226 protein-coding genes, 1 tRNA gene and 2 pseudogenes (1 of these 229 cut by a window edge) are annotated in these 224,993 nt (G+C 63.1%); 107 read left to right on the forward strand and 122 right to left on the reverse strand.

Annotation, left to right across the window (positions count from 1 at the left end; genetic code table 11):
- The 10 genes from ACWGTI_RS03790 to ACWGTI_RS03835 all read right to left on the reverse strand — a co-directional run.
- On the reverse strand, positions 1-997 hold the 5' portion of the coding sequence (locus ACWGTI_RS03790; protein ID WP_454585860.1) for an ABC transporter ATP-binding protein. It extends 68 nt beyond the left edge of the window; the window shows 997 of its 1,065 coding nt (coding positions 1-997); the start codon lies at positions 995-997; its stop codon lies beyond the left edge, outside the window.
- A gap of 16 nt (positions 998-1,013) precedes the next feature.
- Positions 1,014-1,805, reverse strand: coding sequence for an ABC transporter permease (locus tag ACWGTI_RS03795; protein ID WP_454585861.1), 792 nt, complete (start codon positions 1,803-1,805; stop codon positions 1,014-1,016).
- Positions 1,802-2,716, reverse strand: coding sequence for an ABC transporter permease (locus ACWGTI_RS03800; protein ID WP_454585862.1), 915 nt, complete (start codon positions 2,714-2,716; stop codon positions 1,802-1,804). Before ACWGTI_RS03800 ends, ACWGTI_RS03795 begins: the two co-directional genes overlap by 4 nt.
- A 64-nt stretch (positions 2,717-2,780) precedes the next feature.
- A complete protein-coding gene (locus tag ACWGTI_RS03805; RefSeq protein WP_454585863.1) occupies positions 2,781-3,887 on the reverse strand; it encodes an ABC transporter substrate-binding protein in 1,107 nt (368 codons plus the stop codon).
- Positions 3,888-4,126: 239 nt separating this feature from the next.
- Positions 4,127-5,299 (reverse strand): iron-containing alcohol dehydrogenase, encoded by a 1,173-nt coding sequence (locus ACWGTI_RS03810; protein WP_454585864.1) that lies wholly within the window; start codon positions 5,297-5,299, stop codon positions 4,127-4,129.
- Between the two features lie 15 nt (positions 5,300-5,314).
- Entirely contained in the window at positions 5,315-6,703 is a 1,389-nt protein-coding gene (locus tag ACWGTI_RS03815) for an aldehyde dehydrogenase family protein (protein WP_454585865.1), read from the reverse strand.
- 136 nt (positions 6,704-6,839) lie between these two features.
- A complete protein-coding gene (locus ACWGTI_RS03820) occupies positions 6,840-8,210 on the reverse strand; it encodes a glutamine synthetase family protein (protein ID WP_454585866.1) in 1,371 nt (456 codons plus the stop codon).
- Between the two features lie 82 nt (positions 8,211-8,292).
- A complete protein-coding gene (locus ACWGTI_RS03825; RefSeq protein WP_454585867.1) occupies positions 8,293-9,849 on the reverse strand; it encodes an amino acid permease in 1,557 nt (518 codons plus the stop codon).
- An 80-nt stretch (positions 9,850-9,929) separates the two neighbouring features.
- Complete coding sequence (locus ACWGTI_RS03830; protein WP_454585868.1) at positions 9,930-11,474, reverse strand: amino acid permease; 1,545 nt, start codon at positions 11,472-11,474, stop codon at positions 9,930-9,932.
- 19 nt (positions 11,475-11,493) lie between these two features.
- Positions 11,494-12,312: an N-formylglutamate amidohydrolase gene (locus tag ACWGTI_RS03835; RefSeq protein ID WP_454585869.1), complete on the reverse strand. Its 819-nt coding sequence runs from the start codon at positions 12,310-12,312 to the stop codon at positions 11,494-11,496.
- 145 nt (positions 12,313-12,457) lie between these two features.
- Between ACWGTI_RS03835 and ACWGTI_RS03840 the strand changes: the two genes are divergently transcribed.
- From ACWGTI_RS03840 to ACWGTI_RS03850, 3 genes are all read left to right on the forward strand, one after another.
- Positions 12,458-13,282 carry a MurR/RpiR family transcriptional regulator gene (locus tag ACWGTI_RS03840; protein ID WP_454574458.1) on the forward strand — a complete coding sequence of 275 codons (825 nt, stop codon included), beginning with the start codon at positions 12,458-12,460 and terminating at the stop codon, positions 13,280-13,282.
- A gap of 170 nt (positions 13,283-13,452) precedes the next feature.
- Positions 13,453-14,616, forward strand: a complete 1,164-nt coding sequence (locus ACWGTI_RS03845) for an efflux RND transporter periplasmic adaptor subunit (RefSeq protein WP_454585870.1) — start codon at positions 13,453-13,455, stop codon at positions 14,614-14,616.
- Positions 14,613-17,744, forward strand: a complete 3,132-nt coding sequence (locus ACWGTI_RS03850) for an efflux RND transporter permease subunit (RefSeq protein WP_454585871.1) — start codon at positions 14,613-14,615, stop codon at positions 17,742-17,744. The genes ACWGTI_RS03845 and ACWGTI_RS03850 overlap by 4 nt, the downstream gene beginning before the upstream one ends.
- 179 nt (positions 17,745-17,923) lie before the next feature.
- Here the strand turns inward: ACWGTI_RS03850 and ACWGTI_RS03855 are convergent, their stop codons facing one another.
- Genes ACWGTI_RS03855 through ACWGTI_RS03865 form a run of 3 tightly spaced genes read right to left on the reverse strand, consistent with a single transcriptional unit; the run spans position 17,924 to position 21,187 of the window.
- Positions 17,924-18,961, reverse strand: coding sequence for a zinc-binding dehydrogenase (locus ACWGTI_RS03855; protein ID WP_454585872.1), 1,038 nt, complete (start codon positions 18,959-18,961; stop codon positions 17,924-17,926).
- A gap of 11 nt (positions 18,962-18,972) precedes the next feature.
- Positions 18,973-19,941, reverse strand: a complete 969-nt coding sequence (locus ACWGTI_RS03860; protein WP_454585873.1) for an NADPH:quinone oxidoreductase family protein — start codon at positions 19,939-19,941, stop codon at positions 18,973-18,975.
- Positions 19,942-19,945: 4 nt separating this feature from the next.
- Positions 19,946-21,187: an acyl-CoA dehydrogenase family protein gene (locus ACWGTI_RS03865; protein WP_454585874.1), complete on the reverse strand. Its 1,242-nt coding sequence runs from the start codon at positions 21,185-21,187 to the stop codon at positions 19,946-19,948.
- A 121-nt stretch (positions 21,188-21,308) separates the two neighbouring features.
- Between ACWGTI_RS03865 and ACWGTI_RS03870 the strand changes: the two genes are divergently transcribed.
- The 6 genes from ACWGTI_RS03870 to ACWGTI_RS03895 all read left to right on the forward strand — a co-directional run bounded on the left by ACWGTI_RS03870 (position 21,309) and on the right by ACWGTI_RS03895 (position 25,710).
- Positions 21,309-22,124, forward strand: a complete 816-nt coding sequence (locus tag ACWGTI_RS03870; RefSeq protein ID WP_454585875.1) for an SDR family oxidoreductase — start codon at positions 21,309-21,311, stop codon at positions 22,122-22,124.
- Positions 22,125-22,135: 11 nt separating this feature from the next.
- Positions 22,136-22,651 (forward strand): MaoC family dehydratase, encoded by a 516-nt coding sequence (locus ACWGTI_RS03875; protein WP_454585876.1) that lies wholly within the window; start codon positions 22,136-22,138, stop codon positions 22,649-22,651.
- On the forward strand, positions 22,648-23,682 hold the full coding sequence (locus ACWGTI_RS03880) for a phosphotransferase family protein (protein ID WP_454585877.1): 1,035 nt from the start codon (positions 22,648-22,650) through the stop codon (positions 23,680-23,682). Before ACWGTI_RS03875 ends, ACWGTI_RS03880 begins: the two co-directional genes overlap by 4 nt.
- Positions 23,683-23,712: 30 nt before the next feature.
- Positions 23,713-24,489: an SDR family NAD(P)-dependent oxidoreductase gene (locus ACWGTI_RS03885; RefSeq protein WP_454585878.1), complete on the forward strand. Its 777-nt coding sequence runs from the start codon at positions 23,713-23,715 to the stop codon at positions 24,487-24,489.
- A 140-nt stretch (positions 24,490-24,629) separates the two neighbouring features.
- Positions 24,630-25,274 carry a TetR/AcrR family transcriptional regulator gene (locus ACWGTI_RS03890; RefSeq protein ID WP_454585879.1) on the forward strand — a complete coding sequence of 215 codons (645 nt, stop codon included), beginning with the start codon at positions 24,630-24,632 and terminating at the stop codon, positions 25,272-25,274.
- Positions 25,275-25,476: 202 nt separating this feature from the next.
- Positions 25,477-25,710: a DUF680 domain-containing protein gene (locus ACWGTI_RS03895; protein ID WP_454585880.1), complete on the forward strand. Its 234-nt coding sequence runs from the start codon at positions 25,477-25,479 to the stop codon at positions 25,708-25,710.
- 103 nt (positions 25,711-25,813) lie between these two features.
- On the opposite strand, the gene ACWGTI_RS03900 is transcribed toward ACWGTI_RS03895, so the two are convergent.
- Genes ACWGTI_RS03900 through ACWGTI_RS03920 form a run of 5 tightly spaced genes read right to left on the reverse strand, consistent with a single transcriptional unit; the run spans position 25,814 to position 31,266 of the window.
- Positions 25,814-26,041 carry a hypothetical protein gene (locus tag ACWGTI_RS03900; RefSeq protein WP_454585881.1) on the reverse strand — a complete coding sequence of 76 codons (228 nt, stop codon included), beginning with the start codon at positions 26,039-26,041 and terminating at the stop codon, positions 25,814-25,816.
- 52 nt (positions 26,042-26,093) lie between these two features.
- Complete coding sequence (locus ACWGTI_RS03905; RefSeq protein WP_454585882.1) at positions 26,094-26,672, reverse strand: sarcosine oxidase subunit gamma; 579 nt, start codon at positions 26,670-26,672, stop codon at positions 26,094-26,096.
- A complete protein-coding gene (locus tag ACWGTI_RS03910; protein ID WP_454585883.1) occupies positions 26,665-29,670 on the reverse strand; it encodes a sarcosine oxidase subunit alpha in 3,006 nt (1,001 codons plus the stop codon). Before ACWGTI_RS03910 ends, ACWGTI_RS03905 begins: the two co-directional genes overlap by 8 nt.
- Positions 29,667-29,963 carry a sarcosine oxidase subunit delta gene (locus ACWGTI_RS03915; RefSeq protein ID WP_454574443.1) on the reverse strand — a complete coding sequence of 99 codons (297 nt, stop codon included), beginning with the start codon at positions 29,961-29,963 and terminating at the stop codon, positions 29,667-29,669. Before ACWGTI_RS03915 ends, ACWGTI_RS03910 begins: the two co-directional genes overlap by 4 nt.
- A 49-nt stretch (positions 29,964-30,012) precedes the next feature.
- Entirely contained in the window at positions 30,013-31,266 is a 1,254-nt protein-coding gene (locus tag ACWGTI_RS03920; RefSeq protein WP_454585884.1) for a sarcosine oxidase subunit beta, read from the reverse strand.
- A 201-nt stretch (positions 31,267-31,467) separates the two neighbouring features.
- Here ACWGTI_RS03920 and ACWGTI_RS03925 point away from each other — a divergent pair, with 201 nt between their 5' ends.
- The 9 genes from ACWGTI_RS03925 to ACWGTI_RS03965 all read left to right on the forward strand — a co-directional run bounded on the left by ACWGTI_RS03925 (position 31,468) and on the right by ACWGTI_RS03965 (position 38,109).
- Positions 31,468-31,836 carry a YrdB family protein gene (locus tag ACWGTI_RS03925; RefSeq protein ID WP_454585885.1) on the forward strand — a complete coding sequence of 123 codons (369 nt, stop codon included), beginning with the start codon at positions 31,468-31,470 and terminating at the stop codon, positions 31,834-31,836.
- Positions 31,837-31,940: 104 nt separating this feature from the next.
- A complete protein-coding gene (locus tag ACWGTI_RS03930) occupies positions 31,941-32,699 on the forward strand; it encodes an SDR family oxidoreductase (RefSeq protein ID WP_454585886.1) in 759 nt (252 codons plus the stop codon).
- A 110-nt stretch (positions 32,700-32,809) separates the two neighbouring features.
- Positions 32,810-33,196 carry an SET domain-containing protein gene (locus ACWGTI_RS03935; RefSeq protein WP_454585887.1) on the forward strand — a complete coding sequence of 129 codons (387 nt, stop codon included), beginning with the start codon at positions 32,810-32,812 and terminating at the stop codon, positions 33,194-33,196.
- Between the two features lie 177 nt (positions 33,197-33,373).
- Entirely contained in the window at positions 33,374-33,652 is a 279-nt protein-coding gene (gene rpsU, locus ACWGTI_RS03940) for a 30S ribosomal protein S21 (RefSeq protein ID WP_023671138.1), read from the forward strand.
- 205 nt (positions 33,653-33,857) lie between these two features.
- Positions 33,858-34,712, forward strand: coding sequence for a tetratricopeptide repeat protein (locus ACWGTI_RS03945; RefSeq protein WP_454585888.1), 855 nt, complete (start codon positions 33,858-33,860; stop codon positions 34,710-34,712).
- A 298-nt stretch (positions 34,713-35,010) separates the two neighbouring features.
- Positions 35,011-35,484, forward strand: a complete 474-nt coding sequence (locus ACWGTI_RS03950) for a DUF992 domain-containing protein (protein WP_454585889.1) — start codon at positions 35,011-35,013, stop codon at positions 35,482-35,484.
- An 88-nt stretch (positions 35,485-35,572) separates the two neighbouring features.
- Positions 35,573-36,055, forward strand: coding sequence for a DUF992 domain-containing protein (locus ACWGTI_RS03955; RefSeq protein ID WP_454585890.1), 483 nt, complete (start codon positions 35,573-35,575; stop codon positions 36,053-36,055).
- Between the two features lie 183 nt (positions 36,056-36,238).
- A complete protein-coding gene (locus ACWGTI_RS03960) occupies positions 36,239-37,675 on the forward strand; it encodes an MFS transporter (protein WP_454585891.1) in 1,437 nt (478 codons plus the stop codon).
- A 68-nt stretch (positions 37,676-37,743) separates the two neighbouring features.
- Entirely contained in the window at positions 37,744-38,109 is a 366-nt protein-coding gene (locus ACWGTI_RS03965; RefSeq protein ID WP_454585892.1) for a VOC family protein, read from the forward strand.
- A 10-nt stretch (positions 38,110-38,119) separates the two neighbouring features.
- On the opposite strand, the gene coaBC is transcribed toward ACWGTI_RS03965, so the two are convergent.
- The 3 genes from coaBC to ubiE form a co-directional block, all read right to left on the reverse strand.
- Positions 38,120-39,592: a bifunctional phosphopantothenoylcysteine decarboxylase/phosphopantothenate--cysteine ligase CoaBC gene (gene coaBC / locus ACWGTI_RS03970; protein WP_454585893.1), complete on the reverse strand. Its 1,473-nt coding sequence runs from the start codon at positions 39,590-39,592 to the stop codon at positions 38,120-38,122.
- Between the two features lie 79 nt (positions 39,593-39,671).
- On the reverse strand, positions 39,672-41,246 hold the full coding sequence (ubiB, locus tag ACWGTI_RS03975; RefSeq protein ID WP_454585894.1) for a 2-polyprenylphenol 6-hydroxylase: 1,575 nt from the start codon (positions 41,244-41,246) through the stop codon (positions 39,672-39,674).
- 43 nt (positions 41,247-41,289) lie between these two features.
- Positions 41,290-42,066: a bifunctional demethylmenaquinone methyltransferase/2-methoxy-6-polyprenyl-1,4-benzoquinol methylase UbiE gene (ubiE, locus tag ACWGTI_RS03980; RefSeq protein WP_454585895.1), complete on the reverse strand. Its 777-nt coding sequence runs from the start codon at positions 42,064-42,066 to the stop codon at positions 41,290-41,292.
- Positions 42,067-42,200: 134 nt separating this feature from the next.
- Between ubiE and ACWGTI_RS03985 the strand changes: the two genes are divergently transcribed.
- From ACWGTI_RS03985 to ACWGTI_RS03995, 3 genes are all read left to right on the forward strand, one after another.
- Positions 42,201-43,172, forward strand: coding sequence for an adenosine deaminase (locus ACWGTI_RS03985; RefSeq protein WP_454585896.1), 972 nt, complete (start codon positions 42,201-42,203; stop codon positions 43,170-43,172).
- Between the two features lie 127 nt (positions 43,173-43,299).
- Positions 43,300-43,929, forward strand: a complete 630-nt coding sequence (upp, locus tag ACWGTI_RS03990) for a uracil phosphoribosyltransferase (RefSeq protein ID WP_095084682.1) — start codon at positions 43,300-43,302, stop codon at positions 43,927-43,929.
- A gap of 129 nt (positions 43,930-44,058) precedes the next feature.
- Positions 44,059-44,622 carry a TIGR02281 family clan AA aspartic protease gene (locus tag ACWGTI_RS03995; RefSeq protein WP_454585897.1) on the forward strand — a complete coding sequence of 188 codons (564 nt, stop codon included), beginning with the start codon at positions 44,059-44,061 and terminating at the stop codon, positions 44,620-44,622.
- Positions 44,623-44,631: 9 nt separating this feature from the next.
- Here ACWGTI_RS03995 and deoA read toward each other — a convergent pair whose 3' ends face one another.
- The 6 genes from deoA to ACWGTI_RS04025 all read right to left on the reverse strand — a co-directional run bounded on the left by deoA (position 44,632) and on the right by ACWGTI_RS04025 (position 50,933).
- On the reverse strand, positions 44,632-45,951 hold the full coding sequence (gene deoA, locus ACWGTI_RS04000; protein WP_454585898.1) for a thymidine phosphorylase: 1,320 nt from the start codon (positions 45,949-45,951) through the stop codon (positions 44,632-44,634).
- Positions 45,951-46,772 (reverse strand): purine-nucleoside phosphorylase, encoded by an 822-nt coding sequence (locus ACWGTI_RS04005; RefSeq protein WP_454585899.1) that lies wholly within the window; start codon positions 46,770-46,772, stop codon positions 45,951-45,953. Before ACWGTI_RS04005 ends, deoA begins: the two co-directional genes overlap by 1 nt.
- Positions 46,773-46,784: 12 nt before the next feature.
- A complete protein-coding gene (gene cdd, locus ACWGTI_RS04010; protein ID WP_454585900.1) occupies positions 46,785-47,177 on the reverse strand; it encodes a cytidine deaminase in 393 nt (130 codons plus the stop codon).
- Positions 47,178-47,291: 114 nt separating this feature from the next.
- Positions 47,292-48,263 (reverse strand): ABC transporter permease, encoded by a 972-nt coding sequence (locus ACWGTI_RS04015; protein ID WP_454585901.1) that lies wholly within the window; start codon positions 48,261-48,263, stop codon positions 47,292-47,294.
- A 1-nt stretch (position 48,264) separates the two neighbouring features.
- Complete coding sequence (locus ACWGTI_RS04020; RefSeq protein ID WP_454574425.1) at positions 48,265-49,404, reverse strand: ABC transporter permease; 1,140 nt, start codon at positions 49,402-49,404, stop codon at positions 48,265-48,267.
- Positions 49,401-50,933 carry an ABC transporter ATP-binding protein gene (locus ACWGTI_RS04025; RefSeq protein ID WP_454585902.1) on the reverse strand — a complete coding sequence of 511 codons (1,533 nt, stop codon included), beginning with the start codon at positions 50,931-50,933 and terminating at the stop codon, positions 49,401-49,403. The genes ACWGTI_RS04020 and ACWGTI_RS04025 overlap by 4 nt, the downstream gene beginning before the upstream one ends.
- 216 nt (positions 50,934-51,149) lie before the next feature.
- On the opposite strand from ACWGTI_RS04025, the gene ACWGTI_RS04030 reads away from it, so the two are divergent.
- Positions 51,150-51,359, forward strand: coding sequence for a SlyX family protein (locus ACWGTI_RS04030; RefSeq protein ID WP_454585903.1), 210 nt, complete (start codon positions 51,150-51,152; stop codon positions 51,357-51,359).
- A 13-nt stretch (positions 51,360-51,372) separates the two neighbouring features.
- Complete coding sequence (locus tag ACWGTI_RS04035; RefSeq protein ID WP_454585904.1) at positions 51,373-51,792, forward strand: hypothetical protein; 420 nt, start codon at positions 51,373-51,375, stop codon at positions 51,790-51,792.
- A 273-nt stretch (positions 51,793-52,065) separates the two neighbouring features.
- On the opposite strand, the gene ACWGTI_RS04040 is transcribed toward ACWGTI_RS04035, so the two are convergent.
- The 3 genes from ACWGTI_RS04040 to ACWGTI_RS04050 form a co-directional block, all read right to left on the reverse strand.
- Positions 52,066-53,055 (reverse strand): BMP family lipoprotein, encoded by a 990-nt coding sequence (locus ACWGTI_RS04040; RefSeq protein WP_454585905.1) that lies wholly within the window; start codon positions 53,053-53,055, stop codon positions 52,066-52,068.
- A 233-nt stretch (positions 53,056-53,288) separates the two neighbouring features.
- Positions 53,289-53,612: a hypothetical protein gene (locus ACWGTI_RS04045; RefSeq protein WP_454585906.1), complete on the reverse strand. Its 324-nt coding sequence runs from the start codon at positions 53,610-53,612 to the stop codon at positions 53,289-53,291.
- A 115-nt stretch (positions 53,613-53,727) separates the two neighbouring features.
- Positions 53,728-54,483 (reverse strand): hypothetical protein, encoded by a 756-nt coding sequence (locus ACWGTI_RS04050; RefSeq protein WP_454585907.1) that lies wholly within the window; start codon positions 54,481-54,483, stop codon positions 53,728-53,730.
- 360 nt (positions 54,484-54,843) lie between these two features.
- Between ACWGTI_RS04050 and ACWGTI_RS04055 the strand changes: the two genes are divergently transcribed.
- A tRNA-Ser gene (locus ACWGTI_RS04055) sits at positions 54,844-54,933 on the forward strand.
- A 239-nt stretch (positions 54,934-55,172) separates the two neighbouring features.
- Here the strand turns inward: ACWGTI_RS04055 and greA are convergent.
- On the reverse strand, positions 55,173-55,655 hold the full coding sequence (greA, locus tag ACWGTI_RS04060; RefSeq protein WP_454585908.1) for a transcription elongation factor GreA: 483 nt from the start codon (positions 55,653-55,655) through the stop codon (positions 55,173-55,175).
- A gap of 235 nt (positions 55,656-55,890) precedes the next feature.
- The gene (locus ACWGTI_RS04065) at positions 55,891-57,291 is read right to left on the reverse strand and encodes a phospholipase D family protein (RefSeq protein WP_454585909.1); all 1,401 of its coding nucleotides are present in this window, start codon (positions 57,289-57,291) and stop codon (positions 55,891-55,893) included.
- 269 nt (positions 57,292-57,560) lie between these two features.
- Here ACWGTI_RS04065 and ACWGTI_RS04070 point away from each other — a divergent pair, with 269 nt between their 5' ends.
- The 5 genes from ACWGTI_RS04070 (at position 57,561) to ACWGTI_RS04090 (ending at position 60,518) form a co-directional block, all read left to right on the forward strand.
- A complete protein-coding gene (locus ACWGTI_RS04070) occupies positions 57,561-57,782 on the forward strand; it encodes a hypothetical protein (RefSeq protein ID WP_454585910.1) in 222 nt (73 codons plus the stop codon).
- On the forward strand, positions 57,772-57,954 hold the full coding sequence (locus ACWGTI_RS04075) for a hypothetical protein (protein ID WP_454585911.1): 183 nt from the start codon (positions 57,772-57,774) through the stop codon (positions 57,952-57,954). Before ACWGTI_RS04070 ends, ACWGTI_RS04075 begins: the two co-directional genes overlap by 11 nt.
- Before the next feature lie 347 nt (positions 57,955-58,301).
- The gene (locus tag ACWGTI_RS04080; RefSeq protein ID WP_454585912.1) at positions 58,302-58,721 is read left to right on the forward strand and encodes a VOC family protein; all 420 of its coding nucleotides are present in this window, start codon (positions 58,302-58,304) and stop codon (positions 58,719-58,721) included.
- A gap of 267 nt (positions 58,722-58,988) precedes the next feature.
- A complete protein-coding gene (locus ACWGTI_RS04085) occupies positions 58,989-59,933 on the forward strand; it encodes a DMT family transporter (protein ID WP_454585913.1) in 945 nt (314 codons plus the stop codon).
- Positions 59,934-60,326: 393 nt separating this feature from the next.
- On the forward strand, positions 60,327-60,518 hold the full coding sequence (locus ACWGTI_RS04090; RefSeq protein ID WP_454574414.1) for a hypothetical protein: 192 nt from the start codon (positions 60,327-60,329) through the stop codon (positions 60,516-60,518).
- A 633-nt stretch (positions 60,519-61,151) separates the two neighbouring features.
- Here ACWGTI_RS04090 and ACWGTI_RS04095 read toward each other — a convergent pair.
- The 6 genes from ACWGTI_RS04095 to ACWGTI_RS04120 all read right to left on the reverse strand — a co-directional run bounded on the left by ACWGTI_RS04095 (position 61,152) and on the right by ACWGTI_RS04120 (position 64,996).
- Positions 61,152-62,174 carry a L,D-transpeptidase family protein gene (locus ACWGTI_RS04095; protein WP_454585914.1) on the reverse strand — a complete coding sequence of 341 codons (1,023 nt, stop codon included), beginning with the start codon at positions 62,172-62,174 and terminating at the stop codon, positions 61,152-61,154.
- 357 nt (positions 62,175-62,531) lie between these two features.
- Positions 62,532-62,840 (reverse strand): PilZ domain-containing protein, encoded by a 309-nt coding sequence (locus ACWGTI_RS04100; RefSeq protein ID WP_454585915.1) that lies wholly within the window; start codon positions 62,838-62,840, stop codon positions 62,532-62,534.
- 23 nt (positions 62,841-62,863) lie between these two features.
- Positions 62,864-63,073 carry a hypothetical protein gene (locus tag ACWGTI_RS04105; protein WP_454585916.1) on the reverse strand — a complete coding sequence of 70 codons (210 nt, stop codon included), beginning with the start codon at positions 63,071-63,073 and terminating at the stop codon, positions 62,864-62,866.
- 118 nt (positions 63,074-63,191) lie between these two features.
- Positions 63,192-63,767: a DUF308 domain-containing protein gene (locus ACWGTI_RS04110; RefSeq protein WP_454585917.1), complete on the reverse strand. Its 576-nt coding sequence runs from the start codon at positions 63,765-63,767 to the stop codon at positions 63,192-63,194.
- 110 nt (positions 63,768-63,877) lie between these two features.
- The gene (locus ACWGTI_RS04115; RefSeq protein ID WP_454585918.1) at positions 63,878-64,465 is read right to left on the reverse strand and encodes a TetR/AcrR family transcriptional regulator; all 588 of its coding nucleotides are present in this window, start codon (positions 64,463-64,465) and stop codon (positions 63,878-63,880) included.
- Between the two features lie 192 nt (positions 64,466-64,657).
- The gene (locus tag ACWGTI_RS04120; RefSeq protein WP_454585919.1) at positions 64,658-64,996 is read right to left on the reverse strand and encodes a hypothetical protein; all 339 of its coding nucleotides are present in this window, start codon (positions 64,994-64,996) and stop codon (positions 64,658-64,660) included.
- Between the two features lie 167 nt (positions 64,997-65,163).
- Here ACWGTI_RS04120 and ACWGTI_RS04125 point away from each other — a divergent pair, with 167 nt between their 5' ends.
- Both ACWGTI_RS04125 and ACWGTI_RS04130 read left to right on the forward strand, forming a co-directional pair.
- On the forward strand, positions 65,164-65,355 hold the full coding sequence (locus tag ACWGTI_RS04125; RefSeq protein WP_454585920.1) for a hypothetical protein: 192 nt from the start codon (positions 65,164-65,166) through the stop codon (positions 65,353-65,355).
- A 47-nt stretch (positions 65,356-65,402) separates the two neighbouring features.
- Entirely contained in the window at positions 65,403-65,666 is a 264-nt protein-coding gene (locus ACWGTI_RS04130; RefSeq protein ID WP_454585921.1) for a hypothetical protein, read from the forward strand.
- A 26-nt stretch (positions 65,667-65,692) separates the two neighbouring features.
- Here ACWGTI_RS04130 and ACWGTI_RS04135 read toward each other — a convergent pair whose 3' ends face one another.
- On the reverse strand, positions 65,693-66,226 hold the full coding sequence (locus ACWGTI_RS04135; RefSeq protein ID WP_454585922.1) for an inorganic diphosphatase: 534 nt from the start codon (positions 66,224-66,226) through the stop codon (positions 65,693-65,695).
- Positions 66,227-66,337: 111 nt separating this feature from the next.
- Between ACWGTI_RS04135 and ACWGTI_RS04140 the strand changes: the two genes are divergently transcribed.
- A complete protein-coding gene (locus ACWGTI_RS04140; RefSeq protein ID WP_454585923.1) occupies positions 66,338-66,547 on the forward strand; it encodes a hypothetical protein in 210 nt (69 codons plus the stop codon).
- 68 nt (positions 66,548-66,615) lie between these two features.
- Here the strand turns inward: ACWGTI_RS04140 and ACWGTI_RS04145 are convergent, their stop codons facing one another.
- From ACWGTI_RS04145 to ACWGTI_RS04155, 3 genes are all read right to left on the reverse strand, one after another.
- The gene (locus ACWGTI_RS04145) at positions 66,616-66,810 is read right to left on the reverse strand and encodes a hypothetical protein (RefSeq protein WP_454585924.1); all 195 of its coding nucleotides are present in this window, start codon (positions 66,808-66,810) and stop codon (positions 66,616-66,618) included.
- 189 nt (positions 66,811-66,999) lie between these two features.
- Positions 67,000-67,254: a DUF6894 family protein gene (locus ACWGTI_RS04150; RefSeq protein WP_454585925.1), complete on the reverse strand. Its 255-nt coding sequence runs from the start codon at positions 67,252-67,254 to the stop codon at positions 67,000-67,002.
- Between the two features lie 128 nt (positions 67,255-67,382).
- A complete protein-coding gene (locus tag ACWGTI_RS04155; RefSeq protein WP_454585926.1) occupies positions 67,383-68,105 on the reverse strand; it encodes a Crp/Fnr family transcriptional regulator in 723 nt (240 codons plus the stop codon).
- Between the two features lie 296 nt (positions 68,106-68,401).
- Between ACWGTI_RS04155 and ACWGTI_RS04160 the strand changes: the two genes are divergently transcribed.
- From ACWGTI_RS04160 to ACWGTI_RS04180, 5 genes are all read left to right on the forward strand, one after another.
- Entirely contained in the window at positions 68,402-68,665 is a 264-nt protein-coding gene (locus tag ACWGTI_RS04160) for a hypothetical protein (protein WP_454585927.1), read from the forward strand.
- A gap of 24 nt (positions 68,666-68,689) precedes the next feature.
- Complete coding sequence (locus ACWGTI_RS04165) at positions 68,690-68,884, forward strand: hypothetical protein (RefSeq protein WP_454585928.1); 195 nt, start codon at positions 68,690-68,692, stop codon at positions 68,882-68,884.
- Positions 68,885-69,003: 119 nt separating this feature from the next.
- Complete coding sequence (locus ACWGTI_RS04170; protein WP_454585929.1) at positions 69,004-69,210, forward strand: hypothetical protein; 207 nt, start codon at positions 69,004-69,006, stop codon at positions 69,208-69,210.
- Between the two features lie 152 nt (positions 69,211-69,362).
- A complete protein-coding gene (locus ACWGTI_RS04175) occupies positions 69,363-69,869 on the forward strand; it encodes a YciE/YciF ferroxidase family protein (protein ID WP_454585930.1) in 507 nt (168 codons plus the stop codon).
- A gap of 205 nt (positions 69,870-70,074) precedes the next feature.
- Positions 70,075-70,683, forward strand: coding sequence for a cysteine hydrolase family protein (locus ACWGTI_RS04180; protein WP_454585931.1), 609 nt, complete (start codon positions 70,075-70,077; stop codon positions 70,681-70,683).
- Positions 70,684-70,739: 56 nt separating this feature from the next.
- On the opposite strand, the gene ACWGTI_RS04185 is transcribed toward ACWGTI_RS04180, so the two are convergent.
- Positions 70,740-71,069, reverse strand: coding sequence for a low affinity iron permease family protein (locus ACWGTI_RS04185; protein WP_454585932.1), 330 nt, complete (start codon positions 71,067-71,069; stop codon positions 70,740-70,742).
- A 407-nt stretch (positions 71,070-71,476) separates the two neighbouring features.
- Here ACWGTI_RS04185 and ACWGTI_RS04190 point away from each other — a divergent pair, with 407 nt between their 5' ends.
- The 3 genes from ACWGTI_RS04190 (at position 71,477) to katE (ending at position 75,058) form a co-directional block, all read left to right on the forward strand.
- A complete protein-coding gene (locus ACWGTI_RS04190; protein ID WP_454585933.1) occupies positions 71,477-72,226 on the forward strand; it encodes a DUF4142 domain-containing protein in 750 nt (249 codons plus the stop codon).
- 28 nt (positions 72,227-72,254) lie between these two features.
- The gene (locus ACWGTI_RS04195) at positions 72,255-72,860 is read left to right on the forward strand and encodes a general stress protein (RefSeq protein WP_454585934.1); all 606 of its coding nucleotides are present in this window, start codon (positions 72,255-72,257) and stop codon (positions 72,858-72,860) included.
- Positions 72,861-72,946: 86 nt separating this feature from the next.
- Positions 72,947-75,058 (forward strand): catalase, encoded by a 2,112-nt coding sequence (gene katE, locus ACWGTI_RS04200; protein ID WP_454585935.1) that lies wholly within the window; start codon positions 72,947-72,949, stop codon positions 75,056-75,058.
- A gap of 271 nt (positions 75,059-75,329) precedes the next feature.
- Here the strand turns inward: katE and ACWGTI_RS04205 are convergent, their stop codons facing one another.
- Together ACWGTI_RS04205 and ACWGTI_RS04210 are read right to left on the reverse strand one after the other, a co-directional pair.
- Positions 75,330-75,467, reverse strand: coding sequence for a hypothetical protein (locus tag ACWGTI_RS04205; RefSeq protein WP_454585936.1), 138 nt, complete (start codon positions 75,465-75,467; stop codon positions 75,330-75,332).
- Positions 75,468-75,633: 166 nt separating this feature from the next.
- Positions 75,634-75,816, reverse strand: a complete 183-nt coding sequence (locus ACWGTI_RS04210) for a hypothetical protein (protein ID WP_454585937.1) — start codon at positions 75,814-75,816, stop codon at positions 75,634-75,636.
- 96 nt (positions 75,817-75,912) lie between these two features.
- Between ACWGTI_RS04210 and rsgA the strand changes: the two genes are divergently transcribed.
- Positions 75,913-76,944: a ribosome small subunit-dependent GTPase A gene (gene rsgA / locus ACWGTI_RS04215; RefSeq protein WP_454585938.1), complete on the forward strand. Its 1,032-nt coding sequence runs from the start codon at positions 75,913-75,915 to the stop codon at positions 76,942-76,944.
- A 103-nt stretch (positions 76,945-77,047) separates the two neighbouring features.
- Here rsgA and ACWGTI_RS04220 read toward each other — a convergent pair whose 3' ends face one another.
- Complete coding sequence (locus tag ACWGTI_RS04220; protein WP_454585939.1) at positions 77,048-78,232, reverse strand: Gfo/Idh/MocA family protein; 1,185 nt, start codon at positions 78,230-78,232, stop codon at positions 77,048-77,050.
- Positions 78,233-78,317: 85 nt separating this feature from the next.
- On the opposite strand from ACWGTI_RS04220, the gene ACWGTI_RS04225 reads away from it, so the two are divergent.
- From ACWGTI_RS04225 to ACWGTI_RS04255, 7 genes are all read left to right on the forward strand, one after another.
- Positions 78,318-79,205 (forward strand): MurR/RpiR family transcriptional regulator, encoded by an 888-nt coding sequence (locus ACWGTI_RS04225; RefSeq protein ID WP_454585940.1) that lies wholly within the window; start codon positions 78,318-78,320, stop codon positions 79,203-79,205.
- 78 nt (positions 79,206-79,283) lie between these two features.
- Positions 79,284-80,066, forward strand: coding sequence for an SDR family oxidoreductase (locus tag ACWGTI_RS04230; protein ID WP_454585941.1), 783 nt, complete (start codon positions 79,284-79,286; stop codon positions 80,064-80,066).
- Complete coding sequence (locus ACWGTI_RS04235; protein ID WP_454585942.1) at positions 80,063-81,595, forward strand: mannitol dehydrogenase family protein; 1,533 nt, start codon at positions 80,063-80,065, stop codon at positions 81,593-81,595. Before ACWGTI_RS04230 ends, ACWGTI_RS04235 begins: the two co-directional genes overlap by 4 nt.
- A 35-nt stretch (positions 81,596-81,630) precedes the next feature.
- Entirely contained in the window at positions 81,631-82,545 is a 915-nt protein-coding gene (locus ACWGTI_RS04240) for a sugar phosphate isomerase/epimerase family protein (RefSeq protein WP_454585943.1), read from the forward strand.
- 74 nt (positions 82,546-82,619) lie between these two features.
- Positions 82,620-83,654, forward strand: coding sequence for an ABC transporter substrate-binding protein (locus ACWGTI_RS04245; RefSeq protein ID WP_454585944.1), 1,035 nt, complete (start codon positions 82,620-82,622; stop codon positions 83,652-83,654).
- Between the two features lie 149 nt (positions 83,655-83,803).
- Entirely contained in the window at positions 83,804-84,109 is a 306-nt protein-coding gene (locus ACWGTI_RS04250; RefSeq protein ID WP_454585945.1) for a hypothetical protein, read from the forward strand.
- 65 nt (positions 84,110-84,174) lie between these two features.
- Complete coding sequence (locus ACWGTI_RS04255) at positions 84,175-85,932, forward strand: DNA methyltransferase (protein WP_454585946.1); 1,758 nt, start codon at positions 84,175-84,177, stop codon at positions 85,930-85,932.
- On the opposite strand, the gene ACWGTI_RS04260 is transcribed toward ACWGTI_RS04255, so the two are convergent.
- The gene (locus ACWGTI_RS04260) at positions 85,929-86,894 is read right to left on the reverse strand and encodes an IS1595 family transposase (protein WP_454585947.1); all 966 of its coding nucleotides are present in this window, start codon (positions 86,892-86,894) and stop codon (positions 85,929-85,931) included. The genes ACWGTI_RS04255 and ACWGTI_RS04260 overlap by 4 nt on opposite strands.
- 109 nt (positions 86,895-87,003) lie before the next feature.
- Between ACWGTI_RS04260 and ACWGTI_RS04265 the strand changes: the two genes are divergently transcribed.
- A complete protein-coding gene (locus ACWGTI_RS04265) occupies positions 87,004-87,213 on the forward strand; it encodes a helix-turn-helix domain-containing protein (protein WP_454586477.1) in 210 nt (69 codons plus the stop codon).
- A gap of 162 nt (positions 87,214-87,375) precedes the next feature.
- On the opposite strand, the gene ACWGTI_RS04270 is transcribed toward ACWGTI_RS04265, so the two are convergent.
- The gene (locus ACWGTI_RS04270; protein ID WP_454585948.1) at positions 87,376-87,945 is read right to left on the reverse strand and encodes a hypothetical protein; all 570 of its coding nucleotides are present in this window, start codon (positions 87,943-87,945) and stop codon (positions 87,376-87,378) included.
- 362 nt (positions 87,946-88,307) lie between these two features.
- Here ACWGTI_RS04270 and ACWGTI_RS04275 point away from each other — a divergent pair, with 362 nt between their 5' ends.
- From ACWGTI_RS04275 to ACWGTI_RS04285, 3 genes are all read left to right on the forward strand, one after another.
- A complete protein-coding gene (locus ACWGTI_RS04275) occupies positions 88,308-89,852 on the forward strand; it encodes a sugar ABC transporter ATP-binding protein (protein ID WP_454585949.1) in 1,545 nt (514 codons plus the stop codon).
- Positions 89,849-90,820: an ABC transporter permease gene (locus ACWGTI_RS04280; RefSeq protein ID WP_454585950.1), complete on the forward strand. Its 972-nt coding sequence runs from the start codon at positions 89,849-89,851 to the stop codon at positions 90,818-90,820. The genes ACWGTI_RS04275 and ACWGTI_RS04280 overlap by 4 nt, the downstream gene beginning before the upstream one ends.
- A gap of 214 nt (positions 90,821-91,034) precedes the next feature.
- Positions 91,035-92,021 (forward strand): ABC transporter permease, encoded by a 987-nt coding sequence (locus ACWGTI_RS04285; RefSeq protein WP_454585951.1) that lies wholly within the window; start codon positions 91,035-91,037, stop codon positions 92,019-92,021.
- A gap of 280 nt (positions 92,022-92,301) precedes the next feature.
- Here the strand turns inward: ACWGTI_RS04285 and ACWGTI_RS04290 are convergent, their stop codons facing one another.
- The 5 genes from ACWGTI_RS04290 to ACWGTI_RS04310 all read right to left on the reverse strand — a co-directional run bounded on the left by ACWGTI_RS04290 (position 92,302) and on the right by ACWGTI_RS04310 (position 98,308).
- Positions 92,302-92,742, reverse strand: a complete 441-nt coding sequence (locus ACWGTI_RS04290; protein WP_454585952.1) for a hypothetical protein — start codon at positions 92,740-92,742, stop codon at positions 92,302-92,304.
- Positions 92,743-92,977: 235 nt separating this feature from the next.
- Entirely contained in the window at positions 92,978-93,715 is a 738-nt protein-coding gene (locus ACWGTI_RS04295; RefSeq protein ID WP_454585953.1) for a DCL family protein, read from the reverse strand.
- The gene (locus ACWGTI_RS04300) at positions 93,715-96,321 is read right to left on the reverse strand and encodes a DEAD/DEAH box helicase (RefSeq protein ID WP_454585954.1); all 2,607 of its coding nucleotides are present in this window, start codon (positions 96,319-96,321) and stop codon (positions 93,715-93,717) included. Before ACWGTI_RS04300 ends, ACWGTI_RS04295 begins: the two co-directional genes overlap by 1 nt.
- Complete coding sequence (locus ACWGTI_RS04305) at positions 96,318-97,262, reverse strand: HamA C-terminal domain-containing protein (RefSeq protein WP_454585955.1); 945 nt, start codon at positions 97,260-97,262, stop codon at positions 96,318-96,320. Before ACWGTI_RS04305 ends, ACWGTI_RS04300 begins: the two co-directional genes overlap by 4 nt.
- A gap of 164 nt (positions 97,263-97,426) precedes the next feature.
- A complete protein-coding gene (locus ACWGTI_RS04310) occupies positions 97,427-98,308 on the reverse strand; it encodes a transcriptional regulator GcvA (RefSeq protein ID WP_454585956.1) in 882 nt (293 codons plus the stop codon).
- Positions 98,309-98,432: 124 nt separating this feature from the next.
- Between ACWGTI_RS04310 and ACWGTI_RS04315 the strand changes: the two genes are divergently transcribed.
- On the forward strand, positions 98,433-98,912 hold the full coding sequence (locus ACWGTI_RS04315) for a VOC family protein (RefSeq protein ID WP_454585957.1): 480 nt from the start codon (positions 98,433-98,435) through the stop codon (positions 98,910-98,912).
- 34 nt (positions 98,913-98,946) lie between these two features.
- Positions 98,947-99,678, forward strand: coding sequence for an SDR family oxidoreductase (locus ACWGTI_RS04320; RefSeq protein ID WP_454585958.1), 732 nt, complete (start codon positions 98,947-98,949; stop codon positions 99,676-99,678).
- An 87-nt stretch (positions 99,679-99,765) separates the two neighbouring features.
- Here the strand turns inward: ACWGTI_RS04320 and ACWGTI_RS04325 are convergent, their stop codons facing one another.
- Entirely contained in the window at positions 99,766-100,125 is a 360-nt protein-coding gene (locus ACWGTI_RS04325) for a hypothetical protein (RefSeq protein ID WP_454585959.1), read from the reverse strand.
- An 89-nt stretch (positions 100,126-100,214) separates the two neighbouring features.
- Positions 100,215-101,363 (reverse strand): amidohydrolase, encoded by a 1,149-nt coding sequence (locus ACWGTI_RS04330; protein WP_454585960.1) that lies wholly within the window; start codon positions 101,361-101,363, stop codon positions 100,215-100,217.
- Between the two features lie 234 nt (positions 101,364-101,597).
- Here ACWGTI_RS04330 and ACWGTI_RS04335 point away from each other — a divergent pair, with 234 nt between their 5' ends.
- Positions 101,598-102,587, forward strand: a complete 990-nt coding sequence (locus ACWGTI_RS04335; protein ID WP_454585961.1) for a GlxA family transcriptional regulator — start codon at positions 101,598-101,600, stop codon at positions 102,585-102,587.
- On the opposite strand, the gene ACWGTI_RS04340 is transcribed toward ACWGTI_RS04335, so the two are convergent.
- Genes ACWGTI_RS04340 through eglC form a run of 3 tightly spaced genes read right to left on the reverse strand, consistent with a single transcriptional unit; the run spans position 102,574 to position 107,094 of the window.
- Entirely contained in the window at positions 102,574-103,893 is a 1,320-nt protein-coding gene (locus ACWGTI_RS04340) for an HlyD family type I secretion periplasmic adaptor subunit (RefSeq protein ID WP_454585962.1), read from the reverse strand. The two genes, ACWGTI_RS04335 and ACWGTI_RS04340, sit on opposite strands and share 14 nt — an antisense overlap.
- 3 nt (positions 103,894-103,896) lie before the next feature.
- Positions 103,897-105,669 carry a type I secretion system permease/ATPase gene (locus ACWGTI_RS04345; RefSeq protein ID WP_454585963.1) on the reverse strand — a complete coding sequence of 591 codons (1,773 nt, stop codon included), beginning with the start codon at positions 105,667-105,669 and terminating at the stop codon, positions 103,897-103,899.
- Entirely contained in the window at positions 105,670-107,094 is a 1,425-nt protein-coding gene (gene eglC / locus ACWGTI_RS04350) for an endo-1,3-1,4-beta-glycanase EglC (RefSeq protein ID WP_454585964.1), read from the reverse strand. It lies immediately after the preceding gene.
- A 406-nt stretch (positions 107,095-107,500) separates the two neighbouring features.
- Between eglC and ACWGTI_RS04355 the strand changes: the two genes are divergently transcribed.
- Positions 107,501-107,944: an SRPBCC family protein gene (locus ACWGTI_RS04355; protein WP_454585965.1), complete on the forward strand. Its 444-nt coding sequence runs from the start codon at positions 107,501-107,503 to the stop codon at positions 107,942-107,944.
- Positions 107,945-108,018: 74 nt separating this feature from the next.
- Here the strand turns inward: ACWGTI_RS04355 and ACWGTI_RS04360 are convergent, their stop codons facing one another.
- The 3 genes from ACWGTI_RS04360 to ACWGTI_RS04370 all read right to left on the reverse strand — a co-directional run bounded on the left by ACWGTI_RS04360 (position 108,019) and on the right by ACWGTI_RS04370 (position 111,394).
- Positions 108,019-108,984 (reverse strand): hypothetical protein, encoded by a 966-nt coding sequence (locus tag ACWGTI_RS04360; RefSeq protein WP_454585966.1) that lies wholly within the window; start codon positions 108,982-108,984, stop codon positions 108,019-108,021.
- Positions 108,985-109,111: 127 nt separating this feature from the next.
- On the reverse strand, positions 109,112-110,614 hold the full coding sequence (locus ACWGTI_RS04365) for a helicase HerA domain-containing protein (RefSeq protein ID WP_454585967.1): 1,503 nt from the start codon (positions 110,612-110,614) through the stop codon (positions 109,112-109,114).
- A 138-nt stretch (positions 110,615-110,752) separates the two neighbouring features.
- Complete coding sequence (locus ACWGTI_RS04370) at positions 110,753-111,394, reverse strand: glutathione S-transferase family protein (protein ID WP_454585968.1); 642 nt, start codon at positions 111,392-111,394, stop codon at positions 110,753-110,755.
- A 151-nt stretch (positions 111,395-111,545) separates the two neighbouring features.
- On the opposite strand from ACWGTI_RS04370, the gene ACWGTI_RS04375 reads away from it, so the two are divergent.
- Together ACWGTI_RS04375 and ACWGTI_RS04380 are read left to right on the forward strand one after the other, a co-directional pair.
- A complete protein-coding gene (locus ACWGTI_RS04375; protein ID WP_454585969.1) occupies positions 111,546-111,776 on the forward strand; it encodes a hypothetical protein in 231 nt (76 codons plus the stop codon).
- Positions 111,777-111,905: 129 nt separating this feature from the next.
- A complete protein-coding gene (locus ACWGTI_RS04380) occupies positions 111,906-112,160 on the forward strand; it encodes a DUF982 domain-containing protein (RefSeq protein WP_454585970.1) in 255 nt (84 codons plus the stop codon).
- Positions 112,161-112,186: 26 nt separating this feature from the next.
- Here the strand turns inward: ACWGTI_RS04380 and ACWGTI_RS04385 are convergent, their stop codons facing one another.
- Positions 112,187-112,672, reverse strand: coding sequence for a hypothetical protein (locus tag ACWGTI_RS04385; protein WP_454585971.1), 486 nt, complete (start codon positions 112,670-112,672; stop codon positions 112,187-112,189).
- Between the two features lie 178 nt (positions 112,673-112,850).
- Here ACWGTI_RS04385 and ACWGTI_RS04390 point away from each other — a divergent pair, with 178 nt between their 5' ends.
- Together ACWGTI_RS04390 and ACWGTI_RS04395 are read left to right on the forward strand one after the other, a co-directional pair.
- Positions 112,851-113,216 (forward strand): RidA family protein, encoded by a 366-nt coding sequence (locus tag ACWGTI_RS04390; protein ID WP_454585972.1) that lies wholly within the window; start codon positions 112,851-112,853, stop codon positions 113,214-113,216.
- Between the two features lie 40 nt (positions 113,217-113,256).
- Positions 113,257-114,483: an amidohydrolase/deacetylase family metallohydrolase gene (locus tag ACWGTI_RS04395; RefSeq protein WP_454585973.1), complete on the forward strand. Its 1,227-nt coding sequence runs from the start codon at positions 113,257-113,259 to the stop codon at positions 114,481-114,483.
- Between the two features lie 156 nt (positions 114,484-114,639).
- Here ACWGTI_RS04395 and ACWGTI_RS04400 read toward each other — a convergent pair whose 3' ends face one another.
- Entirely contained in the window at positions 114,640-116,430 is a 1,791-nt protein-coding gene (locus ACWGTI_RS04400) for a flavin-containing monooxygenase (protein ID WP_454585974.1), read from the reverse strand.
- Between the two features lie 367 nt (positions 116,431-116,797).
- Here ACWGTI_RS04400 and ACWGTI_RS04405 point away from each other — a divergent pair, with 367 nt between their 5' ends.
- From ACWGTI_RS04405 to ACWGTI_RS04445, 9 genes are all read left to right on the forward strand, one after another.
- Complete coding sequence (locus tag ACWGTI_RS04405) at positions 116,798-116,887, forward strand: K(+)-transporting ATPase subunit F (RefSeq protein WP_454585975.1); 90 nt, start codon at positions 116,798-116,800, stop codon at positions 116,885-116,887.
- 35 nt (positions 116,888-116,922) lie between these two features.
- Positions 116,923-118,626, forward strand: coding sequence for a potassium-transporting ATPase subunit KdpA (gene kdpA / locus ACWGTI_RS04410; protein WP_454585976.1), 1,704 nt, complete (start codon positions 116,923-116,925; stop codon positions 118,624-118,626).
- A 1-nt stretch (position 118,627) separates the two neighbouring features.
- A complete protein-coding gene (locus ACWGTI_RS04415; protein ID WP_454585977.1) occupies positions 118,628-118,861 on the forward strand; it encodes a hypothetical protein in 234 nt (77 codons plus the stop codon).
- Positions 118,858-120,951 (forward strand): potassium-transporting ATPase subunit KdpB, encoded by a 2,094-nt coding sequence (kdpB, locus tag ACWGTI_RS04420; protein ID WP_454585978.1) that lies wholly within the window; start codon positions 118,858-118,860, stop codon positions 120,949-120,951. The genes ACWGTI_RS04415 and kdpB overlap by 4 nt, the downstream gene beginning before the upstream one ends.
- Positions 120,952-120,963: 12 nt before the next feature.
- Positions 120,964-121,527 carry a potassium-transporting ATPase subunit KdpC gene (kdpC, locus tag ACWGTI_RS04425; protein ID WP_454585979.1) on the forward strand — a complete coding sequence of 188 codons (564 nt, stop codon included), beginning with the start codon at positions 120,964-120,966 and terminating at the stop codon, positions 121,525-121,527.
- Between the two features lie 67 nt (positions 121,528-121,594).
- The gene (locus ACWGTI_RS04430; RefSeq protein WP_454585980.1) at positions 121,595-124,330 is read left to right on the forward strand and encodes a DUF4118 domain-containing protein; all 2,736 of its coding nucleotides are present in this window, start codon (positions 121,595-121,597) and stop codon (positions 124,328-124,330) included.
- A complete protein-coding gene (locus tag ACWGTI_RS04435) occupies positions 124,327-125,019 on the forward strand; it encodes a response regulator transcription factor (RefSeq protein ID WP_454585981.1) in 693 nt (230 codons plus the stop codon). Before ACWGTI_RS04430 ends, ACWGTI_RS04435 begins: the two co-directional genes overlap by 4 nt.
- Before the next feature lie 175 nt (positions 125,020-125,194).
- On the forward strand, positions 125,195-125,494 hold the full coding sequence (locus ACWGTI_RS04440) for a hypothetical protein (RefSeq protein ID WP_454585982.1): 300 nt from the start codon (positions 125,195-125,197) through the stop codon (positions 125,492-125,494).
- 113 nt (positions 125,495-125,607) lie between these two features.
- A complete protein-coding gene (locus ACWGTI_RS04445; RefSeq protein ID WP_454585983.1) occupies positions 125,608-126,084 on the forward strand; it encodes an NUDIX hydrolase in 477 nt (158 codons plus the stop codon).
- A gap of 3 nt (positions 126,085-126,087) precedes the next feature.
- On the opposite strand, the gene ACWGTI_RS04450 is transcribed toward ACWGTI_RS04445, so the two are convergent.
- The 5 genes from ACWGTI_RS04450 to ACWGTI_RS04470 all read right to left on the reverse strand — a co-directional run bounded on the left by ACWGTI_RS04450 (position 126,088) and on the right by ACWGTI_RS04470 (position 131,287).
- Positions 126,088-126,939, reverse strand: a complete 852-nt coding sequence (locus ACWGTI_RS04450) for a citryl-CoA lyase (protein ID WP_454585984.1) — start codon at positions 126,937-126,939, stop codon at positions 126,088-126,090.
- On the reverse strand, positions 126,936-128,114 hold the full coding sequence (locus tag ACWGTI_RS04455; RefSeq protein ID WP_454585985.1) for a CaiB/BaiF CoA transferase family protein: 1,179 nt from the start codon (positions 128,112-128,114) through the stop codon (positions 126,936-126,938). The genes ACWGTI_RS04450 and ACWGTI_RS04455 overlap by 4 nt, the downstream gene beginning before the upstream one ends.
- Positions 128,115-128,117: 3 nt before the next feature.
- Entirely contained in the window at positions 128,118-129,641 is a 1,524-nt protein-coding gene (locus ACWGTI_RS04460; RefSeq protein WP_454585986.1) for a tripartite tricarboxylate transporter permease, read from the reverse strand.
- 4 nt (positions 129,642-129,645) lie between these two features.
- Entirely contained in the window at positions 129,646-130,182 is a 537-nt protein-coding gene (locus ACWGTI_RS04465) for a tripartite tricarboxylate transporter TctB family protein (RefSeq protein ID WP_454585987.1), read from the reverse strand.
- A 127-nt stretch (positions 130,183-130,309) separates the two neighbouring features.
- Positions 130,310-131,287: a Bug family tripartite tricarboxylate transporter substrate binding protein gene (locus tag ACWGTI_RS04470; RefSeq protein ID WP_454585988.1), complete on the reverse strand. Its 978-nt coding sequence runs from the start codon at positions 131,285-131,287 to the stop codon at positions 130,310-130,312.
- 205 nt (positions 131,288-131,492) lie between these two features.
- Between ACWGTI_RS04470 and ACWGTI_RS04475 the strand changes: the two genes are divergently transcribed.
- The gene (locus ACWGTI_RS04475; RefSeq protein WP_454585989.1) at positions 131,493-132,245 is read left to right on the forward strand and encodes an IclR family transcriptional regulator; all 753 of its coding nucleotides are present in this window, start codon (positions 131,493-131,495) and stop codon (positions 132,243-132,245) included.
- Between the two features lie 335 nt (positions 132,246-132,580).
- Complete coding sequence (locus ACWGTI_RS04480) at positions 132,581-135,067, forward strand: EAL domain-containing protein (protein WP_454585990.1); 2,487 nt, start codon at positions 132,581-132,583, stop codon at positions 135,065-135,067.
- 25 nt (positions 135,068-135,092) lie between these two features.
- Here ACWGTI_RS04480 and ACWGTI_RS04485 read toward each other — a convergent pair whose 3' ends face one another.
- Together ACWGTI_RS04485 and ACWGTI_RS04490 are read right to left on the reverse strand one after the other, a co-directional pair.
- Complete coding sequence (locus ACWGTI_RS04485) at positions 135,093-136,193, reverse strand: OmpA family protein (RefSeq protein ID WP_454585991.1); 1,101 nt, start codon at positions 136,191-136,193, stop codon at positions 135,093-135,095.
- Between the two features lie 117 nt (positions 136,194-136,310).
- Positions 136,311-136,850: a GNAT family N-acetyltransferase gene (locus ACWGTI_RS04490; protein ID WP_454585992.1), complete on the reverse strand. Its 540-nt coding sequence runs from the start codon at positions 136,848-136,850 to the stop codon at positions 136,311-136,313.
- A 247-nt stretch (positions 136,851-137,097) separates the two neighbouring features.
- On the opposite strand from ACWGTI_RS04490, the gene ACWGTI_RS04495 reads away from it, so the two are divergent.
- The 4 genes from ACWGTI_RS04495 (at position 137,098) to ACWGTI_RS04510 (ending at position 140,783) form a co-directional block, all read left to right on the forward strand.
- On the forward strand, positions 137,098-137,553 hold the full coding sequence (locus ACWGTI_RS04495; protein ID WP_454585993.1) for a DUF2214 family protein: 456 nt from the start codon (positions 137,098-137,100) through the stop codon (positions 137,551-137,553).
- Positions 137,554-137,729: 176 nt separating this feature from the next.
- Complete coding sequence (locus ACWGTI_RS04500; RefSeq protein ID WP_454585994.1) at positions 137,730-138,707, forward strand: tripartite tricarboxylate transporter substrate-binding protein; 978 nt, start codon at positions 137,730-137,732, stop codon at positions 138,705-138,707.
- Positions 138,708-138,791: 84 nt separating this feature from the next.
- Positions 138,792-139,265, forward strand: coding sequence for a tripartite tricarboxylate transporter TctB family protein (locus ACWGTI_RS04505; protein WP_454585995.1), 474 nt, complete (start codon positions 138,792-138,794; stop codon positions 139,263-139,265).
- Between the two features lie 9 nt (positions 139,266-139,274).
- A complete protein-coding gene (locus tag ACWGTI_RS04510) occupies positions 139,275-140,783 on the forward strand; it encodes a tripartite tricarboxylate transporter permease (protein WP_454585996.1) in 1,509 nt (502 codons plus the stop codon).
- Here ACWGTI_RS04510 and nth read toward each other — a convergent pair.
- The gene (gene nth / locus ACWGTI_RS04515; protein WP_454585997.1) at positions 140,780-141,580 is read right to left on the reverse strand and encodes an endonuclease III; all 801 of its coding nucleotides are present in this window, start codon (positions 141,578-141,580) and stop codon (positions 140,780-140,782) included. The two genes, ACWGTI_RS04510 and nth, sit on opposite strands and share 4 nt — an antisense overlap.
- Before the next feature lie 22 nt (positions 141,581-141,602).
- Here nth and ACWGTI_RS04520 point away from each other — a divergent pair, with 22 nt between their 5' ends.
- Positions 141,603-142,097: a DUF2244 domain-containing protein gene (locus ACWGTI_RS04520; protein ID WP_454585998.1), complete on the forward strand. Its 495-nt coding sequence runs from the start codon at positions 141,603-141,605 to the stop codon at positions 142,095-142,097.
- Positions 142,098-142,107: 10 nt separating this feature from the next.
- Here the strand turns inward: ACWGTI_RS04520 and ACWGTI_RS04525 are convergent, their stop codons facing one another.
- Positions 142,108-142,923, reverse strand: coding sequence for a class I SAM-dependent methyltransferase (locus ACWGTI_RS04525; RefSeq protein WP_454585999.1), 816 nt, complete (start codon positions 142,921-142,923; stop codon positions 142,108-142,110).
- A 181-nt stretch (positions 142,924-143,104) separates the two neighbouring features.
- On the opposite strand from ACWGTI_RS04525, the gene ACWGTI_RS04530 reads away from it, so the two are divergent.
- The 3 genes from ACWGTI_RS04530 to ACWGTI_RS04540 all read left to right on the forward strand — a co-directional run bounded on the left by ACWGTI_RS04530 (position 143,105) and on the right by ACWGTI_RS04540 (position 146,512).
- Entirely contained in the window at positions 143,105-143,992 is an 888-nt protein-coding gene (locus ACWGTI_RS04530) for a methylated-DNA--[protein]-cysteine S-methyltransferase (protein ID WP_454586478.1), read from the forward strand.
- 151 nt (positions 143,993-144,143) lie between these two features.
- A complete protein-coding gene (locus tag ACWGTI_RS04535) occupies positions 144,144-145,055 on the forward strand; it encodes a ribokinase (protein WP_454586000.1) in 912 nt (303 codons plus the stop codon).
- Positions 145,052-146,512, forward strand: coding sequence for an amidase (locus ACWGTI_RS04540; protein WP_454586001.1), 1,461 nt, complete (start codon positions 145,052-145,054; stop codon positions 146,510-146,512). The genes ACWGTI_RS04535 and ACWGTI_RS04540 overlap by 4 nt, the downstream gene beginning before the upstream one ends.
- Before the next feature lie 4 nt (positions 146,513-146,516).
- On the opposite strand, the gene ACWGTI_RS04545 is transcribed toward ACWGTI_RS04540, so the two are convergent.
- The 3 genes from ACWGTI_RS04545 to ACWGTI_RS04555 are packed head-to-tail and all read right to left on the reverse strand — an operon-like array spanning position 146,517 to position 149,304.
- Complete coding sequence (locus ACWGTI_RS04545; protein WP_454586002.1) at positions 146,517-146,987, reverse strand: aminoacyl-tRNA deacylase; 471 nt, start codon at positions 146,985-146,987, stop codon at positions 146,517-146,519.
- Positions 146,984-148,417 carry a tryptophanase gene (locus tag ACWGTI_RS04550; protein WP_454586003.1) on the reverse strand — a complete coding sequence of 478 codons (1,434 nt, stop codon included), beginning with the start codon at positions 148,415-148,417 and terminating at the stop codon, positions 146,984-146,986. Before ACWGTI_RS04550 ends, ACWGTI_RS04545 begins: the two co-directional genes overlap by 4 nt.
- 59 nt (positions 148,418-148,476) lie before the next feature.
- Positions 148,477-149,304: an AraC family ligand binding domain-containing protein gene (locus tag ACWGTI_RS04555; protein WP_454586004.1), complete on the reverse strand. Its 828-nt coding sequence runs from the start codon at positions 149,302-149,304 to the stop codon at positions 148,477-148,479.
- A gap of 189 nt (positions 149,305-149,493) precedes the next feature.
- Here ACWGTI_RS04555 and ACWGTI_RS04560 point away from each other — a divergent pair, with 189 nt between their 5' ends.
- Entirely contained in the window at positions 149,494-150,108 is a 615-nt protein-coding gene (locus ACWGTI_RS04560) for a LysE family translocator (protein WP_454586005.1), read from the forward strand.
- Between the two features lie 154 nt (positions 150,109-150,262).
- Here the strand turns inward: ACWGTI_RS04560 and ACWGTI_RS04565 are convergent, their stop codons facing one another.
- Positions 150,263-151,204, reverse strand: a complete 942-nt coding sequence (locus ACWGTI_RS04565; RefSeq protein WP_454586006.1) for a nucleoside hydrolase — start codon at positions 151,202-151,204, stop codon at positions 150,263-150,265.
- A gap of 144 nt (positions 151,205-151,348) precedes the next feature.
- Here ACWGTI_RS04565 and ACWGTI_RS04570 point away from each other — a divergent pair, with 144 nt between their 5' ends.
- Together ACWGTI_RS04570 and ACWGTI_RS04575 are read left to right on the forward strand one after the other, a co-directional pair.
- Positions 151,349-151,774, forward strand: a complete 426-nt coding sequence (locus tag ACWGTI_RS04570; protein WP_023669741.1) for an Hsp20 family protein — start codon at positions 151,349-151,351, stop codon at positions 151,772-151,774.
- Positions 151,775-151,839: 65 nt separating this feature from the next.
- Positions 151,840-152,097, forward strand: a complete 258-nt coding sequence (locus ACWGTI_RS04575; protein ID WP_023683072.1) for a BQ00720 family protein — start codon at positions 151,840-151,842, stop codon at positions 152,095-152,097.
- Between the two features lie 132 nt (positions 152,098-152,229).
- Here ACWGTI_RS04575 and ptsN read toward each other — a convergent pair whose 3' ends face one another.
- The 6 genes from ptsN to lptC all read right to left on the reverse strand — a co-directional run bounded on the left by ptsN (position 152,230) and on the right by lptC (position 157,513).
- Positions 152,230-152,694, reverse strand: a complete 465-nt coding sequence (gene ptsN, locus ACWGTI_RS04580) for a PTS IIA-like nitrogen regulatory protein PtsN (protein WP_454573438.1) — start codon at positions 152,692-152,694, stop codon at positions 152,230-152,232.
- 106 nt (positions 152,695-152,800) lie between these two features.
- Entirely contained in the window at positions 152,801-153,385 is a 585-nt protein-coding gene (gene hpf, locus ACWGTI_RS04585) for a ribosome hibernation-promoting factor, HPF/YfiA family (RefSeq protein WP_454573437.1), read from the reverse strand.
- A 293-nt stretch (positions 153,386-153,678) separates the two neighbouring features.
- The gene (rpoN, locus tag ACWGTI_RS04590) at positions 153,679-155,205 is read right to left on the reverse strand and encodes an RNA polymerase factor sigma-54 (RefSeq protein WP_454586007.1); all 1,527 of its coding nucleotides are present in this window, start codon (positions 155,203-155,205) and stop codon (positions 153,679-153,681) included.
- 214 nt (positions 155,206-155,419) lie between these two features.
- Entirely contained in the window at positions 155,420-156,238 is an 819-nt protein-coding gene (gene lptB, locus ACWGTI_RS04595) for an LPS export ABC transporter ATP-binding protein (protein WP_454573435.1), read from the reverse strand.
- Positions 156,238-156,813 (reverse strand): LptA/OstA family protein, encoded by a 576-nt coding sequence (locus tag ACWGTI_RS04600; protein WP_454586008.1) that lies wholly within the window; start codon positions 156,811-156,813, stop codon positions 156,238-156,240. The genes lptB and ACWGTI_RS04600 overlap by 1 nt, the downstream gene beginning before the upstream one ends.
- Positions 156,800-157,513 (reverse strand): LPS export ABC transporter periplasmic protein LptC, encoded by a 714-nt coding sequence (lptC, locus tag ACWGTI_RS04605; protein WP_454586009.1) that lies wholly within the window; start codon positions 157,511-157,513, stop codon positions 156,800-156,802. Before lptC ends, ACWGTI_RS04600 begins: the two co-directional genes overlap by 14 nt.
- Before the next feature lie 297 nt (positions 157,514-157,810).
- Between lptC and sppA the strand changes: the two genes are divergently transcribed.
- The 4 genes from sppA to ACWGTI_RS04625 all read left to right on the forward strand — a co-directional run bounded on the left by sppA (position 157,811) and on the right by ACWGTI_RS04625 (position 160,526).
- A complete protein-coding gene (gene sppA / locus ACWGTI_RS04610) occupies positions 157,811-158,767 on the forward strand; it encodes a signal peptide peptidase SppA (protein ID WP_454586010.1) in 957 nt (318 codons plus the stop codon).
- 80 nt (positions 158,768-158,847) lie between these two features.
- Positions 158,848-159,132 (forward strand): integration host factor subunit beta, encoded by a 285-nt coding sequence (locus tag ACWGTI_RS04615; protein ID WP_006200394.1) that lies wholly within the window; start codon positions 158,848-158,850, stop codon positions 159,130-159,132.
- Positions 159,133-159,185: 53 nt separating this feature from the next.
- On the forward strand, positions 159,186-159,530 hold the full coding sequence (locus tag ACWGTI_RS04620; protein ID WP_454586011.1) for a LapA family protein: 345 nt from the start codon (positions 159,186-159,188) through the stop codon (positions 159,528-159,530).
- 30 nt (positions 159,531-159,560) lie between these two features.
- Positions 159,561-160,526: an ornithine cyclodeaminase family protein gene (locus ACWGTI_RS04625; RefSeq protein WP_454586012.1), complete on the forward strand. Its 966-nt coding sequence runs from the start codon at positions 159,561-159,563 to the stop codon at positions 160,524-160,526.
- On the opposite strand, the gene ACWGTI_RS04630 is transcribed toward ACWGTI_RS04625, so the two are convergent.
- From ACWGTI_RS04630 to ACWGTI_RS04645, 4 genes are all read right to left on the reverse strand, one after another.
- A complete protein-coding gene (locus ACWGTI_RS04630; RefSeq protein ID WP_454586013.1) occupies positions 160,516-160,950 on the reverse strand; it encodes a VOC family protein in 435 nt (144 codons plus the stop codon). The two genes, ACWGTI_RS04625 and ACWGTI_RS04630, sit on opposite strands and share 11 nt — an antisense overlap.
- A gap of 80 nt (positions 160,951-161,030) precedes the next feature.
- A complete protein-coding gene (locus ACWGTI_RS04635; protein ID WP_454586014.1) occupies positions 161,031-161,465 on the reverse strand; it encodes an EVE domain-containing protein in 435 nt (144 codons plus the stop codon).
- Positions 161,462-161,842: a VOC family protein gene (locus tag ACWGTI_RS04640; protein WP_454586015.1), complete on the reverse strand. Its 381-nt coding sequence runs from the start codon at positions 161,840-161,842 to the stop codon at positions 161,462-161,464. The genes ACWGTI_RS04635 and ACWGTI_RS04640 overlap by 4 nt, the downstream gene beginning before the upstream one ends.
- Before the next feature lie 86 nt (positions 161,843-161,928).
- Positions 161,929-162,627 carry a helix-turn-helix transcriptional regulator gene (locus ACWGTI_RS04645; protein ID WP_454586016.1) on the reverse strand — a complete coding sequence of 233 codons (699 nt, stop codon included), beginning with the start codon at positions 162,625-162,627 and terminating at the stop codon, positions 161,929-161,931.
- Between the two features lie 129 nt (positions 162,628-162,756).
- On the opposite strand from ACWGTI_RS04645, the gene ACWGTI_RS04650 reads away from it, so the two are divergent.
- The 6 genes from ACWGTI_RS04650 to ACWGTI_RS04675 all read left to right on the forward strand — a co-directional run bounded on the left by ACWGTI_RS04650 (position 162,757) and on the right by ACWGTI_RS04675 (position 169,724).
- Positions 162,757-163,833 (forward strand): RsmD family RNA methyltransferase, encoded by a 1,077-nt coding sequence (locus tag ACWGTI_RS04650; protein ID WP_454586017.1) that lies wholly within the window; start codon positions 162,757-162,759, stop codon positions 163,831-163,833.
- 17 nt (positions 163,834-163,850) lie between these two features.
- Positions 163,851-164,708, forward strand: a complete 858-nt coding sequence (locus ACWGTI_RS04655) for a TrmH family RNA methyltransferase (RefSeq protein ID WP_454586018.1) — start codon at positions 163,851-163,853, stop codon at positions 164,706-164,708.
- Complete coding sequence (gene lspA / locus ACWGTI_RS04660; protein WP_454573423.1) at positions 164,705-165,193, forward strand: signal peptidase II; 489 nt, start codon at positions 164,705-164,707, stop codon at positions 165,191-165,193. Before ACWGTI_RS04655 ends, lspA begins: the two co-directional genes overlap by 4 nt.
- Positions 165,194-165,291: 98 nt before the next feature.
- On the forward strand, positions 165,292-166,281 hold the full coding sequence (gene acuI, locus ACWGTI_RS04665) for an acrylyl-CoA reductase (NADPH) (RefSeq protein ID WP_454586019.1): 990 nt from the start codon (positions 165,292-165,294) through the stop codon (positions 166,279-166,281).
- A 99-nt stretch (positions 166,282-166,380) separates the two neighbouring features.
- Positions 166,381-168,672 (forward strand): response regulator, encoded by a 2,292-nt coding sequence (locus tag ACWGTI_RS04670; RefSeq protein WP_454586020.1) that lies wholly within the window; start codon positions 166,381-166,383, stop codon positions 168,670-168,672.
- Between the two features lie 176 nt (positions 168,673-168,848).
- Positions 168,849-169,724 (forward strand): GNAT family N-acetyltransferase, encoded by an 876-nt coding sequence (locus ACWGTI_RS04675; protein ID WP_210285015.1) that lies wholly within the window; start codon positions 168,849-168,851, stop codon positions 169,722-169,724.
- 72 nt (positions 169,725-169,796) lie between these two features.
- On the opposite strand, the gene ACWGTI_RS04680 is transcribed toward ACWGTI_RS04675, so the two are convergent.
- Together ACWGTI_RS04680 and grpE are read right to left on the reverse strand one after the other, a co-directional pair.
- Positions 169,797-170,429, reverse strand: a complete 633-nt coding sequence (locus tag ACWGTI_RS04680; protein WP_454586021.1) for a trimeric intracellular cation channel family protein — start codon at positions 170,427-170,429, stop codon at positions 169,797-169,799.
- A gap of 121 nt (positions 170,430-170,550) precedes the next feature.
- A complete protein-coding gene (gene grpE, locus ACWGTI_RS04685) occupies positions 170,551-171,180 on the reverse strand; it encodes a nucleotide exchange factor GrpE (RefSeq protein WP_454586022.1) in 630 nt (209 codons plus the stop codon).
- Between the two features lie 240 nt (positions 171,181-171,420).
- Here grpE and ACWGTI_RS04690 point away from each other — a divergent pair, with 240 nt between their 5' ends.
- Positions 171,421-171,621: a hypothetical protein gene (locus ACWGTI_RS04690; protein WP_454586023.1), complete on the forward strand. Its 201-nt coding sequence runs from the start codon at positions 171,421-171,423 to the stop codon at positions 171,619-171,621.
- Between the two features lie 84 nt (positions 171,622-171,705).
- Positions 171,706-172,728: a fatty acid desaturase gene (locus ACWGTI_RS04695; protein WP_454586024.1), complete on the forward strand. Its 1,023-nt coding sequence runs from the start codon at positions 171,706-171,708 to the stop codon at positions 172,726-172,728.
- A 48-nt stretch (positions 172,729-172,776) separates the two neighbouring features.
- Here ACWGTI_RS04695 and ACWGTI_RS04700 read toward each other — a convergent pair whose 3' ends face one another.
- The 7 genes from ACWGTI_RS04700 to cysG form a co-directional block, all read right to left on the reverse strand.
- Entirely contained in the window at positions 172,777-173,397 is a 621-nt protein-coding gene (locus ACWGTI_RS04700; RefSeq protein ID WP_142868981.1) for a DJ-1/PfpI family protein, read from the reverse strand.
- 193 nt (positions 173,398-173,590) lie between these two features.
- Positions 173,591-175,195 carry a GMC family oxidoreductase gene (locus ACWGTI_RS04705; protein ID WP_454586025.1) on the reverse strand — a complete coding sequence of 535 codons (1,605 nt, stop codon included), beginning with the start codon at positions 175,193-175,195 and terminating at the stop codon, positions 173,591-173,593.
- 93 nt (positions 175,196-175,288) lie between these two features.
- Complete coding sequence (locus ACWGTI_RS04710) at positions 175,289-175,822, reverse strand: DUF934 domain-containing protein (protein WP_454586026.1); 534 nt, start codon at positions 175,820-175,822, stop codon at positions 175,289-175,291.
- 171 nt (positions 175,823-175,993) lie between these two features.
- Positions 175,994-176,758: a phosphoadenylyl-sulfate reductase gene (locus ACWGTI_RS04715; RefSeq protein WP_454573413.1), complete on the reverse strand. Its 765-nt coding sequence runs from the start codon at positions 176,756-176,758 to the stop codon at positions 175,994-175,996.
- Positions 176,733-178,403 (reverse strand): nitrite/sulfite reductase, encoded by a 1,671-nt coding sequence (locus ACWGTI_RS04720; RefSeq protein WP_454586027.1) that lies wholly within the window; start codon positions 178,401-178,403, stop codon positions 176,733-176,735. The genes ACWGTI_RS04715 and ACWGTI_RS04720 overlap by 26 nt, the downstream gene beginning before the upstream one ends.
- A 46-nt stretch (positions 178,404-178,449) precedes the next feature.
- Positions 178,450-178,743 (reverse strand): DUF2849 domain-containing protein, encoded by a 294-nt coding sequence (locus ACWGTI_RS04725; protein ID WP_454586028.1) that lies wholly within the window; start codon positions 178,741-178,743, stop codon positions 178,450-178,452.
- On the reverse strand, positions 178,740-180,191 hold the full coding sequence (cysG, locus tag ACWGTI_RS04730) for a siroheme synthase CysG (RefSeq protein WP_454586029.1): 1,452 nt from the start codon (positions 180,189-180,191) through the stop codon (positions 178,740-178,742). The genes ACWGTI_RS04725 and cysG overlap by 4 nt, the downstream gene beginning before the upstream one ends.
- A 419-nt stretch (positions 180,192-180,610) precedes the next feature.
- Here cysG and ACWGTI_RS04735 point away from each other — a divergent pair, with 419 nt between their 5' ends.
- Positions 180,611-181,060 carry a baeRF12 domain-containing protein gene (locus ACWGTI_RS04735; protein ID WP_454586030.1) on the forward strand — a complete coding sequence of 150 codons (450 nt, stop codon included), beginning with the start codon at positions 180,611-180,613 and terminating at the stop codon, positions 181,058-181,060.
- A gap of 77 nt (positions 181,061-181,137) precedes the next feature.
- Positions 181,138-181,365, forward strand: a pseudogene (locus ACWGTI_RS04740) (NAD-binding protein); the annotation flags it as partial.
- A gap of 56 nt (positions 181,366-181,421) precedes the next feature.
- Here ACWGTI_RS04740 and ACWGTI_RS04745 read toward each other — a convergent pair.
- Complete coding sequence (locus ACWGTI_RS04745; protein ID WP_454586031.1) at positions 181,422-182,228, reverse strand: AraC family transcriptional regulator; 807 nt, start codon at positions 182,226-182,228, stop codon at positions 181,422-181,424.
- A gap of 110 nt (positions 182,229-182,338) precedes the next feature.
- Between ACWGTI_RS04745 and ACWGTI_RS04750 the strand changes: the two genes are divergently transcribed.
- A complete protein-coding gene (locus ACWGTI_RS04750; RefSeq protein WP_454586032.1) occupies positions 182,339-183,259 on the forward strand; it encodes a zinc-binding dehydrogenase in 921 nt (306 codons plus the stop codon).
- Between the two features lie 20 nt (positions 183,260-183,279).
- Here ACWGTI_RS04750 and ACWGTI_RS04755 read toward each other — a convergent pair whose 3' ends face one another.
- The 7 genes from ACWGTI_RS04755 to ACWGTI_RS04785 form a co-directional block, all read right to left on the reverse strand.
- A complete protein-coding gene (locus ACWGTI_RS04755; protein WP_454586033.1) occupies positions 183,280-184,032 on the reverse strand; it encodes an SDR family NAD(P)-dependent oxidoreductase in 753 nt (250 codons plus the stop codon).
- Between the two features lie 63 nt (positions 184,033-184,095).
- The gene (locus tag ACWGTI_RS04760; protein WP_454586034.1) at positions 184,096-186,387 is read right to left on the reverse strand and encodes a transglycosylase domain-containing protein; all 2,292 of its coding nucleotides are present in this window, start codon (positions 186,385-186,387) and stop codon (positions 184,096-184,098) included.
- Between the two features lie 205 nt (positions 186,388-186,592).
- Positions 186,593-186,739, reverse strand: coding sequence for a hypothetical protein (locus tag ACWGTI_RS04765; protein ID WP_454573403.1), 147 nt, complete (start codon positions 186,737-186,739; stop codon positions 186,593-186,595).
- 83 nt (positions 186,740-186,822) lie between these two features.
- Positions 186,823-187,077 carry a GlsB/YeaQ/YmgE family stress response membrane protein gene (locus tag ACWGTI_RS04770; protein ID WP_112397442.1) on the reverse strand — a complete coding sequence of 85 codons (255 nt, stop codon included), beginning with the start codon at positions 187,075-187,077 and terminating at the stop codon, positions 186,823-186,825.
- 107 nt (positions 187,078-187,184) lie between these two features.
- Positions 187,185-187,391, reverse strand: coding sequence for a hypothetical protein (locus ACWGTI_RS04775; protein ID WP_454586035.1), 207 nt, complete (start codon positions 187,389-187,391; stop codon positions 187,185-187,187).
- Between the two features lie 128 nt (positions 187,392-187,519).
- Positions 187,520-188,140: a ribonuclease D gene (locus ACWGTI_RS04780; protein WP_454586036.1), complete on the reverse strand. Its 621-nt coding sequence runs from the start codon at positions 188,138-188,140 to the stop codon at positions 187,520-187,522.
- Positions 188,141-188,219: 79 nt separating this feature from the next.
- Complete coding sequence (locus tag ACWGTI_RS04785) at positions 188,220-189,605, reverse strand: M20/M25/M40 family metallo-hydrolase (protein ID WP_454586037.1); 1,386 nt, start codon at positions 189,603-189,605, stop codon at positions 188,220-188,222.
- Between the two features lie 537 nt (positions 189,606-190,142).
- Here ACWGTI_RS04785 and polA point away from each other — a divergent pair.
- A complete protein-coding gene (gene polA, locus ACWGTI_RS04790; protein ID WP_454586479.1) occupies positions 190,143-193,091 on the forward strand; it encodes a DNA polymerase I in 2,949 nt (982 codons plus the stop codon).
- A 167-nt stretch (positions 193,092-193,258) separates the two neighbouring features.
- On the opposite strand, the gene ACWGTI_RS04795 is transcribed toward polA, so the two are convergent.
- Positions 193,259-193,663 carry a Fur family transcriptional regulator gene (locus tag ACWGTI_RS04795; RefSeq protein ID WP_454586038.1) on the reverse strand — a complete coding sequence of 135 codons (405 nt, stop codon included), beginning with the start codon at positions 193,661-193,663 and terminating at the stop codon, positions 193,259-193,261.
- Positions 193,664-193,954: 291 nt separating this feature from the next.
- Between ACWGTI_RS04795 and ACWGTI_RS04800 the strand changes: the two genes are divergently transcribed.
- From ACWGTI_RS04800 to amrB, 5 genes are all read left to right on the forward strand, one after another.
- Complete coding sequence (locus ACWGTI_RS04800; protein WP_454586039.1) at positions 193,955-196,174, forward strand: caspase family protein; 2,220 nt, start codon at positions 193,955-193,957, stop codon at positions 196,172-196,174.
- 101 nt (positions 196,175-196,275) lie between these two features.
- Entirely contained in the window at positions 196,276-196,656 is a 381-nt protein-coding gene (locus ACWGTI_RS04805) for a hypothetical protein (RefSeq protein WP_454586040.1), read from the forward strand.
- Positions 196,653-197,378, forward strand: coding sequence for a DUF4760 domain-containing protein (locus ACWGTI_RS04810; protein WP_454586041.1), 726 nt, complete (start codon positions 196,653-196,655; stop codon positions 197,376-197,378). Before ACWGTI_RS04805 ends, ACWGTI_RS04810 begins: the two co-directional genes overlap by 4 nt.
- A gap of 11 nt (positions 197,379-197,389) precedes the next feature.
- Complete coding sequence (locus tag ACWGTI_RS04815; protein ID WP_454586042.1) at positions 197,390-200,413, forward strand: caspase family protein; 3,024 nt, start codon at positions 197,390-197,392, stop codon at positions 200,411-200,413.
- Positions 200,414-200,478: 65 nt separating this feature from the next.
- A complete protein-coding gene (amrB, locus tag ACWGTI_RS04820) occupies positions 200,479-202,137 on the forward strand; it encodes an AmmeMemoRadiSam system protein B (RefSeq protein WP_454586043.1) in 1,659 nt (552 codons plus the stop codon).
- A 22-nt stretch (positions 202,138-202,159) separates the two neighbouring features.
- Here amrB and ACWGTI_RS04825 read toward each other — a convergent pair whose 3' ends face one another.
- Entirely contained in the window at positions 202,160-203,995 is a 1,836-nt protein-coding gene (locus tag ACWGTI_RS04825) for an MORN repeat-containing protein (protein ID WP_454586044.1), read from the reverse strand.
- A 155-nt stretch (positions 203,996-204,150) separates the two neighbouring features.
- Positions 204,151-205,230, reverse strand: a complete 1,080-nt coding sequence (locus ACWGTI_RS04830) for a trypsin-like serine peptidase (protein WP_454586045.1) — start codon at positions 205,228-205,230, stop codon at positions 204,151-204,153.
- A 402-nt stretch (positions 205,231-205,632) separates the two neighbouring features.
- Here ACWGTI_RS04830 and ACWGTI_RS04835 point away from each other — a divergent pair, with 402 nt between their 5' ends.
- Positions 205,633-206,724, forward strand: a complete 1,092-nt coding sequence (locus ACWGTI_RS04835; RefSeq protein ID WP_454586046.1) for a S1 family serine peptidase — start codon at positions 205,633-205,635, stop codon at positions 206,722-206,724.
- 83 nt (positions 206,725-206,807) lie between these two features.
- Here the strand turns inward: ACWGTI_RS04835 and mgrA are convergent, their stop codons facing one another.
- The 7 genes from mgrA to ACWGTI_RS04870 all read right to left on the reverse strand — a co-directional run bounded on the left by mgrA (position 206,808) and on the right by ACWGTI_RS04870 (position 214,148).
- On the reverse strand, positions 206,808-207,854 hold the full coding sequence (mgrA, locus tag ACWGTI_RS04840; protein WP_454586047.1) for an L-glyceraldehyde 3-phosphate reductase: 1,047 nt from the start codon (positions 207,852-207,854) through the stop codon (positions 206,808-206,810).
- Between the two features lie 57 nt (positions 207,855-207,911).
- Positions 207,912-209,054, reverse strand: coding sequence for a Gfo/Idh/MocA family protein (locus ACWGTI_RS04845; RefSeq protein ID WP_454586048.1), 1,143 nt, complete (start codon positions 209,052-209,054; stop codon positions 207,912-207,914).
- 11 nt (positions 209,055-209,065) lie between these two features.
- Positions 209,066-209,812, reverse strand: a complete 747-nt coding sequence (locus ACWGTI_RS04850) for a sugar phosphate isomerase/epimerase family protein (protein ID WP_454586049.1) — start codon at positions 209,810-209,812, stop codon at positions 209,066-209,068.
- A gap of 90 nt (positions 209,813-209,902) precedes the next feature.
- Positions 209,903-210,997, reverse strand: a complete 1,095-nt coding sequence (locus ACWGTI_RS04855) for an ABC transporter ATP-binding protein (RefSeq protein ID WP_454586050.1) — start codon at positions 210,995-210,997, stop codon at positions 209,903-209,905.
- Positions 210,998-211,002: 5 nt separating this feature from the next.
- On the reverse strand, positions 211,003-211,938 hold the full coding sequence (locus tag ACWGTI_RS04860; protein WP_454586051.1) for a carbohydrate ABC transporter permease: 936 nt from the start codon (positions 211,936-211,938) through the stop codon (positions 211,003-211,005).
- The gene (locus ACWGTI_RS04865) at positions 211,931-212,824 is read right to left on the reverse strand and encodes a carbohydrate ABC transporter permease (protein WP_454586052.1); all 894 of its coding nucleotides are present in this window, start codon (positions 212,822-212,824) and stop codon (positions 211,931-211,933) included. Before ACWGTI_RS04865 ends, ACWGTI_RS04860 begins: the two co-directional genes overlap by 8 nt.
- A gap of 82 nt (positions 212,825-212,906) precedes the next feature.
- Positions 212,907-214,148: an ABC transporter substrate-binding protein gene (locus tag ACWGTI_RS04870; RefSeq protein WP_454586053.1), complete on the reverse strand. Its 1,242-nt coding sequence runs from the start codon at positions 214,146-214,148 to the stop codon at positions 212,907-212,909.
- A gap of 393 nt (positions 214,149-214,541) precedes the next feature.
- Between ACWGTI_RS04870 and ACWGTI_RS04875 the strand changes: the two genes are divergently transcribed.
- The gene (locus tag ACWGTI_RS04875) at positions 214,542-215,585 is read left to right on the forward strand and encodes a LacI family transcriptional regulator (RefSeq protein ID WP_454586054.1); all 1,044 of its coding nucleotides are present in this window, start codon (positions 214,542-214,544) and stop codon (positions 215,583-215,585) included.
- 6 nt (positions 215,586-215,591) lie between these two features.
- On the opposite strand, the pseudogene ACWGTI_RS04880 reads toward ACWGTI_RS04875, so the two are convergent.
- Positions 215,592-215,690 (reverse strand): annotated as a pseudogene (locus ACWGTI_RS04880) (hypothetical protein); the annotation flags it as partial.
- A gap of 54 nt (positions 215,691-215,744) precedes the next feature.
- Entirely contained in the window at positions 215,745-216,542 is a 798-nt protein-coding gene (locus ACWGTI_RS04885; protein ID WP_454586055.1) for an NAD(P)H-dependent oxidoreductase, read from the reverse strand.
- Positions 216,543-216,638: 96 nt separating this feature from the next.
- Between ACWGTI_RS04885 and ACWGTI_RS04890 the strand changes: the two genes are divergently transcribed.
- Positions 216,639-217,571 (forward strand): LysR substrate-binding domain-containing protein, encoded by a 933-nt coding sequence (locus ACWGTI_RS04890; protein WP_454586056.1) that lies wholly within the window; start codon positions 216,639-216,641, stop codon positions 217,569-217,571.
- A 50-nt stretch (positions 217,572-217,621) separates the two neighbouring features.
- Here the strand turns inward: ACWGTI_RS04890 and gndA are convergent, their stop codons facing one another.
- Positions 217,622-219,049 (reverse strand): NADP-dependent phosphogluconate dehydrogenase, encoded by a 1,428-nt coding sequence (gene gndA / locus ACWGTI_RS04895; protein ID WP_454586057.1) that lies wholly within the window; start codon positions 219,047-219,049, stop codon positions 217,622-217,624.
- 218 nt (positions 219,050-219,267) lie between these two features.
- On the opposite strand from gndA, the gene ACWGTI_RS04900 reads away from it, so the two are divergent.
- On the forward strand, positions 219,268-219,705 hold the full coding sequence (locus tag ACWGTI_RS04900; protein WP_454586058.1) for a VOC family protein: 438 nt from the start codon (positions 219,268-219,270) through the stop codon (positions 219,703-219,705).
- 65 nt (positions 219,706-219,770) lie between these two features.
- Here the strand turns inward: ACWGTI_RS04900 and ACWGTI_RS04905 are convergent, their stop codons facing one another.
- The 6 genes from ACWGTI_RS04905 to ACWGTI_RS04930 form a co-directional block, all read right to left on the reverse strand.
- Complete coding sequence (locus ACWGTI_RS04905) at positions 219,771-220,322, reverse strand: hypothetical protein (protein ID WP_454586059.1); 552 nt, start codon at positions 220,320-220,322, stop codon at positions 219,771-219,773.
- A gap of 193 nt (positions 220,323-220,515) precedes the next feature.
- Positions 220,516-222,141, reverse strand: coding sequence for a copper resistance CopC/CopD family protein (locus tag ACWGTI_RS04910; RefSeq protein WP_454586060.1), 1,626 nt, complete (start codon positions 222,139-222,141; stop codon positions 220,516-220,518).
- A 52-nt stretch (positions 222,142-222,193) separates the two neighbouring features.
- Positions 222,194-222,712, reverse strand: coding sequence for a YcnI family copper-binding membrane protein (locus ACWGTI_RS04915; RefSeq protein ID WP_454586061.1), 519 nt, complete (start codon positions 222,710-222,712; stop codon positions 222,194-222,196).
- Between the two features lie 37 nt (positions 222,713-222,749).
- Complete coding sequence (locus ACWGTI_RS04920) at positions 222,750-223,286, reverse strand: copper chaperone PCu(A)C (protein WP_454586062.1); 537 nt, start codon at positions 223,284-223,286, stop codon at positions 222,750-222,752.
- A 97-nt stretch (positions 223,287-223,383) separates the two neighbouring features.
- Positions 223,384-223,740: a DUF2946 family protein gene (locus ACWGTI_RS04925; RefSeq protein ID WP_454586063.1), complete on the reverse strand. Its 357-nt coding sequence runs from the start codon at positions 223,738-223,740 to the stop codon at positions 223,384-223,386.
- Positions 223,741-223,964: 224 nt separating this feature from the next.
- The gene (locus ACWGTI_RS04930; RefSeq protein ID WP_454586064.1) at positions 223,965-224,867 is read right to left on the reverse strand and encodes a GntR family transcriptional regulator; all 903 of its coding nucleotides are present in this window, start codon (positions 224,865-224,867) and stop codon (positions 223,965-223,967) included.
- Positions 224,868-224,993: the final 126 nt, after the last annotated feature.

Genomic DNA, 224,993 nt, shown 5'->3' on the forward strand with positions numbered 1-224,993 from the left:
GTGTCGCCGGGCTGTTGAAGGTGTCGAGCGACACTGTGTTGCCGCCGATGCCGACGCGAACGCGGATCACCGAGCCGAGGAAGTGCACTTCGGAGATTTCACCCGAAAGGCTGGAGTCGCGGCCGGGCTGGCGTCCCAGCGAAATCGCCTCGGGCCGCAGTGCCAGCGACAGCATATCGCCGGACTTCGAACCGTTGAGCTTGCCCTTGAGCGAGACTTCCTGGGTGTTGACCTGCACCGTACCGGATGCGGGATCGGTGACCCTGCCCTCGAGCACGTTCAGCGTGCCGACGAAATTGGCGACAAACTTCGTTGCCGGCCGGTTGTAGATCTCGAACGGCGTGCCGACCTGCTCGGCCTTGCCGCCATACATGACCGCGATGCGGTCGGAGATCGACAGCGCCTCTTCCTGGTCATGGGTGACGAAGATGGTGGTGATGTCGAGCTTCTTCTGGATCGAGCGGATTTCCTCGCGCAGCGACACGCGAACCTTGGCATCGAGTGCCGACAGCGGTTCGTCGAGCAGCAACAGTTTCGGCTTCGGGGCGATGGCGCGGGCAAGCGCAATGCGCTGCTGCTGGCCGCCCGAGAGCTGGTACGGGTAGCGGTCGGCCATCTGCGGTAGCTTGATCATGTCGAGCATCTCGGCCACGCGGGCATCGATGTCCGCCTTGGCCATGCCGGCGACCTTCAGCCCGAAGCCGATGTTCTGGGCTACGGTGAGGTTGGGAAACAGCGCATAAGCCTGGAACACCATGCCGACGTTGCGCTGGTTTGGCTTCAACCTGGTAATGTCCTTTCCTGCGACGACGATCTTGCCGGCCGAGGGTTCCTCGAAGCCGGCGACCATGCGCAGCACCGTCGTCTTGCCGCAACCGGATGGGCCGAGGAACGATACGAACTCGCCGCTTTGAACGTCGAGATTGAAATCCTCGACCACTGTAGTGGCGCCGAAGGATTTTCGCACGTGCTGGATAGAGAGGAACGGCTCGGCCATGGCTTTTTCTTTCGGATCAGTTCGGACGGTTAGCCGATTTCGGCGCAAAGCGGGACAGGATCTGGATCAGCGACATGCAGCCCCAGGTGATGGCGAAGGCGATGATGGCAAGGGCTGCCGGCTCATAAGCGCGGTTGGCGCCGATATTCTGCAGATAGGGGCCGAAAGCGGGCCGGTTGAGCAGGCTGGCCATGGTGAACTCGCCGATGACGATGGCGAAGGTCAGGAAGGCGCCCGACAGCACCGCGATCAGCACATTTGGGAGGATGACGCGGGTGATGATCGTCCCCCAGCCGGCGCCGAGGATCTGTGCCGCTTCCGTCAGTGTGCGCACGTCGATGGTACGAAGTCCGGTGTCCACCGCACGGTACATATAAGGCAGCGCCAGCGTTGCATAGCCGATAACCAGCAAGGCATTGGTACCGGTGTCGCTCGCCAGGAACGGCAGCGGCGAATTCGAACCGTACATTCTGATGTAGCCGAAGACGATGACGATGGCCGGAATGACCAGCGGCAGCAGCGTGATGAACTCGACGATCGGGCGAAGCTGCGGCAGGCGCAGTCGAATCCAGTAAGCCGCGGGCACCACGATCAGCACGCCAAGAATGATGGTGAAGATGGCGGCAAGCACCGAATAGCCGAACGTCGCCTGGAAGCGGGCGTCACCAAGCACGACCTGATAGGCGTCGAAGGAATAGGCGCCGCGCCGCATGCGCATGGAGAATTCCACCGTCGCGATCAGCGGAATGAAGAAATAGGCCGCGCCGAGCGCGAAGACGACCCAGGCCCAGAACTTTCCAGACTTCATTTGAGCCACCTTTCCGAGCGCGTCCGGAACCAGATGTAGAAGACATTGGCAAGGCCGGTGATGACGATCATGCCGAACGCTATCGCATAGCCGAGATGGGCGTTGTGCAGCACATCGCCACGGATCTGCGCATAGAGCACGATCGGAATGATGTTCAGCGACGAGCCGGTCAGCGCATAGGCGGTGGCGATGGCTCCAAAAGCGTTGGCGAAGAGCAGGATGACTGTGCCGAGGAAACTCGGCCAGATCACCGGGATCACCACCATGCGCCAGTATTGCGACTGGGTGGCGCCAAGCGTCGCGGCCGCCTCGCCCCATTCCTTCTTCAGCCCGTCGATCGCCGGCGTGATGATCACCACCATCAACGGAATCTGGAAGTAAACATAGGTGAGCGTCAGGCCCCAGAAGGATAGGATGTTGAAGCCATGCGCATAGATGTTGATGCCGAACAGCGTGTTGAGCAGGACAGTGGCAAGGCCAAGCCGGCCGAGAGTGGACAGAAAGGCGAAGGCCAGCGGCACGCCGGCGAAATTGGAAGCCACGCCGGAGAAGGTCAGCGTCGCCGAGCGGATCCATTCCGGCAGGCCGCCGCGCACGATGGCGATCGCGATCGCCAGCCCGGCAAAAGCACCGATCAGCGACGAGGCCAGGCTGACCTTGATCGAAATCCAGTAGGCGGCAACGATCGACGGCTGCGAAAGCGCAAAAATGTTCTCGAGCGTGAACTCGCCGGCATCGTTCTGAAAGGCGCCTAGCATCAGGTAGAGCGTGGGCAGGATCAGGAACATGATGGCGAAGACAAAGAAGGGCGTCACGCCGAGCCATTGCGTCGGCAGCCTGAATCCGCTCGCCTCGGCGGGCGGGGCGGTCTTGCCGATAACTGTCTTGTTGGAAAGCGAGAGATCGGTCATGCGTCGGCTGCCGTCTTCGAGGAATTGCCGGGCGACCGCGAGGCCGCCCGGCTGATTTCAAGTCTTACTTGACGTTGGCGCCGACCACGGCGTCCCAGTTCTTCGTGATGGCTTCCTTGGCCTTGCCCTGCTCGTCGAGTGTCGGGAACACTGCCGAGGCATAGGCCTCGGCCGGCGGCAGCTTGGCCATCACGTCCGCCGGGAGCTTGCCGTTCTTGGCAAGATCGTTGAAGCGGATCGGGTGGCAATAGCCCTTCAGCCAGCCGATCTGGCCTTCGTCGGAATAGAGATATTCCAGCCAGAGTTTCGCGGCATTCGGATGCGGCGCGAAGGCGCTGATCGCCTGCACATAGACGCCGGCGACGACACCGGTCTTCGGCACGACGACGTCGACGGGCGGATTACCCTTCAGCGTGTCGCGGCCGGCAAGTGCATTGTAATCCCAGGTCACCAGGATCGGCGTCTGGCCTTGTGCCAAGGTCGCCGGCTTGCCGATGACCGGCACGAAATTGCCGGCGGCATTGAGCTTCTTGAAGAAGTCGAGGCCAGCGGTACCGGCAGCTTCGCCGGCAGCCGCGCCGCCAGAAAGGCCAGCGGCGTAGACGGCCTGGATGGCCTGGTTCGAGGCGCGCGGGTCGCCGGCAAGCGCCACGGTGTTGGCGAATTCCGGCTTCAGCAGGTCAGCCCAGTCAGCCGGCGCTTCCTTGACGAGGTCCTTGTTCACCAGGAAGGACAGCACGCCGTAGTAGTCGCCGGTCCAGAAACCATCGGCATCTTTGGCGCTTTCGGGGATCGAGTCCCAGGTCGACACTTTGTAAGGCTGGATCAGGCCGTCGGCCTTGGCGGTCGGGCCGAAGGACAGGCCGACGTCGATAACGTCGGGAGCCTGCGGGCCTTTGTTGTCCTTGTTGGCCTTGATCGCCTCGACCTCGTCGCCGGAACCGGCATCGGGGTTGAGTTCGTTGATGGTGATTTCCGGATACTTGGCTTTGAAACCATCGATGACGGCGCCATAGCCGCACCAGTCATGCGGTAGCGCGATGGTGGTGAGCTGACCTTCGGTCTTCGCGGCCTTGACGAGATCGTCCATCGAATCCGCGGACGAAATCACCGTCGACGCGAAAAGCGCTGCGGCCGAAAGGGAAAGCACTTTCCCCGTGAACTTGAACATGTGTTCTCTCCGTTGAACTGGCGTCCCTGGACGCCTGCGATGCGGTATCTTTTTCATGTGACAGCCAGATGAAAGCTTTTTGAAACTGGCCCCCGGCGGCACGAAAAGTTAACTCTTTTTAACGGGCTGTAGCAATTAGCCTCTACTTAATTTCCCGGCTAATGGTTTATGCCTTGTCTTTTGCCCCTTCCCCTTCCTTTCCCCTCGTTTTTAGATCACCTACGGCGCGGCCATCCGCCTCAGACAGTGCCGGCAATGGCGTTTTCGAGCAGCGTCAGCGCCGCTTTCTTGGTCAGCTTGACGGGGTTGCCGCCGGCGGTCGGATCGACCACCGCCATGTCGGCGATCAGCCCCTTGCGCTTCTTGTCCATGTCGAGCCCCTTGATCAGGCCCGGCAGCGCATGCGGCACCTTGAGCTCCTTGCGCAGCTTGATGACCGCCTTGGCGAAACCGTCGAAGCCACCCTTGATGCCGCAATAGGCGGCGAGCCGGCCGATACGCTCCTCGATCGAGTCCCGGTTGAAGGCCAGCACATAGGGCATGAACACCGCATTGGTCATGCCGTGATGGGTGTCGTAAAGCGCCCCGATCGGGTGCGAAAGCGAATGGATGGCCCCCAGCCCCTTCTGGAAGGCCGCCGCGCCCATGGCGGCCGCGCTCATCATATGGGCGCGGGCGACGAGATCCTTGCCGTTGGCATAGGCCTTGGGCAGGTTCTCGAACACCAGCCTAATGCCTTCGACGGCAATGCCGTCGGCCATCGGATGATAGCCCGGCGCGCAATAGGCTTCCAGGCAGTGGGCGAGCGCATCCATGCCGGTGCCGGCGGTAATGAAGCCCGGCATGCCGACCGACAGTTCCGGATCGGCGATGACGATTGCCGGCAAAAGTTTCGGATGGAAGATCACCTTCTTGGTGTGCGTCGCCTCGTTGGTGATGACGCCGGCGCGGCCGACTTCCGAACCTGTGCCGGCGGTGGTCGGCACTGCGATGATCGGCGCGATGGCGTCGGAATCGGCGCGCGTCCACCAGTCGCCGACATCCTCGAAGTCCCAGACGGGCCGCGTCTGCCCGGCCTGGAAGGCGATCAGCTTGCCGAGATCGAGCGCCGAGCCGCCGCCGAAGGCGATGACGCCGTCATGCTTGCCCTTCTTGAATACGGCGATGCCGGCGGTCAGGTTGGAATCGACCGGGTTCGGCTTCACCTCGGAAAACACGCCATAGGGCACCTTGGCGTCGTCGAGGATTTTCAGCGTCGAAGCGACGACCGGCAGCTTGGCGAGACCAGGATCGGTGACGAACAGCGGCCGCCTGATGCCAGTCGCTTCCAGCACGTCGGGCAATTCCTTGATGCGCCCGGCGCCGAAGCGGACGGTGGTGGGGTAGTTCCATTTGGAGATCAGCTTGGACATGTCTTGTCTTTCAAATCAGATGGCTTCGCGCAGGTGGAAGGATTTCGGCCGGGTCAGATTGTCATAGCCGAGCGCCGACAGGGCAACACCTTTGCCGGTGTCCTTGACGCCGGTCCAGACCAGCGCCGGATCAAGATAGTCGCAGCGGTTCATGAACACCGTGCCGGTCTCGACACGGTCGCCTATCGCCACCGCATGCTCGATGTCGCCGGTCCAGATCGAGGCGGTCAGCCCGTACGGGCTGTCATTCATCAGCGCGATCGCCTCCTCGTCATTGCGCACCTTCATGATGCCGACGATCGGGCCAAAGCTCTCCTCGCGCATGACGCTCATCTGGTGGTCGACGCTGGTCAGCACTTCCGGCGCCAGATAGGGCGAGCCGGCCTTGTCGTTAGCCACCTTCATATTGATATGCGCCACCGCGCCCTTGCGCAGCGCCTCGGCCTTCTGCTCGCGGATCAAATCGGCGAAGCGCGCCTGCGCCATCGGCCCCATTGTCGTCGCCTGTTCCAGCGGATTGCCGACGACATAGTTCTTGGTCTCGGCGATGAAGCCTTCAACGAACTGGTCGTAGACCTTCTCATGCACATAGACCCGCTCGATGCCGCAACAGCACTGGCCGGAATTGTAGAAGGCGCCGTCGACCAGATTGGCCACCGCATGGTCGAGCTTTGCGTCCGGCAGCACATAGGCGGGATCCTTGCCGCCGAGTTCGAGACCGAGTGTCATGAAAGTGCCGGCCGCTGCCTTCTCGATGGCACGGCCGCCGCCGACCGAGCCGGTGAAGTTGACATGATCGATCTTGCCGGAGCCGAGCAGCTTTTCGGTCTGGGCGTGATTGAGCACGACATTCTGGAACACGCCCTTGGGCAGGCCCACCTTGTCGAACGCCTGCTGAAAACGTTCGCCGACGAGCAGCGTCTGCGCCGCATGTTTGAGGATGACGGTGTTGCCTGCCATCAGCGCCGGCACGATGGTGTTGACCGCGGTCAGATACGGATAGTTCCACGGCGCGATCACCATGACCACGCCGAGCGGATCCTTCTTCACATAGCGGCGGAAGCCGTCCTTCGGGTTGGACGCCGGCACGGATTTCAGCGCAGCTTCAGCGATCTCGACCATGTAGTTGGTGCGTTCCTTGACGCCGCCGAACTCGCCGCCATAGCGCACCGGGCGCCCCATCTGCCAGGCGATCTCCGGCACGATCTCGTCGGTCATGGCGATCAGCGCCTCGAGCATCGCCAGCATATACTTGCCGCGCTCGACGATCGGCGTCTGCGCCCACTTCTCCTGCGCCGCCTTGGCGCGCTCGACCGCGGCATTGATCGCCTGGTCGGTGGCGATGGGACGCTCGGCATAGATCGAACCATCGATGGGGGATTTGAGTTTGACCGTTTCGGTCATTTTGTAAGTCCTCGCACTTTTACAACAATTGAAAATCGCATGAGTAGGCACCGCCCCTCATCCGCCTGCCGGCACCTTCTCCCCGTATAGGGACGGGGGGAAGGAATGCGCACCAGCGCCGACGCTCGCGGGCTATTTAATACCGCTCGAACCCGCGGTGCAGTTCCCAATCCGTAATCCGGCGATCGTATTCGAACTGCTCCCACTTGGCTGTGTGAACGTAGTGTTCGAGCACGTCGTCGCCGAGCGCCTGCTTCAGCATTTTCGACTTGGCCAGCGTCTCGGTGGCGTCGCGCAGCGTCTTGGGGATCTCCGGCAGCCGCGAAGCCTGGTAGGCGTCGCCGACGAACGGCTTCTGCAGTTCCAGCTTCTCATCGATGCCAGCAAGGCCGGCCGCGATCAGCGCGGCAAAGGCGAGATAGGGGTTGAGATCGGCGCCGCCGATGCGGCATTCCATGCGGATGCCCTTGGTGCCCTCGCCGCACAGGCGGAAGCCCGCGGTGCGGTTGTCCTCGCTCCACATGATCTTGGTCGGCGCGAAGGTGCCGGCCTGGAAACGCTTGTAGGAGTTGATGTAGGGTGCCAGGAACCAGGTGAATTCCTTGGCGTATTTCAGCTGTCCCGCCGCCCATTGCTGGCCGAGGCTCGACAGCGTCCAATCAGCCTTCTTGTCGAAGAACAGCGGCGTCTTGCCGTCGGCGCTCCACAACGAATTATGGATGTGGCTGGAATTGCCGGCGAGCCCGTAATTGTACTTGGACATGAAGGAGATCGACTTGCCCTCGGACTCGGCAATCTCCTTGGCGCCGTTCTTCAGGATGACGTGGCGGTCGGCCATGTCGAGTGCTTCGGCATAGCGCACATTGATCTCTTCCTGGCCCGGACCCCATTCACCCTTCGAGTTTTCGATCGGGATGCCGGCAGCTTCCATCTCATTGCGAAGCCGGCGCATGACGCCTTCTTCCTTGGTGGTGATGCCGATCTGGTAGTCGCCGATATAGGGCGACGCGGTATCGAGACCTTGCCAGTGCTTCTTGCGGGCGGAGTCGTAGGTCTCGTTGAACAGGTAGAATTCGAGCTCGGAAGCGAAGTAGCCGATATAGCCACGCTCGGTGAGCCGCTTGACCTGCTTCTTCAGGATGGCGCGCGGCGAATGCGGCAGGTCGTCATGAGTGTGGTGGTCAAGCACGTCGCAGATCACCAGCGCCGTCTTCTCCAGCCAGGGAATGCGCCGTAGCGTCGAAAGGTCCGGCTTCATGACGAAGTCGCCATAGCCCTTTGACCAGCTTGCCGCCTTGTAGCCGGGCACCGGCTCCATATCGATGTCGGCGGCAAGCAGATAGTTGCAGCCATGCGTCTCGTCATGGGCGGAGTCGACGAAGTACTGCGCCAGGAAGCGTTTTCCGGCGAGCCGCCCCTGCATGTCGACGATGCAGGCCAGCACCGTGTCGATCTCGCCATTGGAGACCGCTTTCTTCAACTGATCGAACGAGAAATTTCCGGCCATTCCTTTGGCACTCCAGCGCTGGTCGATTGAGAGGGGTAAACCATGGCCGGCAGAACGCCGGCCATGGTCATGAGTGTGGACGTCAGTGGCCGGTTTCGCCGACCGCCTGTTCGGCTGCCTTGATGGCTGCCTGGCGCGCGGCGATGATGTCGCCCAGCGGCGGGCCCTGGAAGCGATTGCGCTCGAAAGCGAACCACACGATCGCCGTCAGGATGAAGAAGCCGACGGTGATGTACAGCGCCCAGTCGTTCGGTGGTTGGATGCCGATGACGAAGATCAGGATCATCGAGATGATCGAGAGAACGCCGAACAGCATGAAGATGCCGCGGCCCATATTCCACGGCCCCATCTTGTCCCATTTCGGCGTGCCCCAGGCCAGCATGCCGAGCACGATCGGCACGATGAAGGACAGGAACAGGAAGATGACGGTGCACGACACCACGATGGTATAAGCCGAGGTGCCGGCAACCGAGACCAGCGTCGAGCCCCAGACGAACAGCACCGACAGGATCGACGCCGTCCAGATCGCCGCCACCGGGGTGCGGTAGGTCGGGCTGACCTTGGCGAGTGCCGACGAACCGGGCAGGCCGCCGTCACGCGAGAAGGCGAAGATCATGCGCGAGGCCGAGGTGACGGTCGCCAGACCGCACAGCAGCTGCGCGACGAACACCACGAGGTACACGAACTCCTTGAGGCCGGGGCTGACGCGCTGGTCGAAAGCCCAGAAGAACACGTTCCAGCCCTGCTTGGCGGCATCGTCCATGTTCGGGATCATCAGCACGAAAGCGGCCAGGAATAGATAACCGAATAGCGCCGACCAGATGACCGACATGACCATGGCGCGCGGCACCGAGGACGCCGCCTTAATGGTTTCCTCCGACGTGTGCGCCGAAGCATCGTAGCCGGTGATGGTGTAGATCGGCAGCAGCAGGCCGAGCGCGAACACCCAGGCATTCGATACTGACGGCCAGACGCTGGCGCCGGCCTCACCCGAGTAGTTGTGGAAGGTGAAGAGCCGGCTGAAATCCCAGGTCTCGGCGGAGAACAGGCAGACGACCGCGATCAGGATCGAGCCGAAGAAGATCAGATAGCCCGAAAAGTCGGTCAGTTTCGCCGTCAGCTTGATGCCGAGATGGTTGATCAGCGCCTGGGCGCCGGTGATGACAATCAGGAAGATCATCTGGTTGGTGAGCGTGCCCTCGATGCCGAGCGTTGGTCCGAAGGCGCCGATGAAGAACGTCCAGGTGCCGACATTGATGGCGCCGAGCACGGTGATCAGGCCCAAAAGGTTGAGCCAGGCCGTCACCCAGCCCGTGCCGCGATTGCCGAGGATCGAACCCCAGTGATAGAGGCCGCCGGCCGTCGGATAGGCCGAGCTGATCTGCGACATGGCGACCGCGAAGGTCAGCGAGACGAAGCAGCCCACCAGCCAGCCGATGCCGATGCCGATGCCGCCGGCGCCCGACGTTGCCTGCGCCAGCGAGTTGATGCCGCCCGACAGGATGCAGATGATGGAGAAGGAAACCGCGAAGTTCGAAAAGCGGCTGAGACGCCGCTCCAGTTCCTGGGCGTAGCCCATGCTGTGGAGGTGCTTTACGTCCTCCGCCTTATCAACTTCGGTATAACCTGGTGCTGCCATTTGAAGTCCCCTTTTTGCGTTCTTAGCTGGCCGGCCCTGTTCCGGCCGGCATGCGCCGGCCGGAGGATGTAGTCTTGCTGTTAACCGGCCGCCTGGCCAACGGCTTTTTCCGCAGCCGCGATCTCTGCAGCGCGGCGAGCGATATCGGCGCCGATCGGTGGGCCTTTAAAGCGGCGCGACTCGATGCCGAACCACAGAACCACCAGCAGAATGATCAGGCCGATGGCATAGTTGATCAGGATGTCGAAGGGCGGCTGGATGCCGGCATACATCAACACCACAACACCAAGCACCGTAATAGTGGCGAACGGCTTGGACCAGATGCCGAGGCGGAATGGACCGAATTCGGTCCAGCTCTTCCCCTCGGCAAGCAGGCCGGCGGCCACCGGCATGGCGTAGGACACATAGAGGAACAATGCACAGCCGGCGGCCAGTGCGGCGAAAGCCGGCGAGTACAATGTCGCTGCGACCGCGAGCACCGCCCCGAGCCAGATCGCCGCCACCGGCGTACGCCATGTCGGGCTGACGGTCTTCCACACCGACGAACCGGGCAGGCCGCCGTCACGCGCAAAGGCAAAGATCATGCGCGAGGTCGACGTCAGTCCGGCGAGCGCGCAGATGAAGTTTGCCAGCACGATCGCGATGGCAATGATGCTCTTCAGTAGGAATGGCGCCGGCAGGTTGTTGAAAAGATTGAACCAGGCATTGGCGCCATCCTTGGCCGTTGCTGCCAGATCGGGGCTGGCCAGCACGAACGACACGGCCATGACGAAGCCGAAGACGAGCGACCATAGAACCGAATGGATCATGCCGCGCGGCACCGCCACCCGGGCATTGTGGGTCTCTTCGGACGTATGGGCCGAAGCATCGAAGCCGGTGATCGTGTAGAGCGGGTAGAGCAGGCCGATCAAGAAAGCGACCAGTGCCGTCCGTGCGGTCGGAACATAGCCGGCGCCGGCATCACCGGTGTTGTTGACGAAGGTGGTTAGGCGCGAGAAATCCCAGCTTGCGCCCCAGATCAGGAACATCGCGGTCAACACGACGGCGACGACCAGAATGAGGTAGCCCGAGAAATCCGTCAGTATGGTGGTGAGCTTGATGCCGAAATGGTTGATCAGCGCCTGCGCGACGGTGATGATCACAACGCCGATCACCTGCTCCTGATAGCCCCAGGCGGAGACGTCGTGACCGAACACGCCAGACCAGACAAGGTCCTTGAACAGAGCATAGACACCGACATTGACCGAGGCGACGACGAAGATCAGGCCGAGCAGGTTGATCCAGGCCGTGGCCCAGCCCCAGCCGCGCCCGCCAAGAATTGACGACCAGTGATAGAGACCGCCGGCCGTTGGGTAGGCCGAGCCGATCTGGCCAAGGGACGCGGCCACGATAAGCGCAAAGACGCCGCCGATGATCCAGCCGATAGTCGCCTCGAAGCCGCTGCCGGTTGCCATGGCCAGCGGGAAGGACGTGATGCCGCCCGCCAGAATGCAAATGATCGAAAAGGAAATTGCGAAGTTCGAGAAGCCGCTCATGCGGCGAGCCAGCTCCTGGGCATAGCCCATGCTATGGAGAGTTCTTACGTCCTCCGACCTCTCATGGTCTGATGTATCCGGTCCTGCCATTTTCGTCCCCTCTTGTCTCTTAGCTGGCCGATTGAACTGACTTTCCTATTGCGTGTCGTCGGGAACCCTTGGCCTCTTCGGGTTCCAGATTCAAAAAGATGCCGGTGAGCAGATCCGCCCATTTCCGCTGCCCGGTCTCGCCGGTTATTTCGTCATTGCGGATTTCGATCATTGCGCAGGCAAGGTCGCGAGAGCGCGCATGGCGCTCGAGAGTGAAATAGACGCGGTCGGCCGGCGAATAGGGCTCATTGATGCCGACGGTGACGCCGGACAGACGCTGCAGCGCCGCTATCAGCGGCGACGCCAGCCGGCGGTCGTCATCATGGATGATGCCGATATGCCAGGGCCGGTTCTTGCCCTTGTAGACCGGGGTGAAAGAATGGACCGACACCAGCCGCGTCTCCTGCCCGCGCGCCAGCCGGTCTTCGATAATGTTAGCGATCGTGTCATGGAACGGTCGCCACGACAGGGCGATGCGCTCGGCGCGCTCACTGTCCGACAGGCCGGCATTGCCGGGAATGATAGTCGTCTCGCTGACTGGCGGCACCAGGTCGGGCGCATCGAGCGGACGGTTGCAGTCGACGATGAGGCGCGAGATGCGTGTTTCGATGAGCGTCGCATCAAGCGCGGCAGCCATTCGGCGGGCCACCGGCAGCGCGCCGGGATCCCAGGCGATGTGGCGGGAAAGATCTTCGGCGGGCAGGCCCAGCGTGCCGAATTCAGCCGGCAGAAAATTGGAAGCATGGTCGCAGGTCAGCACGAAGGGGCTGGAGCCGCCGGGATTCGTCACCCCTACGGTACCAGACGATGCAAGGCTGGCGGGCCGTGCTCTCTCCATACTGCCGTCCCCTGGGAGCGCTGTATCTTATGTTACGTATTTTGCCTCATTGCGTCCCTGTGGATGATTTCATACAGTTTATCCGGCTTTGTCAAACGCGATTTCGGGGAAGCGGTGTAGACAGGGCAAAGGGTGGGGGAAAACCATGATTTCCAGCATTGCCGAACTGATTTCGGACCGCATCGGCACGATGCCGGCCGGCGAGCGCCGCGCCGCGCAGACGCTGATTGCCAACTATCCGCTGATCGGGCTGAAGACGGTCGCCGAGTTCTCGGCCGCCGCCGGCGTGTCGTCGCCGACCATCCTGCGCTTTGTTTCCAGGCTGGGGTTTCAGAACTATCCCGAATTCCAGTCGGCGCTGCAGGACGAACTGGCGGCGCAATTGCAGTCGCCGGCCTCACGCACGCTCAACCCGGCGTCCCCAAGCGGTGCGGTATCGCCGATGCTGGAAGCGACGCTGGAAAACATGCGCGAGACCTTCAGGCATCTCTCCGACAGACAGCTTGCCGACATCGCCGCCAGACTGGCCGAGCGGCGCGGCAAGACCTTCCTGATCGGCGGCCGTTTCACCGATCCGCTGGCGCGCTACATGGCCGCCCACCTCGCCATCATCCAGCCCGATGTCTACCACCTTGCCGGCCAGGAGAGCATCTGGCGCGACCGGCTGATCGACATGGGCAAGCGCGACGTGCTGGTGATCTTCGACATCCGGCGCTACCAGGACAGTCTGGTGCGCTTTGCCGAGACGGCGCATCAGCGCGGCGTGCAGATCGTTCTGTTCACCGACCAGTGGCTGTCGCCGATCGCCCGCTTCGCCCGCCATGTCATCGCCGGACGCACCGCGGTGCCTTCGGCGTGGGATTCCTCGGCGGCATTGTTCGTCGTCGCCGAGACGCTGATCGGCGCTGTCACCCGCCAACTCGAGGCTGATAGCGCCAAGCGCATCCGCGACCTGGAAGGACTACGCTGACAGCCTCAACGCCGGCCTCGGGCACGCTACGTTACGCAGATTTAATGTGCACGGCCGCGGCAGAATTGCCATAAAGCCATGATATTGCCGTGGCTTCGCACGTACCGGGTGCGTCGCTGCGTGTTTTTTGCTTGGGGAAACCGGAAGACGTTTTGCCAACCGGAGTGCCGATGGCCGCCTGGAAACAGATCGTTTTTGCGCTTGTGATCCTGATCGCGGCTGTCCTCGCCTGGGCGCGCTTCTTTCCGGGCGCGCCGGAGGTGCTGGCACGCTGGGGCATCGACTGGACCTATGCGTCGGCGCCCGCCACCACCGGCGCGGTCGACACGACGAAACAGGCAGGCGGCCGCAACGCCGCCGGCCGCCCGGCAAACGTCGTCGCTTTGCCGGCGACCACCGCAACCATCAATGATCGCCTGCAGGCGATCGGCACCGGCCGCGCCTACGCCTCGGTGACGGTCAACCCATACAGCTCCGGCCGGCTCGTTGAATTCCTGGTCCAATCCGGCACCCGGGTCGACAAGGGGCAAATCATCGCCGTCCTCGATTCCGAGACCGAGGTGATCTCGCAGGATCGCGCCAAGCTCGCTCTGCAGGACGCCCAGGACAAGCTCGAGCGGGTGAAGTCATTGAGGGCCTCCAACGCCGCGACCCCGGTCGCCGTCGCCGATGCCCAGGTGGTGCTGGCCGGCGCGAAACTGGCGCTGCAGGATGCCGAACTGGCCTTGCAGCGCCGGTCGATCGTGGCGCCGATAGCGGGCACCGTCGGCATCCTGCCGATCTCGGCCGGCAATTACGTGACCAGCCAGTCGGCGATCGCCACGCTCGACGACCGCTCCTCCATCCTGGTCGAGTTTCTGGTGCCCGAGCGCTTTGCCGCCGCCGTCAAGGTCGGCGCGCAGCTGTCGGCGACGCCGATCGCCAATCCGAGCAAAGCATATACCGGCACGGTGTCGGCCATCGATAACCACATCGACGAAAAGAGCCGCACCCTTCTGGTCAAGGCAGCGATCGCCAATCCGGCGGATTCGCTGCGCGCCGGCATGTCGTTCGGCATCACCATGCGCTTCCCCGGCGACACCTATCCGGCCGTCAGCCCGCTGGCCATCCTGTGGGGTTCGGACGGCGCCTATGTGTGGCAGGTGGAGGACGGCAAGGCCAGGCGTGTTCCCGTGCGCATCATCCAGCGCAACACCGAGACGGTGCTGATCGACGCTGAGATCGAGGACGGCGACATGGTGGTGACCGAGGGCACGCAAAGCGTCAGCGAAGGCGGCGAGCTCCGCATCGCCGGTCAGAACAAGCGCGCCGCGAACGCCGCCGAAGGCTCATGACCGCAAACGCCAACACCGCCAGCGAAACCGGCTTCACCGCGCTTTTCATCCGCAGGCCGGTCATGGCCTTCGTGCTGAACACGCTGATTGCGGTCGCCGGCCTTGCCGCCTTCTACGGCGTCGAGATCCGCGAACTGCCCGATGTCGACCGCGCCGTCGTCACGGTGTCGACGGCGTTCGAGGGCGCTGCCGCGGAAACCGTCGACCGCGAACTGACCGACACGATCGAGGGTGCAGTCGCCCGCGTCTCCGGCGTCAAGTCGATCTCGTCCACCTCCTCCTTCGGCTCGAGCCGCGTCACCATCGAGTTCAACGACGGCGTCGACCTCAACGTCGCCGCCTCCGACGTACGCGACGCCGTCGGCCGCGTCGCCAACCAGATGCCGGACACCGCCGATCCGCCGCGCATCGTCAAGGCCGACGCCAATTCCGATCCGGTGATGCGGCTGGCCGTCACCTCCGATAGCATGTCGGTGCAGGACATGACGGTGATCGTCCAGGACCAAATCGAGGATGAACTGGCCGCCGTGCCCGGCGTCGCCGACGTCCAGGTCTATGGCGACCGCGACAAGATCTTCCGCATCGATGTCGACCAGAACAAGCTCGCCAGCCTTGGCTTCACCGTTGCCGATCTTCGTGCAGCGCTCGCCTCCGTTGCTTTCGATTCGCCGGCCGGCTCGATCACCACCACCAACCAGGATCTCATCGTTCGCACCACAGCCGATGTGACGACGCCGGAGGAATTCGAAAACATCATTATCGGCGGCACGACGCGCATCCGCGACGTCGCCACCGTCACGCTCGGCCCCGATATCGGCCAGACCACTTTGCGCTCCGACGGCAAGACCGGCATTGGCCTCGGCATCATCCGCCAGGCGGAATCGAACACGCTGGATATTTCCACCGGCGTAAAGGCGGCCGTCGCCAAGCTGCAGGAGAACCTGCCCAAGGGCATGTCGATCAAGATCACCAGCGACGACGCTGTCTTCGTCAACGGCGCCGTGCATGAGGTCGAGATCGCGCTGGGCCTGTCGATTTCGATGGTGCTGATCGTCATCTACATCTTCCTGCTCGACTGGCGCGCGACGCTGATCCCCGGCCTGTCGATGCCGGTCGCCATGATCGGCACCATCGCCGCCATCTATCTCGCCGGCTTCTCGATCAACATCCTGACCTTGCTGGCCCTGGTGCTGGCGACCGGCCTGGTCGTCGACGACGCCATCGTCGTGCTCGAAAACATCGTGCGACGGCGCAATGAAGGCATGGGGCCTCGCGCCGCCGCCGTGCTCGGCGCGCAGGAAGTGTTCTTCGCCGTCATCGCCACGACGCTGACCCTGGTCGCCGTCTTCGTGCCGATCTCGTTTTTGCCCGGACAGACCGGCGGCCTGTTCCGCGAATTCGGCTTCGTGCTCGCCATGTCGGTGCTGCTCTCCTGCGTGGTCGCGCTGACCCTGTGTCCGATGCTGGCCTCGCGCATGCTGACCGGCGCATCGCTCCACCATGAAGGTGGCCATGGCATTGGCGCGCGCATCGGCGGCGCGCTGAATTCAGCCTACAAACGTGGCCTGCATGCCTGCCTCGGCGCGCCGTGGATCGTGCTTCTGGTCGCGCTGCTGTTTGCCGCCACCGCCTTCGCTCTGTTTGGCACCATCCGCCAGGAATTGACGCCGAGCGAGGACCGCGCCGTCGTGCTTTTGCGCATCAACGCGCCGCAAGGTGTCAGCCTCGACTACACCACGCAGCAGATGCAGAAGATCGAACGGCTGATCCAGCCGCTGCGCGATTCCGGCGAGATCGTCTCGACCTTCGAAAATGCCGGCCAGAACGGTGCCTATAACTCAGGCTTCATGGTGATGACGCTGGCGCCGTGGGACAAACGCGCGCGCAGCCAGCAGGAGATCATGGCCGAGATCACCCAGCTGACCCGGCAGGTGCCATCCGTGCGCATCTTCCCGGTGCAGGCCAACAGCCTCGGCATCCGTGGCGCCGGCAACGGCCTGCAATTCGCGCTGGTCGGCAACGACCGCAAGGCGCTGGGCGACGCCGCAACGAAGATCATCGCCGAGATGCAGAAAGATGAGCGCTTCCAGAACCCGCGCCTATCCATCGATCCGACGCAGCCACAGCTCGCCGTCGCCATCGACCGGGAGCGCGCCTCCGATCTCGGCATCGACATTACGGGCTTGGCCAACACCTTGCAGGCGATGCTCGACGGCAACGACGTCGTCGACGTCTACATCGCCGACCGCAGCTACGGCGTGAAGCTGGTCTCGACCACCAACCCGATCAACGATCCGACCGATCTCGAAAACATCTTCCTGAAGACGGCCGATGGTCGTTTCGTGCCGATGTCGACCATCGCCACGCTGACCGAGCGTGCCGTGCCGCCGTCGCTGACGCGCGAACAGCAGCAGCCCTCGGTCGCCATCACCTCAAACCTGAACGGCAATTTCGCGCTTGGCGATGCGCTCGGTGTCGCCGAGCAGATCGCCACGCCACTGCTGCCGCCGGGCAGCCGCATCCTGCCGCTGGCCGAAGCCGCCACGCTCGGTGAAACCAACAGCGCCATGGTCATCATCTTCGGCTTCGCGCTGGTGATCATCCTTCTGGTGCTTGCCGCCCAGTTCGAAAGCTTCGTCAGCGCCGTCATCATCATGGCGACGGTGCCGCTCGGCCTCGCCTGCGCGATCTTTGCGCTGCTGCTGTCCGGCACCAGCCTCAACGCCTACAGCCAGATCGGCCTGGTGCTTTTGGTCGGCGTCATGGCCAAGAACGGCATCCTCATCGTCGAATTCGCCAACCAGCTGCGGGACCGTGGGCTGGGCGTGCGCGAAGCGATCGAGCAGGCCTCGATCATCCGCCTGCGGCCGGTGATGATGACGATGATCTGCACCATTCTCGGCGGCGTGCCGCTGGTGCTGGCCGCCGGCGCCGGTGCCGAGGCGCGCATCGCACTCGGCTGGGTCATTGTCGGCGGGCTGGGCCTCGCCACCGTCTCTACGCTGTTCCTGACCCCGGTCGCCTACCTCCTGCTCGGCCGCTTTGTCACGCCGAAGACGCATGAGGAAGCACGGCTGAAGCGCGAACTGGAAGAGGCCGCGTATACCAATGTGGAGCCGGCGGAGTGAGATTAGCCCTCTCGCCCCGTTTACGGGGAGAGGATGCCGGCAGGCAGGTGAGGGGCAGCGCGGAGTTTCGAGGTTATCGCCTTGGACAGACAGCAGTAGCAAAGCCAATCACCGACATCAGCGCCGCCCCTCATCCGCCCTTCGGGCACCTTCTCCCCGTGAACGGGGAGAAGGCAAAGTCACGGCCTGATAAACACTTTCCCGTTCGGCTTTGCAAGTTCCGCCGGAACCTTCGCCATCGCCTCATCCAGCGGCAGCACCGCCGTCACATCGGTCGACCAGCGGCCGTCGGAGAAGCGCTTCTGCGCTTCCATGATCGCCGGGCCGCGCTTGTCGCGGAACTGGCGCATCCATTCGACCAGCCAGAACCCCTCGATGTGCTTGTGCTGGAAGATCATCTGGCCTGGCTCGCGGATGACAGTCGTCTCTGGATCGAGCCGACCATAGATAATCCAGCGCGCGCGCTTCGGCATGGCCTCGAAAATGGTTGACGCCAGCGGTCCGGTCACCGCGTCGAGGAAAATGCGCGGCTGCTCGGCCTTGATGACTTCGCGCAGTGCCGACTTGAAATCCGGCGCCTTCTCGTTGAGCACATGGACAGCGCCGATCTCTTTCAAGAGCGGGATCTGTTCGTCACGGCGCACGGTGACGATCGGTCGGTAGCCCTCTTCCTTGGCAAGGCCCGCGATCAGCTTGCAGAGCTGGCTGGCGCCGGCGGTCATGATGAAGGCCTTTTCGCCCGTCTCCCTGACGATATCGAACATGGCGAGTGCCGTCAGCGGATTGACGATCATCGCCGCGCCATCCTCGTCGCGGACGGTGTCGAGCAGCGGAATGCAGCCCGCTGCCTCCGCCACCGCATAATCCGCCCAGGCGCCCCAATTGGTGACGCCGGTTGCAAAGGCAATGCGCTTGCCGGTCAGGCTTTTGGCATAGGGCTCGTCGCCCGTGGCAACCACTGTGCCGACGCCCTCAAAGCCGGCCGGCTGGCCCTTGGCCCGTGGTTGGCCATACTGGCCTTTGATGAAGGCGACATCGGACGGGTTGATCGAGGCGAGGCTGACCTTGATCAGCACCTGGCCCGGTGCAGGTGTCGGCACGCCGATGCGGCCCGGCGTGAGATAGGGCTCCATCGCTTCCAGTACGCTGCCGCTGGGTGTCCTGGTGTAGCCGTCGCCGGTCAGCAGCAGCGCTTTCATGTCTGAGGGGATGGCCATGGCGGGGCTCCTTACGGTTGGAGGATGAGCTTGCCGGAAGCACCGCGGCCGAGCACGCGCTTCAGCACGGCGGCTGCATCTGCCAGCGGGTAAGTGCCTTCGATGACCGGCCGGACCTTGCCGGCCAGGTACCAGCCGACAAGCTCCTTCATGTTGTCGGCGTAGACCCGCGGTTCCTTGGCGGTGAACGCGCCCCAGAACACGCCGACGACCGAAAAGCCCTTGACCAGCGCCAGATTGACGGGGAATTGCGGGATGGTGCCGGAGGCAAATCCGATGACCAGCAGCCGGCCGTTCCACGCCATCGAGCGGGCGAGCACCTCGAAGGTTTCGCCGCCGACCGGATCGAAGCCGACATCGACGCCCTTGCCGCCGGTGACCTCTTTCAGCGCCTCCTTCAGATTGTCGTAGCCGAGCGCGATATCGGCGCCGGCTTCGGCGGCAATGCGGCGCTTTTCCTCCGACGAGGCGACGCCGATGACGCGCGCGCCAAGCGCCTTGCCGATCTGGATGGCGGCGATGCCGGTGGCGCCGGCGGCGCCCAGCACGCAGAGCGTCTCGCCGTCCCCAAGCGCCCCACGCTGCTTCAGCGCATAATGCGACGTGCCGTAGCCGGCCAGCAAGGCGCAGGCATCAGTGGCAGGCATATCAGGCGGCAGCGGCATGACGAGGGATTCGGCGACGCCGACCCGCTCGGCGTAGCTGCCATGGGTCGAGAGCGCGGCGACGCGGTCGCCGATCTTGACCGACTTCACGTCAGGCCCGACCGCGACCACCCGTCCCGCGACCTCCATGCCGGGCACGAAAGGCAGCGGCGGCTTCATCTGGTAGAGGCCCTGGACGAGCAGGCCGTCGGGATAGTTGACGCCGATCGCCTCGGCCTCGATGACGACCGTATTGCCCTTGGCCTCTGGCTCCGGCCAGTCGCCATAGACGAGCTGGTCGAGCGGCGCGAAGTCGCGGGCGATGATTGCTTTCATGCGCTCAGACCTTTTCCTGCGTGTATTTTCGGAGTTCGGTGCGCGCCACTTGCCGGCGGTGCACGGCGTCCGGCCCGTCGGCAAGGCGCAGGGTTCTGAGATGCGTCCACGAGCGGGCCAGCGGCGTATCCTGGCTGATGCCTTGGGCGCCGAACATCTGCACGGCTTCATCGGTGACCTTGAGCGCGACACGCGGCGCGACGACCTTGATCTGGCTGATCCAGGGGGCCGCGGCGCGGGCATCGCCCTGGTCGATCATCCATGCCGCCTTGAGGCATAACAGCCTTGCCATCTCGATCTCCATGCGGCATTCGGCGATGATGTCGAAATTGGCGCCGAGTTTCGCCAAGGGCTGGCCGAACGCCTCGCGACGGACGGATCGCTGGCACAGCATCTCCAGCGCCATTTCGGCCTGGCCGATGGCGCGCATGCAGTGGTGGATGCGGCCGGGGCCGAGCCTGCCTTGCGCGATCTCGAACCCCCTTCCCTCGCCGAGGATCAGGTTCGAAGCCGGCACCCTGACATTGTCGAAGCGAAGATGCATGTGGCCATGCGGCGCGTCGTCATCGCCATAGACCTGCATCGGCCGAAGCTTGGACACCCCCTTGGTGTCGGACGGCACCAGGATCATCGAATGCCGCCGATGCTGCGGCTCGCCTTCGCCGCCGGTCCGGGCCATGACGATATAGATGGCGCAGCGCGGATCGCCGGCGCCTGACGCCCACCATTTCTCGCCGTTCAGCACATAGTCGCCGCCTTGGCGCTCGCAGCGCATGGCGATGTTGGTGGCATCGGAGGAGGCGACATCCGGCTCGGTCATCAGATAGGCCGAGCGGATCTTGCCCTCGAGCAGCGGTTCCAGCCACGCCTTCTTGTGGTCCTCCGAGCCATAGCGCTCCAGCACCTCCATATTGCCGGTATCGGGCGCCGAGCAGTTGAAGGTCTCGGCGCCGAGATGCGCCTTGCCCATCTCCTCGGCCAGATAGGCATATTCGACGGTCGACAGCCCATAGCCGCGCTCGGAGCCGGTCAGCCAGAAATTCCACAGGCCGCGCTCCTTGGCCTTATTCTTCAACCCTTCGAGGATCCCGGTCTGCCGCGCGGTGTAGATCCAGCGGTCCCCGCTTTTACCGACCTCGCTCAGAAATTCATGATCGAGCGGCATGATCTCGTCGCGCACCATCGCGGCGACGCCGGCGTGGATCGGCTTCAGCCGCTCGGTCATGCCAAGATTCATATCGCTCATCGGTCGCTAACCCTTCATCCAGGCCGGGCATTTTGTCAGTGGCAAGGATCACCGTACTTCGGATAGCCTTGTCAACGCGAACTGTTTTGCCCGCACGCCAGGCAAAGCGTGGAGGATTGCGATGAGCTATCTCGACGAGCTGTTCTCAGTCACCGGGAAGACCGCGCTGGTGACCGGAGCCGCAACCGGCATCGGCCGCATGGTTGCAACCGCCCTGGTTCAGGCCGGCGCCACCGTGATGATCGCGTCGCGCAAGGGCGAGGATTGCATCAAGGTCGCGGCCGAGTTGAACGGGCTCGGCGCCTCCGGCCGCGCCGAAGGTTTTGCCGGCGATGTCTCGACCGAGGCCGGCATTGCAGCACTTGTCGCCGAGGTCAGGACGCGCACCGAACGGCTGCACATCCTCGTCAACAATGCCGGTATATCCTGGGGCGCCACGCTCGAGGATTTTCCCTACCACGGCTGGGCCAAGGTGCTGGCCGTCAACGTCACCGCCGTTTTCCACCTGACGCGCGAATTGCTGCCGCAGCTGGAAGCCGCGGCCAGCGATACCGACCCGGCCCGCGTGATCAATCTGGGCTCGGTGATGGGTACCCAGCCGCTGGCCGACGATGCCTATTCCTACACCGCGTCCAAGGGCGCCGTTCACCATCTGACACGTACGCTGGCGATCGAGCTTGCGGCGCGGCGCATCACCGTCAACGCCTTCGCCCCCGGTCCCTTCCAAAGCCGCATGACCGCCTTTGCCACCGGCACCGAGGAAAAGGCCAAACATGTCGGCAGCCATGTCCCCATCGGCCGTATCGGCGTGGCGGATGACATTGGCGGCGCAACACTCTATTTGTGCAGCCGTGCCGGTTCCTATGTCACCGGCGCCATCCTGCCGATCGACGGCGGGCAGTCGGTGCAGCATGGGCTGACACTGTTCAAGGAATGAGCCGCGGCCAAATGAGCCGCGGCCAGCGGCAAGTGGAGGACACCGCAGTGGAACCGATCAGTCTCGATGTGCTTTTGGCCAGCGTCGGCAAGGAAGTCGGCGTCTCCCCTTGGCGCGTGGTCACCCAGACCATGATCGACCAGTTCGCCGACGCCACTGACGACCACCAGTTCATCCATTGCGATCCCGAGCGCGCCGCGCGCGAGACGCCGTTCGGTGGCACCATCGCGCATGGTTTCCTGTCTTTGTCGCTTCTCTCGGCGATGACCTTCGAGACCATGCCGCCGCTGGAGAAGGGCAAGATGGGCGTCAATCACGGTTTCGATTCGCTGCGTTTCCTGGCGCCGGTGAAGACCGGCTCGCGCATTCGCACCCATTTCGTGCTGGCCGACGTCAAGGTCCGGCCGTCCGGTTGGGTGCAGACGGCGCATGACGTGACCATCGAGATCGAAGGCTCGAAGAAGCCGGCGCTGACCGCGCGCTGGCTGACACTGACACTGATCGAGCGTGAGCCGGAGACCGCATGAGCGGTGACGCCAACGCGATCGATCAGGCAGCGCTAGCGCCCTATCTCGAGGCGCACATTCCGGGTTTTGCCGGACTTTCCGCAATTGAAAAATTCAAATCCGGCCAGTCGAACCCGACCTATCTGCTGACCGCGGCCAGTGGCCGCTATGTCCTGCGCGCGAAGCCGCCGGGCCAGTTGCTGAAATCGGCGCACCAGGTCGACCGCGAATTCACGGTGATGAAGGCGCTCGCCGGTACCGACGTACCGGTGCCCAGGATGCTGCATCTGTGGGGGGAGGACTCGCCGATCGGCCGCATGTTCTACGTCATGGAGTTCCTCGATGGCCGCATCTTCTGGGATCCGGCGGTGCCGGAATCCAGGGGCAACGACGAGCGCGCCGCCCTCTACGATGCCATGAACGCCACGCTGGCGGCGCTGCACGATGTCGATGTCGAGGCGGTCGGACTCGGCGATTTCGGCAGACCCGGCAATTACTTCCAACGCCAGCTGGGCCGCTGGACCAGCCAGTACCGCGCCTCGGAGACCGGCACGGTCGCCGACATGGACCGGCTGATTGCCTGGTTGGAGGCGCATATGCCCGCCGATGACGGTCGGATATCCCTCGTGCATGGCGACTACCGGCTGGACAACATGATCTTTGTGGCCGGCGAACCGAAAGTGCTGGCAGTGCTCGACTGGGAACTGTCGACTCTCGGCCACCCCTTCGCCGACATCGCCTATCAATGCATGCAATGGCGCCTGCCGCACGCCTCGGGCTTTCGCGGCCTTGGCGGCGTCGACCGCGCCGCCCTTGGCCTGCCTTCCGAGGAAGCGTACGTTGCCGCCTATTGCCGGCGACGCGGTCTCGCCGGCATCGACAATTGGGGCTTCTTCCTCGCCTTCTCCTTCTTCCGTTTGGCGGCCATCTGCCAGGGTGTCTACAAACGGGCGCTCGACGGCAACGCCTCCAATCCCGAAAAGGCAACGACTTATGGCGAGGCAGTGAAGCTGCTGTCGCATCTTGCCGGAAAACTGATCGACCGAACCTGAACCGACAGTGAGATATAATGGGGAGGCATAATGGGCCGTTTTGACGGAGCGACCGTGCTGATCACCGGTGCCGCCGGCGGCCTCGGGCGCGGTGCTGCCAAAGGCTTTGCCGCTGAAGGCGCCCGCCTGGTGCTTTCCGACATCGACGACAAGGCGCTGGCCGATCTTGCCGGCTCGCTGCAGGCCGAGACGGCCATCCTCGCCGGCAATATAGCGGACGAAAAACTGTCCGAGGATCTGGTGAAACTGGCGGCGGACAAATTCGGCCGCCTGGATGTCGCCATCAACAATGCCGGCATTGTCCAGAGTTTCGTGCGCCTGCCGCAAGTGGCCTCCGACGAGGCGCGCCGCGTGCTGGAGATCGACCTGCTCGGCGTCTTCTACGCCATGAAGCACCAGATCCCGCAGATGGAGCGGCAGTTCAAGGCTACGGCCAAGGGCGGCGTCATCGTCAACATCGCCTCGGTTGCCGGGCTGGCCGGCGCGCCGAAACTGTCGGTCTATGCCGCCGCCAAGCATGGCGTCGTCGGGCTGACCAAGTCGGCGGCCGCCGAATATGCCACCAAGGCCATACGCATTAACGCCGTCTGCCCGGCGCATACGCGCACGGCCATGGTCGACAGCTTCGTGCGCATCTCCGGCGCGCCGGAAGCCGAGGCGCTCGCCGAACTGACGCGCGGCGTGCCGATGAAGCGGGTGGCCGAAGTCGACGAGGTCGTGACCGCCATCCTGTTTGCCGCTGACCCCTCGAACTCCTTCATGACCGGCCATACGCTGGCCGTGGATGGCGGCGTCGGCGCGATTTGATAGGCCCGATTTGGCAACCCCAGATTTTTGGTAACCCCAGATTTGGTAACCATTGCCGGTGGGGAACCTGCGGCGCCCTTGTTCGTTTCCGTACAGCGTATATAATTTAGCCAACACCCACCACATGAAAGCCGACTCACGTGCCGCTGAGCGTCCAGAAACGCCGCGAAAAACAAAAGGCCGAACTGCGTTCCGAGTTGCTCGACGCAGCCCACAAGCTCGTCAAGGAAGAGGGCTACGAAGGCCTGACCATCCGCAAGCTGGCCAACCGGGTCGGCTATGCCCCGATGTCGGTTTATTCCTACTTCGCCGACAAGCAGGACATCCTGTTTGCGCTGGCCGAGGATGCGTTCGAAACGCTTGCCCGCAACATCGAGGCGCATCCCTCCGACGACCCGATCGAGGCGCTGAAGGCAGTGATGACCGAATATGCCGCTTTCGGGCTCGGCAACCCCAACGAATACCGCACCGTCTTCATGACTGAAAAGACCAAGCTGCCGGAGGGCAGAAGCTATGAGGACATGGAAGACGGCAACCCGGCGATGAAAGCGCTGATCTCGAGGGTCGAGGCCTGTGTCGCCGCCGGCAAATTGCACGGCGATGCGCGTGCCATCGCCACCATGCTGTGGGCGGTTGGCCACGGCACCATCTCGTTGCTGATCACCTTTCCATTCTACCCCTTTGGCGATCCGCAGGCTTTCGTGGGGCGGATGTGCGATTCCACCCTCGCCTCGCTCACCACGCAGGACGTGCCGCCGCTGACCGAGACCCCGGTCAACTGCTGATTCCCAAGGCTTTTCAATAGTCTGATGCCGTGATTGCCGGCCCGGCGAAGCGGCTTCACCTGTGTCAGTACGCCGCAATTTTCGGGGTTCAAAAAAATTTATCGTACGCGTACGTTTTTCTGACTTGAAAACCCGGCTCCTCGGACGTATCTGTACATTACATCGTACATGTACGAAAATAAATTGACCGATGGAGACTGACATGAACAAGACCCTTCTCGCCCTCGCCACCGTGCTGGCGCTCTCCGGCTCGGCCTTCGCCGCCAACGGCAACCATACGGTCAAGCAGGCCCCCGCTGCCACCTGCGTCGACACCAAGACCAATGCCAAGCTCGATTGCGGCGTGACCGGCTCGGTCGAAAAGTCGGACGTCAAAGCCAAGGGCCCGCGCCTCGGCATCGAGATCAACCCGTGGATCGTGCCGAGCACGTTCTAAGTTGATGGCGCGCTCGACCACCGAACAGCACAACGTCTAAGGGCGGCAGGATAATCCCGGCCGCCCATTTTTCCCTCGGTTCGAACCAGGGGTAATTGAACAATTAATTCTTGCGCGTCTTTCGTCCCGGCACGATCTTGGCCTTGCCTGGCCTCGCCGGCGCACCGGGGATGGCGGTCGCGGTGATCGACACCGGATCGCTGGCCGGGAACGTGTCCTCGAGGCCCTCCTCGAGTTCCTCTTCGGCACTCACCTCGTGATGCTGCTCACGTTCGAGCGAGCGCACGGCGGACGTCTTGCCAGCTGACTTCGGCAGCGCTTTCGGCGGCATCGTATGTTCTCCCTGATGAGGGAAGCAGAACGGCTTGACGCGGCAAACGTTCCTACGCCGCCGCGTCGCCGGCTGCCTCCGACAGGAAAGTAAAGACATAGTCGGAGAAGGAACGCCAGCACTCGACCCGGAAGGCGTCGGCAGCCGTGCGCAACAGCAGGATTTCGCATTTGCCGAGAATGGTGCGCGATGCCGCACCCACAGGAAAAGCTTCCAGCGACAGGTCCTGCGGACAGCCGGCATTGATCGCCGCAGCTGCCGCCGCGCCGGTGACGGCGAAGGCGACGTTGCGGTGCGAAATGCCGACCGCCGAATGCAGCGCGGATACCTTGGCGCAGTCGACGAGTGGGTCTTTCCCAGCCTCGTCGATAAGAAGCCATTCGTCCGGCCCGAGCCACAGTGCCGTACGACCGGCCTTGGTCGCCGAGGTCTTCGGGCTCTTCGGCAAGGTCAGTCCGAGCGCCTTCGACAGTGCGGCGACCGAAGCCTCCGGTGCGCGCAGCGACATACGCTCCGCCGGCGGCAGCACCTCGACCTTGACGTTCTTCGCCGACACGTTGCGCCCCGCCTGCGCCGGACGGCGCTCGGCCGAAGGTGCGGGTGCGTTGGTCTTCGCAGCAGCCTTAGCCATTGAGGCGCCCTCCCGTCTCGTCGAAGAACACCATGCCGGTAACCTCCACTTCGATCACCCCATCCGGCATCGGCACATAGAGCGTCTCGCCCATCCGGTCGCGCCCGCCGGCGACCAGTGCCAGCGCAATCGAGCGGCCGCAATTTTCCGACCAGTAGCTCGACGTGACATGGCCGATCATCTTCATCGGGATCGCCTGCTTGGGGTCCGCGACGATCTGCGCGCCTTCCTCAAGCACCACTTTGGGGTGCTTGGTCTTCAGGCCGACCAGCTGCTTGCGGCCCTTGGCGACAAGGTCGGGCCGTGTCAAGCCGCGGATGCCGACGAAGTCGGTCTTCTTCTTGCCGACCGCCCAGTCGAGCCCGGCATCGTTGGGCGTCACTGTGCCGTCCGTGTCCTGGCCGACGATGATGTAGCCCTTTTCGGCGCGCAGCACGTGCATCGCCTCCGTGCCATAGGCGCAGGCTCGGTGCTTTTGGCCCTCGGCCCACAGCGCTTCCCAGACGGCCTGGCCGTAATCGGTCGGCACGTTGACTTCGAAGCCGCGCTCCCCGGTGAACGACATGCGAAACAGCCTTGTCGGCACGCCGCAGATCTTGCCTTCGCGCACCGACATATGCGGCAGCGCCTCATCCGACATGTCGATGCCTTCAACCAGCGGCGCGATGATGTCGCGCGACTTGGGGCCCTGCACCGCAATCACCGCCCACTGCTCGGTGATCGAGGTCAGCCAGACATTGAGATGCGGGAACTCGGTCTGGAGGTAATCCTCCATGTGGTTCATCACGCGCGGCGCCCCGCCCGTCGTCGTCGTCACATGGAAACGGTCCGGCGCCAATCGGCCGACGACGCCGTCATCGTAGATAAAACCGTCCTCGCGCAGCATGATGCCATAGCGGCAACGGCCGGGCTCCAGCTTCTCCCACGGATTGGTGTACAGCAGCTCCATGAACCTGGCCGCATCCGGCCCGACCACTTCGATCTTGCCCAGCGTCGAGGCATCGAACAGGCCGGCATTGGTGCGCACCGCGACGCATTCGCGGTCGACCGCGGCATGCATGTCCTCGCCGCCCTTGGGGAAATACCAGGCGCGCTTCCACTGCCCGACGTCCTCGAACACCGCACCTTGCGCCTCGGCCCAGGGATGGATCGCGGTTTTGCGCGTCGGGTCGAACAGCGGCCCGCGCGCATGGCTGACGATCGCGCCGAAAGTCACCGGCGTATAGGGCGCGCGGAAGGTGGTCAGGCCGACTTCGGGGATCGGCTTGCCCAGCGTCTCGGCGGCAATTGCCAGGCCGTGCATGTTGGAGGTCTTGCCCTGGTCGGTCGCCATGCCGTTGGTGGTGAAGCGCTTGACGTGCTCGATCGAGCGCATGCCTTCATGCACCGCCTGGCGGATGTCCTTGGCGGTGACGTCGTTCTGGAAATCGACGAACGCCTTGACTGTCTTGTCCGGTCCGGCGCCTGGTGCCGCACCCAGCATACCGCGCGACCAGCTTTCAGAGGCGTCGACCTTCGGCTTGTCGCCCTTGGTCTTGGCGCCCGTGTCCTTGACGCCGGCATCTTTCGCTGCCTTGGCGCCGGCTGCATAGGCTTCGTCGATCGTCGCCGACAGGCCGTCGGTGCCGTTGCAGGCGCCGACCGAGACGCAGTCCTGCGCATATGTGCCCGGCACGAAGCGCTTGGTCTCGTCGTTGAAGGCGACCTTGCCGCGCGACTGTGAGAACAGATGCACCGAAGGCGTCCAGCCGGCCGACATCAGGATTGCATCGACCGGAATGGTGCGTTCGCCGCCGCCATTCTTTGGCTGCACGGTCATCGAGGTGACGCGTAATTTGCCGCCGGCGCGGATCACCGCGCGGCCGAAATTGATTTCGATGCCGAGCGCCCGCGCCTCGTCGATCACCGGTCCGGTCGGGTGGTCGCGCAGATCGACGATCGCCGCGATGTTGACACCAGCCTTCTTCAGGTCGATCGCCGCCGCGTAGGCCGAGTCATTGGCGGTGTAGACGCCGACATTCTTGCCGACGGCGACACCGTAGTGGTTGAGATAGATCCGTGCCGCCGAGGCAAGCATGATGCCGGGCCGGTCATTGTCGGCAAACACCATGTGGCGTTCGATCGACCCTGTCGCCAACACCACGCGCTTGGCGCGGACCTGCCACAGCCGCTCGCGCGGCAAATCGTGGCCCGGGTTCTGCACATGGTCGCTGACGCGCTCGACCAGGGCAACGAAATTCTGCGCGTAGTAGCCGAACGCCGTGGTGCGCGAGAGCACGCGGACATTGTCCATGCCCTTGAGTTTGGCGATCGCCGCTTGCGCCCAGGCATAGCCGTCCTGGCCGTCGATCTTCGCACCGCTTTCGAACCGCAAACTGCCGCCGAAATCCGCCTGCTCGTCGGCGAGGATGACGCGCGCTCCTGTTTCGGCAGCGGCAAGCGCTGCCGAAATGCCGGCGGCACCGCCGCCCAGCACCAGCACGTCGCAATGCGCATAGCGCGACGAATAATGGTCGGGATCCGGCTTGTCTGGGGAAACGCCGAGGCCGGCCGCGGCGCGGATCTTCGGCTCATACAGGCTCTTCCAGGCTGCCTTCGGCCACATGAAGGTCTTGTAGTAGAAGCCCGCCGAAAACAGCGGCGAAGCCAGATCGTTGACCGCGCCGACGTCGAAGGCAAGCGAGGGCCAGCGGTTCTGCGATTGGGCATCGAGCCCGTCATAGAGCTCCTGCACCGTGGCGCGGATGTTCGGTGCCTTGCGCGCCGCGTCGCGCCTGACCTCGACCAGCGCATTGGGCTCTTCTGCGCCTGCCGACAGGAAGCCGCGCGGCCGGTGATATTTGAACGAACGGCCGACCAGATGCACGCCATTGGCAAGCAGCGCCGAGGCCAACGTGTCGCCCTCGATGCCGGTGTAGGACTGGCCATCGAACGAGAACCGCGCGGACTTGGCCTGGCTGAGCCGGCCCGCGCTCGGAATACGGAACGCGCCGCTCATTTGGATGCTCCCGGCAGCTTCGCAGGTTTCGGCTCACCGGCCTTGTAGGTCATGACGAACTTGTCGGTGACGGTGTCGCGCACCGCGTTGAAGAAGCGCGCGCAGCCGTGGATATGGCGCCAGCGCTCATAGATCACGCCCTTGGGGTTCGAGCGGATGAAGAAGAACTTTTCGAAGTCGTCATCGCTCTCGCCCGCCATATTGGCCGAGCGCGCAATATGCGCCTCGCCGGCGTTGCGGAACTCGAGCTCCGGGCGCTCTTCCTCGCAATAAGGGCAGCGGATGAGAAGCATTTTCTTGTTCCCTAAAATTCGCTGTGGCCAAGTGGCGTTAAGGCCATCATCAGTGCGCCACCGCCGCCGCCGCTGCCTCATCGATGAGGCGGCCGGTGCGGAAGCGCTCGATGGTGAAGGGCGCGTTGATCGGATGCGGATCGTCCCTGGCGATCGTGTGCGCAAAGACATGGCCCGATCCGGGCGTTGCCTTGAAGCCGCCCGTGCCCCAGCCGCAATTGACATAGAGGCCGGGCACCGGCGTCTTGGCCAGGATTGGCGAGCGGTCGGGCGTGACGTCGACAATGCCGCCCCAAGAACGCAGCATCTTCATGCGGGTGAAAATCGGGAACATCTCGCAGATGGCGTCGAGCGTATGCTGCAAGATGTGCAGGCCGCCGGTCTGCGAATAGGAGACATACTGGTCGGTGCCGGCGCCGATCACCAGCTCGCCCTTGTCGGACTGCGAGATATAGGCGTGCACGGTGTTCGACATCACCACGCATGGCACAACCGGCTTGACCGGCTCCGACACCAGCGCCTGCAGCGGATAGCTTTCCAGCGGCATGCGCACGCCGGCCATGTTCATGATCACTGAGGAATGGCCGGCGGCAACGACACCAACCTTCTTGGCGCCGATGAAGCCGCGCGTCGTGTCGACGCCCATGACAGCGCCATTGGCGGCGCGCTTGACCCCGGTGACCTCGCAATTCTGGATTATGTGGACGCCGCGCGCCGAAGCGCCGCGCGCATAGCCCCAGGCCACCGCGTCGTGGCGCGCCGTGCCACCGCGCCGCTGCAACGCGGCACCAACGACCGGATAGCGCGCCTCCCTGGAAATGTTGAGCGGCGGACAGAATTCCTGCGCCTGCTCCGGCGTCAGCCACTCATTGTCGATGCCGTTCAACCGGTTGGCGTGGACATGGCGCTTCAGCACCTGGATGTCGTGCACATTATGCGCCAGCATCATGACGCCGCGCGCCGAATACATGACATTGTAGTTGAGCTCCTGGGAGAGCCCGTCCCACAGCTTCAGCGCATGGTCATAGATGCCGGCGCTCTCGTCATAGAGATAGTTGGAGCGGATGATGGTGGTGTTGCGCCCCGTATTGCCGCCGCCGAGCCAGCCCTTTTCCAGCACCGCGACATTGGTGATGCCGTGCACGGTGGCGAGATAGTAGGCGGTGGCCAGGCCATGGCCACCGGCGCCGACGATGATGACGTCATATTCCTTCTTCGGCTCTGGCGAGGACCATTGTTCCTCCCAGCCCTTGTGGCCGCGCATGGCCTCGCGGGCGATGGCGAATACCGAATATTTTTTCAACGTTCCAGCCTCGCAAATGGCGGCAGGGTGTTCACTCAGCCCCGGCGCGCGAGGTGTATCACTAGCGAAACAGCGCTTCCACCCTTGCGCTGTTTGCGACGGCGCTTGCCGTTTTGCGCCGTGGCGAAAAAGACCTGTCCCGGCTGGCAGCCATGGCTGCGTTCGGCCACACTGGCGATCGCGAGATTCTGGAGGACGGATATGGGCAAAGCCTGGTGGAATCTGACGTTGCGCTTCCTGCTGGAACTTGCGGCTTTGCTTGGCCTCGGCATGGGGGGCTGGAGCCTCTCCGGTGGATGGTTGCGCTGGACCTTCGCCGTCGGGCTCCCGCTCATTGCGGCCGCGCTGTGGGGGACCTTCGCGGTACCTAACGACCCGAGCCGGTCGGGCCGCGCGCCGGTGCCTGTGCCGGGCGCTCTCAGGTTGGCGCTGGAACTGGTCATCCTGTTCGGCGGCGGAGCCGGGTTCCATCTGGCCGGCTACACCACCATAAGCATCGTCGTCGTTGCGCTCATCGTCATCAGCTACGCCTTTTCGCTCGACCGTCTGGGATGGCTGCTGAAGCAGTAATCCCGGTCGAGCCTTCGCATGTATCGGGTGGCTCGCCCCTGTCTCGATTTGCGACCAAGCATCCGATCGCTGGCAAAGCCGGCGCGAAGCAAAGGATGTAGAAAATGTTCGCACTCGCCAACAAGGTCGCCATCGTCACCGGCGCCAGTTCCGGCATCGGCCGCGCCACGGCAAAGCTTTTTGCCGAGGAAGGCGCCAAGGTCGTTGTCGCGGCTCGCCGCCAGGCCGAGCTTGACGCGCTGGTCGCTGAAATCGAGGAGGCCGACGGCAGCGCAGTCGCGCTGGCCGGCGACGTCACCGACGAGGCCTATGCAAAAGCCCTTGTCGAGCTGGCCGTCGAGAAATTCGGCGGGCTCGATATCGCCTTCAACAATGTCGGCGCCGTCGGCACGATGGGTCCGATTTCGGAATTGTCGCTCGAGGGTTGGCGCGAGACGCTCGACGCCAATCTGACCAGCGCCTTTCTCGGCGCGAAGTACCAGGTGCCGGCTATGGTCGAGCACGGTGGCGGATCGGTGATATTCACCTCTACCTTCGTCGGCAACACCGTCGGAATGCCGGGCATGACCAGCTATGCCGCGAGCAAGACCGGGCTGATCGGCCTGACGCAGGTACTGGCCGCTGAATATGGGCCCAAAGGCGTGCGGGTCAACGCGCTGATGCCAGGCGGCACCGACACGCCGTCGGCAACATTCAAGACGCCGGAATCGCGTAGTTTCGTCGAAAACCTGCATGCCTTGAAGCGCGTCGCAGAGCCTGAAGAGATCGCGCGCGCGGCGCTCTTCCTGGCGTCGGACGCGTCGAGCTTCACCACCGGATCGGCGCTGTTTGCCGATGGCGGCATCTCGATCACCCGGACGTGAAGCATTTCGCGGACATTGCCCGCATCGATCAGCCATAGAGCGCGAAACCGGACTTGCTTTTTCCAAGCGATTTGGCGATTCGGTTTGGAGAGAGGACTTCGAGGACGGACATGCTGCTGATCAGGACCTATGTCGCCCAGAGCGCAATCGAAGGCGTCGGCGTGTTCGCTGCCGAGCCGATCAGGAAGGGCGCCTCGATCTGGCGGCTCGATCCGGATTTTGACCGGCTGATCCCGATGGACAAATACGAGGCGGCACCGCCGCATCTCAGGGAATTGCTCGACCGCTACGCCTATCCGAGCCCGGACCGCCCCGGGTTCATGGTCTATGAGGTCGACAATGGCCGCTTCATGAATCACGCCGAACGGCCGAACACGGATTTTTCGCAATATGGCGGCGCCACCGCCACCCGCGATATATCAGCCGGCGAGGAAATCACCTGCGACTACGGCGAATTCTTCGAGGATTTCGCCCGGCTTCATCTGGCCAGCGCCTAGTTGGCGTCCTATCTCGGAGGCGACCGTGGCAAATTGGCGGTTGTCCTTCATTTCGAGTGTGGACAGCGCGGCCTGATTCTGCTATCAGCCGCCACAATTCGTGGTGTAAATCGCCGCGGAGGCATGTGGCTATGGCCGCTTGCCTGTTGATATCAAACCCGAAAGACAGGATTGCCCGTGCAGGTACTCGTCCGCGACAACAACGTTGATCAGGCGCTTCGCGCTCTCAAGAAGAAGATGCAGCGCGAAGGCATTTTCCGCGAAATGAAGATGCGCGGCCACTACGAGAAGCCTTCCGAGAAGCGCGCCCGTGAAAAGGCCGAAGCCGTTCGCCGCGCCCGCAAGCTGGCCCGCAAGCGCGCCCAGCGCGAAGGCCTGCTGCCGATGACGCCGCGCCCGGTCGCTGCCGGCGCCGCCGGTGGTCCCGGTGGTGCTCCGCGCCCGCCGCGGTTCTGACGCCAATTTTTCGTCCTTTTCGAAGGATACCTTGAGGTGGCGCGATGCGGAATCGCCGCCACCTTTTTGTTTAGAGCGCCGCCTTTGTTGGAGGGCGTTCCCTTGAACGCGCAAACGACGCTCTAGATTTTGTTACGACAATTTGTGACCCGGCCCGGAGGGGGACTGGACTGAGCGACGCGGCTGAAGTGAGGACAGGGCAGACATGAACGCAATCAGCGTAGAGCGCAGAACCACAATGCGCGGTTTCGCCCTGACGGCGGCCCTGCTTTCCGGCCTGGTGCTTGCCGGTTGCCAGAGCGTGCCGACCGGCGAGTTCAACAACATCGACAAGGCGCAAGGCTCGACCGAGAACATCTCCTCGCTGTCGGCGGTGATCCAGCGCAATCCGCAGGATCCGGAAGGCTACAATGTGCGCGGCTCGGCCTATGGCCGCGGCGGCCAGTACCAGGCGGCGCTGAAGGACTTCGACACCGCCATCCAGCTCAACCCGAATTTCTACCAGGCCTATTCGAACCGGGCGCTGATCCAGCGCTTCCTCGGCAACCAGGCGGCCGCCCTTGCCGACTACAACCGCTCGATCCAGATCAATGGCAATTATGACGCCGCCTATATCGGCCGCGGCAATCTCTATCGCAAGGCCGGCCAGACCCAGCAGGCCTTCAACGATTTCCAGAAGGCGATCCAGCTCGACACGACGGATGCCCGCGCCTACCACAATCGCGGCCTGATCTATCAGAGCCAGGGCCAGCACAAGTTTGCCATCGAGGACTTCTCGACCGCCATCTCACTGGCGCCGGATGCCGCCGAACCCTATAACGGCCGCGGCCTGTCCTATCTCGCCATGAACGACGAGGACAACGCTTTCTCCGACTTCAACATGGCCATCAAGCTCGACGGCAAAAACGCCGAGGCCTGGTCCAATCAGGCGCTGATCTACGAGCGCCGCGGCGACAAGGTCAAGGCGTCGAAAGCCTATCGCGAAGCCGTCCATCTCGACCCGAGCTACCAGCCGGCCAAGGATGGCCTGTCGCGCACGTCAGGCGCCACCGCCGGCTGATAACCCAGCCGGTTCGCCGCGCGCCGGCAACGTTTTATCCGACAGTGTTCCTTCCCCGTGAAGGTCGCCGCAAGGCGGGCTGCGCAGCAGCAAAGGCCCACTGGATGAGGCCCACTGGACAAGGCCTGGTCGGCGCCTGGGCGCCTGTGGCGCCACTGAGCTCTGGCCGACACGCCATCACCCAATCTTAACCACCGAGCGCTAAGCGTTAACCCTTGCCTTGATCGCGCCAAGTTTTCAGCGGAACGCTCCGGGCCATTCAACCGTTGTTGAAGGCAATTTCTGAAAGGACTGACCCATGATCAAGAAAATCATCTGTGCTGCGGCACTCGCCGCCACCGCCCTTGCCACGCCCGTCAACGCCGGCACGCTTCGGCTGGGCACGCTCGATTGCACCATAGATGGCGGCGTCGGCTACGTTGTCACTTCGAACAAGGGCGTCGCCTGCACATTCCGCCCCTATCATCATGGGCCGGCCGAGCAGTACACGGGGATGATCTCCAAGCTGGGCGTGGATGTCGGCCAGACCCATCAGGGCCAGCTGGTGTGGGCGGTTCTGGCCGCCACCCGCGGCCATGACGAGGGCGATCTTGCCGGCCATTATTACGGCGTCAATGCCGAGGCCAGCGTCGTGACCGGCGGCGGCGCCAACCTGCTGGTCGGCGGGCTGGACGGCGCCTTTGTGCTCGAGCCGCTCAGCGTGCAGGCACAGACCGGCGTCAACGTGGCGGTCGCCGTGACCTCGCTGGAGCTGATCCACTCGTTCAAGTAAACATCGGCAAATAAGCATCGACTGATCCCTCTACGTGCGGCGCGGAACAGGATACTGTTTCGCGCCGCATGCTTTTGGGGGAACCGCCGTGCTCAAGACGATCATTGCCGCCGCCATCGTCGCCATTGCCTGCACGGGGCAGGCCCGGGCGCAGGATCAGGGCATCGAACTCGGCGTGCTCGAATGCGCCATCGGCGGCGGCACCGGCTTCATCTTCGGCTCCAGCAAGGATCTGAGCTGCACCTTCACGCCGGCCGACAAAAGCTTTTCGCCGGAAGCCTATTTCGGCGCCGTCAACAAATACGGGCTCGATATCGGCACCACCAAGCAGACGGTCATGCAGTGGCTGGTGCTGACGCCGCTAAAGAACATCTATGCGCCGGGTGCACTCGCCGGCGACTATGTCGGCGCCAGCGCCGAAGTGACGGCGGCGGTCGGCGCCGGCGCCAATCTCCTGGTCGGCGGCTCCTCGCAGGCCTTCACCCTGCAGCCGCTCAGCCTGCAGACGCAGACCGGCGTCAACATCGCCATCGGCGTCAGCCAGTTCCAGCTGCGCAGCACCGAGAATTGAGCAGCAGATGGAGCCACCCGCCGCTTCGTGGCATCTCGACAAAAAACCCGCTTGAACTCAACTGCACTTGAGGTTTTAGAAGCCTGCCCTGACTGAGACAACGCGCATGGCCCCGCCGGAAATCCCCCCTGGCTTCTGGTGCCATGCGCCGGCATCGCGATATGCAAAGGCAGGGTAAAAAGAATGACTGAAATCACCGGCAACAAAGTCGACTGGCAGGCATTGTGGGCAAGCGGCGACCTCGCGCGCTTCTGCTTCATAAGCCTCGGCATCCTGCTGCACGCCACCAACGAAACGATGGTGGCGACGGTGATGCCGGCCATGGTCGGCGATATCGCCGGCGTGCAGTTCGTCGGATGGTCGCTGGCGGTCTATGAGCTCGGCGCCATCGTCGCCGGCGCTGCCGCAGGCCGCCTGGTCAGCTATGTCGCACTGCGCTCCAACGTCACGGTCGCCGCTCTGCTCTATGCCGCCGGCGCGCTGGTCTGCGCCACCGCGCCATCCATGCCGGTGTTTCTTGCCGGCCGGCTGGTCGAGGGACTGGGCGGCGGCGCGCTGGTGTCGCTGGCCTTCGTATCGGTGGAACGGCTGTTTGACCGCAACATCTGGCCGCAGCTGTTCGGCATCATGTCGGCGATCTGGGGCGTTGCCGCCTTCAGCGGCCCAATGCTCGGCGCGATCATGGTCGACCTATTGTCCTGGCGCTGGGCCTTCGGGGTCTTCGTGTTGGGCGGCACCGCCATGGCGCTGGCGAGCTTTATCTTCCTGAACACACCCGAAGCGACCAGGCCGCAAGCCGCTGCCGGCACCTCGCCGCCATTCCCCTATGCCGCGCTTGGCTGTCTCGCCATCGCCGTCATTTTGATCGCCACCGCCGGCGTCGATGTCGCCTTGCTGCGCTCGTCGCTGCTGCTCGTGCTCGGCCTCGCCGGCCTGGCGCTGTTCGTCTTCGTCGACGCCATGAAGCCGCACTCGCGGCTGTTTCCCTCGCAGCTGTTTTCGTGGCGCTCGCCGGTCGGCAGCGGCATGACCGTGGTCGCCGCCTTTTCGGTGGCGACGGTCTCCTTCTCGATCTACGGGCCGCTGCTTCTCACCACGCTGCACGGAATCCCGATCCTGACCACCGGCTACATCATCGCCGCCGAATCGATCGCCTGGTCGATCCTGTCGATTGCCGTCGCCAACGCGCCGCTGGAGCGTGAGCGGCAGATCATCGTCATCGGCGCACTGATGATTGCATCCGGCCTCGCCGGTTTCGCCTGGTCGATCCCGTCGGGGTCGATCCCCCTGATCCTGGTCTGCGCCCTGCTGCAGGGCGGCGGCTTCGGCGTCACCTGGCCGTTCCTGACGCGGATCATCGTCGCCTCGGCCCGCGATGGCGAGCAGACGATTGCCTCGGCCGCCGTACCGACCATGCAGCGCATCGGCTATGCCGTCGGCGCAGCGGTCGCCGGCATCATCGCCAATGCCAGCGGCTTCTCCGCAGGCCTGAATCGCGACGCGGCGGCCAGCGTTGCCGGCTGGCTGTTCCTTGCCTTCGTGCCGCTCGGCATTGTCGGCTGCCTCGCAGCGCTGAGGATCTGGGGCGCGACGGATCGGCTGCGGGAAGCGACCAGCTAGATGTTGGCACTCGACTGCGGATTGGCTAGTTTGAGGGGACATTCCGTAACGACGCCAAGGATGGGCCGATGTCCGCCGTACGGTACTTTGTTCGTGATGTTCAGGAAGCAATCGATTTTTATAAAGATATCCTGGAGTTCGAACTGATAGCGCAATATGGGCCGGCAATGGCCATCGTCAGGCATGGTCCGTTGACGCTCTGGCTTGCCGGTCCCCGTTCGTCGGCCGCGCAGCCCACCGCCGAGGGCGAGACACCTTCGGCCGGGGGCTGGAACAGAATAGTCCTGGTCACCGAGGATTTGAAATCCCGCCTGCCCGGCATCGAAGCTGCCGGTTGCAAGATCAGAGTCCCGCTGAGGACCGGCCCTGGCGGTTCGCAACTCGTTATTCTGGATCCCTCCGGAAACTGCATCGAACTCTTCGAGGAAGGCTGAGCCGCGACGATCAGACCACGATCGTCTTCAACCTTTCCGCAATCAGCGCGGCGAGCCGCGCCGCGACCTCGTCTTTGGTCATTTCAGGCCATTTCTCGACACCTGACTTCGAAACGATCCGCACCTTGTTGCGGTCGCCACCCATCACGCCCGAAGGGCCGACGCCGCTTTCATGTGAGACGTCGTTGGCGACGATGAGATCGGCGCCCTTCTTCTTCAGCTTGGCCTCGGCATTGGCAATCAAATCCTGCGTCTCGGCGGCGAAGCCGATGACCAGCCCCGGCCGTTGCTTGTGATGGCCGACGCCGGCGAGAATATCGGGGTTTTCGACCATCTGCAGCGCCGGCGGCCCCTCGCCCGCCACCTTCTTGATCTTCTCGCCAGCGGCGCCGGCGGTACGCCAGTCCGCGACCGCCGCGACGAAGACCGCGGCGTCCGCCGGCAAAAGCTGTTCGACCGCGTCTTTCATCTCAGCCGCCGTTTCGACACGCACCGTGGCGACGCCGGCCGGATCGGCAATGCTGACCGGGCCCGAGACCAGGCGCACATCCGCGCCAAGCCTCGCCAGTGCAGCCGCAATCGCATGGCCCTGCTTCCCCGACGAGCGGTTGGCGATATAGCGGACTGGATCGATCGGCTCATGCGTCGGCCCGGAGGTGACGATGATCCTGCGGCCGGCCAGTGGCTTCGGCTTGCTGTCGAGCAGCGCCTCGATCGCCGCGACAATCTCCAGCGGTTCGGCCATGCGGCCCTCGCCGGCCTCGTTGCTTTCCGCCATCTCGCCCTTGGCCGGGCCGACAAAGGCGATACCGTCCTTGCTCAGCGTCGCACGGTTGCGGCGCGTCGCGGCATGCGACCACATTTTCGGGTTCATCGCCGGCGCCATCAGCACCTTCTTGTCGGTGGCCAAAAGCACGGTCGAGGCGAGGTCGTTGGCATGGCCGTTGGCGAGCTTGGCCATCAGGTCGGCCGTAGCGGGCGCCACCACCAGAAGGTCGGCCTCTCGCGACAACCTGATATGGCCGACATCATGCTCGTCATTGCGCTCGAACAGTTCGGTAAAGACATGGTCGGCCGACAGCGCCCCGATCGATAGCGTGGTGACGAATTCCTGCGCCGCTGACGTCATTACCACGCGCACAGCGGCACCCCGCTCGCGCAGGCGGCGGATCAGGTCGAGCGCCTTGTAGGCGGCAATGCCACCGCCGATGATCAGCAGGATGCGCTTGCCGGAGAGGCTGCCCCGCCCCGCGACCTTGCTGGCCGCAGCGGCAGTCGGCGCTATCGGGCTGCGTGCGCTTGCTAGTTCGCGCAGCGTCTGTTCGATCTGGTCGATGCGGCCGGAAGGGCCAAGCTGGCCCTCGACCGCTTCACGGATCATCACCCGCGCCTGCTCTTCCATCGAGCGGTCATTCTCCGCCGCAAGCCGGCGCAGCCGGTCCTTGACCTCATCATCAAGGTTGCGAATGGTGATGCTGGCCATATGATTGCACTCCGAGCGACCGATGCGCTTGCAACGATAGCAATGCAATCATTCCAGGGCAAGCTGTTCCGCCTAGGCGTTAGAAAATCCGCCAAGCGATATACACCAGTGTCAGCGCGATCACCCACAACGCCAGCCTTCCGGAGCGTGTGTAACGCGCTTCGGCCTTGCCGATGGCGCGCGATGTCGCCTCGTCGAAGCGCAGGCCGTGTTCGGCCATCAGGTCGATCTCGCGCGACAGCCTGTCGGTGCGCGCGGCGAGGTCCGGCGCCTGGCGGGCGAGCGCCAGCAGGGCCTTGGCGCCGTCGCGCGCATCCATGAGCAGGCCGCTTGGGCCGAGATTGCCGGCGATCCAGCCGCCGACCACCGGCTCGGCCGTTTTCCACATGTTGAAGGCCGGGTCGAGCGTGCGCGCCACGCCCTCGACCACCACCATGGTCTTCTGCAGCAGGATCAGTTCCGGCCGCGTCGCCATGTCGAAAAGTTCGGTGACCTCGAAAAGCAGCGTCAACAGCTTGGCCATCGAGATCGTCTCGGCCGGCTGACCATGGATCGGCTCGCCAATGGCGCGGATCGCCTGCGCGAAGGCCGCGACATTGTGCTGGCGCGGCACATAGCCGGCCTCGAAATGCACTTCGGCGACGCGCAGATAGTCGCGGGTGATGAAGCCGTAGAGGATTTCGGCGAGGAACCGGCGCTCCTTCTTGCCGAGCCGCCCGGCAATGCCGAGATCGACGGCGACGATATCGCCATTGGCCTCGACGAACAGATTGCCCGGATGCATGTCGGCATGGAAGAAGCCGTCGCGCAGCGTGTGGCGCAGAAACGACTGGATCAGATTGGTGGCGATCGCCTTGAGATCGTGGCCCGCCGCCGCGAGGCCGGCCAGGTCGTTCATCTTGACGCCATCGACCCACTCCATGGTCAGCACGTCGCGGCCGGTGCGCTCCCAGTCGACCGACGGCACGCGAAAACCCGGATCGTCCTTGGTGTTCTCGCCAAGCTCCGAAAGCGCTGCCGCCTCTAGTCTGAGATCCATCTCGACCTTGGTGGTCTGCGCCAGCGTCTCCGTCACCTCGACCGGCCGCAGCCGGCGCGATGACGGGATGTATTTCTCCTGCAGCCGGGCGGCCAGGAAATAGCTTTCGAGGTCCTGGAAGAAGCGGCGGCGCACGCCCGGCCGGATCACCTTCACCGCCACCTTGGTGGCCGTGCCATCGTGGATGGCTGCTGCGGGGTGAACCTGGGCGATGGAGGCCGCCGCGGCCGGATCGCCGAACTCGGTGTAGAGCTCGCCGATCTTGCGCCCGAGCGAGCCCTCGATCGCCGCCACGGCCTCAGCCTGCGAGAAGGTGTGCATCTTGTCCTGCAGCATGGCAAGGTCGAGCGCCATGTCGTTGCCGACGACGTCGGGCCGCGTCGCCAGGAACTGGCCGAGCTTGACATAGGAGGGCCCGAGCCGGACCACCGCCTTGGCCAGCCGGTCGCTGCGTTGATAGGCGAGCGCGCGGCGGCGGGTGAACAGCCTGGCCATGCGCCAGCCGAATTTCGGCAGGCCGGCGAGTTCGTCGCCCGGAAGTGCGGCGATCACGCCTTCACGGACCAGCACCCAGCCGGCCCGTACGAGCCGAAAGGCGGCGCCGACACTGCTCATGACCCGACCCGCTGCAAAGCGTCTTGCTTCAAGCTTGCCTGCCTCAAAGCTTCCAGCCCGAATGCAGGGCGGCGATGCCGCCGGAATAGTTGCGGAAGGAGACGCGATCGAAGCCCGCACGCGAAATCATGGCGGCAAAATTCTGCTGGTTGGGAAATTTGCGGATCGATTCGACCAGATAGGAATAGGGCTCGCCGTCGCCGGTCACCATCTTGCCGATCTGCGGAATGGCGTTGAACGACCAGGCTTCGTAGACCTTGTCGAGCAGCGGCATCTCGACCTCGGAAAATTCCAGGCACAAAAAGCGCCCGCCCGGCTTTAGTACGCGGAAAGCCTCGGTCAGCGCGACATCGATGCGCGGCACGTTGCGGATGCCGAAAGCGATGGTGTAGGCGTCGAAGGTGCCGTCGGCGAAAGGCAATTCTTCCGCGTTGGCCTCGACGAAATCGGTGTTGCCGGACTGGCGCTTTTTCTCGGCCCGTTCGCGGCCGACGCTCAGCATCGAGCCGTTGATGTCGAGCACCGTGGCATGCGCATTGCCATGGCTGGCGTCGACGATGCGGAAGGCGATGTCGCCGGTGCCGCCGGCCACGTCGAGCACTTTCCAGCCCGGACGTTTCGGCGGGTTGAGCCATGTCACCATGGCATCCTTCCACAGCCGGTGCAGCCCGGCCGACATCAGGTCGTTCATCAGGTCGTAGCGGTTCGCCACCTTGTGGAAAACGTCGTTGACCAAGGGCTGCTTGTCGCCTGGCCCTACGCTCTTGAAACCATAGGAGGTTTCCATGCCGCCTGCGGCCGTGGTTCTCTCAACTGACATTATTTTCATCCGTCATAAAACCGGCGGGACCATAGCCGATCGATGGTGCGGGCGCTATTGTTTAAGGCGCGGTGTTCAGCCGCGCTTCCAGGTGGCGGGTTTTCAAGACCTGGACTGACCGACGGGATGTTTGAATGCCTTTGAAAGCAGAACTGCACTGCCACATTGAAGGGGCAGCGGCGCCAGAGCTCGTCATCCGCCAGGCGCAGAAATACGGCAAGGACACTTCGCCTTATATCCAGAACGGTTCCTTCGTCTGGCACGATTTTACCTCTTTCCTCGCGGCTTACGATTTTTCCGCCGACCTGTTCCGCACCGAGGAGGATTATGCCCGCCTCGCCGACCATTATCTGACCAGCCTTGCCCGTGACGGCGCCATCTATTCCGAAGTCTTCACCTCGCCCGACCATGCCGTCAGGGCCGGGCTGTCGCCCAAGACCTATACCGACGCGCTCGGCGAAGGCATGCTGCGCGCCAAGGCCAAGACCGGCATAGAGGGCCGCATGATCGTCACCGGCGTGCGTCATGTCGGCGTCGAATCGATCGAGCGGGCGGCCCGCTTTGCGGCGCGCTGCGGCAATCCTCTGGTCACCGGCTTCGGCGTCGCCGGCGACGAGCGCATGGGCGAGATGGAGGATTATGTCAGGGCCTTCGAGATCGCCCGCGAAGCCGGCCTCGGCATCACCATCCATGCCGGCGAACTGACCGGGTGGGAGACGGTGCAGGCCGCGCTCGACCACATCCGCCCTTCGCGCATCGGCCACGGCGTGCGCGCCATCGAAAACCCCGACCTTGTCAGGCGCATCGCCGACGAAGGCGTGGTGCTGGAATGCTGTCCCGGCTCCAACATCGCGCTCAAAGTCTACGACAGTTATGCCGACCACCCATTCCCGGCGCTGCAGGCAGCCGGCTGCAAGGTGACGCTCAACTCCGACGATCCGCCCTATTTCTGGACCTCGCTGAAGCGCGAATACGACATTGCCGCCGAACATTTCGCCATGAATGAAAAGGCACTGACCGCCGTCACGCGAACGGCGATCGAGGCGGCTTTCGTCGACAGGAAGACGAAGAGCGCATTGCTGGCACGGCTCGATGTGAAGAAGTGAATGGTGAATGGTCGGGGCTGGACCTGCCCGTCAAGCATCGCCGTTGGACAACTCGCAAAAGACTCGCAAACCGGCTTACCATTCACTATTCACTATTCACCATTCACCACCCAGCTCGGAGCAACCCATGCAGGGCGTCACCGTCGTCGACCACCCGCTTGTCCAGCACAAGCTGACCATCATGCGCAAGAAGGAGACGTCGACTGCCGGCTTCCGGCGGCTGCTGCGCGAGATCTCGCTGCTGCTCGGCTACGAGGTCACCCGCAACCTCGAACTGACGACGACCACCATCGAGACGCCGATCGAGACCATGGAGGCACCGACGCTGGAGGGCAAGAAGCTGGTCTTCGCCTCGGTGCTGCGCGCCGGCAACGGCCTGCTCGAAGGACTGCTCGACCTGGTGCCGGCGGCGCGCGTCGCCCATATCGGCCTCTACCGCGACCACGAAACGCTGGAGGCGGTGGAATATTTCTTCAAGGCCCCGAGCGATCTCGCCGACCGGCTGGTGATCGTCGTCGACCCGATGCTGGCCACCGCCAATTCGGCAATCGCGGCCATCGACAAGCTGAAAGGGCGCGGCGCCACCAACATCCGCTTCCTGTGCCTGCTGGCGGCGCCCGAAGGCATCGAGCGCTTCACCAAGGCGCATCCGGATGTCCCGGTCTTCACCGCCTCCATCGACCGCCAGCTCAACGAGAAGGGCTACATCATGCCCGGCCTCGGGGACGCCGGCGACCGCATGTACGGGACCAAATGACGACGGCTGCCAAAGCCAGCTGACATTCCGTCGTTTACCAACCGTTTACGCAAAGCCGCGGTTTCGGGCCGGCGTTAAAGCGGCAAACACCATGGACGCGCGAGAATGGGCCTTCACGAAGGTCCATCCATGCTGCGCAAGCTTCTCATTCTGGGCGTTTTCGCCGGAACATCGGCGTCAATCCCGATCGTCTACCAGCAGAACCCGCAGATCCTCGACGGCCTGCTGAAGTCGACCGTCGCCAGCAAGCCGGCCGCCGAACCGCAGCCCGAGCTGAACATCGCCTCGGTTCCCGAAAAACCGGCCCCACCCCTGCCCACCGGCCGCAAGGTCACGGTGGCGGCTGACGAGCGCGGCCATTTCACCTCGGCCTTCAAGCTCAACGGCCGCCAGGTCGACGGCATGATCGACACCGGCGCCACTTTGGTCGCCATCAATACCTCGACGGCACGGCGCATCGGCATCTCGCTCAGCCCGTCGGATTTCAGCCATCAGGTCAACACCGCCAACGGCGCGATCAGGGCAGCCGTGGTCAACATCGATCGCCTGCAGATCGGCAAGATCAGCGCCGACAACATCCAGGCCGTCGTCCTCGACGACAGGGCGCTTCGCACCAACCTGATCGGCATGAGCTTTTTGCAGCGGCTGGCAAAATACCAGGTCGAAAACGGCACCTTGCTGCTCGTGCAGTAGCGCCTTCCACTAGCCGCGCGCCAGCACCCGCCGGATCACGGTCTTGTCGGCGGCCGGCTTTGAACCCCCAACTGTATAGGCCGAGAGTATGGCAGCCGCGGCCGCTTCGGCCGCCGCTTCCGTCCGGGCATGGACCAGCGCCAGCGGCTCGCCCGCCCGCACCTCGGCGCCGAGCGGCAGCAGCCTGGTGATGCCGACCGCATGATCGATCCTGTCGTCCGGCTGCGTCCGCCCGCCACCGAGCCCGACCACGGCAAGGCCGATATCGCGTGTGGCAATGCCGGTCACAAAACCATTGCCGGTCGCCTTGACCGCAAACTCCACTGCCGCCTTGGGCAGGTATTTCTCTGGCTTCTCGACAAAATCGGCGGGACCGCCAAGCGCGGTGACCATGCGCGCGAAGGCAGCCGCCGCGCGGCCACCGGCCAGCGTCTCGGTCGCACGCCTGAGACCGTCCTGCTGCGACGATACCAACCCTGCCGATTGCAGCATCTCGGCGGCCAGCGCCAGCGTCACGTCCTCCAGCCGCTTGTCGCGGAAACGTCCGGTGAGGAAGTCGACGGCGTTGCGCACCTCGACCGCGTTGCCGGCTGCCGACGCCAACGGCTCGTTCATGCCGGTGACCAGCGCCGAGGCCTTCAGGCCGGCGCCATTGGCGACCTCGACCAGGCTGTTGGCCAGTGCAGTCGCGTCGCGCGACTTCTCCATGAAGGCGCCGTTGCCGACCTTGACGTCGAGCACCAGCGACTGCAGCCCGGCGGCCAGCTTCTTCGACAGGATCGAGGCGGTGATCAGCGGCACCGATTCCACCGTCCCGGTGACGTCGCGGATCGCGTAGAGGCGGCCGTCGGCGGGCGCGAGATCGGCGGTCTGGCCGATGATGGCGCAGCCGGTCTCGAGCACCGTCTTGCGAAAGCGCGCGATGTCCGGCTGGCTGATATAGCCCGGGATGGCGTCCATCTTGTCCAGCGTGCCGCCGGTATGGCCGAGGCCCCGACCTGAGATCATCGGCACATAGGCGCCGCAGGCGGCGACGATCGGCGCCAGCATCAGCGAGACATTGTCGCCGACACCGCCGGTCGAATGCTTGTCGGTGACCGGACCCGGCAGGTCCGACCAGTCGAGCACGTCGCCGGAATCGCGCATCGCCACCGTCAGCGCCACCGCCTCGTCGCGGCTCATGCCGTTGAAGAACACCGCCATGGCGAAAGCGCCGACCTGGCCGTCCGTGACGCTCCCCGAGGTCACGCCGGCAACGAAGGCCGCAATCTCCTCACCCGACAGTTTCTGGCCGTCGCGCTTGCGGCGGATGATTTCCTGCGGAAGCATCAGGCGCCGTCGCCCTTCGGCTCCGGCAACCCGTCCTGGAACACATGCGCAAGGATCGTCGCCAGCCGCGCGCCGCCGATCGGCGCCATGTCCTTGGTCTCCTGGTGCGACAGCTCCGCCCCGGTCATCCCGGCGGCAAGGTTGGTGATCACCGAGCAGGCGGCAACGCGCAGGCCGAGGAAGCGAGCGAGGATGACCTCCGGCACGGTCGACATGCCCACCGCATTGGCGCCCATGATGCGCGCCATGCGTATCTCGGCCGGCGTCTCGAAGCACGGGCCGGAAAACCACATGTAGACGCCCTGGTGCAGCGCGGTCCCGGTCGCCTTTGCGGCGCGTTCGATGGCCGCGCGCAGGCCGGCATCATAGGCTTCGGTCAGGCCGACGAAGCGGCGATCGCTCGGCTCGCCGATCAGCGGGTTGGAGCCAGAGAAATTGATGTGGTCGGTGAGCAGCATCACCGATCCCGGCGGCATGTCGGGATCGACGGAGCCGGCGGCATTGGTGAGGATCAGCTCGGTGATGCCGATGCCGGCCAGCACTTCCAGCGCCGGCCGCATCGCCGCGGCAACGCCGTGCTCGTAATAGTGGGCGCGGCCCGACAGCATCAGCACCGGCGTGCCGGCAAACAACCCCGCCACCACCTCGCCGGCATGGCCGGTAACCCCGCTTCTAGGGAAACCCGGCAAGTCCGCATAGGAAACACGCACGGCATTTTGGACCTGGTCGACAAGCGCGCCAAGGCCCGACCCAAGCACCACGGCGGTGGTGGGCGCCAACCCGTCCAACCGTTCAACGAGATGGTCCAGAGCTTCTTTCATGTCAGCCAATCTTCATTTCAAAATGTCGCCACGGAATCCGTAGGGCAGCATGTCGCCCATGGTCACGGTCTCGACCACGCCGCCATTGTCGCAGAGGTAGAGTTTCGTGTCCGGCCGGCAGAACTCCGCCAGCCTTTGCCGGCAGCCGCCGCAGGGCGAGCACTTGGCCATGCGCGAGGCAATGACGGCGATTTCCACGATCTTGCCGCCGCCGCCCATGATGTAATGGCCGAGCGCTGTGGTCTCGGCGCACCAGCCTTCCGGATAGGACGCGACCTCGATGTTGGCGCCGGTAAAGACACGGCCGTCCTCGGTGCGCAACGCCGCCCCCACCGGGAACTTCGAGTAGGGCGCGTAGGCCTTGGCCATGGCCTCATGCGCGGCTTCGAACAGATCATGCGACATTCAGGTGTTCTCTCCGACGATCATGGTCAAAACCCGGCGCTTTCCTTTTTCCTGGCGCCTTTCAAGCGCCGAGCCGCAGGTTCGGCTCAGCGGTCTTGGACTAGCGTGCGTGGATCACCGTTCCTTGACATAGGGAACGCCGCCGGCGCGTGGCGGGATTGCCTTGCCGATGAAGCCGGCCAGCAGGATCACGGTCAGCACATAGGGCAGCGCCTGCATGAATTGCACCGGCACCTTGCCGATGAGCGGCAGCGGCGAACCCTGCAGGCGGATCGCCGCCGCGTCGAGGAAGCCGAACAGAAGGCAGGCGAACATGGCATTGACCGGCCGCCATTTGGCGAAGATCAGCGCCGCCAGCGCGATGTAGCCCTTGCCGGCGGTCATATCCTTCACGAAGCCGCCATTCTGCACCATCGACAGATAGGCGCCGGCGATGCCGGTGAGAATACCGGTGCAGATCAGCGCCCGGTAGCGCAGCCACGCGACCGAGATGCCGGCGGTGTCGACGGCGGCCGGGTTCTCGCCGACAGCGCGCAGCCTGAGCCCAAAGCGGGTCCGAAACAGCACCCACCAGGTGAACGGCACCATGGCGAAAGCGAGATAGACCAGGATCGAGTGCCCGGACAGAAGCTCGGAATAGATCGGTCCGATGATCGGCACGTCGTGGATGGCGGCAGCACCTGGCAGAGTGATTGCCTCGAAGCGCTCGCCCGGCTGTAGCGCAGGCGTTCGCCCGCCTTGCTGGAACCAGGCCTGGCCCAGAATGATGGTCGAGCCGGCGGCGACGAAGTTGATCGCCACGCCGGAGACGATCTGGTTGCCACGGTGGGTGATCGAGGCGAAGCCGTGCACCAGGGCAAAGGCGACCGACATCACGATCGCCGTGCCGAGACCGAGGAAGGCCGAATGGAACACCGAAGCTGCGGCCGCACCGGCGAACGCGCCGACCAGCATCTTGCCTTCCAGCCCGATGTCGAAGACGCCAGCGCGTTCGGAATAGAGGCCGGCGAGGCAGGCGAGCAGCAGCGGCACCGACAGACGTATGGTCGAGTCCAGGATCTGCACGATGGCGATGAACACATCCATCTCAGGCGCCCTTCCCTTTGACGGCTTCAATGCCGACCGACCTTGGACTGAACGAGGCGAACAGCGCCTGGACGTAGGGCCGGAACATGTGCTCCAGCGCACCGGCAAACAGGATGACCAGGCCCTGGATGATGACGATCATGTCGCGGGAAATCGCCGGCATCTCGAAGGCAAGTTCGGCGCCACCCTGGTAGAGCATGCCGAACAGGATCGCCGCCAGCACGATGCCGACCGGATGCAGGCGGCCCATCAGCGCCACGGCGATGCCGACGAAGCCGGCGCCGGAGACGAAGTCGATCGCCACATTGTGCTGGTCGCCCATCACCGGGTTCAGTGTCATCATACCGGCCAGCGCGCCCGAGATCATCATCGCGATGATGATGATGCGCGTCTCCGAAATGCCGGCATAGCGCGCCGCTTTCGGGCTGTGGCCGTAGGTGCGCATCTCGTAGCCGAGCTTGGTGCGCCAGATCAGCAGCCAGACCAGGAAGGCCATCACCAGCGCCAGCAGGAAGCAGATGTTGAACGGCGCCGACCGTATCTTGGCGCCGAACAGTTCGATGATCCAGTTGAGCTTGGGCAACTCGGCCCCGGCAAGGAAGTTGCGCGTCTGCGGCGCCTGCGAGGCAGTCGGCTTCAATGGTCCGACCAGGAGGTAGACCATGATCGAGGCGGCGATGAAGTTGAACATGATGGTGGTGATGACGATGTGCGAGCCGCGCTTGGCCTGCAGATAGGCCGGGATCAGCGCCCACAACGCGCCGACCGCGGCCCCGGCGGCGATCGCCAGCGGGAAGGTCAGCCACCATGGCAACACACTGTCGAAGGCGAGGCAGACCACGCCAACGCCAAGGCCGGCAATGTAGGCCTGGCCCTCGGTGCCGATGTTGAACAGGCCGCAATGCGCAGCCACCGCCACCGACAGGCCGGTGAAGATGAAGGTAGTGGCATAAAACAGCGTGAAGGCAATGCCGGTTCCCTTGCCGAAGGCGCCTTCGACCAGGATGACAGCGGCGCGGAACGGGTTTTCGCCGACCAGCATGACGACGAAGCCGGCAACGATGAAGGCCACCGACAGGTTGATCAGCGGGATCAGCCCATAATCGGCCCAGGCGGGCAATTTGGCGTAAGGCGTGCTCATTCTGCCGCCTCCTGGCGCTCGACGCCCGCCATCAGCAGGCCAAGTTCGCCTTCAGTGGCCTCCGGGCCGCGCTCGCCGACGATGCGGCCGGCAAACATCACCAGGATGCGGTCGGACAGCGAGCGGATCTCGTCGAGTTCGACCGAAACCACCAGCACCGCCTTGCCCTGATCGCGCATGGCGATCAGCCGCTTGTGGATGAATTCGATGGCGCCGACATCGACGCCGCGCGTCGGCTGGCCGACGATCAGCACGCCGGGATCCTGCTCCATCTCGCGCGCCAGCACGATCTTCTGCTGGTTGCCGCCGGAGAAATTCGCCGTCTTCAGGCGCGGGTTGCCGGGCCTTATGTCGTATTTCTCGATCTTGTCCTTGGCGTCGGCCATGATGGCATCGATGTTGAGGAACGGCCCTTTGAGATAGCGCTCGTCGTCATGGTAGCCGAGGATCGAATTCTCGTTCTCCTCGAAGGCCAGCACCAGCCCGACATGATGGCGGTCCTCCGGCACATGGGCCAGGCCCCGGTCGCGCAATTCGCCGGGATCGGCCTTGCCGGTCAGGTCGATCGGCTTGCCGTCGAGCATGACCGAGCCGGAAACGGCATGCCTGATGCCGGAAATCGCCTCGAGCAGTTCGGACTGCCCGTTGCCGGCGACGCCGGCAATGCCGACGATCTCGCCGGCGCGGATGTCGAAGGAGATGTCGTCGACCATGGTGACGCCGCGGGAATCCTTCACCGTCAGGTTCTTGACCGCGAGCTTGACGGCGCCGGCTTCCGCCTCGCCCTTTTCGACCCGCAGCAGCACGCGCCGCCCGACCATCAGCTCGGCGAGTTCCCCCACCGTCGTCTTGGAGGTCTCGCGCGTCGCCACCATCGTGCCCTGGCGCATGACCGAGACATTGTCGGTGATGGCCATGATCTCGCGCAGCTTGTGGGTGATCAGCACCACCGTTTTTCCCTGCTCCTTCAATTGCTTGAGGATGCGGAACAGATGGTCGGCCTCGGCCGGCGTCAAAACGCCCGTCGGCTCGTCGAGGATCAGGATTTCGGCGCCGCGATAGAGCGCCTTGAGGATTTCGACACGCTGCTGCAGGCCGACCGGCAGTTCCTCGATGATGGCGTCCGGATCGACTTCCAGCCCGTATTCGCGTTCGAGGCGCTCCAGTTCGGAGCGCGCCTTGGCGATGCTCTTTTTCAACAGCGCATCGCTTTCGGCGCCGAGGATGATGTTTTCCAGCACGGTGAAATTGTCGACCAGCATGAAATGCTGATGCACCATGCCGATGCCGAGCGCGATGGCGTCATTGGAAGTCTTGATCGACGCCGGCTTGCCGCCGACGCGGATCTCGCCGCTGTCGGCCTGGTAGAAGCCGTAGAGGATCGACATCAGCGTCGACTTGCCGGCGCCGTTCTCGCCGACAATGCCGTGGATGGTGCCGCGCGCGATCTCCAGGTTGATGTCGCGATTGGCGCGCACGGCGCCAAAACTCTTGTTGATGCCGATCAGTTCGATTGCGGCTTGCGCCATGCAGCCTGTCCCACTCTTATTTTTTTATCGCTTGGTCAAAACGCCTAGCATGATGCCCCGTCTGTGCCAATTGGCGGCGCAGTGACCACTCTCGACAAATCCCGGTGCGATTGTCAATTTCGAACGTGGCCGGAGACCTTCGCATTCACTAATATACAAGGCTCAATGTCCGCAGCATTCTGCAACCGTGTACGCCAGGACCGAAGGATTTTTTAAATGATCATGCCTGCCGACCGGCTGACGACGCTGGAAATCCGCGCCACTGAACAGGAAAAGACCATCGAGGAACTGTCGGGCCAGATCGCCGAGCAGTGGCAGGTGATCGAGCGCATGCAGCGCAGGCTCGATGCCCTGACCGAGCGCTTCATGGCGCTGGAGGAACAGTCGGCGCCTGATGTGCCGATAACCAAACCACCGCACTGGTAGCAAGGAGAAGCCCATGGCCAGTGAAAGCGATCGCGTTGCGCGTGCCGGCGACTATGTGCTTGGCCTGATGAACGAGCGCGACCGGGAACGCGCCGAGCGCGACCTCGAGATCGATCCTGCCTTCCGCGACACGGTGATGCGGCTGGCCGAGCGCATGCATGTCTTCGATCGCACGGGGCGGCCGTCGGGCGGCAGCGACCGCTGGCGACTGATCTCGCAGCGCATCGCCGAAATGCCGCAAATGCGCGTTGTCGGCCAGGACGAGATAAAGCCCACGCCGGTGATCAGCAGGCTGGAGCGCCGCCCCTACGGTGTCGGCGTGCATTCGCTTGGCGGCCGACGAGGCTTCGCCATCGCCATTGCACTGATCGTGGTGTTTGCGCTGGGTTATCTCGTGGGCGTGTTGTCGGCGGGTGGTGTGCTTCTGCCTTGATCGGCGGAGCAAGTCGCATAAGTCGCTCCCCCTCTCCGTCTCGGCTTCGCCGAGCCACCTCTCCCCCGCTCCCGCGGGGGCGAGGAACCCAAGCCTATGAAGGCCGCGTCCTCTGCGATTAGCATTTCCTCGCCCCCACAAAGTGGGGGAGAGGTGGCTCGGGCGAAGCCCGAGACGGAGAGGGGGGCTGGCGCTACCCAACGCGGTCCGCCCTGCCCCAAAACAAAACCGCCGGGCTTGCACCCGGCGGTTCGAAACGTCAGTGGTTACCGATCAATACGGGCAGGCGTTGTCGGCGGTGTAGTCGTGCACCTGGATCGTGCCGGCGATGATGTCGGCCTTGGCCTTTTCGACCGCCGCCTTCATCTCGTCGGTGACCAGCGCCTTGTTGTTGTCGTCCATGGCGTAGTCGACGCCGCCTTCCTTGAGGCCGAGATTTTGCAGGCCGCCCTTGAAGGTGCCGTTCTTGCCGTCCATGAAAGCGGTGTAGACGGCCACGTCGACGCGCTTCAGCATCGAGGTCAGCACCTTGCCGGGCTGCAGGCCGTTCTGGTTGGAATCGACGCCGATGCCGAGCTTGCCGGCATCCGCCGCCGCCTGCAGCACGCCGACGCCGGTGCCGCCGGCCGCGGCATAGACCACGTCGGAGCCCTGGTCGATCTGCGTCTTGGCGATCTCGCCGCCCTTTGCCGGATCGTTCCACGCCGCCGGCGTGTCACCGGTCATGTTCTGGATGACGTCGGTCGCACCGGCAGACTTGGCGCCGCCGACATAGCCGCATTCGAACTTGCGGATCAGCGGAATGTCCATGCCGCCGATGAAGGAGACCTTCTTCGTCTTCGAGGCCATCGCCGCCATGATGCCGACGAGGTAGGAGCCTTCGTTTTCCTTGAAGACGAGCGAACGGACATTGGGCATATCGACGGCATCGTCGATGATGGCGAAGTTGAGATCGGGATATTCCTTCGCGACCACCTTCAGCGCATCCTCCCAGGCAAAGCCTGCCATGACGATCGGATTGCGGCCGTCCTCGGCGAAGCGGCGCAGCGCCTGCTCGCGCTGCGAGGCGTTGGACACTTCGAACTCGACATAGGCGTTGCCGGTTTCGGTCTTGAACTTTTCGGCGCCGTGATAGGCAGCCTCGTTGAAGGATTTGTCGAACTTGCCGCCGAGATCGTAGAGGATGGCCGGCTGGACATCCGCGGCGAAAGCCGGAAGAACCATTGCGGTTGCGGCCAGGAGGCCGAGAACGATACGTTTCATGTGATCCACACCCTGTCGGTTATTTTTTTCCGTTACGAGCCGCCCGCCTGCCCGGTTCTCCGGCAGGCATGCGACATCAGCCAGGAGTGTACTCCCCTCCCGCTCCAGGCAATCTGGCACGGCCCGAAACAAAATTCACGCGGAATTTTGACCTTTTGGAAAAGCATTGCCCAAGGCAGTGACGGCCATGGACGGTTGCCGCGGTGGCGTCGCAAGTCCGCGGGAACAAGCCGTCATCCCGGGGCGAATTCTCCGCCTCGCCGCCGGCGCCGGTAGCCGATCGCGTAGAGCAGCAAGGCAAGTACTGCGAACACGGCAAAGCCGGGCTGGGCAAGCACCCAGGCGATGCCGCCATCCCATATGATCGGGCTCGCCTTGGCGCGCACGAAGGTCTCAAAGGCCGCGCGAGTGTCGGGCGAAACGGCGAGCCAGCTCGAATTGAGCGGGGTCATGACCAGTGTGGAGGCCGCCACCGAGCGCGTCGCGTCGAGCACCGCCATGATGACGGCGACCGAAAGGGCGACCATGGCCGCGAGGCGAAACAAAAAACGCAACATCGAAATCTTCCTCCGGTCCTCAAGCTCCTCCCGAGGACCTTCCGGTCAAGACGAGGAATAGAATGCGTAGGCCCAGCGCGCAATCGGCCTACGCGAATTTGAAGCCCCCGTCCGCCTATATCGCCGCCTTTCGGCTGCGCCGATGGACGAGCCAGACGGCAAGGATGCCGCCGGCAATGGCGCCCACCACCAGCCCGGCAAGGCCGATGAACACGGCAAAATAGCCGCAGCCGCCCTCGAAACAGCTGATGTCGGTGACTTCGGCAATCCCCGCGCCCAGCCCGAAGCCGGCGACGGCGCCGACGACCGCGCCAAGAATGATGCCGAGCAGGGCTGCGGCAATCGAGGCGAAGGCTGACGGTGCTTGCCCTTGCCGCGCAGTATAGACGGCCGCGGGTCCGGCATCGCGGCGCAGCAGGTAGATGCAAAACAGGCCGGTGCCGATTTCGGCTGCGGTGATGGCCAGGCTTCTGGCGGAGAAGACGAATTCCGGCACGGCCAGCACATAGGCCTGCCTTGCCAGCAGAAAGACGATGACGGCGATCTGCCAGAAGGTGAAATGGCGCGAGAAGTGCGCCGAACGGCCGAAGGCGAGGCCGAGCAGATAAAGCCCCCACAGGATGGTGATGATGTCGAAGGCCAGCGCGCCAAGGACGAAATAGAAGACCGTGTCCGGCAGGCCGGAACTGCCCACCAGCCACCAGGCCGAGACCAGCCCATAGACCGACAACGCCATGACGAAGGCCAGCCAGACCACCGGGATGAAGGACAGGTCCGAACGCCCGGGCGGCGGCAGCCCGCCCGGCACGCCGCTGCCTTGCACGCCTCTGGCCGGCGTTCCGCCGGCCGGCTGTTCATTGCTCGATGTCATGTCCGGACGTTGCCCCCGCAAAGCCTCCGCCTCACTCGACAGCCGGCCGGGGGCGAAGTCAAGCGCGGCCGGCCCTGCCGCCTTGCCTGTGCACACCATTCGGAGCCGAGGCGCCCTTGAAGCGGAGGCCTCGGTGGCTCCGCGAAACGATGCATGGCCGGCAAAGAGAATAGACTGTCGTTATGGCTTGGCATTCGGCGCCGGATCGACTAGATGAGCCCCGCGCCCGTTTGATCGACGGGCGCCGGGAAGGGCACCGCTGGTTGGCGGCGCCCCGTGACGCGGGTCTCCCCCGCACTTCCCAAAGGGATGCATCTCCCCAACCCGCGCGGCAAAACCGGCCGGCGCGAATGCAAGGACGGAGAGGTGGCCGAGTGGTTGAAGGCGCACGCCTGGAAAGTGTGTTTACGGGAGACCGTAACGCGGGTTCGAATCCCGCTCTCTCCGCCAGCTATTCAATAAAACTGATTAAAATCAACCCGATAGAAAACTGTTAGTAGACCCACCTTATGGCTCGCCAACAGGCTGTTTGCTTTGAAGTGCGGGACGCGCACCGCGCTTTTGCGCCTCATCGGAGCCCACAAATAGCTGCTCTTAGCCCTTGGTGGCCCCGAGTTGACGCTGCCTACGCAGAACTCGCTGCGCATCACCCGAAGGGGCAAAACATCTGCACTTCCCCCGATGTCCAGCTAGGAGATGGACAGGATCTCGAGTTCGCGCTGCCCTAGATGGACAACATCTCCAACGGTTTTGCCAATCAGCGCGATGGCAACCGGTGAACCATGCGACATGGAGGCCTGAGATGGGTTGGCCTCATCCTCACCGACGATGCGGAAGGTCTGAGTGCGGCCATCGTCACGCTCGAAGGTGACGGTGTGACCGAAGGTGATCACTTCATTGGACGTCGGCGCAGACATAAGCTGGGCCGTACGGACGCGTTCGGTATAATAGCGTATATCTCGAACCGGAACCGCCGACTGCCGCCGCCTTTCGTTGACATCGTCCAGCGCGTTGGCGGCCTCGAGAGCCTGCTGGGCGCGAGCCAATTCATCCTGCAACATCTTAAGCCCCGCCTCAGTGACGAGGTTGATCCGATCGGAGATAGGTCGAGCCGGCAATACGGTTTCCGCCGCTGCCTCGGCACTTTCCTCCTTGGCAAATGCTACGCTCAATTGGTCAAATCTCCCTGTCGAACACCGTCATTGATCAGATAACGTATGGCTGACCGCAAAGCTGCAACAATCTGGCGCCTGGCCTCGGCAGGAACGTCCATACGTGTGCGCAGGGCAGGCTCCTCCCTTGCATCAATGCTACAAGCGGGCGATCCTTTGTTCGTCCCGGCCCCTCACCGGCCGTCTCGCCTTGCGGGGGCCTGGCAACTACAGCAGTGCGATCTTGTGTTGCCGTCTAGAGCTGGGATTCGATCGGAAGATGGCGGACCAAACCCGCCAGGATACGGCGAAAATATCCGGCTTCTGGTTCATGCGTATAGTCTTGGAGCCTGCCTTCGTCCCGTCCATGCCAGTGCAGCACGTTGCCTTTCAGTTCAAGCCGATAGCTAGCCTCCGGAGATATCTCTGATTGGAATTGATTCCGCAGCTCAGCGACCAATTGGGCATCCTCAAAGAGCACGCCCATCTCCGAATTCAATGACACTGACCGCGGATCGAAATTGAAGGAGCCGACGAAGCCGATCTTGTCGTCAACGGTGAAAGCTTTCGTATGCAGACTGGCGCCCTTTGAACCAAACACCGAGATCGCCGGCTGACGGCTGAACGGCTGAAGCTCGAAAAGTTTGACGCCGTTCCTCAGCAGCCGCCTGCGGTAGTTTGCGTAGGCGCCATGGACCGCGGCGACGTCTGTAGCAGCCAGGGAGTTGGTCAGAACCGAAACCTCAACACCGGCGCCGACAAGGTCCAGCAAGATCGCTGTGCCTCTTTTGCCGGGGATGAAATAGGGCGACACAATTTCCAGACACCCGCGCGTCGACTGAATGATGGGACGCAGCTCTTTCATAAGCCAGCTGCGACGTCTCCAGCCGCGAACCTTCTCTGGTGGATCGGAAATGACCCGCACGCCATCCACCCAATGAACGTCGTTGTTGGCCGCGATAAACTCTGCAATTGAGCCTCGATCGCCAATGCCGTTCAAGAATTTTGACTCGGTTTCGGAATCGTTTGGCTCGAACAATTTCGCTTGCTTCTGGTCGGCAATGGACCCGAGCGTTTTGATTGGCGTGGCTTCCTCACAAGCCCAGAAGGCATCGAATATGTGGCTCGTTTGCTGGACCGCAGGGCCTAGGAGCAGCATATCGAGGTCCCGGAAATTGGTCTCTGCCGCATCGAAATAGGCATCGCCGACATTCCGACCGCCGACAATGGCAAACTTGCCGTCGGCGATCCAGGCCTTGTTGTGCATGCGTCTTGTCAGTGCAAAGAGCCGCAACAGCACTTCCACACCACGCATGATCCGGCCGCTTCTGATTCCGCTTGGATTGAACAATTTCAGTTCGATGTTTGGATGGTTGTTCAGCGCCAGATATGCTGCATCGCTTTTGCGCGGATTGGCGTCGTCCAGGAGCATTCGCACTCGCACGCCGCGCTCAGCGGCTCGAAAAACCTCCTGCAAGAGCAAGCGTCCGGTGTGGTCGTCGTGCCAAAGGTAATACATCAGGTCGAGGGTGCGCACTGCACTCCTTGACGCCAGCACACGCACGGCGAAAGCGTCATGATTGTCCGAGACAAGCAGCAACCCGCTCTTGCCGGCCTTGATGTTGTCGTCTGCGGTTTGAGAAACCGATACGTCCATGAAAGTTGGCCACCTTCGGACGGCGATCACAGCCGGCCTTGCTCAAAATCATAGCAAGAACCCGTCAGTGCGATTCTGGTTGCATGTCCCAGCCCAACTGACGGAACTCGCCCCCTGTTCGTCGTGCGTGCAGCGGGTGAAACCACTTATACCGATGGCGCATTTCTGGCGCCAACCGCGGTACCAGCAACTCTTGTCCTTAAACGCGGCCGTCCGGAACAAAACGCAGCCTCACCTATTGATGCCTAGCATGAAGCGGGTGACGGCAGATGGTGGATAAGACAGTACCGGCGGATAAAGCGGCCAAGATATTCATGGGGCGCCTGACCCGAGGGTCGGTTCCTCGACACGAGTTGGAATTCATCGGCAAAATGGGCCGCATCAATCGCGAGGAGGCTGTGGCTCTTCTGCAGAAGCATATGGGCGATCGAGAGGCGGTCTTCAGGGAGCTGGCGTCGCTCCTGACCCTCGGAGGACGGCATGGAAGATGATTTAAAACAGAGATTGATCGACCACAGCGCCCGTATACAAGCAAGGGCGGCTGAGTTGGCGCTGCCAGACGGCAACAGCGATATCTCCGCGCTGATGTCAGGCATTGCGTTGACGCTCGAAGCCCTGCTGGTCGAAGACGCCACGGTCTGGGCCAACATTGGACCCATCTGACCGCGCGTAAAACTTCGTTGAGGCTCGGCAGGAAAAGCGCGGTTCTGCCGAAGCGAGAAGATGCCTAGCGGTAGGTGCGTCCCTATTCGCACGGGGCCGGATCGATCAAACAGATTGAGCGGTCCTAAACCTCTCCGAACTCAGCTTCGTTCCTTGGCATCAGGTGCCCCTCGTAGTCAACGGGCGGCAGGAACATGACTTCGGTCTTCTTGCGGCCGAACTCTCTGCCGATCTGTAACGCCGCATGGCGATCTAAAAAAGTTGAGATGCTGTGTCGGGCCTGTGGGCGGCCAACCGTCTTGAAGAAGGCGCCACTCGCCGGATCTCAACAACCAAAGGAATGATCGATGAGCAAGAAGATTTTTGTGAGCCTGCCGGTGACCGACGTGAAGGCATCCATGGCGTTCTATGAATCTCTCGGCTTCAAGAACAATCCCAGCTTTACCAGTGAGACGGCTGCGGGGATGGTGTGGAGTGAAGAAATCAACTTCATGCTGCTGAGCCGTGAAAAATGGCAGACCACGACTACTCGCCCCATCCCGCCATCAACGTCCAACGAGGTAATGCTGGCGCTATCCCTGGACAGCCGCGAGGCGGTCGATGCGATGGCCGCCGCAGCTGCTGCGAACGGTGGCGCCGCCGACATCAATCCAATCGAAGATCATGGGTTCATGTATACCCGCGACCTCGCTGATCCCGATGGCCATGCCGTGGGCGCGATGTGGATGGACGTTTCCGCCATGCCTTCCGGCGACAAGGCGGACTGACATAGTTACTCGATCAGCCTTGAGGCAGTAGGCCCGCTTGTAGTGGAAACAACTAACGGACGTTGAACTTCCAATGCCCGATGTGTGACTTGACCCGTTCCGGTCGTCGCATCCCCTCACGCGAGAGAACCTCCTCGCTCCATCAAAGACATGTGGTGGCCGAGCGCAGTTTCCTTTTGGCCTCATCCTTTCAAAACGGATGCACAACCCAACGACGCAGGTTATGTTGCCCCGTCGGGCCTACGTCATCGAAGGGGAGAGCATGACATGCAGGCAATGCCGATAGCGCATCAAGCCGCGCAACCCGAGGTCAGGCCCATATCCTCCTTGACCGGCTATCCGGCCGCCGTCCTGTGCTGGCTGCTTTCGGCCGGTGTCTATATCGCGGCCAAATGGGTGGCGCCTGAGATGCCGCCCTGGGGCCTCTGCTTCTGGCGGCTGACGCTTGCCTGCGCCATCCTGCTGCCGATTGTGCACCGTCATCACGACGCGATGATCGGGCTTTTGCGCACGCGCGCCGCGGAGGTCGTCGCCGTGGGGGCGATCGGCCTCACGCTGTGCCAGGGTATGATCTACCATGGCCTCAACGACACCGACGCCACCACAGCCGGTATCATCATGGCGCTATCGCCTGTCATGACGATGGTGCTCGCCCGTTTCGTGCTTGGCGAGCCGCTCGGGCTGTGGAAGTCGCTTGGCGCGTTGGTTGCGCTCGCCGGGATGATTTTCATCGTTGCCCACGGGAACCTGACGGCGCTGCTGCAACTCCAGTTCAACGCCGGTGAGCTGTGGATCGTCGGCAGCGCGTTCTGCTGGGGCCTGTACACCGTGCTTTTGCGCCGCGCCAAATTCGGCATCGAGCTTCTGCCGATGGTTGTGCTGCTGCTCGGCGCCGGTGCGCTGGTCGCCTTGCCTTTCCATGTGTGGGAATTGTTCAACGACGAACGCTCCGCCATGAACGTCCACAGCATTCTCGCGCTCGCCTATCTGGCAGGTCCCGGCGGCGCCTTGATGTACTATCTCTACAACAAAAGCGTGGAAACGCTCGGCGCGAGCCGGGCGAGCATGCTGCTTTACCTTCAGACGGTGTTCGTCGCCGTGCTCGCCTATCTGCTTCTCGGCGAGGAGTTGCACGATTACGATCTGGTCGGTGCGGCCTTCATCGTCGCCGGCATCGTACTTGCCACCGCGATCAAACCAAGGCCAGCTTGACCACCAGACCGACAACGCAACTTGGCAAGCGGTTGCTTGACCCGCGACCATGCTCCTGCCGCGTGCGATGTTGCGATGTTCGTCAGCAGTCGTCCCGCAGGCGCTGGACCCGCTGATCGCAAAGATGGGTGGGTTATCGCGAGATTTGCCTCGTCGCAGGATTTTCGCGCCACTATGTCAAACTTTATTGCTGGCAACGGTCCCCCGGCCGATAATCCTTTTGCTTGGCGGGGGTGGGCAGCCGGCGGCCTGCGCGCTTCTTCCGTATAGGGAGAAGGCGCGGGTCCTCGGTTAAGTTTGGTCGAGGCCCTAAAGACTTTTGTGATTTGAAGAACTGATTTCGGCGGTCCCATAAATTCGTGATTGTCCACATTGCGCGGGAGGCAGTGCGAAATGGATGATGTAACATTCAACGTCTGGGCTTGCCCCTGTGTTGAAGTGACCGAGGCCTGCGGCGAATGGTTCGTCCGCGTGGTCGAGGATGACCAGGAACTGACCCGATCATTCGATCTGGAATCGTTCGCGCTGGCCTATGCGGAAGGTCAGCGAATACGGTTGGGGCTTGCGGACTTCAGGCGATTGTAGACACCTGTAGCCTTGTATCAGGCAAACGTCTGGACGCCTCCCTAAGGTGATAGAGGGGCATTGGCCACTGGCACGCCTGTATGCATTGGCCATCTGGGGGGCGAAAACTAAAAAGGCCCCTCCGCTGGGTCGACGCGCTGACCCTTGCCAGCTGATCGACAGGTTGCCCCTGATCACGCGGGGAACCTTTTATCGGCGAGTCGATTTGTCTGCATGTCCCGAGCCGTCGAACCACCCATATTGCCAAAGGATAGCCCAGACCGGGCGGCCAACTGTGAAGTCGCCTTGGAAGCCGCATTCGCAGCGCTGGTGACTGCGTCGGAAGCGCAAGGGTGGACGCCGCACGAAACGGCTTCATCCCTCCTGAAAATCGCTACGGAGCATGCCCAGCAGTTCACGCCTGTGCCGGCTGAGCCGCCGAGATGGCAATCACGAAGAAGTATATTGATTACGTGTGCCGCGCTCGTGCTTTTGCTGTGTGCCGCCATCGTTTGGTGGGCGCTGAGGTGAGCGCGTCGATCGGCGACAAGGTCCGGATCAAAGAGTTACTCCGAAGTCGAAGCAGTGGCCGACCAGGTGTTTCCGAGACAGCAGTGAAGCCGTCGGCAATCACGGCTTCTTGAGGGGCATGGTCTAATCGGCGAGCTTGACGTCTGCGTCCGCTACCTCGTCCTTGAAATTAACTTTCGTGCCCTTCTGCACCATGGAGGCGAGGTCTTCGGCATCCCAGTTGGTCAGCCTGATGCAGCCATGCGAGAAGGTCGTTCCGATCTTGCCGGGTTCGGGCGTGCCGTGAATGCCGTAGCTTTCGATAGATAGATCGATCCAGACCGACCCAACGGGGTTGTTCGGCCCTGCAGCAATGGTGAAGGGCCGCTTGGTCTTTACTCCCTTGAAGGCGAAGTCCGGATCATAGTGATAGGTAGGATTGTGCGCTACGCGCTTGATCTCTGTCATGCCGCTTGGCGCCGGCTTCTCGTCGCTCCCGATCGATGCGGGGTAGACTGCGAGCCATCTGCCGGAAGGATCGAGCACGCGCACCTGGCGGGCGCCCTTGTCGACCTCGACGCTGGCAACGCCCGCTGGAGCATCGCCCCGGCCAACATCTGGCACCATCAAGGTCACGCCGGCCCTCCCGAAACCGGCGCGGGGATTGAGTCTTCTCAGCAATTGTTCGCTAATATGGAAGCGCTCCGCCAGCTTCTCTACCGCGTTGCGGTAGCCCAGCCGCGGCAGACGGGCCATCCTCTCCATGCGGCCCGGAATCCGCTTGGTAAATGGTCCGCGCACATCCTTACGCGTTACCTCATAGGCTACCAGAACCGGGCTGGCGGAGGTTGTCATCAGCTTATCCCAGGTCTCCCGCGTGAGCTTGCCATCGGACTGGAATCCGTTCGCCGTCTGAAAGGCGCTAACCGCCTTGGCGAAGTTCTCGGAGAGGCGGCCGTTGATCAGGCCCGGCGAGAATCGGGCGCGATCCAGAAGAATCTGCGCTTTCAGTATAGTTGGATTGTCACCTTTGGGTTGGCCGACGCCGAATTGGGCCTGATTGACGGCGGTTTGGTCCAGCTTGGCCGCCTCCGCCCCGTCGCAAGCGAGGGCGAGCGCCGCGGCGAAAAGAAGGTGCCTAAACATCGAGTCACTCCGGAGCTGCACAGGACCCCCCTTTATGACGCGGAACGGCCTTTCTGGTTCCGTTCGCTGACAGCTGATTCATCGGCAGATCTTATGGAAAGGCCCGCCACGTCGCTGTTGCGAGCCTTTTCAGTGCGACGGGCACTGGTTACGTCAGGAGTGGCGGGCTTTTGCCGGTGCCAAGTCGGCCGGTTGAGGTAACCCCGGCCTAATTGATTGGCTGGGGGCCAGCTGGACATTGGACGGTCGATCGGCAATCGCGTTCGCATCAGCGTAGTTGTGATTACGGCTGGCCAATCCGAGCGGAGATTGCGCGGAAAGCGGGGGGACATCCACCCAAGGCGCGGTGCATGCAGGCATGGGTGGTGGCTACCGCCTCTACGTCTGCCTTCCCGAATCGAGTTGCACCCCAAGTCGCTCCTTCCTTCTCCACCGGACCACGGCGCGATAACTGGTTTGATCTACGGGCACGTGAAGCACGAAACGGTCGGGAATTGCGATGTCGGCCTTCACCCGTAACTCCGCACCGTGGGCGTGCTGGTTACAGACCAGGCAATTGATAGTGGCGTCGCCGGATTGGATCGTCGCTTCCTTCAGAACAAGGTCCCGGATATGCGACCGTCGCTCTACTGGTGGGTCAGTCGGCACTGGCTCATTCCTCTTATTTGACGAACTGAAACCCATCATTCCGGAACGCGGGTTGGAAGGCGCTACCGGCCCAGCGGCTGCCTCGAAAGACTGACGAGCTCGGCTTCGTCGACCACGCCGGCCATGTAGTTCGCGATAATCCGGGATGCGAGAGCATCGCGTGCTTCCGGCGATTGACCGTCGCGCTTGAGCTGCTGAAATACACGCCCCAACAGGTCGAGTTCGGATGGCCGGAGAATTCCAGCCTCCGTGGCCTTGCTATGAATGGTCACTTGTGATCCTCCACCGCGGTCAACAAACATACGACCGCGGCCAGGAAACTCAACTGAACTGTTGGGGGCCGCCGTCAGGGGGCGCGGATCTCAATATCGCTTCGGACCGGTGAGGCCCTCAGCCAGCGGCCGGTGCCGACTTGCGCCGCGCGTCGCTCACCGTCAGCCAGACGGCGGAGACCAGGAAGTAGAAGGCGCCGAACGCGGCATAGGGCGCGACGTTGGTGATGTCGATCACCGCCGCAGTGCCCGCCATCTTCACAAAAAAGATGCCGGCCAGCGCCGACTGGGCGCCGCTCAGCACCATCGCCCATTGCGCGCCGGACTTCCAGCGTCGAATCGCGGTGGCGAGCTGGAAAAGGCCAGACAGGACCGCCCAGACGCCGAACACCGCCAGGACCGCATTCATGGACTTGCCGAGGGCAATGGCGACCGCCACCGTGGTGACGACGCTGATGACGAAGTTGAGCAGCTGCGTCTTGTTGCGGCTCAAGCCGCCGCTGCGCCGGGCGTCGACGAAATTGGCCAGCGCATCCCAGGCGGGATAAGCGACCAGCATAACGGCTGCCAGGGACGGCATTGCCTTGGCGACCGTGAACGCCAGGAGCACCCAGGCGGCCGCGACGGCAAAGCGTGTGAAATAGTAGCTCTTGAGCCAGGTGGATGGGTTGGTTTCATTTGTCTGGGCAAGCATTCTGATTTCCTTTCGTGTTTAAGTTAGTATACCTACTAGAAGGTAGGTAGGATGGATGCGTTACGGGATTCGGTGGAGGGTTCGCCCCCTCTGCCGGCGCGAATTCCCTGTTAGTGAACCTTCGCCGATAGACGTTGCACGGTCGGCGTCAGGATGGCGTCAAAGACGGCAGGGTTGCCATAGGCACGCGCCGACAGCATCGCGCCATGGACAGTCGCCATGAACGTCTCGGCCTCCAGCCCGGCAGAGCCGGCGAATCTGAGAATCCCCTGTGCAGCGCCCCGCTCCATGACCTTGGTCAACCAGGACGACAGAAAGCGAAAGTAAGTCCGCACCTCGACGGCAACTTCAGGCGGGAGTGCCGGGAGTTCGCTGGCAAGCAGCGCGCAAACGCAAAACGGGACGCTCGCGTCTTCAATGCATCTTGCCCAGTGCCCGGCATAGGCTCGAAGCAGTGCAAACGAGTCAGGGACCTTGCTTTCCAGATCTGCCATGGCGAGTTCGGTCCGCTCGCGATGGCGGGCAACAAGCGTCCGGACGAGATCGACCTTGCTGGGGAAATGATGGTGGATACTCGCCTTGCGGATTCCCACCTCGCCGGCGATGTCGGCATAGCTGAATCCGTTGTAGCCGCCCGACACGATGAAGTTTCGCGCCGACGCCAGAATCTGATCGGAGGTCATCACAAGATTGGTCATGACGCTTACCTACCTACTAGTAGGACAGCTGTCAATCCCGAATTTCAAAGCAAGGAAATATATGCCAAGGCCTGCGACCGATCTGGCAATCCACCCCAGAATGAAAGCCCGCCGGCCAAGCCGGCAGGTGCGATAATCCGCGGTCCATCCCGCAACGGGACAGACCGCGCCAAATTCACCTCCGGCTGCCCGCTAGAACCAGCGGCGGTCACGTTCCTGTGCTTGCCCGAGCAGCAGGCCGATCAACAGCCCGGCAATGCCACCGAGCACGAAAGCGCTGCTGATGGTACCGGGATTTTGCTGGACGGTTTCGGACACTGTCTGCGCCTGCGATCTCAGTTGCTGCGCTGCCCGTGCCGCGCGTTCGGTGGCGCTGCCATACCAGCCGCCTGCCTCTTCGACGGCCTCTTCGGCGCGGTCGGCAAGCGTCCTGTTGATCTTGCTGATCTCGCGCTTCAGCGATGCGACCTGCTTCTCCAGGGCTTCCTGGGCTTCTCGGGTGGAAATCTTCGGGGTTTCGTTATCGGCCATGGCTGTTCCTTTCATTGAGGTACGGTGAACGGCCAACAGACAAGGATGGTTCCCCTGACCGCGCTCACCGCCATTCGCCCGGCCGCCGCTAACTTTTGATATTGAAAAGCGCTTCGCGCGAGCCTTATAAAAATAGACGTTTCCCATTGCTCTTGAGGAGAATTGCGATGGATAACGTCCAGAGCAACAGAGTTGATCCACCCGCCATCGAAGTGGTCGAAGCCTGCGGCGAATGGTTCGTCCGCGTGATCGAAGACGGCAAGGCGACCACAACGTCGTTCGAACTCGAGGCGTTCGCCCTGACCTTCGCTGAAGGCCAGCGAATGCGGCTGGGATTGGAGGCGGTGACGCGGATTTAGCATTGGCTGCGAATGCTTGATGATCGGCGAGAAGACGCACTCCCTCATTGGCGGCCGAGCCCCTGCAAAACGACAGCGACATGCTTTTTGGGAACAGTCTGCCGATCCAACGGTTGTGCCTGATGGAGGGCACGCCGTTGTCGAATCCATCGAGCCATTCTGAAACGTTGCGAGCGGTTTCGGACCTGCTCCACCGCGCCCGGATTGTCATCCGCGATAGCGGGCATGCCGTGGCGATGTTCGAAATAGACACGCTGTTGCAGGTCGCCCAGACCGAGGTCGCGCGCAGCCTCGAACGCAACGATCGCTGAACCTCGGTGGCCACCGCGGGCGGTGTTCATTTGCGGGCCGTGAAGGCCTTCATTCCCTTTTTGATGGACTTGCGCGCCGCGTTGGCGTCCTGCCAGCCTTTGAACCTGATCGTCTTGCCCGTTCCCAGCACCGACGACAGAAAGAACTGTTCGATCTCGCGCCTGAGATGCTCGGGCACCTGGTCCGCGGCGACCGGCTCGTCTTCGGCATCCTCCTTGCGTGGGCAAAAGATGTAGCGGTCATTGCGCAGGGCCGCGCCGCCCTTGTCCTTCTGCTTGACCCGCAAGGCGCCCAGCAGATCGCATTTGATGACGATGCCGGGGGCTGTGGCCGCCTGGTGGATGACCAGCCCGTCGAGGGGATCGCCATCCTCGCCGAGTGTCGAAGGGATAAAGCCCCAGTCGTAGGGATAGGTCATCCCGACCGGCAACGGGCGAACATAGGCGAAGGCCTGGATGGCCGGGTCATAGGCCATTTTGGCGGCAGCCCCGCGCGGGGTCTCGATCACCACTCTGACCATACCCTTGGTCGTGGTCGGCAGTTTCAGGTAGTCGGGCATCGGCGTGCTTCTCTCGAATCCGGTTCGCTTGGATGGAACTTCAAGACAGGAAGAATGTTCCGGAGGACAGGCCGCCGGCTAAGGAGATTCTGACAGGGAGATTTCAGGGGAATGACAAGAGCTGCTCTGCATCTGCTCAAGGGCGTCGGCTATCTGATTTCGACCGGCAGTGTCGTCCTGCTGGCCATCGTGAGCTGGTCGAGCGCTTCACAAAATCCGCTGCTGGCCGCCTGCCTGCTCGGCGGTGCCGTGGCATCGATCGTCGGCATGTTCTGCCGCTGGCTCACCTACGAGATCGAAAAGCGCCAGGAGAACAAATAGGCGCGTCGGCAGCGTCGGCTCGGGTCGCATGACTCCGCTTCGACCCGACGCGCTCAGTTTGGTAGCGCCTACTTGCGCACAATCCAGTCGAGCATGGCAGGATCCGCGTCATCGTGGTCGGTCATCGACCGCACCATCTGCGCGGCGCCGTCGCGCCATTTATGCTCCGGAATATTCTCCTGCAGGACCCAGGCCTTGAACGCCTCACGGATCACATCGCAGTCGAAGGCGGAAACGGAATCGCGGAAGTGGAGTTTTGTCATGGGGGCCCCGCATTGTGGCGGGAGCACCTGATGTGGCTACCAAGCACCCGTATGCCGTTAGAGGCGGGCGACAAGCGATCCTCCGCTTTCTGATGGCGCGGTCAACCACATATGTGAATCAAGACCGGCCAAGGTACACGATTCCCCGGTTGACGGGACTGCGCGAACCCCTTGCGTCCCCGAATCCCTTCACCCTCTGACGGCCGGCGCCCAGTCCCCGTGGACTGTGGTCGAGATGTGCAGGGTAAACAGCCTCCGGCCCTCGCCATCGCTGACTTCCATGCGCCATTCCCGATCGCGTTCAAAGTTGCCGTCCAGATCGCGTAATATGTGTCCGGTGGTCTGTGTTGCCTGTTCCCAGGCAGCCTCGATATCGACCAGTACGACGCCGTCTTCGTCGCGCAGCAGCGGTCCATAACCGGTGTCGAAGAAATATCTGGGCATCGGGACTGCCTCGAAGTTCTATCCGCAACCCGGGATGGGATGGGCTGGTCTTGCCATAAGACAGGAAATTTGCCGCTCCCGCATTCACATGCGTTAAGGCCCTATGCATTGAGGCCCCGCGCAAAGGCTCAGTCACTGAACGCAGGTTTTTTGCGCAGATGCAGGTAGTTCGGGTTCCACCCGGCCTCCTGCTCGAGCCCCTTGGGGTTGAGCACCGTCAGCTGGTCGCCTTCGAGGCTGATCAAGGATTTGCGGCGAAGCGACTGCAGGACCCGGTTCATATGCACCGGCGTGACGCCCATTGTGTCGGCCAACTCGACCTGCGTGAGCGGCAGCGTGTATCTGTCGTCCGACACGAGGCCGACCGACCGCAACCGCGCCAGCAATTCGCACAGCAGATGCGCAATTCTCGGCTCGGCCTGTCTCTGGCCGATGTTGACCAGCCACTCGCGCAAGGTACCCTCATCGACCATCGTGCTCATCAGCATGGCTCTGGCGATCGCCGGGCGGTCAAGCAGTTGCTGGATGGCCGAGCGGCTGACATCCACAACCTGGCATGCGGCAAGCGTTCCGACGGAATGATCCATGTGTTCGAGCAGATAGGCATGCAGGTCGCAGAGGTCACCAGGCACCAGGTAAGCCATGATCTGGCGCCGGCCGTCCTGCAAGATCTTGTAGCGGCAGGCAAATCCGCTCAGCACCAGATGGACGTCGCCCGGCCTGTCTCCTTCCGAGATCAGATCGACATAGGCCCGGACGGTGCGGGTCTCGCTCACGATCGAGTCAAGCAGAGAAAGATCGGCTTCGTCGAGGCGCCCGAAATTGAGAAGCTTTCGACTGAGAAAGTTCACGCCCATTAGTCCAACTTGCGGTGAAATCCCCTGCAGGTTCAAGCCCGTCCGGAAGCAGCACTAACATATGATAACCCGTGGCCAAAAAGGCGGCAACAGGACCACCTCTCATGAGGGTCGTCGAAAAGCTGGAATGACTTGCCCAACAGCGCAAGGTTGGCAAGAATGGAGCGCCCGAGCTTAACATACGTTGAAGCGGACAATCCAAATAAGGGCATAATCACTCCACGCGATCAATCCAGACGCGGCAATGCCGAGGCAGGCGCGCTGCGCCCGCTTCGCAGGAGGGTAGCCCTATGCCGATCGGCGTCTTGAACAGCGAAGAGCTTGCGCTTTGCAGGCGTGTTTTCCGGCATTGGTCCAAATCCAACGGACTAGTCGATCCTTTGCCGCGCGACGATCTGGCGTGGGAAATTCTGCGGGCGCACGGCTCCGGCGCAGATACTTATGCCAAGCTGGTTGCTGCCATAACCACAAGGACATGCGAAGCCTGGTATGGCAATGCCATCGTCAGCGGCCTGCCAACGATGGGCGACAGCGAAACATCCGCCGATTTCTAGATCAGTGCCGTTGGGAAACTTGTGATGAAAACTGAAAACGATATTCCGGTCGACGTGCCTTACGACACGGAAAGCTTCGCAGCAAAATTTGGACTCTCGATGCGCGCCGCGGAGATCGTTCTGTGTACCAACGGGCCCTCGAAGATCGCATGCGATGCGGCGGCACGCGCTTTCGTTGAGGCAGTGGCGATGCGCAGCAGGCAGTGGCAGCGTGACTAGAGCAATTCCATGAAACGGTTTTCCGTCCGGAATTGCGCAAGAACAAAGATAGGGTAGCTCGCCGTTTTCGTGAAACGGTGAACTGCTGTAAGCGAAAACACGCAGGGCGGAGGGCGTGCTTGGTCGAGCATTTCATATCGAAGAGCGGCATCGGATATCCGGACGACCTGACGCTGTTGAAAAAAGTGTACGACCGCATCCGCGCCGAGCGCAGCCTGGACGAAGGTTGCGCGGAGGCCGCCGCGCTCGCAGCGGCGGCGATGGAGCTTTTCAGGCGCGGTGTCTTTGAGGAAGACGCGCTTTACGGCGAGCTTAGCCAAGTCTGATAGCGCCGCTCGGTCGCCGTTCCAAAAGCGGTGAGCCGCCCAGGCAGTGAGGGCAGCCGCCTTTCTTCATCGGTTGCAGGAACCTGTGTAAGGCGGAGGAGTTGACCCCTTGTATCCCGCCTAACAGGCGCCTCTAACAAGGAAGATATCCAATGGCACCGAGCAAGACATCCAAAGACCTGAGCGACCTCTTTCACGACACGCTGAAGGACATCTATTTTGCCGAAAAGAAGATCCTCGCGACCCTGCCGAAAATGGCCAAGGCAGCACAAAGCCCTGACCTGAAGGCAGCCTTCGAAAAGCACCGCGGCCAGACCGAAGAGCACGTGACCCGGCTGGAGGGCGTCTTCGGAGTCATCGGCAAGAAGCCGGTCGGCAAGACCTGCGCCGCCATCATGGGCATCACTGAGGAAGGTGCCGAGATCATGGACGAGTACAAAGGCGCCGCGGCACTCGACGCCGGCCTGCTGGCGGCAGCACAGGCGGTCGAGCACTACGAGATTTCGCGCTACGGCACCTTGCGCACCTGGGCTTCGGAACTCGGCTATAACGACGCGGTCAAACTGCTCGACCTCACGCTGAGCGAAGAAAAGGAAACCGACGTGGCCCTGACCGAACTCGCCGAGTCCGCGGTCAACGTCGCGGCGGAAGCGGCATAGGGCCTGTTCGTCCAGCCTGCCGGCTCAAGGAAGTCCCGATGCTCAGGCATCGGGACTTCTGTTCGAGAGGAAGGCTGCAATCGACCAGCGCCTGCTGCAACCGACAAACAAAGTTCTGCACTTGGGATGTTGGATGATGTGACCAAGGACCTGCGGACCTGATGATCTTTGAAGCGTTTGGGATCCATGTAGTCGGGAGTTGACGATGGCGGCGCGTGGTCTGGTCCATGGTCCTCTGGGACAAACCTGCCTTCATCTATGCATCGACATGCAACGGCTGTTTGCGCCTGAAGGGCCATGGGCAGTGCCCTGGGTGCCAAAGGTCCTTCCGGCGATTGAGGAGCTTGCCGCCAAACATCCCCATCAAACCGTGTTTACCCGCTTTGTCCCGGCCGAGAAGCCGGGCGACGGACACGGCATGTGGGCGCACTACTACCGCCGCTGGGCGGACGTCACCCTCGCCAATATCGATCGCAGGCTTGTGGATATCATGCCGCAGTTGGCGCGTTTCGTGCCGCCCGCGACTGTGCTCGACAAGCGGGTCTATTCACCGTGGACGGAAGGGCGCCTTGACGCGGCGCTGGCGCGGCTGAATGTCGACACGCTCGTCATTACGGGTGCCGAGACGGACGTGTGTGTGCTGGCCACTTTGCTCGGTGCGATCGACCGGGGCCTTCGGGTGATCGTGGTGACTGATGCCATCTGTAGTTCGGCCGACCAGACACATGCTGCGCTGATGGAACTCTACCGATCGCGGTTCAGCGAGCAGGTCGAGGCCGTTGCCATGCAGGAGGTCCTGGAAAGCTGGAACTAGCGAAGGGCAGGACCACAAGAATGACATCCTTGGGCGAGCCTCGGCCGGCTTCAGTATCAGCGGGTCGATGCCTCGTCCTCGAGCTTGCGCAGCTTGGCTTTGATCTCTTCCGGATCCTTGTGTTCCAGTCCGACCACGTCGTTGCGCGTCTCGTTGAGGGCGACGATGATCTCGTCGAGCTTGGCATGAATGGCTGCCGTATCGCGGTAGCCCTGGATCAACACCACGCCGGTGATAACTATGGCCGCCACGGATAGAGCATAGGTCACCGCATTGGTGAGGCCGAACGGAACCAGGGCCGTGCAGATGATCATGGCAACGATCATCACATAGAAGCCGGGAGGTCTTGAGAGGAAGTCAGCCGCGAGGAATAGAAACCGGTTCATGCGTCGATTTACCTAGGCTCGATAGGTGAGATCCATGCGGTGCCACCTTTCGGATTTCTGCTCGAGGCAAAACACGTCCGGAAAATTTAGGTTCCAATCACCAGCCAAGAAGCATCCGGCTCGCCAGCCACCAACTTCAATAGCCTGGCGCGCAAAAGAGGCCCGCTGGCGCAAGCCAGCGGGCAGAGCTTCTGGAGTGGCTGGCGGGTCTGCCAGCGGTAGAAAAATTGGCGCGCGGGCAGAAAGTTCCGCGCCGGCCACCTCGCGCAAGGGAAGGCAGGGTGAGGCAACTCCGGCCGATGGATTCCGGATTTGAATCGCCGGGGATAATCACTCGCACGCCGGAACAAAGCCGACCGATCCTTGTTAGCTCGACAGCACATCCGTCCCAACAAAGGATCAGCCTTATGAAAACTCGTCTAATTCTGGCTTCACTGGCCACCGCCACAACCCTGACCTTCGCCCTCCCCGCTTTCGCTGCCGACAGCGCGCAGGACTTCGTCGACAAGGCCGCCGTCGGCGGTATGTTCGAAGTGGATTCCAGCAAGATCTTCGAAGGCAAGGCCCAGGACCAGGGCGTCAAGGATTTCGCGCAGAAGATGATCGACGATCATGGCGGGGCCAACGCCAAGCTCGAGTCCATCGCCGGCGAGCAGAAGCTGACGGTGCCTAAGGAACTGGACGCCAAGCACAAAGCCGATCTCGATAGCTTGCAGAATGCCAAGGACGACAAGCCCTATGTCCAGATGCAGCGCGATGCGCATTCCGAAGCGGTCACCCTGTTCGAGAGCTATGCCAAGGACGGCGACAATGCGCAGCTGAAGTCCTTCGCCTCGGAAACCTTGCCGACACTCAAGATGCATCAGGAAATGATCGAAAAGATCGCTTCCGCCACGGACAATGCATCGTCGACCACCAGTTCGACCACCCCGGCCGTGACCACGACCGACACCGCCAATCCGGCCGCCCCGGTCCCCGGCGCCAACAGCTTCACCGAGGACCAGGCCAGGAGCCGCATCCAGGATGCCGGCTTCTCCGACGTGTCCGCACTGACGAAAGACGACAAGGGCATCTGGCGGGGCCAGGCGACCAAGGATGGCAAGACCACGACCGTGGCGCTCGACTATCAGGGCAACGTGGTTGCCGGCACCAACTGAACCGCTGAACAGAAATCGAGGAAAAACCATGAAAACCGTAACCGGACTTTTCGACAATTACGATGACGCTGCCGACGCCGTCGGTGAACTGGAAGCGAGCGGCGTGCCGCATGCCGACATCAGCATCGTCGCCAACAATTCGAACGATTGGTATGAGAACAGCGACAGCTCCAAAGCCGCCGAAGATGCAGCCGGCGGCGCCGGCGTCGGCGCCGTCATCGGCGGTGCCGGCGGGTTGCTGACCGGCCTTGGCCTGATGGCCATTCCGGGCGTCGGCCCGGTCGTGGCCGCCGGTTGGCTGGCCGCAACAGCCGTCGGCGCGGTTGGCGGCGCGGTGGTCGGCGGTGCCGCGGGTGGCATTGTCGGCGCGCTCACCGAGTCCGGTGTACCGGAAAGGGATGCCCACGTTTACGCCGAGGGCGTCCGCCGCGGTGGCACGCTGGTCACCGCCAGGGTAAGCGACGAGCTCGCCGGCCAAGCCGAGCTTATCCTCGGGCAGACAAATTCCGTCGATCTGGACGAGCGTCGCGGCGTCTACGAAGCCGATGGCTGGACCGGCTTCGACGCCGATGCCGACCCTTATACCGACATCGAGGCCGAGCGCGACAGGGTGCGCAACACCAGCCCGCTCTGATCATCGAGCCCCGTCGCCGAAAGGCGGCGGGGCTTCGTTATGTCCGATGCCCAAGAATGCATGCACTCGCTCCAAGGAAACCATCCATGACCAAGTCTCCAAGCCGCGCCGGCAATCAGGCAGTCATCCACGATCAGAAGCTGGTTCGAGGCGAAGGCGGCGAATTGCATCAGACTGCCGAGGGCGACGTTCCAGTCCTCACCACCGCGCAGGGCGGCCCGGTCTCGGACGACCAGAATTCACTGAAGATCGGCGCCCGCGGCCCGACCGTTCTCGAAGACTTCCATTTCCGCGAGAAGATTTTTCACTTCGATCATGAACGTGTCCCAGAGCGTGTCGTGCATGCGCGCGGCTATGGCGCCCACGGCTATTTCGAAACCTATGAGTCCCTCGCCAAATACACTCGCGCCGACATCTTCCAGCGCGCCGGCGAAAAGACGCCGGCCTTCGTGCGCTTCTCCACCGTGGCCGGTAACAAGGGCTCATTCGACCTGGCGCGCGACGTGCGCGGCTTCGCCGTCAAGCTCTACACGCAGGAAGGCAACTGGGACATCGTCGGCAACAACATTCCGGTGTTCTTCATCCAGGATGCGATCAAGTTTCCCGACATGGTGCATGCTGTCAAAGAGGAGCCCGATCGCGCCTTCCCACAGGCGCAATCGGCACATGACAATTTCTGGGATTTCATCTCGCTGACGCCCGAATCCATGCACATGATAATGTGGGTGATGTCGGACCGGGCGATCCCGCGCTCCTTCCGCTTCATGGAAGGGTTTGGTGTCCACACCTTCCGCATGCTCAACGCCAAGGACGAATCGACCTTCGTCAAATTCCACTGGAAGCCGAAGCTCGGGCTGCAATCCGTGGCCTGGAACGAGGCGGTGAAGATCAACGGCGCCGATCCGGACTTTCATCGCCGCGACCTCTGGGAGTCGATCAAGGCCGGCAACTTTCCGGAGTGGGAGCTGCAGCTGCAGCTGTTCGACCAGGACTTTGCCGACAGCTTCGATTTCGACGTGCTCGACGCCACCAAGCTCATCCCGGAAGAGATCCTGCCGCCGATCGCGGTCGGCCGCCTGGTGCTCGACCGCATGCCCGACAATTTCTTCGCCGAGACCGAGCAGGTCGCGTTCATGACCCAGAACGTTCCACCCGGCATCGACTTCTCCAACGACCCGCTGCTGCAGGGCCGGAATTTTTCCTACCTCGACACGCAGATTAAGCGGCTGGGCAGCACCAACTTCACCCACATCCCGATCAATGCGCCCAAATGCCCGTTCCACCATTTCCAACAGGACGGCCATATGGCCATGCGCAACCCGGTCGGACGAGTGAACTACCAGCCGAATTCCTTCGGCGAAGGCCCAAGGGAATCGCCGCAGCGCGGCTTCCGCTCGTTTGCCGAGACCGAGCTGGGTCCCAAACAGCGCATCCGCGCCGAAAGCTTCGCAGACCATTACAGCCAAGCGCGGCAGTTCTACATCAGCCAGACGCCGCCCGAACAAGGCCATATAGCGGCGGCTCTGACCTTCGAGCTCAGCAAGGTGCAGACGCCTGTCATTCGCGAGCGCATGGTCTCGCACCTGCTCAACATCGATGAAGGGCTGGCCAACAAGGTCGGCGACGGGCTTGGCCTGAAGGCGATGCCGAAGCCGGCCGATGCGGCCATTGCCACAAGGCGGGATCTGACTGCGGCACCATCCCTCAGCATCGTCGCCAACGGCCCCAACCGTTTCGAGGGCCGCAAGCTCGGCATATTGGTGAGCGACGGCACCGATGCGGCTCTGCTCAAGGCGCTGACCGGTGCCTTGGCCAAGGCCAGCGCGGTGTTCGAGATCATCGCCCCGAAGGTCGGTGGCGCCAAAGCTAGTGACGGCAGCCTTATCGAGGCTCAGCAGATGATCGGTGGCGGCCCGTCCGTGCTCTACGATGCGGTCGCCCTGCTGCCCGCCAAGGCGGCAATGGCCGACCTGCTCAAGGAATCCACGGCCCGCGATTTCGTCGCCGATGCTTTCGCCCATTGCAAGTTCATCGGCTATGTCGAGGCCGCACTGCCGCTGCTCGACAAGGCAGGGGTTGCCGACAGCCTCGACGAGGGCTGCATCGCCCTCTCCGGACCCAAGGATATCGCTGGCTTCCTGTCTGCCCTCGGCGCGCTGCGCCTGTGGGCGCGCGAGCCGAAGGTGAAGATGGCATAGAAGGCGAAGGGAAAACTCTCAGTCACCAGCGCTGATGCACGTGGGCTTGATGTCCTGGTCGTAGATAGCCTTCACCTTGGCCATGAGCTCATTCGACAGCGGTGATTGACAGGCCTCACGCGTCTATCTCATGCAGAACGGCCGCATCGTCGTCTCCGGCCCGATCGCCGAACTCAGAGACATGTCGCTGATGCGCGCTCTCTCGCGGCTATAGTCCACGACGATGAACTTGCCGCCCTGGCAGCGCTCCACATGACGCTCGAACCAACACTCAAAACGACAGTTGCCCGAGCACATTCAACCGGCGCTTGCGCAACCCGCGCAACCCACTGGAAACCCCCGGTTGCGCGGCCTTTGGCGGCGCCGAAGCGGCGATGCGAAAGCGCTTTTGCGCCAGTTCCGCGATCACACCATATGAACCGATCCAACCTCTGCTAGCTTGTTGGGCGTGGGACATGTCCCGCTTTGGCCGGTGCTTCAGGCAACCCCATCCCAACCCCCCGCCCCCTGTGGCGCCGGCCATCCCCTCCCCTCTCGCAAGGAAGACAGCGCGCCTCGGTGCGCGCGAACTCCGCTCACGCCTGCGGCGGTCTCTTCTTTTTCTTGGCCGCGGCGCGTTCTTTTTCATCCGCAAACGGATCGGGATCGGTAGCCGCCAGATCGCTCCAGGTCCCGACGTCCGCCGCGGGGAAGAAAAGCTGCCGTGGATGCCGGGCCTCCCCTCGCTTTTGATGGCTCGGCTTGCCAAACACCGTCATGCCCCCATAGAACGGCTCGGATCATCGCCCTGCTTCAAAAGGCTGTTGTCGGCCCATTTGCCAAGGATACCCCCCGATGCCTGCGACACCGTCCCCTTGATCAAGGCTGTGACAGATCCCGCAACCCTCGCCAGCCTCGGATGGGTGGATTTTTTCTGCGATCAGCTTGAACCTGATGAGAAAGACCTCATCCCGGCGCGCATCGCCTCGGTGCATCGCGACCGCCTGGCCGGCCTATCTCTGGCAGGGCCAACGGATCTGACACTACCTCCCAATGCCAACACCGGCGACTATGCCGTCGGCGACTGGGTGCTGGTCGAGCCCGACACTCACCTGCTGCGCCGCCGCCTGACCCGCAAGACGGTGCTGGAGCGCCGCACGCAGGGCGGCAGGGTGCCGCAACTGGCCGCTGCCAATGTCGACACGCTGTTCATCGTCACTTCCTGCAACGCCGACTTCAACATCGCCCGGCTCGAGCGCTATCTGGCGCTCGCCAACGAGGCCGGAACGACGCCGGTGCTCCTGCTGACTAAGGCCGACACGGCCGAAGACGCCGAGGCGTACCAACGCCAGGCCGCGTCCCTTCAGCGCGGACTGGCCGTGGTGATGCTGAACCCGCGCGCCGCCGATGCCGCAACGACCCTCGCCCCCTGGTGCGGCGCGGGCCAGACGGTGGCGCTGGTCGGCTCCTCCGGCGTCGGCAAATCGACGCTGGTCAACACGCTGGCCGGCTCGGCGCAGCAATCGCCGCAACAGACCGCCGGCATCAGGGAGCACGATGCCAAGGGACGCCACACCACCACGGCGCGATCGTTGCACGCCATTGCCGGCGGCGGCTGGGTGATCGATACGCCCGGCATGCGCACGCTGCATGTCAGTGACGTCGCTTCCGGCATCGACACGCTGTTTGCCGAAATCACCGAGCTTGCGCCGCTGTGCAAGTTCCGCGACTGCACCCATGTCCACGAACCGGGCTGCGCCGTGCAGGCTGCCTTGAAGGCCGGTACGCTCGATCCCGAGCGCCTTGCCCGCTGGCGCAAACTGTCCGAGGAGAACCAAGGGAATACGCCGGTTCAGAGCGGGCCGCGCGGCAACAAATCTCCCGGCGGTCGCGGAAAGCGGCGTTGAGCGGACAATTCGGAAAGCAATGCGGATCGGTTCGTTGCTGGACCCAAAGCAATCGCATAGGGTGGCGCCTCTGCCGCTGAACCACGGCAGCTCGTCGTCTCACTCACCCAAACCGCGCCGCCGTCCACGCGCCACCCGCCGCATTCGACTCCACCGCCGCCGCAACAAACTTCACCCCGCGTGCGCCATCGACAACATCCGGCACCTGCGCCGTACGCGCTGCATCGACCACGCCGCCCGACCGATGCGCGCGGATAATATCAGCGGCGTCGCGGTAGAAATTGGCGAAGGCCTCTATATAGCCTTCCGGATGCGCCGCCGGCATGCGCGAGACGCGCTGGCTTTCCGCGGTCGAGCCGTGGCCGCCGCGCACCAACGTGCGGGTTTCCTCGCCATAGACCGAGAAGCGCAATTCCTCCGGCCGCCCGCCCAACCATTCGATTCCGGCTCTGTCGCCATAGATGCGCACGGAGAGGTCATTGTAGTGACCGGGCGAGGTCTGGCTGGCCAGGATCGTGCCCCGCGCCCCGCCGGTCCAGCGCACCAGCACATGCGCATTGTCGTCGAGCCGGCGTCCCGGCACGGCGGTGAACAGATCGGCCGACACCGCCTCGGCCTCGCAGCAGGAGATGTAGCTTGCGAGGTTGAAGGCATGCACGCCGATATCGGCCAGCACGGCCGACTGCCCCGCGCGCGCCGGGTCGGTGCGCCACTCCGCCTGCTTCTGACCCTCGGCGTCGATCGGCTTCGTCAGCCAATCCTGAATGTAGGCGCCATGCACGGACACGATGCGGCCAAGGGCGCCCGCCGCCACCATCTCGCGCGCCTGCCGGACCATGGCGTAGCCGGTGTTGTTGAGCGTGACGACGAAGCGGCGCTTTTTCACCTGCGCCAGCGCCACCAATGCTTCTGCCTCGGCCAGCGTCGTCGACAGCGGCTTGTCGCAGATCACATCGATGCCAGCCTCGAGAAAGGCGGTGGCGATCGGCGCGTGCAGATGGTTGGGCGTGACGATAACGACCGCCTCGATGCCGTCGGGCCGCGCCGCTTCAGCCTTTGCCATGGCGCGATAATCGGCATAGCTGCGTTCCGGCGCGATGCCGATCTCGGCGGCCGAGGCGGCTGCGTTCTCCGGGTCGGACGACAACGCGCCGGCGACCAGAACGATCTGGTCGTCGAGGCGCATGGCGAGCCGATGCACGGCGCCGATAAAGGCGTTGCGCCCGCCGCCGACCATGCCGACCCTGAGCCGCTTGCCCGGCGATCCGTCCGATGTCGCATAGACCATTTCAAGCTCCTCCCGGCAGACCGCTTTCGAACACATGTTCCAATTTTCATATTGTAAAACGATCGTATCGCGCTAGCCTGAAATCATGAATGGGGCAAACAAGGGATCCGGACGATCGATCGCCGACGAGGCGGCGACGCGCAAGCGCGGACGCTCGCTGGCGGCACTCGGCTACATCCAGCCGCAGACCTATGAGGAGCTGCGCGCGGTGCTTTCGTCGGGCACGGTCCATTTTCCGAAGCGGCTGCGCCAGGTGGCGATCTTCCTGTGGCAGCATCCGAGCGACGTGGCGCTCGGCACCATCGCGCAGGTGGCGGCGCAGGCCGGCGTGCAACCCTCGACGCTGGTGCGCTTTGCCCAGATCTTCGGCTATTCCGGCTTTTCCGATTTCCAGGGCCTGTTCAAGGAGCACATCAAGGGATCATGGCCGGAAGGACGCGGCGAGCCGCGCACCGAGACCGAGCCCAATCTGCATTTCCTGCACGGCATGGTCGGCGCATCGCAGGCCTCGCTTGGCCGCATCGAGGCCGGCTTCGACGTCAAGAGTTTCGACAAGATGGTGGCGCTGCTGGCGGCGGCCGACCTGATCTATGTCATCGGCTCCAAGCGCGCCTTTCCCGTCACCGCCTACCTCTCACTGACCCTGTCGCAGCAGGGCGTGCGCAATGTGCTGGTCGACAATGTCGGATCCTCGGCACTCGACCAGATCGGCTGCATCGGCGGCCGGGATGCCGTGCTGGCAGTCTCCTTCAGTCCCTACAATTCGATCACGCCCGACCTCGTCGCGGTGGCTCATGAGCGCAAGGCGCGCATCGTCACCGTCACCGACAGCACTTTCAGCCCACTGATCCGGCTTTCGGACAGCTGGCTGGAAGTGGTGGAATCCGACTTTGCCGGCTTCCGCTCGCTGGCGGCATCACTGGCCGTGGGAATGGCGCTGGTCCATGGCGTCGCGTCAAGGCGTGGCGAATGAGGCGCCGCTGGTCCAATTGACTATCGGGAATTGCCGTTCCATATTCAAAAAAATAGAAACTTTGTTCCGGGAGGAGGAATGGAGATCCGGCTGGACGGCAAGGTGGCTTTGGTCACCGGGTCGACGCAAGGCATTGGCCGCGCCATAGCCGAGACGCTGGCGCGTTCCGGCGCCGCCGGACTTGTCGTCACCGGCCGCGAGACGACGCGTGGCGAAGCGGTGGCCGCAGAGCTGTCGCAGTTGGGCACGCCGACGATCTTCGTTGCCGCCGATCTCGCCGATCCGGCAGCCCCTGCCCTCCTGGCGCAGGCCTGCATCGAGCGCTTCGGCCATATCGATGCCCTCGTGAACGCCGCCGGGCTGACCGACCGCGCTTCTTTCCTCGACGCCAGCCTCGACGATTGGGCGTCGCTGTTCGCCGTCAACGCGCGCGCGCCGTTCTTCCTTATGCAGGCGGCGATCGCCGACATGAAGCAGCGCGGAGAGCCCGGCGCGATCGTCAACATCCTGTCGATCAACGCCCATTGCGGTTCGCCGGAGCTTGCCGTCTATTCCGCCACCAAGGGCGCGCTGGCGACGCTGACCAAGAACGCCGCCAATGCCCACCGCTTCGACCGCATCCGCGTCAACGGCATCAATGTCGGCTGGACCGACACGCCGGCCGAACGCATCATGCAGGCCGAAACGCTGGGCAACGGCCCCGGCTGGCTGGACAAGGCCAATGCCGCGCAGCCTTTCGGCCGGCTGCTGACGCCGAACGATATCGCCAGCCTTGCCGTCTTCCTGCTCTCCGACGCCGCAGGGCCGATGACCGGCGCGGTGATCGACCAGGAACAGGCGGTGATCGGGGCGAACCGGTGACCGCCGTCGAAACGCTTGGGCCGGCGCTACTCGACCGCTTGCCGGCATCGGTGCAGACACCGTCCTACGACCGCACGATGCTGGCGCCCGGCATGGCGCATCTCGGTGTCGGCGCTTTCCACCGCTGCCATCAGGCCGAATACACCGACGATCTCATCTCGCTGCGGTTCGACCGCTGGGGCATCGTCGGCATCAACATCCGCCCGCCAAGCCTTGCCGGCACGCTGGGACGGCAGACCGGCCTCTACACGCGACTGATCCGTGAGAACAGCCACATCGAGGCGCGCGTCATCGGCAGCATCGTCAGGGTGGTCGACAGCCAGGAAAGTGCCGCACCCGCGCTCGGTGTGTTGGTGTCTCCCGACATCGAACTGGTGACGATGACGGTGACCGAGAAGGGCTATTGCCACATCCCGTCGAACGGCGAACTCGACCTCGGCCATCCAGATATCGTCCATGACCTCGCCAACCCCGAGACGCCGCGTAGCGTGCCCGGAATATTGGTGCGGGCGCTGGAGCTGCGCATGGCCACGCATGGAAGGCCGCTCACGCTGCTCTCCTGCGACAACATTCCGGCCAATGGCATCATCCTCGGCAATGTCGTGCGCAGCTTTGCCGAACGGCGCGGCAATGGACTGGCGGACTGGATTGCGGCCAATGTCGCCTTCCCCTCGGCCATGGTCGATCGCATCGCGCCGGCGGTAACGCAGGCCGATCTCGACAGCGTCGAGCAATGGTTCGGTTACCGCGATGGCGCCGTCGCTGTCAGTGAGCCGTTCCGGCAATGGGTGATCGAGGAAAAATTCGCCGGCCGCATGCCGCGCTGGGATCTGGTCGGCGCTACGTTCGTCGACAATGTCACGCCCTTCGAGCATCTCAAGATGCGGGTGCTGAACGGCGCCCAGACATCGCTGGCGACGCTAGGCGTACTGGCTGGGCTGGAGCACACATCGGATGCCATGGCCGACCCGCTGCTGTCGGACTTCATCAGGCGCATGCTGGTGGAAGAGACTGTGCCGACGCTGATGCCTGTGCCTGGCATCTTGCCGCTCGCCTATGTCGAGCAGAGCCTCGGCCGGCTGAAGAACACCGCGATCCGCCACCGCAACCACCAGATCGCCACCGACGGCTCGCAGAAGATCGTCCAGCGCCTGCTCAACCCGATCCGCGACCGGCTAAGCCAGGGCGCCAGCATCGCCCTGCTATCGGTGCCGGTCGCCGGCTGGATGGCTTATCTCATCCAGGCTTCCGCACGCTTCGGCAAGCGCTGGCCTGTTTCGGATCCCTATGCCGACAAGGTAGCAGCGATCGCCGATGCGACGGGCCATGATGCGCCGGCGCTGGCGTCCGCAATCCTTGCCATCGACGGGATATTCGACCCCGGCCTTGCCGCTGACGGGAGCCTCCGCGCAGCCGTCACTTCAGCGCTTGGCGAGCTGCTTTCGGACGATCCGATGGCGGCGGTCCGACACAGTCTGGAACAAGATGAGGTCGCGAGGTTGAAGCGATCCAAACAATCGGCATTATAGGTACCGGTCGTGAAGCCACGACCAGGGGAGGCACTATGAAACTTGGACTGCTGACCGCGCCGTTCGCGGAGACGCCGCTTGGTGAGGTCGCCGGCTGGGCGCACTCGGCCGGGTTCGAGGCGCTGGAGATCGCCTGCTGGCCAAAGACGTCCGGCGCGACCCGGCGCTATGCCGGCACCAGCCATATCGATGCCGCTTCCACGTCCCCTGCACAAGCCAAGGACATCGTCGCCGAGTTGGCGCAGAAGCAACTGACAGTCTCCGGCCTCGGCTATTATCCCAACCCGCTGCATCCCGACCCCGCACACCGCGAGGCGGTCATCGGCCATCTGAAGAAGGTCATCGTGCTGGCCGCCAATATGGGTGTGTCCGTGGTCAACACCTTCTGCGGCGGCGATGCCTCGAAGACCGTCGACGTCAACTGGCAGGATGCGCTGAAAGTCTGGCCCGAAATCGTCGCTTATGCGCGCGACCACGGCGTAAAACTCGCCTTCGAGAATTGCCCGATGATCTTCAGCCATGACGAATGGCCGGGCGGGCACAACATCGCTTACTCGCCGCAGGTCTGGCGCCGCATCCTGGAGGCCTGGGGCGGCGATGTCGGCATGAATTTCGACCCCTCGCATCTGGTCTGGCAGATGATCGACCAGAGCCGCTTCATCAGGGAATTCGGCGCCTACATGCTGCATGTCCACGCCAAGGACCTGATGATTGATCATGATGGTTTGTATGAGCGCGGGATTCTTTCGGCCGGGATAGGCTGGCAGGTGCCGCGCATGCCGGGGTTGGGCGATGTCGACTGGAGCGGCTTCTTTTCCGGCCTCTACCGCGCCGGCTATGACGGCTCGGTCATCATCGAGCACGAGGACAGGCGCTTTGAAGGCAGCGACGATCAGGTCAAGCGCGGCTTTTTGCTCGCCCGCGACGTCCTGCGACCCTTCGTCAAATGATGATGAAAACGTCTTGGTCTGATCCTTCCAAGGGTCCGGCCCTGAAACTGAAAACAATGTGGAGGAGTACTGACATGAAGAGAATACTGACCATGGTCCCGCTGTTTGCGGGCGCTGCCTTGCTCGCCTCGGTGGGCGTCTCGTCGGCGGAAGGCAAATACACGATCGGCATTTCCAACACCGTGCAGGGCAATGGCTGGCGCGAGGAAATGGTCTGCGCGATGAAGGCGCAGGCGCTTGCCTCCGGCGAGGTGACAAAACTCAACATCGCCCACCGCAACACCGATGCCGCCGGCCAGTTGGAAGACATCCGCAACCTGATCAGCGCCAAGGTCGACGCCATCGTCGTCAACCCCGCCGATCCGGCCGGCATCAAGGCGGGCTTGGAAGAAGCCACCAAGGCCGGCATTGTCGTCGTCGCCGTCGACCAGGCAGTCACCGAACCGTCGGCCTACATCATCTCCAACAACCAGGAACAGTATGCCTATCTCGGCGCCAAGTGGCTGTTCCAGCAGATGGGCGGCAAGGGCGAGGTGTTCTACATGCGCGGCGCGGCGGGCGCTTCGGCTGACTCCGATCGCGACAAAGGCTTCAAGAAGGCGCTGGCCGAAAACCCCGACGTGAAGGTCGCGCAGGAAGTCTTCACCGGCTGGCAGCAGGACCAGGCCAAGCAGCAGATGCTGTCGTTCCTCGCCACGGGCACGCCGATCAACGGCATCTGGACCTCCGGCATCGACAACGTCATCGTCGACGCGCTGGTCGAATCGCAGGCGCCGCTGGTGCCGGTGGTCGGCGCCGACAATGCCGGCTTCGTCGGCCAGCTGAGCTCGGTCAAGGGCCTCGTCGGCGCCGCCGTCACCAACCCCGGCTCGATCGGCGGTGCCGGCGTCACGCTGGCGCTGCAGATCCTCGACGGCAAGAAGCCGGCGCAGCAGACCGTGCTGGTCGACCCGCAGCTGTGGGACAACGCCACCGACGAAGGCAAGGCCAAGCTGAAAGCCGCCGCCGACCCGTCGCTCAGCCCGGAATGGCCGGTCTCGATCTCGATCCCGGAGTGGACGACCTACACGAAAGAGCAGATCATCGCGTGCAAGGGCCCGGGGGAGTAAGGCTGGGCTTCTGCGGCATTATGTAGCTGTCACACCTAAAAAGAATAGCGTCAACGATTAGCGTTGGCGTATGGTGCGGCATGGGTGAGCCGCACGTCATATCCGCATTGGTCGCAAAGCGGGCCGAATTGGCCGCCGAGGTTATCGTCTTGGATAGGCAGAGATCGGTCCTGATCGACCAGCTTGCCTATATCGACCACACCTTGGCGATCTTCGCCTATGAGGGCGACCCCGCCGAAATCAAGCCCAAGCGCAAGCACGTCTATCGCTTCAAGCGGCGTGAGTTGCCTAGGCTCATGCGAGACATAGAAGCCGAAGGCGTGAAGCTCACATATCGCGAGACGGCTGCCCGGATAATCGAGATGAAGGGTTGGGACGCGACAAACGGTGCGTTGGTCGCCAAGGTCATTGAGTGCGTCAAGAGCCAGAAGAATTGGTATCGCCGGAAGGTCTAAATCCGCGTCGATTACTTCTTAACTATCTCCATTCACAATCTATCGATGGGCAAAGGGACTGGCTGATGAACAAGCTGTTCTTCGGGGACAATCTCGACTGGCTATCACAGTTTGATGCAGCCAGCGTCGATATGATTTACCTCGATCCGCCATTCAATTCTCAGGCGACTTATAACATCCTGTACCGCTCTCCGACCGGAAAAGATGGAGGTGCGCAATATCAAGCTTTTGAGGATTCTTGGCAGTGGGGACCGGCTGCGGATCACGCGTTCGCGTTGGTGCGCAATAGTCACTCGCCGGCCTATGGCATTCTTACCGCTTTGAACAACTTCATGCAGAAAAGCGACCTTATGGCCTACTTGACCATGATGACGGCTAGGCTGCTTGAAATGAAGCGCGTTCTTAAACCTACAGGCAGCCTATTTCTGCACTGCGATTCCAGCGCCAGCCACTATCTGAAAATCCTGCTCGACCAGATTTTCAGCGACGGCGAATTTCGGAATGAAATCATCTGGCGCCGATCTACGGGCAAATCGTTGATGACGCGCCGGTTGCCCACAAATCACGATTCAATATTGCTCTATTCTGGTGGCAACAACGAATGGAACGCGGACGAGGGGTTTGCTCCGTATGATCACGACAACCTCCCGGAGACAATCAAAACCAAATACCGGTACGTAGATGCCGATGGTCGGCGGTACAGGCTGGACAATCTTATCAATCCGAACTCCAACCGGCCAAATCTAACCTACGAATTTCTCGGCGTAACAAGGGTATGGCGCTGGACAAAGGACAGGATGCAGGCGGCATATGATGCCGGTCTCATCGTGCAGAACGCCGCCGGCCGTGTTCCAAGCTTTAAGCGCTATCTAGACGAGCAACGCGGGATGCCGCTGGACGACGTGTGGACGGACATCCCTCCCATCAATTCTCAAGCCCAAGAGCGTCTTGGCTACCCGACCCAAAAGCCGCTCCCCCTGCTTGAGCGCATCATTCGATTGAGCACAAAACCTGGTGACGTGATCCTTGACCCCTTTTGCGGCTGCGGCACCGCAATTGAGGCGGCGCAACGGCTCGGACGGCAATGGATCGGCATTGACATCACGGTGTTGGCTATCGACGTTGTGGAGCGTCGCCTGCGCAAAATGAAGCTTAAGAACAAGGTCGATTATGAAGTGGAAGGGATTCCGCGCGATGTTGATGCCGCGCAAAGACTCTTCGATGAAGATCCCCACGATTTCCAATTGTGGGCGCTCACCATGGTAGACGGCCAGCCTCGCGATGGCGGCAAGCGTGGTGCTGACAAAGGCGTGGATGGGCTTATCTATTACTCGCACGACGCCAATACCATCCGCCCAGCTATCGTCTCTGTAAAAGGTGGGAGGAACATTCACGCCGACCATATCCGCGACCTGATCGGCACCATGCATAGTCAGGGGTCGGATATAGGTGTCTTCGTGACGCTTCATGAGCCGACTTCCGCAATGGTGCGGGCGGCAAGGGAGGCCGGCTCCGTAGAAGCGTTCAATCGCCTTCGCTCGCGCGTCCAAATCCGCACAATCGCTCAATTGTTTGAAGGCCAGCGGCCGGATTTGCCGCCAGTTCATGACATTATATCGGCGGCGTCAGCAGCGAGACGCATGTCTGCGCGGCGCAGTCCTCCAACCATGACGCCAGAGCAAATGCGGGCTCAACCTTCGTTCAAGTATCCAATTGAAGGCGGCAGGGCAAAAGATGCTCAAAAAGGTCTCGATTTGGACGAGCCCTTGCTAGTTCCGCAAGTTGCGACGCCTACGCGGAAGGGGACGCGTCGCAAGGCTTAGCCAGCAGACCTTTGCCAGTAGCCAGCCCATACGCGACTAACCGGATGATTGAGCGAAGCGTTGGCCACAGCGAGGTATTGCTCGCCATTGCTGACACGCCGGTTATCTTCACGCCATGACATCTCCGACGCATAGGCGTGAAGGTAGCGGCCGCTGATTTGGTGATGGGTGCCGATCTCGGCGCGGCGCAGACGGGAGAAAAAGCTTTCGGCCTGATTGGTGCAGGCGCCGTCGTCTGAATAGGCGTGCTGGTGATTGATGCGTTTGGTCAGGAAGCGGGCGTGCAGCCCATCCCAATGCGTCGCTTCGTCGGCGTATACAGTCGCCGTAGGATGAACGGCGCCGGCAATGTGAGAAACTGACTGCGCTTCGGTATTGAACACCTTGGTCAAGGTGCGGCCGGCGCGCTCACGCATCACGACGACAACGCGGCGTTTGCCGGTCTGGTGGCGAGCAAGGCGGCGGTCGATCCGATCGGCCTTGTAGTTGGCAGGGCGGATATGTCCGCCGAAATAGGCACCGTCCACTTCGACATGCCCGGCAAGCTGCCCAACCTGGGCCTGCTCAGCGGCAATGGCTTCGCGAAGCTTGTGAGCCAGCACGAAAGCGGTCTTGTATTGCACGTCGAGGTCGCGGCTCAATTGCAGCGCGGCATAGCCCTTCGCACCATTTACGAAGATGGCAATAGCCAAGAGATAGTCGCGGATGGGCATCTTGCGATTGGCGAAGATGGTGCCGGACGTAACGGAAAACTGCTTCTGACAGGCTTTGCACTTGAAGATGCGACGAGCCTTGAAGCTATAGCAGGCATCGCAATCGCAATATGGGCAGACGGGCTTGCCATCCGTCTCAACCCAGCGAATGGCTTGGAAGGCGTTATGCGCCTGTTCCTCGCTCATACGCGCAACCTTCGCCAGAGAAAGCGAGCGAGCTGCGGTTGAAAGGAGGAAGTGCTGGGCCATCACTACGTCAACGATTTTCGTTGACCTTAGTGATAATGGTTGAAAAGACTGAGGTCAACAAAAATCGTTGGTGTTGACGAAAATAGTTTTGTCGATTATGGCTCATGACATGACGCCCCAACAATGCCGTGCTGCCCGTGGGTGGCTAGACCTGTCACAATCCGAACTGGCCGATGCCGGCGGTGTTTCGCTGTCAACAGTGCGGGACTTTGAAAAGGGTCGCCGCGTTCCTATTGGCAACAATATGAACGCCTTGCGCTCGGCATTGGAAACGCGAGGCATCAACTTCACAGATAACGGCATAACCGGGCCGCTGTAGAAGCAGGCCCGGTTTGACGAATCCATCAGATTCTGTTAGGTGATTTGGTGGACCGACGGGGAGTCGGACCCCGCGCCCCATGGTGCAAACCCAGGAACGGAAACCACTTCCCGGCCCACACAGGCGACCAAGGCGCGCCAACGCCTCAGCCGCCCGAACGGGTCAAAAGTTCATGTTGTCATGTTCCACCTCCCGGCCGGGCTCACCGCCTTGCGCACTGGGTTGAGACAAGCCCGCTGACTGTTCCCCCTCGGAAACTGGGTCAGCGGGTTTTTCGTTGAACGGAAGCGGTTCGCTCGCCAGCATATACAACGGCGAGTCATCGTCCTTAAGAAGGCGCCCATCCTTGGGCTGCGCCATCCGCCACATAGTCGTGCTAACGCTGGTGGACCCCTTCAAGTCCGACCAATAGCGCTCAGAAATCGCCTTGGTCACATCCTTCGGTTCCATGCCACGCCGCCCTTGGCGATAGCTATTGGCCATAACGACAAGGATCATCTCTGGCATCGTCGGAAGCCCGTCCGGCTTTGCGCTAGCAGCATTCTCCGGCTTCGGTTCATCTGCCGCGCCAGCCGGAGGCCACTCTGCACCAGACAGACGCGCAATGACGCGCCCGGCTATATCAAGCTCGGGAAGCTCTGATTCCAATTTCGCTATCTCGTCCCTGTGGCGAGCAATCTGTTGCTCGACCTCTCGGTAGCGGATGGAAATAAGGTTAAGATCGTGTGCCATGGTGGCGATATAACCCCATGGCCGATTCGATGCAATAGTCCGTGCAATGGCAATTGTGAGAAAATCGTTCCAGCTTCGTTCCGGTGTAATGCGTGATATGCATTACGCATAATATGCATTACGCATAATCAGGTGTGACAGCTACATAATGCCGGGCTTCTGCCTTCTCCCCTTGTGGGAGAAGGTGGATCGGCGCGCAGCGCCGAGACGGATGAGGGGTGAGTGGCGGAATGAGGCGTTGGTGTTTTCTGGAACACCCCTCATCCGACCTCGCTTCGCGAGGCCACCTTCTCCCACAAGGGGAGAAGGGGTCACCGTCGCTTCGGCCATCCATTTGAACGCTTGACCCGAGAACCAACCATTTGACCACCAGCCCCCTCCTCGACGCGTCAGGCGTCGCCAAGAACTACGGCGCCGTCGCAGCGCTGCGCAACGCGTCGCTATCGGTCCTGCCGGGGGAGGTGCACGCCCTGATGGGCGCCAATGGCGCCGGCAAGTCGACGCTGGTGAAGATCCTGACCGGCGCCATTCCGGCCAATTCTGGGCGCATCCTGATCCGCGGCGAGGCACGCGACATACGCTCGCCCGCTGCCGCGCGCCGCGCCGGGCTTTTGCCGGTCTACCAGGAGCCGTCGCTGATCCCCGATCTCGACGTGCTGTCCAATCTCAGGCTGACCGGCACGCCGGTCGAGCCGTTCCGCGCCTGGGTGCGCGAGTTGGGCATCACCGACCTCGACCTGCGCGACACCGCGCGCGACATTCCGCTGGCGGTGCTGCGCGTACTCGACCTTGCGCGTGCGCTGGCTGTCGAGCCCGACGTGCTGTTGCTCGACGAGATGACGGCGGCACTGCCCGCCAACCTCGCCGAAAAAGTGCTGGAAGTGGTGCGCCGCCAGGGCGATTCAGGCCGTGCCGTGATCTTCATCTCGCATCGCTTCGTCGAAATCTCGGCGCTATGCGACCGCGCCACCGTGCTGCGCGACGGCGAGACTGTCGGCGTCGTCGACATCGTGCCGGGCGTCGAGGAAAAGATCGTCGAGCTGATGCTCGGCACCCGCATCGTCAAGACCCATGTCGCCGCCCGCAGCGCCGCCGAGAAGGCCGCGCCCGCCGCTGCCCGGCCGCGCATTTCGGTGCACAACCTGCGCGTCGGCACCAAGCTCAGCGACGTCTCCTTCGATCTCGCCGATGGCGAGGTCGCCGGCGTCGTCGCGCTCGAAGGCCAGGGCCAGGACGAGTTGTTCGCCGCCCTTGCCGGCTCGATCCGGCCCTCCGGCGGCACGATCGAAGTCGATGGCAAACCAGTAAAATTTTCGCACCCGATCGACGCCATTCGCGCAGGCATTGCCTATGTGCCGGGCGACCGTTCGGAGGCGCTCGCCATGCAGCGCTCGGTGCGCGAGAACATTGCGCTGCCCTTCAGCGCAGCGCTCCGCAATTGGGGCCCGATCAATATGCGCCGCGAGCGCGCCACCGTGCTCAGCGCCATCGAGCGGCTGCAGATCGACACCCGCGCGCAAGGCGAGGTGCAGCGCCTGTCCGGCGGCAACCAGCAGAAGGTGACCATCGCCCGCTGGATCGCGGCGAACGCCCGCACGATCCTGTGCTTCGACCCGACGCGCGGCATCGATGTCGGCACCAAGCAGGAGATTTACAAGCTGCTGCGCGAGCTCGCCGGCAACGGCAAGTCGGTGCTGTTCTACACCTCCGAGCTGGAAGAGGTGCAGCGCGTCTGCGACCGCGTCATCGTCATCTTCGGCGGCCACCTGGTCGACATTTTTCCGGTCGAGGAGGCCGACGAGCCGGCGCTGATGCGAGCCGCCTACGGCCTGCCGCGCGGCGCCAAGGCCGATATCGGCATTCTGGCCGATCCCACTTCCTCCGGCGCCTCGGGGGCTACGCCATGAGCCATTTCCTGCGCCGCCAGGGCTGGGTCGTCGGCCTGTTCGCCCTGCTCATCGTGCTGTTCATTGCGACCAGGATCATCCAGCCCGCCTATGGCAGCGGCGATTTCGGCTCGCTCGCCCGCGCCGTCCTGCCCTACGCCTTTGCCGTCGCCGCGCAGACGGTGGTGGTCATCGCCGGCGGCATCGACCTGTCGGTCGCCGCCATGATGGCGCTGACCAGCGTCACCGCAGCGTCGATGATGAATGGCGCGAGCGAGGAATACGCGCTGTTCGTCGTGCCTTTCGTGCTCGCCATGGGTTTCGTGTTCGGAGCGCTCAACGGCCTGCTCATCGTCGTCACCCGCGTGCCGGACATTGTCGTCACGCTCGCCATGCTGTTCGTGCTGCAAGGCGCGGCCCTTCTGGTGCTCGACGCGCCGGGCGGCGCCGCCGCCGAGTGGCTGAAGGCGCTGATCTCCGGCACCGTGCCGATCCCCGGCCTGCCCGACGCCGTCGACGCATGGCTGCCCAAGGCGCTGCTGGTGCTGATCGTCTGCTTGTGCATCATCTGGATACCGCTCAGGCGCTCGCGCCTCGGCCTCTCCATCTATGCCATCGGCTCGAGCGAGCTGGCGGCGTTCCGCTCAGGCGTGCCGGTCAAGCGAACTCGCATCATCGCCTATGCGCTGTCTGGCCTGTTCGCCGCCTTTGGCGGCCTGGCGCTGACCATGAGCACCGGCATCGGCGCCCCCATCCCCGGCCCTTATCTGCTTGCCAGCGTTGCCGCCGTCGTACTGGGCGGCGTGGCGCTCGGCGGCGGCAAGGGCGGCCTCATCGGCCCCATCGTCGCCGTCTTCGTGCTGCGGCTGGTCCGCACGGATCTCACCCTGCTCGCCATCGACCCCAACGTCACCGCCATCATCGAAGGATTGATCATGGTGGCGGTGGTGATGTTCGGCGCGTTTATTACCATGCGGGGGCGGCAGTGATGTGGGAGCATCGGCGCGCCCTTCTTCCTTCCCCCCTTGTGGGGGAAGGTGGATTGCCGCGCAGCGGCAAGACGGATGAGGGGTGTTCCAGGAAACACCAACGTCTCACTCCGCTGGAGCACCCCTCATCCGTCTCGGCGCTAAAGCGCCGATCCACCTTCTCCCACAGGGGGAGAAGGGAAGTCGCGCCAACCCCATCGCGAAGAGTCATGCCATGAGCACCACCGCGATCACACCCCAACCCCTCCCCCTCGGCCGCCGCATAAAACGCTTCATGGCCGACCGGCCGCTCATCCCGCTGGTCATCCTGCTCGTCCTCCTGGTGGTGATCCTGCAGATCTTGCGCCCCGGCATCGTCAACGAGCGCTGGATCGCCAACACCATCAAATTCGCCATTCCCTTGGCGATTCTCGCGGGCTGCCAGACCATGACCATGCTGACCGGCGGCATCGACCTTTCGGTCGGCACGGTGGCGACGATGAGCGCCTTCATCATGGCGACGCAAGTGGTCAACCAGGACCCGGCGGTGGCCTTCCTGCTGGCGATGATGCCGGCGGTGCTGATCGGCCTCGTCAACGGCATCGGCGTCGGCGTCTTCCGCGTCCACCCGCTGATCATGACGCTGGGTACCAGCCTGATCGGCACCGGCTGCCTGCAGGTCTACCAGCGCACGGTGATCGCCTCGGGCGCCAAGATCCCAGATTTCCTCGCCTGGCTCGGCACCGGCGTCACCTGGGGCTTCCCCAACGCGCTGCTTCTGTTCCTGCCGCTAGCCGCCCTCGTCGTCTTCACGCTCGCCCGCACCGGATTCGGCCGCCTGCTCTACGCCGTCGGCGACAATGAGCGCGCAACGCGCCTGTCGGGCGTGCAATACTGGCAGGTCATCACCGCGCTCTACGTCACCTCCAGCGTGCTCGCCGGCATCACCGGCCTGCTCTATATCGGCCTGATCAAGGCCCCGTCGCTGTCGCTCGCCGAACCGCTGGTGCTGCCCTCGGTGGCCGCCGCCGTGATCGGCGGCACCTCCATCTTCGGCGGCCGCGGCGGCTACACCGGCACCATCATCGGCGCGCTCATCCTGACCGTGCTGACGACGCTGCTGACGATCCTGCAGATGCCGGAGGGAGCGCGGCGGATCCTGTTCGGGCTGATCGTGCTGTTCGTGACGGCGGCGTATCTCAGGATTGTGGAGGAGCGGTAGGCGGCCGACAGTTGAGCCTATCTCGTCGCAAAACCAGGCTTGCTGGATAGGGCGCTCCCCCTCTCCGTCTCGACTTCGTCGAGCCACCTCTCCCCCGCTCACGCGGGGGCGAGGAACGCAAGCTTTGAAAGGTCGCGACCTTCTACGATTAGCGTTTCCTCGCCCCCATGCAATGGGGGAGAGGTGGCTCGGCGAAGCCGAGACGGAGAGGGGCTGGCGCTGCCCTACGCGATTACCACCGGCCTCAGCGAACTCGCCCACCCAGAGCGCATCCGCGCCCCTACTTCAACGAAATCGCCATCCCGCTGAGATCCGCATTCACCTGCAATCCCACCTGCCGGCCCGTAAGCTCGAGCTGGGCGCCCTTGTCGTTGGTCATGACGATCACCTGCGCGCCCTTGCCGAGCGCGCCGCCACCGCCCGCCGCGCCGTAAACCCCGGTCGCATCCCGGACCCTGCGGATATGGCGCACGGTGCCGCGGAAATAGGTCTTGGAAACGCCGAAGGCGAAGCCGCCCGAGACACCGCCGATCGAGATGGGATAGGTGCGGCCATGGAAGGTCAGCGTGCCCTCGCCGCCGGAGCCGCCGACGAAGAAGGCCGCCTTGTAGACGGCAAAGCGGATCGTGCCGCTGTCGGCATGCGCGGCACTGGCAGCGCTGACAGCAACAGTGGCGATGGCCGCAACCGCGAGCGAACGAAAGCTGGACGAGATGGTCATGATAAGCTCCTCAAGAGCGCCGCTCACCCAACAGGCAGGGCTCGTCGGCGTCGAATCCAACTGGAACAGTTTAGGCTGGGATTTGGTTCCAGGGCTGGCGGGGTGGGTTCGAGAGGATCCGCACGAAATGAGGCGAACAGCAGGCGCAGCCATACGCCGATTAGCACGCAGTAGACTCCAGCCATGCCCACGAAAGCGCGACCAATCAGCCTCGCCCTAGACCTTGCTCTTCGGGCTATTTAAGATGCAACGGGCGCTTCACAACTAAGGACATAGTGGTGCTTCCAGCAGGTCTCGACTTGGCTACAATGCGCAACACTGCAACCTTCTGGTGATAGTTTTTGAACTCGCGCGCCAATCCGTCGTCTGCAAAATGCGTCGATAACTGCGCATCTTGGGAAAACGTGAGCGTACCCGTAGGAAACTCATGTTCCCATCCTTTGAACTTGCGAAAGTCGTTTACAATCGTGCCGAATGTGGGATTGGCGTGGCTAAGATTAGCATCGGCATAAACGACAAACTTGCCAGTGATATCGCATTCGATTTCACCATCGGCATTGGCAAAGTGATCAAACTGCCGCTGTTTTAAATGCAACAGGTCCAATGAAACCGCATTGTGGCAGGCATCGTAGAATTCCTGCGATTGAGGTCTAGGACTGCCGTCAACGGCCTTTACATAGCTAAAATCGGTCGACGTCTTGTCGATTCGAACAACCCAGAATCCTGGGCTTGACCACCCATCGCCCTTGTTCAGTCGTCGCTCAAACCGCTCAATCCCTGCGCCTATCTTCGGCGCACCTTCAGCCACCAAAACATCGAAACGCTCTAATAGAGCCGAGAGATCACTATGATCGTTGTAATCAGTAATTACATCTCCATCGTTGTATCGACCAAGCATCTCTTTGAAGTGCTGCTTGGCGGTAGTTTTTGCTTTCCAAACTCGACCGTTTGTCAACTCTACTGACTTTGGCATTAAGCATCCCCCAAAATAGTTTTCACAAGTACTTTCTCACGAACCTCACGAAGAACTATAGCTGGCAAGCCGATGCCATCAAGTTCTTCCCGGCGCTCCTGAACCCACCGAATGCAACCATCCCCATCCAAGTCGTCGCGCGCGATGATTTCGTAGAGGGCAACGGCGCCAATGCGGGACATTCCGAGCTCCATAAGCGACCGCATTGTGATGGAAGTAACACCAAATTCGAGCGCGACACCAATGTCCAAGTCATTGTCGATGAGGTCATCTCTCCCAATAGCGCGTAGATGTTGATTCAAGACATCGACGTAAGCTGAGAAATATCGTGGCGCCAGAAAACGTGCTGTACTTTCTATAAGCTCCAATGTGTTACGTATCACTGTTGCGGTGTCGAATGACACACCTTGGCGCTGAAGGTACTCCATCCGCTTACGGATGATGGTCGGCAGTGAGAAACCTTTCATCCACTCTAAAACGATCAGCGCATGAAGCGGAATGAGGGTACCAGGGAGGAACACAACAAGAACATACTGATTCAGTCGCTCCATGATTTTGGTGAAGCGGTCGTAGGCGTCGACACTCTCAGATGGGGCCAACAACAGATCTTCAGGGGGTCCCGGGTAGGTTCTAAAGTACGTCAGAAGGCGCTCTAAGCCGAACAGGCTGACGCCAGGGTTGCGAGAACCGATATCCGGGTTGACGCTCATGCCGGCAGTCGCTCGCGCTAGGACATCTTCGAGTTTGCGAACATCCTCAGCCGACTTGCGCTTGGCCCATGGTGCGGCACTGAGAGAGAGTTCGCGCAGGTACGTCGTTGTCAGATATGCGCTAACCTGTTCAAATGTTCTGACTTCGTTGGCATCTTGTGTGTTCGCAGTCGACCGGTCAGCAATATAGGCCGTGAGTCCGTCAATTTTTGACATGGCCGTATCTGTCTCGCGGTGGATCGAGTAGCGCGTCCGCTGAGGTACACCCGACGGCCAGATAGACTTGTCCGATGCATCGATGCAGATGATATTACCTTGGAATTCATCGCCCCAGCGCCCCGCTCGTCCCGCTAGATTCCAGAAGTCGTGAGATTCCATGGCGGTGGTCTTACCTTTTCTTGGCCCACGGACAACGATGGTCCTACAGGACAGATTAACGCCTTCGATTAAGGTGGACGTGCATACAAGAAACTTCAGCTTGCCCTTTCTGAACAGTCGCTCAATCTCAAGTCTGACTAGGGAAGGCATGTTGCCATAGTGGAACGCAACACCGCGTTCAACCAGTTGCGCAAGCATGTAACTTTTGTGCACGCACCTCCGTGCAAGATCAGCTAGATCAGCGAGTTCTTGATCAACTACTGGCGTTTCTTCCGTCAGCTGACTGATAAGTAGAGCCACCGCTTCCGCATCGGCAGCGCCATTAGCATAGACAAGGGTGCCACCACGCTGCCCCACGGACGCGGCAATAAAGGCGAGGCGCTTTCTCATCGTGTTCGGCTTGCTTGGCAGGGTCAGCGTACCGATAGGCAGGTACTCTTGGCCGTCACGGAACTGAAGCGCCCACTTGGTTGGCTTTGCCGGAAGCTGGTGGGCGACAATGACATTCTGCAGAACGGTGGCAACGTCGCTGTCTACGGCGAGTTTCGGCGTGACATCCGGCGCATCCTCCAGAAGAATTTCGGGGTTTTGCGTTGCCGGGCTGACAAAGGCGACACGCATAGCCGGGCTAGCGCGCAGGAGCCGTTCGATCGCGTCCTGAAGAATGACACCTCGCTGAGGGTCACCGATCTTGTGGGCCTCATCGACGACCATGAGATCGATTTCCAGTTTCTCCTTCATGAGGTTCGCGAGGAGATGAAGCCTCTCTTGGGTGAACACAAACACGCATTTTTTGGAGTCCTTTGATGCGGCGATATATTTTTGCGCCGAGGGAAGAGAAGTTACCTCCGCGTCCAGATCGGACTGGGATATAATCTGCGTCAACGAGGCTTCTATTTCCGAGACCAATGCGCGGGTCGGTGCGAGATAAACAGCTCTGTGAACTTTGCCCGCCCCGAGCGAGTCGACAAGCCATTTCAACACTAGAAATGTCTTTCCGGAGGCGGTCGGCGCGGAGGCTGACAACCAAGCCCGATCATTGGCGGCAGCCGACCAGAACTTCAATTGGAATTCGTTGACAGCCAGTCTTTCGCCGGTTGCCTCGAGGAGAACCGAGCTGTCCAACTGCCTTCGCTGATCTTCTATTCGCAGGGCAATCCCCAACCTAGATTCCAGGTTTGGACGCAACCGACCGCGTTGTTCAGCTAAGGCGGCGGACCGGCGGTTTGATAGTTTGTCGAATAGTACCGCAGCAGCATCTCTCACCGATTCAGAAGTGGAAAGCAGCATAGCGCCGGTCGCTATTCGCAAACTCGCTTCTTTGTGCGCTCTGTTCGTCGATCTTGCGAGAATGCTTCCTGCAAAAATCAAACGTGGCCAGTCGAATGTGACGTTTTCTAGCGATGGGTCCTTTGCCACGTTGTCGAGCTCGAGCAGCGTTGTGACGAGGCCCAGTTGCTGAAGCTCACGATGCAGTGACGTCTCGGAGAGCCAGTTTTGAAGTTCACTTTCGGTCATGAAAGTCCCATAGCCTCAAGGAACGCTTCTCTGAATTTCTCGACCGAAGGCAGGGGTAAGCAAAGAAAGTGAACCTCAAAATGCTCGAGCTTTTCAACGGTTAGCCTGCGCCCGACTGCCGTCTTCCAATTCTCCAGGCCGGCCTTCGCCGCCAATACCATGTCATCCAACACGCCCCTCGTGTCGCTCAACGGGTAAAAATCAGCATCAAAGCCGACCAAGGCAACACCGCAATACTCAACTCGGTTAGATAGGATCGACGTCTTATCGAAGTAGCGCTTTAGCGCCTCGGACAGACGCGGGTCACCGAGATCGGCTTTATCACTGAGGAGCAAGAGGTCACGTTCGCGCGAAGATTGTTCATGATCTTCTTCGAGAAGGAACGGGGCCAGCGATGCGAGGCAGTCCCGAATGGCATCAGTCGGATCGCCGTAGACCTTCGACTCACCCCAATACAGTTTCAACCGCCCATCATCTGTAACAGCTGCGTAGACGCCGTCGGCACCGTGATAGTGCATCTGAGTGTCAGTTTTCAGATCCATTTTGCATAGGATGTGCGGCAGCCCAAGGAAGCGCTCTGCCAACAGGAACAAAAGCATCTCGCCCCCCTCGCCCGTTGTTGCAAGGTCGGTGAAAACCGCTCGCGCTTCTTGATGAAGCGCTGAAACTGCGGCGGTTGAATGAAACTTCGCGTCGCGCTGTCTTGCCTCTTCAATACGTTTGCGCGGAATAGCATAGTCAGCAGCCGCGTTGCGCATGAATTCTACGAGCCGCTTTACCCTTACTCTTCCATTTGCATCCGTTGTTAGGCAATGGCAGTGCACTGTTACCTTGTGTCCATCAATTTCGATATCTCTATCGACGAGACGTAAATGTAGGTCCAATTCTTCTGGGTCTCCCGACAGAATCATGTCGAGTTCTGCGCCCGTAATCTCTGGCATTTGGTATTCCCAGCCCTAATCCCGACTGGATAGTGCGAGTTTCTGGCTGCGTACGCAAGACAGGTGCGCGTTCAGCTCGGGCTGACTGCTTCGCTCTCGGCTAAGCTCCCCGTGACCAAACATAACCGCCGGACGCGACAGCTTCTAGGCGAGCCTGCGGACCCCTACCCCACCTCCGCAAACAGCCAATCCCTGAACGCCCTCACCTTCCGCTGCCTTATCGCCTCCGGCGGGTACACCACGTAAAAGCTCGAAACCGCCTTCAGCGCGTGGTCGAAAGGCCGCACCAGCCTCCCCGTCGCGAGGTCGGCTGAGACCAGCATGGTGCGGCCGAGCACCACGCCTTCGCCTTGCACGGCCGACTCGACGGCGAAGGTGGCGGAATCGAAAGTCAGCCCGCTGTTGGGGTCGACGCCTTCGACGCCGGCGCTGGCCAGCCACGCCGCCCAGTCGATGCGGTAGCCATCGCGGATCAGCGTGTGGTGTTTGAGGTCCTCAGGCTTCCGCAGCGGATGCGGGCCTTCGAGCAGCCGCGGGCTGCAGACCGGAAAAACCTCCTCGCCGGTGAGGAATTCCGACGTCAGGCCGGGGTAATGGCCGCCGCCATAGCGGATGGCGATGTCGATGCCGTCGCCGAGGAAATTGGTCAGCTTGCCTGACGTCGAGACGCGCACATCGATGTCGCCATGCGCGCGGTGGAAACGGTAGAGCCGGGGCACCAGCCACTTGCCGGCGAAGCCGTCCGAGGTGCTGACGTTGAGGCTCGTGTTGGAATGGCGCGATGTCGCCACCTGCGTCGCCACGGTCAACTGGTAGAGCATCTCGCGCACCGCGCGCGCATAGGGCTCGCCGACCGGGGTGAGGCGCACCGAGCGCGTCGCGCGCTCGAACAGCTGCACGCCGAGCTGCTCCTCGAGATGCTTTATCGCCCGGCTGATGGCGCCATGGGTGACGTTGAGCTCGTCGGCCGCCCTGGAGAAATTCAGATGCCGGGCGGCGGCCTCGAAGGCCGGCAATGCGTTGAGCGGTGGCAGCTTGCGAGGCATGTGAGCGCCAAAGATTTGTGAGCGTTGGTAACAAATACTTGCCAAATTTTGGTTTGTCCATTGAGCTTTTGCCAGTCACAAATCCTCACAAGATTTGTGATCAAACCTCACTCAGGAGGACGACATGGCCACCATCCACCCCTTTCTCTGGTACACCGGCAATGCCGAGCAAGCCCGCGACTTCTATCTCTCTGTGTTCAGGAACGGCCGCGCGCTGGAGACGGTGACCTTCACCGACAATGTCGGCGGCACCGGCGTGCCGCACGCGATCTTCGACTTCGAGCTCGAAGGGCTGCGGCTGACGGCGCTCAATGCCGGCGGGATGCCGGCCTTCAACGAGCGGATGTCGCTCTACATCGAGACGAAGGACCAGGCCGAGACCGACTATTACTACCAGGCGCTGACAGCAGGCGGCGGCTCGGAAAAGCCCTGCGGCTGGCTGCAGGACAAGTTCGGCGTCTACTGGCAGGTCATTCCGGAAGCCGCGATCCGGCTGATGAACGATCCCGATCGCGACAAGGCGCATCGCGCGCGGCAGGCGATGTATTCGATGAGGAAGATCATCCTCGGCGATATCGAAGCCGCGCACGCCGGCCGTTCGTAAGTCAAACCCGACATTCCCGAAACAGGAGGTAGCAATGGCACCGCTCAAGGGACAAAGGATCGTTGTCGTCGGCGGCAGTTCCGGCATCGGTCTCGGCGTGGCAAAGGCCGCGCTCAACAATGGCGCAGAGGTGGTGATCGTCGGCCGCTCGCCCGACCGGCTGAAGGCGGCTGAGAAGGCGCTTGGCACGAATGCCAGACTGAAAAGCATCGCCGCAGACATGACCAGGGAAGCGGAGATCGCCCGCCTGTTCGACGAAGTCGGTGCCTTCGACCATCTGGTGTCTACCGCCGGCACGCCGCCGCCGAACTATCCGATCGGCGACGCCGACATCGATTTCGTGCGCGGCTTCGTCGACAACAAGCTGATCGGTGCGGTGATGCTGGCCAAGCACGCCGTGCGCGGCCTGAAGAAGGGCGGCTCGATGATTTTCACCTCGGGCATCAACAAGGACCGGCCGCCGGTGCCCGGCGGTTCGGTCGTCTCGGCGATCGCCGGCTCGTTCAGCTATTTCGCCCGCGCCCTGGCGCAGGAACTCGCCCCCACCCGCGTCAACATCGTCTCGCCCGGCTGGGTCGATACGCCGATGTGGGACGAGTTGGTCGGCGAGGCGAAGTCCGTCTACTTCGCCGCCATGGCCGACCGCGTGCCGGCAGGCAAGGTCGCGGCGCCAGCCGATGTCGCGCCGGCCTATCTCTATCTGATGGGCAGCGACTTCATGACCGGCGAGACGATCCACATCGATGGTGGGCAAAGGCTGGTGTGAGCGGCACGGAGCGGGCAATCGCATAAGGCGTTCCCCCACTGGGGCCGATCTCTGCAATTGCTGTCGGGCAAGCCAAAAAGTGCGGCCCTACGGATATTTCGCTGGCTTTGGCGCGTAGATTTGCGGATCGAAGTCCAAGTCCTTCGGCAGTGGCAGGCTCGAGCACTGCAGATGCACCTGGCGGGCAATCAGCCTTCGCTGCTGCTGCTGATGCTCCTTTGCCGCCGCGACGAGGCCCATGCTGTACGGCCCAAGCAGCACGCCGAAGCCCCATCCCGGCTGCCCCTTCTCGCGCTGGTCGTAATTCATGGCATCGGTGCGGGCCCGCTGACATTCCGGCGTCGCCCATTTCGGATCCTGCGGCGAAAGCGACGCGCCGTACTGGGCCGGAGAACTGACGCATCCCGCCACTGTCGCGGTCAACGCGACGACCACTGCAATCCTCATCCGCAAGCCCCTCCTAATTTAGGACGGCGACTACAGGATGATTCGAGCCGCAAAAAGGCAGCTTCAGGATGCGGATTTCGCACAGCCGCTCAGCCCAAAAGGTTGCGCGCCGTGCGCATGAAGATTGCCGAACCGATCGGGATCAGATCGTCTGGAAAGTCATAGTCGGGATTGTGCAGCGAAGGCGTGCGCTCGCCGGCGCCGAGGAAGAACATCGCCGACCTGGCCTTGTGGCCGAAAATGCCGAAGTCTTCCGAAGCGCGCATCGGCAGGGCTTCCTCGCTGCGCGCGACACCTTCTTCGTCCAACGCGCGGTTCAGATGCTCCACCGCGTCGGCTGCGTTGACGCTGGCGACGAAGATCTCGTGATAGTCGCAGCGGACGGACAGGTGATGCTCGCCGGCGATCCTGGCGGCCAGCGCTTCCGCGGCACTGACCAGCTCCGCCATGCGCTCGTCGCGCCTTGTGCGCAGCGTCGCCCACACCTCGGCATGACCGGGCGCAATGCCGAACACGGCCTCGCCCATCGTCGCATGGGTGACGGTCACCATGCTGAAATCGTCATCGGCAAAAGTGCCGCGTCCGAGTGCCGGCAGCGCCGGCATCAGCTGGCTAATCGCCAGCATCGGCGACACGCCGGTTTCGGGCATGGACGAATGCGCGGTCTTGCCTTCCAGAACGATGCGGATGCCGCGCGAGGCGCAGTTGACCACGCCTTCCCTGAGGCGGACCTCACCGAACGGCACGCCGGGCATATTGTGCAGCGAGAAGGCAAAATCCGGGGCGATCTCGCCAAAGCGCGGATCGGCGACGACGCCGGCCGCGCCATTGCCGGTCTCCTCCGCCGGCTGGAACATCAAGACGACGCGGCCGCGCGCTGGCCGTTCGCGCCCGAGCTGGCGGCCGAGCGCGGCCAGGATCGCGGTATGCCCGTCATGGCCGCACATATGCGATTTTCCCGGCACCTGCGAGGCATGCTCGACGCCCGACAGCTCATGGATCGGCAGCGCATCGATCTCCGAGCGAAACAGCACCGTCGGACCTGCCTTGCCGCTGTCATAGACCGCCGCGACGCCGTGACCGCCCAAGCCGGTCAGCACCTTGTCCGGCGCCGTATCGGCGAGGAAAGCGACGACCTCCCTGGCGGTCTTTTCCTCTTCGTTCGAGATTTCCGGCTGCTGATGCAGCTTGCGGCGCCATGCCGTCAGCTCGACGATGTCGCGATTGGTCAGGGTCATGATTTTCCGCTCCGCTGGCGCTACAGATCACACAAACACGATAGGGTTTTTCTCGCGCCGTGCCATGCCGATCAATTCCGCTAGTCCATCCGTATGTCATCGTAGCGCTGCGGTCATCAATCTCATCTCCGACATCCTGCGGCCGCTCCTGACGAGTATGACGCGCACGCCTGTGCCAAACGGTAGATATCAGCGACAATATCCAAATCCAGTCGAGGGCAGTTCCGGAATACAATGGCCAGGCGGTTTGCGTTTCTCTTGGTTCGCGATTTCACCCTGTCGCCGCTGTCGCTGTTCATCGACACGCTGCGTCTGGCAGGCGATGAGGGCGACCGCAGCCGCAGGATCGAGTTCGACTGGGAGATCGTCGGCGAACGCGGCCTGCCGATCCGGGCGAGCTGCGGCGTCGAATTGCTGCCTACAAAGGCGATCGGCAATCCGGAGGAGTTCGACAATGTCGTGGTGGTCGGCGGCCTGCTCGACACCAACCGCATTCTCAGCTCCGAAAAGGAGGCCTTCCTGCTTCGCGCCGCCCAAAAGGGCGTGCCGCTGACGGCGCTCTGCACGGGCAGCTTCGTGCTCGCGCGCTATGGCCTGCTCGATGGCTACAGCGCCGCTGTGAGTTGGTTTCACATCAAGGACTTCCGCAGCCAGTTCCCTGATGTGAACGCCCATGCCGACAGCCTGTTTTCGGTCGATCGCGGCCGTTCGACCTGCGCCGGCGGCACGGGTGCAGCCGACCTTGCCGGTCATTTCGTCTCGCAGTTCATTGGCCGCAAGGCGGCGGAAAAAGCCGCCAAGATCCTGGTGCTCGACCGCATCCGCTCGAGCCGGGACGTACAGCCCGTCGGCGATCTCTTTCCCGCAGCATCAAGCCGCGCAGTGAAGCGGGCCTTGCTTCTGATGGAAAGCAACCTCCAGGAGACGCTGTCGGTCACCGAGATCGCGAGCCGCCTGAATTTGTCGCGGCGCCAGCTCGAGCGCCTGTTCGGCGCCGAGCTGGGCATCGGCCCGATGGCGGCCTATCTTGCGCTGCGCGTGCATCATGCGAAATCGTTGCTGGAGGCAAGCGACCTGCAGATCGGCGACATCGCCTACCGCTGCGGCTTTCCCAATGCCGGCCATTTCAGCCGCGTCTTCCGCCAGCAGACCGGCATCACGCCAACCCACCTCAGGCATCCGGGCCGCATGTCTGGCGGGGCGCCGCCGCCTACCGCTCCGTGAACGCCCGCGCGAACGAATCGAGCATCGGCCGTGCCAGATATTCGAAGAAAGTCCGGTCGCCGGTGCTGATAAACGCCTCGACCGGCGTTCCCGGGTAAAGCTGCTCGGCTTTCACGCCCTGCGGCAGCTTGTCCGTGATCTTCAGTTTGGCGCGGAAATACGCCTCATGCGTGGTTTCATCGATCAGCCGGTCGGCGGAAATTTGTGTCACCGTCGCCGGGACCTCAGGGGTGAGGCGCGCGTTCAGGGCCGACAGTCTGAGCTTCGCCGGCTGGCCGACGCGAACCAGATCCACGTCCCTCGGTCGCAGCTTCGCGTCGACGATGAGGCCCGACGCGGTGGGCAGGATTTCCATGATCTTCTGCCCGGGCGCAATCACGCTGCCCCTGGAATTATAGGTCGACGACACCACGATGCCGGCTGCCGGCGCCTCGATCGTCGTGCGCTTCAGCACCGCTTCGGCCGCCGTCATCTGTTCGCCGATGTCGGCCAGATTGGTGCGAACCTCGTCGAGCCTGGTGAGCGCCTCCTCGACGCGTTGCGTGGTCGCGCGCTCGACCTGCGCCTGGGCCTCGACGATCTGTGTCCTGGTCGCCGCCAGGTCCGCCTCCAGCGCGCCGGCCTGGCCGACCAGATCGGCCTCGCTGCGCAGAAGCTGCGAATATTCGCTGCGGTTGGTGAGGCCCTTGTCGAGCAGCCCGGTCTTGATGCCGAGCTCCTTTTTTACAATATCGGCCTGCTGCTGGATGGCCAGTTTCTGCGCGTCCAGGCCCAGCGCCGACTCGCGATGCGTGGCGACGCGCTGCGCCAGGATCGACTGCTCGGACCGGAACCGGGCGAGCCTGGCGTCGAACTCCTTCTGCTGTTCGTGCACCAGATTGTCGAAATCGCTCTGGAACGGCGCGGGTGCCGCCTCGGCGATCGGCGCCAGCCTGTCCGATCCGTCTCGCTCCGCTTCCAGCCGCGCCGCGCTCGCCCTGAGCGCGATCGACTGCCTGGTCAGCCGGTTGAGGTCGGCCTCGGCTGCCGTGCGATCGAGGAGGACCAGCGGTTCGCCTTGTTGCACGCGGTCGCCCTCATGCACCAGCAACCGCTCGATGATGCCGCCTTCCGGGTGCTGGATGAGGATGTTGCCGCCCGTTGCCGAGATCGTGCCGGACGTGATCACAGCGCCAGAGAGCGGCGCGCTCGCCGCCCAATAACCGAAGCAGCCGGCGAAGAGCGCGATGGCCGCGTAACCGACAACGGCCGAGCGCCGGAAGTCGGTGCGCGGTCGGCTTTCGAGGGCAAGGCTCTGCTCAGTCATTGTCTATGACCCGAAGCGGACGCTGTGCGGGCGGACGGTCGGCACGAATGAGCCTGTCACCACCGCGCTCCCGGCGACGCCCTTGTCGACCGTGGGTTGCCGCAGCACCTCGCTCGCGGGGCCGAAGGCTTCGATCGCGCCGTTGCGCAGCACCATCACGCGGTCGCAGGCCGCGGCGATCGACGGGCGATGCGTGATCACCAGCGCCGTGACGCCCGTGCCTCGCGCGGCTGACAGCATCGCTTCGAGCGCCGCTTCGCCGCTGCCGTCGAGATGGGCGTTGGGCTCGTCCAGCACCAGAATGCGGGGATTGCCGAAGAAGGCGCGCGCCAACCCGATCCGCTGCCGCTCGCCGCCCGACAGCACGGTGTGCGACGGGCCGATCATGGTCTGATAGCCGTCGCGCAACGTCAGGATCAGCTCATGCGCCCCGGCGCGCCTGGCCGCTTCGACGATCGCGGCGTCATCGGCAACGGGGTCGAAGCGGGCGACGTTTTGCGCGATCGATCCCGGGAAAAGCTCCACCTCCTGCGGGAGATAGCCCATATGCCTGCCAAGCTGGGTTTCGTCCCAGCTCCTCAGATCGGCGCCGTCGATCCTGACCGCGCCGCCGGTCGGCTGCGATGCGCCGACAAGCAATTTCGCCAGCGTCGATTTGCCGGCGCCACTCGGGCCGACGATCGCCACCGCTTCGCCGGCGCCGATGGCAAAATTCAGCCGCTTGAGGATGGGCTCTGTGCCGAAAGCCGCATTCGGCGCGATGAAGAAAAGATCCTGCACCGAAACCGCGCCGGACGGTTCGGGCAAAGCGAGCTTGCGCGCCTGCGCCGGTTGCGCGGCAAGCGCGGAGTCCAGCCGCTTCCAGCATCGCCTGGCGTCGACGATCTGCCGCCAGGATCCGATCAGCTGGTCGAGCGGCTGCAGCGCGCGCGACGACACCAGCGAGGACGCGAAGATCATGCCGGCGGTCATCTGCCCCTGCAGCACCAGCCACGCGCCGGCGCCGAGGATCGCCAGCTGCAGCATCATGCGCAGCGACCGCGATGTCGCGCTGAAGATGGCGTTGGCGCTTCCGGAACGGTCGTGCAGGGTCAGCGCCTCAGTGACGTGCTGCCCCCAAACCGCGGCCGCGTTTTGCACCATGCCCATCGCGCGCAGCGTGTCGGTGTTGCGGGCGAAGGCCTGCTCCGCCTGGCTGGCCACGGCAGAGCGTTCCGCAGACATGGCATCGTTCCTGCCGATGGCAAGCTGGTTGACCACGACCAGGAGAAACAGAAGCACGGCGCCTGCGAGCGTCAGCCAGAACAGCACGGGATGGATGAAATAGAGCAAGGCGAGGAAGACGGGCGCAAACGGCAGATCGAACAATACCGCCACGCCGCGCGACCTGATGAAGGAGCAGGCCGTGGCAAGGTCGCTCAGCGGCGACAGCGCGCTGCCGGCATATCTGGCGCCAAGCGAGACAGCGAACGTCCGCGCACCCAGTTTCTGGTCGACGGTAGCCGCAACACGCTGCGCGTAGATGGCGCGGACCGCATCCAGCAGGCCGAGGAAGGCGAGCGCAACAACCGCCATGACCGAGAGATAAAGCAGCGTCTCGACGCTGGAGGAGGGCAGCACCCGGTCATAGACCTGCAGCAGATAGAGCGGGATGACCAGAAGCAGGATGTTGATCAGTAACGAGAAGACGCCGATATCGGCGACAGCGCGCAGGAAGACCGGGCGCAGGGCGGGCCGGATGGCCGCATTCCTGAGCGGCGAGCGTTCCCGCGACATCTAGACCGCGTGCTCGCCTGTTGCGCTCAGATGGCTCTGCTGCACGTCGTCCAGCGTATAGGCGTGGATATAGTCGATCTTCATCTGTGCTGGCGTCGCGAGATGGTCCGGCGGCGCGCCGGCTTGACCGCCGACCGCGAGATCGACCAGCATGTACATGGGGCTGTGCATGTCGGACGGCGTCGCCGCTTCGGCGACCTTTACGCCATCATAGGTCCACACCAGCTCGTCCGGTGTCCACAGCAGGCCATAGGTGTGGAAGCCGGCGGTGTCCGAAACATTCACCGTCGACGAGACCGTGGTGTGCTGCCCCGTCTGATTCGTGTGCGCGGTCATCAGGAGCTGGTTCGGGTTCTGGCCGTACATTTCCACGACATCCAGCTCCGGCGGCCACGAGCCGTCTTCCGGCAGCAGCCAGAAAGCCGGCCAGGCCCCGGTGTTTTCGGGCAGGTCGGCCCGCATTTCGAAATAGCCATAGGTCTGCGAGAAGGAGTCGTGTGTGGTCAGGAGCCCGGAGGTGTATTCGTAGTTGTTGATCAGCGGCTTGATGTCCGCCGGCGCCTGCGCCGCGGTGATGGTAAGCACGCCGTTTGCCACGCTGAACGGGTGGACCGAACTCGTCGGCGCGTAATTGGCGTCGATATACCACTGCAGCTCGTTGTTCTGGGTCAACGTGCTGCCGTTCGGCGCGCCCCACCAGAAGTTGGTGTCCCACGTGCCGCCTTGGCTATTGTGAAGGTTCAGCGTGTTGAAGTCGTCGGAGAATGACAGCGTCATGCCGGACTTGTCGACCGGCAGTTCGAACTGGCCGGGCTGCAGCTTGTCGATGGTGGTGTTGTTGAACACCAGCACCTCGTCGGATCCGAGGGTCAGCGCAACGTTCGCTCCCGCCTGCATCATGTGCGCCTTGACGGCGTCGAACGACATGAAGTCGTAGCCATTGAGGCGAATGGTGTCGTCCGCGCCGAAATCCGTGATCAGGTCGCTGCCGTGGCCCTTGGTGATGATGAAGGTGTCAGCGCCGCCGCCGCCGATCAGTACGTCGTTGCCCAGGCCGCCGTCGAACGTCTGGCTGCTGGTGCCGCCCTTGATGATGTTGTCGAGCGAATTTCCGAACGCGTAGTGATTGGCGCCGGTGACGACGAGGTTCTCGAAATTGTCGGGGAGCTTGTAGCTCATCCAGGTGTCGATCGTGTCGATACCCTCGCCCGGCAGCTCGACCGCTTTGTTGATCGTCGAATAGAGATGGTAATAGTCGTCGCCCGCGCCGCCATACATGGTGACCCTGACGCTGGTATCGCCCCAGAAGGAATCGTTGCCCGAGGTGCCGTAGAGTTGCGGCCCGCCCCCGGTCGCCGAAAACCAGTGGGTGGAAGCGCCGGTGTAGGGAAGCGGAATGCCTTTGGCGTTCAGAACGGTGCTCATTCGGACACTCCTTGCACGTGCTGCCTTGATTGCTCGACAATCTCCGAGCGACCACTTCGGATCAACTTTTAAATTGATCCATCGTTCCAGGGAATCATCCTATAGTACACAAAGAAGATCGTCGCACGCCATTTAATAGATCATGGCGAAGCTAATAAGCTGATCCTAATACAATTTAAAGGCGAGACTTTACAGATTTTAATAAATATTGCGAAACTTATGCCGAAAGTTTAGGCAGATTGTCGATGATGCATGCAATTCGTTCGCGACGCGACTGCCCGCTCGAAAATTGCGGGACGGCAGGCCGCAGCCAAGGGCCCAAAAATTTGACAGGCCATGTCGGTCCGGGTGAAGTCCACCCGTCCTTGGGGCATCCACCAACGAAACCACAGAGGATACCGAAGACATGCCAAGCACTGTACGTTTGCACCGCGTTCTGGCGACCAGCCCGGAAAAGGTCTACCGCGCATTCATCGAGGCCGATGCGCTGGCGAAATGGCTGCCGCCGAACGGCTTCACCTGCACGGTGCACAGCTTCGACGCGAAAGTCGGCGGCGCCTTCAAGATGTCCTTCCGCAACTTCACCACGGGCGGCAGCCATTCCTTCGGCGGCGAATATCTCGAACTCGTCCCCGGCGAGCGCCTGCGCTACACCGACAGGTTCGACGATCTCAACCTGCCCGGCCAGATCGAAGTGACCGTGATCTTGAAGAAAGTCTCTGTCGGCACGGAGCTCGATATCACGCAGGCAGGCATTCCCGACCTCATTCCGGCCGAGGCCTGCTATCTCGGCTGGCAGGAATCGCTGCGCAACCTGGCAAAGCTCGTCGAGCCTGAAATCAACCAGTAGAGCCCACCCATCGCAATCGATGGCGGCGCGGCCAGCCCGCGCCGCCGACAATGCCGAGCCGGGTGCGCATTGCCTCACGATCCGGTGCAGATCGGCAGCGACTGCGGGGGCGGTGGCGGATTGTCCTTCTTGTATTGTGCGATGATCGGCTCGAGGCTCTTGCGCGGCCAGAATTTCGGCTTGCCGATCTCCTTCAGGCAGGACGCGTTCCAATAGGCGCCGGCTTTCCCAACAGCGGCGATGTCGCGCGATTCCGGGTAGATGTAGAGCGTCGTCGGATTACCCTTCACCATCGAAATGATCCGATCGGCATCGGCCGGCGACCAGCTGGTGCAGCCATTGCTGCGGCCTCCGGCATAGTCGACGAGCTTGCCGTACGCCACGTAACCGTCATGGTCAGCGTATGAGCTGTTCGGGTTCTTGCGCAGGCACATTCCCTTCAGCAGCCGCGCCGCGTGGCCGCCGATCACACGCTGCCTGGCATTCGCCGTCTCGCCCTCGCCATCGAACTGGATGAAGGTGCGCATAAGCGCCTGATCCTTTTTTGCGCCGACGCGGTAAAAACCTTTGAACGAGGTCTTTGCCTCGGAGGTCATATAGGCGCCGCCGGTCGTCAAGGACGAGTCCAAGGCATTGCCGAAGTTTTTCGCGCAGCGTTTCCCGTTGGAGAAATCGACCACGCCCTTCAGATTGCGGCCGCCGCCATGCCCTGACGAAATCGCGCGGAACGACTGTTTGGCTTCGCAGATGACGTAGTAGCGGCGCCCGAGCACGCCATTGCCGAGATCGCCGGGCCGCGTCGCATCCATGGCGAAATAGCAGGCGTTCCTGACCGCGCCCTGCGCGACCTTGTTCTGATAAAGCGCCCGTGCCCGATCCAGCACAACCTGCGAAATCTCGCCATCGCCATCGCCGACATGGGCCTGCAGCCATGCCGGTATATCCGACGACGCGGCAAAGGACCGGACCGACACCGTTAAGGCGATGCCGGCAACGGCGATGATGCCGAGGACAAAAACAGCCAGAGATTTCAACCGCACCGGAGCAACCCTCCTGCCCGAACCGTTCAGCGATTCTCGGGCGCAATCATAAATCGACGCGTGGCGAACGGCGAAACACATCTTGTTCAGAATCGCACGTGCACGAGCAAGGGCTGGAATGCGGGCTTCACAGCGCCAAACTCCCCTGCTCCGCCTCCGCGGCATTGGGATCGCCAGGCGCCGTCGCCCAGGCGAGTTCGACCAGAGTCACCGTGCGCCGGCCGGTGCCGTCGAGCTGGCAGACGATCAGGCCCTGCTCCTCGATATAGGTGAGCAGCCGCCTGGCCCGGCGCAGCGAATGCGAACCGTAGGCACGCGCAATGGCTGCGTCGCTCGGGCACGGCCAGCCCTCCTTGGCGGCGCGCGCAATCATCATGAACACGCCTTGCATGTCCTCGGGCAACAGCGATGCGCGGACCGAAACATCTTGCCAGGCATCGTCGCCTGCCATATCGGCGCCAAGTCCGGCGCGCGCGCGCGTCAGCATGCGGCGGAATTCGGAGAGGTCCGGCACCACCGAGGCGAGGCCTTCGATGCGGCAGCGAACCACGAACTCCTGATAGAGCACACCGATAACGCGAAAACCCGCATCAGGCTGCGCAAGGATGGCGCGCAGCACACGATCGACGCGCTCACGCCGCTCGGCCAGATCCTCGGCGCTCACCGCCGGCTCCGCCGGTTCTGGGCGGATGTCCAGCGCCGCCGACTTCGCCGCCATCAACTGGTCGAGCAGGTCCGGCGACGCCACCCGGCGTGGTGCGCGCATCGTCTCGGGCGGCGGCGCTGCCAGGATGATCGCGCGGGCGTCCTCAAGCGCCGATTCCGGCATCGCCATCAGCCGCGGCGTGCCGTTGCGCGGACTGGTCTCGGTCTGGCCGATGCGCACGCCGAGCGGACGGCGCGACAGCGCCGGTCCGAGCGCCATGAACTGGCCGCGTTCCAGGTCGCGAAACGCTTCCGCCTGCCGCCGCTCCATGCCCAAAAGGTCGGCCGCGCGCGCCATGTCGATATCGAGGAAAGTGCGGCCCATGAGGAAATTGGAGGCTTCCGCCGCGACATTCTTGGCGAGCTTGGCCAGCCGCTGCGTGGCGATGATTCCGGCAAGGCCGCGCTTGCGGCCGCGGCACATCAGATTGGTCATCGCGCCGAGCGAGAGCTTTCGCGCTTCGTCCGACACCTCGCCGGCCACCGCGGGCGCGAACAATTGCGCCTCGTCGACCACCACCAGCATCGGGTACCAATGCTCGCGCGCGACCTCGAACAGGCCGCCGAGAAAGGCGGCGGCGCGCCGCATCTGGTTCTCGGCATCCAGCCCTTCGAGATTGAGCACAGTGGAGACGCGGTGGATGCGTGCCCGCTCGCCGGCCGCCTGCAGGCCGCGCTCCGTATGCTCCTCGGCGTCGATGACCAGATGACCGTAGTGGTCGCCCAGCGAGACGAAATCGCCTTCGGGGTCGATGATGGTCTGCTGCACCCAGGGCGCGCTCTGCTCCAGGAGCCGGCGCAAGAGGTGCGATTTGCCGGAGCCGGAATTGCCCTGCACCAGAAGCCGGGTCGCCAGCAGCTCCTCAAGGTCGAGCGCCGCCGGCGCACCCGCCGTCGTCTGTCCCATCTCGATGGCTACGGTCATGTCACGACTCTCCTTGAGGAGAGGGCTTATCAACCTGACCGCAAGCCGTCGAGCGCGCCAAGGCAACAGGCTCGCTGTTCCACACCTATGCTGCCGAAGCGCCACACATCAGACCGCCTGCCGCCGCAGAAAGGCGCATCAAGCTGATATCACCGGCGGCAGATGCGGCGCTTCCAGCCCGTCGAAGGGATCGCGCCAGGCGTCGATGGCTTCGAGCCGGCGATACCAGGCGAAGACAGAGGGATATTCACCCAGCGGCAAGCCCGCGACATCGTTGAAGGGCAGGAAGGTTGCCATGCGGAAATCGGCATAAGAAAGCGAGCTGCCGACCAGCCATTGCCGCCGGGCAAGCTCCACCTCAAGGATCGCTGCCGCAATGCGGAACTCCGCCAGCCCGTCCTCGACCTTGCCCTGGTCGATCGGGCCAATCCCGTAGCGCTGCTTGGTGCCGCGCTCGAAATGCACGGTGTCGCAGGCCCTGACGAAATTCTCCTTGCCCCAGCTCAGCCAGCGGATCATGTCCGGCTGGTCGTCGCCGCTGCGCCAGAAATCCGAACCCGCCGCGCGCGACAGCAGGCAGGCTATGGCGTCGGCCTCCCAGAGGCTGCCGCCCGGCCATGCCAATGTCGGCAGGGTAAGATTGGGATTGAGCGGTCGGAACCGCTCGGCCTGACCTGGCGCCATGGGTGCCGCGAACTCAAACTCGACCTTGGCCTGCAGATGACGTGCCGTCGCAACGGCGAGGCGGGGATTGGGATTGCGGCTGAAGTACAGTTTCATTTCCGGGCTGGTCCTGGACGCTGTTGGCTGGACCTTATCAAACACGCAAATGTGCCCTCTCGGCAATCTGGTCGGACCACGATTCCGCTGGCGTGCGCCGGTGTTCGGCGTATCATTCCTGCGGGAGAGGGTTCTTGGCAGGAGGAAGCCAATGAACGTTGAAGCAAGCGTACCTGTCATCGACCTGACAGCCCAGAACCTTGTTTCCTCTGCGCTTTCCAAATTCCGCGCCGGCGATACCGTCTCGACAAGGGCGGCGCTGGACGCCATCCGCCGCATGGATCCCACCTGTATCGACAGCGACGACGATCTGGTCGAACTCATCGTCATGGCGGCGATTGGTAAGACCATGGCAGTCGTGTTCGACCACCGCTCCCGCTAGCCCTGTGGAACGAACCGCGGATTGCGCCGTTTCGACTGTCTTCAAGTCAGAGCAATTCCAGGAAAAGTGTAAGCGGTTTTCCGTCCGGAATTGCGTAAAACAAAGAGTTGAGTTCCAGGAGTAGCGTCAATGCGTGATGAACAATTCGACGTACCCGTGGCCATCGAAAGCGAAGGTAGCGGTCTGACCGTTACCGGAACGGTCCAGGCAGCCTCCCTGCTGGTCGACGGGTGGCCGGACGAACAGCGCGGCCCGAAATACCGCTCCGCGCTGAAAGCGATGATGGATGCGATGGAGCAGCGTCGCGCGGTCGGCACGGCGCGCCGGGCGTTTTCCGCCGCCGCTCGGGAAGCGCGCGTGTTTGTGCGCGAGGGCCGGCACTAACCCGATCCTACAGCGAGGGGCGTGCCTCAGTTCCCGAGGGGATGCGGCATATAGCCGACGAAGCCGGCGATCTTCCAGCGGCCCGCCACCTTCCTGCAGAAATACAGCGTCTGCCATTTCAGCCTGTCGACGCTCCCGTCGGCCTTGGCCACTGAACCATTGAACTTCTTGTGCAGCACGGCGCGCTCGCCGTCGACGTCGATGTCACGCATGTTGGTGACGCGAAACAGCGCCTCACGCAGCGGCTCGGCGAATTTGGTCGCCGCCGTCTCCTTGGCTTGCCGCAGCCATTCGTCGCGATAGACGCCAAGCGACGGGAATTGCAGCCGCCAGGAATCGGCATCGCTCAGGAAATGCGCATGCATGCCAAAGAAGCTCTCTTCAATGAAATCGTCCTCGACCATCGACCAATCCTGGCCGATGAAGGCGTCGATGTCGCGCCGCACCAGCATTTCCCACAGCGCATGACGATCGGCGTCGCCTTCCGGGAACGGGTTCTTGTCGAAGGTCATTCAAAAAATCTCCTGTCGGGAAAATGCGAGGCGCAAGATGCTGGCCGTCCTTTGATAAAGCAACACGCATCTGGAAAAATCTTGCATTCCCAAAACGCCCCTATGAGGATCACGGGGACAGGCGTAGAGCGGTCGGCGAAAACGGGGCGCGACCCGCCATTTTGAACAGGAGTTTCCCTTGCCCAAAGAGTGTTTTGGAACATCGCATGTGCCGCTGTCGCCGGCGGTGCGCGCCGGCGATTTTGTCTATATTTCCGGCCAGGTGCCGGTCGATGCCGACCGCATCGTGGTCAAGGGCGGCATTACGGAACAGACGGAGCAGGTGCTTCAGAATGTTGAGGCGGCACTGGCGCTGGCCGGCTGCACCATGGACGATGTCGTCAAGACCACGGTCTGGCTCGAGGACGCACGCGATTTCGGTGCTTTCAATGCGGTTTACGCCAGGCACTTTCCGAAAGATCCGCCGGCCCGCACCACGGTCGAATCGCGACTGATGATCGACATCAAGATTGAGGTCGAAGCCGTCGCCTACCGGCCGGTTTGATCGCTACACATACTAAGACCAGATACGGAGGCAGTCCCCGATGCAGTTCGATCTCCTGATCAAGGGCGGCCGCCTGATCGATCCGGCCTCGGGCCTGGACGCCGTGCGTGATGTCGCCATCGCGGGTGACCGCGTCGCGGCCATCGAGGCGGCCATCGATGCCGAGCACGCCACGCAGGTCGTCGACGCCCGCGATTGCATCGTCACCCCCGGCCTCATCGACCTGCACAGCCATGTCTACTGGGGCGGCACCTCGCTCGGCGTCGACGCCGACCGCCTGGCGGCCAAGAGCGGCACCACCACCTTCATCGATGCCGGCAGTGCTGGCGCCGGCAATTTCCTCGGCTTTCGCCGCCATGTCATCGAGCGCTCGAAGGTGCGCATCCTGGCCTATGTCAACATCTCCTTCGCCGGCATTTTCGGCTTTTCGCAGACGGTCTCGGTCGGCGAATGCAGTGATCTCAGGCTCTGCGAACCGCGCGAGACGGTGGCTGCGGTGCGCGAGCACGCCGATGTCGTCGTTGGCGTGAAAGTGCGCTCCGGCAAGCATGCCGGCGGCACCAGCGGCATTGCGCCGGTCGACCTCGCGCTCGAAGCCGCCGACCAGGCCGCCCTGCCCCTGATGGCGCATATAGACGAGCCGCCGCCCGGTCGCTCCGAAGTGCTGCCGCGCCTGCGCCGCGGGGATATCCTCACCCACTGCTACCGGCCGTTCCCCAACGCGCCGGTCTTCGCCTCGGGCGCGGTGCGGCCGGACATGTATCTGGCGCGCGAACGCGGCGTCATCTTCGACATCGGCCACGGCATGGGCTCGTTCGACTTCGCCGTCGCGAAGGCAATGCTGGCAGAGGGTCTGGCGCCCGACGTCATCTCAAGCGACGTGCATCTTTATTGCGTCGACGGTCCAGCCTTCGACATTCTCGTCTGCATGTCGAAGCTGATGGCGCTTGGCATGCCGCTGATCGAAGTGCTGCGAGCGGCGACGCAACGCCCGGCTGAGGCGATCGCCAGGCCGGAGCTTGGCACGCTTAAGGTAGGCGGCGCGGGCGATGTCGCGGTACTCAGGCTGCGGCAGGGACGTTTCACTTTCGTCGATGCGGTCGGGGCCGCGCTTGTCGCCGACCAGCGGCTTACTTCGGACGGCATCGTTATCGGCGGTATCTGGTGTCCGAACGAGGCAGCCGATCACAACGAGACGGACAGATTCGAGCCGCATGCCGGCCATACGCATGTCGAGGTGGCGGCGAGGCATTTCGGGCACAGCTAATCTCCCCCTTGAGGGGGAGATGGCCGGCAGGCCAGAGGGGGTCGGTTCGACTGGACGCGACTTCCTTACTGCAGATGAGGGTTAGCGCTCCACGCGCGGCGACCCCCTCTGTCGCCTTCGGCGACATCTCCCCCTCAAGGGGGGAGATCGGCAGCGTCACCGCTGTGAATTACTCACCGCCCCAAACACCGGCGTCGCAATCCCCTCCATCCGCGCCTTGATCTGCAACGCCATATACTTCGAGTAAAATCGCGACAGCGCCAGATTGCCGCCGTGGAACCACAGCGCGTCCTGCGCCGTCGGCTTCCACATGTTGCGCAGTTCGCCCTGCCACGGGCCGGGATCGCCCTTCACGCCAGAGCCGAGGCCCCAGCACGGCCCGACCTTGTCGGCGACCTCGCGCGAGACGATCGCCGCCACCGTCTCGTTCATCGACTGATAGCCGGTGCACGAGATAATCGCATCGACCGCCAACTCGCTGCCGTCGTCGAACAGGATACCGCTCGGTGCCAGTGATTTTATGCCGACGCCGCTCTTCACCTTGATCTCGCCCTTGATGATCAGCTCGCAGGCGCCGACATCGATGTAGTAACCGGAGCCGGTGCGGTAGGCCTTCATCAACAGCCCGGTCTCGTCGTCGCCGAAATCGATGGCGAAGCCGGCAGCGCGCAGCCGATCGTAGAACGACGCGTCGCGTTCCTTGATCACCTCGTAGAGATCCCGTTGGCCCTTTGGCACCAGCGCGAACGGCGTCGATGCGACGATCAGGTCCGCTTTGTCGGTGCTGATGCCGCGCGCCAAAGCCTTCTCGGAAAAGATCTCGAAACCGACCTCCATCAGCGTATCGGATTTCACCACCGTCGTCGGCGAGCGCTGGATCATGGTGACATCGGCGCCGCTCTCCCAGAGGTCGACGCTGACATCGTGCCCGGAGCTTGCCGCGCCGATCACAGCAACCTTTTTGCCGCGAAGTTTTTTGCCGCTGGAGTATTGGCTGGAATGCAGGAGCTCGCCCTTGAAGGCCTCTGAGCCGGGCAGCGCGATCTGCCGCGGCGGTCCATAGGCGCCAGTAGCAAAGACGATGTGCTTGGGCTTCAGGGTGATGTGCCGGCCAACGCGGTCGACCACGACCGTCCAGACTTTTTCGGCCTCGTCGTAAGTGGCGCTGATGCATTTGGTGGCGACCCAGTAATTGAGCTCCATCACCCTGGCATACATCTCCAGCCAGTCGCCCATCTTGTCCTTGGGCGTGAACACTGGCCAGTTCTCGGGGAACGGAATGTAGGGCAGATGATCGTACCAGACCGGGTCATGCAGCACGAGCGAGCGGTAGCGGTTGCGCCAGGAATCGCCGGGCCGCGCATTCTTCTCGATGACGATGGTGGGCACGCCGAGCTGCCTTAGCCGCGCGCCGAGCATGATGCCGCCCTGCCCGCCACCGATGACCAGGCAATAGGGCTGCTCGGTGGCGCCGAGATCGCGCGCTTCGCGCGCCCGCGCCTCCGCCCAGGTCTCGCGTTCAGGATCGGCCTTGTGGCGGATGCCGAGCGGCCGCGCCGGACCCTTTTGTTCCTCGAACCCCTTGAGCTCACGCATCGCCGTAAACAGCGTCCGACAGCGGCCCTCCTTGAGGCGCAAGATCCCTTCGCCGCGCGCGACCGAGGTTTCGAAGGTGAACCACGCCTCGACAGTACCTTCATCCGACGTCGCTTCGCCCGACAGGTTCCAGTGCGAGGGCTTCGCCGTCGCCAGCGTCGTCTTCAGCATGTCGCGGATGGCGTCCCGGCCTTCCATCGTCGTGATGTTCCAGGTGAAGGCGAGCAGATCGCGCCAGTAGCAGTCGTTGACGAACAGGTTGGCGGCGGCCTCGGCGTCATCAGCTTCCAGCGCCCGCGCAAGGGCGGAAAGCCAGGTGGACGCCTGTTTCGATGGAGCCATGTCGAGCATCTGTTTCCCTCGTCTGATGCGCTCATTGTTTCGAAAGACGGCGCCACCGCAAGAGGCTTCTGCGACCACATTGGCCCGAAATCTTTATAGGAATTTTATATCTTTCCTCCCGGCCCCGTCTCGAACGTTTATGGCGATCGGGTCCATATTCCGTGCCAAGCAAAACGCTCCGTACGCCGTGATCCCCAGGGAAACGGCGGATCGTTTTCATGGAATTTCTGGCCGCTATCAATGACGCTCAAGTACAAGCAGCAGCAAGGAACAACAAGAATGGACATTGTCGTCATCGGGATCGGCGTTTTGTTTTTCGCCCTTTCCCTCGCCTACATCAAAGCCTGCGACGCGCTTTAGACGGAAGGACCCCACCATGCTTGTCGATTACATCCTCGGTGGCGGCGTGACCTTGCTCCTGCTCGTCTACCTGACATACGCCCTCGTTCGCCCAGAACGCTTCTGATCGCTCCTGGGTGCAAGGCACGGAAAGCTATTCTCATGACACTGAACGGATGGATACAGATCCTCGTCTATTGTGGGATCGTCGTTTTGCTCGTGAAGCCGCTCGGCGGCTACATGTATCGCGTCTTCAACGGCGATCGCACCTTTCTCTCGCCCATACTTGGTCCGGTTGAACGCGGCCTCTACCACATCTCTGGAACCAGCGAACGCGAAGAGCAGTACTGGACGACCTATGCGGCAGGCATCATCTTCTTCAGCCTCGCCAGCTTCCTGGTGCTTTATGTCCTGCAGCGCCTGCAAGGCGTCTTGCCTTACAATCCGGCGGGCATGACCGCTGTCGAGCCCAACCTCGCCTTCAACACCGCCGTCAGCTTCGTCACCAACACCAACTGGCAGAATTACGGCGGCGAAAGCACGATGTCCTATCTCGTGCAGATGGCCGGCCTGACGGTGCAGAATTTCATGTCTGCCGCGGTCGGCATCGCCATCGCCGTCGCGTTGATCCGCGGCTTCGCCCGCGCGTCGGGCAAGTCGATCGGCAATTTCTGGGTCGATCTCACCCGCTGCACGCTCTATGTGCTCCTGCCGGCCTGCATCGTGCTGACGCTCGTCTATGTCTGGCTGGGCATCCCGCAGACGCTGGGCCCGTATGTCGACGCCACCACGCTGGAAGGTGCCAAGCAGACGATCGCGCTCGGCCCGGTCGCCTCGCAGATCGCCATCAAGATGCTCGGCACCAATGGCGGCGGCTTCTTCAACGCCAATGCCGCGCATCCTTTCGAGAACCCCAACGCGATCTCCAACTTCCTCCAGATGCTGACGATCTTCGCTCTCGGCGCCGCGCTGACCAACGTGTTTGGCCGCATGGTCGGCAACCAGCGCCAGGGCTGGGCGATCCTGGCCTCGATGGGCGTGCTGTTCCTCGCCGGCGTCATCGTCTGCTACTGGGCCGAAGCCGCCGGCAATCCGCTGGTGCATGCACTGGGCATCAATGGCGGCAACATGGAAGGCAAGGAAACGCGCTTCGGCATCGCCGCCTCGGCGCTGTTCGCGGTCATCACCACCGCCGCCTCCTGCGGCGCCGTCAACGCCATGCATGATAGTTTCACCGCGCTTGGCGGCATGATCCCGCTCATCAACATGCAACTCGGTGAGGTCATCGTCGGCGGCGTCGGCGCCGGCTTCTACGGCATCCTTATGTTCATCGTGATCGCCGTCTTCGTCGCCGGACTGATGGTCGGCCGCACGCCGGAATATCTCGGCAAGAAGATCGAGGCCAAGGAGGTCAAGATGGCGATGCTGGCGATCCTGTGCCTACCGCTGGCTATGCTCATCTTCACCGCGATCGCGGTCGTCCTGCCGAGCGCCGTAGCCTCGATCGCCAATGGCGGCCCGCACGGCTTCGCCGAGGTTCTCTACGCCTACACCTCGGCGGCAGCCAACAACGGCTCGGCCTTTGGCGGCCTTTCTGGCAACACGCCCTGGTACAACATCACCATCGGCATCGGTATGCTGATGGGCCGCTTCCTGGTCATCATTCCGGCACTCGCCATTGCAGGCTCGCTGGTAGCGAAGAAGTCGGCGCCCGCCTCCGCCGGCACCTTCCCGACCGACAGCACACTGTTCGTCGGACTGCTTGTCGGTGTCATCATCATCGTCGGCGGCCTCACCTTCTTCCCGGCGCTCGCCGTCGGCCCGATCGTCGAGCACCTGGCGCTGGTCCACGGACAGACTTTCTGAGATGCCCCGCTTCAGCGACATACGTCGGCACGATCATCACCCGCCCGGTAGCGGAGCGCCCGACGATAACGGAAGGGACGAGAAGCCTCGTCCTTTCCCGACGCTTTCAACCTTTCTCGGCATGGCCGCCGTGCTGACCGTGCTGTGGCTGCTGGCCACCGGCCTTCCGCACCTGTTGCCGAAGACCGAACACCCGGCGCCGTCCAACATCACCGATACAGGATCCCAAAAATGAGCCAGCCCAAATCCGCAAGCATCATGGATGCCCGCATCCTGGTGCCCGCCATTGGCGGCGCTTTCCGCAAGCTCGACCCGCGCACCCTGGTCAGGAATCCAGTGATGTTCGTCGTCGCCGTCGTCTCGCTGCTCACCACCGTGCTGTTCGTCAAGGACCTCGTCGGCGGCGGCGGCGATTTCGCCTTCACCCTGCAGATCATCATCTGGTTGTGGTTCACCGTGCTGTTTGCCAACTTCGCCGAAGCCGTTGCCGAAGGCCGCGGCAAGGCGCAAGCCGACTCGCTGCGCAAGGCGCGCACCGAGACACAGGCCAAGCTGCTTGCCGGCGAGGACCGCTCCAAATTCAGGCTGGTGCCCGGAACCAGCCTGAAGATCGGCGACATCGTGCTGGTGGAAGCCGGCGACATCATCCCGTCCGACGGCGAAGTGATCGAAGGCGTGGCCTCGGTCAATGAGGCGGCGATCACCGGCGAGTCCGCACCCGTCATCCGCGAATCCGGCGGCGACCGCTCGGCCGTCACTGGCGGCACCCAGGTGTTGTCCGACTGGATCCGCGTGCGCATATCAGCCGCATCCGGCCACACCTTCCTCGACCGCATGATCTCGCTGGTCGAGGGTGCCGCGCGCCAGAAGACACCCAACGAGATCGCGCTCAACATCCTGCTCGTCGGCATGACGCTGATCTTCGTGCTCGCCACCACGACGATCCCGAGCTTTGCCTCCTATTCCGGCGGCTATATCCCGGTGACCGTGCTGGTCGCGCTGTTCGTCACCTTGATACCGACAACCATCGGCGCGCTGCTGTCGGCCATCGGCATTGCCGGCATGGACCGCCTGGTGCGCTTCAACGTGCTGGCCATGTCCGGTCGTGCCGTGGAGGCCGCCGGCGACGTCGACACGCTGCTCCTAGACAAGACCGGCACGATTACGCTCGGCAACCGCCAGGCGACGGAATTCCGACCGGTCAAAGGCGTCACCGAACAGGAACTGGCCGACGCCGCACAGCTGGCCTCGCTCGCTGACGAGACGCCTGAGGGACGCTCGATCGTCGTGCTGGCCAAGGAGAAATACGCCATCCGCGCCCGCGACATGGCGACATTGCATGCCACCTTCGTGCCTTTCACAGCGCAGACCCGCATGAGCGGTGTCGACATCGATGGCTCTTCGATCCGCAAGGGTGCGGTCGATTCCGTGCTTGCCCATGTCAGCCAGGCGACATCGGTCAGCCATGGTGCAAGGCCGGCCACGGAAACGCTGCGCGACCTGCAGGCGATCGCTGACGAGATCGCCAAGGCGGGCGGCACGCCGCTGGCGGTCGAACGCGACGGGCGGCTGCTCGGCGTCGTCCACCTCAAGGACATAGTCAAGGGCGGCATTCGCGAGCGTTTCGCGGAATTGCGCAAGATGGGCATCCGTACCGTGATGATCACTGGCGACAATCCGATGACTGCGGCCGCGATCGCCGCCGAAGCCGGCGTCGACGACTTCCTTGCCCAGGCCACGCCCGAGGACAAGCTGAAGCTGATCCGCGACGAACAGGCCAAGGGCAAGCTGGTCGCCATGTGCGGCGACGGCACCAACGATGCGCCGGCCCTTGCCCAGGCCGATGTCGGCGTCGCCATGAACACCGGCACGGTCGCCGCGCGCGAGGCCGGCAACATGGTCGACCTCGATAGCGACCCGACCAAGCTGATCGAGATCGTCGAGATCGGCAAGGCGCTGCTGATGACGCGCGGCTCGCTGACCACCTTCTCGATCGCCAACGACGTTGCCAAATACTTTGCCATCATCCCGGCCATGTTCGCCGTCTTCTACGTCGCGCCGGGGCAGATGACCGGCCCGCTGCAGGCGCTCAACGTCATGCATCTGGCGACGCCGCAGAGCGCCATTCTGTCGGCGATCATCTTCAACGCGCTGATCATCATCGCGCTGATCCCGCTGTCACTGAAAGGCGTCAAATACCGCGCCATCGGCGCCGGCGCCCTGCTCAGCCGCAACCTGCTCGTCTACGGCCTCGGCGGCATCATCGTCCCGTTCGTCGGCATCAAGGCGATCGATATGATCGTCACCGGCCTCGGCCTCGCTTAAGGACCCAATTTCATGCTCACCCAGATAAGACCCGCAATCGTCATGATTGTCTTTTTCACCGTGCTGACCGGCCTGATCTATCCGCTGGGTATGTCCGGCATCGCGCAGGCGCTGTTTCCGCACCAGGCCAATGGCAGCCTGATCGAAAAGGACGGCAAGGTGATCGGTTCCTTGCTGATCGGCCAGGGCTTTGCCGGCGACAAGTATTTCCATGGCCGCCCGTCGGCTGCCGGCGACGGTTACAACGCCGCCGCCTCAAGCGGCTCCAATCTCGGCCCGACCAACCCCAAGCTGATCGACCGCATCAAGGGCGACGCCGAAAAACTGAAGGCGGAAAACCCCGACCAGCCGGTGCCGATCGATCTGGTCACCACCTCAGGCAGCGGCCTTGACCCCGACATCAGCCCCGAGGCCGCCTATTTCCAGGTCGCTCGGGTGGCCAAGGCCAGGGGCATCGACGAGGCCAGCATCAAGGCGCTTGTCGACAGCCACGTCGAAGGCCGCGAACTCGGCTTCCTCGGTGAGCCGGTCGTCAATGTGCTGGCGCTCAACCTGGCGCTGGACGATACCAAGTGAGAGACAGTCTTTGAAGCCTGGCGTCGGGGATCGACACCATCCCCGGCGCCGTTCATGATCGAGCCTGATGCCGGACGACAGAAGCAACGACAACAGACCCTCTCCGGACGCACTGCTCGAGCATGCGGAACGGGAAGAGCGCGGCCGTCTGCGGATATTTCTCGGCGCAGCACCCGGTGTCGGCAAAACCTACGAGATGCTGATGGCCGGCCGCGCCAGGCTGGCCGACGGCGTCGACGTGGTGATCGGCATCGTCGAAACCCACGGCCGTAAAGAAACCCTTGCGCTGGTCGACGGCTACGAGGTCATCCCGCGCCAGAAGGTCAGCTACAAGGACCGCGTGCTGGACGAGATGGACATCGACGCCATCCTCGCCCGTCGCCCCGCCCTCGTGCTCGTCGACGAGCTCGCCCACACCAACGCGCCGGGCAGCCGCCACCCTAAGCGCTATCTCGACGTCCAGGAAATACTGACACGCGGCATCGACGTCTACACCACGCTCAACATCCAGCATGTCGAGAGCCTGAACGACGTCGTGGCGCAGATCACCCGCGTCAGGGTGCGTGAAACGGTCCCCGATTCCATCATCGACCAAGCCGACGACATCGAGATCATCGACCTCACGCCCGACGACCTGATCAAGCGGTTGAAGGAAGGCAAGGTCTATTTCCCCAACACCGCCCAGCGTGCGGTCGAAAACTATTTCTCGCCCGGCAATCTGACGGCGCTTCGCGAACTGGCGCTGCGCCGCACTGCCCAGCGCGTCGACGAGCAGCTGCTCAACCACATGCAGTCGCACGCCATCCAGGGCCCGTGGGCGGCGGGCGAAAGGGTGCTCGTCTGCGTCGACGCACGTCCGGGCGGAGCCGCCCGCATCCGCTATGCGCGCCGGTTGGCCGACCGGCTGCGCGCCCCCTGGACGGCGCTGCATGTCGACACGCCGCGTTCGGCCGCCATGTCGGAGGAGGACAAGGACCGGTTGGCGACGCTGTTGCGCCTGGCCGAGCAGCTCGGCGCCGAGGTGACGACCATACCGGGCCAGAACGTCGCCCAGGATATCGTGCGCCACGCCACCGCGAACAACTTCACCCATATCGTCGTCGGCAGGCCGACCCGTTCGCGCTGGCGCGAACTGATCGAGGGATCGCTCACCTACGATCTGATCCGCAACGCCGGCGACATCAGCGTCCATGTCATTTCGGGAAACGAGCGCGGCAACGACGCGGCCTCGCGAAACGTCAAGACAGCGGACGAGCAGTGGCAGTTTGATATCTGGCCCTATCTCAAGGCCACGGCGTTCGTTGCCGGCTCGCTCGGCTTCGCGGCCATTCTCGACCAGTTTCTCGACGTTCGCAATCTCGCGATCATCTTTCTGATCGGGGTGCTGACGTCAGCGGTGACCGGCGGTCTGTGGCCGGCTCTGTACGCCTGTCTCGTCAGTGCCCTTGCCTTCAACTTTTTTTTCCTGGAACCGCGCTACACGCTGACGATCCGGGATCCCGAAAGCATCGTGGCGCTCGCGGTCTTTCTCGTCGTTGCCGTCATCGCCAGCAATCTGACGGCACGCGTGCAGCGCGAGGCGGTCGCCGCCCGGTCTCGGGCCCGGGCAACGGAGGATATCTACCTATTCTCCAAGAAACTCGCCGGCGCCGGTACGCTCGATGACGTGCTGTGGGCCACCGCCTTCCAGATCGCCTCGATGCTGAAGCTGCGCGTGGTGCTGCTGCTGCCGGAGGACGGCACGATCACCGTCAAGGCCGGCTATCCGCCCGACGACACACTGGCCGAGGCCGACATCGCCGCCGCCCGCTGGGCCTGGGAGCACAACCGTGCCGCAGGCCGTGGCGCCGACACGCTGCCCGGCGCCAAGCGCCTCTATCTGCCCTTGCGCACGGGCCGCACGGCCATCGGCGTCGTCGGCCTCGACAACGACAAGCAGGGGCCGTTGCTGACGCCTGAGCAGCAGCGCCTGCTCGATGCGCTGGCCGACCAGGCGGCAGTCGCCATCGAGCGCATCCAGTTGGTCGCCGATGTCGACCGCGCCAAGCTGGCGGCCGAGGCTGATCGGCTGCGCTCAGCGCTGCTGACGTCGATTTCGCATGATTTGAAGACGCCGCTTGCGGCCATCATGGGCGCGGCCGGAACGCTGCGGGAATATGCACCCTCATTGCCCGAAAACGATCGGGCCGAGTTGCTGACCACCGTGCTCGATGAATCCGAACGGCTGAACCGCTTCATCGCCAACCTGCTCGACATGACCAAGATCGAATCCGGAGCCATGGAGCCGAATTTCGCCCTCCATTATGTCGGCGATGTCGTTGGCTCTGCCTTGCAGCGGGCGCGCAAGATCATTGCCGAACACAAGACCGAGATCGACATTCCGGCCGACCTGCCGATGCTGAGGCTCGATCCCGTCCTGTTCGAGCAGGCACTGTTCAACCTTCTCGACAACGCCGCAAAATACGCGCCGCCGGGGTCAACCATCCGTGTGCAGGGCTGGGTCGACAATGGCTCCATCGTGCTGCAGATCATGGATGAGGGACCGGGCATTCCACCCGCCGACCTCGAGCGGATCTTCGACAGCTTCTACCGCGTGCGCAAGCGTGACCAGGTCCAGGCCGGCACCGGGCTCGGCCTGTCGATCTGCCGCGGCTTCATCGAGGCGATGGGCGGCACGATCACGGCGGCGAACCGCGGCGACCGGCCGGGCGCCGTTTTCACCATCCGCATGCCGAGGCCGGCACAATCGCCCGGCATGGACGAACAGAGTGCGGACGGGCAAACGTCTGGTGATCCGGCATGACAACTTCCAACGTCAGCATACTGGTGGTCGATGACGAGCCGCCGATCCGCAAACTGCTGCGCGTCGGGCTCGGCAGCCAGGGCTATGCGGTCAGCGAGGCACCCAACGCCAAGGCCGCGATCGAGTTCGTCGACACGCAAAAGCCGGATCTGATCCTGCTCGATCTCGGCCTGCCCGGCATGGGTGGCCACGATCTGTTGCGAAAATGGCGCGACGACGGGCTCGACGTTCCCGTGGTCATCCTGTCCAGCCGCACCGATGAGGCCGGCATCGTTGCCGCATTGGAACTGGGCGCCGACGACTATGTCACCAAGCCGTTCGGAATGAACGAACTGGTCGCCAGAATCCGTGTTGCGCTGCGCCACAAATTCCAGCAGCAGGGGGAAAAGCCGGTGTTCCACACCGGCGATCTCTCGGTCGACCTAGTCAAACGCATCGTCAAGGTCGATGGCAAGGAGATCAAGCTGTCGCCCAAGGAATACGACATATTGCGCATCCTGGTGCAGCACGCCGGCAAGGTTCTCACCCACCATTTCCTGCTGAAGCAGGTGTGGGGCGATTCGACCGACGTGCAGTATCTCCGGGTCTATGTCCGCCAGCTCCGGCAAAAGATCGAAAAGTCGCCCGACCAGCCGCGCTACATCACCACCGAGACCGGCGTGGGGTATCGGCTGCGCGAGGTTGAATGATGGGGCCTCAAGCCGGCCGCCATTGAGCCCGAAGACCGCGCCCGACAGAGCGGTCCAATCGATCTTTCTGTCAAGTGCGGGCCGGTCGCTTCCTCATGGGATTTTGCCGGCCCATGGCAGATCGGGACGAACGCCCTATATAGAGGGAGGTCATGTTTTGTACGGGAATGAACGGATGTCGGTGCTTCGCCTTTCGACAGTTCTGACGGCTGCACTGCTGGCGGCGACGCTGCCCGGCATGGTGCAATCTGCCTCGGCGCAGGCCGTCAACCCCAGCGCCAACCGGCTGATCCAGCAGAATCAGCTGCAGCAGTTGCGCAACAGCTTTCAACGCCAGCAGTTCCAGCAACAGCAGCAGCAATACCGCGAGCAGGATCGTCGGATTGTGCCGCAGCCGCGCCCCGAAGTGCCGGTTGTCAGGCAAAGCTGCCCGATTCAGATCGTCGGCAACCAGATTGTGCGTGTTTGCCGTTGATATCGGTCGCTGGCAATTTACTTAGTCGACTTATTTAATAAAAAATGCCTCATTGCCCCGAGGGCATTTTTGGGGTTTGCAGGCGGTGCGCCCGTCGACCGGGTTTTCAGCAAATGGCAACGACGAAGAAAAAGGCGGTGCGCAAGGCAAGGCGAGGCGGACGCATTCGCCAGGTCGCCGCCATCCCCTTTCGCCTGGACGAAAACGGCAATTTCGAAGTGATGCTGGTAACGTCGCGCACGACGAAGCGCTTCATCGTGCCCAAGGGCTGGCCGATGAAAGGCAAGAGCGGACGCAAAGCTGCCACCATAGAGGCGCGGGAAGAGGCGGGCGTGCTCGGCAAGACACGCAAGGCACCGGCCGGCAGCTATTCCTACTGGAAACGGCTGGAACACAATTTCGTGCGCGTCGACGTCGTCGTCTACCTCTTGGAAGTGTCCGAGGAACTGGCCAACTGGCAGGAGGCCAAAAGCCGCCAGCGGGCATGGCTCAAGCCGCAGGACGCGGCGTTGCTCATCGATGAGCCGGACCTTTCAACGCTGATGGCAAACCTCGCGGCGCCTCTGCCCGCGGTGCCGGACCCGGCCTGAGCCTCACTTGCCCTCGTCACCTTCAGCGGGAAACGGCCGCACGGGCGTGCCGGTATAGGCCCACAGCCATTCGCGCGGCAGCGGCCCCTTGTTGCGGTCGCTCTGCTGCGACTGCTCCCACGCATGCGCCAGGATGCCAACCGAACGTGACAACACGAACAGACCGCGCGTCAGCGGCGGCGGAAAGCCGAGTTCGCCATAGATGACGGCCGTGGCGCCGTCGATGTTGAGCGGGATCTTCTTGCCCTTGCGCCGTGCGACCCCCGCCTCGACGGCCTCGGCGATGTCGGCGAAGCGCCCGCTGACGACGCCGCGCGCGGCAAAATCGCGCGTCACCTCAATCAGCCGCGGCGCGCGCGGATCGACCGGGTGGAAGCGATGGCCGAAGCCCGGCACATAGCCTTTCTCCTCGGCGAAGAAGCGATCGAGCCGCGCCGAGACCGCCTCATCCAGCGTCGCACCCGTGTCGAGCGCCACGGCGATGTCGCCGTAGAAGGAAAGCGCCTGTTCGCCCGCGCCGCCATGGACGTCGCCCAGCACATTGACCGCCGAGGCCATGGCACTGTTAATGCCGACGCCGCAGGTGATGGCCATGCGGGCAATGGCGATCGACGGCGCCTGCGGCCCATGATCGACGGCGGCCCCCAGCGCAATGCCAAGCAGAGCCGCCTGCTCTTCGCTTGGCAGCTCACCGCGCAGCATCAGCCAGATCGTTGCCGGGAAGCTGACGCGGCCGATCAGATCCTGGATTTCATAGCCGCGCAGCCGGATAATGCCGGGGCTCATCTCGATGATGCCGGTCTGCCACCATTCCTCGCCGCGCTCGCGGCCGGTTTTTTTCTCAAGCTCGCTCACGCCCGCCTCCTGGCGCGCGGCGGCAAGTCGGAAAAAACCTCGTCCATGTGCTCGCCGAGCACAGGTGGCGGCAGGACTGGCAACGGCGCGGCGCCATCGACCATGAAGCCGCCGCGCACGACGGTCAGCGGCTGCTCCATGCCGGGCAGATCCTGGAACCGCGTGGTCATGTCGCGCTCGACCACCTGGCGCTCGCCAAGCACCTGCGGGATGGTCAGTACCCGGCCCGCCGGTACGCCGGCGCGGTTGAGCTTTTCTTCCCAGACGGCGGCCGAAGCGCTGGCGAGCGCCGTCTCGATCAGCCCTTTCAGAACGGCGCGGTTCTGCTTGCGGGTCTCGCGTTCGGCAAAGCGCGCATCCTCGGCCAGTTCTGGTTGGCCGATCAGCCGGCAGAGCGTGACGAACTGCTCCTGCTTGTTGGCGGCGATGTTGAGCAGGCCGTCACCGGTGCGGAACGCACCGGAGGGGGCCGCCGTCATGTTCTCATTGCCCATCGGCTTCGGCTCGACGCCGGCGGTCAGGTAGTTGGACACCGGCCAGCCGAGCGCCGACAGTGTGCATTCGAGCATCGAGACATCCAGAAACGCGCCCTCGCCCGACGTCTTCTGCTTGACCAGCGCGGCGGCAATGGCGAAAGCCCCGACCAGCCCGCCCAGTGTGTCGGCGACGGGATAGCCGACCCGCAGCGGTGCGGTCTCCGGCGTGCCGGTAATGCTCATGATACCCGATAGCCCCTGGATGATCTGGTCGTAGGCCGGATTGTCGCGCATCGGTCCGGTCTGGCCGAACCCCGATATAGCGCAATAGACGAGACCGGGACGGACCTCCTTCAATGCCTCATAACCGAGGCCGAGCCGATCCATCACGCCTGGTCGAAAATTTTCGACCAGCGCCTCGGCCGAGGCAACCAGGTCGAGGAAGCGCTCTCGATCGGCTTCGTTCTTCAGGTCGAGCACCACCGATCGTTTGCCGGCGTTCTGCGCCAGGAACGACGCGCCCATGCCGGCCTTGTTGAGCGCCGGCGAGGCGCCGAGCTGGCGCGCCAGATCGCCGCCTTGCGGCGCCTCGACCTTGATGACGTCGGCGCCGAGCAGCGCCAGCTGGTAGGCGCAGTACGGCCCGGCCAGCACATTGGTCAGGTCGAGCACGCGAATGCCGGCAAGCAGATCGGTCATCTCTCAGGCATCGCCCGGCACATGCTCCGGTCCGCGCCGACGCCGATGCTCGATGAAGGCCCAGATATGCGGACCGGCCAGCCCGATAAAGGCGAGCGTCAGCAGCGTCAGTGACAGCTTGTGGGTGTAGAACACCGACCAGTCGCCATTCGAGATCGTCATCGCCCGGCGGAACTGGGTTTCGGCGAGCGGCCCGAGGATCATGCCGATGATGACCGGCGCGGTCGGGAAATCGAAGCGCCGCATCAGGAAGCCGGCGGCCCCCAGCAGATAGAGGATGATGAGGTCGATCGGCGACTGCGAGATGCCGTAGGTTCCGACGGTCGCGAACACCAGGATGCCGGCGTAGAGCTGCGGCGCCGGGATCTTGAGCAGCCGCACCCACAGCCCGATCAGCGGCAGGTTGAGGATGACCAGGATGACGTTGGCGATGAACAGGCTGGCGATCAGGCCCCAGACCAGATCGGCCTGCGTCGTCAGCAGCAGCGGTCCCGGATTGATGCCGTAGCTCTGGAAGGCCGACAGCATGATCGCAGCGGTCGCCGAGGTCGGCAGGCCGAGCGTCAGCATCGGCACCAGCACGCCGGCGGCAGACGCATTGTTGGCGGCTTCCGGACCGGCAACGCCCTCGATGGCGCCGACCGTGCCGAACTCCCCCTTGTGCCTCGACAGCTTCTTTTCGATGGCATAGGACAGGAAGGTCGGGATTTCGGCACCGCCGGCCGGCATCGCGCCGATCGGGAAGCCGATGAGAGCGCCGCGCAGCCACGGCTTCCACGAGCGCCCCCACTCGGCCGCGGTCATGTAGAGCGAGCCTTTGAGCGGCACGATCTCATCCTTGCCGGCATAGCGGCGCGAGGCCATGTACAGCGTTTCGCCGACGGCAAACAGGCCGACAGCGGCAATGATGACATCGACGCCGTCGAGCAGTTCGTTCATGCCGAAGGTAAAGCGCGGCTGGCCGGTCTGCAGGTCGACGCCGATCATGCCGATGACGAAGCCGATGAACAGGCTGGTGAGGCCGCGCACCGACGACGAGCCGAGCACTGCCGACACCGTGATGAATGCGAGCACCATCAGCGAGAAATATTCGGCCGGCCCGAACGCCAGCGCGAACTTCACCACCACCGGCGCCAGGAAGGCAACGCCCATCGTGCCGATGGTGCCGGCAACGAACGAGCCGATCGCCGACGTCGCCAATGCCGCGCCGCCGCGACCGGAGCGGGCCATCCTGTTGCCTTCCAGGGCGGTGACGATGGTGGCGCTTTCGCCCGGTGTGTTGAGCAGGATCGACGTCGTCGAACCGCCATACATGGCGCCGTAATAGATACCGGCGAACAAGATAAAGGAGGCCTCCGGCGCCACCTGGTAGGTGATCGGCAACAAAAGCGCGATGGTCAGTGCCGGCCCGAGGCCTGGCAGCACGCCGATGGCGGTGCCGAGCGTGGTGCCGACCAGGCACCACAACAGATTCATCGGCGAGAAAGCGACGGAAAATCCGTGACCGAGATGACTGAGCGTCTCCATGGCGTCAGCCCCTCAACGTGGCGATGATCGCATCGATCACCGTGTTCAGCTGGTTTTCGATGAAGCCGGCGCCGATGTTGACGCCGAGCGCCCTGGCAAAGCCGAAATAGGCGGCAAGCGCCAGGATCAGACCGGTGAGAGCATCACGCAGCGTGTGCTTGCTGCCGAAGCCGTAACAGACGAGCACGAACATGATGACGGAGGCGGCGGTGAAACCCACCGGCTGGATCAGCACCAGATTTGCCACCAGCCCGGCAACGACGATGCCCATCGCCTTCCAGTCGGTCGGTGTTTCCTTCTCCTCCTGCGGCTGCCAACCTCCGCGCAGCGCGGCGAGGATGAGCAGCAGCGAAAGCACGATCATGCCGGTCATGGTGATGTAGGGAAAGACGGTCGGCCCGACCTTTGAATAGAGCGGCGACACCGGAATCGCCAGGGTCTGCCAGGCAACGGCCGCGGCGCAGGCGAGAAGCCCGATGCCGATCAACAATTCGGGCATGGCAAGGCGCGGGGGCGCCGGCTGCTGGTCGCTGCTGCTCATCAAGGTCCTCCCAATATGGCCGGCATCCTCCCGCCGGCCGCATCCGCAGTTTCACCCCCACCGCATCATATGTCCATGCCGCGGGCGAAAGTCGGAAGGGGGCGGTGTTAGCCGCCCCCTTGGAGTGTCAGGCGAGGCCGAGATCCTTGAGGATCGCGGTGATGCGTGCGGTGTCGTCGGCGAGGAATTTTGCATAGTCGTCGCCGGTCAAAAGGATGGGCGTCCAGTTGCGGTTCTTGCACTCGGTTGCCCAGGCGTCGCTCTTGGCCATGGTCTCGATCATCGTGACCATCGCCGCCTTGTCGGCGTCGGAGACGCCGGGCGGTGCAAAGACGCCGCGCCAGTTGAACAATTCGACATCGATGCCGGCTTCCTTCATCGTCGGTGCGTCGATGCCGTCCTGGCGCTTGTCGGCGGAGATCGCCAGCAGCCTGAGCGCGCCTGCCTTGACCTGTTCGGAGAACTCGCCGTAGCCGGAAATGCCGGCTGCGACCTGGTTGCCGAGCAGCGCCGACAGCGCCTCGCCGCCGCCGGCGAACGGCACGTAGGAAAGGTTGGTTGCCGGAACCCCGACCGTCTTGGCGATCAGGCCGAACAGGATGTGATCGGAACCGCCGGCCGAGCCGCCGGCAACCGGAACCTTGGTCGGATCCGCCTTGAGCGCGGCGACGAAATCGCCGGCTGTCTTGAACGGCGAGTCCGCCGGCACCACAAGCGCCTCGAACTCGCCGGTGAGGCGGGCGATCGGTGTGACTTCTGAAAGGTTGTTGGCCGATTTGTTGGCGATGATGGCACCCACCATGACCATGCCGGCAACCATCAGCGAATTGCCCTTGCCCTTCCACTGGCTGATGAACTGCGGCAGGCCGACCGTACCGCCGGCGCCGCCGACATTGGTGATCTGCGAACCGGAGATCAGTTTTTCACTGCGCAGCACCTGGTCGATGGTGCGTCCTGTCTGGTCCCAGCCGCCACCGGGCGCGGCCGGCACGAAGATCTGGATCTGTGGTGCATCTTGAGCGAAGGCGGGCGTCAAATGCGTTGCGACGAAACCGGCAGCGCCTGCGGCCGCGGTGCTCATCAAAAATCTGCGTCTGTTCAGCATGGGATTCCTCCAAATCACGACACCTCCTCCGGTGCCTGCCAGAAACGTAGCCTGAAAACAGACCCGCTCGGCAAAAATTCATGCAGATTTCGAAACGTTCTGTCAACAGGAACGCCGTTCTACTAGACAGAATTCGGGATATGCGGCACAATCCCTTCGATCGGCTTTGATCCGAGCGAGTAACTGGAATGAAACCGTCAAGCAGATGACCGAAGCGCGATCCCAGCCGTTACAGGCCGATGGCGTCGCCGCGCTCGACCGCGCGATCGCCATTCTCGACGCTTTCGCCGCCGCCGACCGCTCGCTCAGCCTGGCCGAAATCGCGGCGCGCACCGGGCTTTACAAGAGCACCATATTGAGGCTGGCGAACTCGCTGCTGCGCGGGCAGTTGCTGGAGCGGCTCGACGATGGCCGCTACCGCATCGGACCGGCCACTTTCAGGCTCGGCGCGCTCTACCAGCGCTCCGTGGTCGCGGTCGACATCCTGTTGCCGATCATGCGCGATCTCGCCGAGCGGAGCTGGGAAAGCGTGGCCTTCTATGTCCGCTCGGGTGACGCCCGCACCTGCCTCTATCGCGTCGAATCCAAACATCCTATCCGCTACACCATCCAGGAAGGCGACCTGTTGCCGTTGCTCGCCGGCTCGGGTGGCCGCGTGTTGGCAGCGTTTTCAGGCCAGCCGGGCGAGCCTTACGAGACCATTCGCCAGGCCTGCCACTATCTGTCGATCGGCGACCGCGACCCGGAGACGGCGGGCGTGTCGGCCCCGGTGTTCGGACCGGGCCGCGTTCTGCTCGGCGCCTTGACGCTCGCCGGCCCGTCGACGCGCGTCGATACGGCCTTCCTGCGTCGCATGACGCCGGCTTTGCTGGAAGCGGCCGCCCGCGCCACCCGCGCTTTCGGTGAGGACGCTTCAGCCCTTGAACGTGCGGGCGTCAAAGCAGGCAGCCCTACGTAGGGCAATCCAGCTCCGCGATGCGATCAAGCACGTGTGGGTCACAGGGTGTTTCCACTCGCCCTTGCAGGCATCCAGTCCCGAATGTATTCTTGTAATTTACTCGAATACAATCCAATTTTGGCGAAAGATTGGGTCCTAACGCGGCGTCAGCAAATTCTACAGAAATAGGGCAAATAAGGAAGCAAATATCCCAGGAATTTATTGGCTGTTAATGCCGGTAGGCTAGTCAGTCAATTGTCGCCAGGTATAGGTGACATCGGGGAGAAGGCGTCACCTGACCGGCATCTGGCCGGCAGGCAATTCGCGGGAGCCATGGCTATTTCCATGGAAGCTTGATGAGGCTGTCACCAACAGACACCAGCCCCCGTCTTCTCGGGTTGGTCTGGCCATTCATCCTCGTGGTTCTTGTCCAGGCCCTGGTTGCCAGCGGCAGCCTTTACACGCTCTCCGCGGTCCGCGCCTATGTCGGCGGCGAGAGCCACTGGTCCAAGGGACAGAAGCAGGCCATCTACTTTCTCGGTCTCTATGCCGATACCGGCAAGGAAGAATTCTTCAACGAGTATCGCGAAGCCATCGCCATTCCGCTCGCCGATCGTTCGGCTCGACTTGCACTTGAGCAATCAAAACCCGACACCAATGCGGCGCGTGCCGGCTTCCTCCAAGGGCGCAACCACCCTGACGATCTGACGGGGATGATCTGGCTGTTCCAGAACTTCCGCCATGTGAGCTATCTCGACATTGCCATCCAGCATTGGACGGCTGCCGACAGCATGATCGTTGAAATCGATCGGCTCGGCACCACGATCCACCAAGGATTTGCGGAAGGTGCGGTTTCGGCCGCGCAAATCAGCACCTGGAAAGCGGAAATCCATCAGCTCAACCATCTGATCGGCCCCCTTTCCAAGGCCTTCTCCGACAGCCTCGGCGAGGGATCCCGTTTCATCAAGATGGTGCTGACGATCGCCAACCTGGTTACGGCTGGCTTGCTTATCCTGCTCGCCGTGTGGCGCACCCGCAAACTGCTGGCGCAGCGCCGAGCTTTCCAATCCGCCCTCAACGCCGAACGCGAGCGCGCCCAGATCACCCTTGCCTCGATCGGCCAGGCTGTCATCAGCACTGGAGCGGGCGGACTGTTGGACTATATGAACCCCGTCGCGGAGCGACTGCTGGCACACTCGCTCGACATGGCCAGGGGCAAGCCGATCGCATCGCTGTTCCGCTTGCTGGACAAGGATACCGGTGTCGAGGAACTCGGATTGGTGGAGCGTCTGCTGGCTGGCGAGCCACGCCGCCCCAACGTCCGCCCGCAACTGCTGCAGCGCGCTGACGGCTCGGTCGTACCTGTGGCGCTGACCGGTGCACCGCTGTTCATTTCCGGCCGTGTGGTCGGCGCGGTGCTGGCTTTCCACGACATGACGCGCGAGCAGGACTACATCGAGCGGCTCTCCTGGCAGGCTTCCCACGATGCATTGACCGGACTTGCCAACCGCCGCGACTTCGAAAGCCGGCTGGAGTCGGAAATCGCCGAATTGCGTCACAAGTCCCGTCAGCACGCGCTGATGTACCTGGATCTCGATCAGTTCAAGCTTGTCAACGATACGTGTGGTCATGCGGCCGGCGATCAGTTGCTGCGGCAGATTTCCGTTCTCCTCGGCAATGCGTTGCGACCGGGCGACATGCTGGCGCGGCTGGGTGGCGACGAGTTCGGCGTTCTGCTGTTCGATTGCAGCCCGGATCTCGCTGTCGACATCGCCGAACGCCTGCGCGCAACGGTGCAGGACCTGCATTTCACCTGGGAAGCCAGGCCTTTCAACAGCAGCGTGAGTATCGGCATGGTTCAGATCACCAATCCCGAAATCACGCTTGAAGAGACCCTGCGGGCTGCGGATGTCGCCTGTTACATGGCCAAGGAAAAAGGCCGCAACCGGGTTCAGCTGCACAGCGACAGCGATGTCGCCTTGCGCGAACGCTTCGGCGAGATGGCCTGGGTTCAACGCCTGCATGCCGCGCTGGAAGAAAACCGCTTTACGCTTCACGCCCAGGAAATCTGGCCGCTGAACGAGGCGGCCTCCGAAGCCGGCGCGCATATTGAGATCCTGCTGCGGCTGACCGGCGAGGACGGTCTCGTCGTCTCGCCCGCCAGCTTCATTCCCGCTGCCGAGCGCTACGGGCTGATGCCGTCGATCGACCGTTGGGTCGTACGCAACACCTTCGGCGTCCTGGCGGCACGCCTCGCCGATCCGTTAGCTTCTCCCATCGCAACCTGTGCCATCAATCTCTCCGGCACGAGCTTCGGTGACGAGACCTTCCTCGGCTTCTTGCGCGAGCAGTTTCTTGCCTATGGCATTCCGCCGAACACGATCTGTCTGGAGATCACGGAGACCAGCGCCATCGCCGATCTCGCCAATGCCATGCGCTTCATTGCCGATCTGCGCGGGTTGGGTTGCCGCTTCGCCCTCGATGACTTCGGCTCCGGCATGTCGTCCTTCGCCTACCTGAAGCACCTGCCCGTCGACTATCTGAAAATCGACGGCAGCTTCGTCAAGGACATGCTGGAGGATCGTATCGACCGCGCCATGGTCGAGATGATACATCATATCGGCAAGGTGATGGGCAAGCGCACCATTGCCGAATTCGTCGAAAGCGACGGCATCATCGCGGCACTGAAGACCATCGGCGTCGACTATGCGCAAGGCTATGCGATTGCCCGGCCGCAACCTTTCAACGCCTCTGTGACGCTTCTGAATCCGGCGGCGCCGGCGAAGCGGACGGACAAGGATCGTTGGAACGGCCTTGCGCGAAAATTGCGCAAGGCCGGATGACAGGGCAAACGGTCGCCGGGTTTCGTCAGTTCGCCTTGACCAGCACCACGCGACGGTTCTTGGCCCGGCCGGTTTCGTCGTCATTGCTGGCGACGGGCGCCATCATGCCGGCGCCGGCGGCCGTCATCCGCCCACCGTCAATGCCGTATTTTGAAACAAGCGCTGCCCTCACCGCCTGGGCGCGGCGCGACGACAGATCGATATTGTAGTCGAAGGCGCCCTGGTTGTCGGTATGACCGACCACGATCACCGCCATGCCGGGCTCGTTGGTCAGAAGCGTCGAGATCTCCTTCAGCGTCGGTTCCGATTCCGGCTTGATGTCGGCCTTGTCGGTGTCGAAGAAGATGCCGTAGAGCGAGATCGAGCCGGTGGCCGACAGCGAATCCGCCATCTTGGCCGCTTCGACCACCACCATCTTCTTGTCGCGCGCCTTCGGCTCCAGCACCTGGACGACGGCGATGGTGCGGCCGTTGAGTTCCTTGCAGTAGAGGTCGTCGATCAGCGAATAGGCCTGAACGGTGACGTACGCGTCGCCACCGTCCTGCGGTACCTTGGCCGCGAAGAAGCGCTGGTCGTTGATGCCCGAGGTCAGCGCGCAGGCGCCGTTGGAAAAGGCCGCGTCCTTGATGTCGCTTTCATGGAAGAAATACATCATCAGGCTCATGTCGCCGCCGCCGCCGCTCGACGACCGGTCGGCCGCACCGCCGCACTCCTCTTTCTTGCAGTCGAACAGCACTTCGCCGCCGGCGGCCTCGATCACATCCTGATAGTTGCGCAGCACTTCGAGCGGCGAACGCTCGGCCGGCAGCACATAGGCAATGCGGGTCAGCGCACCCTCGACCTCAGCCTTCTTGTCCGGCGCATAGATGCGATTGTTCATCGCATCACGCGCATCCGCATCGGCACTCGGCTTGAGCGGCGACAGCGGCACGGTGAAATCGGTATAGGCGAATTTTTCGTAGGAGACGATGAACGACCCCTCATAGCGCTTGGCCAGATGATTGTCGGCCGCACCTTCGATGTCGGCGATAGGCACCGTCGCATCGGCGCCCGCCAGTCGCACGGCTGCAAACAGCAGCAGCGCCGCCCAGAAAAGCTTCATAAGTATCGCATTGATCGCACGCATTGGCCGGCTCCCCCATGAGCAATTCCAGGAAAAGTGTGAGCGGTTCCCACAGGAATTGCGTCGCTAGATCAGGATGGCAATTTTTGCAGAACGAGGCAATTGCGTCGATGAAGTACTTCACGTCAGCCGTTCGAGCAGGATGGTCGGCCCATCGTGATAGGTCGTTTCCAGCACCTTCGTGTAGCCGCACTTTGCCGCGACGCTCAGCGAGCCCGTGTTTTCCGGATCGATGATGCAGACGGTTCTGGCGCCGGCAAAGGTTTCGTCGCCCCAGGCCAGTGCCCGCTTGACGACTTCGCTGGCAAGACCCCTGCCATGCGCCTGCGGCGCCAGCGCCCAACCGGCTTCCGGAATGCCTTCGAGGGACGGCACGATATCGCGCTTGAGGTCGTGGAACCCGGCCTCGCCGATGAAGCGGCCGCTGGCCTTGTCCTCGATCGCCCAGAAACCGTAGCCCAGCAGCGACCAAAGGCCCGTGTGCCTGAGGAAGCGCATCCAGCTTTCCTCGCGCGTGCGCGGCTTGCCGCCGATGAAACGAGTGGTGACGGGATCGGCCCACATGACGACATAGTCGTCGAAATCATCGATCCGGTGCGCCCGCAGGATGGTCCGCTCCGTTTCGAGAACCGGAACGCCGGCTGCTTTTGGATTGCCCATGAAACTCTGCCTCCGTTGACGGTCGTCGCTTAACAGACCGACGCTCGCCAACAAGGGCCAAGGCGGATCATCATGCGGCCAGGCAAGCTTTCTCGATCAATCGAGCTTGCTGTCAGGATGTGGCGTCAATGACGCTGATGACTGGACTGGAAGCAGCCTGCCTCTGGGAATTCCGCCGAACGATGCTACCTTCCGCAGCCGGTCCGGTGAGGGCCGGTCTCGATACCGCCAACGGGAGGAGCGCGCCATGGACACCACCGATCTTGTGCTTGCCATTTTCCATCATCTGCTGGTGTTCTCGCTGGCCGGCATTATCGGCGCCGAATTCGTCCTGATCCGCGGCGATCTCTCTGCCGCCACGCTCAAGCGGCTTGCCGGCATCGACCGCCACTATGGCATCATCGCCAGTCTGATCATCATCATCGGCATCGGCCGCGTCATCTATGGCCTGAAGGGCTGGGAGTTCTACGTCTACAACTGGGTGTTCTGGGCCAAGATGGCGGCGTTCGGCATTGTCGGCCTTTTGTCGATCATCCCGACCATCCGCTTCATCTCCTGGAACCGGCAGGCCAGCGCCAGTCGCGGCTTCCAGGTGCCGGCGGCGGAGCTCGCCTCCGTGAAGACCTATGTGCGCGCCGAAGCCTTCATCTTCCTGCTGATCCCGGTCTTCGCGGCGGCCATGGCGCGCGGCTACGGTTACTGAACCAACGCCAACACGAAACCCATCTCCGCCGGAATACTCTCCACCGATCGCAATGGTTGCCGACGACTGTATTTTGCAGTTTGCGTTAGGCGGCAATCTGTTAGCCTGCCTATGTTGCACATCGCTGGCGGGTTCCGGGCAACGGTTGGAAATTGATATCCTGGGAGGAGATCACGATGAGGAAATTCGTTACCGCCCTGGCCGCCGCCGCGGCCGTCGCGCTTTATTCGTTCACCGCCAGCGCGCAGACCTATCCCGAGCGCACCATAACCGTGGTAGTGCCGTTTGCGGCCGGCGGTCCGACCGACACGGTAACGCGCCTCGTCGCCGAAGCCATGTCGAAGGATCTTGGCCAGCAGATCATCGTCGAGAATGTCGGCGGCGCCGGCGGGACGCTGGGCGCCGGCCGCGTCGCCAACGCCGACCCGGACGGCTACACGCTGCTCCTCCATCACATCGGCATGGCGACAAGTGCGACGCTCTACAGGAAGCTCGCCTACGACACGCTGAATGCCTTCGAATATGTCGGCCTCGTCACCGAGGTGCCGATGGCCATCGTCGCCCGCAAGGATTTGGAGCCGACCGATCTGAAAGGGCTGGTCGAATACGCCAAGGCTAACAAGGACTCCATCACCGTCGCCAATGCCGGCATCGGTGCTGCCTCGCATCTGTGCGGCATGCTGTTCATGAGCGCCATCGGCACGCCTCTGGTCACCGTGCCCTACAAGGGCACCGGGCCGGCCATGACCGACCTTCTCGGCGGCCAGGTCGACATGATGTGCGACCAGACCACCAACACCACCAAGCAGATCCAGGGCGGCACGATCAAGGCCTATGCCGTCACCACGCCGGAACGCCTGGATGTGCTGAAGGACGTGCCGACCACGATCGAAGGCGGCCTGCCCGCCGTGCAGGTCGGCATCTGGCACGGCCTCTATGCGCCCAAGGGCACGCCGGCCGCGATCACCGACCGCCTGTCGAAATCGCTCCAGGTCGCGCTGAAGGACCCGAACGTCATCGCCCGCTTCGCCGAACTCGGCACCAAGCCGTCATCCGAAGCCGACGCGACGCCGGCGGCGCTGAAGGCCAAGCTGGAAGGCGAGATCACGCGCTGGAAGCCGATCATCGAAGCCGCCGGACAGTACGCCGATTGATGGCTTGAACGGGGCGCTTCCGGCGCCCCGCTTCCGTTCGTTTTTACAGTCGCAACGGCAGGCCCAGCGCCTGGGAGGACCGTCATGAAACCTTTCGCTATCGACAGGACAAACGGCCTGTGCGCCGCGCTGTTCATCTTTTTCGGCGCCTTTTTCGCAATACAATCGCTCGGCCTCGAAATCGGCACCGCCTTCCGCATGGGACCGGGCTATTTCCCGCTGGTGCTGGCGATCGTGCTGATCGTGCTCGGCGCCATCATCCTCGTGCAGGCGGTGCGCGTCGAAGGCGAGCCGATCGGCCCGATTGCCTGGCGCGGCATGTTCTTCATCCTGCCGGCGCCGATCTTCTTCGGCCTGACGGTGCGCGGCCTCGGTTTCGTCCCGTCGATCTTCCTGACGTCGCTGATCGCCGCCTTTGCCAGCGGGCGCATGAAGCCGCTGACCGCACTTGTGCTGTCGGCCGGCCTGACGCTGTTTTCGGTGCTGGTCTTCAGCTACGCGCTCGGGCTGCCGTTCCAGCGCTTCGGCCCCTGGCTGCCCCAATGGCTGGCATTGTGAGGTGACGGGATGGACCTTCTCAAAAACCTCGAGCTCGGCTTTTCGACGGCCACAACGCCGGCCAATCTTGGTTTCTGCCTGATCGGCGTGCTGCTCGGCACGCTGATCGGCGTCCTCCCCGGCATCGGCGCCACCGCAACCATCGCCATGCTGTTGCCGATCACCTTCCAGATCGGCGACCCGGTCTCCTCGCTGATCATGCTTGCCGGCATCTATTACGGCGCCCAGTATGGCGGCTCGACCACCGCCATTCTCATCAACATGCCCGGCGAATCCTCGTCGGCCGTGACCGCCATCGACGGCTACCAGATGGCCCGCAACGGCCGCGCCGGGGCGGCACTGGCGATCGCCGCGATCGGCTCGTTCTTCGCCGGCACGGTGTCGACCTTCCTGGTCGCCGTCTTTGCTCCGCCGCTGACGGCGATTGCGCTGCAATTCGGCGCGGCGGAGTATTTTTCGCTGATGATCGTCGGCCTCGTCTCGTCCATCGCCCTCGCCCATGGCTCGATCGTCAAGGCGCTGGCGATGGTCGTGCTCGGCCTGCTGCTCGGCATTGTCGGCACCGACATCTACACCGGCACGCCGCGCTTCACGCTCGGCATCCGCGAATATGCCGACGGGCTGAACTTCGTCGCGGTGGCGGTCGGCGTCTTCGGCGTCGCCGAGATCCTGCGCAACCTCGAAAACGAGCATGAGCGCTCGGTGATGATCAAAAAGGTCTCCGGATTGATGCCGACCCGCGACGACTTCAAGCGCATGGCGGCGCCCATCGTGCGCGGCACCATCATCGGCTCGGCGCTCGGCATCCTGCCCGGCGGCGGAGCGGTGCTTGCCGCCTTTGCCTCCTATACGGTCGAGAAGCGCGTGTCGAAAAACCCCGGGGAATTCGGCAAGGGCGCCATTGCCGGCGTCGCCGGACCGGAATCGGCCAACAATGCCGGCGCCCAGACCTCCTTCATCCCGATGCTGACGCTGGGCATTCCGGCCAACCCCGTCATGGCATTAATGATCGGCGCCATGATCATCCAGGGCATCGTGCCCGGTCCCAATGTCGCGACCGAACAGCCGGCGCTGTTCTGGGGCATCATCGCCTCGATGTGGATCGGCAATCTGATGCTGATCATCCTCAACCTGCCGCTGATCGGGCTTTGGGTGAAGCTCTTGACGATCCCTTATTACGTGCTGTTTCCGATCATCATGGCGTTCTGTTCGATCGGCGTTTACAGCGTCAACACCAACGCCTTCGATCTGCATGCCGTCGCCTTCTTCGGCCTGCTCGGCTATGTCCTGACCAAGCTGCGCTGCGAACCTGCGCCGCTGCTGCTCGGCTTCGTGCTCGGCCCGCTGCTTGAGGAAAATCTGCGCCGTGCCATGATCCTGTCGCGCGGCGACCCCTCGACCTTCGTGACGAGGCCGATCAGCGCCGGCCTGCTGCTCGTCGCGCTGGCCGTGCTCGTCGTCGTCTTCCTGCCGTCGGTCAAGAAGAAGCGCGAAGAAGTGTTCGTGGAGGAGAACTAGTTGTCCGGGACGTCGGAGGGGCCGAGCACCGCGATTTCCACCAGCGGCGCCGGCACGTCGGTCGTCTTCTCCGCCGCCTTGCAGATATCGGCGATGACGCAGGCCGGGCAGTCCGGCTTGCGCGCCTTGCAGACATAGCGGCCATGCAGGATCAGCCAGTGATGCGCATGGCGCATATATTCATCCGGAATGATCCTCAGCAGCCCCTGCTCGACCTGTTCCGGCGTCTTGCCGGGCGCCAGGCCGAGCCGGTTGCCGATGCGGAAAATGTGAGTGTCAACCGCCATCGTATGCTGGCCGAACGCCATGTTGAGCACGACATTGGCGGTCTTGCGCCCGACCCCCGGCAGCTTGACCAGTTCATCGCGCCCGCCGGGCACCTCGCCGCCATGGTCGCGGATCAACGCTTCGGACAGCGCTATGACATTCTTGGCCTTGTTGCGCCAGAGCCCGATGGTTTTGATGTACTCGCCGACCTTTGCCTCGCCGAGCGCCAGCATTTTTTCAGGCGTGTCGGCGACCTTGAACAGCGCCCGCGTCGCCTTGTTGACGCCGGCATCGGTCGCCTGCGCCGACAGCACCACCGCCACCAGCAGCGTAAACGCGTTGACGTGCTCAAGCTCGCCCTTCGGCTCGGGCCGCTGCACCGAAAACCGCCGGAAGATCTCATGCACTTCGGCCGCGCTGTAGAGCGAGCGGGCCGGCCGTGGCCGCGGCTTGGCGTTCGAGCCGTCGCGCCGGCCGGGCAGGAGTTCACTTTTGGGTAGCGGAAGATTTTTGGACTTGGGGGTCGCCATTCCCTTCCTATAATATCCCCGCATGAGCGACACAAACGCCTCGTTTCAGGCTGACGAGCCCTTCTTTCACGCATTGCTGACCCCACACCGGTCGCTGGGCAAGACGGGCTTCCTGATCCTGATGAGCACGCTGCTGTTCGGCTGGGCGGTGACAGGCGCATTCTTCCTGTCGCGCGGCGCCTGGCCGGTGTTCGGCTTCTTCGGCCTCGACGTGATCGCCGTCTACATCGCCTTCCGCGCCAACTACCGCGCAGCTCGCGCCCGCGAGGAAGTCTCGGTGTCGCGCACCAGCCTCGACATCCGCAAGACCGCACCCTCGGGCAAGTCGGAAGCGCACCGCTTCAATCCGTTCTGGGCGCGCTTTTCCGTCGCCCGCCATGCCGAGATCGGCATCACCAAAATGGTAGTGGAGGCACAGGGGCAGAATGTGCCGATCGGGTCATTCCTGGACCCCGACTCTCGCGAGAGTTTTGCTACGGCTTTTTCGCGGGCGCTGACGAAAGCCAGGACGCGCTAGAGCCGGCGCCTCAGAACCGAAAGCGCAGAATCCTGCCGACCTTGCGCAATGCGGGAATGTTTCTCCAGAGCGCGATGAACAGCTTTGAAGACCAGCCCATGTGAGCTGTGCGTTCAGCGCTGTAGGCCGAGATATCGTCGACAAAACGCAGCTTCGGAACAGCGCGCTCCAGTTCGTGCGGATCGTCGATTGCCCAGTGGACCTCGGCCCCCGTCGCCCTGATGGTCGGGTTGAGGCGCAACATCTTCAGGCCGAAGCGGCTGTAGGCGTCGAACATCAACTCGCCGCCGGAGAGATGCGAGACAAGGCGCGACAACAGCCGTGGCCCCTCCTCTGCCGGGAGATAGGGCGTCAGTCCTTCCATCACCACCACGGCCGGGCGGTTGCGGGGCACCTCAGCCAGCCAGTCCGGATCGGTCACCGAAGAGCCTACCAGGTGATAGTGCTCCCGGGACGGGTAGAGTTTGTGCCTGATCGCGATGACATCCGGGAAGTCGACGTCGAACCACTCCACGCCGTCTGGCGGATCGACACGGAAGATGCGCGTGTCGAGCCCGCAGCCGAGATGCAGCACGATGGCGCCGGGATTCCTGGCGATGAAGTCCTGGACGCGGACGTCGTACGTCTTCGCCCGGATCGCCAGCCCGATGCCCAGATTGGTGTCGACCTTGAGCCGCGAAAAATCATAGTCGATCTTGCGCACAGCCTCATCGGCGAAACGGTCTCTGAGCAGCGAATCGGGCTGCCGGCTCTCCAGCGCCTTGCCGTGGAGCGTCATCAGCAAGGTCTCCCTTGCCCCGGTCAGGTTTACCTTTTCGCCGGCCATCGGCATCTCCAGGTTTGCAATCCAGTGTCTATCTCGGCCAGTGTCTATCTCGGCCAGTGTCTATCTGGGCCAGCTTCTATCTGGGTTTAAGCCGCAACAAGGCAAGTTTCGGGTGGTTGCAAAGGGCGGGAAGACCGATATTCGCGGTCAAGGAGATATTGCCATGAACGCCCAGATGACCATGAATGCGCAGATGAAACCGACAGCGATCCTGCAGCACGACATCACTCCCGGAGGCAGCGACTATGAGGTCGTGCGCCGCGCCATCGAGAAGATCAGCCTCGACTATCGCGACCAGCCGTCGCTGGAAGCCTTGGCCGCCGATGTCGGCGAGACGCCGACCGGGCTGCAGAAACTGTTCACCCGCTGGGCCGGCCTGTCACCGAAGGCCTTCCTGCAGGCGGTCACGCTCGACCATGCGCGCAAGCTGCTCGATTCCGGCATGCCGCTGCTGGAAACGTCGTTCGAGGTCGGCATGTCCGGCCCCGGCCGGCTGCACGATCTGTTCGTCACCCATGAGGCGATGTCGCCGGGCGACTACAAGACCCGCGGCGCCGGGCTGACCATCCGCTACGGCTATCATATCTCGCCCTTCGGTATCGCCCTGATCATGGTCACCGACCGCGGCCTTGCGGGGCTGGCCTTCAACGATCCGGGCGGCGAGCGGGCGGCCTTCGCCGACATGTCGGGCCGCTGGCCGAATGCCACCTATGTCGAGGATATGAGCGCCACCCGGCCCTATGCCGCGCGCATTTTCGAACCGACGCTGTGGCGCGCCGACCAGCCGCTGCGCGTGGTGATGATCGGCACCGACTTCCAGCTGCGCGTCTGGGATGCGCTGCTCAGGATCCCGATGGGCAGGGCCTGCACCTATTCCGCGATCGCCGCCGGCATCGGTGCGCCGAAGGCAAGCCGAGCGGTGGGTGCGGCGGTCGGCGCCAACCCGTTGTCCTTCGTCGTGCCTTGCCACCGGGCAATCGGCAAGTCCGGCGCGCTCACCGGCTACCATTGGGGCCTGACCCGCAAGCGCGCCATCCTCGGCTGGGAAGCGGGCCAGACCGCCTCCTGATGAAGCACCCCGCGTAAACAACACCGGCGAAAACCCTTCGCCGGTGTTTTCTTTTCTGCGAGCCCTCGGAAATCGCGCAAAAATTCTGCCTGCTCTGGCAAGCCGCCGGCTTACAGGTTAGCTTCCCGCGCATTCCGCAGGAGGCATTTTCTTGATCATCGTTGTCGGCTCGATCAACCTCGACCTCATCGCCAATGTCGACCGCTTGCCTTCGCCGGGTGAAACGGTCCGCGGTTCCGGCTTCACCACCGCGCCCGGCGGCAAGGGCGCCAACCAGGCGCTGGCTGCGGCGCGCGCCGGCGCCAAGGTGCGCATGGTCGGTGCGGTCGGGAAGGACAACTTCGCCACCGAGTCGCTTGCGCTGCTTGTGGCCGGCATGGTCGATCTCTCCGGCGTCGGCCAGAGCTTTGCTTCCACCGGCACGGCGCTGATCCTGGTCGGTGCCGATGGCGAGAACGTCATTGCCGTGGTGCCGGGCGCCAATGATTCGGTGCTGCCCGGCGATCTCGCCAAGGCTTTCCTTGCGAAGGGCGACGTCGTCCTGCTGCAGCACGAAATCCCGCTGCAGACTGTCGAAGCCGCTCTTGATGCCGCGCGCGCCGCCGGTGCGGTCACCGTGCTCAACACCGCGCCCTTCCGCGCCGAGGCCGCTGCCTTTCTCGGCAAAGCCGACTACGCCGTCGCCAACGAAACCGAATTCGACCTTTACGGCGAGGCGCTGTCGCTGAAAGGGCGCAACCGCCCAGCGCGCATGCGCGACTTCGCCGGCAAGACCGGCCGCACCATTGTCGTCACGCTCGGCGGCGATGGCGTGCTGGCGGCGACGCCGGACGATTTCCTGACCGTGCCGGCGCTGAAGATCACGCCGGTCGACACGGTCGGCGCTGGCGACACGTTTTGCGGCTATCTCGCTGCCGGGCTGGCGTCCAACCTGCCGCTCGAACAGGCTCTCACCCGCGCCGCCGCCGCCGGTTCGCTGGCCTGCCTGAAACCGGGCGCCCAGCCGGCGATCCCGCTCGCCGCCGACGTCGACGCCGCCCTGCACAACGCTTCGGCCGGATGACGGAGATGCGCCCTGCGACCAAACACGCCGTACCGCCGGCCGGCGACATCTGCCGCCTGTCCGCCATCGACCTTGCCGAGGCAATCAGGCTGCGTCGCCTGTCCGTGCGCGAGGTGGTCGCGGCATTCCTCGACCGTATCGACGCGGTGAACCCACTGGTCAACGCCATCGTCTCGTTGCGCGAGCGCACGGACATTTTGCGCGAGGCCGACGCAGCTGACGCGCATCTGGCGCAGGGCAAGCCGGCCGGCTCGCTGTTCGGCCTGCCGATGGCGATCAAAGACCTCGCCATGACCAACGGCTTGAGGACCAGTTTCGGTTCGCCGATCTTCGCCGATTTCGTCCCGCAGGAGGACGATTTCTTCGTCGAGCGCATCCGCAACGCCGGCGCCATCATCATCGGCAAGACCAACGTTCCCGAATTCGGACTGGGATCCAACACCTACAACGACGTGTTCGGCCCGACGCTGAACGCTTTCGATCCGGCGCTCACCGCCGGCGGCTCGAGCGGCGGCGCTGCGGTCGCCCTTGCGCTGGACATGGTTCCTGTCGCCGACGGCAGCGATTTCGGCGGTTCGCTGCGCAATCCGGCTGCCTGGAACAATGTCTATGGCTTCCGCCCGTCGCAGGGCCTTGTCCCCGGCGGACCGGACGTCGAGGTCTTTCATGCCCAGATGGGCGTCGACGGGCCGATGGGCCGCGGTATGGGTGACATAGCACTGCTGCTCGATGTGCAGGCGGGCTACCATCCGCAGGCGCCATTGTCCTGGGAGAAACCCGGCTCGTTCCTCGAAGGGTTGGCCACGCCGACAACCGGCGGCCGCATCGGCTGGCTCGGCGATCTCGGCGGCCATCTGCCGGTTGAAACAGGCATCCTCGATCTGTGCGAATTTGCACTCGGGCGCTTCGCCGAGGCATCCTTCGTGACCGAGCCCTTGTTGCCGGATGTCGATTTCGAAGCGCTGTGGCAGGCCTTCGTGACCCTGCGCCAGGCAAGCAGCGGCACGGCGCTCAAAATCCACTATGACGATCCGCACAAGCGCGGCCTGCTGAAGCCGGAAGCCGTGTGGGAAGTCGAGAACGCCATGCGGCTGACGGCGCCGCAAATCCGCGCGGCCTCGGTCGTCCGCACCTCCTGGCACCGGACGCTGCTGGCGCTGTTCGACCGCTTCGACCTCATCGCACTGCCGACGGCACAGGTGTTTCCTTTCGAAGTCGGCATCCACTGGCCGCGTGAGGTCGCCGGGCGCGCCATGGACAGCTACCACCGCTGGATGCAGGTGTCGGCCTTCGCCACGCTCGGCGGCTGCCCGGCGCTCAATGTGCCGGTCGGCTTCGACGCCAAGGGCAGGCCGATGGGCATGCAGCTGATCGGACCGCCGCGCGCCGACCTCGCCGTGCTCAGGGCTGGCGCCGCCTATGAGCAGACGCTGCCGTGGCCGGCGGGAGCGGATTGAACCGTCACATGGCGGCCGGCTTGGCGAAATCGCCGACCTCGCCATCGGCGATGTCGACCCACACATCGCGCTTGATGATGAGCGTCGCCGTGTTGCGACCGGTGCCGCAGACGATCTCGTCGAGGCCGAGCACGGCGCGATCAATGAACACACGGGCACTGCCGATGGGCAACGGCACGATGCCTCCTTGTTCCATGTCGAGCTCCCTGCGCACATCTGTCGGGTCGGCGAGCCGAAGGTCGGCCCTGCGCAGCCCGAGCGCGTCGGCGATCTTCTTGTAATCCGCCCTATCCGCTGCCCGCAGCGCAACGATCGCAAAACCGCCGGGCCTGGCGAAGGTCAGGCCCTTGACCATTTTTGCCGGGTCGAGCGACAGGATGTTCTTCGCATCGTCGAAGGAGATCAGCGGCGCATGTGTCTCGACGGTATAGCGCGCGCCACGGTCTCCCAGGAACCGTTTGACCGTGGGGCTCATGCGTCAGCCATCTCCGCCGCCGGCAGCGCCGCTGCCGCCTTTTCGGCCCAGGAAAACCGCGCCGTGAAGTGGCGCAGGATCGGCGGTTCATAGGTGAAGTCAAGCCCCCTGATCGCCCCTGCCCGCCTGGCGACGGCGGTCAGTGCGTCGGCGATGTAGTCCATATGGTCGTTGGTGTAGACGCGGCGCGGAATGGTGAGACGCAGCAGCTCGAGCGGCGACTTCTCCTGTTTCCCGGTCACCGGATCGCGGCCCAGCATCAGCGAGCCGATCTCGACGGCGCGGACACCGGCCTCCAGATAAAGTTCGCAGGCCAGCGCATGGGCTGGAAAACGGTCGGCGGGGATGTTCGGCAGCATCGCCGCGCCGTCGACGAAGACAGCGTGGCCGCCGGTCGGGTACTGGATCGGAACGCCGGCGCTCCGCAACCTTTCGCCGAGATAGGCGACTTGGCCGATGCGATAGGCGAGATAGTCACTCTCGACCGCCTCTTCGAGCCCGATCGCGACCGCCTCCATGTCGCGCCCCGCCAGCCCGCCATAGGTTATGAAGCCTTCCATGGGGACGCATCGGGTCTGGACGGCCCGGAACAGGTCCTCGTCCTGGCGGAAGGCGCAGAAGCCGCCGATGTTGACCATTCCATCCTTCTTGGCAGACATGGTCAGCATATCGCCATAGCACATCATCTCCCGCACAATGTCGCGGATCGATCGGTCGGCGTAGCCGTCTTCTCGCTGTTTGATGAACCACGCATTCTCGGCAAAGCGCGTAGCGTCGATGATCATCGGGATGCCCATTTCGCGGGCATATCCTGAAACGGCCCGCAGGTTGGCCATCGACATAGGCTGGCCGCCGGCGCTGTTGCAGGTAATGGTTGCGATGATGCCCGCGACATTCTGGCGGCCATGGATTTCGATCGCGTGGAGCAATTCCGCCTGGTCAAAATTGCCCTTCCAGTCATCATAGCGGGCAGTGTCGCTGGCCACTTTAGTCAGCACGTTGATAGCTTTGGCGCCGGCAATTTCGACATGCGCCTTGGTCGTGTCGAAATGGTAATTGGACAAGAACACCGGCGTCTGCGAACCACAACGCTTCACCAGTTCGGGAAACACAATCTGCTCCGCCCCTCGCCCCTGATGGGTCGGGATCGTGTAGGGATAGCCGAACAGCCGCTCGATCGTTTCGGCGAGACGGTAGAAATTGCGGCTGCCGGCATAGGCCTCATCGCCAAGCAGCAACCCTGCCCATTGGCGGTCGCTCATCGCACCGGTGCCACTGTCGGTCAGAAGGTCTATATAGACGTCCTCGCTCCTGAGCAGGAATGGATTGAGCCCCGCCTCGGCCAATGCCGCCTCGCGGTAGGCACGGTCGGTCATGCGGATCGGCTCGACCATCTTGATGCGGAAGGGTTCTGGAATGCGTTTGTTCATGGCATGCTCCATCGTTGCGGCCTGAAGCGCCGCGTTCGTTGCAGGAATCGTAGGTCGGGTCAGGCGGCGAAAGCCGCTCGATAGGCTCCGGGCGGCACGCCGACGCGCGCCTTGAAAATGCGAGTCAGATGCGCTTGGTCGCTGAAGCCCGTGACCATCGCCACTGACAGCGGATCGAGGCCGCTGCGCAGCATCGCCTTTGCCGCGTCGACACGGCGATTGACCAGGAAGGCATGCGGCGTCATCCCGGTCCTGCGGTGGAAGGCGCGGATCAGCCGCTGTCGCGACAGCCCAGCCTCCACGGCAAGGTCTTCCAGCGTCAGCCGCTCGGCAAAGCGCTCGGAAAGAAGCTCGACAATGCGGGCAACAGGCCCCTGCTCGCTCCCCGAGCGAGGGAAACGCACGCCAGCATGCACCGACAGGCAGTAGACATAGGCGGCGAGCAGCTTCTCCTCGGCTTCCATCGGCGTACACTTGTCCTCCCACAGGCGGTGCGCGGCGAAAAACACGGCAGCACCCCGCGGGTCATGCACGATCGGCTCGCGGAATGTCGGCGTTCCGGCCCGGTCAAGCGAGGTATTTTCGGAAGCGATTTCGCGCAGCAAAGCCGTCGACGGATAGCTGACGCGGTAGCTGAAACCGTCATTGGCCGGCGCGCCGTCATGCACCTCGAAAGGATTGTAGAGGGTGAGATCGCCGGCGCGGACGGCATGACTGCGCCCCCGGATGAAGATGGTGCCGGTGCCGCGCGACAGCGCGCCGACAACGAACGTGTCATGCGCATGCGGCTGGTAGCGATGGCGCGTGAAGGTTGCCGAGAGGCACTCGACCCCACCCACCGGCGCAGTGAAATAGGTCGCCTTCTCGTTCCGGCCCAACGCGTTCATGGCATGCTCCCTGCACTGCATGGTCAGAAATCTAGCATCCAAGGATGCCACCGGTATTGCACAAAGATATCACTGGTCGAATTTGTGAAAGCGCCGAAAAATCAGATGATAATTTTCCTTGGCTTGCCCTCCCGACATATGCATTCTGCGGCGCCTGCCGGCTGAGCGGCCAAGGAGTGAGGGAAGATCATGTCGCTGGAGCTTTTTGCCGCCTACACCGTCGCTTGCGTTGTTGTCATGCTGGTGCCCGGACCGACGGTGACGCTGATCATCGCCAACAGCATCCGCCATGGCGCGCGCGCCGGGCTCGCCAATGTCGCCGGCACCCAGGCCGGGCTTGCCGTGATGATCGCCATTGTCGGCATTGGCCTCAACACGCTGATCGCGGGCATGGGCCACTGGTTCGAATGGGTGCGCCTGGTCGGCGCCGCCTATCTCATCTGGATGGGCGTGCAGATGTTCCGCTCCAGGGGCACGCTGAACGCCGACGGCACGGCGAGGAAGCCGCGCGGCGGCTTCTTCCTGCAGGGCCTGTTGGTGGCGCTCAGCAATCCGAAGACGCTGGTGTTCTTCGGCGCCTTCTTCCCGCAGTTCATCGCCCCGCAGGGCAATTACACGCTGCAGATCGTCGTCATGGGCTTCACCGCCATGATCTTCGCCGCCGTCTCGGACTCGACCTATGCGCTCGCCGCCAGCCGCGCCGGACGCCTGCTCTCAGCCAGCCGCATCAAGCTGATGTCCAGGATCAGCGGCAGCTTTTTGGTCGGCGGCGGCCTGTGGCTGGCGTTTTCGAAGGCGAAGTAACAACCTCTTCTCTCGCCCCGCTTACGGGGAGAGGGTGGTCGCGCAGCGACCGGGTGAGGGGCAGCGCTGAGGGTGCAGACGAAGTATCTACGTTCGCGCCGCCCCTCATCCGCCTGCCGGCACCTTCTCCCCGGGAACGGAGAGAAGGAAACGTTTAAAGCCGCGCCAACCTCTCCGTCAGCAGCGCGAAAAAGGCGTCATGGTCGATGTCGCGCATCACCATGGCGTTCTTCGGCCGCTTGGTCACGCCCCACCAGTCGATCACGGTCATGCCCATGGTGAGCTCGGAAGCCGTTTCGATGGTAACGTTGCAGTTGCGGCCCTTGAACAGCTCCGGCTTCAACAGATAGGCGATGACGCACGGGTCGTGCAGCGGTCCGCCATCGGTGCCGTATTTCTCCTCGTCGAAGCGCTCGAAGAATTCCAGCATCTCGGCTGTCGCAGTGCCGACCCTGGTGCCGAGCTTGCGGATGGCTTGCGTGCGCTTGGCCGTGGTCAGCGCCTTGTGGGTGACGTCGAGCGGCATCATGACGATCGGAATGCCCGATTTGAACACCAGGTCGGCGGCCTGCGGGTCGACATAGATGTTGAACTCGGCGGTCGGGGTAACATTGCCGCCCTCGAAGAAACCGCCGCCCATCAGCACGATTTCCTTGATGCGCGGTGCGATCTTCGGTTCGCGGATCAGCGCCAGCGCGACATTGGTGAGCGGACCGAGGGCGCACAGCGTGATCGTGCCGGCCTCTTCCTTCATCAGCGTCTCGACGATGAAATCGACTGCATACTGGCCCTGCAGTTTCATCTTCGGATCGGGCAGTTGCGGGCCGTTGAGGCCGGTCTTGCCGTGCACTTCCTCGGCGGTGACGAGTTCGCGCGCCAGCGGGCGGATGGCGCCGGCATAGACCTTGATATCGGGCCGACCGGCCAGTTCGCAGATTTTTCTGGCGTTCTTTTCGGTCAATTTCAGCGGCACGTTGCCGGCAACAGCGGAGATGCCGACGATCTCCAGCTCGGCGCTGCCGAGCGCCAGCAATATGGCGACGGCATCATCCTGGCCGGGATCCGTGTCGATGATGATCTTGCGGGTCTGGGGCATTTCATTTCCTTATGCGGGGGAGTCTTTTTGGCGGGGGTGTTCGGCGGCTTGAACTTGGCCGCGGCGCGGACCATATCAAGACCATCGGGAAAAATGCCATCCGGGTTTTTCCAGTTTATGTCGCTCCAAAGAGGACAGTGTAACATGAGCCGAATGACGCCCTTCTCCAGCCCGCTTCTCCTGGGTTTCGATGCCATGGAAAAGACGCTGGAACGATTGGCGAAATCCGGTGACAGCTATCCTCCCTACAACATCGAGCGCCTCAGCGGTGCCGACGGCAAGGCCGAAAGGCTGCGCATTACGCTCGCTGTAGCGGGATTCGCCGAAAGCGATCTCGATGTCACCACGGAGGAAAACCAGTTGGTCGTGCGCGGCCGTCAGACCGACGACACCGAGCGCGAATTCCTCCACCGCGGCATCGCCGCGCGCCAGTTCCAGCGCTGTTTCGTGCTGGCCGACGGCATGCGGGTGATCGCAGCGGAACTGAAGAACGGCCTTTTGTCGATCGATCTCGATCGGCCTGATACCGAACGGCTGGTACGGAAAATAAATATATCGGTGAAAGACTGATCTTTACCGATGGCTCTCATGCGGGATGGCCTTGAGCGGCGTCCTCGCGCCAAGGAGGCTTTGAAATGACCAGAACTGACGAAACCATCACCATGACCAGCGGCGAATTCGCCCATCTCGGCGAAGGCTCGGTCGCTTACCTCCGCAAGGTCTCGAGCGACGAACTGCTGGGACGTTTCCCCAATCTCGGCGAAATCGCGCCCGGCATGGTCCTGTGGGCCTTGTTTGCCGCCAACGGCCAGCCGATCCTGCTTTCGGACGCCAAGGACCGGGCTTTGGCCGGCGCCATGGAAAACGACCTGACGACTGTCGCCATCCACTAGAACCATGATCCCGAAAAGTGGGAACTGGTTTTCGGGCAAGATCATGGTCGACCGATAGAAATAGGCGATTGTCAGGATCGGAAATGCAAAGGGCCGCCTTTGGCGGCCCCTGGAAGCTTAATCCATAAAACTTCAGGCTGCGTGCGAAGCCTGCGTGTCCGACAACAGCGCGTGGATGGCGACCGCATCGCGCGTGCCTCGGATCTTCGCCACCGTGTCGGCGTCGCGCAACACCCGGGCGATGCGCGACAGCGCCTTGAGGTGATCGGCGCCGGCGCCTTCCGGGGCCAGCAGCAAGAACACCAGATCGACCGGCTGGTCGTCCAGCGCCTCGAAATCGACCGGCGTCTCCAGCCGGGCAAAGACGCCTGCGATGCGATTGACCCCGGCGAGCTTGCCGTGCGGAATGGCGATGCCGTTGCCGACGCCGGTGGAACCCAGCCGTTCGCGCTGCAGGATGGTGTCAAACACTTCGCGCTCCGGAATCCCGGAAATCGCCGCCGCTCTCTCGGACAGCAATTGCAGAAGCTGCTTTTTGGAGTTCGCCTTCAACGCCGGCAAGATCGCCGGAACGTTGATAAGATCGCTCAGATCCATGCTTGAAAATCCCTTATTCGCCTGCCGTCGCCAGTCCTCGCCCCTCGCGCGGCTGGCTATTATCTCTGTGCGACCATTGTCGTCACGCCCGTGCGACCCATTCTCGTCACGCCTGTGCGACTTTGGTCGTGGACGGGTCGATCCAGCCGATATTTCCGTCCGGCCGACGATAGACGATGTTGAGGTGGTCGTTTCCGGCGTTGCGGAAGACGAAGACCGGGCTCTCCTTGGTGTCGAGCTCGATGACTGCCGACGCCACCGACATGGTCTGCAGCGTCATGGTTGATTCGGCGACAATGGCCGGGGCGAAATCCTCCGGAATCTCCTCGTCGTCGTCGGCCAGCGGCGCCATCACCGTATAGGCGATGTCGGTGATGTCGCCATTGCCATTGCCTGAATTGTGCGATTTCAGACGGCGCTTGTAGCGCCGAAGCCGGGTTTCGAGGCGATCCGCAGCCGCCTCGAAGGCAAGCGTCGGATCCTGTGCATCGCCTGTCGCCTGCAGCGAAGCGCCGGAATCCAGCCTGATCATGCAATCGGCCGAATAGCGCGACCCCGATTTGATGACGGTGACATGCCCTGAAAAACCGCGATCGAAATATTTACCGATCGCCTCGCCGACACGATCGGTGATGCGCGTACGAAACGCATCGCCGATATCCATGTGCTTTCCCGATATGCGCAGCTTCATCTGAAAACTGACCTTCCTTGCTCAGGCTTCAAACTGGGCAGAGTTTATACTCGTGATCCGTGCGCACAAGCTTTGCGGCGTCAACTCGCGCCGATTTTAGATCCGAACTTTCCGGTTGATCACAATCCGCCTTCTTGGCCGTCCCGTGGCCTTCATCGTGACGGACCATCCGCATGCGGGCCGCAAGCCCGTCTCATGCGGGCGGGCTTCTAGACACTTCATTGCAGCTTGTCAATGAAGGTCTGGAGTTGTGGAAATCCAGCCATAGCAAAAGCCCTGCCGGGCAAGCAGAACTAGCGCCCGGCGCTGGCCAGCGCGCGCTTTTCACGCCGCCGCTGCACCGATGAGGGAATATTCATGCCCTCGCGGTATTTGGCCACGGTGCGCCTGGCAATATCGACGCCGCTTTCCTTCAACATGTCGACGATGGCGTCATCGGATAGCACGTCGGCGGGCTTTTCCTCGTCGATCAGCTGCTTGATGCGGTCGCGCACCGCTTCCGAGGAATGCGCGTCGCCGCCGCCCGACGCCGCGATCGAGGCGGTGAAGAAATAGCGCAGCTCGAACACGCCGCGCGGCGTCAGCATGTATTTGTTGGCCGTCACCCGGCTGACGGTCGATTCGTGCATGCCGATGGCATCGGCCACCGTGCGCAGGTTGAGCGGCCTGAGGTGACGCACGCCATGAACGAGAAAAGCGTCCTGCTGGCGCACGATTTCCGACGCCACTTTCATGATTGTCTTGGCCCGCTGGTCGAGGCTGCGCGTCAGCCAATTGGCATTCTGCAGGCATTCGGCCAGGAAATCCTTCTCCGCCTGGTTCTTGGCCTGCGGCGAGACATGGGCGAAATAGATGTGGTCGACCAGAACCCGCGGCAGCGTCTCGGCATTGAGCTCGACCGTCCAACTGCCGTCATTGGCCGCGCGCACCTCGACATCGGCAACGATGGCGTCGCTGGTGCCGCCCGAAAACGCCGTGCCCGGGCGCGGGTCGAGCGCGCGGATTTCGGCCAGCATGTCGAGGAGATCCTCCTCGTCGACCCCGCAAAGCCGTTTCAGTGTCTGGAAATCGCGCCGCGCCAGGAGTTCTAGGTTGCCGACCAGCGTCTTCATCGCCGGATCGAGGCGATCGCGCACGGCAAGCTGCAGCGACAGGCATTCGGCAAGGTCGCGCGCAAACAGGCCGACCGGCTCGAATGTCTGGCAGACCACCAGCACCTTGGCCACCATGGCCTGATCGGCGCCCAGCCGTTTCGCGATCTCGACAGGGTCGGCGCGCAGATAACCGGCCTCGTCCAGGCCATCGGCCAGTTCGCCGGCAATCAGCCTTGCGACCGGATCGGCAAAGGCGAGCGCGATCTGCTCGCCGACATGCTGGCGCAGCGTGATTGCCGCGGCAGCCATGTCGCCGATGTCGAAGCCTTCGGACGAGCCGGACGAACCATTGCCCGTGGCGGACTTCCACTGCGCCGTCAGGTCGGGGCCGAGCCGCTCGCTGGTGCCGGGATCATCAGGAAACAGGTTTTCCAGTGAGCTGTCGAGCTTGTCCGAGATCGCTTCGGCGCTCCACACCGTCTCGCTCTCGAACCAGTCGCCATCGGCGGCAGGCTCAGGCGCGGTGTCGCCCTTCTGCACCTGGTCGCTTGCCGCATCTTCCTGGGGCTCGGCGCGCTCCAACAACGGATTGCGCTCGATCTCGTCGTCGATGAAGTGGTCGAGCTCGATATGGGTGAGTTGCAGCAGCCTGATCGACTGCATCAGCTGCGGCGTCATCACCAGTGACTGGGATTGTCGTAGCTGTAATTTCGCCGCCAGCGCCATGGTTCGGTTTCAAACGCCCTTCTGTACCCGGAAGCCTACACATCAGAAGCTGCCGGAAAATGAATTTTTCCGACCCTCCATAGAAACTGGCCCAGCTTTTGCTTGTCAAGGCGAATGGCGGCAAAAGGGCCCTACCGGCGCATTATCTCACGCAAAATCGGAGAAAAAGGCCGGCGGGGCGGCAAAAAGTAGCGTCAGGAAACAAATTTCACGCTCAGAGGGTGAAACCCTCACCGAGGTAAAGCCGCCGCACATCGGGGTTCGCCACCACTTCGTCGGCGCGACCATGCGTCAGCACCTGGCCGGCATGGATGATATAGGCGCGGTCGATGAGGCCGAGCGTTTCGCGCACATTGTGATCGGTGATGAGCACGCCGATGCCGCGCGCCGTCAGATGGCGCACAAGCTGCTGGATGTCGGCCACTGCAATCGGGTCGATGCCGGCGAAAGGCTCGTCTAGCAGCATGTAGGCCGGCCGCGTCGCCAGGGCGCGGGCGATTTCCAGGCGCCGCCGCTCGCCGCCGGATAGCGACATGGACGGCGACTTGCGCAGATGGCTGATATGGAATTCCTCGAGCAGTTCGTCGAGATTGCGCTCGCGCACCTTGCGGTCCTTCTCGACCACTTCGAGCACGGCGCGGATGTTCTGCTCGACATTGAGGCCACGGAAGATCGACGCTTCCTGCGGCAAATAGCCGATGCCGAGGCGGGCGCGGCGATACATCGGCATCGAGGTGACGTCGAAACCGTCGATCTCGATCGTGCCTTCGTCCACCGGCACAAGGCCGGTGACCATGTAGAAACAGGTGGTCTTGCCGGCGCCGTTCGGGCCGAGCAGCCCGACAGCCTCGCCGGCGCGCACACCGATGGTGACGCCGCTGACCACCTTGCGACCCTTGTAGCTCTTGGTCAGACCCTTGGCGATCAGGGTGCCCTTGAACTTCGTGGACTCGACGGTGACTGTGTCGGGTGTGGCAACTTTGCTGGCTGCCCGTCCCGGAAGACGGGTCAGCAGCGACGATACGCCGGCCATCAGTTCTTCGGCGCCTCGGATTTCGGCGGCGGCGTCATCGACATGATGACGCGCGGACACCCCTTGACCTCGGCCAGGCCGCTTTTCATCTGCACGGTGAGCTTGCAACCTTTGAGAATGTTGGGTCCCTGCGACAGCAAGACTTCCGCTCCGGCCAGGACAAGCACCTGCGTCTTCATGTCGAACGTGCCATTGTCGCCCGTGGCGACCTGGTCGTCGGACTTCATGTAAACCTTGTTGGTGACCACCAGATGGTCGATGTTGCCCGAACCGGTCATCGCCGACGCGCCGGCGGCCGCACCCTTGGCGGCATTGGGGTCCTTGACGTAGTAGACTTCCATTCTGCCGGCCTTGAGCAGCGTCGGCCCTTGCGTGACGGTGACATTGCCGCTGAACACCGCCATGCTTTCGGCCTGACGGACCTCGAGCTTGTCGCTTTCGATCTGGATCGGCTGGTCGCCGGACAATTTGAGGCCGGATTGGCTGGTGGCGCTGGATTGAGCCCAGGACGGCGCCATGCCCAGCAACAGCAAGGCTGAAGCGGCGACAAGCCGTGCCGAATTACTGGGACGCATTCGATTCTCCGCTCTTTGCCTCTGCCGCCTTCATAGTGGCCGGATCGATGTGGACGCTTACCTTGTTTTCGAAAACGACAACCTTGCCATTTTCCTCGACCGCCATCGAACCCGCCGTGATCCGGGAACCGTCACGGCTGACATCGACCGGATCACCTGTCTTCATAGAGCCTTTGCCCATGTCGAGGAAGACCGATTTGAACTTCGCCTCGACACCGTCGGTGGTGGTCACGGTGACATTGCTGGTCATGTCCATCGTGTTGGCGTTTCGGTTGTAGATGCCGCGCTTGGCCTCGACCGTTGCCACATTGTCGGCCGTCAGCGGCAGTTTGGCATGGATGCCTTCGAGTTCGATGATGTCCTGCTTGCCGACGTCCTGGATGGCGCGCAGTGCCGTCAGCGAATAGGGCAGCTTGCCCTTGGTGAAGCCGTTGAGCTTGGGATTGGCCATCACCAGCTTGCCATCGGAAAAGGCGGTGCCGTCGGCCTGTATCGAGATCGAGACCGGCGCTGCGAGATAGGAATAGACCGGAAAGGCAACCGCGATGCCAGCGGCAAGCAGCGGCACTGCAAACTTCAGCACGCGCACGCGGCGCGAATGGCGCTGGGCACGGTCGAAGGCGTCGCCGCGCGTGCTCGCTGGCGCCGTGGGCGCCAAGGCCGCATCGGCGTTGGTCGTTTCGTTCGATCGCGCTAGCATGACTGTCTTCTAATAAACCCTTGTCCGCCAAAACACCTGCTATAGGTGGGTTGCCGGCCCCCGCAAGCAAGCACAAGCGGAGGAAAACCGCAAAAATGTGACGGCCGTTGTTTTTGCAAACGGAAATCAGGCGACACAATTTCGGCACTTCATAGCAGAAACGGACGCGCCGCGTAATTATTTCCTGAAATGCTGGCGGCCGTGAAGGTCGCTTCGTCGCAGGCCCGTGAGGAAGAGGTAGCCGGGCGCGGATGCTTGCTTTAAAAGCATCGCTTCCCACCGACCATGAGGCAGACCATGGCACTGAGAGCCGACGACCTGATCGACCGCCGCCGCTTGCGGCGCAAGCTGACCTTCTGGCGCGGCGCGGCCATCGTCATCGTGGCGCTCGGGGTGGTTGCGCTTGCAAGCTGGTTTTATGGCGAAGACATCGGCGGTACTTCCGTCGACCACATCGCCAAGGTCAGGATCGAAGGCACCATCACCGAGGACGACGAACTGATCAAGCGGCTGGAGACCATCCGCACGTCCTCGCAGGTCAAGGGTGTCATCCTGGCCATCGATTCGCCCGGCGGGACCACGGTCGGCGGCGAATCGATCTACGAGGAAGTGCGCAAGCTCGCCGCCGACAAGCCGGTGGTGGCAGAGGTCGGCACGCTGGCAGCGTCGGCCGGCTACATGATCGCCAGCGCCAGCGACCATATCGTCGCTCGCAAGACCTCGATCGTCGGCTCGATCGGCGTGCTGATCCAGTATCCCGATCTCAGCGGCCTGATGGACAAGGTCGGCATCAAGCTCGAAGAGGTGAAATCATCGCCGCTGAAAGCCGCGCCCTCACCCTTCAAGCCGACCAATGACGACGAGCGCGCCATGGTCCGCAAGCTCATCCTCGACAGCTATGACTGGTTCGTCGGCATCGTCGCCGAGCGCCGCAAGATGACCCGCGAGCAGGCACTCGCCCTGGCCGACGGTTCGATCTTTACCGGCCGCCAGGGCCTTGCCAACGGTCTGATCGACGCTGTCGGCGGCGAAAGCGTGGCCATCGACTGGCTGGCGACCAAGGGCGTCGACGCAAAGCTCAAGGTGGTGGAATGGAAGGACACCGAACGGCGTGGCGGCTTCCTGTTCTCGAAAGCAATAGCGCGCAGCGTCGGTAGCGCGCTCGGCCTGTCGGATGCCGGCAGCGACGTTCTTCACGAAATCGGCGCGGATCGCTTGTTTCTTGACGGTCTCGTTTCCGTCTGGCACCCTTGATCTGCCGTTTGGGGCGAGTAAAAAAGCAAATAAAATCATCCTGATAATTTGACCGCAGCGCTTTCACGGGGACCTTTCTGATGATCAAATCCGAGCTTGTACAGATCATTGCCACGCGCAACCCGCATCTTTTCCTGCGCGACGTCGAAAACATCGTGGGGGCGATATTCGACGAGATCACCGATGCCCTTGCCGAAGGCAACCGGGTCGAGTTGCGTGGCTTCGGCGCTTTTTCTGTGAAAAATCGCCCTGCCCGGACCGGCCGCAACCCGCGCACCGGCGAATCCGTCGAGGTCGAGGAGAAGTGGGTGCCGTTCTTCAAGACCGGCAAGGAATTGCGTGAAAGGCTGAACGGCGGCAAATAAGCGCGGACTTGACGCGTCAGCCTTTCAAGGCTCTGCCTTCCCAGGGAATCTCCATGTTCAACCGCTTCATACTTATCGTGGTCTTCGTGCCGCTGGCCGTCATCCTGATTGCGCTGGCCGTCGCCAACCGCGAGCTGGTCGCCTTCACGCTTGACCCGTTCAACCCCGGCAACCCGAAGCTGACGCTGAACCTACCGCTGTTCATCTTCCTGTTCGTGGCACTGGCCATCGGCATGGTCATCGGCAGCCTGGCGACCTGGGTCAAGCAGGGCCGCTACCGCAAGCTGGCGCGCCAGCGCGGTGTCGAGGCCGAGAATTTGCGCCAGGCGGTCAGCCGTGTGCCGGCCGCGCCGCAAGGCTCTGCCCCAGGGACGGCGCTGCCGAAGCCAACGGCCTGAGCCAGCGCTTTTATCTTCGCGGAGTTTTGCATGCTGACCATTTCGGCCGACGCTGTCGACCAGGCGCTGACCTTTCCAGGGCTGGTCGAGACATTGCGCGCGGCCTTCCGCGACGGCGCCGTGCAGCCGGTCCGCCATCACCATGCGGTCGAGCGGCCCGACGGTGCGGCTTCCACGCTGCTTTTGATGCCGGCCTGGACCGACTTCAATGCCGCCGGCACATCGGCGGGCGGCCATATCGGCGTCAAGATCGTCACCGTATCGCCCGACAACAACGCCGTCGGCAAGCCGGCGGTGATGGGCCTCTACCTCCTGCTCAACGGCGCCACGGGCGAACCCGAGGCGCTGATCGATGGCCAGCGGCTGACACAGTGGCGCACCGCTTGCGCCTCGGCGCTGGCCGCCTCCTATCTCGCCCGCGAGGACGCCTCGCGGCTCCTGGTGGTCGGCGCCGGCGCGCTATCGCCGTTCCTGGCCAAGGCGCATTCGGCAGTGCGGCCGATCAAGACCATCCGCATCTGGAACCGCACGCCGGCCAATGCCGAAAAGGTCGCGGCTGATTTGCGCGGGGATGGTTTCAACGCCGAAGCCGCAAGCGATCTCGATGCCGAGCTTGCCGAAGCCGACATCGTCTCCTCGGCAACGATCACGACGACGCCACTGGTCAAAGGCGCATTGCTGAAAGCAGGCGCGCATGTCGATCTGGTCGGCGGCTTCACGCCGACCATGCGCGAAAGCGACGATGACGCGATCACACGTGCCCGCGTCTATGTCGACACCCGCGCCGGCGCCACCAAAGAGGCCGGCGATATCGTCCAGCCGCTCGCCTCCGGCGTGCTGAAGCCGGAGGCCATCGTCGCCGATCTGCATGAACTGGCACGCGGCGAAAAACGGGGCCGGCAAGGCCCCGATGAGATCACGCTGTTCAAATCGGTCGGCGCCGCGCTCGAGGATCTCGCCGCCGGGATTGCCGTCTACAACGCGCTCAAGCCGTAGCGTGTGCCGGCGCCACGGCACCAGCCTTGCGATCGAACTTCCGGATCGCTTCCGCGCTGACCGGGGTGAAGAAGTTCACCAGATTGCCATCGGGATCGCGCAGCAGCAGTGATCTGTTGCCCCATGGCATCGTCGTCGGCGCCTGCACGAAATCGCCGATGATTTCCTTCAGCCTGCTGTACTCCGCATCGACATCGCCGACACGAAACTCGATGATCGCGGAGCGATTGGCGGCCGGCTGCGCCACATCGGCCCCAAAAAGCGCCAGCGTGCGCGTGCTGCCGATTGCCAGTGTGCAGGAAGCGGTGGCCAGTTCCGCGAAATCCGGCGTGAACCAGGTCGCGGTCAGGCCGGTGATGGCCTCGTAGAAGGCCACCAGAGGTTTGATCTGCTCGGTAATGATGCGGATCGAGACGAAGTCCATACTATTTTCCTTTGAACAAGTGCGGCGGTTCAGACCACCATGGTATTGTTGTCGGACAAGCCTGCTGATGGCTTGGCGCCTCACGCCGCCTCGGCGATGTTGACGTCCATCGCCTGCGCGATCAGCAGGAAATCGTGCTGGCTGATCTCGAACAGGCCAAAGCGCAGCTGATAACCCCAGTTCGACTTGCCCTTGGTGAAATCAAGCTTATCGAGCAGCGGCTTGATCGGCGCTTCCGCCCCGTTCGACCAAGCAACGTCGCGCCGGAACGGCGTGAAGCCGCCGCCCATCTCGCCCTGATAAGGTTCGCCGTCGCGCACCGTGCCGATGGCGGTAAAGGCCTGCAGCCCGTCCTTCTCGCCGAGCACGGTGCTCGGCGAATAATAGACCACACCGTCGCCGGGCTTGATTCGGCGCAGCGGCGCCGCCTTGCCGTGGTTGACCTGCATGAAGCCGTCGGCGCGGCCGCGTCGAACATGTTGGGCGGAAGCCACAGCGATCCAATGGGCAGTCATCCCTGGGCTCCTTCGAACGGCCAATAGACACGCAGGCGATGATTGTCGGGATCGAGAGCAACGAAGGTGCGGCCGAAATCCAGATCAGTGGGCGCCTGCAGCATCTCGAGGCCGCGGCTCGCCCAATCCGCATGCGTGTCGTCCACCGCTGCCGCGTTTTCGACTGCCAGCACAAGTTCGCCGCCTCCGCCCGTCGCGGGGGCCGCCGGCTCCACGGTATGGCGCGACCAGAGGCCGAGCTTGAAGCCCTTGTCGAGAACGAACAGCACGAAGGTCGGCGACGTCTCCACCGGCTGGCGTGCGAGGAGCGCGCTGTAGAAGGCGCCGCTCCGCTCCGGGTTGTCGACATAGAGGATGACGAAATTGGGGGTGTGCATGTCTGCTCTCCAAGGGTTCGATGGGAAGAGCATAGACGGCGCTACTGTCAACTTCTGGCAGCAGCGATTTCAAAGCGTTTAAAAAATCACGCGTCGGTTTGGCGCTTCGACGCATCCATCATCGTCCGCCATTCCTTCAGCAGCACCTGCCGACGACGCGGATAGCGGATAGCGGTGGTGTTGAGATCGGACATGCGGTCGGCGCGAAAATGGCGGAAATCCTGCCGCGTCTCGCACCAGGCCGCCACCACCCGCGCCTTGTCGAAGAAGCCGAGCGCAAACGGCCAGACCAAGCGCTGGGACGCGGCGCCGCCGGCGTCACGATAGAGAAAGCCGAGTTTTCGCTCGTCGCGGATCGCCTGGCGCACAACGCCGAGGTCGATGCTTTCGACCAATTCGCTGCGTGGCCCGACCAAGAGCGCGGTGGCATCGAGATCCTCGCGCAAATCGTCCGGCAGGACGGCGGCGATCTTGGCCAGCGCATCGGTGGCTGCTTCAGACAGCCGCTTGTCCGGTTGTCTGGCAACCCAGCGCGATCCGAGCACAATGGCCTCGATCTCTTCGTCGGTGAACATCAGCGGCGGCAGCATGAAGCCGGGCTTCAGCACATAGCCCAGCCCCGCCTCGCCCTCGATCGGCGCGCCCTGCCCCTGCAGCGTGGCGATATCGCGGTAAAGCGTGCGGATCGAAACACCCATCTCGCCGGCAAGCGTGCGCCCGCTGACCGGCCGGCGATGTCGGCGCAGGGTCTGGATCAGGTCGAGCAGGCGTTCGGAACGGGACATGATCCCAGATTTGCCTGTTTCCTCAGGGGAGGTCCACCACCTCAGACATTCGGTATGCTGGACCATTTTGTTTGCGCAGCCGGTGACCCTATGTCAAAAGCGGCCTGCCGCCTCCGGAGACGCTCCTGCTTGAAGTCTTTTCGCGACAAACGCCGCGACAACCGTCCGCCCGCAAAGGGCAGGGCCGAACACGCGCGGCCGCGGCCGGACACAGTCCGATCGGAAGCCAAATCGCAGCGGAATGAGGCAAAACCGGACGACCGGTCTGATCCCAAGCCGGCGCCTCGCATCCTGGCGCGCCGCGATGGCGCCCTGCCCGCCGAACGCCTGCCGGTGATCCTGGAAGTGGCGCCCAATCAGGATTATGCGTTGCTCGACAGCGGCGCCGGCGAAAAACTCGAACAATACGGGCCCTACCGCATCGTGCGGCCGGAGGGTCAGGCGATCTGGCAAAGGGCCCTGCCGGCGAGGGACTGGGACCGCGCCGACGCCATCTTCACCGGCGACACCGACGAAGAAGGCATCGGCCGCTGGCGCTTTCCCAAAACGCCGCTCGGCGAGACCTGGCCGATGAAGCATGACAACATCGACTATCTCGGCCGCTTTACCTCGTTTCGCCATGTCGGCGTGTTCCCCGAACAGGCTTCGCACTGGGACCACATGGCAGGGCTGATCGCGGCGGCGAAGCGCCCGGTCAAGGTGCTGAACCTGTTCGGCTACACCGGGCTCGCCTCGCTTGTGGCGGCCCGCGCCGGCGCGGAGGTTACCCATGTCGACGCCTCAAAAAAGGCGATCGGCTGGGCGCGCGAAAACCAGGAAATGGCCGGCCTTGGCTCGAAGCCGATCCGCTGGATCGTCGATGACGCAGTGAAATTCGCCGAGCGCGAGGAGCGCCGCGGCAGCCGCTACGACATCATCCTGTTCGACCCGCCGGCGTATGGCCGCGGCCCCAAGGGCGAGGTCTGGCAATTGTTCGAGGATCTGCCTGGGCTGACCGACCTCTGTCGCGCGATCCTGACGCCGAAACCGCTGGCCGTGGTACTGACCGCCTATTCGATCCGCGCCTCCTTCTTCGCCATCCATGCCTTGATGCGCGACACCTTTGCCGGCATGGGCGGCACGGTTGAGTCAGGCGAACTGATCATCCGCGAGCAATCCGCTGGGCGGGCGCTGTCGACGTCGCTGTTTTCGCGCTGGGTGGCCTGAATGCCCGGGAGTTTTCAATGAATGAGCGGCACGCCGGCGCGCCGGGGCAGGTGAAGGAAGTCACCAGCCTCGCCAACCCGCTGATCAAGGACATCAAGGCACTGGCGCAGAAGAAATTCCGCGATCAGCAGAACGCCTTCATGGCCGAAGGGCTGAAGCTGGTGATCGACGCGCTCGACCTCGGCTGGTCGATCAGGACGCTGGTCTTCGCCAAGGCCGGGCGCGGCAACGCGGCCGTCGAGAAGGTGGCGGCGCGCACGGTTGCCGCCGGCGGCACGGTGCTCGAAGTGTCGGAAAAAGTGCTGGTCGCCATCACCCGCCGCGACAACCCGCAAATGGTGGTCGGCGTCTTCGCCCAGAAGATGCTGCCGCTGAAGGACATCCGCGCTCATGACGGTGACGTCTGGGTGGCTCTCGACCGGGTCCGCGATCCCGGCAATCTCGGCACTGTCATCCGCACTGTCGATGCCGTCGGCGCCAAGGGCGTTATCCTGGTCGGGGAAACCACCGACCCTTTTTCGGTCGAAACCGTGCGCGCCACCATGGGCTCGATCTTCGCGGTGCCGGTAACCAGGGCCCCGCCGGAAGCGTTCCTGGCCTGGCGAAACAGCTTTTCAGGCCTCGTCGTCGGCACCCATCTCAAGGGTGCGGTCGATTACCGCTTGGTCGATTTCTCCCGAGGCCCGGTGCTGCTGATGATGGGCAACGAGCAGCAGGGCCTGCCCGATAGTCTGGCCGAAAGCTGCGACCGGCTGCTCCGGATTCCGCAGGCCGGCCGCGCCGATTCGCTCAACCTGGCGGTCGCCACTGGCGTCATGCTGTTCGAGATCCGCCGCGGTGCCCTGAAGCTTGCCCCCGAGGATACCAAACCGTGAAATCATGGTCCCCCTACGTCCTGCTGGCCATCGTCGCCTTTGCGCTCGATCAGTGGATAAAATATCTGGTCGAGACCAGCCTCGCCTTTCAGGAGAAGATTGATCTGGTACCGTTCCTGGCGCTGTTTCGCACCTTCAACACCGGCATTGCCTTCTCGATGTTCGAGTCCTTCGGCGACACCGGCCTGGTGGTGATTGCGGTTCTCGTCGTCGCTTTCGTGCTATATCTCGCGACGCGTACGCCGCCCGGCCATGTGCTTGCCCGCATCGGCTTCGCGCTGATCGTCGGCGGCGCGCTCGGCAATCTCGTCGACCGCGCTACGTATGGCCACGTCATCGACTACATCCTGTTCCACACGCAGACTTGGTCCTTCGCCATCTTCAACCTCGCCGACGCCTGCATCTCGGTCGGCGCCGTGCTGGTCGTCTTCGACGAACTCATCGGCTGGCGGCGCGAGGCTAAGCCGCAAAGTCCCGACGCTTGAACGCCCGACTCTTTTGACCAATTGACCTCGCCGGACCGTCGCCGCACAGTCCGGCCAGTTTTGCCAGTCTTCGCAGCTGCTCGCCCGAGGAGAAAAAAGTGTCCGAGACGTTCAAAGCCATCCTCGTTTCGCGCGATGCCGAAAAGAAGCAATCGGTCGAGATCGTCGATTTCACCGAAGCCGATCTGATGGAAGGCGATGTCACCGTCACTGTCGAAGCGACGACGGTCAATTACAAGGATGGGCTCGCCATATCAGGCAAGGCGCCGGTGATCCGCCGCTGGCCGCTGGTGCCGGGCATCGATTTCGCCGGTACCGTTCTCTCGTCGTCGCATGCAGACTGGCGCAAGGGCGACAAGGTCATCCTCAACGGCTGGGGCGTCGGCGAGACGCATTTCGGCGCCTATGCCGGGCGCGCCCGCGTCAAGGGCGACTGGCTGGTGCCACTGCCCGACAGCATCAGCGCCCACAACGCAATGGCGGTCGGCACCGCTGGTTATACGGCCATGCTGAGCGTGATGGCGCTGGAGCGGCACGGCATCCTGCCGGATCGCGGCCCGGTGGTGGTGACGGGGGCAGCCGGCGGCGTCGGCTCGGTCGCGATCTCGATCCTGTCCAGCCTCGGCTACCACGTCATCGCCTCCACCGGCCGCAACGCCGAGAGCCCCTATCTGATCGACCTCGGTGCTGCCGAAGTGATTTCGCGCGAGGAACTCTCCCTGCCGGCCAAGCCGCTGGCCAAGGAGCGCTGGGCCGGCGGCATCGATGCCGTCGGCAGTCATACGCTGGCCAATGTGCTGTCGATGACTGCTTATGGCGGCGCGGTCGCCGCCTGCGGCCTGGCCGGCGGCATGGACCTGCCGTCGAGTGTCGCCCCGTTCATCCTGCGCGGTGTCTCGCTACTCGGCATCGATTCGGTGATGGCGCCCAAGGCCGTGCGACTGGAAGCATGGCGCCGCATCGGCACCGATCTCGACCTGGGAAAGCTCGCCAGCCTGTCGACGACCATCGGCTTCGACGGCATCATCGCCGCCGCCCACGACATCGTCGACGGCAAGACCAGGGGTCGCGTGGTCGTGGATATGTGAGACCCCGAAGCCACTGGAACGGCGGCAAAATGCATGACCGCTAAAATTCGAACGATCCGCCGCGCTTTTCCATAATCTATGTCTGGCAAGGATTTCTGCATGATCGCGGAGTCCGCCAGGAAAGAGAAGAGCCGTGCCGAGAGCGTCACCGGGCCGAGCCCGGCGACGCCCAAGCGGCTGCTTGTTGCCCCACCCCCGCTGGCGCCGGATTTTCCGCGCGCCACGCACGAGGGCCTGCTGTTCCTGACGGTCGTCGCCAGTGTCGCCCTGGCGGGCCTGTCCCACCTCAGCGGCGCGCCAATCTTCATCACGCTCGGCCTGCTGGCGATCGGGCTTGCCGGCGTCGCCATGCACCTGCGCAGCCGCCGCACCGCCCACCGCGCGACGGCCTTGCTCGACGAAACCGCCGCCCGCAGCCGCGCGGAGATCGAGACGCTGGCCGACCGCATGTGGGAAATGCAGGAGAGCGAGGAGCGCTTTCGGGGCTTGATCGATGCGCTCGGCGATCTCGTCGTCCACCGCGACCGCGACGGCCACATCGTCTATGCCAACAAGGTTTTCGCCGGCCTCGTCGGAACCGATCAGCGCGACCTTGCCGGCAGGACGCTGGCTGACCTGGGCATCGATGTCGGCATCGTTCCCGACGCCGCCTTTTCGGATCACGAATGCCTGAGTTCCACCGACGTCTCCATCCGCACCCCGAGCGGCCCGCGCTGGTTCTCTTGGATCGAACTGTCGGTGCGCGACAAGGACAGCGGCGCCGTTTCACACCGGGCGATTGCCCGCGACATCACCGCCCGCAAACGCGCCGAATCCTCTCTGATTACCGCGCGCGAGCGTGCCGAATACGCCAGCCAGGCCAAGTCGCGCTTCCTCGCCACCGTCAGCCATGAGATCCGCACGCCGATGAACGGCATCATGGGCATGGCCAAGCTTCTGGCCGACACCAACCTGTCGCCCGAGCAGCGCACCTATGTCGGCGCCGTCTCGACTTCGGCCAGCGCCCTTTTGGCGCTCATCGAAGACCTGCTCGATTATTCCAAGATCGAGGCCGGCCGCTTCGACCCGGAACCGCAGCCGACATCTTTGCGCGAGATTGCCGACAACATCATTGAACTGATGGCGGCGAGAGCCTTCGCCAAGAATATCGGCCTTGGCTGTCATGTCGAGCCCGACGTGCCGCAGATGATCATGGCCGATCCGGGAAGAGTCAGGCAGGTGCTGCTCAACCTGATCGGCAATGCGATCAAGTTCACCGACACCGGCGGCGTGCTGGTTTCGGTTGCACGGGCCCGCACCGAGACCAGCGACCGCATCTGCTTCACCATCGCCGACACCGGCCCTGGCCTGCGCGAAGAGGACATGGAGCGCATCTTCGAGGAATTCGAACAGTCTGACGGCACCTCGACCCGCACCCATGGCGGCGCCGGCCTCGGCCTTGCCATATCGAGACGACTGGTCACCGCCATGGGCGGCGCAATTTCGGTGTCGAGCCGGCTTGGCGAGGGATCGGAATTCGTCTTCGAGCTCCCGGCCACAGGGGCAACCGAAGCGCCGCAGAACCGGCAGAACATCCTCGCCGGCCGGCGCGCCGTGATCGTGTCGAAGAACGCCGTCGAGGCCGACGCCATCGCCCGCACCATCCGTGCCTATGGCGGCGCCGTCGATGTCGCCGCGACCGCTTCCCAGGCGGCGCCTCTTACCGAACATTGCGACGTGCTGTTGATCGATGCCGCCATGGAAGACAGCGACGGCAGGCTGCTCAAGCGCCTGCGCCAGAGCGGTTTTGCCGATTGCGAGGCGATCACGCTGATCGCGCCGACCGACCGCGGCATGCTTGGCGAATTCCGCGCCAGCGGCTACGCCACCTTCCTGGCAAGGCCGGTGCGCGGCGAAACGCTGCTGCGCGTGCTGCTGACCAGCTACGCTCCTGCTTTACCCCTGCCCAAAAAGCCGGAAAAAAGCGGCGCGTCGTCGCTTCGCGCCGCAGGCGCACGCCAGCATGGCCTGTCGGTGCTGATCGCCGAAGACAACGACATCAACGCCATGCTGGCCCGCGCCACGCTTTTGAAGGCAGGGCATCGCGTGAAGGTTGTCGGAAACGGCAAGGCGGCTGTCGAGGCAATCACCGAAGCCGGGCTGAAACACCGTTTCGACGTGGTGCTGATGGATCTGCACATGCCGGTGATGGACGGGCTGGACGCAATCGCCGCCATCCGCCGCCACGAGGAAGAAATGGCCGTGCCGCCGGTTCCGATCATGGTGCTTTCGGCCGACAGCCAGGAAAAGACGCGCCACACCGTGCTCGCGCATGGGGCCAGCGGCTTCGTCACCAAGCCGCTCGACCCCGAGGCTCTGGTCCATGCCGTCGAGGGCCAGGTGGCCGCCTGAGTCCGCCTCGGCATGCTCTCTGCCATCCCTTAAGGTAGCCGGTTGAGGGTTTTCGCCAGCCGACGAAGTATTGCCCGCAGCACCGTATCACGGTACTGTCACAATCCTGTTGCACCTACACCGTATCCCCGTGCCAAGAGGGATGGCTCGAAGGAGAATCACTCGTGCATACAGTTATGCCGGAATGTGACACTCGGCCCAACGCAGGCGGCGCTTTGCTCGCCGCGCGTAACGCCGATGCCGTCGCAACAGGCGCACCGCTGGGCCGGATCGGCAATCTCGAAGTGCGGCTTGCCCGCAACGAGGCCGAGATCGCTGCCGCACAGGAAGTGCGCTACCGGGTATTTTATGACGAGCTTGGCGCCAGGAAGGATCTGTTCCAGGCGCAGGACCGGCGCGACGCCGACCGTTTCGACCCGCTCTGCGACCATCTGCTGGTGCTGGACACCTCGATCTCAGGCCCCGAGCACCGCCGCATCGTCGGCACTTATCGCTTGCTGCGGCAAGAGATCGCCGCGACCGCCGGCGGCTTCTATTCCGAAGGCGAATTCGAGCTGACCAAGCTGATTGCCCGGCATCCCGGCCAGCGCTTCCTTGAGCTCGGCCGCTCTTGCGTCCTTAAGGAATACCGCTCCAAGCGCACCATCGAGGCGCTGTGGCAAGGCATCTGGGCCTACATCAAACACTATGAGATCGGCGTGATGACCGGCTGCGCCTCGTTCCACGGCACGGTGCCGGCGGCGCATGCCGAGGCGCTCACCTACCTTGCCCATCACTGCCGCACCAATTCGGCCTGGGATGTGCGGGCGGTCTCCGGACGCTATTGCTCGATGGATCTGATGCCGATCGAGGCGGTCAACGCCAAGGCGGCGATTGCGGCCATGCCGCCGCTGGTCAAGGGCTATCTGCGCGTCGGCGCCCGCATCGGCGACGGCTGCGTCATCGACCGCGAATTCTCCACCGTCGATGTGTTCGTGGTGATGCCGGTCAAGGAAATCGGCGCCCGCTACGTGAATTACTATGGCGGGGAAGCCCAGCGCTTTGCGGCGTAGCGAATAGCGAGAGAGCTACGCGGCGATCCGCGGAGTGCCCTATTCGCTACTCACTATTCGTTATTCGCTCTCTCACGGAATATCCTCCGGCCGCCGTCCCGGGCGGCTCTTGTAGGACGGAAACGTCCAGCCGAACTTGAGCGCGCCGCCGCGCACCAGGAAAGCCGCGACGAAACCGGCGATATCAGAGGCGAGCGGCGGCAGTCCGGCGAGGTCGCCAAGCGTGTAGAGGCCGGCACCCGCAAGCGCCGCGGTGACGTAGATTTCGGGCCTCAGCAGCACCGATGGCTCGCCCGCCAGCAGATCGCGCAGGATGCCGCCGAATGTGGCGGTCAGCACGCCCATAACAACCGATACGACCGGCGAGCCGGTGATCGCGAGCCCCTTGGCCGCGCCCATCACGGAAAAGGCTGCCAATCCGATGGCGTCGAGCCAGAGCAGCCATTTCCAGCGCGATTCGACGCGGTGGGCGATGAAGAAGACCAGCACCGCAACCACTGCGCAGATCAGCACATAGCCGGAGTTGGCAACCCAAAAGACGGGCAGGTTGAGGATGACGTCGCGAAGCGTGCCGCCGCCGATGCCGGTGACGCTGGCCAGGAACAGGAAGCCGATAATGTCGAGTTGCTTGCGCGAGGCAGCAAGTGCCCCGGTCGCGGCAAAGACAGCGACGCCGGCGTAGTCGAGGAGGTCGATCAGGTTCATGGGAGTAAGGGAGTAGGGCAGTAAGGGAGTAGGGAAATTATTGAATAACATGGAATCGTGCCATTGCACGGTTTCGCTTTTATCCCTACTCCCTTACTGCCCTACTCCCTTACTCCCCTAACTATGCGTCCTTCTCAGCCTGCTCATTCACCGGGCCCGGCTCGACCGGCGCCTCGGCGGCCGCGATCTTGGGGCCGCCCTTGGCGACGCCGACCATGGCTGGCCGCAGCACCCGCTCGCCGATCGAGTAGCCCGGCTGTACGACCTGGACCACGGTGTTGGCTGGCACGTCGGGATTGGGCACCTCGAACATCGCCTGGTGGAAATTCGGGTCGAACTTCTCGCCTTCCGGCTCGAGCTTCTTCACCCCATGCCGCTCCAGCGTCGACAGCATGGCGCGCTCGGTGATCTCGACACCGTCGATCAGCGCCTTGAAGCCGGCGTCGCCGGCTGCCTTGGCCTCGGCCGGGATGGCGTCCAGCGCACGGCGCAGATTGTCCGACACCGACAGCATGTCACGGGCGAAATTGGCCACCGCATAGGCGCGCGCATCGTGCACGTCGCGCGCTGTGCGGCGGCGCAGATTCTCCATCTCGGCCGCGACGCGCAGCGCGCGGTCCTTCAGTTCCTCGTTTTCCTTCAGCAGCCGCACCAGCGCTTCATAGTCGCCGTCGACGCCGCCTTGCGCACGCTCGGCCTCGGCCGTTTCGATATCCTCGGGCGCGCGTTCGTCTTTTGCCTGGTCGCTCATCGCCGTTTCCCGTCATTCGAATGGTTTGGATTTGCGCTCGATATCGAGGTTTGGCGGTCAAAAATCAAGGGGCAAGCGATGCTTGGAGCCGTTCGGAGGACTTTGGCACGGATCGCAAAGATCTCTCGAAATTAATTCAAATTTTACCGTGATCGCCGGCTTTGCTTGCCAATATCCCGCTATGGGGGAACCATTCCGTGGCCGGAGGAGTTTCGAAGCCAACACAGGATTTTTGGGACAATGACAGGCAACAGCGGCAACAGGAGCGAAGGACTCGCCGCCGATATCAGGCGCCAGTTCGGCACCGAGGCAACGAAGCGTTTCCTGCGCAGCTTGCCGGCATTCACCACCGAGGCCGACATTCCGGAGCATTTTCGGGACCTGCTCGACCGTCTGGACGGCATAGAAGCCAGCGTGGCGGGCGACCAACGCCGGCAATAGCGACGCAATCGCGCGACAATTATGCGCAGTAATTTTGCGTGAGCCGTGCCTTGCGGCAACGGCAAGCCAAACCTATGCTTCCTGATGAACATGATTTCCCCTGAGACGGCCGCCAACAGCAAGCGCGCCTGGTTGAAGATTCTGGCGCGCTACAAGAAGCCCGACCGGCGGCGTAGCACCCTCGAACTGGCCATCACGCTCATTCCTTTCGTCACGTTATGGGCGCTCTCTTCGGCCGCCTATTCCAACGGCCACTGGTGGGGCCTGATCCTCATCCTTCCCGCCGCCGGCTTCCTGGTGCGGATCTTCATGATCCAGCACGATTGCGGCCACGGCTCCTTCTTCGCCAACCGCACCGCCGACGACTGGATCGGCCGCGCGCTCGGCGTGCTGACGCTGACGCCCTATGATTGCTGGCGGCGCGCCCATGCGACGCATCATGCCAGCGCCGGCAATCTCGACGAGCGCGGCATGGGCGACATCAGGACGCTGACGGTTGCCGAATACCGGCAGTTGTCATGGCGCGGGCGCCTTGCCTATCGTCTTTACCGCCACCCACTGGTGATGTTCGGTCTCGGGCCGATCTGGCTGTTCATCTTCGAGCAGCGGCTGCCGATCGGCATGATGCGCGGCGGCCTGACGCCCTGGGTGTCGTCGATGACGACGAATCTCGCCATTGCGATTGCCGCGGCTCTGCTCATCTGGTGGATCGGCCCCGGCGCTTTCCTGGTTGTCCATCTGCCGATCGTTGTCCTCGCCGGTTCGGCCGGCATCTGGCTGTTCTACGTCCAGCACCAGTTCGAGGAGACGGAATGGGCGAAGGACGAAGAGTGGGAGTTCCAGCGTGCCGCGCTGCACGGCTCGTCCTATTACGACCTGCCGCCGGTGCTGAACTGGTTCACCGGCAATATCGGCGTCCACCACGTCCACCATCTCTCGGCCAAGGTGCCGGGCTACAGGCTGCAGGAAGTGCTCCGCGACTATCCGGAACTGCGCGGCATTGGCCGCGTCACGCTGCTCGACAGCCTGCGCTGCGTCAAGCTGGCGCTGTGGGACGAGAAAAGCCGCAAGCTGATCTCGTTTCGCGAAGCGCGCGCCACCGCCTGAAATCATCCACCGCGCCAGCGGCGCGGCGGTATTTTCCCCAGAAGCAGCTTAAGCAGCCTTGCGCTCGTCGCGCATCAGCGCCTTGCCGTCGCGGATCTCCGTGCCGAGCACCTTCAGGCATTCGCGCATGAAGGCGGCGAGGCCAGGCCAACCCTTGGCCGACACCAGATTGCCATCAACATGGGCGCCGGTCGGCGCGACATCGATGTAGATGCCTCCGGCCAACGTCACTTCCGGCTCGCAATATTGCAGCGCCGCGACTTCCCGGCCGCGCACCACGCCATCGACCGCGATCAGAATCTGCACGCCATGGCAGATGGTGAAGATCGGCTTGCCGGTCTCGTGGAAATGCCTGACCAGCGCCTGCACCCTTTTGTCGATGCGGATATATTCGGGTCCGCGCCCGCCGGCGGCGTAGACAGCATCGTATTGCGCCGGGTCGACCTCGGAAAACGTCTTGTTCAGGATGTAGTCGTGGCCGAGCTTTTCCGTATAGGTCTGGTGGCCTTCGAAATCGTGCAGCGAAGTCTTCAATATGTCGCCGGCCTTCTTGTCGGGGCAGACGACGTGCACCGTATGGCCAACCGCATGCATGGCCTGTTCAAATACGAAAATCTCGTACTCCTCGCTGAACTCGCCAACGAGCATCAATATCTTCTTGCCTGCCATGCCGGTTCCTCCCTTGCTGGCCAACATTTCGGATCGCGAAATAATGGCCTTATCCTAAGGGCAGGCTCGCGCCAGGGAAAGCCCAAATCGCACAATTGGTCTTACCAGATAAGACTTTTCCCTATCAGAATGCCGGCCTTCAAGACGCAGCCCAGTAGAAACATCAAACGTGGTCCGACCAATGACTTAAAGGTCAGGCGGCCCTGATCATGTCGGCCGCCTTTTCCGCGATCATGATGGTGGGCGCGTTGGTGTTGCCGCCGATCAAGGTCGGCATGACCGAGGCATCGACGACGCGCAACCCCTGCAGACCGCGCACCTTGAGCTCAGGATCGACCACGGCCATGGCATCGACGCCCATCTTGCAGGTGCCGACGGGGTGATAGATCGTGTCGGCGCGCGCCCTGATATGCCCCATCAACTCGGCGTCGCTGGTAACGCCGGCGGTATAGATTTCCTTGTCGCGGTATTTCGCCAGCGCCGGCGCCTCTAAAATGCCGCGCATCATCCTGACACCCCTAAGCAACAGAGCCCCATCACGTTCGTCCTCAAGAAAGCGTGGATCTATGCGCGGCGGCGCCAGCGGGTCCCGGCTCGACAGCCCGACCTCGCCGCGCGAATGCGGCCTGAGCACGCAGACATGGCAGGAGAAACCGTAGCCTATATGCAGCTTGCGGCCGTGATCGTCGACGATGGCGATGCAGAAATGCAGTTGCAGATCGGGCCGGTCGATCGCCGGATCGGATTTAAGGAAGGCGCCACCTTCGGCATAGGGCGTGGCGATCATGCCGCTGCCGTTCTTGCGCCAGCGCAGCATATGCCCAAGCAAAGCGGGCAGACCGCGCAAGCCGATACCCATCATGTCGGTATCTCTGGATTTCCACCCTAGAATGAAGTCGAGATGATCCTGCAGGTTCTTGCCGACGCCGGGCAATTCGTGGGCGACGGCAATCCCGTGCGCGGCAAGTTCATCCGCCGGCCCAATACCGGACAACAGCAGAAGCTGCGGCGAGCCGAAGGCGCCGCCGCAGACGATCACCTCGCGCCTGGCCGTGACCACGGCTTCGCTGTTGCCCTTGCGATAGCGCAGGCCGGTTGCGCGCTTGCCGTCCAGCACGATGCCGGTGGCCTGCGCACCGGTGATGATTGTGAGGTTCGGCCGGCTCATCGCCGGGTGCAGATAGGCGGCCGCCGCCGAACAGCGTTCGCCGTTGCGGCGCTCGCCCCAGAATTGCGTGACCTGATAGAGCCCCGCCCCTTCCTGCTCCGGCCCGTTGAAATCGTCGTTGCGGCGGATCTGGTTTTCACCGCAGGCCTCGACAAAGGCTCGGGCGATCGGGCGCGGCTCCTGCTGTTCGCCGACCCTGAGTGGCCCGTCGCCGCCATGCAGCGCATCCGCGCCGCGCTGGTTGCCTTCGGCCCGCCGGAAATAAGGCAGCACCTCATCCCACGACCAGCCCTCGCAGCCGAGACCGGCCCATTCATCGTAGTCGCCGCGATGCCCTCGCGTGTAAAGCATGGCGTTGATGGCGCTGGAGCCGCCGAGCGCCTTGCCGCGGGGCTGGTAGCCCTTGCGGCCGCCGAGACCTTGCTGCGGCACCGTCTGCAATCCCCAATTGTTGATCTTTGGCCGGCCCGGCAACAGCGCGATGACGCCTGCCGGCGCGCGGATGAGCAGGTTCCTGCCCTCGCCGCCGGCTTCGATCAGGCAGACGGTTTTCGAAGGATCTTCGGAGAGCCGTGCGGCAAGCGTGCAGCCGGCGGAGCCGCCGCCGGCGATGACATAGTCGAAGTCCATGTCTCCCTCCCTGGCCGGCGGATATTTCCGTCCGGACAGCCAAGAGAAGGCCTGATTTCAGCCGATGTAAAGGCGGGTGGAATTACCGCTGCGTCAGCTGTCGCGAACGCGCCGCCAGGAGTATTTCGGTCCCTTCGGCTCCGACGCTTCGGTCGGCTGGTAGTAGAGCCCCAGCCCGCCGATGCGGCCTTCCTCAAGCCGCTTCAGCAGCACCGGGTTCGAAATCTCGAATTCGTCGAAGCCGAGCCGCAGCATATGTGGTAGCTGGTCGACCAGCACCTGGCCCGTGGCGCGGACCGCGCCCTCGAAATGGTAGCGGCTGCGCAGCAACTCGCCCTTGGAAAACGAGCGGCCGTCGTTGAAGGCCGGAAAGGCAAGCGCCACCAGCGACAGCTGGTCGAGCAGGTCAGCGATCTTTTCCAGCTGGTCACCGGGCTGCAGCGCAACGCCAAGCCGCTCCTTGGCCGAACGCCGCACTTCAGCATCAAGGCCGAGAAATGCCTGCAGCGGCAGGATGAAGCGGCCATTGCCCGCCAGCGCCTCGGCGCTTTCGGCGTGGCTCCACTCGTCCTCGCGAAAACCCGTCTGGGTCCAGAGCCGGGTCTCCGGTGTCGTCGGTTCAGTCATCAGAAATTCCTAAAAATTCAAACAGGCTCAGGATGTGTTGAGATTCAGGTCAGGCCGAGTCGAAAATGGCTGATACCGAGAACCGGAGGGGAGCGTACTTGAAGTACGTGAGCACCGGAAGCGCAGGTAGCAGCCATTTGCAGACCGGCCTCACCTGAATATCAGCACATCCTAAAGGGAAGCGTCGGTCAGCGACTTCTCCAAGCCCGACAGATGGATGCCGCACTCGGTCTTGGCATGACCGGCCCAGCGGCCGCTGCGCGCATCCTCGCCGGGCTGCACCGGCTGCGTGCACGGAAAACAGCCGATCGACAGATAACCGTAGGCAACCAAGGGATTTTCGCGCAACGCATGCGCTCGCATATAGTCGGCCTGGTCGGATGTCGTCCAATGCGCCAGCGGGTTGATGCGCACGCGCGGGCCGACTGCCTCGAACACCGGCAGTGCCGCCCGCGTCGACGCCTGGAAACGCTTGCGGCCGGTGAACCAGGCGCGGAACGGTGCGACGCCACGCGCCAGCGGCTCGACCTTGCGTACGTCGCAGCAGGCATCGGTGTTGCTCTGGTGCAGGTTGCCGGTCGGGTCGATCCGCTCAAGCGCTGCTTCCTCGGGCTTGATCACCCTGACGTTGGTCAGCCCGAAATCGGCGACGAGCGCGTCGCGGTAGCCGAGCGTCTCCTCGAAATGCTTGCCGGTGTCGAGGAAGATGACCGGCAGCGTGCGGTCGACCTTGGCGATCATGTGCAACAGCACCGCCGAATCCGCGCCGAACGACGACACGGCGGCGATCTCGTCGTGAAACAATTCGCTCGCCGCACGTTCGATGATCTCGAGCGCGCTCAGATGGCCATACAGCGCATCGAAGCCCGCCGCTTTCGCGGCGATGCTGTCGTCGACGTCGACGATACGGTCAAGCGGCCTTGGTTTCGCCAGCATAGAGCGCCTCCTTGAACGGCGCGGGACCGACACGGCGGTAGGCGTCGATAAAACGTTCACTGGGATTGAGCCGAAGGCCGAGATAGGTGTCGACGATCTGCTCGATGGCATCGGTGATCTCTTCCGAGGAAAAGCCGCGACCGATGATTTCGCCGACCGACGTGTTCTCGTCGGCCGAGCCGCCGAGCGTCACCTGATAGAGCTCGGAGCCCTTCTTCTCGACGCCGAGAATGCCGATATGGCCGACATGGTGATGGCCGCAGGCATTGATGCAGCCGGAGATCTTCAGCTTCAGCTCACCGATCTCGCGCTGCCGCTCCAGCGAGGCGAAGCGAAGTGAGATCTCCTGGGCGATCGGGATCGAACGCGCGGTCGCCAGCGCGCAATAGTCGAGGCCGGGGCAGGAAATGATGTCGCTGATCAGATTGGAATTGGCTGTCGCCAGGCCGATGTCGACCAGCGCGTCATAGACCACCTTGAGATCGGCGCGCGCCACATGCGGCAGGATCAGGTTCTGCTCATGGCTGACGCGCAGCTCGTCGAAAGCGTATTTCTCGGCGATGTCGGCGACCGCTTCCATCTGGCTGTCGGTGGCGTCGCCCGGCACCTCGCCGATGCCCTTCAGCGAGATCGTCACTGCGGCATAGTCGGGATGGCGATGCGTCACAACGTTCTGGTCGAGCCAGTCCGAGAAGCTTTTGGAATCGAGCCGTGCGAGCTTGACCGCCGCGTCGCCTTCCGGCCGATCCACCAGCTGAGGCGGGGCGAAATAGGCATCGATGGCGCGGATGTCGGCGTCCGGCAGCTTCAGCTCGGCGTCCTTCAATTCCTGCCATTCGGCCTCGACCTGGCGGGTGATTTCCTCGACGCCGGTCTCATGCACCAAGATCTTGATGCGCGCCTTGTACTTGTTGTCGCGGCGACCATAGAGGTTGTAAACGCGCAGGATCGCCGTGCAGTAGGACAGAAGGTCGGCTTCCGGCAGGAAGTCGCGGATCTTCTTCGCCACCATCGGTGTGCGGCCCTGGCCACCGCCGACATAGACGGCAAAGCCGAGCTCGCCAGCTTCGTTCTTCTTCAGATGCAGGCCGATATCATGCGTCTGGATGGCGGCGCGGTCGCGCTCGGCCCCGGTCACCGCGATCTTGAATTTTCTGGGCAGGAACGAGAATTCCGGATGCACCGACGACCACTGCCGAAGGATCTCGGCGTATGGGCGCGGATCGGCGACTTCGTCGGCGGCGGCACCGGCGAAGTGATCGGCGGTGACGTTGCGGATGCAATTGCCGCTGGTCTGGATGGCGTGCATTTCCACACTGGCCAGATCGGCCAGGATCGCCGGAATGTCCGACAGCGCCGGCCAGTTGAACTGGATGTTCTGACGCGTGGTGAAATGGCCGTAGCCCTTGTCGTATTTGCGCGCGATGTGGCCGAGCATGCGAAGCTGCGCGGCGTTCAGCGTGCCATAGGGCACCGCGATGCGCAGCATATAGGCGTGCAGCTGCAGATAGACGCCGTTCATCAGCCGCAGCGGCCTGAACTGCTCTTCGGTGATTTCGCCGGACAGCCGGCGCTCGACCTGGTCGCTGAACTCGGCGACGCGGGCCTGGACAAAATCGTGGTCGAACTCATCGTAACGGTACATGCTTCGTCTTTCAGGGCGCGTCCGCCCGTTTTACTCAAAGTCCTGGCTATGCCGCCCGCTCGGCCTGCTTGCCCAGATCGTTGCGGATGGTCGGGCCCGCGGCGCGGATCTTTTCGCGCAGCCGCACCGGCTCGACGACGCCATCGACCACTTCGGCGTCGATCAGGTTGACGTCGACCACTTCATTATCGGCATAGGCCTTGGCGCCGATCGCTTCGAGCCGATCTTCGGCCGCCTTGTCGTGGGCGAGGTCGGCGTGGTCCACCGTCTCGGCCCAGCCGCCATCGGCGTACCAGACGGCGATGCCGTCGGTGAGGCGGTTTGCGGTCAGTATCTTCATTGTTCGACCTCTGCGGCGGCCGTATTGGCGACGCCCTCATGACTATACGCCGCGAGCGGCTCGGAACGTTCAAAGTTGGCGCCGGCGACCGCATCGCCGATGATGGTCATCACCGGGCCTGTCAGATCGGCGCGCGCTTCCAGCGACGGCAAATCGGCCAGCGTGCCGTGGAAGCGGCGGCGGTTCTGCAGGCTGGCATTCTCGACCACGGCGACCGCCGTATCGGGCGACAGGCCGGCCTCGATCAGCCGTCCCGCAACCTCGGCGGCGACCGAGCGCCCCATATAAACGGCGACGGTGGCGCCGGAAATGGCGAGCTTGGCCCAGTCCGGCAGCGAATTTCCTTTGAGATCATGGCCGGTGGTGAACACCATCGACGACGAGACGCCGCGCAGCGTCAGCGGCAGCTCGAAATCGGCGGCGGCGGCAAAGGCGGCGGTGACGCCAGGGACCACATCATAGGCGATGCCGGCATCGCGCAGTGCCGCCATCTCCTCGCCGGCGCGGCCAAACACCAGCGGGTCGCCCGACTTAAGCCGCACGACGCGCTTGCCCTGCCCGCCGAGATCGACCAGCAACGCGTTGATCTCGGCCTGGCTCTTGGTATGGCAGCCCTTGCGTTTTCCGACAGGCAGGCGTTCGGCGTCGCGGCGGCCCATGGCGACGATCGCCTCCGGCACCAGTGCGTCATAGACGATGACGTCGGCTTCCATCAAAAGCCGGTGCGCGCGCAGCGTCAAAAGATCCTCGGCGCCGGGGCCGGCGCCGACCAGGGCGATGTGGCCCGAAGCCGGTGCTTTCGACAGCAACAGATCGACGGCGGCGTCGTGCGCCTGCGAAAGCTCGCCGGCTTCGACGGCACGGGCCGGCGCGCCCTGGAAAAAACTCCCCCAAAACTGGCGGCGGGCATTGCCTTTCGGCAGCAGCTTTTCGGCTGCACCGCGGAACGAAGCGGCAAGCGTTGCCAGAGGCCCGAGCGACGGCGACAGCATGCGATCGATGCGGCTGCGCAGCATCTGCGCCAGCACCGGGCCGGCGCCCTCGGTGCCGATGGCAATGGCGACCGGCGCGCGGTTGACCAGCGCAGGGGTGAAGAAATCGCAGAGCTCCGGCCGGTCGACGGCGTTGACCGGGATACCCAGCCGGCGTGCATCCTCAGCCACGCGACGGTCCAGCGCCTCGTCGCCGCTGGCGGCAAACACCATGACCGCGCCTTCGAGATGCGCGGCATCGTAGGAAGCGGTGATATGTGTTGCGTCGGTCGCGGCAATGAGGGCCAGCAATTCGGCATCGGCAGCATCGGTGACGATGCGCAATGCCGCACTCGACTGATCGAGCAGCCGCGCCTTGGCCAGCGCCTCGGCGCCGCCGCCGACAATGACCACAGCTTCGCCTTCGACCCGCATGAAGACGGGGAACGCGTTGAGCTTGGGATTGACCTGCGGCATGACGAACAGATTCCGGTACAAGGCGGCAGTTTTACGCGCGGCGTGAAAAAGCTGAAGGAACCCACTCGCGCATCCCCACACGAGAGGCAATCGGTTTTCCGCAAGCCGAAATACGAAGAGAAAAATATTCCCCATCCGCACATAGGGCGGATTCAAGCTGCTGCCGCAGGCCTTGTTCTGCGGCTCTTTTATCCGGGAGCAATCCAGGCCGCAAAATTGTTTTTTCTAAATTCTACCAATTTAGTAGATTAAAGCCGCCACCACGGACGCCGCTGCGATAGCCGGCTCGATCGACCGAATATGGGCTCGACGCGAGCCCGGCGAACGGAGTGGAACGTTCTCGTTCCGCCGTGCGTTCTGATCCTGCCGACGCCGACGTCAGTCGGCTGGATTTGAAACCCTTCAAGCAGGAGCACGCGATGAGCAAAATCAACCTGAAACATGGCCTGTTGGTCATGGTGGCCGATGGCGAGAAAGCGCTGTTCCTGAAGAACGAAGGCGACAATCTCTATCCGAACCTGCAGCTCTTCCAGGAGATGAAGCAGGACAATCCGGCAACGCGCGAGCAAGGCAGCGACAGTCCCGGCCGTTACAATGACGGCCCGTCCGTGCATCGGAGCGCGGTCGAGGACACCGACTGGCACCGGCAGGGCAAGGAGCGCTTCGCGCAAGAGATTGCGGACCGGCTCTACAAGTTCGCTCATCACGGCATCTTTAGCGATATGGTGCTGATCGCGCCGCCGCTGGTGCTCGGAACGATGCGCAAGAAATTGCACAAGGAGGTTACCGACAAGGTGCAGGCCGAAATACCGAAGACATTGACCAACCGCCCGCTGATGGACATCGAGGCCATGCTTCAGGCGGCCTGAAAATAAACCGGGTGACCATCCGGTATCAGCTCTCAGGCGCGCGCAGGTTTTGCTGCGCCGCCTTTCGTTTTCAGGATCCCACCTTTTTCGAGGCCGGGCACATCGTTCTCAGGGCACGCGCCGCCAACCCCGGCATCAACGTCATCGCGCGCGCCCATTCCGACGCCGAGGTCGAACATCTGAAGGGTCTCGGCGCCGACACCGTCATCATGGGCGAACGCGAGATCGCCCGCGGCATCGTGGAAGAGGTGCTGGGGCAAAAGCCAATGCCACGACCCGATGCCGTTGAACCCTCTCCGGCCTGAGGCTGCCTAATCGAGCCGATACTGCGTGAGCGCCGCTGCAGCCGCAGAGGTATCGATCATGCCACGAAGGCAGAGCCGCCATACTGCGCGACGCTGGCGAGATACTTTGCCGGCGGCTTGCCAAGCGCTTTCTTGAACATGGTGATGAAGGCGGTGACGGAGCCATAGCCGAGATCGCCCGAGACCTGCTGCACGCTGGCGCCGGCAGCAAGTTCCCGTATGGCGACGATCAAATGCAGTTGCTGGCGCCAGCGGCCGAAGCTCAGTCCGGTCTCCTTCACAACGAGACGGGCGAGGCTGCTTTCGCTGAGCGCGACGCGACTGGCCCATTCCGCCAATGTGCTGCGATCGGCGGGATCTTGCGCCAATGCTTCGGCGATCCGTCGCAAGCGCGGCTCGGCGGAGATCGGCAGATGCAGCTGCTGGACCGGCATATCAGGCAGTTCGGCAAGCAGAACGCTTCCCAGGAAAGCGCACCTGTCATCGTCCGGTGCGCAGTCCGACAGCTCGATGATCAGCTCGCGCAACAGCGGTGAGATCGACAGCGTGCAGCACCGGTCCGGCAGATCGGCGGCTCCCGGCTCGATGTAGACGAAGAAAATCCGCGCATTGGCGGTGGCGATATTGCTGTGTTCCATGCCGCCGGGAATCCACACACCGCAATGCGGCGGCACCATCCATAGCCCGCTGGGGACGCGGCGTGTGACGCCACCGCCGAGCGCGAAGACGAGCTGTCCCTTGCGGTGCCAGTGGGCAGTCACTTCCGCCCTGGTTTCGGTAACGTCGACGCGCACCGCAATCGCCGGCGCGGGCACATCATCGACATCGAAATTGACCCAGGGATAGCGGAGAGGTTGTCTCACGATTGACCACTTTTAGCGACTATTCGCCATGATAGCTAAATTCATTGATCGAGGAAGCCGATAGGGTCCGGTTTTGTGGCTGGCATCCACAACCAGCAGGAAGGTTCTCCGTGCGCGCCCTCGTCATCTCTCCCGACAGCACCACCCGGCTCAGGCTCGCCGAGATCGACGAACCCCAGCCGCTCTCCAACGAGGCGCTTGTCCGCGTCCACGCAACGTCGCTGAATCGTGGCGAACTGCGCCTGCTCACCATACGCCCGGAAGGATGGATACCCGGCCAGGACGTGGTTGGGATTGTCGAACGGGCAGCTGCCGATGGCTCCGGGCCGGCCGTTGGCGCCCGGGTTGCCGCCTTGGTCGACGAGGCCGGATGGGCCGAACGTGTCGCCGTTCCGACCGACCGTCTCGCCGTCATCCCGGATGGGGTCAGCTTCGCCTCCGCCGCGACACTCCCGGTTGCGGGCACGACGGCGCTGCGGACGTTGCGCAATGGCGGCGACCTCGTCGGCCAGCAGGTCCTGATCACCGGCGCCAGCGGTGCGGTCGGTCGTTTCCAGATCCAGATCGCCCGCGAGCAAGGCGCCGCGGTGACCGCTATTGCCGCCGCCCGGCACAACGACGATCTTCGTCAGTTGGGAGCCGGGCAGGTCGTCGAGTCGATCGAGCGGGCTGAGGGGCCGTTTTCGCTGATCACCGAGTCGGTCGGCGGTGAAAGCCTCGCCCGCGCCATCGAACGCGTCGCACCGGGCGGCACCATCGTCATGTTCGGTTCAAGCAGCGGCGAACTGACGCCAATTGGCTTCAGACAGTTCGTTCCCAGCCACGAGGGTGCGCGGCTTCAGACCTTCGCTTACTACACATCAGGTGCAGGCATTGGCGCTGATATCGCCTCCCTGCTCGCTCTGGTCGCGGCTGGCCGGCTGGAAACCCGCGTGTCCCTGACCGTTCCGTGGACGGATATCGGCCAAGCGCTAGACGCCCTGCGGCAGCGCAGCTTCAGCGGCAAGGCCGTTCTCACCATCGCCGGATGAGCAGTCCTTGGCTTGACCCTCTAGACGTGCTGGCCGCCATTGATGTGGATTTCCGAGCCCGTCACGTAGGATGCCTGCTGCGAGCACAGGAAGAAGATGATGTCGGCGACCTCCGCGGTCGTGCCGAGCCTTCTCAGCGGGATCGTCTCGACGATCTTGTCGGTGCCCGGCGACAGGATCGCCGTGTCGATCTCGCCCGGCGCAATCGCGTTGACGCGGATGCCGTGCGGGCCGAAATCATGCGCCATCTCGCGCGTCAGCGAACCGAGCGCTGCCTTCGATGTCGCATAGGCGGTACCGGCGAAAGGATGCACGCGGGTGCCGGCGATCGAGGTGACGTTGACGATCGAGCCCTTGGCCGCCGCCAACTCCTTGAACAAACCACGCGCCAGCATGATCGGCGCAAAGAAATTGACCTGGAACACGTCGCGCCAGATATGCATCGGCGTGTCGATAGAATCCATCCGGCTGTTGCCGTCCTTGAGCTTGGGCGAGATGCCGGCATTGTTGACCAGCGCGTGCAGCTGCCCGCCATGTGCCTCCAACCGGTGACGTATCTCGGAAACGGCGATGCCGACATCCTCCTGGTCGGCAAGGTCGACCTTGATGTGGTCCTCCGGCCCGGCCGGCCACGGACAATCCTCGGCAAAGGCCTGGCGCGAGCAGGTGATGACGCGCCAGCCCTCACGCGAAAAGCGCTTCACCGTGGCATGGCCGATGCCCCGGCTGGCGCCGGTCAGCACGATTGTTTTTCTGGTGTCGGTCTCGGTCATGTCGCGGTCTCCGGCCGGAGATGTAGCCGAAGGTAACCTTGCTGGCGAGAGGCTACTTGTCGCTCACCCGCCGCCGAGAATATCCAGGATCGACGTCTTCCGCTTCTTGGTCGGGCCGCCGACGCTGCCGGGCGGTACCGGATGCTTGATCGAAGCTGTGGTGCCGCCGTCGCCGGGCATGTCGAAGCCGTCGGCATCGACGGTTTCGGCCGGGCGGCGGACAGCGCGGACCGGCGGCGCAGGAGCCTGGGCGGTCGCGGGAGCCGCCGCGGGACCCGCCGGAACTGATTGGCCGACCGACGCCGACGGGACCGGCGCCACTTGATTGTTGCCGGCGGAGGGTATGTCGTCGGGGACAATGGTGTCGGGCGGCGTCGATTTCCAGGTGCCGGGCAGCGGCCTGACCGGCACGCCTTCATGCGCGGCAACCATGAACTCGTGCCAGGCCTGTGCCGGTAGCGCGCCGCCGGTCACCTTCTTCATCGGCGTGCCGTCATCATTGCCGAACCACACGCCGGTGGTCAGATTGGCGGTGTAGCCGACGAACCAGGCGTCGCGCGAGTTCTGGCTGGTGCCGGTCTTGCCGGCCGACGGCCAGGCAAAGGCGGCTTTCTTGGCGGTACCGATCTCGACCGTGCCGGTCATCATCGAGTTCATCATGCCGACAATGTCCTGCTTGACGACGCGCGGCGCGCTGCCGCCATTATCGTCGAACAGGACCTTGCCTTCGGCCGTGGTGATGCGGCGGATGAAATGGATGTCGGGCTTGTAGCCGCCATTGGCGAACGGCACGTAAGCCGAAGTCAGCTCCAGCGGCGTCACCTCCGAGGTGCCGAGCGCGATCGAGGTGTTGGCCGTCAGATCCGACTGAATGCCCATGCGGTGCGCCGCCTCGACCACCGCGTCGGGGCCTACCTCCATGGTCAGCTGTGCGGCGACCGAATTGAGCGATTTCGCCAAAGCGGTCGCCAGTGTCACCTTGCCGAAGTACTTGCCGCCGTAGTTGTCCGGCGTCCACTTGCCGATCTTGATCGGCGCGTCGTTGCGCACGCTGTCGGGCGTGCGGCCGGCCTCGAGCGCGGCCATATAAACGAACGGCTTGAACGCCGAGCCCGGCTGGCGGCGCGCCTCGGAGGCACGGTCGAACTGGCTGGTCGAATAGTCGTAGCCGCCGACCATGGCGCGCACGGCACCCGAATTGTCGATCGACACCAGCGCGCCCTGGCTGACATTGAGCTTCTTGCCGCTGTCGTCGATCAGCCGGCGGATCGACTGTTCGGCGAGCTTCTGCAGGTTCAAATCGACGGTCGTGTCGACGACGATGTCGCTGCGCACGTCGCCGATCAGGTCGGGCAGTTCTTCCATGATGGTGTCGGCGACATAATTTTCCGAACCGGTCCAGTAGGACGGTGCGCGCGTCGCCGGCGCGCTCATCGCCGAGGCCAGTTCCTTGGCGCTGATCTTCCCTTCATCGCGCATGGCGGCCAGCACCAGCTGCGAGCGCTGTTCCGCGGCCTTCGGGTCGCGCGCCGGCGACAGCCGTGATGGCGCTTTCAACAGGCCGGCGAGAAGGGCCGCCTCCGACAGCGTGACATCGCGCGCGCTCTTGCCGAAATAGCGGCGCGAGGCCGCCTCAACGCCATAGGCGCCGGAGCCGAAATAGACCCGGTTGAGGTACATTTCGAGGATCTGGTCCTTGGTATGCTTGTGCTCCAGCCACAGCGACAGCAGCACTTCCTGCACCTTGCGCTCCAGCGTTCGGTCAGGCTTCAGGAACAGGTTCTTGGCCAGCTGCTGGGTCAGCGTCGAGCCGCCCTGCGAGAAATGCCCGCCCAGCACATTGGTCACCATGGCGCGCGACAGGCCGATCGGATCGATGCCAAAATGCGAATAGAAGCGGCGATCCTCGATGGCGATGACGGCTTCGGGAATGTAGGGCGACATTTCGTGCAGGCCGACCGCCTCGCCGCCGCTCATGCCTCTGTTGGCGAGCAGCTGCCCGTCGACCGAAACGATCTTGATGTTTGGGGCGCGGTCGGGGATCGACCAGGTCGTGGCCGCCGGCATCTTGGCGCCGTAGTAGACGACAATGCCGGCCACCGCGATGCCGCCCCAGATGAAGAGCACGAAGCACCAGTAGAACATTCGGGCCAGCACACCGAACAGGCCGCGCCGGCCTTTGCCGCGCCGGCCGCGCGAGGATGATTTTGCCTTGGAGCTTTTGCGCGCCCTGGAGGTTTTGCGATTGCCCGGCACGACGCGATCCTCCTCGTTCACCGAAAAACCGGCCGGAGATTTCGCCTTTGGCGATCCCTCGAAGCTGGGTTCGATGCGACTGTCTCTGCGGTTCGCCATGCGTTGCGCTGTCTTCCCGGTGCCAATGGCGCTCGGGTTGAAGGGTAGATGCGGCGGTTTAAGGGCGCGTTAAAGCAGGGTTTATGCACCCTTTTGAAATTTCCTAAGAATTTCTAAATTCGCTACCGCCCACTGTTTCCGGCAAGGCGCTTCCGCGCGGCCCGTCTTCCACAGAAGGCAGGGGCCTGGGCAAACCCGCAATATTTCAATTCTGCTGGATCGAAATGCCCTTGTCGTCGATCTTGAGTTCGACGCCCTTAGGCTTGGTCTGCTCGTGATAGACATAGATGCCGAGGGCGATGACCACGACCACGAGCGCGCCAATGACGAGATAGAGGGTGTTCTGTTTCATGGCGCGCTCCGTTTGGAGCAATTCCAGGAAAAGCGCCTAGCGCTTCCGCCCAAGGAATTGCGTGAAATAGGAAAGTCCGAGCGTCACGCTCGCTTCAGCACCTTGACCAGCACCAGCAGGATGACGGCGCCGATGGTGGCGTTGATGATGGCAGCCAGAATGCCGCCGCCGATGGCGAAGCCGAGTCTTGGGAACAACCAGCCGGCGATGAAGGCGCCGATGATGCCGACGACGATGTTGCCGATCAGGCCAAAGCCGAAGCCCGAGACGATGAGGCCGGCAAGCCAGCCGGCAATGGCGCCGATGATGATGAAGATGAGAAGGCTTTCGATGCCCATGACGCGTTCCTCCAGGATGAGAGGCAGCAGCGGAGCGGAAGGCCCCGAATCGGCCTCGTTATCAACGGCTTGAGGCTATGCGAAAGCGGCTCACCCCGCCAGCGCGCTCATTGGTCGTCGTCATCATCGCTGGAGGCAGGCCGCCAGCTGGTCGGGTCGACCTTCTTCTGGGTATCGCTGTCGGTGTAGACCCACCAGGCGCCGTCGCGGTACTGCCCTACGGATTCGCTGACGACACCGGTGCCGTCCTTCCACAGGACAGTGACCTTGGACCCGTCCGTCGGGGCGGTCGCTATCGGCTTTCGGTCTGCCATGTCATCCCCTCATCGTGCAATTCCAGGAAAAGTGTGCAGCGGTTTTTCGTCCGGAATTGCGCAGAACAATTTGAGTCGACAGAAACGCCACGTGGCGTGTCTGGTTCCAAACGGGTCACGAGGACGGCTCAGCTATGGGCAAAAATATCCTCTTCGTCCCAGCCCATCAGATCGAGCTTTGCACGCGTCGGCAGGAAGCGGAAGCAGGCGTCGGCCTCCTTGGTCCTTCCGTCCCGCGCCAACCGCCCCGCCAGCACATCGCGCAGACGGTGCAGGTAGAGTACGTCGGAAGCGGCATATTCGAGTTGTTCGGGCGACAGGGTCTCGGCCGCCCAGTCCGACGATTGCTGCGCCTTCGACAGGCCGACGCCGAGAAGCTCGAAGCAGATGTCCTTCAACCCGTGGCGGTCGGTATAGGTGCGGGTCAGCCGCGAGGCGATCTTGGTGCAGAACACCGGCTCCGGCATGACGCCGAAGGCGTTGTAGAGCACCGCGAGGTCGAAACGGCCGTAATGGAACAGTTTGGTTATGCCGCGACTCCTGAGCAGGCTGACCAGGTTCGGTGCCTTCTTCTGGCCGGGCGCGATCTGGATCACGTCGGCGGAGCCGTCGCCTGGCGAGATCTGCACTACGCAGAGCCGGTCGCGATGCGGGTTCAGCCCCAGCGTCTCGGTGTCGATCGCCACTGCATCGACATTGTAGCGGGACAGGTCGGGCAGATCGTTTTTATGGAAGCGGATATCGCTCATCATTTTCTCCGGATCGCGGTTTACGGCCGTCCTCGCCGCGATCCGCTGAAAAATCAACCAGAAACTGGTTTTCCGTCGCTCAGCGCGTCAGCGCATCGAGAATCCTCGCCCAGGAGCGCTGCCCCTTGTGGAAGGAGGTCAGTTCGTATTTCTCGTTGGGCGAGTGGATGCGGTCGTCGTCAAGCCCGAACCCGACCAGCAGCGATTCCATGCCGAGATAGGTCTGGAAGTCGCCAACGACGGGAATGGAGCCACCGCTGCCTGTGGTCACTGCGGCCTTCGGCCATTCATCCGACAGCGCAGTCTTGGCCTTGGCCAGGAACGGCGAGTCGTAGGAAAGCTGGATCGCCGGCGAACCGCCATGCGGGTGGAACTCGACCGAACAGTCCGCGGGAATGCGTTCCGTGACGAATTTCTGGAACGCGGCGCGGATCTTTTCGGGATTCTGCTTGTGGACGAGACGGAAGGAGATTTTCGCAGACGCCTCCGCGGCGATCACCGTCTTGAAGCCCTTGCCGGTATAGCCGCCGATGATACCGTTGAACTCGGCCGTCGGCCGCGCCCAGGTCAGCTCCAGTACAGAGCGGCCCTTTTCGCCCGACGGGATCGCCAGACCTATAGGCCCGAGGAAGGTCTCGGCGGTCTCGCCCAGCGTCTCCCATGATTTCAGGATCTGCGACGGCGTCTCCTCGACCCCGTCGTAGAAGCCGGGAATGGTGATGTGGCCGTTCTCGTCATGGATGTCGGCCAGGATTTTCGCCAGGATGCGGATCGGGTTGGCGGCAGCACCGCCATAAAGGCCCGAATGCAGGTCGCGATCGGCCGCCTTCACGGTGATCTCCTCGCCCACCATTCCGCGCAAGGAGACGCAGATCGAGGGCGTCTCGCGGTCCCACATGCCGGTATCGCAGACCAGCGCGAAATCGGCCTTCAGTTCTTCGGCATTGGCCTTCAGGAACGGTATCAGCGACGGCGAGCCGGATTCCTCCTCGCCCTCGAACAGGATGGTGATGCGGCAGGGCAGATTGCCATGCACCTGTTTCCAGGCACGGCAGGCCTCGACGAAGGTCATCAGCTGTCCCTTGTCGTCGGCCGAACCGCGGCCGGTGATCACCTTGTGGTCGGGCTCAATCTCCTTGACGGCCGGCGCGAACGGGTCGCTTTCCCAAAGCTCGATCGGGTCGACCGGCTGCACGTCGTAATGGCCGTAAAACAGCACATGCGGCGACCCGGCTGGCCCTTCATGATGCGCCACCACCATCGGGTGTCCTGGCGTGTCGCGCACCGAGGCATCGAAGCCGATCAGCTTGAGCTCCGCCACCAGCCACTCCGCGGCTTTGCGGCAGTCGGCGGCGTAGTCGGAATCGGTCGAGATCGACTTGATGCGGAGCAGACCGAACAGGCGCTCCAGGCTCTGGTCGAGATTTGCGTCGAGACGGTCGAGCACAGGGGAAATCGTGGACATTATTGCGAGCCTTTCTTTTCGGTGCCGGGACCGTAAAGGCAGCGCACCAAAACGAAAAGCCCGCGATCACTGCATCGGCCGGAAAATCGAATTCGATTTTCCGAAAAGCTCGATGCAGCAGATTCAAAGTTTTAGAGCGTCCTTTGTGCGTCCAATAGGACGCACGGCGCTCTAATGGACCACGCAATTGTTTGCTGAAAGGCAAAAAAGAGCCGCCGTGGTGGAGGGGGAAACCACGGCGGCCTTTTACTCGAAACGATGCGGCAGCCCGGAGAGGGGGGATAGGCTGCCGCAATTGTCCGGGATAGGCGGGGGACGGGCCTTGCTCCGGACTCGGCGAAAACTGCCGATGACCTGTATTTGTGTCTTCGAACGTGGCGTTTCAAGGGCAAGAAAATTACACTTTTGTAACATGGCTGTGAGCGCCCGGGCATCCGGCGGCTTTGAGGCAGGCTCTGTCAGGATGTCGCCGCAACCCTGTTGGAAGTCCGCCTTTACCAATGGACCGCGAAGCTTGGCCGCGCTATCCCTGCCGGCATGAAAAAAGGCGATCATCTCTTCCTTATCGACGGCTCCGGCTACATCTTTCGTGCCTACCACGCGCTGCCGCCACTGACCCGCAAATCCGATGGCCTGCCGGTCGGCGCCGTGTCCGGCTTCTGCAACATGCTGTGGAAGCTGATGCAGGATGCCCGCAACACCGATGTAGGCATTGTGCCGACGCATTTCGCGGTCATTTTCGACTATTCGTCAAAAACCTTCCGCAATGAGCTCTACCCGGACTACAAGGCCAACCGCAATGCGCCGCCCGAAGACCTGATCCCGCAATTCGGCCTGATCCGGCAGGCAACCATCGCCTTCAACCTGCCCTGCATCGAGATGGAAGGGTTCGAGGCCGACGATCTCATCGCCACTTATTGCAAGCTGGCCTGCGAGGCCGGCGGCGACACCACCATCATCTCCTCCGACAAGGATCTGATGCAACTGGTCGGCCCCACGGTCGGCATGTACGACCCGATGAAGGACCGCCAGATCGGCATCCCCGAGGTGATCGAAAAATGGGGCGTGCCGCCCGAAAAGATGATCGACCTGCAGGCACTGACCGGCGACTCCGTCGACAATGTGCCCGGCGTGCCCGGCATCGGACCGAAGACGGCGGCGCAATTGCTGGAACAGTTCGGCGATCTCGACGGGCTGCTGGCGCGCGCCGGCGAGATCAAACAGGACAAAAGACGTGAATCCATCATCGCCAATGCCGACAAGGCTCGGATATCGCGCCAGCTGGTGACGCTAAAGAACGACGTGCCGGTCACCGATGGGCTCGAGGATTTCGTACTGCACGCGCCGGACGGGCCGAAGCTGATCGGCTTCCTCAAGACCATGGAATTCACCTCGCTGACCCGCCGCGTGGCCGAGGCGACCAGCACCGAGGCCGGCGACGTCCAGGCCGTCGCTGTAACTGTCGAGCGCGCCGACACCGCGCACGGTCCCGATGTCGGGTCTGGCGCACCGGCCGTAGAGCGAGGCCCGGCAGCTTCTGGAACGGACGAAACCGCAGCCGGCGCGGGGGCGGCCAAGGCCGGCGATACGCCTTCTTTGCTTTCAGCGCTTCGTCTCGAAGCGGCGTCCTCCGCCAAAATCGATCCCGGCGCCTATGTCGCGATCCGCGACACGGCAACCCTCAAGAGCTGGCTGGCCCAGGCGAAGGAAACCGGCATTGTCGCTTTCGACACCGAGACCACATCGTCCGATCCGATGCTTGCCGACCTCATCGGCTTCTCCCTGGCGATTGGACCCGGCCGCGCCGCCTATGTACCGCTGGCCCACAAGAGCGGCGCCGGCGACCTGCTCGGCGGCGGCACACTCGAAAACCAGATCCCGGTTCGCGAGGCGCTGGCGCTGCTGAAACCCTTGCTGGAGGACAAATCGGTCCTCAAGATCGCCCAGGACGCCAAATATGACATCGTCGTCATGAGCCGTCACGGCATCGATATCGCGCCCTTCGACGACACCATGCTGATCTCCTACGTGCTCGACGCCGGCACCGGCCACCACACTTTGTCGTCTCTTGCCGACAAATGGCTTGGCCACGCCACGATCCCGCTCAAGGAGCTCGCCGGTTCGGGAAGGAGCTCCATCGGCTTCGAACAGGTCGATATCGAGAGAGCAACCACCTACGCCGCCGGCCATGCCGATGTGGCGTTCAGGCTATGGCAGGTGCTGAAGCCGCGACTGGCTGCCAAGGGACTGGTCTCGGTCTATGAGCGGCTGGAGCGTCCGCTGGTGCCGGTGCTGGCACGGATGGAACAGCGCGGCATCTCGGTCGACCGCCAGATCCTGTCGCGGCTCTCGGGCGAGCTGGCGCAAGGCGCGGCGCGGCTGGAAGAGGAAATCTACGGCCTCGTCGGCGAGCGCATCAACATCGGTTCGCCAAAGCAGCTCGGCGACATCCTGTTCGGCCGCATGGGTTTGCCCGGCGGTTCCAAGACCAAGACCGGGCAATGGTCGACCTCGGCGCAGCTTCTGGAAGACCTCGCCGCCGAAGGCCACGAACTGCCACGCAAGATCGTCGACTGGCGTCAGCTGACCAAGCTGAAATCGACCTATACCGACGCCCTGCCCGGCTTCATCCACCCCGACACCAAGCGCGTGCACACCTCCTACGCGCTCGCCGCAACCACGACGGGCCGGTTGTCCTCCTCCGATCCCAATTTGCAGAACATCCCGGTGCGCACCGCCGAGGGACGCAAGATCAGGACCGCCTTCATCGCCGACAAGGGCCAGAAACTGATCTCGGCCGACTACAGCCAGATCGAATTGCGCGTGCTTGCCCATGTCGCCGAGATTCCGCAGCTGACGCAGGCTTTTGCCGACGGCGCCGACATCCACGCCATCACCGCTTCGGAAATGTTTTCCGTGCCTGTCGAGGGCATGCCTTCGGAAGTGCGCCGCCGCGCCAAGGCGATCAATTTCGGCATCATCTACGGTATTTCCGCCTTTGGCCTCGCCAACCAGCTGTCGATCCCGCGCGAGGAGGCTGGCGCCTACATCAAGAAGTATTTCGAGCGTTTCCCCGGCATCCGCGACTATATCGAGGCGACCAAGGCCTATGCGCGCGAGCATGGCTTCGTCGAAACCATCTTCGGCCGCCGCATCCACTATCCGGAGATCCGGTCGTCAAACCCGTCGATCCGCGCCTTCAACGAGCGCGCCTCGATCAACGCCAGGCTGCAAGGCACCGCCGCCGACATCATCCGCCGCGCCATGGTGCATATGGACGAGGCGCTGGAGAAGGCTGGCCTCTCGGCCCGCATGCTCTTGCAGGTGCATGACGAACTGATCTTCGAGACGGTGGAAGCGGAAGTCGAGGCGACGATCCCCGTGGTGCGCCGCGTCATGGAGAACGCGCCCATGCCGGCAATTTCGATGTCGGTGCCGCTGCATGTCGATGCACGGGCGGCGAACAACTGGGATGAGGCGCATTAGCGCCCAGCCCTTGCGGCGTCCCGCCGTAGGGACGTCGAGATTCAGGTCAGGCCGAGTCGAAAATGGCTGATGCCGAGAACCGGAGCGGAGCGTACTTTTCGTACGTGAGCACCGGAAGCGCAGGTATCGGCCATTTGCAGGCCGGCCTCACCTGAATATCGGCGTACCTAAGCAGCCTCAGCCCGACACTTGGCACACACGCCTCGAAACTCGATCACCGCCTTCTTGGCGGCAAACCCCGTCGATCGAACCCACTCATCGAGCCGGTGATCGACATCGTGATCCGACATCTCCGTCACCTGCCCGCATGTATCGCAGATGGCAAAGGCGGTCATCGAATGGCTGTGGTCGTGCGGCTCGGCGCAGGCGACGAAGGAGTTGAGGCTTTCGAGCCGGTGCACGAAGCCTGACTTCACCAGACTGTCGAGCGCCCGGTAGACCTGCAGCGGCGCGCGAAAACCGCGCTCACGCAACTGGTCGAGCAGCGTATAGGCGCTGAGAGGTCCGCTGGCGGCCTCGAGCTTCTCGAGCACGCTCAGCTGATTCTTCGTCAGCACATCCCTTGCCGCCATGATCCTGTTTTCCGATCGTTCAGAGCATGATGCCGAAAAGTGTGAAGCGGTTTTCGGACGACATCATGCTCTATCTCTTCACTTGGAGCCGTCACATTATTTCTGCCATGCGACGGTCTCAATTCCCTTGAGATAGCGATGAAACGGGCTTTTTGCCAATGTTTCCGTTATCGCCATCGACGTCATCACCGCTACCGCTGGTTGACGGCACCGACCACATTCAAAATACTGACAAAATTCACGACGAAAGGTGCCGCACTTGCAAATTCGATCGGGCTTGGGGAAGCAATCATGATCAGATTGACACGACGCACGCTGCTCGTCGGCACGTCGGCGCTGGCTGCTGCCGGCATGGTGCCGTTTCAAGTTCGCGCCGCCTCGCGCACCTACCATGCGCTGCTGGTCGCCTGCACCGATTATCCCAACCTGCCGCAGAAGAACTGGCTGATCGGGCCGAAGAACGACGCCGGTCTGGTCCGCGACTATCTCCTGAAGAACACGCCGGAGCCGGTAAAATTTGCTCCCGAGAACGTTACCTTGCTTGCCACGGAAGTCGAAGGCGCCAATGGCCCGCCGACCCATGCGGCGATCAAGGCAGCCCTTGCCGATCTCGCCGCCAAGGTCCAGCGCGACGATTTCGTCTATCTGCATCTGTCCGGTCATGGCGCCCAGCAGCCGCAGGCCAAGGGCGGCGACGAGACCGACGGCCTCGACGAGATCTTTCTGCCGAACAACATTGAAAAATGGGTCGACCGCGAAAAGGGCGTGCCCAACGCACTCGTCGACAATGAGGTCGGCGCGGCGCTCGACGCCATACGCGACAAGGGCGCCTTTGTATGGGTCGTGTTCGACTGCTGCCATTCCGGCACCGCAACGCGCGCCGCGGAAGTCGATGACGAACTGGAGCGCAAGGTCGAGTTCGCCGATCTCGTCGGCGGTGATGATGCGGCGAGAGCAGCGGCCGTGAAGGCCTATGACGACATTTCGGCAAGCGCATCGCGCGGTTTCGACGAGAATGGCGCGCGCAAGCCGGCCTTCAACCTGACGCCGACCGGCGCCGAGCCGATCGCCAGGGGCAAGCTGGTTGCTTTCTATGCCGCGCAGACGATCGAGACGACGCCCGAAATGCCGCTGCCCAAGGGCACGCCCGACGCGCCGCGCTTCGGCCTGTTCACCTTCACCATGCTGTCGAAGCTGGCCGAGAACCCCAACGTCACCTATCGCCAGCTCGGTCAGGCCGTGCTGCAGCAATATTCGGCCGACGGCCGCACAAGGCCGACGCCTTTGTTCGAGGGCGAGCTCGACGCCCGCGTGTTCGGCACCGACAAGACCGACGCGGTCATGCAATGGCCGATTGCCGTCAAGGACGGCGACGTAGCGATCGGCGCCGGTCTGCTGCAAGGCCTCACCCCCGGCAGCAAGCTCGCCATTCTGCCTTCGGCGCTGTCGAAGCTCTCCGACGCGGTGGGCTACCTCGAAGTACAATCGGCAAGGAACCTGGAGAGCAACCTCAAGCCGGTCGAATTCGACGGCAAGCCGGCGCTTGCGCCGACGGCCGTGCCTGCCGGCGCGTATGCGCGCGTCGCCGAACTCGCCGTCGACTACAAGCTGCTGGTGGCAAAGCCGGCGCGAACCCCGGGCCTCGAAAAGGAGACCGAACTGGTCAATTCGGTTCTCGATGAACTGGCGGCGAAGCCGAATTCCGGCTTCCACATCGCGTTGGTCGAGCCCGGCAAGAGCGCCGATCTGCGGCTCGCCGTGTTGCGCGAAAGATCCATTGCCGGCGCTGCCGCCGACGCCACCGACGAACCGGCGCTGTGGTTCCTGCCGGCGTCCGGCGACATCAGCCTGAAGGACGGCAGCAAGCCGCCGCGCATCGTCATCCATCAGGATGGTCGCGACAAGCTCGCCGAAAATACGGCCAAGAACCTGACAACCATCTTCCGCGCCACGGGCCTGTCGCGGCTCGCCGCCGCTTCCGACTACCGGCCGGACGAGGTCAGCGTCCAGTTTCTGATCAAGCGCCAGGACAGAGATGCGACGGAGCCGATCGAACCCTCGACCGTGCCGCGCGTGTCGCCGGGCGATCAGGTGCATATTGCTGCCAGGAACGAGTCCGACGAGTTTGTCGACATCAACGTGCTCTATATCGGCAGCGACTACTCGATCACCCACATCGTCTCCGAACGGCTGGCGCCAATCAACCAGCAGGCCGACCAGGGCCTGAAGGAAGGTCTGCTCGCCTTCACCGACACCAGCTTCGGCATGGAGCGCATGATTGCCGTGCTGACCGAGGCGCCGCCGCAGAGCGAAAAAGAGGATCTGAGCTTTCTCGCCCAGGAAGGCGTCCGCGCCGTGACGCGGGCAGCATCGGGAACACCCGGCTTCTCCGACATGCTGGCCGACATCGGCATGGCGCCGGCGACGCGCTCGGTGATGCGGCTTGCCGACAAGAGCGGTCCGAAGGGCGCGGTGATGGTCTTCCCGATGGAAACGGTGCCGCGCGCCTGAACATGCTTTGTCGGCTCTTGCGCTACCGGCATGATATGGTGAAACATTTCCCGGCTCGCGGCGCCTCGATGTGCTGCGGGACGCAACAGATGGGGACTTCAGTGACTATCCTCGTGCTTTCCTGGCGTGCAGCGACTGCCGGCCTTGCAGCCGGCCTGTTGCTGGTTGCCAGTGCCTCGGCGGACGAAAACTGCGGCCTGTGTGCCAAGCAGATCGTCACCAATTCCGAGCTCGCCAACTGCTTTCTCGACCAGTACGACCAGATCGCCAAGACCGGCGGCACGGCCGTCGTCGTCGATCTCTCCAGTTGCGCCTCGCGCGGCGTAGTCGAGCCCTTGCCGTCACCGAACAAGGCGGCTGCCGAGCCGGACGTACAGTTCATGATTTCGCGCACGCAGCTCGATTGTCTGAAAAAGAAGCTGGAGGCGCCCGGCATCGTGCTCGATCCCTCCGCCACCATCCAACTGGACAGCTGCGGATGAAAAAGCCGGGGGGCACTGCAACACAAAAATCGCCGGCCGCATCGCTGCCGGTTCCAGCACCGGCACCGGCCAAGAAGCCGGAGAGCTTGCCCGAGACCACCGAAGGCTTTCCGTGGCCGAGCAGTCACGAGATCAAGAAGGAATCGAACCCCTTCACCGATCGCGACTGGCGCATGCTCGCCTACGCCTGGTCGGGCCTCGCCGTGCGCCTGGCGATCATCTTCACCCTCGGCTTCTCGGTCCTTCAGTTTCTGGCAAACCAGGAACAGAAGCGCGTCGAGCAGACCATGTCGCTGGTCGAGCTCTGGGAAAGCAGGGATTTTCAGCAGGCGCAACGCGCGCTCAAGGAGCGGCTGGCGGCGCTCAACGCCAAATACGACAATCTGCTCAGCGCCACGCCATCGCCGACCGAGGAGCAGGTGTTTCGGCAACGCATCGGCATCGAGGCGATGACGGCCGGCGGCGGGACTATGTCTGTCGCCGATTTCAACGACAATTTCGACCGCATCGTCTATTTTCTCAACCGGCTCTCCATCTGCGTCGACGGCAAGCTCTGTTCGCGCGATGTCGCCGATGCCTATTTCCGCGACTATGCCGTGTCATTCTGGAGCTACTTTGCCGGCTACATAGAAAAGGAACGCAGGACCGGTTCCGCGAATTATGCCCGGGCGATCGAGAACTATGTGCGCCACGGCTCGCCGCCGCCCACTGAATCCAAATAGCGGCGCACAAGATGCCGGGCAGCTCTCTCCCCTTGCGTGCTTTCCGGTGGCTGATCCTGCTCGGTCTTGTGGCGCTGGCGTCGACCGCGTATGCCGAAGACCTCGATTTCCATCTCGATCTCAACACCGGCGGTCACAGCGCCAGGGTTTCCGACCTTGCCTTCACGCCGGACGGTCAGGAACTGGTCTCGGCGTCTGACGACAAGACCATCCGCATCTGGGACTGGCAGAGCGTCGTCACGCTGCGCACCATTCGCGGTTATCTCGGCAACGGCAATGACGGCAAGATCTTTGCGATCGCCGTGTCGCCGGATGGCAAGACCATCGCGGCCGGCGGCTATTTCGGCGCCGGCATCGGCGACAAGCCGCCTTATGGCGATATCAGGCTGTTCGATTTCGCCACCGGCAAGATCAAGGCCGTGCTCAAGGGCGCCGACTACGCAGTCTATGATGTCGCCTTCTCGCCGGACGGTAACATGCTGGCCGCCGGCGGTGGCGATGGCTTCGTTTATCTCTGGCGGGTGGATGACAAATCCGCCTCGGGCTGGATGCTGGCCGAAAAACTCGATGCCGATTCCTGGCGTGTCGAAAAGCTTAGCTTTGCCGCCGCGGGAACCCGGCTGGCAGCGACGACGACCGACAATGGCATAAGGCTCTGGGACGTCGCAAAGTCGGAGGAAATTCCGTTGCCCGCCGAGGCCGAACCGCTGCGGGACGTCAGCGTCGCCGCACTTGCTGTCTCGCTGGACGGGAACCTCTTCGCCACCGGCAGCAAGGATGGCGACGTCCAGCTCTGGCAGGCCAGCGACGGCAAGTTCGTCCGCGCCATGCCAAAGCAGGACTTCCAGATCGGCGCGCTGAGCTTCGCTGCGGGTTCGCGGCTTGTCGCATCCTGCAGCTATCGCTGCGCCGACAAGCACCGCACGGTGGTCTGGAATACCGACAGCGGTGAGCAGGTGCTCGACTATAGCGGCCATGACGGCACGGTCTTTGCCAGCGCCAGCAATGCCGGCGGTTCGCTGGTGGCGACCGCCGGCGGCAGCCGCAATGCCATCCAGGTCTGGAACCCCGCGACGGGCGAGCGCAAGGGGCTGCTGCAAGGGGTTGGCGAACCGGTGACGGCGGTCGGCTTCGACGCGGCGAGTAATTCCGTCGCCTGGGGCAACGCCAACCCCTGCCCCGAACGCGTGTCCTGTCCTGAACTCCAGGGAACGCTGGACAAGACGCTGGCACTGCCGACGGCCAACCGGTTCTTCGAGGGTCCGGAGCCCTTGGCGCAACAGAGCGCCTTTGCCCGCGCCGTGCTGGCCGACAGTCGGTGGTCGCTTCGCGCTGTTCCCGGCGGTAAGGACGGCCTGGAGAATGCCGTGCTGGAAATATCGAACAGCGGCAAGGTGGTGCACAGCATCGAGAATGCCGCCACCAATGGTTTCGTCCATTCCGCCTATACACTGATCGGCAACGGCCTTGGCCTGATCACCGGCGGCAGTGACGGGACGCTGCTGGAGTACAAAACCGCGACCGCCGAGGTGTCAGGCGAATTCACCGGCCACACCGGCGAAATCAACGCTATTGCCGCCTCCGGGACGGAAGGACTGCTGGTCACCGGCAGCGCCGACCAGACCTTGCGGCTGTGGAATTTGAAGACGCACAAACTGATCGTGTCGATGTTCTTTGCCGGCTCGGAATGGATCGTCTGGATGCCGCAGGGTTACTATTATTCCTCCGCCGACGGCGACAAGTTGATCGGCTGGCAGGTCAATCAGGGCCGCGATCATGAGGGGCGCTTCATCAGCGCCGGTCAGCTGAAGAAATATCTCTGGAGTCCGGAAATGGTGCGCCGCGCCATCATCCTGCGCAGCGCCGAACAGGCGGTGCAGGAGATGCGCCCGGGCGTCGACCGCGAGCTGGAAAAGCTGCTTGAGCGCAAGCCGCCGGAATTCGGCATCAAGCTTGCCGCCGACCAAAGCAATGTCCGCGAAGGCTATGTCGCCGTCGAGATTACTGGCGCGCAGGAAGCCGGCGCCGATGTCTCCGGCTTTTCGATCCTGTCGAACAGCCGCAATGTCGGCGATGTCAGCGCACGCTCGGTCGATGGCGGCAAGAGCACCATCGTCGAAGTGCCGGTCGAGAATGGCGAAAACACCATCCGCATCACCGGCACCAACGAATTCGGCTACCTGACCGAGCGCAGCGTCACAGCCCTGGCCAGGAAATCCGAGAAGCAAGCCAACAAGGGCAAGCTTTATGTCGCCGTGATCGGCGTCGATAAATATCCTTTCCTGACCGATGCCTGCGCCGGCCGCGCCTGCGATCTGCGCTACCCCGTCGACGACGCGACGGAGTTCCTCAAGGTGATCTCGCAGAAATCGGCACCCTTGTTCTCGTCGATGGAAACGCTGGTGCTGGTGAACCGCGAAGCGCTGGATGAGGCGCCCGATTCCGGCAAGGACGTCTTCAAGGTCGCCAGCGCCGACAGCATCCTGGAACCGGACTCCGACACGATCGACGACCAGCTCGCCGACTTCCTCGACAAGCCCGGCGAGAACGATACCACCATCATCTTCGTCGCCGGCCACGGCATCAACATCGACGAGGACTATTATTTCATCCCGACCGATGGCCGCAAACAGGACGCCGACCGCTGGAAGCGCTCCTCGCTGGTCGACTGGGGCGACATCCAGAAATCTGTCGAGCGCGCCAAGGGCATGCGTTTCATGCTGCTCGACACCTGCCATGCCGCCAACGCCTTCAACCCGCGCCTGGAAAAGGACGCGCAGGACGCCCGCATCGTCGTGTTCTCGGCCACCGCCGCCAACAACACCGCCGCCGAACTGCCCGAGCTCGGCCATGGCGTCTTCACCTATTCGATCCTCGAAGGCCTACGCGGCCGGGCCAAGACATCGGATGGCGGCGTGACGCTGTTCGGCCTCGCCGACTATATCTCGCGCGAAGTGCTGCGGCTGACCGCTTCCAAGCAGAAGCCGTTCTATTATGTCGGCGGTGTCGAAAACATTGTTTTGGCTGAGCCGTGAGAGTGAACCGTCGGCGCCCAGGCACCCCCCTCTGGGCTCGAACTTGGCTGTCAGTCGCAGCAGCATTGTTCACCTTCATCTTAACGCTCCCCGCCCTCGCCGCCCCCATCCCCTGCCCGCCAGGCAACGCAGACTTCCCACCCTTCTATGACAACCCCGCCCTCTTCACCGACGCCATCACAGCCGTCGCCAAAATCGAGCCCTCCAACCAGCGGCTGACCGGCATCACCGTGCCGCACCATCTGCTGGTCGCCGATCTCGTCGCGCTCGGTTTCCACGCCGCATCCGGCTTCCACTACAAGCGCATCGTCATCCTGTCGCCGGACCATTTTCACAAGACGCAAAAACTCTTCGCCACCACGACGCGCGGCTTCGGGACGGTGCTTGGCCCGGTCTTGGCCGACGCGGCAGCCGTGCGGCTTCTGGAGAAGAACAGCGACATGGTCGAAGACTCCTGCCTGTTCGCCAAGGAGCATGGCGTGCAGGCCATGCTGCCCTTCCTGCATCATTATTTTCCCGAAGCTGAAATTGTGCCGGTGGCAATGTCGGTCAAGGCCAGACGTGACGACTGGGACCGGTTGGCTGAGGCCCTGAAGGTGATCGTCGACAAGGAAACGCTGATCGTCGAATCCACCGACTTCTCGCACTATCTGCCGCAGCATGACGCAAGGCGTTTCGATCAGCAGACGCTGAACATGCTCGCTGCCGGTTCGCTCGACGGCATCGCGGCGCTGCACCAGCCGGATCACGCCGATTCCGTCGGTGCGCTCTACATTCAGACCAGGCTGCAGCGCGAACTGTTTGGTGCTGCGCCGCTGGTCGTCGCCAACGAGAATTCGCAGGCGCATTCGAGCGACTATGTCGAGCGAACCACCAGCTACGTCGTGGCACTGTTCGCGGCCTTCGGCCCCGGTTTCAACAACCCGATCCGGCCCGACGACAAGCTCTATTATTTCGCCGGCGATGTGAATTTCGGCCGCGCCATGAAGAAGATCCTGGTCCGCGACGGCGTTGCCGAGAAGATCGTCGACAGCGTGCTTGCTTTGACCCGCTCCCGGCCGCTGATCGTCAACCTCGAAGGCGTCATCCTGCCCAACGTTCCAGAAGCAATCGACGATATGACGCTGGCCATGCCCGCCGATCTCGCCATCGGCATGCTCAGGAAATTGCATGTCGCCGCCGTCAGTCTTGCCAACAACCATGCCTACGACCTCGGCCTGTCAGGTTACGCCGAGACGCTGAGCGCGCTCGATGGGGCCGGTATCGCCCATTTCGGCCAGAGCGAGACGCTGGCGCTAGCCGACCTCGACCTTGTCGGGCTGACCGACATCGACACCAATGGCTCCAGGAACACCGACCTTTTGGCGCCTGTCTTGCTCGACAGGCTACTGCATGACAATGCCGAGCGGCCGGTGATTGCCTTTGTCCATTGGGGGCGCGAATACAAGACGGAGCCATCGCCGCGCGAAGAGATGCTGGCCGACCAGATGCGGCTGCGCGGCGTGTCAGCCATCGTCGGTGGGCACCCGCATGTGTCGAGCGAAGCAATCCTTCCGCTCGCCGGCGGCGATGTGGCGGAGATCTATTCGCTCGGCAATTTCCTGTTCGACCAGAAGGCCGAGCGATCGTCCGGATCCATGCTGGAACTCAGGGTGTTCAGTCAGGGCACGATCTTTGCTAGGCTGATCCCGCTGCCCAACTATTTCGAGATGGGCTCGAAATAGAGCAATTCCGGGGAGCGGCGGATCAACACCCCTGCAGATCTTCCGGCAGATAGCACACCGCCGGCTTGGTCCTGGTCTCGAACAGGGACTGCTTCGGCCGGAAATAGAAGAAGGTCGCCGGCTTGCTCTCGCGTGTGCTGCCGTCGGCGAAATGGGCGGCGATGCTGAAGCGATGGACGGACGACATAGACGACCACATCTTCAGCCGCGCCGTGTAGGCGCTGAGGTTCTTGTTGCCGCGCACCGGCATGGCGATGCTGTAATCGGTCTTGCCGATCGGAAATTCGATGTTCTGGTAGCGTAGGGCTTCGGGCGAGGCACCGCCGCCATCGCCGCATTCGGCGAGCGATTCGGGAACCTCGATGCTGACCAGCGAGACGACGACGCGAAACGGCTCGCTCTGCTGGTAAACAGCGCCCTGATCGTCGGCCCAGGAATAATCGAGCTTGCCGATCCCGGTCACGCTCATCTTCTCGACACTGCCGCTGATGTAATCGGCGACGTCGCCGAATTTGACCTTGTTGGCGACCTGGGCGCGGCAGACGTCGAGCGCGTCCCTCGATGGGCACGTAAAGCGCTCGGTCTCGAGTGTGGTCGTGTCGACGCCGGCCTCGGCCAGCACATTCTTGACCGACACATCGACGCCGTCGCCGAAAGTGCCGATGTCTTTTGTAAACATGCGGCTCGGCTCGCCGGTCGCGTTGTCTTCCTCGTCGGTCCTGGTGAACTGGATCGACATCGTCATGTCTTTGACGTCGCCCCAGCCATTGTTGACGATCGAGAAGTCGGGGCGGAACCCGACGCAGCCATAATGCTCGCTGATCGACAGCATCGGCTTGCGGTAGGCTTCGCTGGAGGCAACCTTCATTTCCAGGCTGTCGAGTTTGACCCGGGTCTGATCGGTGGTCTTGAGGTCGACTTCGGCGAAGGCCGACGCCGTCTCCCAGTCCATGCCGTCATAGACATTGCCGGGGCCGAGCTGTCCGGTGCCGTTCCAGGCGTCATTGTATTGGTCTGACACCGGATAGATCGCGATGTCCTCGTCGCGCACCAGGTGCTGGTACTGCATGTCGGCCTGCTGCGTCATGCGCTGGTCGACGGCAATGCCGATCTCAACCTTGTCCGCGGCCCCGCTGCCGGTCTGCGCCTTGAGCAGCCCGCCCACCCTGGCATCGGCCAGCACATCAGGGCGCGCGCCACCCATCTCCTTGCCCATCGCCCATTGCGACCAGTAGACGGTACCGCCCGGCAGCCGGGTGCGCCCCTTGCCGTTCTTCAGCCCATCGGCAAACGGGCCGACGAATATTTCGCCCGTTTTCGTCTCCAGCCGGCCGCTACCATTCGGCACGCCGGCGCTAAATTCCCCCTCATAGCGATTGCCGTCGGCGTCGACGTGGATGGCGTGGCCGTCGAGCTGGCCGGCGACCCAATGCCCGTCGAGTATCTCGCCTGAACGCAGTTCCAGCCGGCCCTGCCCATCGGGCCGGCCATTCCTGATCTCGCCGAAATAGCTGGAATAGATGGTCTTGGGGTCATAGCTCGCAGAGCCGCGTACCCGCCAGACCAGCCTGCCCTTGCCGTTGACGATGCCGTCGGCGGCAACCGTCCGGTCCGGAGACTGGCCGGCGGCCGGCTCCCAGACGAAGTCGAGACCGAGTTCCGGATGGAAATCCCAGACCCGGACGTTCTTGCGCAGCACCGAGCGCGTCTGGCTCTGGTAGAGGATTTGCACCCGCTCGGCCCAGGCGCCAGGTGAGGCGCGACCTTGATCGGCCGCCGCCGGAAACCATGTCAGCGCGGCCAGCATGGATGCAGCCGCAATTGCTTTGACCCCGAAGATCACCCCTGCCCGCGCCATCGTTCCCAACCCCTTGGATCGCCTAGCGTAAGCGCCACCGTAAAACTGTGCAAGGGAGTGATTTCGATACAAAAAACCGGCGGCGGGAACGTCCCGCCGCCGGTCTGGCATTGCCAGTCTTCGTCGCTGTTTGCCGGCGAAAAGATCAGGTGGCTTTATTTGTACAGGCTGTTGATCCACTCCACATTGGCGGCGTTCAGGCGCACGGCCGTGTTGGCATTCGGGCTTTCGGCCACGTTGACGCCGGTGACAACCCGCTGCTTGGCGCCATTGTCATAGGCGTAGACCGAGCTGCCGCTCGACCCCGGATAGGTATCGCAGTCGTACTGGAAATACTCCGCGCCGATATTTTCGGCGTGCACTTCGCAGGTCGCCTTCCACATCGTGCCCATCGGCTTGTCGCCGGGATACCCGACGATATTGGCGGTGAAATCGCCGAGATTCTCATAGTTGGCATAACCCAGCCAGCCGAGATTTGTGCCGACATCCTGCTTCAGCGTGATAATGCCGAGGTCCCACGGAATGACCGAGCCGTAGTAACCCTGATAATTGTCGATGAAGCCCTGCAGGATATAGACGCTCTCATAGCTGAAAGCGCCAAACGGTGCATCGTCGGCCGTGTTGCCGTTGAGCGACGGCACGAAAATGACGTCGTCGAGCCAGGCCTTGTCTTCGTTGCTGTAGAGGCAATGCGCGGCGGTGAGCACCGTGCGCGGACCGATCAAGGTCCCCGAACAGCTGCCATAGCCGCTCTTGGCTTTGCCTTCGATATACCCGATCGCGGTGAACGGGTAGGTCTTGGTGTTCTTGATCTGCTCGCGGTCGTCGGCCCCGAATACCTGGCGGCCGGCTTCGTCGCCGCCCGTCAGCCCGGTCTTGTCGGCGGCCGGTGCGTTGGCAGGCGCATTCAGTTCCTTGATGACAAGGTCCTTCAGCGTCTCGTCGGCATCGATCTTGATGTCCTTGCCATCGGCGGAACGCCCGACGATGCCATAGGATTTGACCGCCGACCCCTCGTCGGTCAGCGGCGCTGCCCGGCTGGCTTCGTCTTCGGTCAGTTTCGGCGGCGCGATCGGCTTCGCCCGGCCCGGCTGGTAGTCGCCCGTGCCAAGATCGCGCATGCTTTCGCCGTTGCCGGCATTCGCGGAACCCGGATCGGCGGCGAAGGCAGGCATCGCCCACAGTGCGGTGGATAGCAATGCGGACGCAATGATAGTGCTTGTCAGTTTCGTCATGGTGAGACTCTCCCAAAAGTCAGCAAGGAGTGGATCAAAATACAGAAATATTGTCGAGATCGTGGTGGTGTTAAAAAATCAGTTTGGTTACCCGCCCGTATCGGATCATCGTTCCGGGCGGCCTCGTTAAAGCCCTCCGCCAAACGCACCCGCGTCGATATACTGCCTAAAATAATTCAACATTGGCAATGACAAATCACTTCCACGTAGCCCGTGGGGGGCTATAGGGTTTGGTGGGCTTGGCCCGATACGGCACGATTAGCAAAAGTGGTATTTCGGTTTTATGACCGTTTACGCGCCGTCCAATCTGGCGCGGGCTGCGGTCGGCGTGCCGGTTCCGCTTCGGCCGATTGTGCGTGGTTGCGGCACGGCTCGGCAATTTTCATCTCAGGAGGTTTCAAGGTGAACATTTTCCATCGGTTCAGGCCGCTCGCCGCTGCATCGCTGTTGGGCATCACGGCCGCTTTTCCCGCCGTCAACGCGCTGCAGGCGGCCGACGCCGCCGTCAGGCCGGAAGCGGCGGTCTCGCCGATGCAACGCGTTGCCGAAGCCAGGGACAAGGCCAGGGCCGAGAACCCCGACGGTGCCGACCGCGTCTATGGCGGCAAGGAAGCCGACAAGGGCGCCTATCCCTTCCAGGTGGCGCTGCTGACCACCGCCCGGCTGGACCCCAGCCCGGCCTCGCAGCCGAATGCGCAATTTTGCGGCGGCAGCCTGATTGCACCGCAATGGGTGCTGACGGCGGCCCACTGCCTCAACGACAAGGGCCGGCCGATATCGCCCGACACGGTGACGGTGCTGACCGGCGCCACCGACCTCACCGAAGGCAAGCGCTACAAGGTGGTCGAGGTCATCGTCAACGAGGGCTATAGCGAACAGAGGCTGGACAATGATCTCGGGCTGCTCCGGCTGGCGGAGCCCGCTGATGCGCCGGTTATCAAGATCACCAATGAGCCGACACCCGACAGTGGCAAGACCACGGTCATCGGCTGGGGCAAGATGCAGGATGGCGCCTTCCCGACCGCGCTGATGGTCGCCGATCTCGATCTCGAGCCCAGTGCTGCCTGCAACAGCGGCATCAAGTCGATCTACGCGCATGACCTCAAGGCGGCGCTCAGCGATCTCTCACACCGCATGCGCTATTCGGAAAAGGGCATCGATGCCGCCGCCAATGCGATTGCCGCCGATATGTCCGATCCGCTGACCAAGAACATGATCTGCGCCGGCACTGACAGCGGCGAACGCGACGCCTGCAACGGCGACAGCGGCGGGCCGCTGTTCATGACCGGCGCCGACGGTCCGGTGCAGGTCGGCGTTGTCAGCTGGGGTGAAGGTCCGTCCGACGGCACCGCCGCCTGCGGCCACAAGAACGCCTATGGCATCTATACGCGGCTGGCCAACTACACCGGCTGGATCGAGGAGAAGATGAAGACCCCGGCTCCGGCCGCCGCGGCTGCGCCCAAGGCTGGTCTCGGCACAGCCAAGAAGCCCTGAGGCGAGAGCGGTTCATCGTCTCATGAAAATGTAAAACGGCGGGATTCTCCCGCCGTTTTCGTTCGTATCGTTTGCCGGCTGTCTTACTTCCTCGGCGGCCCTTTGCGCTCCGCCGAAGCCGCCCACAGATTGATGTCGGATTCGCGCGCGTAAGTGTCGATCTCGGCGAGCTCGGCGTCGCTGAACTCGAGCACCTTGAGCGCACCGACGCAGTCCTCCACCTGTTCCGGCCGGCTGGCGCCGATCAGCGCCGAGGTAACCCGGCCCTTGCGCAGCACCCAGGCCAGCGCCATCTGCGCCAGCGTCTGGCCACGCTTGCCGGCGATCGTGTTCAACGCCTGGATGTTGGCGATAGTCTTGTCGTTGATGAATGCGGGCCGCAGCGACTTGCCTTGGGAAGCGCGGCTGCCCTCGGGAATGCCGCCGAGATATTTGTCCGTCAGCATGCCTTGCGCCAAAGGCGAGAACACGATCGAGCCGACGCCGAGCCCTTCGAGCGTATCGAGCAGCCCGTCCTCCTCGACCCAGCGGTTGAGCATCGAATAGCTCGGCTGATGGATGATGCAGGGCGTGCCGAGCTGCTTCAATATGTCGGCCGCCTCGCGCGTGCGCTGCGAATTGTAGGACGAGATGCCGGCATAAAGCGCCTTGCCCGAACGCACCGCATGGTCGAGCGCTCCCATCGTTTCTTCCAGCGGCGTATCGGGGTCGAAGCGGTGCGAATAGAAGATGTCGACATAGTCGAGCCCCATCCGCTTCAGGCTCTGGTCGAGGCTGGCCAGAACATATTTGCGGCTGCCCCATTCGCCGTAAGGACCGGCCCACATCTCGTAGCCGGCCTTGGTCGAGATGATCAGCTCGTCGCGATAACCGGCGAGATCGGTGCGCAATATCTCGCCGAACGCCGTCTCGGCCGAGCCGGGCGGCGGACCGTAATTGTTGGCCAGGTCGAAATGGGTGATGCCGAGATCGAAGGCCTTGCGCGCAATCGCCTGCTTGGTCTTGTGCGGCGTGTCGTTGCCGAAATTGTGCCACAGGCCAAGCGAGATCGCCGGTAGCTTCAGGCCGGATCGCCCGCACCTGTTGTAGAGCATCTTCTCATAGCGGTTTTCAGCCGGCTGCCAGCGCATGGGGACATATCCTGGATTGAATGGGTGTCGGCGCGAGCGCGCCGACACCCTTCTACCTCATTTCTTCTTCGCCAACAGCCCTTTTGCGTCCTTGACGCCGAGTGCAGCCGGCCGCTCGCAACTGGTCTGCATGGCGACGAACTTGCCGGTCTCGCCCGACCGCAACAGCCCGGTCATGACGTCGACGGCATGCAGCGCCAGCTCCATCGAGCAGCGATGCGGCCTTCCCTCGGCGATCGCCAGCGCCATGTCGGCAAGTCCGGCGGTGCGGTAGTTGGCCATCATGCCCTGGCCGTGCATTTCGTTGGGCACGCCGAACGGATGCTTCCATTTCGGCAGTTTCTTCACCGGCTTGGCCGCCTCGGTGATGCGCACGTCGCCGCCGAAGAAATTCGGATCCGGCACATACACCGTACCCGCCTCGCCATAGAGTTCCATCGGCGCATGGCCATGGCTCCAGACGTCCCAGCTGGTGTTGAGCGTGATCACCGCACCGTTTTCGAATTCCAATAGGCCGTGGATGGTGGTTGGGGTGTTGACCGGGATTTTTTCGCCGGCGCGCGGCTTCGATGAAATAGTCCGCTCCTTGGCCGGCGTTGTCGCAAAGGCCGCGACCTGTTTCACCGGCCCGATCAATTGGATCAGATTGGTGATGTAGTAGGGTCCGATGTCGAGCACCGGCCCGGCGCCCGGCTGGAAGAAAAAGTCCGGATTGGGATGCCAGTGCTCCATGCCGTGGCCCATGACATGGCAGGTGCCGCTGGTGATCTTGCCGAGCGCGCCGGTGTCGATGAGATTGCGCACCAGCTGGTGCGCGCCGCCGAGGAAGGTGTCGGGGGCCGAGCCGATGCGCAGACCCTTCTTCTCGGCGCGGCTCTTCAGGTCGAGCCCTTCCTTGACTGACAGCACGAACGGCTTTTCCGAATAAACGTGCTTGCCGGCATCGAGGATCTGCTTCGACACCTCGTAATGCACCGCCGGAATGGTCAGGTTGACGATGATGTCGATCTCGTCGTCCTTGAGCAGTTCCTCGACGGTCTCGGCGCGCAGCTTGAATTCCTTCGCCCGCGCTCTTGCCGCGTCCATGTTGATGTCGGCGCAGGCACGCATCTCGATGCCGCGAAACAGCGGCGCCAGCGAGAAATACGCCTTCGAGATGTTGCCGCAGCCGATGACGCCGATACCCAGTTTCTTTGCCATGATGATTGTTCCTAGTAAGCCTTGACGGACGCGAGCGAGCGGCTGGCGAAGCGCTCGATGTCGTTGGGGTTGTCCTGTTCCATGACGTAATATTTGGCCGCACTCTTGGCGCGCAGCGTCTTGATGAGGCCGGCCCAGTCGATGGTGCCGTGGCCGACATCGGCCCAGCCGTCCTCGTCGAGGCCCTCGCCCGGTTTGGCCATATCCTTGACATGGACGGCGCTGATGCGCTTGCCGTGCTTTTCGATCCACGGCAACGGATCGACGCCGCCACGGATCACCCAGGCGACGTCCATCTCCCACCCGATGTCAGGGGCGGCCGACAGGATATGATCCTGTGGCACCGAGCCGTCGGCGAGCTTCTTGAACTCGAAATCATGGTTGTGCCAGGCAAAGCCGTAACCGGCCTTCTTCGCCGTTTCGCCGACCTTGGCTAGACGCTCGCCGAAGCCGCGCCAGCCGGCCGCATCCGCAGGCCGCTGCTCGGCCACGAGATAGGGACAGATGACCAGCGTGATGCCAAGCGCATCGGCTGTCTTGCGCACGCCGTCGAAATCATTCTCCAGCGCGTCGATCGAGAAATGCCCGGTCGGCATCGCAAGCCCGTTCCTGTCGAGTTCGGCGCGGAACGCCTTGGGGTCGTCATAGACGCCGCCAAAGCCTTCGACTTCCTTGTAGCCGACCTTGCCCAGCATTTTCAGGATGCCGTCCCAAGGCAGGAAATTGCGGGCGCTGTAGAGTTGGAATGACCAGTTCATCGTCTCTGTCCGTTTCTTGGGTGGTGGGTCTTGGGGATCGTTCTTGGGGGGATCGTTCTTGGGGGATGTGATTGGGATGATTGTCGAAAGTTACAGGCGGTTGCCGATGGCGGCATCGAACAGCGAAGCGCGCGCCGGATCGAAACCGAACTGGACCGGGTCGCCGCTATTCAGCGTCCTTTCCGCCTCGACGCGGAACGAAAGGTTGCGGCCGCCGAGCTTGGTCCATACCAGCGTGTCGGAACCCATCGGCTCGACGATCTCGACCGAACCGGTGGCGGAAAACGGCATCGACTTTGCCGCGTCACCGAAGGCGATGTGTTCAGGCCGAATCCCGAGCACGCAAGCTCCGGTCGGACGCTGCTTACCGTCAAAGGCATAGCGCTCGAGCGGCACCGAAACACCGTCGGTCTTGAACGTCGGACCGGCCTCCAGTTCCCCTTCGAGGAAATTCATCGCCGGCGAGCCGAGAAAGCCGGCGACGAAGCGGTTGACCGGGCGGTTGTAGATCGTCTGCGGGGCGTCGAGCTGCTGGATGACGCCGCCGCGCATGACGGCGATGCGATCGGCCAGTGTCATCGCCTCGATCTGGTCGTGGGTGACATAGATCATGGTGTTTTGCAGCTTGCGGTGCAGGAGCTTGATCTCGACACGCAGTTCGGAGCGCAGCTTGGCATCGAGATTGGACAGCGGCTCGTCGAACAGGAAGACGTCGACATCGCGCACCAGCGCTCGCCCGATCGCCACGCGCTGGCGCTGGCCGCCGGACAGGGCCGCGGGCTTGCGCTGCAGCAGCGGCTCGATCTGGAGGATTTCGGCGGCGCGCGCGATGCGCTTGGCGATCTCTACCCTGGGCACGCCGGCAACGCGCAGGCCGAAGGACAGGTTCTTCTCCACCGTCATCTGCGGATAGAGCGCGTAGGATTGGAACACCATGCCGATGCCGCGGTCCTTGGGCTCTTCCCAGGTGACGTTCTTGCCCTTGATGAAGATGCGACCGTCGGAAATGTCGAGCAGGCCCGCGATGCAGTTGAGCAAGGTCGACTTGCCGCAGCCCGAGGGACCGAGCAGCACGATGAACTCGCCCTCGGCAACATCGAGGTTGAGCGTCTGCAGCACCGATACAGAGCCGAAATTCAGCGACAGATCCTGGATCGAAACGCTTGTGCCGTTGGCTGCCGTCATCGCCATCACCCTTTCACCGCGCCGGCGGCGATGCCGCGCACGAAAAGCTTGCCGGAAATGAAGTAGACGATGAGTGGCACAAGGCCGGTCAGGATGGTGGCGGCCATGTTGACGTTGTACTCCTTCACGCCTTGCACCGAATTGACGATGTTGTTGAGCTGCACCGTCATCGGATAGGTGTCGGGGCGGGTGTAGACGACGCCGAACAGGAAGTCGTTCCAGATGCCGGTCACCTGCAGGATGATGGCGACGACGAAGATCGGCAGTGACATCGGCGCCATGATGCGCAGGAAGATGCCCCAGAATCCGGCGCCGTCGACGCGCGCCGCCCGGAACAGTTCTTCCGGCATCGAGGCAAAATAATTGCGGAACAGCAGCGTCAGGATCGGCATGCCGAAGATCGAATGCACGATCACCAGCCCACTGAGGCTGCCATAGAGGCCGATCTCGCGCAGGATGATGACGATCGGATAGATCATCACCTGGTAGGGAATGAAGGCGCCGACGATCAGGATGACGAAGAATGTGTCGGCCCCCTTGAAACGCCAGTTGGCGAGCGCATAGCCGTTGACCGAGGCAATCGCGATCGACAGCAGCACCGAGGGGACGGTGATGCGCACCGAATTCCAGAAGCCGCGCGAAAGCCCGTCGCAATTGAGGCCGGTGCAGGCCGTCGCCCACGCCTTGACCCACGGCTCGAAAGTGATTTCGAGCGGTGGCGCAAAGATATTGCCGAGCCGTATCTCGGGCATGCCCTTGAGCGAGGTGACGACCATCACGTAGAGCGGCAGCAGATAATAGACCGCCATCACGATGAGGGTGCCATAGAGGAAGATGTTGCGGCGCGACAAGACATGCCGCGGCTTCGGCCCGCGCGGCCCCAGGGCTTCGCGCTCGGCGGCACCCGCGCCGGCGGGCAAGGAGACGGCCGGATCAGCCACGCTTCCTGCCTCCGAATTCGAGGTAGGCCCACGGAACGATGACGATCACCACCGAGAGCAGCATCATGGTCGAGGCGGCGAAGCCCTGGCCGAGGTTCTGGGCGAAGAACATGTAGTCGTAGACGTATTTTGCCGGCACTTCGGAGGCGATGCCGGGGCCGCCGCTGGTCTGGGCGACGACAAGGTCGTAGACCTTGACGATGCCCGAGGCGATGATGACCAGCGTGGTGATGAAGACCGGCCGCATCATCGGGATGACGATGAACAGATAGGTCTTCCACATCGGAATCCCGTCCACCCGCGCCGCCTTCCAGATGTCCTCGTCGATGCCGCGCAGGCCGGCCAGCATCAGGCACATGATGAGCCCTGTGCCTTGCCACAGTGCCGCGATCGATATGCCGTAGATGACGATGCTTGAGTTATAGAGCGGGTCGAAGCTGAAGCTCGTCCAGCCGAGATCCTGCACCACACGCTGGATGCCGAAATCGGGATTGAGCAGCCACTGCCAGACCAGACCGGTGACAATGAAGGAAAGCGCGAACGGATAGAGGAAGATGGTGCGGAACGTGTCCTCGAAGCGGATCTTCTGGTCGAGCAGTGCCGCAAGCAGGAAGCCGATGACCAGCGAAAACACCAGCGAGATCGCGCCGTAGATCAACAGGTTCTCGATCGAGATCAGCCAGCGCGGTGTCGACCACAGCCGGTAGTACTGATCGAGTCCAACAAAATTCAGCCGCGGCAACAGCTTCGAATTGGTGAAAGAATAGAGCACCGTCCACAACGTGCCGCCAACGAAGACCACCGACGCGGTGAGGATCATCGGGATCGAGGCGACCTTCGCATTGAGGTTGCGGAACAGCGGGTTGGGGCGTTCGCTCTTGCTCATCTCGTCAGCCGGGTGGGTAAGGGCGGGAGGGTCCCGGCCCTGCTTGTGGCAAGGCCGGGACCGGGGAGGATTGGCTCAGGCGTTAGTCGGCCGAAGCGATAAGGTCGGCGAAGCGCTTCTGCGCCTCTTCGACCGTCATGTCCGGCTTAGCGAAGAATTCGGAGAAGAGATCCTCCTTCTGCTTCTGGCTGTCCTGCGACATCAACTGGTCGGTCCAGGGCATGACGCTGCCCTTGGCCAGGATGTCGAGGCCCTTCTTCATGCAGTCATTCGCCGCCTGCAGGTCGACGTCGCCGCGCACCGGCAGCGAGCCCTTCTTCAGGTTGAAGGCAACCTGCGTCTTGGGATCGAGCAGCGTTTCGGCCAGCACTTCCTGCGCCTTGGACTTGTCGGCGTCCTTCAGCAGCGGGAAGTAGAAAGCATCGCCGCCGGTGGCAATCACCTCGTTCAGCCCGAGGCCCGGAAGGCAGGTATAGTCCTTGCCGGCGGTCTGGCCGGCGACCTGGAATTCGCCCTGTGCCCAGTCGCCCATGATCTGGCCACCGGCCTTGCCGGTAATGACGAGATTGGTTGCCTGATTCCAGTCCTGCACATTGGTGTTCTTCGCCATCTTGCGCGCATCGTCCGCGGCCTTGAACACCTTGGCGACCTCGGGCCCGGCGGCGAATTTCGCGTCCTTGTCCTTGTAGACCTTGAGGAAGGTATCGGTGCCGCCGACAGCCGCGAGCAGCACGTCGAAGGCGCCGGAGGCCTGCCAGGGCTGCCCACCGACGGCGAGCGGGATGATGCCTGCCTTCTCCAGCGCAGGGGCGGCCGCCACATATTCATTCCAGTTCTTCGGCACCGGCACGCCGGCCTTTTCGAAGGCCGCGTTCGACAGCCACAGCCACTGCCAGGAGTGGATGTTGACCGGCACGCAGTAGATCTTGCCGTCGATGGTGCAGCTGTCGAGCAGGCTCTTCGGCCGCACGATTTCCGTCCACTTGCCCTTGGTCGCGACATCGGTGAGGTCGCGCATCAGGCCGGCCTGCACCAGCTCTTCCGCCTGCCGGCCGTGGTTGAACTGGGTGGCGCCCATCGGATCGCCGCCGGTGATACGGCTGATCATGATCGGCCGCGCCGTACCACCGGACCCGGCGATGGCGCCATCAACCCAGTGATTGCCCGTGGCATCGAACGCCTTGGCGAGTTCCGCAACCGCCGCCGCCTCGCCGCCGGACGTCCACCAATGGGTGACTTCCAGGTCGGTCGCGGCTGCCGGGCCAGCAAACTGCAGCGCGGCCGTCGCGGCAGCAAAGGCAGCGGTCAAAAGTTTATAGCGCATTTCGGTTCCTCCCAGAATCTGAAACGTTACAGATTTTCGATACGGCAATTGTGCGGTGCGCGCAACCCCCGGCGCCAGATGATCTGATATTTTTTCGAGACGCGAACAAATTCCTTGCGCATAAACCGGCAAATCCATCACAAAATCGGCTGCTGCGCTGCAAAATCATGCTGCAGTGCAAGAAATCCGCCACAGGTCCGTTTTCTCGCGCGGCTTCGGCCGGGACCGAAAACCCTGCAGGAACCACGAATGGGGCGGTCTGCGGTGGCAATATTGGCAATCTGTAACGTTTCAGTATATTCATGTCTGGCGAGCGAAGAACCGTGCCACATCGTCATCGAAGCGATTGTCGGCCGGTCCTGCGGCTGCTATGCGCCTGATGGGGCGGGACGAATGGACAGAGACCAGACGGACAAGGACGACGAAGCGTCGGCGCATGAGCGGCCGACGCTGAAGACGCTTGCCTTCATGACCGGGCTCGGCGTCACCACCGTCTCGCGTGCGCTCAAGGATGCACCCGAGATCGGCGCCGAGACCAGGCGGCGGGTCCAGCTCGTCGCCAGGCAGATCGGCTACCGGCCGAACCGCGCCGGCGTGCGCCTCAGAACCGGCAAGACCAATGTCATCAGCCTCGTGCTCAACACCGAGCGCGAGATCATGAGCTTTGTCTCCGACATCATCTACGGCGTCTCGGAGGTCATTGCCGACACGCCCTATCACCTGATCGTCACGCCCTATTCGCGCTCGCAGGATCCGCTTGATCCGGTGAAGTACCTCGTCGAGTCCGGCTCGGCCGACGGCGTCATCATTTCGCGCACGCAGCCCAATGACCCACGCGCCCGCTACATGCTGGAGCGCGGCATTCCCTTTGCAACGCATGGCCGCACCGATATGGGGCTGGTGCACCCCTATCATGACTTCGACAACTACGCCTTCGCCGCCGAGGCGGTGCGCCATCTGGCCGGCATCGGTCGGCGCCGGCTGGCGCTGGTGACACCGCCTGTGGGGCTCACCTATTACGGCCACACGGTGAACGGCTTTGCCGATGCGCTGGGCGAGGTCGACGCCAGCGAAGTGCCGTTCAACACCGTTTCAATCGACCAGTCGATCGACCAGATCAGGACGCGGACCGCGCAGCTGATGCGCCGCGACGTCCGGCCGGACGGTTTCGTCAGCAGCGCCGCCGCGGCAACGCTGGCCATCGTTGCCGGCATCGAGGATGCCGGCCTGAAACTCGGCCGCGACGTCGACGTCGTGTCCAAACAGTCGTCGGAGCTGCTGCATTTGTTCCGCCGGGAGTTGCTGATCGTCAACGAAGACTTCCGCCTGGCAGGCACCGAGCTTGCCCGCGCCGTGCTGGGCTGGATAGGCGGCGCGGCACCCGGCTCTTTGCAGACTGTGGTCAAGCCGGGCGACGTCGTCGCCTACCGCGGTTAGCCAAGCCTAACCCGCCGCACCGCTGCCCCATGGGCCGTGGAACGCGCCCTGCTCGCCAATGCGCTCGAAGCCATGCGCACCGAAAAAGTCACGCTGCGCCTGGACATGCATAAAAACAAAGACCTAAAGCGGCATGAATCCGTTTCGACGCGGCGCGCTTTAGTCTGCCATGCCCTTGCGGCTCAAGTGGAGTTCGAAGCCTGCCGCTCCCGGATCGCCCAGTTCGGCAAGAAGCCGCATGCTTGGGATCAGGTAGTCGCCGCCATTCTGCCGCCGATAAGGAATGGGCGCCGTGGTCGCAAGCGTCCGCATCCTCTCGCGCAGTCGTTCGGCGATGGGTTCGAAGCCGGCTTCGTCGAAACGGTCGGCACTGTAGATCACGAACGGCGGAAGCACGTCGTAACCCGGATAATAAAGGATCCCGTGATTGATCGGGAACAGCAGGTCGTCAATCGGCCCGTTGACGCCACGCAAAGAATAATGCTCCTCCCAACCGCCGGCCGTGACGATCAGCATTGCTCGCTTACCCGCGAGTGTGCCCTCGCCGTATCGGTCACCCCATCGCTTGTCGCTATGTTCGCCGACGCCATAGGCGAAGCCGTAGGCAAAAACCCGGTCGACCCAGCCCTTCAGGATCGCCGGCATGGTAAACCACCAGAGCGGAAACTGCAGGATCAGCGCATCGGCCCAAAGCAGCTTCTCGATCTCGGTTTTGACATCTTCAGTCAGCGCATTGGCCTCGAACGCCTTTTTTGAGGCCACTACCGGAACGAGCCGCGCGTCCGGCGACACGCCGGGGAAGTCTGCGCGGTCGACCTCCGATTTCCAACCATCGGCATAAAGGTCGGACACCCTCACCTCGTGGCCTTGGGCCTGGAGTTCCTTAACCGCTACGTCACGGAGCGCACCGTTCAGCGAGCGCATCTCGGGATGGGCGAAGACAAGCAGCACTTTCATGATTCAGCGATCCTTTATTGGAAGATGTTGACCCTGAGATAGCCAATGGCCGCACGATCCGCTATATATTGATAATGAATAACATTGTGCCGATTAATGGATAGATCGGACATCACTCTGGAGCGCATGCGCACCTTCGTGCGTGTCGCCGAACGGGGCAGCTTTTCAGCGGTCGCGCGCGAACTTGGGATTGGTCAGTCGACAGTCACCCGGCATTTGCGTGAACTGGAGGAGGCCATTGGCGTGGCTTTGCTCAGCAGGACCACCCGCCGTGTCACGATGACCGATGAGGGCAGCCGTTACTATGCCGACAGCGTCCAGATCCTGCGCCTTGTCGAACAGGCGAGCGACGAGGCACGCGGCACGCGCGGAGCGCCCGCGGGCACGATCCGGCTCTCCTGTACCGCGGCTATCGGAGTGCTGCATGTCAGCCAGCTGATCTTCGCGTTTCAGGACCGCTATCGCGACATCGGGGTCGATTTCAGCCTCACCGACGAGCGCGTCGACCTTGTCACAGAAGGCATCGACATCGCGCTTCGTCTGGGTCCGCTCGCAGACAGTTCCATGAAGTTACGGGCGCTCGGCCAGTCCCGACGTCTGCTGGTGGCGGCGCCGGGCTATCTGGCTGAGCGGGGCAGGCCTGCAGGTCCTCGAGACCTGGCCGGTCACGAGGGCATCCGGATGTCAAACATCGCTGGCAGCGACACGCTTGTCCTGCAAGGACCGGATGGCGAGCGCCATGCCGTGCCGTTTGCAGGGCGTCTTCGGGTCGACCACGGACTTGCCGCGCGCGAAGCCCTGCTCGCCGGACGCGGCATCGCGCCTGCCCATCAATGGCTTGTCGGCGATCTCCTGGCGTCCGGCCGGCTTGAGGCGATCCTGCCTGACTATACGCTGCCCTCGGTCCCGCTGAGCATGCTGATTGTCCCCGAGCGCGCCGGCATTGCCCGGGTCCGGCTGCTGGTCGATTTTCTCGCCCAGCAGATCAGCGGCATCCCCGGGATCGGGAAGCCGCGTGTTGAGCGGTGAGTATTTCCGGTCCAGCCGGCAAGCAATGCCGGCTGGACCATGAGCATGATCTAGCCAGCCGCGCCGCTGCCCCATGGTCCATGGAAGGCGCCCTGCTCGCCGATGCGTTCGAAGCCATGCGCGCCGAAAAAGTCACGCTGCGCCTGGATCAGGTTCGAGGTGCCGCGGCCCTGGCGGTAGCTGTCGAAATAGGCGAGCGCCGAGGCCAGTGCCGGCACCGGCGAGCCGGCCTCCGATGCCTTGGCGACGATGCGCCGGAGCGACGGATGCGCCTCCTGCATCATGGCGATGAAGGCCGGCGCCATCAGAAGGTTGGTGGCAGCGCCGCCGGAGCCGAAGGCTTCCGCCATGGTGTCCAGCATCTGCGAGCGGATGATGCAGCCGGCGCGCCAGATCTTGGCGATTGTCGGCATCGGCAGGTTCCAGTTGAACTCCTTCGAGGCGCCGCTCATCACCGCGAAACCTTGCGCATAGGCGGCGATCTTGCCGGCGAGCAGCGCCAGCTCCAGGTCTTTCAGAAGTGTCGCCTTGTCGCCGGAAATCTTGGTCACGCCGATATTGCCATAGGCCTTTTCTGCCGCCTGGCGCTCGTCCTTGATCGAGGACAGCACGCGCGCCGCAACCGCCGCCTCGATCGCTGTCGCCGGAATACCAAGCTGCTGCGCCTCGATGACAGACCATTTGCCGGTGCCCTTCTGGCCGGCGCGGTCGAGGATGATGTCGACCACCGGCTTGCCGGTTTTTGCATCGTCGGCGGCCAGAACCTTGGCGGTGATCTCGATCAAATACGAATCGAGCCGGCCCTTGTTCCAGTTTTCAAAGACGGTGCCGATCTCCTTCGGCCCCATGCCGAGGCCGTCGCGCAGGATGCCGTAGATCTCGGCGATCATCTGCATGTCGGCATATTCGATGCCGTTGTGGATGGTTTTCACGAAATGCCCGGCGCCGTCGGTGCCGAGCCAGGCAGCGCACGGTTCGTCCTTGAATTTGGCCGAGATCGCCGTCAGCACACTTTCGACGCGCTTCCAGGACTCTTCGGTGCCGCCGACCATGATCGACGGGCCGTGGCGTGCACCTTCCTCGCCGCCGGACACGCCCATGCCGATGAAGGTCAGGCCCGAGCCGGACAGCTCGGAAAAGCGCCGCATGGTGTCGCGGAAATTGGCGTTGCCGGCATCGATGACGATGTCGTTGGCCGACAGCACGCCGCGCAGCGCTTGGATCTGCTCATCGACCGGCTTGCCGGCCAGCACCATGATGATGATCGGCCGCGGCGGCCGGATGGCGTCGGCGAGTTCCTCCAGGCTGTAGCATGGGACAACCATGTCCCTCAGCGATCCGGCGCTTTCAAGAAAGGCGTCGGTGCGTGCCTTGGTGCGGTTGAAGACGGCGATGCGATGCCCGTGCTCGGCAATGTTGAGCGCCAGGTTGGAGCCCATCGTGCCAAGGCCGATCAGGCCGATTTCGGCTTTTTCCATCGTTTCTTCCCTGTTTTCGGATCTTTTGTTGAGGCGCGTTTTGCGGGGATGCCCGTTCTGCGGCGATGATTGACGGGCCTTTCGCGCCGCGTCAACCGCTTCGCTGAATTGTGACGACCCGTGTTGCGTGAGACTTGAGGTCGAGCCGAGTCAGGAAGTGTCCGTTGGGAGGCCAGGTGACGCCTTGCCGATTGAACATACGGCGTTACGTTGGACATATGGCAGTCAAACGGATGGACAATGTAGGAATCGTCGTCGAGAACCTCGAAGAGACGATTGCCTTCTTTCGCGAGCTCGGCCTCGAGCTCGAAGGGCGGGCGACGATCGAAGGCGAATGGGCCGGACGTGTCACCGGACTGGTCGATCAGCGCGTCGAGATTGCCATGATGCGCACGCCGGACGGCCACAGCCGGCTTGAGCTCTCCCGTTTCCTCACCCCGCCTGTCGTCGCGGATCACCGCAACGCCCCGGTCAACGCTCTGGGCTACCTCCGCGCCATGTTTACCGTGGACGACATCGACGACACCCTTGAAAGGCTCCGCAAGCGGGGCGCGCAGCTCGTAGGCGAAGTCGTCCGTTACCAAGACGTGTATCGGCTCTGCTACATCCGTGGGCCTGAGGGGCATCTCATCGGGTTAGCCCAGGAACTCCGCTAACGCGTTGGGAGCTCGGCGCGGCTTCCCGGGAGCCAGGTTACGTTCCGGCGTTAGGTACTATACTCTTACCAGGGGCGAGGAATGCAGCTCTCCGGGCGGTACGTGGCCAGGACTGCGTCCATGGCTTTGCTGTATTCGGAAAAGTCTGGAATGAGCCCCAATTTTTTGGCCTGGGCGACGCATCTGTCGCCGGCAGCCGGGGAATTTGCCTGAGACAGGCAATCTTTCAACTTTGTCATTAAAACCTGAGGGGGAGGCCTGATTGAGCTATAACTGATCGAGCCTGAACGAATGGATACAACCGTGACATCGCCCTTGTTCCATCGAGCAGGGTCAAAGATGTAGTGAAGATTGGGCTTGCCAGGATGTTTTGACGCTGTCGCACCATAGATCGTCATGACAAGCACATTGGCAAATGATCGATCTCCAGGATCAACGTTCATATCCGAATCCGAAGCAGGCATCTCGAGCCTTGACCCAAGCTCTGAAAGGGCTTCGCCATCGCCTTCTCGCGCCAAGGGCCAAAGCACCGCCCACTGCTTTTTACATTGGTTTTTGAAGTAGGAATCTGCGGCAAACTTCAGACGCTCCTCACGGCTCAGACTTGGCTGCGTCAAGCTTGATTTACCTGTGAGATCGCATCCGCAGACAACCGAGAAGACCAGAAGACCGCAACACACTTTGACTATAGACCGGGTTGATACAACCATCTGTGGCACCGTCCCGATCCCGAACATCTCAAAGCATTAGTAACACCAATGAACTGCACAAGGCGACCCGCAACTTGTGCGGAAAACGAAAACATAGCCATCACTCAGCGCGAATATCGATCGGCGCCTCTATCTTCACTACCTCGAAATCCGAAACCAGAATATCGAGCCGCGCCGTCCAGCGGCCGGGAACCGGGATGACGAGATTGTCGACGCGCCATGTTCCGTCGCCGGGCTTGGTCGCCGGACGCTTTATCGGCTCGATGCCGGAATCGGGCTTGGACAGCACCAGCGTCACCTCCTTGGCGTCGAGCGGTCCGAAATCGCCGTCCATGATGACGATGGAGGCGGCAACTGGGCCGGTATGGCCGGGCGTGATATCGATATCGGCCATCGCCTTCAGTGTGTGGATATGGATCGACGCCGGCTGTGCCGCAGCGATGGCCAGCGCCCGTGGCGGCGGCGTGAAGCGCCAGCCCGCGGCAACGCCGAAGATCAGGAGCACGATCAGCATTTCGACCGAGATCGAACGGGTGAGCCGGCGCCGCACTTCCGTCGCGCCTGCCTCGGCGGAGGCGGTGAGCCGCCAGCGATTGACCGCCGCCAAGGTGAACAGAAACACCAGCAGCGCCAGCTTGATTACCAGCAGCCGGCCATAGGCGGTGTCGACCAGTGCCGCCGGTGCCTGCACCTGGATGATGGCGAGCACGACGCCGGCGGCGGCAAGCACTGCCACCACAGGCAGGATCGCGCGTGAAAATCGCCGCAGGAACACACCGGCCTCTGCCGATTGGCTCTTCAGCGCCAGGCCGAGCGGCAGCAGCGCTCCGGCCCAGAAGGCGATGCCGGTGCCGTGCAGGAACACCATCGGCCGCGTCAACCATTGCGGCTCGGCCGCACTGGCATGGCCGCTGGCGGCAAGAGCTACGCCCACACCGGCCAGTCCGGCGAGCGCCAGCGGCTTGGCGCCGGCGCGCGGCCCGGCGAGCGACAGCAAGCCAAGCCCGAGCGCTACCAGCCCGATCATCACCGTCCAACCAAAGCTGGTGGCGAGGCCGGTGCGCCAGATCAGCGGTTGCGCCAGCCGGGCGAGCGGCGCACCCAGCGCATCCAATCCCTGGAAACCAAGCGACAAGGGTGCCGCGACAAGGCCGCACAGGATGGCGGCAATGACGAAGCGCTGACCCCAGCGCACGCCTTGCGCCAGCCAGGTCAGCGCGAAGGCGCCGCCGACACCGAGGAAAAGGCCGATGTAGAGAAGAAGCTTGGCGATCCATATTGCCGACCGCAGATCCAGGTCGACGGCCTCCGCCACCGCCGGCGCCGCACTTGGGGCGCCGACGGAAAACAGCACGGAGCCGCCGACCGGATGGCCGTCGGCGGAAATCACGCGCCAGCTCAGCACATGTGTGCCCGGCCCGAGCGTTTGCGGATTGTCGATCGCGACCGTCTGGTCGTTGAGCCGGAACGAGGTCAGAGCAACAGGCGAGCCGTCGGGCCGCACCAAGGTCAGCACCAGCGGCGACACCGGCTCGCTGAAGGTCAGCGAAAACTGCGTCGGCGCCTGCTCCAGCACCGCCCCGTCGGCCGGCTCGGCCTTGATCAGCGCCGCATGGGCAAGGGCCTGGTTTGGCGTAGCGAGGACGGCAAGCAGCAGGATCGCAACCAGCAGGCCGAGGCACCTGCCGACTGTCCGCCCTATCCGCTGGAAACAGGCCACGCTCATGCCATCCACCAAACAGCGGCGCGCCGCTTCGAAGCAGCGCGCCACCAATGCATCACTTCTTGGGCAGCAGGTTGAGGCCGGGCGCCGGATCTTCCAGCGCATCCTCATCCTGACCAGCCGCCGGAATCTCTATCCAACGCGTAGTGGCGCCATCGCATTCCTGCACCACCGGAAAATAGAGTTTTTGACCGGCCGGCAGATCGGGGGCCAGCGTGCCGCGGAAGACAAACTCGTCATAAAATTCGTCAGGCAGGCTGCCGCCGCTCCAGTCGACCTCCTTCACGCCCGACGTCACCGCCTCGCCATAGAGCTGGTAGGACTTCTCGTATTTGCCCTTCTTGACCTGCAGCGTCCAGCCCGGCTTCGGCATCGGCTTCACCGCGATGACCCCTTCCGGTATCTGCACTCGCACGGCAGTCGTCGCCTTACCGTCGCAGCCATGCGGCACGCGCAGCACGGCCTTGTAGGTCGAGCCGACGGGCGCCTCCTGGGTTTCGAGCGTGATATGGGCGAAGGCGGCACTTGTCCCCAGGACGAGACATGCAGCGGCCGACAAAAGATACTTGTTCATGATGGTCCCTCTCGAAAAATCGCTTGGCAACAATTGGTCAGTCGTTGTCTTCCTGGGGCGGTGCGCTGCCGATGGCTTGCACGGCGAACTCGACGTTCACCGTTCCGGCCTTCTCGAAAGTGAGCGTGGCGGCAAACATCTGGCCCTCCTTGGGCGGCTGCTTCATATCCATGAACATGATGTGGTAGGCGCCGGGACCCAGCGTGACCTTGCCGCCCGCCGGGATTTCAAGGCCGCCCTCGACCGGGCGCATGGTCATGACGCCATCCTTCACCCCCATTTCATGCAGTTCGGCTTTTGCCGAGATATCGGAGGAAATCGACAGCAGCCGGTCCGGCGCGCTGCCCTTGTTGACGATGGTGAAGTAGCCGCCGGCGACCTTGGCGCCCGCCGGCGTGGCGCGCGACCAGGGATGCTCGATCTCGATGTCGCCGGCCTTGAATTCATGCGCAAGGACGGAATGGGCGCCGACGAACAACAAGGCGAAGGCGAAGACGGCGCCGCCAAGACGGCGCTCGAGTGTGCGGAGGAAATGCGTGCAGCGCGACGCGGTGGCACGAAGAAAACGGGACATGGCTAGGCTCCATGGATGTGAGGTCGCGCCGTTGCCGGTCGCAAACGATGTCGATCATTGGATGATTGTCGCTCGCGCAAGTTACGCGAGGCAGTTTTCAGACGGTAAGCGGCGGCGCGCGTGGATTGGCCGGAGAACGCTCGCGTGTGAAGTCCAGATGCCTGGCTACCGGAACGACAAAGGCGACCGATTCAAAGGACAGGCTGACCGGCCCTATGCCGACACCCGGTGGCGGCGCATAGGCAGCTGACACCATGCTGCAGCCAGGCATGCAGCATGCCGGCATATGCTGTGGGTGCGGATCGCCACCGGGACGCTTGACCGCCCCCTCATGGGTGCAGATGACATTGCCGAAGGCATCGAGTTGCGAGGCGCCCGGCGCCGCGCCGAAAGCGAACGCGCCGAGCGTCGACTGGAGCAGCAACACACAGGCCGCGACAAACGCGGCCGTCATGCTCCATCTCTTACGCCGGATGTTCAAAGACCTGCCTCTTCACGCAGCAACGGCAAATACCTAGCACGCGACTCGCAGCCGGAAAATCGCCAAATCATCGCTGCGGCAACGCGGCGCGTTCAATGCATGTCGCCCAAAAGCATGCCCTCGGGCTCGACCCGGGGGTGCGCAACGGTCTTGGGATAACGACTTGCATAGGCAAGACGCCTGGGCGCGTCGCGCGCTCAGGCAACGATGCGGCCGCCGATCTCCGGGATGGAGGTCAGCAGCGTGTGGCGCGCCGACTTCAGATGCTTGCGGCAGGCGACATCGACCTTGCCGAGATCGCGCGATTTCAGCGCCGCGATATAGGCGAGATGCTCGCCGACCGCGACTTCGTTGCGCTCGCGCTCCTGCGCCTTGTTCCACTGGTAGTGGTAGTGGAAGATCATGGCGATGACGTCATAGAAATCGACGATGAAGCGGTTGTGCGAGGCGCGGTGGATCAACCGGTGAAAACGCTCGTCGAGCTCGGAGAATTCGTTGAAGCGAGTGGCGATCTCGCTGGCCAGAAGCCGGTGCTCGTCCTCCAGCCGGTCGAGGTCGGCCCAGACCGGACTGTCCTGCGGCAAGGCGGCAAAGGCTGCCGCCGAGCGTATCTCGAACATTTCGCGGATTTCGGTCAGTTCCAGCGCAAAGGCTCGCGTAAAGCCCTTCAGGACCCAGTGGCTGTTGCGCCGTTTCTCGATCAGGCCGAAGCGGGAGAACCGGATCAGGAATTCGCGCACGCTGGTGGTGCCGACGCCGATCTCGCGCGCCAGCTCGAGCTCATTGATCTGCATGCCGGCCTCGGCGCCGCCGGCGAGCAGCCTGCGCATGAACGAGCGCTCGATGATCTGGGCCAGCGTGTCGGTTTCCTCCTCGGGGAAGAAATCATCCGGCTTCGGCGCCCTGAGCACTGTCTTGCTGCGTTTGTTCCACGCTATCAGCCCGGTCTCTTCCATGCGCGCCAGGATGGTGCGCACCGTGGTGCGGCTGACGCCGAGCATAGTGCCAAGCTCCGGTTCCGACGGCAGGCTCTGCGTTTCATCGAGCAGCCGCAGACCTCTGTTATAGGCGTCCTTGTAAACGTTGTTGCTCTTCGACATCCCTGCCCCGTTGCGCGCCGGCGCTTGCTGTGGCTGGCTTGAAGCGCGATATCACCATGTCCTCGCGCCTGACCCAGCAAAGCAAAACGCTGTGCGTGTCAGACGCGGCTTCCTACAACCCACGCG

Source organism: Mesorhizobium sp. ArgA1, from assembly GCF_053714375.1.

Coding starts and splice junctions, on each gene's coding strand:
- ACWGTI_RS03795 (WP_454585861.1), bottom strand. CDS start 1,805: ATGAAGTCTGGAAAGTTCTGGGCCTGGGTCGTCTTCGCGCTCGGCGCG.
- ACWGTI_RS03800 (WP_454585862.1), bottom strand. CDS start 2,716: ATGACCGATCTCTCGCTTTCCAACAAGACAGTTATCGGCAAGACCGCC.
- ACWGTI_RS03805 (WP_454585863.1), bottom strand. CDS start 3,887: ATGTTCAAGTTCACGGGGAAAGTGCTTTCCCTTTCGGCCGCAGCGCTT.
- ACWGTI_RS03810 (WP_454585864.1), bottom strand. CDS start 5,299: ATGTCCAAGCTGATCTCCAAATGGAACTACCCCACCACCGTCCGCTTC.
- ACWGTI_RS03815 (WP_454585865.1), bottom strand. CDS start 6,703: ATGACCGAAACGGTCAAACTCAAATCCCCCATCGATGGTTCGATCTAT.
- ACWGTI_RS03820 (WP_454585866.1), bottom strand. CDS start 8,210: ATGGCCGGAAATTTCTCGTTCGATCAGTTGAAGAAAGCGGTCTCCAAT.
- ACWGTI_RS03825 (WP_454585867.1), bottom strand. CDS start 9,849: ATGGCAGCACCAGGTTATACCGAAGTTGATAAGGCGGAGGACGTAAAG.
- ACWGTI_RS03830 (WP_454585868.1), bottom strand. CDS start 11,474: ATGGCAGGACCGGATACATCAGACCATGAGAGGTCGGAGGACGTAAGA.
- ACWGTI_RS03835 (WP_454585869.1), bottom strand. CDS start 12,312: ATGGAGAGAGCACGGCCCGCCAGCCTTGCATCGTCTGGTACCGTAGGG.
- ACWGTI_RS03840 (WP_454574458.1), top strand. CDS start 12,458: ATGATTTCCAGCATTGCCGAACTGATTTCGGACCGCATCGGCACGATG.
- ACWGTI_RS03845 (WP_454585870.1), top strand. CDS start 13,453: ATGGCCGCCTGGAAACAGATCGTTTTTGCGCTTGTGATCCTGATCGCG.
- ACWGTI_RS03850 (WP_454585871.1), top strand. CDS start 14,613: ATGACCGCAAACGCCAACACCGCCAGCGAAACCGGCTTCACCGCGCTT.
- ACWGTI_RS03855 (WP_454585872.1), bottom strand. CDS start 18,961: ATGGCCATCCCCTCAGACATGAAAGCGCTGCTGCTGACCGGCGACGGC.
- ACWGTI_RS03860 (WP_454585873.1), bottom strand. CDS start 19,941: ATGAAAGCAATCATCGCCCGCGACTTCGCGCCGCTCGACCAGCTCGTC.
- ACWGTI_RS03865 (WP_454585874.1), bottom strand. CDS start 21,187: ATGAGCGATATGAATCTTGGCATGACCGAGCGGCTGAAGCCGATCCAC.
- ACWGTI_RS03870 (WP_454585875.1), top strand. CDS start 21,309: ATGAGCTATCTCGACGAGCTGTTCTCAGTCACCGGGAAGACCGCGCTG.
- ACWGTI_RS03875 (WP_454585876.1), top strand. CDS start 22,136: ATGAGCCGCGGCCAGCGGCAAGTGGAGGACACCGCAGTGGAACCGATC.
- ACWGTI_RS03880 (WP_454585877.1), top strand. CDS start 22,648: ATGAGCGGTGACGCCAACGCGATCGATCAGGCAGCGCTAGCGCCCTAT.
- ACWGTI_RS03885 (WP_454585878.1), top strand. CDS start 23,713: ATGGGCCGTTTTGACGGAGCGACCGTGCTGATCACCGGTGCCGCCGGC.
- ACWGTI_RS03895 (WP_454585880.1), top strand. CDS start 25,477: ATGAACAAGACCCTTCTCGCCCTCGCCACCGTGCTGGCGCTCTCCGGC.
- ACWGTI_RS03900 (WP_454585881.1), bottom strand. CDS start 26,041: ATGCCGCCGAAAGCGCTGCCGAAGTCAGCTGGCAAGACGTCCGCCGTG.
- ACWGTI_RS03905 (WP_454585882.1), bottom strand. CDS start 26,672: ATGGCTAAGGCTGCTGCGAAGACCAACGCACCCGCACCTTCGGCCGAG.
- ACWGTI_RS03910 (WP_454585883.1), bottom strand. CDS start 29,670: ATGAGCGGCGCGTTCCGTATTCCGAGCGCGGGCCGGCTCAGCCAGGCC.
- ACWGTI_RS03915 (WP_454574443.1), bottom strand. CDS start 29,963: ATGCTTCTCATCCGCTGCCCTTATTGCGAGGAAGAGCGCCCGGAGCTC.
- ACWGTI_RS03925 (WP_454585885.1), top strand. CDS start 31,468: ATGGGCAAAGCCTGGTGGAATCTGACGTTGCGCTTCCTGCTGGAACTT.
- ACWGTI_RS03930 (WP_454585886.1), top strand. CDS start 31,941: ATGTTCGCACTCGCCAACAAGGTCGCCATCGTCACCGGCGCCAGTTCC.
- ACWGTI_RS03935 (WP_454585887.1), top strand. CDS start 32,810: ATGCTGCTGATCAGGACCTATGTCGCCCAGAGCGCAATCGAAGGCGTC.
- ACWGTI_RS03945 (WP_454585888.1), top strand. CDS start 33,858: ATGAACGCAATCAGCGTAGAGCGCAGAACCACAATGCGCGGTTTCGCC.
- ACWGTI_RS03950 (WP_454585889.1), top strand. CDS start 35,011: ATGATCAAGAAAATCATCTGTGCTGCGGCACTCGCCGCCACCGCCCTT.
- ACWGTI_RS03960 (WP_454585891.1), top strand. CDS start 36,239: ATGACTGAAATCACCGGCAACAAAGTCGACTGGCAGGCATTGTGGGCA.
- ACWGTI_RS03965 (WP_454585892.1), top strand. CDS start 37,744: ATGTCCGCCGTACGGTACTTTGTTCGTGATGTTCAGGAAGCAATCGAT.
- coaBC (WP_454585893.1), bottom strand. CDS start 39,592: ATGGCCAGCATCACCATTCGCAACCTTGATGATGAGGTCAAGGACCGG.
- ubiB (WP_454585894.1), bottom strand. CDS start 41,246: ATGAGCAGTGTCGGCGCCGCCTTTCGGCTCGTACGGGCCGGCTGGGTG.
- ubiE (WP_454585895.1), bottom strand. CDS start 42,066: ATGTCAGTTGAGAGAACCACGGCCGCAGGCGGCATGGAAACCTCCTAT.
- ACWGTI_RS03985 (WP_454585896.1), top strand. CDS start 42,201: ATGCCTTTGAAAGCAGAACTGCACTGCCACATTGAAGGGGCAGCGGCG.
- upp (WP_095084682.1), top strand. CDS start 43,300: ATGCAGGGCGTCACCGTCGTCGACCACCCGCTTGTCCAGCACAAGCTG.
- ACWGTI_RS03995 (WP_454585897.1), top strand. CDS start 44,059: ATGCTGCGCAAGCTTCTCATTCTGGGCGTTTTCGCCGGAACATCGGCG.
- deoA (WP_454585898.1), bottom strand. CDS start 45,951: ATGCTTCCGCAGGAAATCATCCGCCGCAAGCGCGACGGCCAGAAACTG.
- ACWGTI_RS04005 (WP_454585899.1), bottom strand. CDS start 46,772: ATGAAAGAAGCTCTGGACCATCTCGTTGAACGGTTGGACGGGTTGGCG.
- cdd (WP_454585900.1), bottom strand. CDS start 47,177: ATGTCGCATGATCTGTTCGAAGCCGCGCATGAGGCCATGGCCAAGGCC.
- ACWGTI_RS04015 (WP_454585901.1), bottom strand. CDS start 48,263: ATGGATGTGTTCATCGCCATCGTGCAGATCCTGGACTCGACCATACGT.
- ACWGTI_RS04020 (WP_454574425.1), bottom strand. CDS start 49,404: ATGAGCACGCCTTACGCCAAATTGCCCGCCTGGGCCGATTATGGGCTG.
- ACWGTI_RS04025 (WP_454585902.1), bottom strand. CDS start 50,933: ATGGCGCAAGCCGCAATCGAACTGATCGGCATCAACAAGAGTTTTGGC.
- ACWGTI_RS04030 (WP_454585903.1), top strand. CDS start 51,150: ATGATCATGCCTGCCGACCGGCTGACGACGCTGGAAATCCGCGCCACT.
- ACWGTI_RS04035 (WP_454585904.1), top strand. CDS start 51,373: ATGGCCAGTGAAAGCGATCGCGTTGCGCGTGCCGGCGACTATGTGCTT.
- ACWGTI_RS04040 (WP_454585905.1), bottom strand. CDS start 53,055: ATGAAACGTATCGTTCTCGGCCTCCTGGCCGCAACCGCAATGGTTCTT.
- ACWGTI_RS04045 (WP_454585906.1), bottom strand. CDS start 53,612: ATGTTGCGTTTTTTGTTTCGCCTCGCGGCCATGGTCGCCCTTTCGGTC.
- ACWGTI_RS04050 (WP_454585907.1), bottom strand. CDS start 54,483: ATGACATCGAGCAATGAACAGCCGGCCGGCGGAACGCCGGCCAGAGGC.
- ACWGTI_RS04065 (WP_454585909.1), bottom strand. CDS start 57,291: ATGGACGTATCGGTTTCTCAAACCGCAGACGACAACATCAAGGCCGGC.
- ACWGTI_RS04070 (WP_454585910.1), top strand. CDS start 57,561: ATGGTGGATAAGACAGTACCGGCGGATAAAGCGGCCAAGATATTCATG.
- ACWGTI_RS04075 (WP_454585911.1), top strand. CDS start 57,772: ATGGAAGATGATTTAAAACAGAGATTGATCGACCACAGCGCCCGTATA.
- ACWGTI_RS04080 (WP_454585912.1), top strand. CDS start 58,302: ATGAGCAAGAAGATTTTTGTGAGCCTGCCGGTGACCGACGTGAAGGCA.
- ACWGTI_RS04085 (WP_454585913.1), top strand. CDS start 58,989: ATGCAGGCAATGCCGATAGCGCATCAAGCCGCGCAACCCGAGGTCAGG.
- ACWGTI_RS04090 (WP_454574414.1), top strand. CDS start 60,327: ATGGATGATGTAACATTCAACGTCTGGGCTTGCCCCTGTGTTGAAGTG.
- ACWGTI_RS04100 (WP_454585915.1), bottom strand. CDS start 62,840: ATGATGGGTTTCAGTTCGTCAAATAAGAGGAATGAGCCAGTGCCGACT.
- ACWGTI_RS04110 (WP_454585917.1), bottom strand. CDS start 63,767: ATGCTTGCCCAGACAAATGAAACCAACCCATCCACCTGGCTCAAGAGC.
- ACWGTI_RS04115 (WP_454585918.1), bottom strand. CDS start 64,465: ATGACCAATCTTGTGATGACCTCCGATCAGATTCTGGCGTCGGCGCGA.
- ACWGTI_RS04120 (WP_454585919.1), bottom strand. CDS start 64,996: ATGGCCGATAACGAAACCCCGAAGATTTCCACCCGAGAAGCCCAGGAA.
- ACWGTI_RS04125 (WP_454585920.1), top strand. CDS start 65,164: ATGGATAACGTCCAGAGCAACAGAGTTGATCCACCCGCCATCGAAGTG.
- ACWGTI_RS04135 (WP_454585922.1), bottom strand. CDS start 66,226: ATGCCCGACTACCTGAAACTGCCGACCACGACCAAGGGTATGGTCAGA.
- ACWGTI_RS04140 (WP_454585923.1), top strand. CDS start 66,338: ATGACAAGAGCTGCTCTGCATCTGCTCAAGGGCGTCGGCTATCTGATT.
- ACWGTI_RS04145 (WP_454585924.1), bottom strand. CDS start 66,810: ATGACAAAACTCCACTTCCGCGATTCCGTTTCCGCCTTCGACTGCGAT.
- ACWGTI_RS04150 (WP_454585925.1), bottom strand. CDS start 67,254: ATGCCCAGATATTTCTTCGACACCGGTTATGGACCGCTGCTGCGCGAC.
- ACWGTI_RS04160 (WP_454585927.1), top strand. CDS start 68,402: ATGCCGATCGGCGTCTTGAACAGCGAAGAGCTTGCGCTTTGCAGGCGT.
- ACWGTI_RS04165 (WP_454585928.1), top strand. CDS start 68,690: ATGAAAACTGAAAACGATATTCCGGTCGACGTGCCTTACGACACGGAA.
- ACWGTI_RS04175 (WP_454585930.1), top strand. CDS start 69,363: ATGGCACCGAGCAAGACATCCAAAGACCTGAGCGACCTCTTTCACGAC.
- ACWGTI_RS04180 (WP_454585931.1), top strand. CDS start 70,075: ATGGCGGCGCGTGGTCTGGTCCATGGTCCTCTGGGACAAACCTGCCTT.
- ACWGTI_RS04185 (WP_454585932.1), bottom strand. CDS start 71,069: ATGAACCGGTTTCTATTCCTCGCGGCTGACTTCCTCTCAAGACCTCCC.
- ACWGTI_RS04190 (WP_454585933.1), top strand. CDS start 71,477: ATGAAAACTCGTCTAATTCTGGCTTCACTGGCCACCGCCACAACCCTG.
- ACWGTI_RS04195 (WP_454585934.1), top strand. CDS start 72,255: ATGAAAACCGTAACCGGACTTTTCGACAATTACGATGACGCTGCCGAC.
- katE (WP_454585935.1), top strand. CDS start 72,947: ATGACCAAGTCTCCAAGCCGCGCCGGCAATCAGGCAGTCATCCACGAT.
- ACWGTI_RS04210 (WP_454585937.1), bottom strand. CDS start 75,816: ATGACGGTGTTTGGCAAGCCGAGCCATCAAAAGCGAGGGGAGGCCCGG.
- ACWGTI_RS04220 (WP_454585939.1), bottom strand. CDS start 78,232: ATGGTCTATGCGACATCGGACGGATCGCCGGGCAAGCGGCTCAGGGTC.
- ACWGTI_RS04225 (WP_454585940.1), top strand. CDS start 78,318: ATGAATGGGGCAAACAAGGGATCCGGACGATCGATCGCCGACGAGGCG.
- ACWGTI_RS04230 (WP_454585941.1), top strand. CDS start 79,284: ATGGAGATCCGGCTGGACGGCAAGGTGGCTTTGGTCACCGGGTCGACG.
- ACWGTI_RS04240 (WP_454585943.1), top strand. CDS start 81,631: ATGAAACTTGGACTGCTGACCGCGCCGTTCGCGGAGACGCCGCTTGGT.
- ACWGTI_RS04245 (WP_454585944.1), top strand. CDS start 82,620: ATGAAGAGAATACTGACCATGGTCCCGCTGTTTGCGGGCGCTGCCTTG.
- ACWGTI_RS04255 (WP_454585946.1), top strand. CDS start 84,175: ATGAACAAGCTGTTCTTCGGGGACAATCTCGACTGGCTATCACAGTTT.
- ACWGTI_RS04260 (WP_454585947.1), bottom strand. CDS start 86,894: ATGGCCCAGCACTTCCTCCTTTCAACCGCAGCTCGCTCGCTTTCTCTG.
- ACWGTI_RS04265 (WP_454586477.1), top strand. CDS start 87,004: ATGACGCCCCAACAATGCCGTGCTGCCCGTGGGTGGCTAGACCTGTCA.
- ACWGTI_RS04270 (WP_454585948.1), bottom strand. CDS start 87,945: ATGGCACACGATCTTAACCTTATTTCCATCCGCTACCGAGAGGTCGAG.
- ACWGTI_RS04280 (WP_454585950.1), top strand. CDS start 89,849: ATGAGCCATTTCCTGCGCCGCCAGGGCTGGGTCGTCGGCCTGTTCGCC.
- ACWGTI_RS04285 (WP_454585951.1), top strand. CDS start 91,035: ATGAGCACCACCGCGATCACACCCCAACCCCTCCCCCTCGGCCGCCGC.
- ACWGTI_RS04290 (WP_454585952.1), bottom strand. CDS start 92,742: ATGACCATCTCGTCCAGCTTTCGTTCGCTCGCGGTTGCGGCCATCGCC.
- ACWGTI_RS04295 (WP_454585953.1), bottom strand. CDS start 93,715: ATGCCAAAGTCAGTAGAGTTGACAAACGGTCGAGTTTGGAAAGCAAAA.
- ACWGTI_RS04300 (WP_454585954.1), bottom strand. CDS start 96,321: ATGACCGAAAGTGAACTTCAAAACTGGCTCTCCGAGACGTCACTGCAT.
- ACWGTI_RS04305 (WP_454585955.1), bottom strand. CDS start 97,262: ATGCCAGAGATTACGGGCGCAGAACTCGACATGATTCTGTCGGGAGAC.
- ACWGTI_RS04310 (WP_454585956.1), bottom strand. CDS start 98,308: ATGCCTCGCAAGCTGCCACCGCTCAACGCATTGCCGGCCTTCGAGGCC.
- ACWGTI_RS04315 (WP_454585957.1), top strand. CDS start 98,433: ATGGCCACCATCCACCCCTTTCTCTGGTACACCGGCAATGCCGAGCAA.
- ACWGTI_RS04320 (WP_454585958.1), top strand. CDS start 98,947: ATGGCACCGCTCAAGGGACAAAGGATCGTTGTCGTCGGCGGCAGTTCC.
- ACWGTI_RS04325 (WP_454585959.1), bottom strand. CDS start 100,125: ATGAGGATTGCAGTGGTCGTCGCGTTGACCGCGACAGTGGCGGGATGC.
- ACWGTI_RS04330 (WP_454585960.1), bottom strand. CDS start 101,363: ATGACCCTGACCAATCGCGACATCGTCGAGCTGACGGCATGGCGCCGC.
- ACWGTI_RS04335 (WP_454585961.1), top strand. CDS start 101,598: ATGGCCAGGCGGTTTGCGTTTCTCTTGGTTCGCGATTTCACCCTGTCG.
- ACWGTI_RS04340 (WP_454585962.1), bottom strand. CDS start 103,893: ATGACTGAGCAGAGCCTTGCCCTCGAAAGCCGACCGCGCACCGACTTC.
- ACWGTI_RS04345 (WP_454585963.1), bottom strand. CDS start 105,669: ATGTCGCGGGAACGCTCGCCGCTCAGGAATGCGGCCATCCGGCCCGCC.
- eglC (WP_454585964.1), bottom strand. CDS start 107,094: ATGAGCACCGTTCTGAACGCCAAAGGCATTCCGCTTCCCTACACCGGC.
- ACWGTI_RS04355 (WP_454585965.1), top strand. CDS start 107,501: ATGCCAAGCACTGTACGTTTGCACCGCGTTCTGGCGACCAGCCCGGAA.
- ACWGTI_RS04365 (WP_454585967.1), bottom strand. CDS start 110,614: ATGACCGTAGCCATCGAGATGGGACAGACGACGGCGGGTGCGCCGGCG.
- ACWGTI_RS04370 (WP_454585968.1), bottom strand. CDS start 111,394: ATGAAACTGTACTTCAGCCGCAATCCCAATCCCCGCCTCGCCGTTGCG.
- ACWGTI_RS04375 (WP_454585969.1), top strand. CDS start 111,546: ATGAACGTTGAAGCAAGCGTACCTGTCATCGACCTGACAGCCCAGAAC.
- ACWGTI_RS04380 (WP_454585970.1), top strand. CDS start 111,906: ATGCGTGATGAACAATTCGACGTACCCGTGGCCATCGAAAGCGAAGGT.
- ACWGTI_RS04385 (WP_454585971.1), bottom strand. CDS start 112,672: ATGACCTTCGACAAGAACCCGTTCCCGGAAGGCGACGCCGATCGTCAT.
- ACWGTI_RS04395 (WP_454585973.1), top strand. CDS start 113,257: ATGCAGTTCGATCTCCTGATCAAGGGCGGCCGCCTGATCGATCCGGCC.
- ACWGTI_RS04400 (WP_454585974.1), bottom strand. CDS start 116,430: ATGCTCGACATGGCTCCATCGAAACAGGCGTCCACCTGGCTTTCCGCC.
- ACWGTI_RS04405 (WP_454585975.1), top strand. CDS start 116,798: ATGCTTGTCGATTACATCCTCGGTGGCGGCGTGACCTTGCTCCTGCTC.
- kdpA (WP_454585976.1), top strand. CDS start 116,923: ATGACACTGAACGGATGGATACAGATCCTCGTCTATTGTGGGATCGTC.
- ACWGTI_RS04415 (WP_454585977.1), top strand. CDS start 118,628: ATGCCCCGCTTCAGCGACATACGTCGGCACGATCATCACCCGCCCGGT.
- kdpB (WP_454585978.1), top strand. CDS start 118,858: ATGAGCCAGCCCAAATCCGCAAGCATCATGGATGCCCGCATCCTGGTG.
- kdpC (WP_454585979.1), top strand. CDS start 120,964: ATGCTCACCCAGATAAGACCCGCAATCGTCATGATTGTCTTTTTCACC.
- ACWGTI_RS04430 (WP_454585980.1), top strand. CDS start 121,595: ATGCCGGACGACAGAAGCAACGACAACAGACCCTCTCCGGACGCACTG.
- ACWGTI_RS04435 (WP_454585981.1), top strand. CDS start 124,327: ATGACAACTTCCAACGTCAGCATACTGGTGGTCGATGACGAGCCGCCG.
- ACWGTI_RS04440 (WP_454585982.1), top strand. CDS start 125,195: ATGTCGGTGCTTCGCCTTTCGACAGTTCTGACGGCTGCACTGCTGGCG.
- ACWGTI_RS04445 (WP_454585983.1), top strand. CDS start 125,608: ATGGCAACGACGAAGAAAAAGGCGGTGCGCAAGGCAAGGCGAGGCGGA.
- ACWGTI_RS04455 (WP_454585985.1), bottom strand. CDS start 128,114: ATGACCGATCTGCTTGCCGGCATTCGCGTGCTCGACCTGACCAATGTG.
- ACWGTI_RS04460 (WP_454585986.1), bottom strand. CDS start 129,641: ATGGAGACGCTCAGTCATCTCGGTCACGGATTTTCCGTCGCTTTCTCG.
- ACWGTI_RS04465 (WP_454585987.1), bottom strand. CDS start 130,182: ATGAGCAGCAGCGACCAGCAGCCGGCGCCCCCGCGCCTTGCCATGCCC.
- ACWGTI_RS04470 (WP_454585988.1), bottom strand. CDS start 131,287: ATGCTGAACAGACGCAGATTTTTGATGAGCACCGCGGCCGCAGGCGCT.
- ACWGTI_RS04475 (WP_454585989.1), top strand. CDS start 131,493: ATGACCGAAGCGCGATCCCAGCCGTTACAGGCCGATGGCGTCGCCGCG.
- ACWGTI_RS04480 (WP_454585990.1), top strand. CDS start 132,581: ATGAGGCTGTCACCAACAGACACCAGCCCCCGTCTTCTCGGGTTGGTC.
- ACWGTI_RS04485 (WP_454585991.1), bottom strand. CDS start 136,193: ATGCGTGCGATCAATGCGATACTTATGAAGCTTTTCTGGGCGGCGCTG.
- ACWGTI_RS04490 (WP_454585992.1), bottom strand. CDS start 136,850: ATGGGCAATCCAAAAGCAGCCGGCGTTCCGGTTCTCGAAACGGAGCGG.
- ACWGTI_RS04495 (WP_454585993.1), top strand. CDS start 137,098: ATGGACACCACCGATCTTGTGCTTGCCATTTTCCATCATCTGCTGGTG.
- ACWGTI_RS04500 (WP_454585994.1), top strand. CDS start 137,730: ATGAGGAAATTCGTTACCGCCCTGGCCGCCGCCGCGGCCGTCGCGCTT.
- ACWGTI_RS04505 (WP_454585995.1), top strand. CDS start 138,792: ATGAAACCTTTCGCTATCGACAGGACAAACGGCCTGTGCGCCGCGCTG.
- ACWGTI_RS04510 (WP_454585996.1), top strand. CDS start 139,275: ATGGACCTTCTCAAAAACCTCGAGCTCGGCTTTTCGACGGCCACAACG.
- nth (WP_454585997.1), bottom strand. CDS start 141,580: ATGGCGACCCCCAAGTCCAAAAATCTTCCGCTACCCAAAAGTGAACTC.
- ACWGTI_RS04520 (WP_454585998.1), top strand. CDS start 141,603: ATGAGCGACACAAACGCCTCGTTTCAGGCTGACGAGCCCTTCTTTCAC.
- ACWGTI_RS04525 (WP_454585999.1), bottom strand. CDS start 142,923: ATGGCCGGCGAAAAGGTAAACCTGACCGGGGCAAGGGAGACCTTGCTG.
- ACWGTI_RS04530 (WP_454586478.1), top strand. CDS start 143,105: ATGAATGCGCAGATGAAACCGACAGCGATCCTGCAGCACGACATCACT.
- ACWGTI_RS04540 (WP_454586001.1), top strand. CDS start 145,052: ATGACGGAGATGCGCCCTGCGACCAAACACGCCGTACCGCCGGCCGGC.
- ACWGTI_RS04545 (WP_454586002.1), bottom strand. CDS start 146,987: ATGAGCCCCACGGTCAAACGGTTCCTGGGAGACCGTGGCGCGCGCTAT.
- ACWGTI_RS04550 (WP_454586003.1), bottom strand. CDS start 148,417: ATGAACAAACGCATTCCAGAACCCTTCCGCATCAAGATGGTCGAGCCG.
- ACWGTI_RS04555 (WP_454586004.1), bottom strand. CDS start 149,304: ATGAACGCGTTGGGCCGGAACGAGAAGGCGACCTATTTCACTGCGCCG.
- ACWGTI_RS04560 (WP_454586005.1), top strand. CDS start 149,494: ATGTCGCTGGAGCTTTTTGCCGCCTACACCGTCGCTTGCGTTGTTGTC.
- ACWGTI_RS04565 (WP_454586006.1), bottom strand. CDS start 151,204: ATGCCCCAGACCCGCAAGATCATCATCGACACGGATCCCGGCCAGGAT.
- ACWGTI_RS04570 (WP_023669741.1), top strand. CDS start 151,349: ATGAGCCGAATGACGCCCTTCTCCAGCCCGCTTCTCCTGGGTTTCGAT.
- ACWGTI_RS04575 (WP_023683072.1), top strand. CDS start 151,840: ATGACCAGAACTGACGAAACCATCACCATGACCAGCGGCGAATTCGCC.
- ptsN (WP_454573438.1), bottom strand. CDS start 152,694: ATGGATCTGAGCGATCTTATCAACGTTCCGGCGATCTTGCCGGCGTTG.
- hpf (WP_454573437.1), bottom strand. CDS start 153,385: ATGAAGCTGCGCATATCGGGAAAGCACATGGATATCGGCGATGCGTTT.
- rpoN (WP_454586007.1), bottom strand. CDS start 155,205: ATGGCGCTGGCGGCGAAATTACAGCTACGACAATCCCAGTCACTGGTG.
- lptB (WP_454573435.1), bottom strand. CDS start 156,238: ATGGCCGGCGTATCGTCGCTGCTGACCCGTCTTCCGGGACGGGCAGCC.
- ACWGTI_RS04600 (WP_454586008.1), bottom strand. CDS start 156,813: ATGCGTCCCAGTAATTCGGCACGGCTTGTCGCCGCTTCAGCCTTGCTG.
- lptC (WP_454586009.1), bottom strand. CDS start 157,513: ATGCTAGCGCGATCGAACGAAACGACCAACGCCGATGCGGCCTTGGCG.
- sppA (WP_454586010.1), top strand. CDS start 157,811: ATGGCACTGAGAGCCGACGACCTGATCGACCGCCGCCGCTTGCGGCGC.
- ACWGTI_RS04615 (WP_006200394.1), top strand. CDS start 158,848: ATGATCAAATCCGAGCTTGTACAGATCATTGCCACGCGCAACCCGCAT.
- ACWGTI_RS04620 (WP_454586011.1), top strand. CDS start 159,186: ATGTTCAACCGCTTCATACTTATCGTGGTCTTCGTGCCGCTGGCCGTC.
- ACWGTI_RS04625 (WP_454586012.1), top strand. CDS start 159,561: ATGCTGACCATTTCGGCCGACGCTGTCGACCAGGCGCTGACCTTTCCA.
- ACWGTI_RS04630 (WP_454586013.1), bottom strand. CDS start 160,950: ATGGACTTCGTCTCGATCCGCATCATTACCGAGCAGATCAAACCTCTG.
- ACWGTI_RS04635 (WP_454586014.1), bottom strand. CDS start 161,465: ATGACTGCCCATTGGATCGCTGTGGCTTCCGCCCAACATGTTCGACGC.
- ACWGTI_RS04640 (WP_454586015.1), bottom strand. CDS start 161,842: ATGCACACCCCCAATTTCGTCATCCTCTATGTCGACAACCCGGAGCGG.
- ACWGTI_RS04645 (WP_454586016.1), bottom strand. CDS start 162,627: ATGTCCCGTTCCGAACGCCTGCTCGACCTGATCCAGACCCTGCGCCGA.
- ACWGTI_RS04655 (WP_454586018.1), top strand. CDS start 163,851: ATGAATGAGCGGCACGCCGGCGCGCCGGGGCAGGTGAAGGAAGTCACC.
- ACWGTI_RS04670 (WP_454586020.1), top strand. CDS start 166,381: ATGATCGCGGAGTCCGCCAGGAAAGAGAAGAGCCGTGCCGAGAGCGTC.
- ACWGTI_RS04675 (WP_210285015.1), top strand. CDS start 168,849: ATGCCGGAATGTGACACTCGGCCCAACGCAGGCGGCGCTTTGCTCGCC.
- ACWGTI_RS04680 (WP_454586021.1), bottom strand. CDS start 170,429: ATGAACCTGATCGACCTCCTCGACTACGCCGGCGTCGCTGTCTTTGCC.
- grpE (WP_454586022.1), bottom strand. CDS start 171,180: ATGAGCGACCAGGCAAAAGACGAACGCGCGCCCGAGGATATCGAAACG.
- ACWGTI_RS04690 (WP_454586023.1), top strand. CDS start 171,421: ATGACAGGCAACAGCGGCAACAGGAGCGAAGGACTCGCCGCCGATATC.
- ACWGTI_RS04695 (WP_454586024.1), top strand. CDS start 171,706: ATGAACATGATTTCCCCTGAGACGGCCGCCAACAGCAAGCGCGCCTGG.
- ACWGTI_RS04700 (WP_142868981.1), bottom strand. CDS start 173,397: ATGGCAGGCAAGAAGATATTGATGCTCGTTGGCGAGTTCAGCGAGGAG.
- ACWGTI_RS04705 (WP_454586025.1), bottom strand. CDS start 175,195: ATGGACTTCGACTATGTCATCGCCGGCGGCGGCTCCGCCGGCTGCACG.
- ACWGTI_RS04710 (WP_454586026.1), bottom strand. CDS start 175,822: ATGACTGAACCGACGACACCGGAGACCCGGCTCTGGACCCAGACGGGT.
- ACWGTI_RS04715 (WP_454573413.1), bottom strand. CDS start 176,758: ATGCTGGCGAAACCAAGGCCGCTTGACCGTATCGTCGACGTCGACGAC.
- ACWGTI_RS04720 (WP_454586027.1), bottom strand. CDS start 178,403: ATGTACCGTTACGATGAGTTCGACCACGATTTTGTCCAGGCCCGCGTC.
- ACWGTI_RS04725 (WP_454586028.1), bottom strand. CDS start 178,743: ATGAAGATACTGACCGCAAACCGCCTCACCGACGGCATCGCCGTCTGG.
- cysG (WP_454586029.1), bottom strand. CDS start 180,191: ATGCCGCAGGTCAATCCCAAGCTCAACGCGTTCCCCGTCTTCATGCGG.
- ACWGTI_RS04735 (WP_454586030.1), top strand. CDS start 180,611: ATGAGCAAAATCAACCTGAAACATGGCCTGTTGGTCATGGTGGCCGAT.
- ACWGTI_RS04755 (WP_454586033.1), bottom strand. CDS start 184,032: ATGACCGAGACCGACACCAGAAAAACAATCGTGCTGACCGGCGCCAGC.
- ACWGTI_RS04760 (WP_454586034.1), bottom strand. CDS start 186,387: ATGGCGAACCGCAGAGACAGTCGCATCGAACCCAGCTTCGAGGGATCG.
- ACWGTI_RS04765 (WP_454573403.1), bottom strand. CDS start 186,739: ATGAAACAGAACACCCTCTATCTCGTCATTGGCGCGCTCGTGGTCGTG.
- ACWGTI_RS04770 (WP_112397442.1), bottom strand. CDS start 187,077: ATGGGCATCGAAAGCCTTCTCATCTTCATCATCATCGGCGCCATTGCC.
- ACWGTI_RS04775 (WP_454586035.1), bottom strand. CDS start 187,391: ATGGCAGACCGAAAGCCGATAGCGACCGCCCCGACGGACGGGTCCAAG.
- ACWGTI_RS04780 (WP_454586036.1), bottom strand. CDS start 188,140: ATGAGCGATATCCGCTTCCATAAAAACGATCTGCCCGACCTGTCCCGC.
- ACWGTI_RS04785 (WP_454586037.1), bottom strand. CDS start 189,605: ATGTCCACGATTTCCCCTGTGCTCGACCGTCTCGACGCAAATCTCGAC.
- polA (WP_454586479.1), top strand. CDS start 190,143: ATGAAAAAAGGCGATCATCTCTTCCTTATCGACGGCTCCGGCTACATC.
- ACWGTI_RS04795 (WP_454586038.1), bottom strand. CDS start 193,663: ATGGCGGCAAGGGATGTGCTGACGAAGAATCAGCTGAGCGTGCTCGAG.
- ACWGTI_RS04800 (WP_454586039.1), top strand. CDS start 193,955: ATGATCAGATTGACACGACGCACGCTGCTCGTCGGCACGTCGGCGCTG.
- ACWGTI_RS04810 (WP_454586041.1), top strand. CDS start 196,653: ATGAAAAAGCCGGGGGGCACTGCAACACAAAAATCGCCGGCCGCATCG.
- ACWGTI_RS04815 (WP_454586042.1), top strand. CDS start 197,390: ATGCCGGGCAGCTCTCTCCCCTTGCGTGCTTTCCGGTGGCTGATCCTG.
- ACWGTI_RS04825 (WP_454586044.1), bottom strand. CDS start 203,995: ATGGCGCGGGCAGGGGTGATCTTCGGGGTCAAAGCAATTGCGGCTGCA.
- ACWGTI_RS04830 (WP_454586045.1), bottom strand. CDS start 205,230: ATGACGAAACTGACAAGCACTATCATTGCGTCCGCATTGCTATCCACC.
- mgrA (WP_454586047.1), bottom strand. CDS start 207,854: ATGCGCTGGCAGCCGGCTGAAAACCGCTATGAGAAGATGCTCTACAAC.
- ACWGTI_RS04845 (WP_454586048.1), bottom strand. CDS start 209,054: ATGGCAAAGAAACTGGGTATCGGCGTCATCGGCTGCGGCAACATCTCG.
- ACWGTI_RS04850 (WP_454586049.1), bottom strand. CDS start 209,812: ATGAACTGGTCATTCCAACTCTACAGCGCCCGCAATTTCCTGCCTTGG.
- ACWGTI_RS04855 (WP_454586050.1), bottom strand. CDS start 210,997: ATGACGGCAGCCAACGGCACAAGCGTTTCGATCCAGGATCTGTCGCTG.
- ACWGTI_RS04865 (WP_454586052.1), bottom strand. CDS start 212,824: ATGAGCAAGAGCGAACGCCCCAACCCGCTGTTCCGCAACCTCAATGCG.
- ACWGTI_RS04870 (WP_454586053.1), bottom strand. CDS start 214,148: ATGCGCTATAAACTTTTGACCGCTGCCTTTGCTGCCGCGACGGCCGCG.
- ACWGTI_RS04875 (WP_454586054.1), top strand. CDS start 214,542: ATGGACAGAGACCAGACGGACAAGGACGACGAAGCGTCGGCGCATGAG.
- ACWGTI_RS04885 (WP_454586055.1), bottom strand. CDS start 216,542: ATGAAAGTGCTGCTTGTCTTCGCCCATCCCGAGATGCGCTCGCTGAAC.
- ACWGTI_RS04890 (WP_454586056.1), top strand. CDS start 216,639: ATGGATAGATCGGACATCACTCTGGAGCGCATGCGCACCTTCGTGCGT.
- gndA (WP_454586057.1), bottom strand. CDS start 219,049: ATGGAAAAAGCCGAAATCGGCCTGATCGGCCTTGGCACGATGGGCTCC.
- ACWGTI_RS04900 (WP_454586058.1), top strand. CDS start 219,268: ATGGCAGTCAAACGGATGGACAATGTAGGAATCGTCGTCGAGAACCTC.
- ACWGTI_RS04910 (WP_454586060.1), bottom strand. CDS start 222,141: ATGAGCGTGGCCTGTTTCCAGCGGATAGGGCGGACAGTCGGCAGGTGC.
- ACWGTI_RS04915 (WP_454586061.1), bottom strand. CDS start 222,712: ATGAACAAGTATCTTTTGTCGGCCGCTGCATGTCTCGTCCTGGGGACA.
- ACWGTI_RS04920 (WP_454586062.1), bottom strand. CDS start 223,286: ATGTCCCGTTTTCTTCGTGCCACCGCGTCGCGCTGCACGCATTTCCTC.
- ACWGTI_RS04925 (WP_454586063.1), bottom strand. CDS start 223,740: ATGACGGCCGCGTTTGTCGCGGCCTGTGTGTTGCTGCTCCAGTCGACG.
- ACWGTI_RS04930 (WP_454586064.1), bottom strand. CDS start 224,867: ATGTCGAAGAGCAACAACGTTTACAAGGACGCCTATAACAGAGGTCTG.